This window comes from Breoghania sp. JC706 (genome assembly GCF_037026715.1).
In the GTDB taxonomy this organism is placed as follows: Bacteria; Pseudomonadota; Alphaproteobacteria; order Rhizobiales; family Stappiaceae; genus Breoghania.
Window position 1 is genome coordinate 1 of record NZ_JBANCG010000002.1, and the last position, 230,686, is coordinate 230,686.

Consider the following 230,686-nt stretch of genomic DNA (forward strand, 5'->3'; position numbering starts at 1 on the left):
GGGTGATGATTTTTACGGAGAAACAGAATATAAAACTCGCGTGGTCGATGGGGCCACGTGCACAGTGAACGACTTGGGCCGCGGTTCGCCGCGGCCCTTTTTTCTGTTCGCACGGAGTAACACGTATGCCGCGATCGGGTCTCTGCTGTGACCTGGGGCGCTTCTATTCCGATTTTAATATTTGAGATGTTATATAATTTGTAACGGTTCCGCCCCGCGATGTTGCGTTGAAGATCGCAACACTTCCCAGGGCCTCTCGATTTGATTTCGAAAGTCTGCTTACCCTGCGTTGCATTCCGTAGCGTAATGCGCGTGGGATTGACGCGCGCGGCGGGGTCAATCCATGTCGAGCGGCTCGGTGCCGGCGGCGGCGCCGTCATTACCCCGGCGAATCTTCTCAACTTTGGCCTCTGCGGCCTGTAACAAACTGTCGCAATGGGCTCGAAGCGCATCGCCTCTCTCGTATTGAGAGATGCTTTCCTGAAGCGGCACATCGCCGCGCTCCAGCTTCTGCACGATGGTTTCCAACTCGCGCAGCGCTTCCTCGAAGCTCATCTCGGCGACGGGTCTGGGTGTGGGAGTCGGTTCGGTCATGGCGTCTGCGCGTCCGTTCGCTTCCGGGATTCGGTCGGCGGCAGGGTCGGGTGCCGGCCGTCCCGCGTCAAGCCCGCGCACGACGTTCTCCCAGGCACGGCATGGCCATGGGGCAAGCAGGCCGGTACGGGCAGGCCGGAGAGAATGGGGAGGCGCGCGTGAAGCCGGCTCGCCGCTCAGGCGTCCATCAGCGTCATCACATGGGCGGCCACGGACCGCGCCAGACCTTCCAGATCGTAGCCGCCCTCCAGCATCGAGACGACGCGCCCGCCGCAATGCTTGTCGGCGACATCCATCAGCTTGGAGGTGATCCAGGCGAAATCGTCTTCCAGCAGATTGATGTTCGCCAGCGGGTCGCGCTTGTGCGCGTCGAAGCCTGCGGAAATCAGGATGAGGTCCGGTCGGAACTCGCTCAGCCGCGGCAGCAGCATCACCTCCACCGCCTCCTGAAACTGGGCGCTTCCGTCGCCTGCCATCAGCGGGGCGTTGACGATGTTGCCCGCCCCCGTCTCATTGGCGCCCCCGGTGCCGGGAAAGAGCGGCATCTGGTGGGTGGAGCAGTACATCACGCTCGGGTCTGCCCAGAAGATGTCCTGGGTGCCGTTGCCGTGATGGACGTCGAAATCGACGATCGCGACACGCTCCGCTCCATGCTTCTTCTGCGCATGGCGGGCGGCAACGGCGATGTTGTTGAACAGGCAGAAGCCCATCGCGCGCTCGAACTCGGCATGGTGGCCGGGCGGGCGGATGGCGCAGAAGGCATTCTTGACCCGGCCTGCCATCACCTCGTCCACGGCCTGGCATCCGGCCCCCACGGCCCGCAGCGCCGCTTCCCAGCTACCGGCCGAAAGCGTGGTGTCGGCATCGAGGCGCACGAGCCCCTCGCTCGGCATGTTCTTGCGGATCGTTTCCACGTGCTTGGCCGGGTGCGCCAGCTCGATTGCCTCGACCTCGCCCAGCGGCGCGGCGTCCCGTTCCAGGGTCTGGAAACGCTCGTGCTCGAGAATCCTGTCGACCACACGCATCCTGTCCGGTCGTTCCGGATGACCCAGCGGCGTGTGATGATCGAGGAAACAGGGATGGTGCAGCAGCAGCGTCGCCAAGTCGGACCCCGATTGTTGTTGTCAATCTGCCGATCTGACGCGCCCCCGCACGCCCTGTCAATGCGCCTTATCGGGAAGGTCGCCCGTTTGCCGTCGCAACGTCAGTTCCTCCGGCAAGGCGCGAGGGTGCGCACCTGTTGGGCACGCGTCCGCTCAAGGGGCCGCGTGCGGGCAATGGCGGGCAATGAGGGGTTCGGGAAAAAAGAAAGCGACAGTCACGTTCGTAACTGTCGCCGGAAAGGTGCGGGCAGATGGGAGGTATCTGGCCCGGGGTTGGGAGGTCCGCTGCATCACCAGGGGTTCCGAGAAGCTTTATCTCAGAATACGTCGATTCAGACAAGAGAAAAACGAAGCAAATCGAAATGTAAAACCCTTATAGTGCCGCGACTTACAGGAATTTACTTATGGTTGTCGCAGGTTGTTTGCCTGCTTGAACGCGAAACGATGCTGGATCTCAACCACCTTGGGGCGGGTGTCGCGGTTAGTCGGCGCGGGCGCCCGCGCCGGTGCGCTCGGCGGCGGCGCGCGTCAGGCGGTCGTTGATCGCCTCGCCGAGCCCGGTTTTCGGCACGGGCGCCACGGCGATGCTCGCTGCCCCGGTGGCGTCGAGCGTGCGCAGATCGGAAAAGAGACGGGCAGCCGCTTCCTCTACGTTATATGTCTCGCTCAGCGTTCGCGCCGCGCAGGCCTTGCGGGCGATCTCCTCCGGCACCGGTCCGAACCCGAGAAAGGCCTCGCCGGGGTCGATGTCGCGGGCCTCCAGCCGCACCCTTGCGCGCGGCGCATAATGCGATTTCAGCATTCCCGGGCCGGCGGGCGTGTCGGTGTCGCGTGCCGTGGGGTCGGCGAGCGGTGCGCCCAGAACCCGTTCCAGATCCTCGCGCGCCGTGCCGCCGGGGCGCAGCAGCCTGGCCTCATCCTCCAGAAGCGCGACGATGGTCGATTCCACCCCCACCCTCGTCGGCCCCGTATCGAGGATGACGGCGACGCGCTCGCCCAGATCCTCGTCCACGGCCTGCGCGGTGGTGGGGCTGATTCGCCCGGACCGGTTGGCGCTGGGCGCCGCGAGCGGGCATCCGGCTTCGCGCGAGAGCGCCTGCATGACCGGCGAATCGGGAACCCTGAGCGCGATGCTGTCGAGCCCGGCGGTGACGAGATCGCAGACCGGCGAGCCCGGCCTGCGCGGCACCACCAGCGTCAGCGGCCCGGGCCAGAATGCGTCTGCCAGCGCCAGCGCGCGCGCGTCGAAGAGACCGTGCAGGCGGGCAGCTTCCGTGTCCGCCACATGGCTGATGAGCGGATTGAAGCGCGGCCGGCCCTTGGCGGCGTAGATGCGTGCGCAGGCCTCCGCGTTCGTTGCGTCGGCGGCGAGCCCGTAGACCGTCTCGGTCGGCACGGCCACGAGCCCGCCGGCGCGGATGGTTTCCGCGGCGCGGCGAAAGCCGTCTGCGGCCAGAAAATCCGGCATGGCCGGATCAATGCGCGAGATAGTCATAGGTGTTTCCCTAGCGGCATCGTTGACGGCAAGGTCAGGCGCGCTACTGTCGCGACGGAAGGCGGCTGCGGAGGAGGCAGAGTCGGCTTCTGTCAGGAGGCGCATGCGTTTTGCGCAACCCGCTGCCCCTCGTCAAGGTCAAGGGTGAGGATGACTTTCATGTATAGCGCTCCCGTTTCCGAAATCGGATTCATGCTGAGGCACGTGGCGGATTTTGGCCGCATCGCGGAGGCCTTCGGTGGGGAGGAACTGAGCGAGGATCTCGTCGACGCGATCCTCGGTGAGGCCGGGCGCTTCGCCGCGGAGGAATTGGCGCCGCTCAACAAGATCGCCGATCGCCACGGCACGCCCTGGAACGACGGTGCCGTCACGACCCCGCCGGGCTGGCGCGAGGCCTATCGCGCCTGGGCGGACGGCGGCTGGAACGGCCTGACCGCGCCTGAGGAGTTCGGCGGTCAGGGCCTGCCGACCATGCTGCAGGTCGCGACCTACGAAATGTGGAACTCCGCTTCCATGGCCTTCGCGATCGGCCCCACGCTGACCGCCGGCGCCATCGAGGCGCTGGTCTCCCACGCCAGCGACGAGTTGAAGCGGACCTATCTGGAAAAGCTCGTCTCCGGCGAGTGGATGGCGACGATGAACCTGACCGAGCCGCAGGCCGGCTCCGATCTCGGCGCCCTGCGCTCGCGCGCCGAACGCAACGGTGACGGCACGTATTCCGTCTTCGGCCAGAAGATCTTCATCACCTACGGCGAGCATGACCTGACCGACAACATCGTCCATCTGGTGCTTGCCCGCCTGCCGGATGCGCCGGCGGGAACGCGCGGCATCTCGCTCTTTCTGGTGCCGAAATTCCTCGTCAACGAGGACGGCACCCTTGGCGAGCGCAACGACGTCCATTGCGCCAGCGTCGAGCACAAGCTCGGCATCCATGGCTCGCCCACCTGCACCATGGTCTATGGCGACAAGGGCGGCGCGAAGGGCTGGCTCGTCGGCGAGGAGCACAAGGGGCTCGCCTGCATGTTCACGATGATGAACAACGCCCGGCTTGCCGTCGGCGTGCAGGGGCTTGGCGTGGCGGAAGCCGCGTTTCAGCACGCGCTCGCCTATGCCAACGACCGTCGCCAGGGCAAGGCGCCGGGCTGGTCGGGCGAGGGCATGAGCCCGATTGCCGACCATCCCGATGTCCGCCGCAGCCTGATGACCATGCGTGCGCTCACAAGCGTCGCCCGCGTGCTGTGCTACCGTTGCGCGGCCGCCATCGACATGGCCCACAAGTCGCAAGGTGCGGAGAAGAAGAGTTGGTCGGAGCGTGCGGCCCTGCTGACCCCGCTCGCCAAGGCCGTGCCGACCGATATCGGCGTGGAGGTGGCCTCGCTCGGCGTCCAGATCCACGGCGGCATGGGCTACATCGAGGAGACGGGTGCCGCCCAGTTCCTGCGCGATGCCCGCATCGCCCCGATCTACGAAGGCACCAACGGCATCCAGGCGATCGACCTCGTCACCCGCAAGCTGCCTCTGTCGGGCGGCGAGGAGGTACGCGGTTTCATCGAGGAGCTGCGCGCCATCGTGAACGAGGCGGCGACGCAGAACCATGACGGCTTTGCCGGGATGGCCGGCAAGGTCGGCGCCTCGCTCGACGATCTCGCGGCCGCGACCGACTGGCTGCTGGACGCCCTGAAGGAGGGCCGCATGGCGGAAGCGCTCGCCGGCGCCACGCCCTATCTCCGGCTGTTCGGTCTTGCCGCCGGCGGTGCGCTGCTGGTGCAGGGCGCGCTCGCGACCGTGCGCGCCGGCGTCTCGGCCCCGGCGGATGCCCTGCGCATTCATGTGGCCGGCTACTTCGCCGACAACCTGATCGGCGAGACCGCGTCCCTGCGCCTCACCGTGACGGAAGGTTCCTCAAGCCTGCTGGCCGCCGATGCCGCGCTGATGGCCGGCTGATGCACGCAGCGAACACACAGGCACAGGCACGGAACCGGGGGAAACGATGATCCGCATCGAGACGAACGAAGGTATCCGGACGATCCGCATGGATCGTCCGGAGAAGAAGAATGCCCTGACGGGGGCCATGTACGCGGCGATGGCCGAGGCGCTGGAAGGCGCGGACAAGGACGACGATGTCCGCGTCTCGCTCATTCTCGGCGCGCCCGGTGCCTTCACCGCCGGCAACGACATCGCCGATTTTCTGAAGGTCGCCGAAACCGGGCAGGGGCTCGGCACCGAGGTGATCCGCTTTCTGAAGGCGATCGCCGCCTCGCAGAAGCCGGTGCTCGCCGCCGTCGATGGTCTCGCCATCGGCGTCGGCGCGACCATGTTGATGCATTGCGACATGGTTTTTGCCTCGCCGCGCGCGGTCATCCGGACGCCCTTCCTGGATCTTGGGTTGGTGCCGGAGGCCGCCTCCACGCTGCTGGCACCCGCCATCATGGGCCCGCAGCGCGCCTTCGAGCTGCTGTGCCTCGGCGCGCCGCTCGATGCGGAGGCCGCGCACAGGGCGGGCCTTGTCAATCATGTGGTGGAGGAGGGTGTGCTGGAGGAGACGGCGCTCGCCGCCGCGCGCACCATCGCGGCCAAGCCGCCGGCGGCTCTCGCCATCGCCCGCCGCTTCCTGCGCGGCGACCGCGCCGCCGTGCTTGCGCGCATCGACGAGGAATCCGCCGCCTTCCGCGCGCGTCTCGGTTCCGACGAGGCCCGCGCGGCATTCGCCGCCTTCATGGCGCGCAGCAAGGGTTGAAACGGGAGAAGAACATGAGCCTTGCCGGAAAGACGCTTTTCATCACCGGCGCCTCGCGCGGGATCGGTCTTGCGATCGCGCTCAGGGCGGCCCGCGAGGGCGCCAACGTCACCATCGCGGCCAAGACCGCCGAACCCCACCCCAAGCTGGAGGGGACGATCTACACCGCCGCCGACGAGATCGAGGCGGCCGGCGGCAAGGCCCTGCCGCTGGTCGTCGACGTGCGCGACGAGGAAAGCGTCAAGGACGCGCTCGACCAGACGGTCTCGGCTTTCGGCGGGCTCGATATCGTCGTCAACAATGCCAGCGCGATCCAACTCACCAATGTCCAGAAGACGGACATGAAGCGCTTTGATCTGATGCACCAGATCAACACGCGCGGCACGCTGATGACCTCCAAATACGCCATCCCGCATCTGGAGAAATCGGAGAACCCGCACATCCTGATGCTGTCGCCGCCGCTCGACATGAAGGAGAAATGGTTCGCCGGCCACACGCCCTATTCCATCGCCAAGTACGGCATGAGCCTTGTGGTGCTGGGCCTTGCGGGCGAATTGCGCAGCGCCGGCATCGCCGTCAACGCCTTGTGGCCGCGCACCACCATCGCCACCGCCGCGGTAAAGAACCTGCTCGGCGGCGACGCGTTGATGCGCGCAAGCCGCACTCCGGAAATCCTGGGCGATGCCGCTGCCGCGATCTTCGAAAAGCCGTCGCGGGAGTTCACGGGCAATTTCCTGATCGACGACACCTTCCTCGCCGGCGAGGGCTGGACCGACTTCGAGCAGTATCGCGTGGACCCGGGCGTGGCGCTGGCGCCCGATTTCTTCGTGCCGGAGGATATCCCGGCCCCGGCGGACATGGGGTAATCCGAACGTTTCGCACCTGCGGCCCATCCTTCGAGACGCGCTCATCCTGAGGGGCTGGCTCGGAAATGGTGAGGGAGTATCTGTAATGGCACTCCCCCCGTCATCCCGGCCTACGAGCCGGGATCCATGCCGTGATCTATCGGCATGGGAAACGGGCGGATTGATATTTCATGTCAGAGACTTGCTGTAACGAGACATTACGGAATGGATTGCCGGTCGGAGCCGGCAATGACGGGGATCATTCGGAGGTATGAGCCGAATACCATTCCCGGGTCGGGCTTTATGGATGATGTTATGTGTTTGGAGATTTGTTCCATCCCTCAACACGACAACGTCGTCCTGAGAGCCTGGCCTGAAAATGGTATCGGGTTGCGCGCTTTCGACCATTCCCCCTTATGCCCCTCCGCCTTCATAGCCCGGCGAAGTCCGGGCAATCCACTGCCAGCGGCAGCATTCGGGGCTCGCGCTGGATCACCCGGACTTCGCCGGGTGATGACGATGGAGAGGCATGAGGGCGTGCAGAATTCGGGGCGAAGAACCAATTGACATTTATGGGCCAGCGTCTCAGGAGGCCTGACAAGGCCGTCTCGAAGGATGGGCCACAAACGCTGATGATGCCAATCGCGCGGGACGCTGCGAGGCGTGCCCGCTCCCGCGCTCACTCCATGCCGGAGCGCGGGTTGTAGGGCTTGGTGCTCTGCCACACCCGCATCAGCTTCTCCAGATCGGCATCGCCGCCCTCGGGCAGCGCGATGCGGAGCGAGACCAGCAGGTCGCCCGTGCCGCCGCCCTTGGCGGGCAGGCCCTTGCCTTTCAGCCGCAGCGTGCGGCCGCCGGAGGAATTCGCGGGGATCGTCATTTCCACCGGACCGTCGAGCGTCGGCACGCGGACCTTGCCGCCAAGCACCGCCTCGTAAAGCGCGACCGGCAGATTGAGCCTGAGGTTGCTGCCGTCCGGCGTGAAATAGGCGTGCGGCGCGAATTGCACCGTCACCCGCGCATCGCCCGCCGGGCCGCCCGCGGGGCCGGGATTGCCCTGGCCCTTCAGCCGGATCTGGTCGCCGGCCTCGGTGCCGGCGGGAATGGTGACGGAAAGCGTCTTGCCGTTGGGCAGCGTCACGCGGGCCTTGCCGCCATGGGCGAGCTCTTCCAGAGACACCCGGGCGGTGACGGTGACATCCTCGCCGCGCTGCGGCCGAGCGCGCGTACCGGCACCTGCGCCGGCCGTGCCGGCCCCGCCCATACCGCCGCCACCCATGCCGCCACCCATGCCCCCGGCCGCACCCGCTCCGCGGGCTCGCGCGCCGCCGAAGCTGCCGAAGATCTCGTTGAGAATGTCGTCGAAGCCGCCGGCTCCTGCGCCCGCACCGCCGCCCGACTGGCGGAAACTCCAGTTGCCGGCACGCCCGCCGCCTTCGGCGCCGTGAAAGCCTTCAAAACCCTGGAAGCGCTGCCGCCCTTCCGCGTCGATCTCGCCGCGGTCGAACTGGGCGCGCTTGGTCTTGTCGCCGACGACCTCGTACGCCTGGTTGATCTCGGCGAACTTGTCCTGGGCGGCCTTGTCGTCGGGGTGCTGATCGGGATGGTACTTCTTGGCGAGCTTGCGGTAAGCACGCTTGATGTCCGCTTCGCTCGCGGATTTGGTCAGGCCAAGAACTTGGTACGGATCGCGCATGATCAGGTCCGTGATTGAGAAACGCTCGGCAAGGAGCGTGGCGATGGTAAGCGGACGTCGCCCCGACGTCCATTCATCGCCGATATGGGGATTCCTAGGAATAAAATCCAGACATTTCGGCGGCCCGGTCGCATCTGCCTTTAAAGCGCTTGCGCTGGGCCGGTGCGCACATGCCGGGCGTGCCGTTCTGCGGGGAAAAGCCGGAATTTCGGGGAACGGCTCGTGAGCCGAGGTCTCGCCAGCTTCAGGCACCCGCGTCCGCAGGCTGTAGCACGGTCACATGCCACTTGTCGAAGCTGTCGGGGCAGGCGATGCCGGAATAGGCGCGCACCCCGTCGATGGTGTTGGCGGTGGTGGAAAACCGGCGGCAGCCGCCGGCGTCCTTGGGGTCGGCATCGACGACTTCGAAGATCGTGCCCTGGTTGCCGGTTTCCGGATTGGCCCAGGCAAGCTGCGTCGGCGTCGGTTCGACCGTCTGCGGCGCGGTGGCGAGCGTGGAGGCGATGATGCCGCGATCGGTCACCGCGACGTCGCGGTCCGTCTGCGGATCGTTCATGCTGGCGATGGAGCCGGTGGTCTCGGCCGAGACGTCGCTTTCGGTGCCGTTGCTCAAGGGAAACGAGATGTGTCCGCATCCCGCAAGGGCGAGCAATGCAAGGGATGCCAATGCAACGCGCCACTGGCGCCCGCCAGCCTGAACGGTATAAAACGTTGCGCGGTTACATTTCATGCCGAACCCGAAAGCACCTCGTATGTCTGAGACGATCAAAGATCCCTTTGAAGAGTTAATAAAGGGTAAGTCCGCCGATAGCCTGAATCCGTTTCATATTTTTTCAGAATGGTTTGTAGAGGCTGAGGCAGCCGAGATCAACGACCCCAACGCCATGGCGCTGGCGAGTGTGGACGAGACCGGCCTGCCGAATGTCCGCATGGTTCTGCTGAAGGAAATCGACGATCGCGGCTTCGTCTTCTACACCAATTACGAGAGCGCCAAGGGCCGCGAGCTTCTGGGCCAGGGCAAGGCCGCGCTGTGCTTCCACTGGAAGACCCTGCGCCGCCAGGTGCGCGTGCGCGGTCCGGTAACGCCGGTTGCCGCCGAGGAGGCGGACGCCTATTACGCCTCGCGTGCCCGCGGCAGCCGCATCGGCGCCTGGGCCTCAAAGCAGTCGCGGCCGCTGGAAAGCCGCTTCGCGCTGGAAAAGGAAGTCGCGAAATACACCGCCAAGTTCGGCTTCGGCGATATTCCGCGCCCGGCCCACTGGTCCGGTTTCCGGCTGGAGCCGGTGGAAGTCGAGTTCTGGCAGGACCGGCCGTTCCGCCTGCACGACCGGCTGCAATTTCGCCGCGAAAACCCGGATGCAACGTGGAGCACGCAGCGCCTCTATCCCTGATCGCTGCGCCCACGCCGCTTCCCCGTCTTCCCGCCGGAGCCTGCCGCAGGGGCAGATGCGTGCTATGCGGCTGACAGGGGGCAGGGGACGTTATCCACCCCCTGTCACCCGTTTGCGTAAGGGCTTGCGACCTGCGGGTGTCGCGAGTGTGCCGCGATCGCGTGCCGGGATTTTTCTCTTCCTGCACGACAAGACGCTCCCGGGCTTGGCGCCCTCGCGTGCGAGCGCCCGGCAGGCCACAGTTTTCCCGATCTCCGCAACGTAAGCCGCCGGCAAGGCGGCAGCGCATCCATTTCTGCATTGGACTCATGCGTTTATGGGTCAGCGCTAATGTCGCATGCTCAAGCACGCTCTCGCCGTTGACCTCGCCGAAGCCATTCGCGAAAGATTACATGCTGTCTCGTAAATTGACTGGCCACGCAAACGACATGCTGTGATCCTTAAAGTGACGTAATCGTAACGTTACTTTCGGATAAGTGCCCTTCACGGGGTGAACTTCTAGTGATGCGGATGAGAACGATGAGCAAGGAAGCAAACGACAACCGACAACAAGGCGACCAAAAGCCGGATCTCGACAAGCTGTACAAGCCGGTCGGCATCCAGGCGATTTCCGCCGCCACGGTTTGTTACAAGGAAAGAGAGCAGCGCAAGAACGCCGGCAAGATCCGCGTCTGAGCGTCGGCTGGTCTCGGATACCGTTTGCGAACGGGTCGAGGGATGAACCTGCGAGGCCGTTATGTCCACGTGCCTCGCCCGGGTGTCGAAGCTCCTGGCGGCCCGAGCATATCGATGCGACCGGCGGTGATCTGCCTGGCTTTATCGCCTTCCCCGCTCAGGGTTGCGCGACGGCTGCCGCGGTCGATCATCGTTAGGGTTTGTGTCCCTACGTAAAACGGCTTATCTCTGCTGCATGACGGGAGCGTCTGCAGCGGCTCCGCTGCCGAGAGATCGGTATGCGGACGGTGCGCATCCGCCGGAAATGGCCGCTGCTCCGGCGCGGCCTGACCGGGTAGGGGACGGCGGTTCGCCGTTCCACGTTGCGTGCCACGTATAGCGGCTGTGCGGCGCGATCCGTCGGATTGTCCCGCCCGGGGCGCAACGCGGAGCACTCAGTCCTGCCTCTCATCCACGACCGCACCTTCGAACCGCGTTACGGCGAGCCCGTCAGGCTGTCGCCTCTGGTCGCGCGGCTGACGGCGCCGAACGCGAGCCCGTTCACCTTTCACGGCACCAACACATATCTGGTCGGCGAGGGGGATCTCGCCGTCGTCGATCCCGGGCCGGAGGACGAGGCCCATGTCCGCGCGATTCTGGCGGCTGCTGGCGGGCGACGCATTTCCCACATCGTCGTCACCCACACCCACCGCGATCACTCGCCCGGCGCACGGCTCTTGAAGGCGCAGACCGACGCGCCCATCGTCGGCGCCGATGTGCACCGGCCCGCCCGCCCGCTCAATGTCGGCGAGATCAACCCGCTCGATGCCGGCGGCGACACTATTCACGTGGCCGACCGCGTGCTTGCCCACGGCGAAACGCTCGCCGGCGACGGCTGGACGCTGGAGACGGTGGAGACGCCCGGCCACACGGCCAACCACCTGGCCTTCGCGCTGCGCGAGGAGGCGTCGTTGTTTTCCGGCGATCACGTGATGGCATGGTCCACTTCCATCGTCGCGCCCCCGGACGGATCGATGGCCGATTACATGGCTTCGCTGGAAACGCTGATGGCGCGCGGCGAGGGGCGCTATCACCCCGGCCATGGCGGCCCGGTGGAGGAGGCGCAAGCCTATGTCGCCGCGCTCAAGACGCACCGTCTGGCCCGCGAGGCAGCGGTGCTGGAGCGGATCGCGGCCGGCGACGGTACCATTCCGGCGATGGTCAAGGTCATCTACCGCGACGTCGATCCGATCCTGCACGGTCCCGCGGCGCTGTCGGTGCTGGCCCATGTCGAGGATCTGGTCGCACGCGGCCTGGTGCTGAGCGACGGCCCGCCCTCGCTGACGGCGCGCTACGAACTGGCCTGAGGCGGAAGGCAGGGAGCGGGGGCCACGCATTCGGACCCTCTCGCAACAACTGCCCGGAAACGCCCCTTCGGGCGAAGCGTCCTCAGCTCTGGGGCGGCTTGTCGCCGGGAACCGGGATGTCCGGCTCGTTCGGCTTGTCGAGGTCGTCCGGCAAAATCTCCACCGGGGCCGTGTCGCTTTCCTGGATTTCCGTGATGCCATAGGCCTCGGTCAGCACCGCATCCACGCTGGCCAGCAGATCCCGGATGCGGCGGGCGTTGGCACCCAGATCGTGGGCGCCGACGCGCGAGGCGGAGCGGATGTCGAGCCGGGCGCCGACCGGGTCGGGCAGGATGCGCACGGTCAGATCGTCGACGAGCCCGAGAACGAGACTGTGTGCCTCCACGCGAATGGTGGCCGGATCGTCGTTCATGGCGGGGGCGAGCTGGCTCGCAACCGTCCAGCCGCGCTCCTTGATGACCTGTTCCACCGCGCGGAAGAGCTGCGCCGTGCCGACGGGAAAGCGCCGGGGAACGATGTCGGGATAGGCGGCATGCTGCAGGTCGGGTTTCAGGTCGCCTGCCGGATCGGCCTGCGCGCCTGCGGGCCCGACCGGCGGAGGGTTGGCGAGATCGGTGGAGACGTCCGTCAGGCGTGGGTAGTAGATGGCGCCTCCGGCCACCGCGAGGGCCGGCGACAGGGCGATCAGCCCGAAGAAGAGCCCGCGCACCGCTTCGCCCGTCCCCCTGGCGCCGTCGCGCCACACGGCCACCAGCGCGGCCACACCGGCGGCGACGCCGAGCAGCGCCAGCAGGAAGCCGGCGGCAAGGATCGCGAAAAGCGACGTGGCATCGATGTGCCCGCCGCGGTGCAGAAGCGTCCCGATGACGATCACGGGGATCGCAACGACACCGGCAAAACGGCTGAATGTCGCCGCGCGGGAACGGCGGATCGGAAGACGTTTGCGCATGGACCTGTCGGAAATGGATGACGCGGCCGGAAACACGCAGAACGTCAAACGCGCGCAACGTTCCGACCTTTCCCGAAAAGCCATAGCACGCCCGCGCGGGCGCGCAAACCGGCAGCACGCCTGTGCAGGCCCGCAGCAGAGCGGCGCAGGCGCGTGTCCGTTGTCGCTCAGATCGTCGGCAGACGATAGTCCGCAAAGGTTTCGCGCAATGTCGTCTTCTTGATCTTGCCTGTCGCCGTGTGCGGGATCTCGTCGACGATCACCACGTCGTCGGGCAGCCACCACTTGGCGATCTTGCCCTGCATGTAGGCGATGAGATCCTCGCGGGTGGGGTTCGTGCCCTCCTTGGCGACGATCACCAGAAGCGGCCGTTCGTCCCATTTCGGATGGGCGATGCCGATGGCGGCCGCCTCCGCCACGTCTGGATGGCCGACGGCGATGTTTTCAAGGTCGATGGTCGAGATCCATTCGCCGCCCGACTTGATCACGTCCTTGGCGCGGTCGGTGATCTGCATGTAGCCGGAGGGGTCGATATGGGCGACGTCGCCGGTATCGAAAAAGCCGTCCGCATCCAGCACCTCGCCGCCCTCGCCCTTGAAATAGGAGGCCGTCACCGCCGGACCGCGCACTTTCAGCCGGCCGAAGGTCTTGCCGTCCCACGGTTTTTCCCGGCCTTCGTCGTCGGTCACCTTCATTTCGATGGTAAAGGGCGCGTGCCCCTGCTTTTCCTGGATGTCGAGCCGCGCGTCGCCTTCCAGCTCCGCGTATTCCGGCTTCAGCGTGCAGACCGAGCCGAGCGGGCTCATCTCGGTCATGCCCCAGGCGTGGATGACGCGCACGTCGTAGACGTCCTCGAATTTCCGCGTCATCGCGCGCGGGCAGGCCGAGCCGCCGATCACCACGCGCTCCAGATAGGGCAGGGTCTTGCCGGTCCGCTCCAGATATTCCAGCAGCATCAGCCACACGGTCGGCACCGCGGCGGTGAAGGTCACCTTCTCCGTGTCCAGCAGTTCCCAGATCGCTTCTCCGTCCATGCGTGCGCCGGGCATCACCATCGATGCGCCCACCATCGGCGCGGAGAAGGCGAGCGACCAGCCGTTGGCGTGGAACAGGGGCACTACCGGCATCACCCGGTCGCGGCTGGAAAGCCCCAGCATGTCCACCTGCAGGGCCGTCATCGCATGCAGCACGTTGGAGCGGTGGGAATAGACGACGCCCTTGGGGTTGCCCGTCGTGCCGGAGGTGTAGCAGAGCCCGGCCGCCGTGTTCTCGTCGAACTGTTTCCAGGCGAAGTCGCTGTCGGCGCCGGCCAGCCATTCCTCGTAAGGGATCGCGTCCAGCGTCGTCTCGGGCATGTGGGCGGCGTCGGTCAGGACGATAATCTTCTCTATCGTCGTCAGCTCGCCCCTGATTTTTTCCACGATCGGCAGGAAGGTCAGGTCGACGAACAGCAGCCGGTCTTCCGCATGGTTGATGATCCAGGCGATCTGTTCGGGGAAGAGCCGCGGGTTGACCGTGTGATAGATCGCGCCGATGCCGAGCAGGCCGTACCAGACTTCCATGTGCCGGGCGGTGTTCCAGGCCAGCGTCGCGCAGCGGTCGCCGAACCGGATGCCGTCAAGCTCCAGTCTTTTTGCGACCTTCAGCGCCCGCAGGCGCAGGTCGCGATAGCTCAGCCGGTCGATCGGCCCTTCCACCGTCCGCGAGACGATCTCGCGGTGGCCGTGCTGGATCGCGGCATGATCCAGAATTTTCGTGCAAAGAAGCGGCCAGTCCTGCATCAGACCGAGCATGGCGTTCCTCCCAGTAGAGCCATCCGACGCCGGGATGCCCCAGCGCAATTTGTCATGTTTTCTAGGGATTAAAGACAAGCCGCACGAGGCTGTAAAGCCATCCGTTGGACGGTGTCCGGGTTTGCAAAGCGGAGCGCAGGCATTTGCGCGGCGGCCCATCCTTCGAGACGGCGCTGACGCGCCTCCTCAGGATGACGTTATCCGTGTCGCTGATGTCTTCAGAACCTACAACACGACAACGTCATCCTGAGGAGCGCTCGAAAGAGCGCATCTCGAAGGATGGGCGACAGGCTCCCGTTTCGCCGATGACTTGCTGCCGACGCCTAGAGCCACCGTTTCCAGCGGAAGAAACTCCAGGTCCCCACGGCGGAGGCGACCATGGCGAGCACCGCGAGCGGATAGCCCAGCTTCCAGTGGAGCTCCGGCATCAGGTCAAAGTTCATTCCGTAGAGCGAGGCGATCAGCGTCGGCGGCATGAACACGACCGCCAGAACCGAGAAGATCTTGATGGTTTGGTTCTGCTGCAGGTTGACCAGGCCGAGGGTTGCCTCCAGCAGGAAGCTGACCTTGTTGTCGAGCGAGGCGGCGAATTCGTAGAGCGAGCGCGCGTCCCGCATGAGCGACTTGATCTGCGCCTTGTCGGAATTCGAAAGCGAGAGCTTTTTCTCGCGCGTGCTCAGGAACTGGAAAAGCCGTGACAGGCTCACCAGGCTCTCGTGGATCTTGGAAAGCTTGGTGCCGAGCCGGCCGAGGCCGCGGATGATCTCCTCGTAGTCGCGCACCGGTTCGCCCGGCTTCTGCGTGTCGAAGATCTCGCGCGACAGCCTGTCCGCGTCCGCACCCGCGAATTCCAGAACGTCGGCGATCCGGTCGACGATGGCGTCCAGCACGACGATCAGCGTCGCCTTGCCCTCCTGCGCCTCCGGTCCCGCCTTGATCGCGCGCTGGCGGGCGATGGTGAAGGCCGTTGGATCGTCGTAGCGCACGGTCACGAGCCGTGTGTCCTTGAGGATGAAGGTCACGACCGTCGTCTCAGGTCGCCCGGTCTGCGCCCCGCACAGGATCGTCGCGGACATGAACAGCGCGCCGTCCTCCTCGTAGAGCCGGCTCGACTGCTCGATCTCCACCCGTTCCTCGTGCGTGGGCACGTCGACGCCGAAATACGCCTCGACGGCGGCCTCCTCGCCCGGGTTCGGGCGGTTCATGTCGATCCAGACCAGATCGTCCGGCAGCGTCTGCGGCGGGGGATCGAGGGGGGCGAGCCCGCCCGGACCGGGGACATAGACCGTGATCAAGAGACACCCTCTCGGCTTTTGGGGCGCGCCCCGGCTTGCGTTGAAACGCTTCGCAGGCCGCAAGGTTGCGTTGTCATCGGCGGCACCGCTCGGCAAGACCCCCGCCGAACCGCGGTTGAACTCCGGTCCAATCGGACCGGGCCCGGCGAGGCTGGCACACGATGCATTGCCCGGCATCGATCCGCAATGCCCGTCGCCGTGGCGCCGGCCGCCGCCGCCGGCTGACCAACCGGGCGCAAGGAAACTCCAAGAAACAAGGCAGAAAAAAGAAAATGCCCGGTCGCTCCGCAGGTGTCAGAGGAGGTTCTTGCCTTTGTGTGGTTCTCGGATAGTCTGCGGTTGAAAGATTTGTTAAATGTCGATTGCAGCGTGCATCGGCGAAATTTGTCCGTACATCTGAAACAGACGAGGTGGCCGGCTCATGAAAATATCAGGCGGGGAAAGATACCGTAGAGAGAACAAAATAAACCAATTTTTCAAAGAATCATTTGATCTATGAATTTGATATGCAAATTATTTCACGGGGGCATGCCCGGGGCGGGCGGGCCGGCCGGTAGGGATGCCGTCCGGATTCATTGAAAACATGAACCTGTGTCGAACCGTCCGGAACTGAAACCATGCCGCTAACCTACGCCCAGATACGCACCTTCAATGCCGTGGTGCGTGAAGGCAGCTTCACGGCTGCCGCGCGCGAACTCGGCGTCTCCCAGCCGGCCGTGACGGCCCAGATCAAGGCGATCGAGGAGACCTACGACGTCCAGCTCTTCGAGCGTTCCTCCAAGAAGCTGGTTTCCACCGAACTCGCGCGCGCGCTCTTTGCCACCACCGAGCGGGTGGATGATGTGGAGCGGGACGCGGAGGAGATCCTGACCACGCTGCACGGCCTGGAACGGGGCGAACTGCGCGTGATCGCCAATACCTCCTCCGCCATGGTCGAAATCCTTGCGCGGTTTGCCCGGCTTTATCCCGGCGTGCGGATCACCGTGCGCAACGCCGAGGACGCCGGCGTCATCCAGGCGATCGACGAACGCAAGGCGGATGTCGGCGTGATGACCAACGCGCCGCGCGGCGAGCGTTTCGTGACCGTTCCCTTCCGCCGTCACCGGCTCACCGCGCTGGTGCCGCGCGATCACCGGTTCGCCGTGCGCGACGAGATCCGGCTGGCGGACCTGGTGAACGAGCCGATGGTGTACCGCATGGCCGATTCGGGCAGCCACCGCGCCTTTTCCGATGCGCTGCTCGGCCATCGTCTGTCGATCGACCCGGTACTGGTGGTGGAAACGCGCGAGGCGATGCTGACGGCGGTCTCCGCAGGGATCGGCATCGGCATCATGTTCGAGGGCACGACCGTGTCCGTCGACAGCATCGTGCACGTCCCGATCGCGGAGATCCCGAACCCCGTGATCGAGGATGTCTTCTGCCTCAGGCTCCATTCCCGCCGCCGCTCCATCGCCGCGTTCCTGTCCATTGCCCGGGAACTGGCCGATATCGATCCCGTCGGCCGCGTCGAGGAGCGGTCGCCGGTGTGACGGTGCTCCTGCGTGACCCGGTCTATTCGTTCTCGCCGCTCAGCAGATCCGGCGTCGTGGCGAGAATGAGCGGGTCGATCGTGCCGATGGCGTCCCAGTCCTTGTCCTCATAGTCGATGTGGGTCAGCACGTAGCGCATGGCGCTGAGGCGGGCGCGGCGCTTGTCGTTGGCGCGCACGATGGTCCAGGGCGTGCCGGCCGTGTGTGAGCGGGCGAACATCCGGTCGCGCGCGGCGGTGTACTCTTCCCATTTGGTCAACGCAGCAACGTCGATCGGCGAGAGCTTCCAGATCTTCAGCGGGTCGTGGCGGCGGTCGTGGAAGCGCTTCAGCTGCATCTCGCGGCCGATGTTCAGCCAGATCTTGAAGAGAATGAGCCCGCCGTCGACCAGCATCTGCTCGAATCTCGGAACCTCGTCCAGAAACGCCTCGCTCTGTTCGCGCGTGCAAAAGCCGTTGACCCGTTCCACCACGGCGCGGTTGTACCAGGAGCGGTCGAACAGCACGATCTCGCCGGCCGTGGGAAGCTCCGTCACATAGCGCTGAAAGTACCATTGCCCGCGTTCCGTATCGCTCGGCTTGGCCAGCGCCACGGCGCGCGCGAAACGCGGGTTCATGTTCTGAAGGAAGGTGAAGATCGTGCCGCCCTTGCCGGCGGCGTCGCGGCCTTCGAAGATGACGACGATTCGCCGGCCGTCCGCGCGCACGGAACGCTGCGCCTTGACCAGTTCGATCTGCAGCGCCCTGAGCTTCTTTTCGTAGACGCCGCGCCGCATCTTGCTCGGGTAGGGATAGCCGCCCGATTGCATCGCGGCCTTGCGGATTTCCTTCGGCAGAACCGGATCTTCCAGATCGAAATCGTCCATCGGTGCGGGGTCTCTTTGCTGTGTCGCAGTCTGTGCTGCCCGGTTGTCATTGCGGCTCCGCGATCCGGCCGCAGCTTCGGCCCGCGCCTTTCGCCCGTGTCGGGCGCGGTCGTCGTCGTGCGGCTGTCACAGGCCGCATGCTATCAGCGCCCTTCATGCGCCGATACGTCACAATCGCCGGTCTTCTGTCGAGCGGCGATATCCGTTCCGCTTGACGCCTCCTTTCGGGAACCCGTTTCGTCCGAAAGACGTCGGCGCGCGGTTCTGGCTATCGGCGGGAAAAACGGTAAAGCTGTTTGACGATGAGCGATACCACACGCATCACGCCGGAGCGGTCCGGCCAGGGGCCTGCAGAAGGCCCCCGACACCCGGCCGGCGCCAACGGCTTCGACAACCGCCCCGGCCCGCCGCCGGGGGCGGATGCCGGCGCCTATGCTGGCCCCGACACGACGGCCGAGCGGCTGGGCGACCTGATCGGCGTCTCGCCGATGCGCCGGCTCGTAGCGCTGCGCTGGCTGCTGTTTGCCATTGCCGCCATGCTGGCCGCAGCCGTCGTCGTTCATCAGGTGCCCGCCTGGCATGCCGTCCTTGCCTTTCTCGTCGTGGTCGTCCTCGGCGCCACCCTGCCGCAGCGCCGCGTGACGTCGCTTGCGGTCGGCCGCATCCAGGCCGGCGCAGCCGCCTGGCCGGACACCGGCATGAAGGTCGCGGTCGACGCGCTCGCCCAGCCTTGCTTCATCGTCGATCGGCGCGGCATCACGCGCTATGTCAACCAGGTCGCGGGCCGGCAGTTTCCCGCCGTCAGGCCCGGCGATCCGCTCTCCTTCGGTCTGCGTCCGCCAGCACTTCTGGAGGCGCTGGACCGGGTGGCCGGCGGTGGTCCGGCCGAGCGCATCTCCTGGGCGGAGAAGGTGCCGACCGAATCCTGGTTCGAGGCCTATATCGCGCCGGTGCGCCTGCCGGCGGCCCAGAAGCCGGGGCACAAGGGGGGCGGCCTGCGGCCCGATTTCGTGCTGGTCTCGGTGCTGGACCTGACCGAGCAGCACCGGCTGGAGCGCATGCGCGCCGATTTCGTCGCCAATGCCAGCCACGAATTGCGCACCCCGCTCGCCTCGCTCACCGGGTTCATCGAGACCCTTCAGGGCGCTGCGCGGGACGATCCGGCCGCCCGCGAGCGGTTTCTGGCGATCATGCTGGAACAGGCGAGCCGCATGGGCCGCCTGATCGACGATCTGCTGTCGCTGTCGCGCATCGAGCTGAAGGTCAACGTGCGCCCCGATGCCCGGGTCGAGCTGGGCGAGGTCGTGGGCAATGTGGTGGACGCCCTGTCGCCGCTGGCGCGCGAGCTGGAGGTGGAGCTGGAAACCGATCTCCCGGACGAGGCGATGACCGTGGTGGGAGAGCGCGACGAACTGGTCCAGGTCCTCGGCAACCTCGCGGAGAACGCGCTGAAATACGGCTCGTCCGGCGGGCGCGTCCTGATTTCCTGCGAGAAACGGCCCGTTGGACAAAGCGGGGCGGAATGGCGTCTTTCCGTGCGCGACTGGGGGGCGGGCATTCCGGCCGAACACCTGCCGCGCCTGACGGAACGCTTCTACCGCGTCGATGCAACGGCGAGCCGTCAGATGAAGGGCACCGGCCTCGGCCTCGCCATCGTCAAGCACATCCTCAACCGCCACCGCGCGCGGCTGGAGGTGCAGAGCGCACCGGGCGAGGGCGCGACTTTCACCGTCTGCATCCGCGCCGCCGAGGAGCGGGGCGCGGCGGAGTAGGCGGCAGAGAAGGGCAGGGTGCGCCCCACGGCAGCGCGCGCGTGCGCGTCTCGGCCGCAGTCGTTACCGTTCGTTCGTCGCTGGAAGCCCGAATTTCCGCTCCGCGCAGTTCTCCCCTGCCATTGATGCCATCGACTTTGTTTTGGCAAGCGTGGAAACCGGGGGCCCAGCCACACACGCGATGTCATTCCCGCGCAGGCGGGAATCCAGCATTCCAGAGGCGTTGGCGGTTTGTGCGCCAAGTCCGAAATCCTGTGGTTACTGGGTCCCCGCCTTCGCGGGGACGACATCGAGCGTGTGGTTATTCCGCGAAACCACCTGGCCCGTTTCCCGATGTCCCTCTTGTCTCCGCACATATGGCCATGACGGGCATCGTGCACACGGCGGAAGCCGGAGAACCCGATTCCCGCGTCTCAGCCAAGGCGATCGCGCGGGAGGGGGCGGACGGGCAGGGGAGAACCGTCGTGAATTGTTGCAGCCGCCGTTGCGCTCCTTGTTTGTGTCTAATATAATATAATAAAATCAATAATTTATACTGTCACAGAACTGATACCGAAGTGTCATATGAGTCACATACAGCGTGACTAGGTTCGGCGCGCATCCGGAGAGACGCCATGAGGAATACCACGTGGCGCGGATGGGCGGATGTTCCGCTTCCCTCGCTGTCGAGCGGGCGGAGCAATCGTCCGGGGAAATGTCAGGTGACGAAAGCGACCTTCGATGACGAACCGTCTTGCCATGCTCCTTGTTGCCGTGCCTTCGCCGGCGCGGAAGGGGACTGGACCGGTCGTCCTGGGGCCGTCTTGTCCGATTGGATGAAGAGCTGAACAAATTCAACGGAGTATCGGTGTCATTCCACCGTTACATCGTCTTCCTAAGAACGGAGTCGTCCACGCATGGGAGGGCTTCGAAAGATTGGAGCGACATCTGGTCGGGCGCTTCGGGCGTCGGGCCGCAGACAGGCTTCCTGACACGCAAGAACCGCATTCTCATCGACGTGAACCCGAATTCTCTTCGACATGAAACCATGGAGAACACCCGTGAAATCCATCCGTCTTGCTAGCGTTGCCGCCGGTGCGCTGATGATTGCCGCCACTGGCGCCCAGGCCCGCGATCAGGTCCAGATCGCCGGTTCCTCGACCGTCCTGCCCTACGCCAAGATCGTTGCCGAGAACTTCGGCGAGACCTTCCCGGATTTCCCGACGCCGGTCGTCGAGTCGGGCGGCTCCTCCGCTGGCCTGAAGGAATTCTGCAAGGGCGTCGGCGAGAACACCATCGACATCGCCAATGCCTCGCGCCGCATCAAGCCGAGCGAAGTCGAGGCCTGCAAGGCCAACGGTGTTTCCGAGATCGAGGAAATCCGCATCGGCTATGACGGCATCGTCTTCGCCTCCGACATCAACGGCCCGGACTTCGCCCTGGAGCCGGTCGATCTCTACAAGGCTCTGGCGGCCAAGGTCGTCGTCGACGGCAAGCTCGTCGACAACCCCTACAAGACCTGGAACGAAGTGAACCCGGCTTTCCCGAAGTGGAACATCGCCGCCTACATCCCGGGCGAGAAGCACGGCACGCGTGAAGTCTTCGAAGAGAAGGTTCTGGAAGCCGGCTGTGAAGCCGCTGGCGATCTGGAAGCCCGCGTGAAGGCCGGCATGGACAAGAAGGCCGCCTCCAAGGACTGCATGGCTGTCCGCAAGGACGGCGCCGCGGTCGACATCGACGGCGACTACACCGAGACGCTGGCCCGCATCGACGCCAACAAGCAGGGCATGGGCGTGTTCGGCCTGTCCTTCTACGAGAACAACGCCGACAAGCTGAAGGTCGCCACCATGTCGGGCGTGACCCCGTCGGTCGAGACCATCGCCGCCGGCGAGTACCCGGTTTCCCGCCCGCTGCAGTTTTACGTCAAGAAGGCGCACCTCGGCGTGATCCCGGGCCTGAAGGAATATGTCGAGTTCTTCATCTCCGACCAGATGATCGGCCCCGACAGCCCGCTCGCCAACTACGGCCTCGTCCCGGCTCCCGATGCCGAGCGTGACGCCGTGCGCAAGGCTTTCGAATCGGGCAAGACCCTCTAAGGTCCTGCCCCGGGAGCGCGGCACCCGCCGCGCTCCTTCCTTCCCGTCCGGCGCTTGCGCCGGCACGCCTTTTCTCCCTGCGGGTCACATGGGATTGAGATGAGTACCACGACCATCCTGTCGATCGTTCTGGTCCTGGCCGTGGTGGCCTATGTCCTGGGCCGCGCTACCGCAAAGAGGCGTGCCGCCGCCAGCGGCATCAAGCTCCACTCCCGCGAAGGCTACTACGGCTCCTTCGCGCTTCTGTGGACCATCGTTCCCTCGCTGATCCTGCTCGCCGTCTGGCTGGTGGTCAGCCCCCTTGTCGTCGACGAGGCGGTGCGCGAGAGCTTTCCCGAACACGTGAAGGCCGAGACCGCGGCCACCCAGAGCCTCGCCATGGGCATGGTGGAATCGGTCGCGCGCGGCCTGCGCCGGCTCGACGAGACCGAGATGACCCGGGTCAAGATGGGCTTTTCCGCCCTGCGCCCGGTGCTCGCCTCCAAGGGCGTCGCGCTCGCCGGCGACGGCGAGGATTACATGGTCGACGCCGCCATCCGGCTGAACGCGTGGAACGACGCCAGCCGGCTGTGGATGACGATCTGCGTCCTTGGTCTTGCGCTCGCCGGCCTCGCCTATGCCCAGTGGCGGATCCGGCCCGAGGTGAGGGCGCGCAATTCGGTGGAGCGCGCAGTCCTCATCGCGCTCATCAGCGCCTCGGCCATCGCCATCCTCACCACCATCGGCATCGTCCTGTCGATGCTGTCGGAAACGATCTCCTTCTTCCGCTCCGTGCCGCCGCTGGAATTCTTCTTCGGTACCGTTTGGGATCCGCGTTTTGCCGCCACCGTCGGTACCACGTCGAGCGACGGCCAGTTCGGCCTGATCCCGCTTCTCGCCGGCACCGTCTACATCGCGCTGGTGGCCATGCTCTTCGCCGTGCCGATCGGCCTCTTCGCCGCCACCTATCTCGCCGAATACGCCGGCTCGAAGTTCCGTGCGGTCGCCAAGCCGCTGATCGAGGTTCTGGCCGGCATCCCCACCATCGTCTACGGCTTCTTCGCGCTCGTCACCGTCGGCCCCTTCCTGCGCGATCTGTCGGCCGACATCGCCGGCATCGCCACCGGCAATGCCACCGGCTTCATCCAGGCCCAGAGCGTTCTGACAGCCGGCATCGTCATGGGGATCATGCTCATCCCCTTCGTCTCCTCGCTGTCAGACGACATCATCACCGCCGTGCCGCGCGCGATGCGCGACGGCTCGCTCGGCCTTGGCGCGACGCGTTCGGAGACGATGCGCAAGGTGATCTTGCCCGCCGCGCTGCCCGGCATCGTCGGCGCGCTGCTGCTCACCGCCTCGCGCGCCATCGGCGAGACGATGATCGTGGTGCTGGCCGCCGGCGTCGCCGCCCGCCTCACCATCAACCCGTTTGAGCCGATGACCACGGTGACGGTCAAGATCGTCAACCAGCTCACGGGTGATCTTGAATTCAACTCGCCGCAGACCCTTGTCGCCTTCGCGCTCGGTCTGACACTGTTCTTCATCACGCTGGGCCTCAACATCTATGCCCTTTACATCGTGCGCAAATACCGGGAGCAGTACGAATGACGGACATGACCGTTAGCGGATCGGCCCCGGAGGCAACGCAAATGCCCGAAAAGCGCGTCTGGCGCGACATCGGCATCAAGCGCCGCTACGCCGCGGAGCGCCGGTTCAAGGCCTATGGCCTGGGCGCCGTGCTCGTCGGTCTGGTGTGCCTGGGGATGCTGCTCGTCTCCGTCGTCTCCAAGGGCTACACGGCGTTCCTGCAAACCTCGATCCAGCTCGACATCACCTTCGACAAGAAGGTGATCGACCCGCAGGGCCAGGCGGCCACCAACGACCGCGTGCTGCTGATGGCGAACTATCCCGTCCTCGCCACCCGGGCGCTCGCCAAGGTGCTCGGCGTCGACGAGAGCGACCGCAAGCTGCGCCGCGACCTGTCCGGCATGATCTCCAACGGCGTGCGCACCCAGCTTCGCGACATGGTGCTCGCCGATCCCTCGATCATCGGCAAGACGCGCAGCGTCTGGGTGCTGGCCGCAGCCGACGTGGACTCCGCCTACAAGGGACAGATCGACCTCTCCGTCGATCAGGCGCGCCGCAAGGTCGATGACCAACAGGTCGCCTGGATGAACAAGCTCGCCGGCGAGGGCATCCTGAAAGGCCGCTTCAACACCGGCATCTTCGTCAACGGCGCCTCCAGCCGGCCGGAGACGGCGGGCATGGGCGTGGCGATGATCGGCTCCATGTACATGATGGCGATCGTGCTGGTGCTGGCGCTGCCGATCGGCGTCGCCGCCTCCATCTATCTGGAGGAATTCGCGCCGAAGAACCGCTGGACCGACCTCATCGAGGTCAACATCAACAATCTGGCGGCGGTGCCCTCCATCGTCTTCGGCCTGCTGGGGCTTGCCGTCTTCATCAACTTCATGCACCTGCCGCGCTCCGCCTCGCTGGTCGGCGGCCTGGTGCTGACGCTGATGACGCTGCCCACCATCATCATCGCCACGCGCGCCGCGCTGAAGGCGGTGCCGCCCTCGATCCGCGCCGCCGCGCTCGGCATCGGCGCCTCCAAGATGCAGATGGTCTTCCATCACGTGCTGCCGCTTGCCGCCCCCGGCATCCTGACCGGCACCATCATCGGCCTCGCCCAGGCGTTGGGCGAGACCGCGCCGCTGCTGCTGATCGGCATGGTCGCCTTCGTCGCCGACTATCCGGCGACGCCGATGGATCCGGCCACCGCTCTTCCCGTCCAGATCTACATGTGGGCGAACGAGGCCGAACGCGCCTTCGTGGAGCGCACCTCCGGCGCGATCATCATTCTTTTGATGTTCCTGGCCGTCATGAACATCACCGCGATCATCCTGCGCCGCAGGTTCGAGCGCCGCTGGTAGCGGGCCGCGCCGGGCGAGAAACGGATTTGCGAGACCGTGCCGTCCGGCGCCTGCCGGCGGCACGGGAAACCGCCGAAAGGGTTTTGACAATGAGCGATGCAATGGAAATGACGGGCGATACCGCCGCGGCCTCCGCCGCCGCCGGCAATCCCGTCATGATGCGCGGGCGCGATGTCTGTGTCTTCTACGGCGAAAAGCAAGCGCTCTTCGGCGTCGATCTCGACGTGCGCGCCAACGAGGTCACCGCACTGATCGGCCCGTCGGGCTGCGGCAAGTCGACCTTCCTGCGCTGCCTCAACCGCATGAACGACACCATCGAGGGCTGCCGGGTGACCGGCAAGATCACCCTTCAGGGGGCCGACATCTACGATCCCAAGGTGGACGTGGTGGAACTGCGCGCCTCCGTCGGCATGGTCTTCCAGAAGCCGAACCCTTTCCCGAAGTCGATCTTCGAGAACATCGCCTACGGTCCCCGCATCCACGGTCTTGCCAAGAACAAGACCGAGATGGAGGAGATCGTGGTGACCAGCCTGCAGAAGGCGGGACTGTTTGAGGAGGTCAAGGACCGGCTCGACGAGCCCGGCACCGGTCTTTCCGGCGGCCAGCAGCAGCGCCTGTGCATCGCCCGCGCCATCGCCGTCAGCCCCGAGGTCATCCTCATGGACGAGCCGTGCTCCGCGCTCGATCCCATCGCCACCGCGCGCGTGGAGGAACTGATCGACGAGCTGCGTGAGAACTACACCATCGTCATCGTCACCCACTCCATGCAGCAGGCCGCCCGCGTCTCCCAGCGCACCGCCTTCTTCCACCTCGGCAATCTGGTCGAGGAAGGCCCGACGGACGATATCTTCACCAGTCCGCAGGACAAGCGCACGCAGGATTACATCACCGGTCGCTTCGGATGACGCCACGGCGATCCGCGCCGGACCGTCATTCGTACGAGAGGAAACAAGAATGTCCGAACATATCGTCACCGCGTTCGACCAGGATCTGAAGCAGCTTGCTGGCAAGATCGCCGAGATGGGCGGTCTGGCGGAGACAATCGTCAACGACGCCATCACCGCGCTGATGCGCATGGATGGCGAGCTTGCGCAGGCCGTGATCCAGGCCGACCGTCGCCTCGATGCGCTGCAGTTCCACATCGAGGACCAGGCCGTCCTGATGATCGCCCGCCGCCAGCCGATGGCCGGCGACCTGCGCCAGATCGTGGCGGCCATGCGCACCTGCAACGAGCTGGAGCGCGTCGGCGATCTCGCCAAGAACATCGCCAAGCGCGTCATCGCCATCGGCGGCGAACTGCGCTCCAAGAAGCTGGCGATCGGCGTGGAGCACATGGCCGAACTCGCCATGGTGCAGCTCAAGACCGTGCTCGACGCCTACATGCAGAGCGATGCGGAAACCGCCAAGGCGGTGCGCGAGCGTGACGAGGAGATCGACCGTCTCTACACCTCGCTGTTCCGCGAGCTCTTGACCTACATGATGGAAGATCCGCGCAACATCACCTTCTGCGCGCACCTCCTGTTCTGCGCCAAGAACATCGAACGCATTGGCGATCACGCAACCAACATCGCCGAGAACGTCCACTACATGATTACCGGCCAGCAGCTCACCGACGAGCGCCCGCGCACGGACGAAATCGACATCGCGGCCGTCGACGGCGACAATGACGACTGACACGTCCGACGGTTAATCGAGAGAGGCTGGAGACGCTTGGAATGCCGAAGGTCCTGATCGTAGAGGATGAGGAACCGCTCAGACTGCTTCTGCAATACAATCTGGAAGCGGAAGGGTACGCGGTGGAGACCTGCGCACGCGGGGACGACGCCGAGGTGATGCTGCGCGAGGCGCAGCCCGATCTGCTGCTGCTCGACTGGATGCTGCCGGGCCTGTCCGGCATCGAGCTGTGCCGGCGGCTCAGGGCGCGCGAGGAATCGAGCCGTTTGCCGATCATCCTGCTCACCGCGCGCGGCGAGGAGGCGGAACGCATTCGCGGGCTTTCGACCGGCGCCGACGACTACGTCGTCAAGCCGTTCTCCATTCCCGAACTGATCGCCCGCGTCGGGGCCATCCTGCGTCGCTCCAAGCCGGGGGTGGTCTCCTCCCAGTTGCGCTCCGGCGATATCGAGCTCGACCGCGAGACCCGCCGCGTCTACCGCTCCGGCCGCGAGATCCATCTGGGCCCGACGGAGTTCCGCCTGCTGGAATTCCTGATGCAGGCGCCGGGCCGCGTCTTCTCCCGCGAGCAGCTTCTTGACGGGGTGTGGGGCCACGACGTCTATGTCGACGAGCGCACGGTGGACGTCCATGTCGGCCGTCTGCGCAAGGCGATCAACCGCGGCAAGGTGAAGGACCCGATCCGCACCGTGCGCGGCTCCGGCTACGCCTTCAACGACCAGTTCGCGGTGGCCTCGTAAGGGGGGACGCGTGGCGCATGGCGCGAGCTCGGCCGGTCTTGTGATCGGCCGCATTTCACAATTTCTCTTCCGTCATCACCCGGCGCAGTCCGGGTGATCCAGCGCCCTCCATGCATGCTGCAGCCGGAGATGGATTGCCCGGACAAAGCCGGGCAATGACGGAGGAAATTCCTGATTTGGAAACCGAACCTTGGAAGGTGCGCGGCGGCGGCGTGCGTCAATTCCCCCGCCAATTACCGGCCCAAAAAAGAAAACGGCCGCCCGGGGGCGACCGTTTCTCTGAAAATCGTCTGTCGAAGCCGAAACCTTATCCGCGGGCGCGCTTGTCGCGGCGGCGGTCGTTCATCGGCTGGTAGGCGATCCGGCAATGGTGCGGGCAGTAGGGGACGCCCGGCTCCGAATTGCGGCCGCAGAAATAGAAATCGTCGGTGCTCGGGTCGCCGATCGGCCACTTGCAGGTGCGCTCGTTGAGCTGCAGGATCGTGGCCCGCTGCTCCTGGGGAATGACGAGCTCGGCCACCGGGGCCGGCTGCGTCGCCACCGCCGCGACAGGCGCCGCTTCCGTCTTCAGAGCCGTCGCGCCGATCGTGCGCGGTGCCGCCGGCGCCGCCGGGCGGGCGGGCGCCGCCGTCGTCGCGGGACGCGTGCGGCGCGGCTTGGCCGGGGCCGCGGCGGTCTTGGCGCGCCCGGAAAGACCCAGACGGTGAACCTTGCCGATGACGGCATTTCGTGTAACGCCACCGAGTTCGGTGGCGATTTGACTTGCGCTCAAGCCTTCTGACCATAGCCTCTTCAGAAGGTCGACGCGTTCGGTTGTCCAAGACATTAGATAACAACTCCGCCGGATAGCCGCTTCTCAACGGATATACTTCATACTCAGGCGCCGGTTGGCGTCTGTCAGAATTAACAGATTGGTTGCGAACCCGGTCCGCCGCACGAGATATCGTGTCTGAGTGGGCGAACAATACAATATGGCGGAAAGCGCCTGCAACCCTGAGGGACGTAAAAACGGCGGAAATCCGTAGTTTTCCCCAGATTAGCAGGGGCGACATTTCGCCATTTTCGAGCAAAGCAGATGGTCAAGCTTTGCATTGACACTCCCGCGCCACGACGGTGTATATAGAGCCTTCGCTGTCGTGCCGCCACATTGGCGGCACGCTTTGTTTTTGGCCCTCATTTTTGGGGATCGGACGATGAGTTCGTCGGCACTTTTTGGAACGTACGCGCGTAGTGAGCTGGCCTTCGTGAAGGGCGAGGGTTGCTGGCTGGAGACGTCCGACGGCCGACGATTCCTCGATTTCGCCGCCGGCATCGCCGTGAACTCTCTGGGACATGCCCACCCCCATCTCGTCACTGTTCTGCAGGAACAGGCGGCGAAACTGTGGCACGTCTCAAATCTGTACACGGTTCCGGGCCAGCAACGGCTCGGCGAGCGGCTTTGCGAGGCGACATTCGCCGACCGGGTCTTCTTCACCAATTCCGGTGCGGAGGCGATGGAGGCCTGCATCAAGACCGCGCGCCGCTACCAGTATGCCAACGGCTCGCCGGAGCGCTACGGCATCATCACCTTCGAGGGCGCCTTCCACGGCCGCACGCTGGCGACGATCGCCGCCGGTGGCCAGGCCAAGTATCTGGAAGGCTTCGGTCCCAAGGCGCCGGGCTTCACCCAGGTGCCCTTCGGCGACCTCGATGCGCTCAAGGCGGCCATCGACGAGACGACGGCCGCGATCCTGATCGAGCCGATCCAGGGCGAGGGCGGCATCCGTCCGGTGCCGCACGAGTTCCTGCGTTCGCTGCGCGCCCTGTGCGATGCGCACGGCCTCTTGCTGATCTTCGACGAGGTCCAGACGGGCGTTGGCCGCACGGGCAAGTTCTTCGCGCACGAATGGTCGGGCATCACGCCGGATCTGATGGGCATCGCCAAGGGCATCGGCGGTGGCTTCCCGATGGGCGCCTGCCTTGCCACCGAAGAGGCGTCCGCCTGCATGGTGCCGGGCACGCACGGAACGACGTTCGGCGGCAACCCGCTCGCCATGGCGGTGGGCAACGCCGTGCTCGATGTCGTGCTGGCCGATGGCTTCATCGACGGGGTGGCGCGCAAGGGCCTGGCGCTCAAGCAGAAGATCGCGTCCGTCATCGATGCGCACCCGCATGTCTACGAGGCGGTTCGCGGCGAGGGGCTGATGCTGGGTATCAAGTGCCGCGCGCCTGTGGGCGACGTGGTCGCCGCCGGTCGTGCGAACGGCCTGCTGTCGGTTCCCGCGGGCGACAACGTGGTGCGCCTGCTGCCGCCGCTGACGGTCAGCGAAGAGGACATGGATGAGGCGGTGAGCCGTCTCGATGCCGCCGCCGCGGCGGTGGAGGGCGCTATCGCGAAGGAGACGAGCGCGTGAAAAAGAACGGCGCAACACGCGATTTTCTGGACCTCAGCGCGGTCCCTGCCGCGGAACTGAAGGCGATCCTCGCCGAGGCTGTGCGCCTGAAGGGCGTGCGCAACGGCGCGCATCGCGGCCAGGGTCCGCTCGCCGGCAAGGTGCTGGCGATGATCTTCGAGCAGCCCTCCACGCGCACCCGCATCTCCTTCGATGTGGGCATGCGCGAGCTTGGCGGCGAACCGCTGATGCTGACCGGGCACGAGATGCAGCTCGGCCGTGGCGAGAGCATTCCCGACACCGCGCGCGTGCTCTCGCGCTTCGTCGACGCCATCATGATCCGTATACTGTCGCATGAGGATCTGCTGGAGCTCGCCGAATACGCCACGGTTCCGGTGATCAACGGGCTGACCAAGGTCTCCCATCCCTGCCAGCTCATGGCCGACCTCATGACCTACGAGGAGCACAAGGGCTCCATCGCCGGCAAGCGGGTCGCCTGGGTGGGGGATTCCAACAACGTGCTGCATTCCTGGATGCAGGCGGCCGAACGCTTCGACTTCCAGCTCCGCGTCGCCACGCCGCCGGAACTGGCGCCCGACATGGCGCAGGTGGAGAAGATCCGCTCCGCCGGCGCCGACATCGTGCTGACCAACGATGCGGACGAGGCCGTGGAGGCCGCCGACTGCGTCGTCACCGATTGCTGGGTCTCCATGGGCGACGACGAGGAGGAGGCGACCCGCCACAACCTCCTGAAAGCCTATCAGGTCAATGCGCGGCTGATGGAAAAGGCCGCGCGCGACGCCATATTCATGCACTGCCTGCCCGCCCACCGCGGCGAGGAGGTGACGGACGAGGTCATGGACGGCCCGCAGTCCGTTGTCTTCGACGAGGCGGAAAACCGGCTGCACGCCCAGAAGGGCGTGCTTGCCTGGTGCCTGGGAGCGATACCGAACTCATGACGTCCGAAAGACAAGCCGCAACGGACGCGGGACCGATCGATCTGGCCGGCGACGACGCGGTGCTGCCGTTTTCCGTCGAGCCGCTCGACGTGCGCGGTCGCGTCGTCTACCTGGGCGACACGGTCGACGCGATCCTGCAGCGCCACGCCTACCCGCCGGCCGTCTCGCGTCTGCTCGGCGAGGCCATCGTGCTCACCGCGCTGCTCGGCACCTCTTTGAAATTCGAGGGGCGTTTCATTCTGCAGACGCAGACCAACGGGCCCGTCTCCATGCTGGTGGTCGATTTCGAGACGCCCGACGCCATCCGTGCCTGCGCGAAATTCAAGGACGAGGCGGTGGCGGAGGCGGTCGCCGCCGGCCGCGCTTCGCCGAGCGAGCTTCTGGGCACCGGCACGCTCGCCATGACCATCGATCAGGGCCGACACATGAACCGCTACCAGGGCGTCGTGGCGCTCGACGGCGGCTCGCTGGAGGATGTCGCGCACCAGTATTTCGCGCAATCGGAACAGATCCCGACGCGGGTTCGCCTCGCCGTCGGCGAGGTGCTGGAACGCCGCGCGGGCGAGACGCCGAGCCACGCCTGGCGGGCCGGCGGCCTCATCGTGCAGTTCTTGCCCGAAAGCCCGGAGCGCATGCGCAAGCCGGACCTGCACCCCGGCGATGTGCCCGAAGACGTCGACCTGCCGTCCGGCGAGGAGGACGATGCCTGGGTGGAGGCGCAGGTTCTCGTCGATACCATCAAGGACGTGGAACTGACCGATCCGGCCATGGCCGCGGAACGGCTTCTCATCCGGCTCTTCCACGAGCGCGGCGTGCGCGTCTTCGACCCCACCCCGCTCCACGACCGCTGCCGCTGCTCGCACGAGCGCGTCGGCGAGATGCTGCGCGGCTTCTCCGCCGACGACATCGACCACATGACGGTCAACGGTGAGATCGAGGTGACCTGCGAGTTCTGCAACTCCACCTACCACTTCGACCCGGCCGAATTCGAAGGCGCGTCCGACGGGGACGACAGGCCGTAGGGCCGGATTCCCGTTTTTGCTGCGGCCCATCCTTCGAGACGGCCCTGTCGGGCCTCCTCAGGATGACGTTGTCGTGTTGATGTTTCATCGAAGGCATCAATAAACACAACGTCATCCTGAGGAGCCCGCGCCAGCGGGCGTCTCGAAGGATGGGCTACAGCACGAAGACCCGCGCCCCGCTTCTCCCCGATCGTGAAACCATCCACGGCGCGTGCGCCTCACTCCGCCGGAGCCGCCCCTCTGCCGCCGTGGCCATAAATCCCGCGATAGGTCGCGCGGATGTCGCCGCCGATGCCGAGAAGTGCTGGGATCAGGAACAGCACCAGCAGCGTCGCCACCGCCAAGCCGAAGACGATGGTCACCGCCATCGGCAGCAGGAACTTCGCCTGGATCGAGGTCTCGAACAGAAGCGGCGTCAGCCCGCCGATGGTCGTGAGCGAGGTCAGCAGCACTGCGCGCAGACGGTCCTGGCTGGCGCCGACCGCCGCCTCCATCATTCCCTCGCCGCCGTCCCGACGTTCGTCGAAGCGCGAGACGAGGATGATTGAATCGTTGACCAGAATGCCGGAGAGGCCAAGCAGGCTGATCAGCGACAGGATGGTGAGCTGGAAGCCGAAGATGTAGTGGCCGAAGACCGCGCCGACGATGCCGAAGGGAATGATCGCCATCACCGCGAGCGGCGAGAAGTAGCTGGCGAAGACCCAGGCGAGGATCAGGTAGATCGCCCCCAGCGCGATCAGCGTGCCGAGCTGCAAATCGGTGAAGGACTCCGCCCGTTCCTCCTGCCGGCCCGAAAAGCGGTAGTCGAGCCCGTGCCGGGCGGCGATTTCAGCGAGAGGACCGGCATCGAGCCGTGCGACGATGGCGGCGTTGGAGGTGACCTCGTAATCGACGTCAGCGGTGACGGAGACGGTGGCCTTGCCATCGCGCCTGAGGATGGTGGAGAAACCCTGCCGGTCTGTCAGCGTCACCACCTCGCCGAGCGGCACGTATTCGCCCGAAGGCGCGCGCAGCGCGAGATTGCGCAGGCTGCCGGCGCCAAGGGCGTCGTCCTGCCCCTGACGCACGCGCAGGGTCACTTCCTCGTCGCCGTCGGCGAAGCGGCGGGCGATTGCGCCCTCAAACGCGTTGCGGATCTGGCGGCCGACCGAATTCACGGTGAAGCCCAGCGCCTTGCCGCGCGAGGTCAGCTCCATCACCAGTTCCGGCTTGCCGTAGGGCAGATCGTCGGCAACGCCGCTCACGCCCGGAAATCCGGTCAGCAACTTCTGCACCTCAAGCGAGGCCGCCTTCAGCGCCACCGGCTCGCCGCCGCGAAGCCGGATGTCGAGATCGCGTCCCGGAGGCCCGCCGCGACGCTCGTAGATTGCAACCCGCTCGATGCCGGCGATGTCGGGGATCGCCTGACGCCACGCCTTGACGATCTCGGGCGTGCGGATGCTGCGGACCTCGGAATCGGTGAGCTGCACGTCGATGCCGGCGACATTGTCGCCCTGGTTGCGGCCCGCCTCGCCGAGCGTGACATAGGAGGCGACGACGAGATCCTGCGGCGCCTCGCGCGTCAGCCGCGCTTCCGCCGTGCGCAGCGCCTGCTCGATGCGTGCCAGCGCCGCCACCGCCTCCTCCTCCGGAATGCCGGCGTTGAAGTGGACCGTGGCGCGGATGTTCTCCGCTTCCGGCGAGGAGAAGAACACGAAGCCGACCCGCCCGCCCGCCAGGAAGCCGGCCGCCACGATCAGCGTGGCCACCGCGAAGGCGACGGTGACATAGCGCCAGCGGAAGGCGAGCGTGACGAAGGCGCGGAACGGCCCGTCGCGAAACCCGGAAAAGCCGCCGTCGAGCCGGCGCCTGAGCCACGATGGCTCGGCCGTCTCGTCGCCCTTGCCGTTGCGGTCGAGCAACTGCAGGCCGGCCTCGATCGCACCCGCGATGACGAAGGCGACCGCGACGACGAGCAGATCGAAGGGCAAGGCGCCGAGGCCCGCGCGCATATCCCGGCAGAGGCCCGCGAGCCCGTCGAGCGCCGGCGTGACCTCGATGTCGGGACGCAGCGACAGGCCGATGACGAACAGCGCCATCGCGCCTGCCAGAATGCCGTGCCGCCACCAGTGCCAGCGCCGGCGCGGGGAGGGGCGCAGCGAATGGGCGAGATGGCCCGGCAGCACCGTGAAGCACTCGACGAGACTGGCGACGATGACGGCGATCACGACGAGCGGCATGGCCGACATGATCTGCCCGATGGCACCGCGCACCAGAAAGATCGGCGCGAACGCCGCGACGGTGGTGAGGCTGGCGGCAACGACCGGCGCGATCATCCGCCCGGCGCCGACCTCCGCCGCGATATCGGGCGGGTCGCCCAGTGCAAAACGCGTCGCGGTGTGCTCGCCCACCACGATGGCGTCGTCGACGATGACGCCGAGCATCATGATCAGCGCGAACAGCGACATCATGTTGATGGTCTGGCCCGACATCCACATGATGCCGAGCGTCGCCATGGTGGCCACCGGAATGCCGGCGGCTACCCACAGCGCGATGCGGGCATTGAGGAAGATATAGAGAACGAGGACGACGAGGATCAGCCCGGACAGGCCGTTGCGCACGAGAAGCCCGATGCGGGCCTTGAGCGCGTCGGAGCGGATCTCGTACTCCACGATCTTCAGCGTCGGCGGCAGTTGCGGGCGGATCTCGGCCAGATAGTCGTCGAGGATCTTCGCCGTCTTCAGGCTGTCGGCCGAGGCCGGGCGCTCGATGGTGAGCTCGATCGCGCGCTGGCCGTCGGAAAAGCCGCGCACCGCATCCGTGTCGAATTCGCGCGTCACCGTCCCGACATCGCGGATGCGCACCTTCTCGCCGGTGGCATAGGTCTTGATGTCGATGCGGCCGATATCTTCCGGCGCGGTGCCGGGCGCCACGGTGCGGATCTGCCGTTCAACCCCGCCCTCCACGTTGCCCGAGGGCAGGTCGCGCGTGTTGGCGGCGACCCGGTCGGCGACGTCGGCGACCGTCATGTCGAGGCGGCGCAACTCGCGCTCGGGCAGCCGGGCGACGTATTCCTCCGAGCGCAGGCCGGAAAACGATACGCGGTCGATGCCCCGGTCGATCAGGTCGTCGCGGATGCGGCGGGCGAAATCCTTCAAGGAGCGTTCGGGAAAATCGCCGGTGAGGGCGATGCGGGCGACCCGGTCGTACCATTGCCGGTAGCTCACCGTGGGCGTCTCCGCGTCTTCGGGAAGGGTGGTGACCGTCTTGACGGCCTGCTCCACGTCGGAGAGCGCCTTGCGCATCTCTGCCCCCTCGACGAATTCCAGATGGAAGCTGCCGACGCCCTCGCGCGCATAGGAGATGATCTCGTCAAGCCCGTCGATGAAGCGCACCTCCGGCTCGATCGCCTGGAGGATGTTCGCCTCCACGTCCTCCGCGCTGGCTCCGGGCCATTCGACGGTGATGGAGATGCGGTTGGTCTCGACCGTGGGGAAGAACTGGGTGTTGAGCTGGACGAGGCCGTAGGCCCCGAACAGGATCATCATCGCCATCACCAGATTGGCGGCATTGGGATGGCGGACGAAGAAGCCGGCCACGCTGGTGGCGCTGTCGAGCCGCTTCACGAGGGGGCCCCCTCGGGCTTGGGGGCGGCCGTGGTGGTGTTTCCGGGCTTGGGATTGCCGGGTGCCGACAGTCCGGGAGCGGCGCCCTCCGGCGGGCCGCGGTCGCGCGGCATGGCGCCTTCCTCGCGCACCAGCAGGCCGTTGCCGACCTCGGAAATCTGCGTCGCCAGCACCGTTTCGCCGTCGGTAATGTCGCCGCGCACGATGACATCGCTGCCGTCATAGGCGATCACGTCCACGTCGCGGCGGTTCAGCCGGTCGTCGATCACGGCATAGATGTGTTTGCCGCCGTAGAGCGCGGTTTCGGGCAGGCGCGCGACGCCGCGATAGAGCTTGTCGGGCACCTTCAGTTCCACGAAGGCGCCGGGGCGCAGCGGAACCTCGGCGCCGGCGCGAGCGATACGGGCATAGACATCGACGCCGCCGCGTTCAGACGCCACATCCGCGCCGACGCGCACGACCTCGGCCGGATAGCTCACCGGCTCGTTGCCGATGGTCCACACGACCTCGACCTTTCGGCCGAACAGCGTCCCGCTTTCTCCCAGAAGCCGGCCGTACTGGTTGTCCGACAGCGTGAAGCGGGCCTCCAGCGCGTTTCGGTCGTAGAGGACGGCGACGACGTCGTTGACGTTGACGAGGCGTCCGACCTCGGCGGCCTCGGAGCGCACGACCGCGTCGAAGGGCGCCTTCAGTGTGGTGTCGGCGAGCGCCTGTTCCGCCTCCTGAAGCTTCCACTCCAGCCGCTCGATGGCGGCCTTCTGCTGCTCCACGCGCGCTTCCTGGACGGCGAGCGCGGAGCGGCGCTGGTCGAGCTGCTGGCGGCGCTGGGAGACGATGAGGCCGCGGTCGTCGATCGTACGTTCGGTGGCCGAGCCACGCTCCAGAAGCTGGCGGCCGCGCTCCAGATCGCGTTCGGCGAAGGCGAGCTGCTCGCGTGCGAAATCCACATTGGCGCGCTCAAGCTCCAGCCCGCCCTCCGCCTCGATGAGCTTCGCCCGCGCTTCAGCCAGATTGGCCTTGGCCTCCACAACCGCGCCCTCGTAGGCGAAGCGGTCGATCTCCACCAGGTTGTCGCCCGCATCCACGGCCGCGCCCGCCTGAAGATTGTCGCTGACCTTCACCACCTTGCCGGCGACCAGCGCGCGCAGATCGACCGTGCGCGCCGCCATCACCTCGCCGTAGAGCGACAGCATCGGCCGCTCGTCGGAGATGACGGCGGGAACGGTGCGCACGACATAGACCTGTTCGCGCGGCGGGCGGGACGGGATGCTCTCTCGGGTCTCCACCAGATGAAAATAGGCGAAGACCGCGCCGGCCAGGATGCCGCCGGCGATCGCCGTCTGCAGAACGGCGCGTGCGACGGTGGCCACCGGTCGGGCCGGAGCGCCACCGGGCCGCGCGCCGGCTTCCGCCTCGCCCGAACTGCCGGCCTCGGTCTCGATCGATTTCAGCACGCCTCGCCTTCTCCCAATCCGTCGCGCGATCCCGCATTTATGCCCGAAAACGCGTGCGGCGCACACCGCCATTTACGTAGGCGTACAATGCATCGGAATCAGGGCGGGATGGATTAAATTTACGTAAGGGAGGAAAGGGCGTGCCGGGCCGTTTCCGGTCCGGCGGCATCGGATCGCGGGGCTCTCAGCTCGTGGCCCATCCTTCGAGACGGCGCTGGCGCACCTCCTCAGGATGACGTTGTGTTTGTTGATGATTTCTTCAATATACCAACATGGACAACGTCATCCTGAGGAGGCCGCATAGCGGCCGTCTCGAAGGATGGGCCACACGCACAAACACCCGCTTCCCTCCAACCGCGTTTCGACCTATCCGGCGATCCTCTCCGCAAACTGCCGCACGGCATCGGCCGCGATCCTCAGGTTGCCGTCCCATGTCGCCGGCGAGGCGCCGCGCGGGGCGAGGTCGTGGCTGCCGTCCTCCATCACGATCACCTCGATCGCCTCCGGCAGACCGTAGCCCGCAACCTCGTCGCGATTGCCGAAGGGATCGCGCTCCCCTTGCGCGATCAGGCAGGGCAGCGGCAGTGCCAGCAGAGGTTCCAGCCTCGTGTCCTCCGGCTTTGCAGGCGGGTGGAACGGGTAGCCGAGACACACCACGCCCGCCACATGCGCATCGAGCGCCGGATCGCCAGCCGCCATCGCCGCCACGCGTCCGCCGAGCGATTTTCCGCCTATCAGCAGCGGCCCCTGCGCCTCGTCCGCGATCTGAGAAATCGCCGCGAGATAGGCATCGATCAGCTTGTCGGCGCGCGGCGGCGGCCGCTTCTTGCCGGTCACCCGGCGATCGGCCATGTAGGGAAACTCGAAGCGCGCGACCGCGATGCCCTGCCGGGCCGCGAATGCCGCGAACTTCTCCATGAAGGGAGAATCCATCGGCGCGCCGGAGCCGTGCGCCAGCAACAGGGTCGCCACCGGGGCCGTGTCGGGCCGGGTCCAGAGAAAGTCGGTCATGTCGCCTGTCCTTGCGCAGGGAAGGTCCTGGCGCGGGGGAATCGCGCGCTCGTGACTTGCATGTGGCCCGCGCACGTGGCCATCGTCAACGCTCGGGAGAGGGCCGAAGCAAGCGGCCCATCCTTCGAGACGCCCGCTGGCGCGGGCTCCTCAGGATGACGTTGAGTGTGTTGGGCGCTCCTTCGAAAGAGCAACAAACATAACGTCATCCTGAGGAGGCCTGAAAGGCCGTCTCGAAGGATGGGCCCATTGCTTCAGTCCCCGAATTCCAGACCGGAATTCCACTCTTCGAACACGCACCGGTACCTGACGTGGGAGACACCGCCGCTTGAGCGAACTGACCATCCGGCTTTCCATCTTCGCCGCAATCTTCGCAGGCATGGCGCTGTTCGAGCTGCTGGCCCCGCGCCGTCCCTTGCGCTACGGGCGCGGCCGGCGCTGGGTGACCAATCTGGCGATCGTCGTCATCGATTCAGCGATCCTGCGCATCGTCTTCCCGATGGCCGCCGTGGGCGCCGCGCTGTGGGCGCAGGCACGCGGCTACGGGCTCTTTCCAGCCCTCGGCGTGCCGCCGCTTGTCGGCGGCGTCATCGCCTTCGTGGTGCTGGATTTTGCGGTCTGGCTGGAACATCTCGTTTCCCACAAGGTGCCCCTCCTGTGGCGCATCCACCGCATGCACCATGCCGATCCGGACATCGACCTGACGACGGCGCTGCGCTTCCATCCGCTGGAAATCCTCATTTCCATGGTGTGGAAGGCGGGCGTCGTCGTGGCGCTGGGCGCGCCGGCGCTGGCCGTGCTGGTGTTCGAGGCGGTGCTGAACGGCGGGGCGATGTTCAACCATTCCAACGTCCGCCTGCCGCGCTGGCTTGATGCTGTGCTCAGGCCCGTCATCGTCACGCCCGACATGCACCGCGTCCACCATTCCGTCATCGTCCGCGAGACGGATTCCAACTACGGCTTCAACTTTTCGTTCTGGGACCGGCTCTTTCGCACCTACGTGGCAGAGCCTTCGCGCGGCCACGAGGGCATGACGATCGGGCTTTCCGCGTTCCAGAGCGCGGAGCCCACCGGCATCGTCTGGTCGCTGGCGCTGCCCTTTCGCGCGAATGTTGCCGATGGCGACGAACGTGAAGAGGCGCCGGCCAAGTCGCTCAATAGAAGCTGATCGGGAAGTAGCGCAGGTAAAGCTCGCCGAAGCGGCCGTCATCGTTCACCTGCTGCAGCGCGTAGTTGATCGCGGCGCGCAGGTCCTCGCTTTTCGCCCTCAGCGCGATCGTCAGCCCGTGGTCGAAATAGCCGGGTTCAAGCCACGGCCCGGGCGCGAACACGCAGCAATTGACCGAACTCGTTCCCTGCAGCCAGTAGCTCAAGGCCAGTCCGTCGCCAAAATGCGCATCCACCTCGCCGCGCCGCAGCGCGTCGCGCGCCTTCTGTTCGTCGGGATAGGTGGCGACGCGGCTGTCGGGAAAGAACGTTTTCAGGAAATCCGCATGGGCGGTGTCCGCCGCGACCGAGATCCACTTGCCCTGCATCGTCTCCGGCAGAAGCGGCTGTTCGGTCGCATCTTCCTTCCGCACGACGAAACGCGCGGGCAACTTCAGGTAGGGGGCTGAATAGATCACCGGAACCTCGGCGCCTCCCTTCGCACCTGCCTGCGCGCCGGGCTCCAGCCCCGCGATCACAGCATCGCCTTCGCCCGCGGCGAGTGATTGCAGCAGGTTCTCGAACGGCTCTACCTTGAGCGTGCAGATCGCCTCCAGCTCGTCGCAGATCGCGCGCGCCAGATCGACGTTGAAACCCGTCAGCCGGCCGGCGGGATCGCGGAAGACGAAGGGCGGGAAGTCGTCGCTTGCGAGAAAGCGGATGGTGCGCTGGATCTCTGTCGGCTTGTCGAGGCGCACGCGCGCATCCCAGAAATTGGGGATGACGGGTGCGTCGGGAGGTGCGCGAAAGACCGGGGCTGCCGTGGCGCCGGGCGTGCCCGTATCCTTCGCCGGATCACCTTCCGCCGCCCTCGGGCTATCGACAGTAACTGTCAGGAATGATACTAGGGTAAGTACCAATATTCCAATAAGTCTCATTTAAGAAGAAACTCATTCATTGTGCTGTTAAAGATCCTCGGGCGGCATTTCTTCGCTGCGTGATCTTTCCTTTCAGGATGGATCATACCGCATCGCGATCATCGCCCTGGACCTGCCCCGCCGACCCGCGTCCGCCACTCGTGAGCGGACCTTAATTTATTGCGGGGCCGGGGGGAAGCCGTTGAGTGCGTGGTCGTTCGACCGGACGGGTGTGTCCGACAGCGGGGCGCCCGCGTCCGGGTTCTCCGATGCCAGCCGGTCTGCCTTCCAGTTCGACGTCCCGGCCTTCCTGCGTCCTGTCGAGCAGGTGCCGGAGCGCGGGCCGGACCGGGTGCGGCTCCCCGACGATATCCGCTTTCTCGCCGATCACGGTCTGGGTCCGGATGTGCTCGCAGACGCCGCGCTGCGCGCGCGGGCGGGCGGGCAAACCACACTTCGCGCCAGTGACGCAGGCACGGGCGGCGGGCCGTGCGCTGCGGATCTGCTGCTTGCCGACGGGCGGCTTTCCGGTGAGGCCTATTATCGCGCGCTTGCGGCCACGCTCGGCGTTCCCTTTCTCCCCTTCGAGGCGCTACGGCCCGATCCGCGTCTGGCGCCGGAACTCGTGCGCGCCGATCCCGCCCGCCTCGCGGTGATCGCGCTCGAACCCGGGCGGGCAGGGCAGGGGGGCAACAGGGGCGGGGGCGTCGCGCTCGTCATGGCGCCGCGTCCGGCAAGCGTGGGCGAGGTCATCGCCCGGGTGCGCGGCGATCCGCGCCTTGCCGCCCGACTTTCCATCACCACGCCGGAAAACCTCGCCCGCGCCGCCGCCATCCACTCAGCCGTTCATGGCCTTGCGATCGCCCGGCCGGAATGCTCCGCCGCCCATATCCGCCTCCTTGCCAGCGTCGGCGCGACCTTGCGCGCCGCGGCGCTCATCGGCGCGGCGCTGGCGGCGGCGTTCTTCGCGCCGGGCCCGCTCATGGCGCTCGCCGGGCTGCTGTTCGTCGCGGGCAGTGCGGCCCGCTTCTGCGCCGGGCTTTATGACGGGGTGGAACATCCGCTGCGCCGCGGCCGCACGCCGGAGCGGCACGAATGGCCGCTCTACACGGTGCTCGTGCCGCTTTACCGCGAGGCGGATGTCGCCGCCGATCTCGTCGCCGCCATGGCCCGGCTCGACTATCCCCGCCCGCTTCTCGACATCAAGTTCCTGGTGGAGGAGGACGACGCGGAGACGCGTGCGGCGCTGGCGCGCGTCGTGCCCGGCCCGCCGTTCGAGATCCTCGTGGTGCCCGCCCAAGGCCCGCGTACCAAGCCCAAGGCGCTGTCCTACGCCATGCGCTTTGCCCGGGGTGATCTCGTCACCGTTTTCGACGCGGAGGACAGGCCGGAGCCGGACCAGCTCATGAAAGTCGCCCGGCTCTTTGCCTCCGCGCCGCTCTCCGTGGGTTGCGTTCAGGCGCGCCTTGCCGTCGACCATGCGCACGAGACCTTCTTCACCCGCCAGTTCGCGCTGGAATACGCCACGCTGTTCGACATCCTGCTGCCGTGGATGGCCGGGCGCGGCCTGCTGTTGCCGCTCGGCGGCACCTCGAACCATTTCCGCCGCCGTGCGCTGGAGGATTGCGGCGGCTGGGACCCGCACAACGTCACCGAGGACATCGATATCGGCATCCGTCTGGTGCGCGACGGCTGGCGCATCGTCACGGTGAACTCCACCACCTGGGAGGAGGCGCCGCTCACCTTCTCTGCCTGGCTCAACCAGCGGGTGCGCTGGCACAAGGGCTGGTTGCAGACCTGGCTTGTCCACATGAGACGCCCGCGCCAGCTCTGGCGTGATCTCGGCCCGCTCAACTTCACTGTCACCGTGCTGCTGTTTGCGGGAACCGCGCTGGCGCTTGTCGCCCACCCGGCCTTCCTCGGCTTCATCGCGCTCTATGCGTTCGACGAGACGCTTGTGCCGCGCCTTGAGGGGCTTGCCGACATGACGGTGATGGGGGCGGGAACGCTGTGCCTCGTTGCCGGCTACGGCGCCTCGGCCTTCGCCATGTTGCGCGCCGCGCGCCTGCGCCGCCTGCGCATCCGCCTGCGCGACTGGGCGGGGCTGCCGTTCTACTGGCTGATGATGAGCGTGGCCTTTGCCGTCGCCCTCGTGGAGCTGGTGCTGCGGCCGTCGCACTGGCGCAAGACCAGCCACGGCCTTGCCCGAGGGCGGACCGCGCAGCAAAGCGCTCCCGAGGGGCGGGAAGGGGGCGGACATGTCGGAGAGAGGGGAATGGAGCGGGTGAAGGGAATCGAACCCTCGTCGTAAGCTTGGGAAGCTTCTGCTCTACCATTGAGCTACACCCGCAACTCAACGTCTCTTTGCCGTGTCCCTGCCCGATCTGTCAAGCGGAATAGCAAACGCCTCACGGCCGACGGCACAGCTGTCAACAGCCGCCGCGCCCATGGTGGGCGCGCTCTTGGCAGACCCCGTTCTTCCACCTACATGGCTTCGGTCGGCAGCGGCCGCGGGGGCCGCCACTGCATGCGGGGACACAGATGCGCGACAGATTGCGGGACATCGTCCGGTCGAAGCCATGGGAATGGGCGATCATCTCGATCATCGTCCTCAATGCCGTGACGCTGGGCCTTGAAACGAGCCCGAGCGTCATGAGCGCGATCGGCGGCCTTCTGACCGCGGTCGACCACATCGTCATCGCCATCTTCGTGGTGGAGATCGCCGTCCGGATCTATGTCTTCCGGCTGTCGTTCTTCGCGCGTCCGTGGAGCCTGTTCGACTTCTTTGTCGTCGCCGTCGCGCTCATTCCGGCCACCGGCGCGCTGTCGGTGCTCCGCGCGCTGCGGGTCCTTCGGGTTTTGAGGCTCGTCTCCACCGTGCCCTCGCTCCAGCGCGTCATCGGCGGGCTGATAGCGGCGCTCCCGGGCCTCGGCTCCATCGTTTTGCTGATGAGCCTCGTCTTCTACATCTTCTCCGTCATGGCGACGAACCTCTACGGGGCGACGTTTCCCGAATGGTTCGGCTCGCTCGGAGCCTCCGCCTACACGCTGTTCCAGATCATGACGCTGGAAAGCTGGTCCATGGGCATCGTGCGCCCGGTCATGGAGGCGCATCCCTACGCCTGGATCTTCTTCCTGCCGTTCATTCTGGCCACCGCCTTCACGGTGCTCAACCTGTTCATCGGTATCATCGTCTCCGCCATGCAGGAGGAGCACGACCAGATAGCCGAGGCCGACCGCCAGGCGATCCATTCCGAAACCGGCATCGTGCTGGAGGAGGTCAAGGCGCTGCGCAAGGAACTCGCCGAGTTGCGCCGGAGCGTGGAGGAGCGGGCGTAAGGGGGGCTTCCCGTTTCGCCCGTGATGTCGCTCGCCACTCACCTCTCCCATGGGGAGAGGTCGGCGCGAATGCGCCGGGTGAGGGGGGACGGGGCCGCCGTATCCACGAGAGCCCGATACCCCTCACCCCAGCCCTCTCCCCGTGGGAGAGGGGGCGGAAACACCGCCCGCTATCCCTTGCGCGCCTTGCCGAGCGTGTCGGCGACCATTGCGCCGCGCTCGCCCATCGGCAGGGGCTTCCCGGTCGTGGAATCCCGTGCCGTCTGGTGCTCCAGCTCCGCGTTGAGTTCCGCACCGACGATCAGGATGACCACGGAAATCCAGATCCACACCATCAGGCCGATGACGGCCCCCAGCGTGCCGTAGGTGGCGTTGTAGTCGGCGAAATTCTCGATGTAGTAGGAAAACGCGAAGGAGGCGGCGAGCCACAGCGGGGTTGCCAGCAATCCGCCCCAGCTCAGCCAGCGCCATTTCGCCCGCTCCCGGCTCGGGCCGAAGCGGTAGATCAGCGTGATGCCGAAGCCGATCACCGCCAGCAGCACCGGCCAGCGCGTCAGCCCGATCAGCCGTCCCGCCATGTCGCCGAGATCGACGAAGGCAAGCACCGTCGGGATCACGCCGATGGCGAAGATCAGCAGGAACCCGGTGAAGATCGCCCCCAGCGTGAAGCCCAGAGACACCAGGTTAAGCCGCAGGAAACTGCGCTTTTCCGCTTCGTTGTAGGCAATGTTCATCGCCTCGAACAACGCCTTGATCGCCGCGTTCACGCTCCACAGCGACACGGCAAGACCGCCGTAGAAGGCGAAGTTCAGCGTGTTGCGCGTCTGCGAGGCCAGCGCCTCAAGCTGGGTGTGAATGAGCCCGATGGCGGCTGCCGGCGCGATGCCCTCCAGCGCCTGCACGTGATCGGCGATGGTCAGCGGATTGGCCACAAGCCCATAGAGCGCGACGAAGGCCGCAAGGCCGGGAAACAGGGCGAGCAGGAAGTAGTAGGTGGCACCGGCCGCCACCAGCATCACCCGGTCGACGATGATCTGGTGGCCGACGCGCCAGATGACGTCGAGAAGCCCGCGCAAGGGGATCTGCGAGGGCCGCGATGCCGAACGTCCGCGCCCCGGTTCGGCCTTGTGGCAGGCCGCGGCTTCGTCTTCAGCGGCGCTTCTGTCGCTCGTTTCCCTCACGCCGCAGCTCTCCCGCGCTCCATGGCTTTTCCCGTTATCCCTCCGCCGTCATCACCCGGCGAAGTCCGGGTGATCCAGCACTCGCAGTGCATGCCGCAGCCCGCGTTGGATTGCCCGGACGAAGCCGGGCAATGACGGTGGAGGTATCGGTTTCCCAATATCTGCATTTCCGGAAACCGAGATGATGACAACCGTGCGAGCGGCTCCGTGCAAAGCCCCTTCGGTCATTCCGGCCTTTTCCGCAAGCGGAACGCCCCGAGCGCACGAAATGCTCTTCAAGAAACCCCGGCGCCGGCAAAAGTTCCGCGCCGACGCGCCTTGCCGGTCTCCGTGGGCTACTCCACCGCCTTGAAATGTTTCGACAGCTTCAGCGCCTGGCCCTGGTAGTTGGAGCCGATGCCCTCGCCGTAGAGCGTCTTCGGCCGTTCCGCCATGCGCTCGTAGACGAGCCGGCCCACCGTCTGCCCGTGGTCGAGAATGAACGGAACGTCGTGCGAGCGCACCTCCAGCACGGCGCGCGAGCCGGCCCCGCCGATCTCCGAATGCCCGAAGCCGGGATCGAAGAAGCCGGCGTAATGGACGCGGAATTCGCCCACCAGCGGATCGAACGGCACCATTTCGGCCGCGAAATCTGGCGGCACGTGCACCGCCTCGCGCGAGACGAGGATGTAGAATTCGTTCGGATCGAGAATGAGTTCCGCCGCGCCCCGCCGGTGGATCGGCTCCCAGAAGTCGAGCGGATCGTGCGCGGCCTTCACGTCCATGTCGATGACGCCGGTGTGCCGCTTGGCGCGGAAGCCGACGAGCCGGTCCGTGCCCGTGCCCTCAAGGTCGATGGAGAGCTGAAGCCCGCCGCCGATGCGCGCATGGCCGCCGGAAATCAGCTCCGCCGTCTCGTCAAGGCCCGTCAGTTCCTCATCCGTGACGGTCGGATGCCCGCGCCGGAAACGGATCTGCGAAAGCCGCGTGCCGGTGCGCACCAGCACGGGAAACGTCTTCGGACTGATCTCGGCGTAAAGCGCGCCCTTGTAGCCCGCCGGCACCGTGTCGAATTCCTGGCCCTCGTCGGTGATCACCCGGGTGAACACGTCGAGCCGGCCGGTGGAGCTTTTCGGGTTGGTGGTCGCGGCCACGTCGGCGGGAAGGTCCAGTTCTTCCAGCAGCGGCACGATATAGACGCAGCCCGTCTCCAGGACGGCGCCGCCGGTCAGGTCGAATTCGTGCAGTTTCAGCCGGTCGAGCTTGCTGGTGACGGATCTTCCCGGCCCGGGCAGGAACGACGCGCGCACCCGCCAGGCGACCTTTCCGAGCCTCAGATCGAGGCTTGCCGGCTGCACCTGATCGTCGTCAAGCGCCCGGTCCGCGATGATGTTTCCGCTTGCGAACAGCGCCTCGATCATGTGCGCCGGCAGAATGCCGGCCGGTGCGTCTGTCATGTCGTTACCGCCTCTTCGCGTCTTCCCGGCTTTTCCCGGTCTTGTCCGGTATCCCCCTTAGCCGATCCCCGCATTGACGCCAACCCGCTCTTGCCTTATTCAGGCAGGCATCCCCGTGGTGATTTGGGCCGGTCGGCTTGCAGCCACGTTAAACAAGTCGCTAAAAAGACCGGGTGCTTCGGAGCCCGGCCGCCTGCGACCGGGTTTTTTTGTATCTGGAGCCTGACATGTCGAACGAAAAAGACTGGCATCCCGCAACGCGGCTGGTGCACGGCGGGACGCTTCGCAGCCCCTTCAACGAAACCTCCGAGGCGCTGTTCCTGACGCAGGGGTTCGTCTACCCCAGCGCGGAAAAGGCCGAGGCGCGATTCAACGGCGACGATCCGGGTTTCGTCTATTCGCGCTATGCCAACCCCACCGTCGACATGTTCGAAAACCGCATGTGCGAGCTGGAGGGCGCGCAAGCCGCGCGCGCGACCGCGTCCGGCATGGCGGCCGTCAGCTCCGCGCTTTTGGCCTCGGTGCGCGCCGGCGACCATATCGTCGCAGCCAAGGCGCTGTTCGGCTCGTGTCGCTACATCGCGGAAACCGTGCTGCCCCGCTTCGGCGTCGAGGCGACGCTGGTCGATGGCACCAAGATCGAGGAATGGAAGGCGGCGGTCAGGCCCAACACCCGCGTGATGTTCCTGGAATCGCCCACCAATCCGACGCTCAGCGTCGTCGATATCGCGGCGGTCGCCGATATCGCGCATGAGGCCGGCGCCCGTCTCGTGGTGGACAACGTCTTCGCCACCGCGCTCTGGCAGTCGCCGCTTCAGCTCGGCGCCGACGTCGTCGTCTATTCCGCTACCAAGCACATCGACGGTCAGGGCCGCTGTCTTGGCGGCATCGTGCTGTCGGACGAGGAATGGATCGAGGAGGAGTTCCACCCCCTCTTCAAGCATTCCGGCCCCTCGCTTTCGCCGTTCAACGCCTGGGTGATGCTGAAGGGGCTTGAAACGATGCCGCTGCGCATCGAGCGCCAGACCGAAAGTGCGGCCCGCATCGCCGATTTTCTGGCAGACCACAAGGCCGTCTCGCGGCTGATCTATCCCGGCCGGGACGACCACCCGCAGGCAGACGTTGTGAAAAAGCAGATGCGCGCCGGGTCCACGCTTGTGGCCTTCGAGCTCGCCGGCGGCAAGGAGGCGGCCTTCGCCTTTTCCAACGCGCTCGACATCGTCAAGATCTCCAACAATCTCGGCGACGCCAAGAGCATCATCTGCCATCCGGCGACCACGACGCACCAGAATGTCGCCGAAGAGGCGCGTCTGGAACTCGGCATCACCGGCGGCATGCTGCGTCTCTCCGTCGGGCTGGAGCACATCGACGATCTGCTGGCCGACTTCGACAAGGCGCTCGCGGCGATCTGATCCTGGAAACGGCGGCGAGGCGGGACCTCGCAAAGCCGATTGCGCGCGCTATCCGGCGCGGTAATAGTGGCGGGATCGTCCATGCCGCGCCGGAGAGACTCAATGATGCGGGCCTTGCGCATTGCCGCTTTTGTCGTGCTCGGGGGGCTTGTCCTTGCCGGCGCTCCCCTTGTCGCCGCAGCCTTGTCCGGCACGGCGCATGCCGCCTCCTGCGGCAACGATGCCGCCGGCTTCGACCGTTGGCTTGCCGAGTTCAAGCGCGAGGCGCGCGCCGCCGGGCTTTCGTCCGCGGTGATCGAGGGCGCGCTTTCCGGCGTGCGCTACGATCCCCGCGTGATCCGTCTCGACCGCTCGCAGAAATCCTTCAAGCTGAGCTTCGACCAGTTCTACGCCCGCCGCGTCTCAGACGCGATGATCAGCCGGGGCCGCGCCTATATCGGCAACAACCGGCGTCTGTTCCAGCGCATCGAACGCGACTTCGGCGTGCCGGCGGAAATCGTCGTCTCGATCTGGGGGCTGGAAACCGGCTTCGGCGCCAATTCCGGCTCCATGCCGGTGATGCGCTCGCTGGCAACGCTCGCCTACGACTGCCGCCGCTCCGCCTTCTTCACCAACGAGCTGATCAGCGCGCTGAGGATCGTCGCGCGCGGCGACATGCGGCCGGCGGAGATGAGGGGCGCCTGGGCGGGCGAGATCGGCCAGACCCAGTTCCTAGCCTCCAACTACATGAAATACGCCGTCGACTACGACCGCAACGGCCGCCGCGATCTCATCCGCTCGGTGCCCGACGTTCTGGCCTCGACCGCCAACTACCTCAAGGCCTACGGCTGGCGTCCCGGCCAGCCCTGGGGCCCGGGCACCGCCAACTACAAGGCATTGCGCGGCTGGAACAAGGCCGAGGTCTATGTGAAGACGATCTCCGTCATGGCGGAGAAGATGGCGGGACGGTAGGGGCGGGGGCGAGATGGCGCTTGTGGCCCGTCCTTCGAGACGGTGCTGGCGCACCTCCTCAGAGCCCGGCCCGGAAATGGTATCGCATTGTGTGCCTCCCACAATCCGCCTCATGCCCCTCCGCCGTCATTGCCCGGCGAAGTCCGGGCAATCCACCTCCAGCCGCAGCATTCGGGGCGCGCGCTGGATCACCCGGACTTCGCCGGGTGATGACGATGGAGGGGTATGAAGGCGCGTAGAATCCGAGGCGAAGAACCGGTTACCATTTCCGGGCCAGCCTCTCAGGATGACGTTATCGTGTTGTTGGCTTTGAAGAAAACATCAACAAGCACAACGTCATCCTGAGGAGCGCTCGTAAGAGCGCGTCTCGAAGGATGGGCCGCAACCTCGCTCTCTCGCCGGCCGCCGTTCCTCGTTTCCCCCGATTCACCCGCGCAATATCACCGCCCCGTTGATCGCCCGCACGATCGCGGAGAAATAGCACACGGCCGCAAACACCCACGCCAGCACCGCGAAATGGGCTGGCCACAGGCAGATCGCCACGAAAAAGGCGATGGTCTCCGTGCCTTCCGCGATGCCGCCGAGATAGTAGAGCGACTTCACCCCTTGCGCCGATGTGGAGAGCCCGCGCTTTTGCGCGATCGCGGCAAAGGCGAGGAACGTCGTGCCCGACGCGTAGAAGCTCGCCAGCAGTGCCGCCCCGGCGAAGGCGTTCGCGGCCGGGTCGGCGATGACGAAGGCGAGCGGCACCGCCCCGTAGAACAGGAAATCGCACACGATATCGAGATAGCCGCCGGCATCCGTCAGCCGCGTCGCGCGCGCCACCGCGCCGTCGAGCCCGTCGGCAAGCCGGCCGGCCAGGATCAGCACCAGCCCCGCGAGCGGAAAATGGAGCGCGATCGCCGCAGCGCCCGCAAGCCCCAGCGCCAGGCCCGCGAACGTCACCGCGTTGGCGCCGACGCCAAGCCGGGCGAGCCCGCGGCCGGCGGCGTTGAGCGGTGGATCGATCTTCGGGCGCAGATAGGCATCGAGCATGGAGCGGGCCCATGTTGGCGGCAATGCGGGATTGGGCAGCATCGGTGCGGCAGCCTGCGTCGGGCGCCGCGCCCGGTCAATGGTGGGAAAGGCCTTTACCTGTCCGATCAAGCAGATATGAACGGGCGGCAGCGCCGTTCGAAGGTCCGGGTAACGCAAAGACGATTCACCTTTGCCGGCGCTTCAACTAGAATACGGAAAAGGCGTCGTACCGGGCCGATACGCCATGATGGCGCGCCGCAAGGGCCCGCAACAACGGAACCGCAAGAAGATGTACAGCGAAGAGACGCGGGGGATCGAGGTCGTGGTCGAGCCGACCTATCTGGCGGACCAGTCGGCGCCGTCCGACGACCACTATTTCTGGGCCTATACCGTGCGCATCGTCAACCAGAGCGACGACACCGTGCAGCTTCTCTCCCGCCACTGGAAGATCACCGATGCCTCCGGCCGGGTGCAGGAAGTGCGCGGCGCGGGCGTGGTCGGCGAACAGCCGGTGCTGAAGCCCGGCGCCAGCTACCAGTATACGTCCGGCTGCCCGCTCGCCACCGCCTCCGGCATCATGGTCGGCTCCTACGAGATGCAGACGGAGGACGGCGACGTCTTCGCCGTCGCGATCCCCGCCTTTCCGCTGGACATTCCGAACATGCCCCGGGTCCTGAATTGACGTTTGCCGCAGGCGCGGCGCGTCGAAACCGCGTTGACGGGCTCGCCCCGGTGCCCGACAGTCCGCCGTCCCGTTTCGCAATCGCGCCCGCGGCGCCTTGCCAGACCCACCGAGGCTTTCGGCTTGCTTGATCTTCGGCCCATCCTGCTCGTCACGGGCGTGCTGCTCGCCACGCTGGGCGCGGCCATGATGGTGCCCGCGATGGTCGATCTCGCGGCGCAGAACGACGACTGGCAGATCTTTGCCGCCTCCTCGCTGCTCACCGTGATGATCGGCATCGCCCTGTGGCTGTCCGCGCGCGGCTCGCCGGGCACGATGGGACTGCGCCAGGCCTTCGTCATGACGTGCATGGTGTGGGTGGTGCTGTCGGCCTTCGGCGCGCTGCCGTTGCTGTGGTCCGGCACCGTTCCCACCTATACGGACGCCTATTTCGAGGCGATGTCGGGGCTCACCACCACGGGCGCCACCGTCGTCGTCGGGCTCGATCACGCGCCGCCTGGCGTTTTGTTCTGGCGCGCCATCCTGCAATGGCTTGGCGGGCTCGGCATCATCGTCATGGCGCTCGCCGTGCTGCCGATGCTGAAGGTCGGCGGCATGCAGCTCTTCAAGGCGGAGGCCTTCGACGCGCCGGAAAAGATCCTGCCGCGCGCCACCCAGATCTCCGGCATCATGACGCTGATCTTCATCGCGCTGACGGCGGCTTGCGCGATCCTCTACCACGTCGCGGGTATGGCGCTCGACGATGCGATCATGCATGCGATGACGACGGTGGCCACCGGCGGCTTCTCCACCAAGGACGCCTCGCTCGGCCATTTCGACAGTGCCGCCATCGACTGGATCGCCATCGTCTTCATGTGCGTCGGCTCGCTGCCCTTCATGCTCTACATCCGGGCGCTACAGGGCGAACCGCGTGCGCTGCTGCGCGACACGCAGGTGCGCACATTCTTCGTGCTGCTGGCGATCTTCATCCTCATCATCTGGCTGTTCCAGCACCACAGCGGCATCAACGAGGGGCTGGAGGGCCTGCGCTACGCCGCCTTCAACGTCGTCTCGGTGATGACGGGGACCGGCTACGCCAATGCCGACTACAATTCCTGGGGGCCGTTCTCGGCCGGGCTCTTCTTCATCATCATGTTCATCGGCGGCTGCGCTGGCTCGACCTCGTGCGGCATCAAGGTCTTCCGCTTCCAGGTTCTGTGGGCGAGCCTCGGCCAGCATTTCAACCGGGCGGTCTATCCCAACGGCATCTTCGTGCCGCGCTTCAACGGCCGCCCCATCGACGACGGCGTCGTCGCGGCGGTGCAGAGTTTCTTCTTTCTCTATATCTGCTGCTTCGCGGGGCTCGCCATCGCGCTGAACCTGACCGGGCTCGACGACCTGACGGCGCTGTCGGGTGCGGCCACGGCGATCTCCAATGTCGGCCCGGGCCTCGGCGAGATCATCGGCCCCGCCGGCACGTTCCAGACGCTCAACGATCCGGCGAAGTGGATCCTGTCCTTCGGCATGCTCTTGGGAAGGCTGGAGCTGCTGACCGTGCTGGTGCTGTTCATCCCACGCTTCTGGCGGGTGTGATCGGGGAGGGCGGGGCGTGCATGCTTGTGGGGTGCACGGTACTTGTGGTCCATCCTTCGAGACGGTGCTTCGCACCTCCTCAGGATGACGTCATCGTATTGTTGATTTTGAAGAAAACATCAACAAAGACAACGTCATCCTGAGGAGGCCTGACAAGGCCGTCTCGAAGGATGGGCCCCAGTCACCAAGTCCCCCAATCAGCCCGCTCCTGCGCACCGCGTCGCCCCCTCACGCCACCCGGTGACGCACCCTTGCGCTCAGTTCGATCGCGGCAACCGTCAGCTTGTCGAGGTTCAGCCGGTCGCGCAAAAGCGCCAGGAAGCGCAGTTCCTCCTGCTCGACCACGAGATCGGCCGCCGCCACTTCCACCGCCAGCGCATAGGCTGTCTGGTAGAGCCTTTCGGGAAGCGCGCCGGCGATCACCTCCAGCACGGTGTCGAGCCCGTCGTCGCCCTCCAGCAGCGCGCCGCATTCCTCCGCGACCTGCACCAGCTTTTCGCTATCGAAATCCCGGAAGACGGGGAGCGTCTGCACGATCTCGCCGATCCTCAGCAATTCGGAGTCGGTCATCGTGCTGTCGGCCGCCGAAATCGTCACCATCGTGTAGATCAGGGCTTTCTGGGGAGACACCGTATTGGTCATGGGATGAACAGGCTTCCTTGAAAAGGTTCGTTGCGCGGGCCGAAGGTAGGCGTTCGCCTCACCCTCCGCAAGGTTGAGGCCGTGACCGTGACTTTTGTTTCATAATTATCGTTTTCGGCAATTCCCTACGCACGCGTGTTGCTCTAGTGTCCCGGCGCGCCGCGCAAGGCGCTTCATCACTCCCTCAATGGAACAAACCGGAAAATGACCGACCAATCCCTGCCCCCGCTTGACCTGTCGCCCGAATTCATCGAGGCGGCCCGGGCTTCCAAAGCCTGGCCGTTCGAAGAGGCGCGCAAACTGGTCAAACGGGTGGAGAAGCGGGGAGCGGACAAACCGGTCCTGTTCGAGACCGGCTACGGCCCGTCCGGCCTGCCGCATATCGGCACCTTCGGCGAGGTCGCGCGCACGACCATGGTGCGCACCGCCTTCCGGTTGCTCACCGAGGACAAGATCCCGACGCGGCTGCTGTGCTTTTCCGACGACATGGACGGGATGCGCAAGATCCCCGACAGCGTGCCGGACAAGGCCGCGCTGGAGCCGTACCTGCACATGCCGCTGACCTCGGTGCCGAACCCCTTCGGCGGCGATTTCGACAGTTTCGGCGCGCACAACAACGCCATGCTGCGCCGTTTCCTCGATACTTTCGGCTTCCAGTACGAGTTCGCCAGCGCCACCGAATACTACAAGTCCGGCAAGCTGGACGAGACGCTGATCCGGGCGCTTGAGCGCTACGACGACATCATGAAGGTGATGCTGCCGACGCTGGGCGAGGAGCGTCAGGCGACCTATTCGCCCTTCCTGCCGATCTCGCCCAAGACCGGCCGCGTGCTCTACGTGCCGATGAAGGCGGTCGACGCGAAGGCCGGCACCATCACCTATACCGACGAGGATGGCGACGACGTCACCCTCGATGTGACGGGCGGCCGCGTCAAGCTGCAGTGGAAGCCGGATTTCGGCGCCCGCTGGGCGGCGCTCGGCGTCGATTTCGAAATGTTCGGCAAGGACCACGGCCCCAACATGGGCCTTTACGACAAGATCTGTCAGGTCATGGGCGGCACCCCGCCGGAGCATTTCGTCTACGAGTTGTTCCTGGACGAAAATGGCGAGAAGATCTCCAAGTCGAAGGGCAACGGCCTCACCATCGACGAGTGGCTGACCTACGCGCCGACGGAGAGCCTCGCGCTCTACATGTTCCAGAAGCCCAAGAGCGCCAAGAAGCTCTATTTCGACGTGATCCCGAAGGCGGTCGACGAATACTATACCTTCGTCGACAAATACGCCGACATGCCGGCGATGCAGAAGCTCGGCAATCCGGCCTGGCACATCCATTCCGGCAAGGTGCCGGAAATCGACATGCCGGTGCCGTTCGCCATGCTGCTGAACCTCGTCTCCGCGTCGAACGCGTCGAACAAGGACGTGCTGTGGGCCTTCATCTCGCGCTATGCGCCGGGCGAGACGGCTGAGACGAACCCGGAACTCGACCGCCTCGTCGGCTACGCGATCCGCTATTTCGACGATTTCGTGAAGCCGGCGAAATCCTTCAAGGCGCCGGACGAGGTCGAGCGTGCCGCGCTCGCCTCCCTCGACGCCAGGCTGGCGGCCCTGCCGGCGGATGCGGACGGTGCGGTGATCCAGGATGCGATCCTCGACGTCGGCCGCGCCATCGAGCGCTATCAGGATGCTTCCAAGAAGGGCCCCGACGGCGGCCCCGGCGTCTCGGTCGTCTGGTTCCAGACGATCTACCAGTGCCTGCTCGGCCAGGAGAAGGGCCCGCGCTTCGGCTCCTTCGTGGCGCTCTACGGCATTGACGAGACCCGCGCGCTCATTGCCAAATGTCTCGAGGGCAAACTGGGCTGAGCGTAACCGGGAGGATCTGAATGGGGCAGGGGAGTGCAGCCATCCGGCTTGCCGCGCTGGCGAGCTGGCTCGCCTTTCCCGTTTACGCCTGGCAGGGCATCGGCGTCCGGCTCACCGTCCGCCGCCTCCTGCCGGCCCCCGGCGAGGCTTCCGGCCACCTCGAAGGCGACGGCCCCGACCTTAAGCTATTGGTGGTGGGCGATTCGTCCGCCGCCGGCGTCGGCCTCGATGATATCGAGAAGGGGCTGGCGGCGCAGGTCGCCCGCACCCTCAACGAACGCACCGGCCGCGCGGTCTCCTACCGCACGGCCGGGTTCAATTCCGCGATCTCCACAGAGATCCGCGACCATGTCGTGGCGCATATCGAGCCGCGCGACTGGACGCACGTGATCGTCTCCGTCGGCACCAACGACATCAAGAATTTCCGCACCGGCAAAGGCTGGAAGAAGGGCTTCGGCGGCCTTCTCTATGCGTTGCGTGCCCGCTTTCCCGATGCCGCATTCTACTGGCCCAACGTCATGCCGATGGACCGCGTGCCCGCGCTTCCGCCGACCCTCGGCCGCATTCTGGAGCGCCGCGCCCGTCTCCTCAACATGATCGGCACCACCCTGTGCGCCGAGCGCGGCGCCACCGCCATTCCCCGCATGCTGGATTTCGGCCCCGACGCCTTCTGCGAGGACGGATTCCATCCCTCCGCCGCCGGCATGGCCGCCTGGGCGACCCATGTGGTCGATCACATGGATGCTTGCGAAAGCCGCTGACAAGGCGGTCACCCGGGCTTTTCGCATCTCTCTCCCGCAACTGACGCTGTCGGTATTGGAATGTGCCGAAGAGGTATATTCAGCATATCAATGAATAATTAGCTACCGTTATAAATTATACGTAAGAATAACACACAATATCGTAGTAAACTTATGTTTAACACAAGTTGTCATTGAATGGCGACGTTGGGCCGGGTTTCCTTTCGGCTGCGAGGCCGGCTTTTCCGGGGGCGGGAACCATCGCCCCGTTTCATTCACAAATTCCCCTGCTGGCAGACGAGGCGCGTATGTCGATCCGCAATATTTCCATTTCGAGGAAGATCCTCCTGATTGTCGCTCTCATCAGTTTCCTTTCGCTGGCAAACAGCGCGATCGGCTACGTTTTCCTCAACAAGGTGGGGGACGCGGCGCTTGCCCTCGATCAGACGGCGAGCCAGGTGCGGCTGGGCGCCCGCATGAACCAGAACGCGCTGGAGCTCAACCGGGCCGAATACCGGCTCGTCGCGAGCCCGGGTGCTGCGGAAGAGATCATGAAGGAGATAACCGCCAGTCGGGATCTGTTCCACCGGCGCTACGGGGACGCGATGAAGAGCGCCGGCCCCCGGCAGAAGGTGCTTCTGGACGAGGCGCTGGCGGCGTTCGAGGCCTATTCGGCCAAGCTTGACGAAACGCTGGCGCTGGCGCGCGATGCCACCGGTGCCGACAGCGGCGAGCTGCGAACCTCATTGGCCGAAATGGCCGCCCGCCACCGGACGCTCGCCCATGATCTGCGCACGCGGCTGGCAGCCTTCGTCTCCTACAACGACACCAAGAGCGATGCGGCCTCTAAGGACGCGGAAAGCACCTCCGCGATTGCCGGTATCATTGTCCTGGCGATTGCGCTTGCCGGCATCGCGATCGGCGTCGGCGTTGCGCAGGTCATTGCCCGCCGGTTCGTCGTCGTGCCGATTACCCGGCTGGTGGCGGGGCTGAAACGCCTGGCGGCCGGCGAGTTTGACTTCTCGATCGATTACACCGAACAGGCCGACGAGGTCGGCGACATCGCCAAGGCGATGCTGGTCTTCAAGGACAATGCCGCCGAACGCCAGCGCCTGCTGGCGGAGCAGGAGAAGGATGTCAGGCTGAAGGCAGAGCGGGCGGAGCGCATCGCGGCGCTGACCGCGCAGTTCCGCACCGAGGTGGACGAGTCGCTGAACGTCCTCAGTTCCGCCTCCACCGAACTGGAGGCCACCGCCCAGTCGCTCGCCGCCACGGCGGAGGAGACGGCCAACCAGAGCTCCAGCGTCGCCGCCGCCTCCACCCAGGCCTCCTCGAACGTGGAGACGGTGGCCTCGGCGACGGAGGAAATGACCTCGTCCATCAAGGAGGTCAGCGCCCAGGTGCTCAGGACCTCCGAACTCGCCGACAGCGCCCGCGACCGCGTCACCTCCGCCTCGGGCCGCGTCTCCGCGCTCAGGACGGGGGCGGAAGCGATCGGCGAGGTCATCAGCCTGATCTCCACCATCGCCGAGCAGACCAACCTGCTTGCGCTCAACGCCACGATCGAGGCCGCACGCGCGGGCGAGGCCGGCAAGGGCTTCGCGGTCGTTGCGGCGGAAGTGAAGGAACTTGCAAACCAGACCTCCAAGGCGACCGAAGAGATCACCGTCCAGATCTCCAAGATGCAGGACGATGTGCAGTCGACCGTCCCGATGATCGAGACCATCGCCAAGGTCATCGGCGATCTGAGCGAGATTTCCTCCGCCGTCGCTTCGGCCGCTGAGGAACAGGCGAGCACCACGGAAGAAATCGCCCGCAACGTGAACGAGGCCGCGCGGGGGACCAGCGAGGTCTCGCGCAACGTCGCCTCGCTCAACGAGGCTGCCGAGACCAGCAGTGCGGCGACGACGCAGGTGCTGGCCACGGCCCGTTCCGTCGCCGACAAGAGCGAGCGGCTGAATTCGCAGGTGACCGACTTCATCCGGGAAATTCAGGCCGCCTGACGCGTACACGGCATAGTCGAAGCGGGTCGCGGGCCTTTCCGCCGCGGCCCATCCTTCGAGACGCGCTCTTGCGAGCGCTCCTCAGGATGACGTTATCGTGTTGTTGTTTTTGAAGAACATATCAACACCCACCACGTCATCCTGAGGAGCCCGCGTCAGCGGGCGTCTCGAAGGATGGGCGTCCCGCTCCATCCCGTCAGCCCCCTACTGGCTTGCCCAGGTGATCCGCGAGATCCACTCGATCTCCTCGATCGCGAGCGTCTGCTTTGTGCGTTCGTGGCCGATGGGATCGAGTTCCACCGTGCGGGCGGTACGCCGGTGCAGCACCCAGGGAGCCACCTCGCCGGTGCGCGTGCGCACCACCACCCGGTCGCCGCGCCGGATCGGGCTGTTGGGCGAGACGATGATGGTGTCGCCGTCGCGGTAATGCGGCAGCATCGAGTTGCCCGAGACTTCCAGCGCGAAGACGTCTTCGCCGCGCAGGCCCGGAAAGGGCGTCTCGTCCCAGCCGCCGCCGGGCCGCTGGCTGTCTTCCGCAAACCCCTGATCCGCGCCCCGCACCTGCAGAAGGGGCCGCGCGTCGGCCGTGGGCGTCAGCGCGTCGGACCCGGCTTGCGGGGTCGTCATCAGCATGACGAAGTCGCCGATCGCCGTCCCCGTGGCTTCCAGCACCTTGGAAATCGATTCCGTCGAGGGCCAGCGCGGCCGCCCGTCGCCGGCAACCCGCTTGGAGCGGTTGAACGTCGTCGGATCCAGGCCCGCGCGCCGGGCGAGCCCGGAAGGAGACATGCCATTGATCTTCGCGAGCGTGTCAATGGCCGCCCAGACCCGGTCATGAGATAGCATCCACGGGCCCCCGATTGGTTTTGCGCCGGCAGCGTGGAGGAATTTATACCTTCGATCAAGTGCGCCCCGGCATATATTCCTTGCCATCCGTGTCTTCCCGCATTCCCCGAATGTGCGCTAAGGAAGGCGGGAAGATGCGATTCCCGCGCCCAAGACGGAGACCCGCGTGACCACGATCTACAAGATCAGCCCCCGCAGCGAATGGGAAGCGGCGGTGGCCGCCGGAACCTTCACCGGCGCCCCCGTCGATCTGAAGGACGGATTCATCCATTTCTCCACCGCCGATCAGGCCATGGAGACGGCGGCCAAGCATTTCGCCGGGATGGACGATCTGGTCCTCGTCGCGGTCCCCGCCGAACCGCTGGGCGATGCGTTGAAATGGGAGGTCTCGCGCGGCGGGGCGCTGTTCCCGCACCTCTACGTGCCCCTTGATCCCGCGCTTGCGTTGTGGGTGAAGCCTCTGCCACTCGGGCCTGACGGTGCTCACCTCTTTCCGGAGCTCCAGCCATGATCGGCACTCTCGTCAACCGGCTCGGCCGCCAGGCCATGCTGCAGCTTGCGCCCGAAACCGCGCACCACCTGACGATCCGCGCGCTGTCCACCGGCCTCGTACCGGCCTGTCCGCGCAAGGTCGATCCGCGGCTCCGGTGCGCCGTGCTGGGCCTCGATTTTCCCAATCCGCTGGGCCTTGCCGCCGGTTTCGACAAGAACGGCGAGGTGGCCGACGCGCTGCTGGCGCAAGGGTTCGGCTTCATTGAGGTCGGCACCGTCACGCCGAAGGCCCAGCCCGGCAACCCGAGCCCGCGCATCTTCCGCTCGCCCGCCGATCACGCGCTCATCAACCGCATGGGCTTCAACAATGACGGCCACGCCTCCATGCGCCGCCGACTGGAGCGGCGCCGGGGCAGGGGCGGCCTCGTCGCGGTCAATGTCGGCGCCAACAAGACGTCGGAGGACCGCGTCGCCGACTATGTCGCCGGCATCGAGGCGTTCGCCGACCTTGCCTCGTTCTTCACGATCAACATCTCCTCGCCGAACACGCCGGGCCTGCGCGATCTCCAGGCCCGCGACGCGCTGTCGGCGCTTTTGGAAAAGGTGCTCGCCGCTCGCGATGCCGCGACAGCGCGCGTCGGCCGGCGCGTGCCGGTCCTGGTCAAGATCGCGCCCGATGTGGATACGGCGGGGCTTGAGGACATCTGCGCGGAGATCGTGGAGCGCAAGGTCGACGGGCTCATCGTTTCCAACACCACGCTCTCGCGCGAGGGGGTGAGCGATCCGGCCGTGGCGCGCGAGGCGGGTGGTCTTTCGGGGCGTCCGCTGTTCGTCAAATCCACCGCGATGCTGGCGCGCACTCGCCGCCTCGTCGGCCCCGACCTGCCGCTCATCGGTGTCGGCGGCATCGACGACGGCGAGACAGCCTGGGCCAAGATCGCGGCCGGCGCCAACCTCATCCAGATCTATACCGGCTTCATCTATGAGGGCCCGGAGCTGATCGGCCGCATTTTCGACCATCTGGCCGAAAAGCTCGATGAAAAGGGTGTCGGCTCGCTTGCCGAGGCCGTCGGCTGCGAGGTCGACGCCTGGGCGGAGCGGGAAGGGGGCTGAGGGTTCATAGGTTGTGGCCCATCCTTCGAGACGGCCCTGCGGGCCTCCTCAGGATGACGTTGTGCTTGCTGTTATTTCTGTGAGGGCTACCACATACTCAACGTCATCCTGAGGAGGCCGCGCAAGCGTCCGTCTCGAAGGATGGGCCACAAACGAGCAAGGAGCCTCGACGCGCATCTGTCGCCCCCTCACGCGGGCCCGAACGCCTCCCGCGCCCGGATGCGGCCTATGAAGCCGAGCGAGAGGCCGCGCACTCCGAGGAAGAGCTCCAGCGACAGCCACAGCCCGTGATTGCCGAAGGCGGGAAACAGAACCGCATAGGTCGCGAGATAGAGCGCAAGTGACACCAGCATCATGTTGCGCATGTCGCGTGACCACGTTGCGCCGATGAAGATGCCGTCCATCTCGAAGGCGAGTACGCCGAAAAGCGGGGTCAGCGCCGCCCACACCAGATAGACCGCCGCCACCTCGCGCACCGGTTCGCTCGTCGTCATGAAGGCGATGAGCCACGGCCCGCCGTACCAGAAGACGACAGCCGCCAGACCCGCCAGCGCAAAGCCCCACACCAGCGTCAGCCGCACGGCCCGGTCGAAGGCCGGCCGGTAGCGCGCGCCCAGCGCCCGCCCCACGATCTGTTCGGCAGCACTAGCAAAGCCGTCGAGGAAGTATCCGCCGACCAGGAAGAACTTCTCCAGGATGGCATTGGCCGCCAGCACCACGTCGCCCTGCGCCGCCCCGCGCGCCGTGAAGAAGCCGAAGGCGAAGATCAGCGTCAGCGAGCGGATCATGATGTCGCGATTGACGCTCAGCATCCGCGCGAAGCGCCGGGCGTTGAAGATCCGCCGGAGCGAGGGCGGCCGTCGCCCGGCGAAGGCGCGCCAGATGATCAGGCAGCCCAGCAGCGTCGTGGAGGCTTCCGCGATGAGCGTCGACAGCGCCACGCCGGCCACCCCCCAGCCGAGCCCCATCACGAAGAGGATCGACAGCACGATGTTGACGCCGTTGAGGAAGGTCTGGAGAAAGAGCCCCGTGCCCGCCCGCCCCAGTCCCAGCAGCCAGCCGAGCAGCGCGTAGTTGGCGAGCGCGAAGGGCGCGGAATGGATACGCCAGGTGAAATAGGTTCGGGTCGCCGCCTGCACCTCGTCCGAGCCACCGAGCAAGGCGATGCCGATCTCGCGGATCGGCCATTGCAGCGCGATCATCGCAAGTCCCGCGGCGACGGCGACGATGAGCGCGCGCAACAGCACCGCGCGCACCTCTCGCTCCTCGCCCGATCCCGTCGCCTGGGCGGTCATGCCAGTCGTGCCGGAGCGCAGGAAGTTGAAGGTGGTGAAGCCGAGATCGAAGATGATGCCGCCGACCGCGATGCCGCCAACGAGCGCGGCCGAGCCGAGCTGCCCGATCACCGCCGTGTCCACCACGCCGAGGATCGGCGTCGACAGATAGGCGAGCGTCATCGGGATCGCGAGCGCCAGAACGCTTCGGTTGGTCACGTCGAAGGGACGCGGATCGCGGGATGGTCGGGTCACGGAACGATCGCGGCAAGGCTTGAAGAGGATATGGCCGCGCGCGCGGCCGTGGGCATGCGATCATACCGATTTGCGAGGGAGAAACGAGCGCGAACTTCAGCCGCCGCCAGACGCTCCCGCCCGCCTTGAAAAGGGGCGCGTCAGGGTTCGCCGCGGCCGATCTTCAAGAGCCGGCCGATCACCCACAGCGGCACGACGATGACGGCGCCCATCAGGAAATAGCCCCCAAGCCGCCGGACGGCATCGAAGCCCATGTTCCAGATGCCCCTGACCACGTCCTCGATCCAGTAGACGAGGCCCATCAGGTCGAGATCGATCGCCGACAGGATGATGCCGACCACGAAGGAGATGACGATGAGGCGCAGGATCACATGGGCCGGCGAGCCGCCGAAGAACCGGTGAAGCGTATCGGGGCGCATGGGCGTGTTTCCGTTCGCGGTTGGTCGGGTCGTCGCAATGCCGCGCCTCTGCGAAGCCGCGGGCCTGAGCGAGATAATTGGGTTTTCCAGGCGCCTTGCGCAAGGGCGATCTCGCCGGACCGCAATGGCGGGCGGCGGGCAAGAGCGGGCTGTGCATAAACAGCTTGTGCGGAAAGAGCGGCGGGCAAGAGCGGGACGGCCGGGGCGCGGCGATGTGCGAAACCGGCGGTCGCGGCGCGCTGGGGCCCCGTTTGCGCAGGTCTCTGGGGCCGCAGCGTCACTGGCCCCGCACTGGCCCTGCACTGGCCAAACCCGGGCCCGCGCACCGCACAAGGGCTCTCCTGGCGCTGCGTTTTGCGAAAAATAAAATTTTAATCAATCGGTTAACTCATCCCCAACTGGCCGCCGACGGGGGCAATTGAATTGAGTTTTGGGGGCGTCTATAGCGGCTGAAAGGTGCTTCGGCGCAGTTGATTCTCAGCAAAATAGGCCAGGGCGGAAAGTAAGAAGTGGGCTATCCGTTAGAGCGCCTGAGGGCTGGCGCACACTTTTTCACAGGGGCACGGTATCAAGCAGGTGAAAAACCTGTGGATGACTGGTGGGCGAAGTGTGAACATGACGGGTCGCGAGCGGGCACGGATGAGGGGGCGTATGACCGGCCTCTGTCCCCGCATGCCAGCCGCGCCGGTCTCGGCGGCTGGATCGGCGAGGCGGACGCGGATGCGAGCCGCCGGGCCCTCGCCGAGGTCGAACGGCGCCTCGAGCTTGTCGATCTTCTCCACCGCCGCAGCGCCGGCATGCTGGGTTTCGTCATCGCGACGATGGCGGCCTGCATCCTTGCCGTCCTCGTCTCCATCGGGCTCGGCTACGGCGCCGTCGTGGCGGTGCTCGCCTGCTGGCTGACCGCCAACCTGGTCTTCATCCTCGTCGCCGCGCGCTGCGTGCAGGACTTCCCGCTGCGACGGTAGGGCATGTGCTTCGAGAAGGCTCCTCGCTCGAGGCAGTCCATCCCTCGAGACCGCCCTCCCGGGCCTCCTCAGAGCCCGGCTCGGAAATGGTATCGGGCCATCCGCTTTCGGCTATGCGCCTTCATACCCCTCCGCCGTCATCACCCGGCTGCGTCCGGGCAATGACGGCGGAGGGGCATGAGGGGAAAGAACTCGCGGTGAAGAGCCTGGCGCCGTTTCGCGCAGAAAGACCCGCGACCCAACCGACTTCCTCCAGACCATGAAACGCTTCAGTCGGGCGCGGACCTCGCCCGCATATGCGAAACCGGCCGGAGCGTGAACCCCGGCCGGCCGCAGTCTCGGTCCTCGAAAAAGGCCTCAGGCGGCCTTCTTTTCTTCCTGGGCCTCGGGGGCGAAGCGGGCGTAGAACGTCTCGCCGTTCTTCGCCATTTCCCGCAAGAGCCTGTTCGGCTTGAAGCGCGGGCCCCATTTTTTCGTGAACTTCTTGCAAAGCTCCACGAAAGCCTCCGCCCCCATGCCGTCGATGTAGGAGAGCGTGCCGCCGGAATAGGGCGCGAAGCCGAAGCCGAGGATGGAGCCGACATCCGCCTCGCGCACGTCGGTGAGCACCTTTTCCTCAAAGCACCGCGCCGTCTCCAGCGCCTGGATGACCAGAAGCCGCTGCTTCAGCTCCGCCACGTCGAAGGCATCGGCCGATTTCGGCTTGCCGGCGACCTCGGGAATGCCGGGCCACAGATGCTTCTTGCCGCCTTCGGGGTAGTCGTAGAAGCCCTTGGCGTTCTTGCGGCCGAAGCGTTCCCGCTTGATCACCATCTCTTCCAGGATGTTGTCGAGCGGCCCGGCCACATACTTGTCGCCCATGTCCTTGCGGGTGGCGGCGACGATCTTCCAGGCGAGATCGAGCGCCACCTCGTCGGCGAGCGACAGCGGCCCGACCGGCATGCCGGCCATGCGGCCGACATTCTCGATCATCGCCGCCGGCACCCCGTCGCCCAGCATCATCAGGCCTTCGCGGATATAGGTCATCACCACGCGCGAGGTGTAGAAGCCTCTGGAGTCGTTCACCACGATCGGCGTCTTCTTGATGGCGCGGATGTAGTCGAGCGCCATGGCGAGGGCCTTGTCGCCCGTCTTCTTGCCCATGATCACTTCCACCAGCATCATCTTGTCGACGGGCGAGAAGAAGTGGATGCCGATGAAGTTCTTCGGCCGCTTGGAGGCCTCGGCAAGCGAGGTGATCGGCAGGGTGGAGGTGTTCGAGGCATAGATCGCACGCGACTTGATCACCGCCTCGGTCGCTTCCGTCACGCCCTTCTTGATGTCGCGATCCTCGAACACCGCCTCGATGATCAGGTCGCACGGCTCAAGATCGGCATAGTCGGCGGTCGGCGTGATGCGGGCGAGAAGCTTTTCCTTGTCTTCCGGCGTCGCCTTGCCGCGCTTCACCGCCTTCGACATCAGGTCGTCGGAATGGGCCTTGCCCTTTTCGGCCGCCGTCCTGTCGCGGTCGAGCAGGATCACGTCGATGCCCGCCTTGGCTGTGACGTAGGCGATGCCCGCGCCCATGAAGCCGGCGCCCAGAATGCCGACGGTCTTGATCTTGTTCGGGCGCTGGCCCTCGGGACGCCGCGCGCCCTTGTTCAGCTCCTGCATGGAGACGAACAGCGAGCGGATCATCGCCGCCGCCTCGGGCGTCTGCAGGACATGGGCGAAGTAGCGGCTTTCCACCGTCAGCGCCTGATCCATCGGCAGCTGCAGGCCCTCGTAGACAGATTGCAGGATGCCGCGCGCGCCGGGGTAGTTGTCGGCCGTCTCGCGCCGGTAGATGGCGTTGGCCGCCGGCCAGAACTGGAACCCTTGCGCCGAGTAGATCGGCCCCGACGGCAGCTTGAAGCCCTTCTTGTCCCACGGCTTCACCGGATCGACGCCCGCCTTCAGCCGCTTCTTCGCCGCCTCGATGAGCTTTTTCTTCGGCGCGACCTCGTCGACGAGCCCCATGGCGAGCGCCTTCTTGCCGTCGAGCGTGCGGCCCTGCAGCAGGAACTGCAATCCGGCTTGCGCATCCGCCATGCGCATCACGCGCTGCGTGCCGCCGGCTCCGGGAAAGAGCCCGACCTTCACCTCCGGCAGCGCGATCTTGACCGCATCGGCGTCCGACGCCACGCGGGCATGGCAGGTCAGCGCCAGCTCCGTCGCCCCGCCCATGCAGGTGCCGTTGATCGCCGCCACCCACGGCTTGCCGCAGGTCTCGATCGCCCGGTAGAGAAGCGACATGCGCCGCGACTTCTCGAAAAGCTCTCGTGCCGCCGCTTCCGGGTCCTTGCCGCGCGTGGCATGGAACTGGCGCAGCAGCCCCTCCAGCATGGTCAGGTCCGCCCCGCCGGAGAAGCTTCCCTCCTTGCCGGACGTGACGACGACGCCCTTGACCGCGTCGTCAGTGACGGTCGCCTTCAGGATCGCTTCGAGCTCGTCCATCACCTCCATGTCGAACACGTTCATCGACTTGCCCGGCATGTCCCAGGTGACCAGCGCGATGCCGTCGGCATCCGTTTCTAGCGTGAAGTTCTTGTAAGCCATTGGTTCTGCCTCCCTGGTCTCTAAACGCGCTCGATGATCGTGGCGGTGCCCATGCCGGCGCCGATGCACAGGGTGACGAGCGCCACATTGAGATCGCGCCGCTCCAGCTCGTCCAGCACCGTGCCGAGGATCATCGCGCCCGTGGCCCCCAGCGGGTGGCCCATGGCGATCGCGCCGCCGTTGACGTTGACGATATCCTCATCAAGATCCAGCGCCTGCCGGTAGCGCAGCACGACGGAGGCGAACGCCTCGTTGATCTCGAACAGGTCGATGTCCTTGACCGACATCTTCGCCCGCTTCAACAGCTTCTCCGTCACGTCCACCGGGCCCGTCAGCATCAGCGCCGGATCGGAGCCGATATTGGCAAACGCCCTGATGCGGGCACGCGGCTTCAGCCCCGCCGCCTTGCCGCCCTTGCGGTTGCCGATGAGCACGGCGGAGGCACCGTCCACGATGCCCGACGAATTGCCCGCGTGGTGGATATGGGTGACCGTCTCCACCTCCGGATGCGCCTGCACGGCGACCGCGTCGAACCCGCCCATCGAGCCCATCAGCTCAAACGATGCGTTGAGCGAGGCGAGCGACTGCATGTCGGTGTCGGGGCGCATGTGCTCGTCACGGTCCAGAAGGGTGATGCCGTTGATGTCCTTCACCGGCACGACGGAGTTCTTGAAGTAGCCCTTCTTCCAGGCGTGTGCTGCGCGCTTCTGACTTTCCACCGCATAGGCATCCACGTCGTCGCGCGAGAAGCCGTACTTGGAGGCGATGAGGTCGGCGGAAACGCCCTGCGGCATGAAGTAGGAGGGAAGCGCCACCTGCGGGTCCACCGCCCAGGCGCCGCCCGAGGCGCCGATGCCGATGCGGCTCATGCTCTCCACGCCGCCGGATACGACGAGATCGTGCTGGCCGGTCATCACCTGGCTCGCGCCCATGTTCACCGCATCGAGGCCGGAGGCGCAGAAGCGGTTGATCTGTATGCCGGGCACCGAATTGTCGTAGCCGGCCGCGAACACGGCGGCGCGGGCGATGTCGCCGCCGGCTTCGCCGATCGGATCGACGCAGCCGAGGATCACGTCATCGACGAGTTTCGTGTCGAGGCCGTTGCGGTCCTCGATCGCCTCAAGCGTCGATGCCGCCAGCCGCACGGCGGGCACCTCATGCAGCGCGCCGTCCTTCTTGCCGCGTCCGCGCGGGGTGCGGACATGATCGTAGATGTAAGCTTCGGGCATGGATCTCTCCCGTTTTTTGAGGTCGCGCACGGGCCCTAAAGGCTGCGGGCGATCAGCACCTTCATGATTTCGTTGGTGCCCGCGTAGATGCGCTGGATGCGCGCGTCCTGGTACATGCGGGCGATCGGGTATTCGGTCATGTAGCCGTAGCCGCCATGCAGCTGCAGGCACTCGTCGACGACCTTGCACTGCAGGTCGGTCGTCCAGTACTTGGCCATCGATGCCGTCGTCGGATCGAGTTCGCCCTTGATATGGCGGGCGATGCAGTGGTCGACGAAGACCCGGCCGATGGTCGCCTCGCTCTTCAGTTCGGCGAGCTTGAACTGGGTGTTCTGGAAATCGAGAATGCGCTTGCCGAAGGCCTTGCGCTCCTTGACGTAGTCGATGGTCACGCGCAGCGCGCGTTCCACCATCGCCATCGCCTGGATCGCGACGAGAAGGCGCTCCTGCGGCAGCTGTTCCATCAGCTGGTAGAAGCCGCGGCCTTCTTCCGGCCCGAGCAGCGCATCCGCCGGCACGCGCACCTCGTCGAAGAACAGTTCCGACGTGTCGTTGCCCTTCAGCCCGATCTTGTCGAGGTTGCGCCCGCGCCTGAAGCCGCTGACCTCGTCCGTCTCCACGACGAACAGCGAGGTGCCCTTGGCGCCCTGGGAGGGGTCGGTCTTGGCGACCACGATGATCAGGTTGGCGAGCTGGCCATTGGTGATGAAGGTCTTCTGGCCGTTCAGCACGTAGTGGTTGCCGTCCTTGACCGCCGTCGTGCGCACGCCCTGCAGGTCGGAACCGGCGGCGGGCTCCGTCATGGCGATTGCGCCGATGTAGTCGCCGGAGACGAGCTTCGGCAGCCAGCGCTTCTTCTGGTCCTCCGAGCCGTAATGGGCGATGTAGGGGGCGACGATGGTGGAGTGCAGCGGCACGCCGAAATGGTCGAGCCCGGTCTCGCCGAGCGCATGCGCGATCACCGCGTCATGGGCGAACGTTCCGCCGGCGCCGCCATAGGCCTCGTCGATTTCCGCGCACAGCAGGCCGGCATTACCGGTCTTCTTCCACGCTTCGCGCGTCACGCTGCCGGCTTCGACGAAGTCCTCGTAGTCCGGGGCGATCTCCTGTTCGAGAAACCGTCGCGTCGCCGCGTCGAGCAGGATCAGGTCTTCATCCATCCAGTCCGGACGCGGCACTTCAATGGCGCTCATTCGGCAATTTCCTCCCGATCAATATGTCTTGTCCGTTGCAAAAACCGGCCTCCCCGCCGGTTCCGTGATGCGTGTCGTGCGTTCGCACCTCACTTCTTTTCAGGCCGGGATGATACGCCCGGCAAGTGCCGCCCGCTCAGTTGTCATCCCCGCGCAGGCGGGGATCCAGCAACCACAGGATCACGCTGTGTGGCGCGCCATCCGCCTCACGGCGTGCTGGATTCCCGCCTTCGCGGGAATGACAACCGGGGGCGTGCCGTCTCCCGTGCCCCACCACTTGCACCCCCTCTCCCCCCTTGCGGGGGAGATGTCGGCGAAGCCGACAGAGGGGGGCAAGGCCGCTTGCTCCGAACCTGCCGCCACCCCCCTCTGTCACGCGAAGGGCGCGACATCTCCCCCACAAGGGGGGAGAGGGGAGCAAGCGGTCAAATCTCTCAGAACGCCTCCGCCGCCAGTTCCATCACCGTGTCGGCACCTGCCTGAATGCGGGCGAGCCGGGTGGTCGTTTCCGGCATCATCCGTTCCATGTAGAAGCGCGCCAGCACCAGCTTGGTCTTGTAGAACTCCTCCTTGCCCGCGGCGCCCTCCGCCAGCTTGCCCTCCGCCACCTGCGCGATCTTCGCCCACATGTATCCCATGGCGACGAGGCCGAAGAGGTGCATGTAGTCGGTCGAGCCGGCGCCCGCGTTGTCGGGCTTGGCCATGGCATTCTGCATGAACCACATGGTGGCCTTCTGCAGGTCCTCAAGTCCGGATTTCAAAGACGTGACCAGCGGCGCCAGCTTCTCGTCGCCGCCGGCCTCCTGAAGGAAGGTGCCGACCTCGTTGAAGAAGCCCATCACCGCGCGCCCGCCATTGGCCGGCAGCTTGCGGCCCACAAGGTCCAGCGCCTGGATGCCGTTCGCACCCTCGTAGATCATGGAAATGCGCGCATCGCGCACGAACTGCTCCATGCCCCATTCCGCGATATAGCCGTGCCCGCCGAACATCTGCTGGGCGACGACTGCGTTGTCGAAGCCCTTGTCGGTGAGCACGCCCTTCAGCACCGGCGTCATCAGCCCCATCATGTCGTCGCCGGCCTGGCGCGCCTTCTCGTCGTCGGAGCGGTGCGAGACGTCGCCGTTGAGCGAGGTCCACAGAACGAGCGCGCGCGCCGCCTCGTTGAAGGCGCGGATGGAGAGAAGCGCCCGGCGCACGTCCGGGTGCACGATGATCGGATCGGCCGCCTTGTCCGGCGCCTTGGGGCCCGACAGTGCGCGGCCCTGCAACCGGTCCTTCGCGTAGATCACGGCGTTCTGGTAGGCGACTTCCGACTGCGACAGGCCCTGCACGGCGACGCCGAGCCGCGCCTCGTTCATCATTGTGAACATGGCGCGCAGGCCCTTGTTCTCCTCGCCGACAAGCCATCCCGTCGCCCCGTCATAGTTCATGACGCAGGTCGAGTTGCCGTGGATGCCCATCTTCTCTTCCAGCGAGCCGCACATCACGCCGTTGCGGCTGCCGAGCGATCCGTCCTCGCCGATCATGAACTTCGGCACGACGAACAGCGAAATGCCCTTGGTACCGGCCGGCGCGCCCTCGATGCGGGCGAGAACGAGATGGATGATGTTCTCCGACAGGTCGTGCTCGCCGGCGGAAATGAAGATCTTGGTGCCGGAAATGGCGTAGGAGCCGTCGCCGTTCGGCACCGCCTTGGTGCGGATGAGGCCCAGATCCGTGCCGCAATGGGGCTCGGTCAGGTTCATCGTGCCGGTCCACGCGCCGGACATCATGTTCGGCAGGTAGTGCTGCTTCTGCGCGTCAGACCCATGCACCTGAAGCGCCGCGATCGCGCCCTGCGTCAGGCCCGGATACATGGAAAACGCCATGTTGGCCGAGCACAGAAACTCGTTCATGGAGACGGTGAGCGTGTGCGGCAGGTCCTGTCCGCCGTAGTCGGGATCGGCCGAAAGCCCGATCCAGCCGCCCTCGGCGAACTGGGTGAAGGCTTCCTTGAAACCCTTGGGCGTCGTCACCGAACCGTCGTCGGCGCGCGTGCAGCCCTCGCGGTCGCCCGACTGGTTGAGCGGCTGGACGACTTCTTCCGCCAGCTTGGCGCCCTCGTTGAGGATCGCCTCCACGAGATCGGGCGTGGCGTCGGCAAAGCCGGGCAGGTTGGAATAGCGGTCCATGCCGAACACGTCGTTCAGCAGGAAAAGGGTGTCTTCGACCGGAGCGCGATAGCTTGGCAAAACTCGTTCCTCCCGAGGCTGGCCCGCCGCGCGGCTTGTTGCCGGGGCGGCCCGTAACAGTTGCCTGCACGTAACATTACGTTTGCGTAAACGTCAACTCCCCATATGCCCGATCCGTTCCCCTCCCGGAAACGGTCACTTTTCCGAGGCTTCCTTCTGCTTCAGCATGCCGGACACGACCTCCACCGTGCGCGACAGCTCGTCGATCGCCTGCTCGATATGGCTCTTCTGCTGCTTCAAAACGTCGATCTGCTGGTTGAACTTGTCCAGCGCCACGCGCAGTTGCACCACCTGTCCGTCGCGCAGGTCGTAGAGATCGAGCATGTCGCAGATCTCGTTCAGCGAGAAGCCGACCTGCTTGCCCATCAGCACCAGCTTCAGCCGCGCCCTGTCGCGCCGGTTGTAGAGCCGGTTCTGGCCGTCGCGCCGGGGGTTGATCAGCCCCTTGTCCTCGTAGAAGCGCAGGGTGCGCAGCGTGACGCCGAACTCCTTGGCGAGTTCGCCGATGGTGAAGGTCGTCTTCTTGTTGCCGGTCTCGTCGGTGGAGGCCATCGCGGTGACGATGTCGCCTTCCATCGATAGTGCTTCGCTCATTGGCATTGTCTCTTCCTGCAAGGGCCGCGCGCGTGAAGGCTCCAAAGGAGGCGGACGCGCCGGCCGGCCGCTTGGCATCCGGTTTGACGCCCGTGATAGCTTACGTTCGCGTAAACGTCCAGCGCCGGACCGGCGACAAGCCGATCTGCCGCAGCGACAGCGGCGCCCGCCCCGTTCCCGGCGCCGCGCCGAAAGCCCCGTGCCGGGGTTGTGGCAGCGCCTATGGTTAACCGGATTTGACCGCAGTGTTCCGCCAAATGGGGATCATTAACCCGGCGTTTACCCTGAAAGGAGGAAATTGGCGATGAAAAGGCGCATCGGAATTTGCGCTCACACGTCGGTTTGCAGGCGCGCCAGGTCCTGACGCGTTCGAGATGCCTGACAGGATGACGGATAGCGGGGACTGCTCATGTCGTGGAGCATTCGTGAGCTGGACAACGATGCTCGGGAAAGAGCAGCCGAGGCGGCCGCACGTGCCGGCATGACGGTTGACGAGTGGCTCGCTTCTCTCATTCGCGCGGGCTCGGGGGAAACGGCGCGCGCGCCGAGCCTCGGCGAACGGGGCGAGCGTCTGCGCGCAAGCGCTGCTCCCACGCCCTCCATGTCCCGTGCACCTGCTCCGCGCGTAAGCGACAAGGACAACATCTCCGAAATCGCCAGTGCGCTCGATCGTCTTCTGGCCGAAAACGCGCCCAGGGATGGCCGCAAGGGCAGGGCAGGCACGCCCGGCGAGAGCGATCGCGCGTCGCGCCGCGAACCTCGCCCAGCCTCCTCTCGCGCCGAACAGCCCGCCCGCCCGGACCCCCGGACTGAGACCCGCACCCAGTCCCGCGCTCCGGCCCGCAACACCGGCACTTCGGGCGCCTCGCCGCAGGACCGTTCGCAACGCGTGGAGCGGGTTCTGGCCGCGCTCGGCAAGCTCGACGAGCGTGTTCGCTCGCTGTCCTCTGTCCGTGCCCCGGAACTTGGCGATGAGCCCGCACGAGCGGTCGACGCCTTCGAGACGGCACCGTCCGCCGCGCCCCGTGCGGATGATCTCCGCTCCGCAGACCGCCGCCAGGGCGGGCGGCGCCAATCCGACAGGTTCCAGTCTGACAGGTTTCAGTCTTACAGGTCTGAGCCCGACAGGCTCGACGCCGATCAGCGCGACCTGCCGCCGGACGGCATCGAGCGCCGCCGCACGGCACCGCGCTACGAGGAGCGCGCGCCCGTCCAGCGTTTCGAGCCGGCCCCTTACGAACCGGCCCCCTACCGCTCCGCATCCCGTCAGCCGGGCTCCCGCGAGGCCGGCTCGCAGGCCGCGGCGCCGTCCTGGCGCGAGCGCGAACAGCCGGCCGTGTTCGCCGACCGCCGCGCCGGGCAAAACGCCGATTTCGAACGTCATTTCCGCGATCTGGCGGAGCGCATCGATTCCCTGCGCGAGCCGCGCGACGGTGCCTTCGCCGACCTGCGCGCCGAGATCGCCGATCTGCGCGGCGCCATTGAGCGGCGCGAGCGCGATGGCCTTTCCGACCGCGACCTTGGCGACATTTCCCGCCTCGTCGCCTCGGTGGAGCGCATCGAGCGCGACGGCCTCGACCCGCAGCTGGCCGAGGACGTGCGCCACGAGATCGCCGACCTGCGCGATCTGGTGATCAGCCAGAACATCGACGGCGCGATGAAGACGCTGGAATCCGGCTACGCCCATATCGTCGAACGCCTCGACGACATGCGCCGCCAGATCCACGATCCCCATGCCCTTTCGGTGCTGGAACAGCGGCTCGATGATATCGAGCAGGGCCTTGCCGACATCCCGCGCGCCTCCAGCTTCGCCGCCTTCGACGACCGGCTCGACGACATGGCCGGCCGTCTGCACGATCTCGCCGCGCGCGGCGGACTTCAGGGGCTCGATCATCTGGAACGCGAGATGCGCGACCTGCGCGCGGCCATCGGCGAGATCGACATCGCCGATCTGGTGCGCACGGTCGACGGCCAGCTGCGCGATCTGGGCGAGCGCATCGAGGCGGTCGCGCAAGGCACGCAAGGGCTGTCCGGCGATCTCCATGAACGGCTTCTGGCGTTTGAGGACCGGCTGCCCGACCGCGACATTCTCGATGCCTTGAACCATCGCATGGAGCGCATCTCCTCCATGCTGGCGGAGGACCGCGCCTCTGCCGGCGGCACGTCTGAACGCATGGACGAACGCCTCGGCGAGATCCTCGGCCGGCTCGACCGCATCGAGCGCCAGGGCGGCGCTCCGGCCGATTTCGAGAGGCTTCTCTCGCAGCTCGAACGCCGCATCGAGGGGCTGACCAACAAGCTCGACACGCTCGATGGTCTGCCGCTCGACGCGGGCTCGCTGGAGGGCGCGATCGCCCGCCTTGATGCCGCGACCGACCGGCTCGGCGGCGAGCGGATCGCCGACATGCACACCCAGCTCGCCAATATCGTGCGTGCGCTGGGCGAGGGCGGCGGCAATGCCGGCAGCGAAATCGCCGCGCTGCGCCAGGATGTCAGCGCGCTGCGCAACGACCTGACCCACAACGAAACGCTGGTCTCGGCAATCGAGCCGCAGATCCAGCAGCTTGCCCGTTCGCTGGTCATCGATGCCGGCGGCGCGCCGGACGATGCCAAGCTGGAGCGCATCGAACAGCAGATCGCCGTCATCGCCGGTCAGCTCGACGCGACAGAGGACCGTCTGTCCGGCCTTGGCGATATCGAGGCCGTGCTCGAGCGCATCGACGCCTCCCTTGCCGGCCGCCCGCAGGAAAGCTCCAGCGGTGCCGGCGGAAGCAACGCGTCCGATGATGCCATCAACGCGCTGCGCGGCGATCTCGCCCGCCTGTTCGAGGCGGCGCAGGGCAACCGCCGCGAGACCGACGATTCCATCGAAAAGGTCCAGAAGGTCCTCAACGACATCGTCGCCCGCCTCGCCGCGCTTGAAAACGACAGCGAGGCCGAGGACGAGATCGGTTACGCCGAGGTCGCCGTTGGCGGTGGCGGCGGTCATCGCGTCGCCGTGCGCCGTCCGCCCCAGCCGCCGCGCGAGCGCTCGTTCTCCGGCGGCGCCGAAGACAGGTCGGATGAGACTGGCGCGCACGACGAGGCGCCGGTTGACGAGCCGGATTTCTCCACCGTCGAGGATCTTCCGCTCGAGCCGGGCAGCGGCAAGCCGGATCTGGCCGCGCTGCTGCGTGCCCAGGCGGCGGAGGTTCGCGGCCAGATGCCGGGCGGCGACCGCAAGGCCGATTTCATCGCCGCCGCCCGCCGCGCCGCCCAGGCCGCTGCGGCGGAAGTGGCGGCCGGGGAAGATGCCGCCGGCACCCAGACCAGGGATCGCGGCGCCTGGCTGCGCGACAAGCTCAAGCGCTCGCGCACCGAAGATCGGGTCGAGCCGGTTTCCGCCGAAGAGGCGGCCGAACGCGGCATGACGAAGAAGGAGCGGAAGGCGAAGCGGAAAGAGCAGCGCGCCGCCACGGCGGATGCCGCCTCCGGTTCCGCCTCCCGTCTGCGCCGCCCGCTGGTCTATGCGGCGGCTGCCGTGATCCTGACCATCGGCGCGCTCAAGGTCGCGACCGTTCTCGATGTCTTCCCGGGAGACAAGGCCCCCGTCACCGATGCCCGCGTGGCGGGCGGCAAGGCGACGTCCACTCCCGCCGAAGCGGGCAATGCGCCCGGTGGTGCCGTGTCTGGCAGCGATGCGCGCGCGGTGCCCGGCGGCGATGCGGCCGCCGTTCGCCCGGCGCCGTCGAGCACGCCCGACAAGGCCGTCACCTTCCAGCCGCCGGCCGCCGAACCCGGCACCTTCGCCGCGCCGGATGCCGTCCAGCCCTACGGCGAATTCGAGAATCCCCCCGCAACCGGGGCCGGCGGCGCCAATTCCGATGCGCCCGGCGCGAACTCAAGCCCGAACGCCGGTTCAACGGCCGCGCCCAAGGCGCCCTCCGCGTCCTTGCCGGAGGAGGCGGTCGGTCCGCTCGCCCTGCGCATGGCGGCGGCCAACGGCAATCCGCGCGCCGAATTCGAGATCGCGCTGCGCTATACCGAAGGCAAGGGCGTGCCGGCCGACCTCGCCAAGGCGGCCGAATGGTATCGCCGCGCCGCCGATGCCGGCCTTGCGCCCGCGCAGTACCGGATCGGCAGCTTCTACGAGAAGGGGCGCGGCGTTCGGAAGGATCTCGCAGAGGCGCGCAAGTGGTATCAGCGCGCCGCCGACCAGGGCAACGTCAAGGCCATGCACAATCTCGCCGTGCTGCTCGCCGACGGCGGGCTCGGCAAGCCCGACTTCGCAGGGGCTGCCCGCTGGTTTCAGAAGGCGGCCGAACACGGCGTGCGCGACAGCCAGTTCAACCTCGGCGTGCTCTATGCGCGCGGGCTCGGCGTGCCCAAGGACATGGCCGCCTCCTACAAGTGGTTCGCCATCGCCGCCAAGCTCGGCGACAGCGATGCTGCGGCAAAGCGCGACGAGATCGCCAATTCGCTGCCCGAAGGCCAGCTCGCCGAGGCGCGCAAGGCCGTCAACTCCTGGCAGCAGAAGACCATTGAGGACGGCGCCAATCGCGTGATCCCCGATGACGCGTGGAAGGCCAACCCCGACGACGCGGCCAGCAACGCTCAGGATACGGTCAAGCAGGCGCAGCTCCTGCTCGGCCGGCTCGGCTACGATCCGGGCCCCGCCGACGGCGTCGTCGGTCCCAAGACGGTGGACGCCATCCGCCTGTTCCAGGTTCAGGCAGGTCTGCCCGTCGACGGTGCCATCGATGCCAGGCTGATCCGGGCCCTCGCGGGACGCTCGATCTGAGCCCTCGCCGGGCGTTAAGGGCGGGGTCTGGCACCGCGCCGCAGGCGCCGATTGTCCGGGTGTGAACCGAAAGTGAACCAGCATCGTTCAAGGTTGATTGACAGCGCCCGATGGAGGGGGCTTTAAACGGCTTTACTTGCGGTGCGAAACAATGGTGCGCCGTATTTGGGCCACGCGCCGTCTTTCCAGCACCGGACCGGACCGTTGCAGATTTATCTCCCCATCGCCGAACTGCCGGTCAACATCTTCATGATCCTGTCGATGGGCGGGGCCGTGGGCTTCCTGTCGGGCATGTTCGGCATCGGCGGCGGGTTCCTGCTCACGCCTCTGCTGATCTTCACCGGCATCACGCCGGCCGTGGCGGTGGCCACGGTGACGACGCAGGTCGTCGCCTCCTCGTTTTCCGGCGTGCTCACCTACTGGCGGCGCAAGTCGATCGATTTTCCGCTTGCCTTCGTGCTTTTGTGCGGCGGTATCGCGGGCTCGGCTGTCGGCGTCTGGCTGTTCTCGCTGCTGCAGGCGGTCGGCCAGCTGGATCTGACGATCTCCATCGCCTACGTCTCGTTCCTCAGCCTGATCGGCGGGTTGATGCTGATCGAGTCCTTGCGCGCGATCCTGCGCTCGCGCTCGGGGAAGCCGGTCAGCCTGCGCCGGCCCGGCCAGCACAACTGGGTGCACGGCCTGCCCTTCAAGATGCGCTTCCGCCGCTCCAGGCTCTACGTCTCCGTCATACCGATCGCGGTTCTCGGCATCACCATCGGCTTTCTGGGCGCGGTGCTCGGCATCGGCGGCGGCTTCATCATGGTGCCGGCGCTCATCTACCTGCTGCGCGTGCCCACCAACGTGGTGATCGGCACCTCGCTCGTTCAGATCCTGGCGACCATGGCGGTCGCCACCGTGCTGCACGCGGTCACCAACCAGTCGGTCGATGCGGTTCTGGCGCTTATCCTCATGGTCGGCGGCGTCATCGGCGCTCAGTTCGGCGCGCGGGTCGGCCAGCATCTGCGCGGCGAACAGCTGCGCGCCCTGCTCGCCGTCGTGGTGCTGCTGGTCGGCATGCGCTTCGCCTTCGATCTGGTCATCGAGCCGGTCGACCTCTACTCCTTCTCCGTGCTGTCGGGAGGCGGACAATGATCGCGCGAACCGCAGGAAAGGAGAGGCTTCAGGGCACGCTCGCCGCGTTCGCGCTTTTCCTGTGCCTTGCCGGTGCGGCCCGTGCGGAAACGCTCGTCACCGCGCTGTCGGAGCCTGCGGTCAAGATCACCTCCAATTTCACCGGGGCGGAAATCGTCGTCTTCGGCACGGTGGAGCGCGACGCCACGACGGTGGCGCGGCCCGACGCCTACGACATCGTCGTCACGGTGACCGGCCCGAAGGAGACTGTCGTCACCCGGCGCAAGGACCGTGTCTTCGGCGTGTGGGTGAACAACGAGGCGGTGCGCTTCATGGACATTCCGTCCTTCTACGCGCTGCACAGCACCCGCCGGCTCAGCGAGATCACGCAGGACAAGGTGTTGAAGGAGCGCGGCATCGGCTCCGCCAACCTCGACATGCGCGCCGAAGCCGGCGTCAAGGACCACCCCGGACGCATTGCGACCTTCCGCGAAGCGCTCTTGCGGCTGAAGCTGCAGGAAGGGCTCTACGCCCAGCGCTCCTCGGCGGTGGGCTTCCTGTCGCCCTCGCTTTTCCGCACCAACGTGCCGCTTCCCGCCAACGTGCCGCACGGCAATTACCGGGTGAACGTCTATCTCTTCCGCGGCGGCGCGCTGCTCACCTCCGAACAGCAGAAGCTGCGCATCGCCAAGGCAGGCTTCGAGCAGTTCACCTATTCGATGGCCCACACCAACGCGCTGGTCTACGGCCTCGCCACCGTGCTGATGGCGCTCGGCACCGGCTGGCTCGCAGGCGTGATCTTCCGCAAGGAGTAGGGGGCGTCTCTCGCTGGCGACCCCGCGCCTGCCAAACCCGCGAGTGTCATCCCCGCGCCCGCCATACCCGCGCCCGCCAGACTCGAGGGTGTCATCCCCGCGCAGGCGGGGATCCAGTAACCACCGGATCGGATTGTTGCGCGTCAAACGAGCGTCTCTGGAATGCTGGATTCCCGCCTTCGCGGGAATGACAGAGGGGGGGAGAGAAAACGCGGCAAACGTGGAAAATGGCAAGCCGTCACGATGCCGCTTTCGCTTGCAATCCCTCCGCCGTCATCCCCCGGCTTCGTCCGGGGGATCCAGCGCGCTCCGACCATGTTGAGGCCGCTGATGGATTGCCCGGACAAAGCCGGGCAATGACGGAGGAGAGACCGAGGAAAGAGGCGGAAGCAGGGAAGCGCGAACCCGAACCGGGCAGTAGCGCCTTCGCGGGGATGCCATCGAATGCGTGGTCGAGCGGACGGGAAAACGGGCCCCTCCCGGTTCACAACAACCGCCCCCCCCCACCGGCGTCGTCAGGTGAGCGATGCGGCACGTCAGTGACGCTTCGCAGATCCGGGATCACCCCTCGGTGTCTGCCGCTTGAGGTCCCGGGTCTGCGCAGCAACGTTTCACGTCGCAGCGCGCCCGGGATGATGCTGGGGAGTGCCGTATATGCGCCGCTTGTTCCCCTCTCCCCCCCCTTGTGGGGGAGATGTCGATCGCAGGTCGACAGAGGGGGGCAAGGCGGCAGGTTCGGAGCGAGCGATGCACGCTCGACGCCGGATGCTTATCCCGCCCGGATGCCGCCCGTCTCAGTCCTCGCGCAGCTTGTGTGCCGGGATGGGGTAGATCCGGTCCTCGCCAATCAGGTAGGCGGTGAAGCCGGCGCTGCCGAAGAGCGGGTCCCACGGCTCTTCCAGCACGTTGAGCCCGCCCGTCAGCGCGCCGAAGGCGGGCATCACCAGGCGGGTGTGGTCGCCGGCAAAGCAGGGCCGGCGGATCGAGCGGCCGTGCCGGCGGATGCGGCCGACCGGGTGCAGGTGCCCGGCGACCTCGCCCAGCACCATGTCGGCCAGCGGCTCGTGGCGGAAGACCAGCGCGCCGAAATCGGCCTCGTCGGTGTGCTCGCCGAAAAGTCCCGCGCTCGCTTCCGGGTCGTGGTTGCCGGAAATCCAGATCCATTCGCGCCCGAGCTGCATCATCGCAAGCCGGGTCTTGTTCACCACCGACATGCGCGCCGCCGCTTCCCCGTCGTGGAAGCTGTCGCCGAGCGAAATCACGCGGGCGGGCTCGAAATGGTCGATGACGGCGGCGAGCCGGTCCAGCGTCACGGCGGTGTCGTAGGGCGGCAGCATCACGCCGCGGGTGGCGTAGGAGGATGCCTTTTCCAGGTGCAGGTCGGAAACGATCAGCGTGCGTTCCGCCTCCCACCACACTGCACCCGACAGGTGCAGCGTCAGAAGCTCGCCCGCGACATATATTTCATGCCAGTCGACATGGGGCGTATGCCGCCAAAGAGCACTCGCACCGAGATTCACGTCATGGCCTCCGCGATGAGATCGTCAGCGAATTCGGCGAGGAGGGTCTCGTTGGCCTCGCCGTAAATGGGCTCGCGGCCGATCTCCAGCATGACCGGCACGGCGAGCGGCGATACGCAACCAAGGCCAGTATGCGTGATTCGTTGGCGAATCCGGCGCAAAAGTGCGCCCAACCGCGAGATATCCAGAAGACCGGTTGCCGCATCCGCCCAGGTTGCCTGGAGCAGAATGTGGTCGGGTTCATGGGCGCGCAAAACGTCATAAATAAGGTCGGAGGAGACCGTGATCTGCCGTCCGGTTTTCTCCTGACCCGGGTGCCTGCGCTCGATCAGTCCGGCGATCACGGCGCAGTCGCGGAAGGTCCGTTTCAGCAGTGCCGAGCCCGCAAGCCACGCATCCAGATCGTCGCCCAGCATGTCCTCGTCGAAGAGCTGATCGAGCGACAGCGTGCCTTGCGTGATTGCCGCGCCCATGTCGGAAAGCCCCCACACCGCAAGCGCATAGTCGTTGGCCACAAATCCCATGGGGCGCATGCGCGCGCGCTCCAGCCGGCGCGTCAGCAGCATGCCCAGCGTCTGGTGCGCGAGCCGACCCTCGAAGGGATAGCACACCAGGTAGGACTTGTTGTTGCGCGGAAACGTCTCAACCAGAAGCCCGTCGCGCGCCGGCAGCAGCGACTTCTCGCGCTGGATCTCCAGCCATTCGCGCACCTGGTCGGGCAGCGCCCGCCAATGGTCGGGCTCCGAAAGCATCGCGCGCACGCCGGCTGCGAGATAGGTGGAAAGCGGAAACTTGCCGCCCATGTAGGAAGGCACCTTCGGCGTCTCCGCATGGGCGCGCGAGACCAGCGCCTCGTTTTCACGCAGCCCCTCGAAGCGCACGATCTCGCCGGCGAAGACGAACGTGTCGCCGGGCTCCAGCTGCTCGACGAACCATTCCTCAACCTGCCCGAGCACGCGCCCACCCCGTCCTGCTGGTCTGTGCCCGACAGGTCCGCGCCGACCCTTTGCGCTTGAGCGCGACAGCCGGACTTTCAGCATCGGCGCCTCCACGATGGTGCCGACATTCAGCCGGTACTGCTGGGCAAATGCCGGATTGGCGATCCGCCAAAGTCCGTCGTTGCGCCTCTTCAGCCGCGCGTAGCGGTCATAGGCGCGCAACGCGTAGCCGCCGGTCGCGACGAAATCGAGTGCGCGCCTGAATGTCTCGCGCTCAAGCGCGCTGTAGGGGGCGGCGCTCGTGACCTCCGCAAACATCTCCGCCTCGTCGAAAGGCCCGGCGGCGGCACGGCCCAGAATGTGCTGGGCGAGCACGTCGAGCCCGCCGGTTCTCGGCGGCGGGGTATCCTGCACGCCGGCTCTTGATGCCTCCAGCGCGGCCCGGCACTCCAGCACCTCGAAGCGGTTCGCCGGCACCAGCAGCGCCTTGGAGGGCTCGTCCATGCGATGGTTGGCGCGCCCGATGCGCTGGGAAAGCCGGCTCGCCCCCTTCGGCGCGCCGACATTGATGACGAGATCGATATCGCCCCAGTCGATGCCGAGATCGAGCGAGGATGTGCACACCACGGCGCGCAGGGCGCCGGCTGTCATCGCGGCTTCCACCTTCCGCCGCTGGCCTGCATCGAGCGAGCCGTGGTGCAGCGCGATCGCCAGATTGTCGTCGTTGATCCGCCACAGCTCCTGAAACAGCAGCTCCGCCTGGCTGCGGGTGTTGACGAAAACCAGCACCGTGCGGTGCGCCTTGATCGCCTCGTAGACCTCCGGCAGCGCATAGCGCGCCGAATGCCCCGCCCACGGAATGCGCGCCTCCGACGGCAGGATGGTGATATCCGGCGCCGCGCCCTCGCTGACCGTGACGAGATCGGCAAGCGCGCGCGGCTCGCCGGCCGTCTGCGGCACCAGCCAGGCGCGCAGGTCGTCGGGCTTGGCCACCGTGGCCGAAAGCCCGATCGTGCGCATGCCGGGCGCCAGCCGCCTGAGCCGGGCGAGCCCCAGCGACAGCAGGTCCCCGCGCTTGGAGGTCACCAGCGCATGCAGCTCGTCGAGGATCACCGTGGTCAGCCCGTCAAAGAAACTCTCCGCGTCAGGTGAGGCGATCAGCAGCGCGAGCTGTTCCGGCGTCGTCAGCAGAATGTCGGGCGGATTGTGCTTCTGGCGTTGGCGCTTGTGGGCGGGGGTGTCGCCGGTCCGCGTCTCGATCACGAGATCGAGCTTCATCTCCGCCACCGGCGCCTCCAGATTGCGCGCGATGTCGACGGCGAGCGCCTTCAGCGGGGAGATGTAGAGCGTATGGATGCCGCGCCGCCGTTCCCTGCCTTTGGCCCCGGCCAGCGCGATGAGGCTCGGCAGAAAGCCGGCAAGCGTCTTGCCCGCCCCCGTCGGCGCGATCAGCAGCACGGAGCGGTTGCCGGCGGCGTGCTCGAGAAGATCGAGCTGATGCGGGCGCACCGACCACCCGCGTGCGGAAAACCAGTCGCGGAAGAGGGGAGGGAGCAGGGCCGCCCGGCCCTCGTGCGCATCGTGCTGCAATCGCCTGAAACCCGGTGGGTGATGGGGAATGGCCTCCTCCGTCCTATCCCTGTGACGGCACGTCTGGCAAGGCGGGTGGAGATGTCCGGGCGTCGCCGCTTGTTCCCCTCTCCCCCCGTGTGGGGGAGATGTCGCGCGAATGCGTGACAGAGGGGGGTAATGCCGCTTGCTCCGAACCTGCCGCTCGCCCCCCCTCTGTTGACCTGCGGCCGACATCTCCCCCACAAGGGGGGAGAGGGGAACAAGGTACGGATGCTCGCACGATCTCTCATTCCTCGTTGCCTTGCCCCTGCCGGGTGATGGGGGAATGCCGGGCACTTTCCACGCGCTCCCCTCTCCCCCCGTGTGGGGGAGATGTCACGCGAATGCGTGACAGAGGGGGGTAATGCCGCTTGCTCCGAACCTGCCGCTCACCCCCCTCTGTCGACCTGCGGCCGACATCTCCCCCCGCAAGGGGGAGAGGGGAACAAGGGGCGGGCGTCCGTACGATCTCTCATCCCCCATCGCCTTGTGCCGTGCGTCGCTGTATATGCGTCATGATTGCGCCTGCGCGCATACCGGCACTGTCACCGATTGACGTGCCGGAAAAGATCGGCAGGCTGACAGGTGCGTGCCTTCGAGAAGAACGGAAGACCCGATGTCGATGAAGACGGACAAGGATACGACCGAGATCCGCGAGCTTTTCGCGGCCTATGCCAGCGCGTTCGACGACTTCGACGCCGATGCGATTGCCGATCTGTTCGCCTATCCGGTGGTGATCTGGCAGTTCGATCGCGGCAACATGTTCGAGGACGACGAGGACCTGATGGAGAACATTGACGCTCTCCTCAAGGTGCTCGAGAACGAGGGCGTGGTCCAGTCCGACTACGAGGTCGGCGCGCTCTCCGTTTCCGGGCCGACCGCGCTCGCCAGCGTCTCGTGGAGCCAGAAGCGGGCGGATGGCGACGTCGCGCTCGCCTTCACCTGCCATTACCACCTCGTCAACATCGAGGACGAGTGGCTGATCGCCTCCATCTTCAACGAGAACGTCTGACGCGACAGCAGCGCGTCGCGGCGCCGGCCCGCGTCTCTCCATCTCGCTCCATGGCTTGTCCCCCGATCCCGCCACAGTCATCGCCCGTCCCCGCTTGCCCTTGCTGCCCCGGCCCGGCATTGTCCTCGGGCCGGGTCGGAAATGACGTTGCAAGTCCTGCGGAACCCGGCGGGGAGGGTCCACCGTGTCCGTGACGATCGATTACTATTTCAGCCTGATTTCGCCGTTCGCCTATCTCGGCCATGACCGTCTGCACGAGATCGCCGAACGCCACGGCGCCGGCATCCGCTACTATCCGGTCAATCTCGGCGCACTGTTTTCGAAAACCGGCGGCCTGCCGCTGCCCCAGCGCCACCCCGCCCGCCAGTCCTATCGCTGGCTGGAGCTGCAGCGCTGGCGCGAGGCGCGCGCCTTGCCGCTCAACCTCAAGCCCGCGCATTTTCCCACCGATCCGACGCTCGCCGACTGCACGGCCATCGTGCTGGCGCGCTCCGGCGGTCGCGTCGCCGATTTCGCCCACCGCGCCTTCCGCGCCTGCTGGGAACTCGACCGCGATATCGCCGACGAGCATGTCATCGCCGGCATTCTGGATGATCTGGGTGAACGCAAGGGCGATCTTCTCGCCTCCGCCCGCTCAGAGGAGGTCGGATCCATCTACGCCGAAACCGCCCGTCAGGCGGCTGACGCCGGCGCCTTCGGCTCGCCGGTCTACGTTCTCAACGGCGAGCCCTTCTGGGGGCAGGACCGGCTGGAACTCCTCGACCGGGCGCTCGAAAGCGGCCGCGCGCCCTACCGGCCTCTTTGAGGCTGCCAGTCGCCGGCGGCAGGCAAGACCGGTGCCGATGGCTTCGGTCCCCGCAGCCCACCCTTCAAGACGCGCTTTGACGAGCGTTCCTGAGAGCCCTGCGTGAAAACGGTGTTATAATACGCAAGTTTTGCAATTCAGGGGTTTATCCCTGTAGCGAACCGCAGGCACGATTGTCATCCCCGCGAAGGCGGGGATCCAGTAACCACAAGATTTTCTTATTGAATTGAACGGCAGCCCTCATGGGGTGCTGGATCCCCGCCTGCGCGGGGATGACAGTCAGGAGCAAGCCGCAAGCATTTCCGGCCAGCCCCCGAGGAGCCGTCGAAGACGGCGTCTCGAAGGATGGCGGCAACCACCGCCGCTGCGGCCAGCCCCGCCTTTACCCCATGATCAGCGAGCGCATGGCTCTGGCCGTCTCCGCCGGCAGCGGCACGGGTTTGCGGGTTTCAAGATCCAGAACCATGCCGGTGACGTCGAGCGTCGCGATGAGGCGGCCGGCGGCGCTGTCGAACATGTGGTGGCGGAAGGTGAAGGTCTTGTCGCTCACCCCGGTCAGCCCTGACAGCGTGTGAAGCATCGTGCCAAGTCGCGCCGGCAGGCCGCGCGTCAGCTTCATCTCCAGCGCGATGCGGCCGTAATCCTTCTTTTCCAGCCAGTCCCGGGTCAGGCCGACATGTTCCCAAAGCTGCGCCGCCCCGTCGGAGAAGCAGGAAAGCAGGAAGCGGTCGTCGGCGGCGTTGTCGAGCCCGCAGTCGCGCGCCAGAACGGTCGCCCGGTTGACCGAAACCGCGCCGGCGGCGGCGAGGGCCTGCTCCTTCACGTCCAGCGCGGCGGGACCGGCTTCGAAGGTGCGCGGCGCGGCCTTTTCGGGCATCGCCTCGCCCGCCGCGTCCAGCCGCTTGCGCAGGTCCTTGAGCGCGCGATCCGAAGGTGCGTAGCCGTCGAGCGCGGTGGCGGCGATGCGGCCGGTGGAGGTATCGCGCATGACATGCACGACCGACAGCATGTACGGCCCGTCGAAGGCGGCGTGCGAGGTCACCGTCACCAGCGCGCCGGCGAAAAGCTCCCCGTGGTAGCGCACGTGACGCACGCGGCGCGGGCCGGTCTGGGCCTCGCTGAAGCCGCTCAGGAAGCGGAACTGCCGGTCGGCCTCCTCGAACTTGGCGAAATAGAACTGTACGTTGAGGTGGTCGTTCTCGTCGCATTCCCAAGTGTTGACGAAGGATCTGAGAGTTTCCAGTGCGGGCATCCGTTTTCCGTTTCTTGTCGTGATCGGCGGCGGCCGGCGCGAGGCACATCGCCTCGCCCGCGCGCCGGTGCGTCAGCTTGCGCGCGCGAACGCGGCGTTGATGAAGGCGTCGATCTCGGCGTTGCTGCGGCGCGAGATCTCCAGCGGAAAGGCCTGAAAGACATGGCAGCCGCCGGGATGGAGGGAAAGCTCCGTCCCGTTGCCGGCGGCCAGCCAGCGCGCGGCCATGAAAAGGCTGTCGTCGAGAAGCGCATCGCGCGTGCCCACCGAAAACAGCGCCGGCGGCAGACCGGCGAGATCGGCGCGCAGCGGCGAGATGTCGGCCGGCGTCGGGTCGCCGTTCTCGCCGAGGAAGGAGCGGGCGAAGAGTGTGATGTCGCGGGTGGTCAGGATCAGCTTTTCCGTTCCCCAGCTTCGTGCGCTGGGCGTGAGAGCGAGATCATAGCAGCCCGCCGTCAGAACCGCGCCGGAAAAAGGCGCCAGCCCGTGCCTGTCGCGCAGGCGGATCAGCGTGACGGCGGAAAGATGCGCGCCGGCCGATTCCCCGCCGATGACCAGCGGCAGGTCGCGGAATTCCGATTGGCGGGCAAGCCACAGCGCCGCCGCCTCGCAATCGTCGGGCCCTTGCGGATAGGGATGCTCCGGCGCCAGCCGGTACTCCACCGAAAGCACGGCGGCGCCTGTCGTACGCGTGATCTCCTCCAGCCGGTCGTCCTGGGAATCCGCGGTGCCGAAGGTCCAGCCGCCGCCGTGGATGTGCAGGTAGACCCCGCGCGGCGCATCCGTTTCGGGCAGGATCTGTCGGATCCCGATCGGCCCGTGCGGCCCGTCGATGGTCACCGTCGTCGCGCGCGGGCATTTGGGCGGCATCGGAAAGGCGCCGCCCCCCTGCGCCCTCAGCTTGCGGACCTGTGCCGGCGGCAGGCTCCAGCTGTCCGGCAGCGCCTCCAGTTCCGCCGTCTTCTGCCGGTTGAAGCGGCGCGTCTCCTCGCTGATGGCTTCGTCGGCGAAAAGGGCGGGATCGAGGTGCATGGTGTCGTTTTCCGGTTCGGCGTTCGGCGCTTGCCGTTCGCCGGCACGCTAAACGCCCGGCCCCACCCTGCCAAGCCTCTTGCGTCTAGACCGCGCGATCCTGGATCGCCATACGTGCGCCCGGACGGCGTATTTCCTCCACGAAGGCTCCTACGCTCTCCCCAGGCGGCGCGGTAAAGAGGCTTGCGGCGATGGCCACCACGAACCCGGTCGCGACGCCGGCAAGTCCGTCCGTCATCGCCACGCCGAGGCCGGCGAGCCAGCCGGTGCTGGCCATTTCGTTGCTGGCCATCCCGTTGCCGGCGAGGAGAAAGAGCGCGACCGCGATCCCCGCCGCCATGCCCGCCGCCGCGCCGGCCGTCGTGGTCCGCTTCCACCAGATGCCGAGCACGAGGGCGGGAAAAAGCCCGGCCGCCGCCAGCGCCAGTGCTGCTGGCACCAGCCTCGCCAGCATCGGTGCCCCGCCAAGCGCCGCATAGCCGGCAAACGCGGCCACCAGGAGCAGCATGAGCCGGGCAACGAACAGCCGCCGCGCGGCGGTGGCCGCCGGGCCGGCCGTGCGGTGGTAACCGTCGTGGGCGAGCGAATTGGCGATGGCAAGCAGCAACCCGTTGGCAGTCGCCGCCGCTGCTGCCAGCAGGCCTGTCGAAAGCAGCGCCGCCGTCGTCGCCATCTGGCCTGAAATCTCCGGCAGCGCCGGCACCACCGCCTGCGGGGCGAGGTCGAAATCGGCGAGCGCGAGCTGGCTGTAATAGCTGTCGAGCCCGGTGCAGGCCGTGCGGATCGCCTCTGCCGAGGCGGCCCCGGCGCCGCAGATGCGCACGAGCCCTTGCGAACCAAGCCGCGTCACCCAGTCCGGCAGCGCATCGAGGTCCACGCCCACGACCGCGCCGATGATGCCGAGCCGGGCGAAGACGGCATAGACCGGCACCGCCGAAAGCAGCAGCGCCGTGAATATGAGCCCCCACCCGGCGCCCCGGCGCGCCTCGCGGGAGGAGGGGGCGGTGAGGAAGCGGGCCAGAAGATGCGGCAGCGAGGCGGTTGCGATCATCAGCCCGGCGAGCGCGGTAGCTGTCTGCCAGGGCCCGCTCCCGCCGGTGGGCAGCAGGCTCGGCTCACCGGGGACGGGAAAATGCTCGCGCGGCATGGCGGCAAGCATCTCGCGCAGGTCCGTCAGCGCCTCGCCCAGCGCAAGTTGCGGCACCGGCACGCCGTAGGCCTCCATCGACAGAAGCGCCAGCGGGGTGAGGAACGCGACCGCCAGTACCAGAAAGAGCGCGCCCTGCGTCCACGTCAGCGCCCGCATGCCGCCGGCAAGCGAACACAGCGTCATCACCGCGAGAGCGGCGAGAATGGCGGCCTCGGCCGGGATAGCGAGAAAATGCGGGGCGATGAAGCCGATCGCCGCCAGCTGTGCGGCAAGGAGCGGGAGGGAGACGGCGACGAGCACGGCAAGCGCCATCAGCCGCACCAGCCGGCCGGGATAGCGCGCGGCGAGAAAGTCCGGCACGGTCAGCGCGCCGGAGCGGTTGAGATAGGGCGCGAGCAGCACAGCCAGCAGCACGAAACCGCCGGTCCACCCCGCGATCAGCAGGCCCGCACCGTCGCCGAAGGCGTAGACCGCGCCGGCAAGCGCGAGCAGCAGCGTGCCGGAGAGCCAGTCGGCGGCGATCGCCATGCCGTTTGGCAGCGCCGTCACCCGCCGGCCGGAGAGATAGAATTCCGAGATCCGCATCGTGCGCGAGCCGAAGCCCAGCGCCAGCCACATCGCGGCGACCGCTGCCGGCACCGCGAGCTGGACGATGGCGCGCGGTAGCCCGACCCGTTCCAGCAGCACCAGCGCCACGAGCGTGAAGGCGAGGCAGAAGGCGATGAGGGCGAAGGCCCAGCCGCGCCGCCGGCGGCGGAGCTCCGGCCCCATGTGGCCGTGCGGGCGGGCCGGCCGGTGCGGCACGGCGCCGGGAAGGGCGTGAGCGGGAGGACTGGGCGCTCTACGCATCTTCGGCAAGCCCGCACGCCCGGTCGATTCGGGCCTGAAAGGCATCGACGGCGAAGATGAGCACGATCATGGCCAGCGGAAAGCCGACCGCCTCTGGAACCGGCGCGAGAGAAGATGGGAAGAGCGAAAGTGCTTCAAGGGTCATTCCCCCGGGCAGGAGCGTGAAGCCCGCCGCGGCGCAAAGCAGAAGCGCGATGAGAGCGAGTATAGTCGTCCGTCTCCAACGGCCTGCGAGAGGTTCGGATCGCATCGCTTTGGCGCCTCCTTGAATTCGGGAGCGGCTTTGCCGTTGCCGCGCATCGCCTGCGGGATTACTCTTGTGTTTTTCCAGACTTGGCCCGTCGGCGCAATCGCAAGTGCAATCGCCTGCGGCAAGACGCCATGGCTGCACGGAAAACGCGTATTTGCCTGTTTGCTTTCGAAAGCTTATCAATAAACGCGAGCCGGTTTGCAAGATGACAACAACGGAAGCCGGCCAGGCCTGCGGTGCGTTCTTTCGGATCCGCTGGTCTGACACGTCAGGAAGGTTCCGTAAGGTTATGTTCCGGCGTGCCGGCCCGATGACCATTTCAATGACGGAATCGCCCGCGACGTGGCTCGGTTGGGGGTAAGGGAGGACGTTCGGTTTGGCCGACAAGCCATCGTACAATTTCATCATCGCGGACGATCACCCGTTGTTCCGCGGCGCATTGCGACAGACGATCGAGAGCATGTATCCCGGCGCCGGAATTGTCGAAGCCGGCACGCTGGAAAGCGTTTCGGCGAAACTCGAGGCCGTGGGCGACGCCGATCTCATCCTTCTGGATCTCACCATGCCGGGGATGCGCGGCTATTCCGGGCTCATGTTTCTGCGCGCGCAGTATCCGGGCATTCCGGTGGTCATCGTGTCGGCCAACGAAGAGCCGACCGCGATCCGCAACTGCATGGAATTCGGCGCCTCCGGCTTCATTCCGAAGTCGCTCGGCATCGAGGTGATGCGCCAGGCGGTGGCCGCCGTCATGGCGGGCGAGACCTGGTCGCCGCCCGACGTGGATCTCGCCTGTGTGGACGAGACGGTCGGCCTCGTGCAGCGGCTGTCGACGCTCACCCCGCAGCAGGTGCGCGTGCTGATGATGCTGAGCGAGGGGCTTCTGAACAAGCAGATCGCCTACGAGCTCAACGTCTCGGAGGCCACGGTGAAGGCGCATGTCTCGGCCATTCTGCAGAAGCTCGGCGTGGAAAGCCGCACGCAAGCCGTCATCGCCGCCTCCAAGATCGAGAACGGCCAGTGGCAGGCCGCGGTGGGCACCTGAGAGCCCGGCCCGAAAATGTTATCGGGTTGCGCACTTTCAACCTCTCACGCTCATACCTCTCCGTCGTCATTGCCCGGCGAAGTCCGGGCAATCCATCTTCAGCCGCAGCATTTGGCGCGTGCTGGATCACCCGGACTTCGCCGGGTGATGACGGTGGAGAGATATGAACGGCGAAGGGGTATGAAGGCGCGTGGAATTCGGTGCGCAGAACCGACTATCATTTCCGGGCTAGGCTCTCGGGTTGCGCGCTTTCGGCCAACAGCATTTCCGTGTGAGTGACCCTCGCTCCCCTCTCCCCCCTTGCGGGGGAGATGTCGGCAAAGCCGACAGAGGGGGGTGAGGCGACATATTCGGAGCGAGCGGCCCACCCCCCCTCTGTCACGCGAAGGCGTGACATCTCCCCTGCAAGGGGGGAGAGAGGAGCAAGGGGAAAGCTCCCGGACCCAATCGCACTGACACCCCGTTCCCGCGGCCCAACTACTCCGCCGCCGGTTCCCTCGCGCCCGCCGTCTTGCCCGCCTCCGAGCGCAGGCGGGTGAGGAACGCTCTCAATGCCGCCGGCTTCACCGGCTTGTTGAGCATGTGGATGCCGCGTTCCTCCGCGTCGCGGCGCACGGCCGGCGTGCGGTCGGCGGTGATCAGGATCGCCGGGATGTCGTGGCCGAACTTCCAGCGCAACTGCACCACCGCGTCGATGCCGTTGCCGTGGTCGAGGTGGTAGTCGACCAGCAACGCCTCCGGCGCCTCGCCGACTTCCGCGATCTTCGCCGCCGCCTCGTTCGGATCGAGCGCGGTCAGAACCCGGCACTGCCAGCCGGCCAGAAGCGCCTCCATGCCGGCGAGAATGCTCGCCTCGTTGTCGAGCGACAGCACCAGCATGCCGGCAAGACTGGAGGTGCGCGGGGCCGGCGGCCCGGCATGCGGCTGCTCGGCCGGAATGGCCGCGGCAAGCGGCACCACCACGGAAAAGCGCGAGCCGCCCTTCACGCCGGAGCCGATGGAGACCGGATGGTCGAGCACACGGGAGATGCGATCGACGATGGAAAGACCCAGCCCCAGCCCGCGCGCCACCTTGGCGCCGTCGTCGAGCCGGTGGAACTCTTCGAAGATCGCCTTGCGCTTGGAAGGCGGAATGCCGATGCCGGTGTCCAGCACCTCCACGCTCACCCGGTTGCGCTGGCGTCGGCATCCCACCAGAACCCGGCCCCGGCGGGTGTACTTGATGGCGTTGGAAACGAGGTTCTGCAAAAGCCGGCGCAAGAGCCTGCGATCGGAGCGTACCGAAAGCGAGGTCGGCAGGATGCGCAGGTCGAGCCCCTTTTCCCGCGCCACCGGCGCGAATTCCAGCCTGAGCTGGTTGAGGATCTCGTCGAGCCGGAAGCTGGTGATCTCCGGCTGCATGCGGCCGGTATCGAGGCGCGAAATGTCGAGCACCGCGCCGATGATCTCCTCCACGGAGTCGAGCGAGCGCTCCACGTTGCGCACCAGGTCGAAGTCGCGCCCGCGTGCCGCCTCGAAACGCTCGCTCAGGCTGGAGGCATAGAGCCGTGCGGCGTTGAGCGGCTGCAGGATGTCGTGGCCGGCGGCCGCCAGGAACCGCGTCTTGCCGAGATTGGCCTCGTCCGCCTCGCGCTTGGCGCGCACCAGCTCGTCGTTGACGTGGGTCAGCTCCTCGGTGCGTTCGCGCACGCGCCGCTCCAGCGTCTCGTTGGCGCGTGCCAGCGCGTGTTCGGCATGCACGCGCTCGGTGATGTCGGTGTAGGTGGTGACGATGCCGCCGCCTGGCATGGGGCTGGTCCTCACCTCCAGCACCGTCTGGGTTGAGGCGATGCGGTCCTGGAAGGTTTCCATGCGCACCGCCAGCGCCTCCAGCCGCTCGTTGACCAGCGTCTCCACGGGGGCGAGGCCGAATTCGCCGCGTTCCGCGTTGTAGCGCAGGATCGCGTCGAGCGGTGTGCCCACCTGGCCGTATTCCGGCGGCAGGCCGAGCAGTTCGCGGAACTGCCGGTTCCAGCAGATCAGCCGGAGGTCCTGGTCGAACACCGCGATGCCCTGGCGCACCTGGTCGAGCGCGGTCTGCAACAGGTCGCGGTTGTACTGGATGGCGGCGGACGCGTCGTCCAGCAGCTTCATTGCGCCCTTGGTGGCCGGGTCGCGCCGCTTGACCAGCAGCGACAGCACGAGCCGGGAGGACGCCGCGCCGATGGCGCTCGCCAGCAATTGTTCGGCAAAGCGCAAGAGCCGCGCATCGACCGGATCGTGCGGGGCGAGCGGGGTCTGGTGCTCGCGCGCGAAGCGGTCGAAGGAGCGGTCGGTGCGCTCGCTGCCCAGATAGCGCGCCACGGTGAGACGCAGGTCGTCCACCGTCACCGCCGTGCGCCACAGCTTGAGAGAGGGGGAGGGGGAGAAATCGTCGGGCAGGAAGATGTTGGCCTGCAGCCGTTCGATGGGTTCCGGCATGCGGCTGAGCGAGCCGACGATATAGGCGGCGATGTTGACCGCCATCGCCCAGGCGAAGCCGTGAACGAGCGGATCGGCCTGCATCCCGAAAAGCGCCTGCGGCCGCAGGAAGGCGAGCCCGAAGGGCCCTGCGTTCAGCCAGGTGGCGGGCAGCAGACCGGAATCGGCGAATGTCGGCAGCAGCAGCGTGTAGCACCACATCGCGAAGCCGCAGACCATGCCGGCGATCGCCCCGCGCGCGGTGGCGCGGCGCCAGAACAGGCCGCCGAAGAAGGCCGGCGCGAATTGCGCGATGGCGGCGAACGACAGAAGGCCGATGGAGGCGAGCGCCGCGCTGTCGCCGGCCGCTCGGTAATAGGCATAGGCCAGCAGCAGCGTGACGAAGATGGCGGTGCGCCGGACATGCAGCAGGAAGCGGCCCATGTCCTTCATTTCGCTGGCATCGTCGAGCCGGCGGCGCAGCACCAGCGGAATGACGAGATCGTTGGAGATCATGATCGCCAGCGCCACGCAGGCGACGATCACCATGGCGGTCGCCGCCGAAAGCCCGCCGATGAAGGCGAGCATGGTGAAGATCGGCTGGTCCGCCGTCATCGGCAGGGCGAGCACGAAGATGTAGGCATCCACCGCGCCGCCGAAGCGCAGGATGCCGGCGGCCGCGATCGGCACGACGAAGAGGTTGATCAGCACCAGGTAGAGCGGGAACATCCAGCGCGCCAGCCGGAGTTCGCCCGGGTCGTTGTTTTCCGTCACGGTGACGTGGAACTGTCGCGGCAGCAGCACCGCGGCAAACAGCGACAGCGTCGTCATCACCATCCAGGCGTTGCGGTCGAGCGGCCCGGTGAAGAGGTCGGCAACGCCGGGGGCCGCTTGCGTCGCCTTGAGGAGTTCGCCCGGCCCGTCGAACAGGCCGTAGGTGACGTAGAGCCCGACCGCGAGGAAGGCGACCAGCTTGACGATGGATTCGGTTGCCACCGCCAGCATCAGCCCTTCCTGATGCTCGGTCGCGTCGATGTGGCGGGTGCCGAACAGTACGGCGAAAACGGCCATGCCCAGCGCCACCAGCAGTGCGACGTCGCCGACCACCCAGTCCGCGGCAATCCCGCCGGAGGAGCCGGCGCGCATGAACAGCGTCGTCGTCGACAGCGACACCGCCTTCAGCTGCAGCGCGATGTATGGGATGGTGCCGCACACCGCGATGATGGTGACGACGGCGGCCACCGCCTGGTTCTTGCCGTAGCGCGCGGCGATGAAGTCGGCGATGGAGGTGATGCGCTCCGCCTTGGCGAGCCGCACGATGCGGCGCAGCAGCGGAAAGCCGAACGCGAAGACGATCGCCGGACCGATGTAGATCGTCAGGAATTGCAGGCCGCTCTGGCTGGCCAGCCCGACGGAGCCGAAGAACGTCCACGACGTGCAGTAGACGGCGAGCGACAGCGCATAGATCAGCGGCCGGCTGCGCGAACGCGGGCGCCTGCGCGCCACCCGGTCGCCGTAGCTTGCGACCGCGAACAGCATGCCGATGTAGACCAGCGCGGAGACGACGACGACCCAGCCCTGAAGCATCCACCCTCGTCGGCCGATGCGGCCGTTTTCCCTCTTCTTGCCTTTCCGCGATCGGATCACAGTTGAGCGGGGATGTCCATGATGCGCTCGGTCATCCGATAGCCGTGCGGGCCAAATCCCAGGCCAAGTCTCGGGCCGAACCTCGGGGCCGGATCTCGAAGCCGGCGGGGGCGGTGCGGGGCCGTCGCGCCTGAACGGTCGGGAAGAATCGGGATTTATCCCAATGTCGAGATTGTTCTTAAGGGCTTCTCACCCATCGTGTAGCCTGTTAGTCTGAATATGGATCGTGTGAATATGTAGTTGGTACGGGACTGGTGAATGAAGAACTGAGAACGGAAGGCCTGGATCTTTGTAAGTATATAAACGAATACGATTTGAGCCACAGAAATCGTAGGGCGTGCAAGGGGTGACGACTGCGGGATGCTGTCGTCGCGGCATTCACGTCAGGTTGGTTCGGGCGATCCGGGAAAACGTGAGCCGGCAGGGATGGAGATTTGCCGGGAAGTCGGGAGAAGCGCATGCGGCAGGATCTGACCGGAATGGCGTCCGTTGATCCGGGGCTATCGGAGGCGCGTCTTCTGAGCGTCCTCGATACGGCGGTGGACGGCATCTGCGTCATCGACGAGACGGGCCGCATCCTGACATTGAACCGCGCCTGCGAGCGTCTGTTCGGCTACACGGCGGCCGAGGCCGTGGGCGAGAACGTGCGCATGCTCATGCCGGAGAGCTATGCCGGCCGGCACGACAATTTCCTCTCCTCCTATCTCACCACCGGCGAGCGCAAGATCATCGGCTATGGCCGCGAGGTCGTCGCCCGGCACAAGAACGGGCGCGAGTTCCCGATGGAGCTGTCGGTGGGCGAAGTGAAAAGCCCGGAGGGGCGCCAGTTCGTCGGCATCATGCGCGATCTCAGGCCGCGCAAGATCCAGGAGGAGCGGCTGAACCGGATGCAGTCGCAGCTCGTCCATTTCGCCCGCGTCAACGCCATGGACGAGATGGGCGCGGCCATCGCCCATGAGCTCAACCAGCCGCTGACGGCGGTGATGCTCTACCTGCAGGCGATCTCGCGCAAGCTCGGCACGTCCGAGGCCGATCCCGACGGCCGGCTGTCCGACATTCTCGGCAAGGCGGTGCGCGAGGCCCAGCGCGCCGGCCAGATCATCCAGCGCATGCGCCAGTTCGTGGAAAACCGCGAGGCGGAGCGTCGTTCGACCAACGTGGAAGCGCTGATCGACGAGGCGCTGGAGCTGGTCCTGCTCGGCCAGTACACGCTGTCGGTCTCCGTCGTGCGCGACGACGAGGAAGACCTTCCGCCCGTCGATGTCGATCCCGTCCAGATCCAGCAGATCCTTGTCAACCTGATCCGCAACGCGCTGGAGGTGGTCAAGGACGCGGAGGAACGCTGGATCCGCATTTCCTCCCACCGCGACGGCGACGACGTGGTGATCGAGGTGGCCGACAGCGGCCCGGGCATTCCGCAGGCCAACCTGCGCAATCTCTTCCGCGCCTTCTCCAGCACCAAGAAGAAGGGGCTGGGGCTGGGGCTGGCGATCTCCAAGTCGATCGCCCAGAGCCACGGCGGCGATCTTTCCGTGGATGCGGGCGGCGACGGCAGAGGAGCGATTTTCACGTTGAAGCTTCCGCTGGATTCCGGTGACGGAATGCTGGCGGAGGCATGAGAGGCCCCCGGGACCGTTTGGTCCGGGCGCCGGCCGAGAGGCCGGAACGAGGGAGGGGGCTCGGTGTTTCATCTGCGTGGTTCAAGAGCGAGGAAACCTGGAATGGCCGAAGAGTCGAACCTGATCTACATCGTTGATGACGATCCGTCCGTGCGCGATGCCCTTTCCATCGTCTTCGACATGGAGGATTTCCGGGTAGAGTCCTTCGACAATGGCGACGCCTTCCTGATGGCGGCCGCCCGCAAGGAACCGGCCTGCGTGATCCTCGACGTTCACATGCCGGGCCGCTCCGGCATCGACATTCTCAAGAGCCTGAACGCGGAGGAATATCCCGCCCCCGTCTTCATCATTTCCGGCCAGGGCGACATCCCCATGGCGGTGAACGCGATCAAGCAGGGCGCCTTCGACTTCATCGAGAAGCCGTTCGATGCCGATACCGTCGTCCAGCGGGTGCGCGATGCCATAGGGGCGATGGCGCGCCGGCAGGATCCGGGCGAGCGGATGCGCAACTTCCCCGGCGCGGAGACGCTGACCCCGCGCGAGCGCGAGGTGCTGGAGCAGATCACCGGCGGCGCCTCCAACAAGGAGGCCGGCCGCACGCTCGGCATCAGCCCGCGCACCATCGAGGTGCACCGCGCCCGCATCATGGAAAAGCTCGGCGCGCGCAACGCGGCCGATCTCGTGCGCATCGTGCTCACCGGCGAAAAGTCGGAGTGACGGCCGCATCGCGGCAACAGGCCTCCCGCCCCTGAAAAAAGGGGGTGCGCGGCCAGGCATTTCTGTCCGCCGGCGGGTCTGTTCGGGCCGCCGGCGGGATCTTTTCGGGACATGACGGACGATACCGTGGCCAACATTCCGGCCGGACGGCCGGCCGGGTCGTGATTTGCTGGCCGGAACACGTGCGCCGGCCTGCTTTGCCATTGAGGACGCGAAATTGACCGTCTACGTGATTGTGAGCGATGCCGGCGTGCGCGACGCGCTGGTGCTCCTGCTGGAACAGCTCGGCCGCGATGCCGTCGCCTTTGACGACTGCGACGCCTTTCTGTCCACCGTCCGGCCCGGGCCGGACGATACGGTGCTTGTCGATCTGAACGAGGACGACGACGCGAACGGCGCGCGAATCGTGCGCTGGGCCGATGCGTTGGAAAATCCGCCGAGACTGATCGCCATCACCAGCCGGTCACGCGACGAGATCGCCAAGCTGCTCGCCGATCTCAGGTTGCCGATCCTCATCCGGATGCCGTTCAACGCCTCCCGGCTGATGACCTGGCTCTGAGAGGCTTCGCGGCCGCATGACCCTGCGGAGGTTTCCGGTGCCGTCCAAGGGGAAGGGAGGGCTGCTGCCGGGTCTTTCCCTCGCTTTGTCCGGCCATTGCTCTCGCGCTGCCCTTGTGTCGGGCGTCGCCGTGCATGTGCAAAAAGGCCCGTCGTGGCCAAAACAGCTCTGGCATGCTTGAATTCAAACAGGTATTCGTGCGCATTCCGCAGGTGCGAGAAGGTGGCTATCGTCACTTTGCTGAGAGGTTTTCGCCTTAGATTTCTCCAGCCTGCGGTGCCTGCGGCATTATGCGGAATACCGTTTTGGACGGGATGTATTCACGTTGCGGGCCGTGACTTAGTGATTGATCCGGGTTGGAGTGGGACGGACTCCGATGCCGGTCGCCGTGATGGAGGGGATACCATGACCTATCTCGAGCAGGCGCCGGACACGCTTGATCTGGCGATGGCCCGTGCCGGGCTTTCGGACGTGGAGGCCGTGTGGGCCGACTACGTGAACGGTCCGAAGGTTCGCAAGCTCTCGTTATCGTCGCACGAGGCGGTCTTCTACGAGGGCGATCCCGCCGACCACATGTACGAATTGGCCAGCGGCACCGTGATGCTCTACAAGCTCCTGCCCGACGGCCGCAGGCAGGTGGTGGAGATCCTGAAGGAAGGCGATCTCTTCGGCTTCCAGTGCGGACGCAACTACGATTGCACCGCCGAGACGCTCTCCGGCGCCGAGCTGCGCGCCCTCAGCCGTCGCGATATCGACGTTTCCCTCAGCCTCCAGCGCTATGTGGGCGAGCGCATGTTCGCCAAGATGGAGAATCTGCACGAGCATGCCATGCTGCTTGGCCGCAAGTCGGCGATGGAGCGGGTGGCGAGCTACCTGATGCGCTTCGTGCCCGGCCGCGGCATCGCCGATTGCATGGGCCCGGCCGAAGGCTCGGATGTCGACGAGGGCCTGATCGAGCTGTCGATGACCCGGCAGGAGATCGCGGACTTCCTCGGCCTGACCATCGAGACGGTGTCTCGCGCGATTTCGGAGATGAAACGCCGCGGCCTCATCCGCATCGAGAAGCAGGACCGCATCATGATCCCGCGGATCTGCAACCTCTGCCGCCTCACCGGCATGCACTGAGACACACTCTCGACCCCGAAAATCCGGCGCAAGGGCGGGGCGGTTTCCCGCACGCTCTTCCTGTGGCTGCCAGGCCGCACGATGACGGCCGCGCCCTGACCGTCCCCCATCCAGGGCGCTCCATGGCCGAACGCAAGCAAGTGGCCCATCCTTCGAGACGCCCGCTTGCGCAGCCTCCTCAGGATGACGTTGTGTTTGTTGTCGCTTTCACAAAGACAACAGCACTACAACGTCATCCTGAGAGGCTGGCCCTAAAAAATGGTAACCGGTTCTTCGCGTCGAAGTCTACGCGCCTTCATGCCCCTCCATCGTCATCACCCGGCGAAGTCCGGGTGATCCAGCGCGCGCCCCGAATGCTGCGGCTGGAGGTGGATTGCCCGGACTTCGCCGGGCAATGACGGCGGAGGGGCGAGCGCGCGCCGGGCGTCAGACCGCCACGGAGTGTCGGGCGTGGCCGGCGGCGAGATAGCTGTCGAAGGCGGCGGCCGCGACGCGTACGAAGGGCTGGCCGGTTTCCGTCACCGTCACCCGCCAGCCGTCGATCTCCACCAGACCGTCGCCGACGAGTTCCTCAAGCCGCTCGAAACCGTCGGAAAGCGTCGCCGGGTCGAGGCCGTGACGGGCGGCGACCGCCTCCACGTCCACCACGTAATTGGTCATCAGCGCCTCGATGATGTCGGCGCGCGCCCGGTCGTCGGCATCGAGCGCGATGCCGCGCACGATCGGGGCCCGGCCGGCGTCGATCGCCCGCTGCCAGCCCGCCACGTCCGGCGCATTCTGGACGTAGCCCTGCGGCAGCCGGCCGATGGAAGACGCGCCGAAGCCGATCAGCATGTCCGCGTCGTCCGTGGTGTAGCCCTGGAAATTGCGGTGCAGCGTGCCGTCGGCGAGCGCGATCGCCATCGTGTCGTCGGGGTGCGCGAAATGGTCGAGCCCGATCGCCACGTAGCCGGCGGCCACGATCTCGTCGCGCGCGGCCTCCGCCAGCATCCGCCGGGCCGGGGCATCCGGCAGGTCGGCTTCCCTGATCAGCGTCTGGTTCTTCTTGAACCACGGCACGTGGGCATAGCCGAACAGCGCGATGCGGCTCGGCTCCAGCGCCAGCGCATGTTCCGCCGTGCGGCGGATGGAGGCCTCGCTCTGGCCGGGCAGACCGTACATCAGGTCGAAATTCATTGCCGAAAGCCCGACGCCGCGCAGCGCCGCCACAGCGGCCTCCACCACCGCCTCCGGCTGGATCCGGCCGATCGCCTCCTGCACCCTGGGGTCGAAATCCTGAACGCCGAGGCTCGTGCGCGTCACGCCGGCCATGGCGAGCGTTTCGGCGAGTTCAGGCGTCACCGTGCGCGGATCGAGTTCGATGGCGTGCTCGCAGTCGGGCTCGATCTCGAAGCCCTCCCTCAGCGTCTCCACGATCTTCAGGAAGGAGGCGCGGGGCATCAGGCTCGGCGTGCCGCCGCCCCAGTGGATGTGGCTTGCCCGTCGCGGCGCGCCGATCAGCGCGCGCACCAGCCGGATCTCGTCGATCAGCGTCTCGCCATAGGCGGCGATCGGTCCGTCCCGGCGGCTCGCCTTGGTGTTGCAGCCGCAATAGTGGCAGATCTCGCGGCAATAGGGCACGTGCAGGTAGAGCGAGACGGCCCTGTCCGGCAGGTCGGCGAGCCAGCCCGCATAGGCGTCGGCATCCACCTGCGCGCTGAAATGCGGCGCGGTCGGATAGGACGTGTAGCGGGGCACGTTGCGGTTTGCGTAGCGGGCTTCGATCGGTGTCATGAGGCGGATTAGACCTGAACTGGAAAAGGTGTCGTTGACGTGGGTCAAGTGTCCGGGAACGCAGGGTCAGGGCCCGTATCTTTCCGAAGCGCGGCGGCCATGCCGCGTTGCCGCGCGGCCGGCCAGTATCGCGCCGGTGTCGCGTGCCAGTATCGCGAGGCGTGAGCCGGACGTCCCGTTCCCCGCCGGGGCGCTTCCGGCGGACTTTACGCCAGACATCCGCAGATTGCCACCGGCCGCCATTCCCTTGACGTCATATTCGGCGTGTGGGGCGCCTGCCCATCGCCGGGCTATCGTCGGGTTATCGCTGGTTCGGGCGTGCGAAACCGCGCCAAGTGTTCCCTCGGCGTGATCTCCGGCGCCGGCCGGGCGGGGGAGGGTGCGACAGTCTTCGCGGGGGCGCTGAGTCGTTTTCGCGGCCAAGATGTGGTATGTCTGACCTAGCGTAGGGTGCCTGTGGAGGATTCCGGTAACGTTGTATTTTTGCACGCTTGTGTTGTGGAAACCGGCCTTTCCCTCGGAGATCCGCCATTTCTCAGCTTCTTGCGGGCCAGTATAGCGCGGTACTGGAGACAAAAGGCCGCACGCCGCAGGCGACTTTCGGTGGAAGGCCCGATTGTAAAATTATTTCAGTTCTGGTTTTTCATTAGTCTAGCCCGAACATATTGACGCAGGTCAAGGCGATGGTCTTGTCCGGCCTCTACGCCTCGGGCTGTTGCTCGGAGGGTGCGCCTTGAACGCGCTACTCGAGTTTCCGGATTTCTTGTCCAAACTCTGGGGCTGACAACATGGCTCGACCGACACATGCCCGCTACCTGACGATGGAGCAGGGTGGTTACGTCGCCTTTCTGATCGTGGTGGCACTCGCCTGCCTGATCGTATCCGGCAAGACCTATGACAATGTCATGGCCTTTCACGCGGCGTTTGGGGCGCTCGTGACTGCCGGGGGCGCATTCTTCATTCTCAAACGCTATTTCGACAGCGACGGCGTCCTGCCGCCGCAGGAGATTGATGGCCGGCCGAACTACAATATGGGGCCGGTGAAATTCTGTTCCGTCGCGGCGATGTTCTGGGGGCTGGCCGGTTTCACGGTCGGGCTGATCATCGCGCTTCAGCTGGCCTTTCCGGTGCTGAACTTCGATCTGCCGTGGACCAACTTCGGCCGTCTGCGGCCGCTGCACACCTCCGCGGTGATCTTCGCCTTCGGCGGCAACGTGCTGCTGGCGACGTCGTTCTACGTCGTGCAGCGCACGTCCCAGGCCCGCATGCCCGGCATCGTCACGCCGTGGTTCGTGGCCATCGGCTACAACGCCTTCATCGTCATCGCCGGCACGGGCTACCTGCTGGGCGTGACCCAGTCGAAGGAATACGCCGAGCCGGAATGGTATGCGGACCTTTGGCTCACCGTCGTCTGGGTGGCCTATCTGCTGGTGTTCCTGGGCACGCTGTGGAAGCGCAAGGAGCCGCATATCTATGTGGCGAACTGGTTCTACCTGGCCTTCATCATCACCATCGCGATGCTGCATATCGTCAACAACCTGACGATCCCGGTGTCGATCTACGGCACCAAGTCCTACATCGTGTGGGCCGGCGTGCAGGATGCCATGGTGCAATGGTGGTACGGCCACAACGCGGTGGGCTTCTTCCTGACCGCGGGCTTCCTCGCCATCATGTACTACTTCGTGCCCAAGCGGGCCGACCGGCCGGTCTATTCCTACCGCCTGTCGATCGTGCACTTCTGGGCGCTGATCTTCCTGTACATCTGGGCGGGTCCGCACCACCTGCACTACACCGCGCTTCCGCAGTGGGCCTCGACCCTCGGCATGACTTTCTCGATCATGCTGTGGATGCCGTCCTGGGGCGGCATGATCAACGGCCTGATGACGCTGTCGGGCGCGTGGGACAAGCTCCGCACCGATCCGGTGCTGCGCATGATGGTCGTCTCTGTCGCCTTCTACGGCATGTCGACCTTCGAAGGTCCGCTCATGTCCGTGCGTGCGGTCAACGGCCTGTCGCACTACACCGACTGGACCATCGGCCACGTGCATTCCGGTGCGCTGGGCTGGGTCGGCTACATCTCCTTCGGGGCGCTCTACTGCCTCATTCCGTGGCTGTGGAACAAGCGCGAGCTCTATTCGCTCAAGCTCGTCAACTGGCACTTCTGGATCTCCACCATCGGCATCGTTTTCTACATCTCCTCGATGTGGGTGTCGGGCATCCTGCAGGGCCTGATGTGGCGCGCCTATGACGCTCTCGGCTTCCTCGAATACTCGTTCGTGGAAACGGTCGCGGCCATGCACTGGTTCTACGTGCTGCGCGCCTTCGGCGGCGGTCTGTTCCTGGTTGGCGCCATCATCATGGCCTTCAACCTGTGGATGACCGTGACCCGCGGCGAGGCCGAAGCGGCTGAGCCCGCTCTGGCGCCGGCGGAATAGGGGATAGCGATCAATGTCTGTTTGGCAAAAACACGAGATCTTCGAAAAGTATTCGATGGTCCTGGTGATCGGCATCCTCCTGGTTGTCGCCATCGGCGGTCTCGTCGAAATCGTCCCGCTCTTCTACCTGAAGAGCACCATCGAGAAGGTGTCGGGCATGCGGCCCTACACCCCGCTCGAACTGGCGGGGCGCAACATCTACATCCGCGAGGGGTGCTATCTGTGCCACTCGCAGATGATCCGGCCCATGCGCGACGAACTGGAGCGCTACGGCCACTACTCGCTGGCTGCGGAGTCGATGTACGACCATCCGTTCCAGTGGGGCTCCAAGCGCACCGGTCCGGATCTGGCCCGCGTCGGCGGCAAGTACTCCGACGAATGGCACCGCGACCACCTGCGCGATCCGCGTTCGGTCGTGCCGGAATCGGTCATGCCCGGCTACCCCTTCCTGCTCAAGGCCAAGCTTGATGAGCGGGGCATCGAGGATCACCTGAAGACCCAGGTCATGGTCGGTGTGCCCTATTCGGAGGACGACATCGCCCAGGCGAAGGCCGATCTGGAAGCTCAGGCAAACCCCGACAGCGACGGCGTCGACGGTCTTCTGGAACGCTACCCGAAGGCGGTCGTGCGCGACTTCGACGGCAATCCGAAGATGGTCAGCGAGATGGATGCACTCGTTGCCTATCTGCAGGTGCTCGGCACGCTCGTGGACTTCTCCGTCTACGACAACAAGGCCGACTTCAGGTAAGGGAGGGCGAACATGGAAGACTATGCTCAAGCCGCACATTTCGCCCAGACCTGGGGTCTGCTCTATTTCGTGCTGATTTTCCTCAGCGTTCTTGTCTACGCCATGTGGCCTCGCAATCGAAAGAAGTTCGACGAGGCCGCAAATGTCCCCCTGAGGGAGGATTGATCGATGGCTGACACGCACAACAAGCATGTCGACGAGGTCTCGGGCGTCGAGACGACCGGACACGAATGGGATGGCCTCAGGGAGCTCAACAATCCGCTCCCGCGCTGGTGGCTCTACATCTTCTACGCGTGCATCGTGTGGTCGATCGGCTACTGGGTGCTGATGCCCTCCTGGCCGCTCATCTCCAGCTACACCACGGGCATGCTCGGCGCCTCCCAGCGCGAGCAGGCGCTGGATGCGCTGGAAACCGGCGTCGCCGCGCGCAACGAGATGGGCGCCGGCCTGTCCACCGCCTCGCTGGAGGAGATCCAGTCGACGCCGGGCCTTCTGGAGTTCGCCATGGCGAACGGCCGGGCGGCGTTTGGCGACAACTGCGCGCCCTGCCACGGCTCCGGTGCCACCGGCTCGCCCGGTTATCCGAACCTGCAGGACGACAGCTGGCTGTGGGGCGGCTCGCTGGACGCGATCCACTACACGATCCAGAACGGCATCCGCTCCACCGGCGAGGACACCCGGATGGGCGACATGCCGGCCTTCGGTCGCGACGAGATCCTTTCCAAGGAAGAGATCACCCAGGTCGCGAGCTACGTCCACACGCTGTCCGGCGGTGCGCCGGAGGAAGGCGTCGACGTTGAGGCCGGCAAGACCGTGTTCATGGACAACTGCGCCGTGTGTCACGGCGAGGACGGCAAGGGCAACCAGGATCTGGGCGCCCCCAACCTCACCGACAAGACGTGGCTCTATGGCGGCACGATCGCCGACATCAAGGCCCAGGTCACCAACCCGCGCAACGGCGTGATGCCGACGTGGGGCGGACGGCTCGACGAGAACACCATCAAGTCGCTCGCCGTCTACGTGCATGCCCTGGGTGGCGGCGAATAGGCCGCGCCCGCATCTTGAACGAAGACCGGAGACGGCGGCAAGCCGCCGTCTCCGAACCAGCCGGGGCCGGCGTGATCAACCGACATCTGACGGCACGCGATCGCGTTCCCTCCCGGTTGATCGGTTTCAGGGACTGGAGTACCCGCGCATCGTGAGGTGCGAGGCGCTCCGGGCAGGAAGGAAGCGCGCATGCGCATCGATCGAGACGCAAATCCGGCACAAGGCGAGCCTGGCGACGAGTGGTTCGCGGCAGCCAAGAAAATCTACCCGATGGCGGTCCACGGCCGCTTTCGCAAGATCAAGTGGACCATCCTGGTCCTCACCCTCGGCCTGTACTATTTCCTGCCGTTCATTCGTTGGGACCGCGGTCCCGATGCGCCGGGGCAGGCGGTCATGGTCGATCTGGCCGGCCGGCGCGCCTATTTCTTCTTCATCGAGATCTGGCCGCAGGAGGTCTACTACCTCACCGGCCTCCTGATCCTCGCGGCGATGACGCTGTTCCTGATGAACGCCGTCGCCGGCCGCCTGTGGTGCGGCTATCTCTGCCCGCAGACCGTGTGGACCGACCTGTTCATGGCCGTGGAGCGCCTGACGGAAGGCGACCGGCGCGAGCGCATGAACCTCGACAGGGCGCCCTGGAGCGCGGCCAAGCTCGGGCGCAAGGCCTCCAAGCATTTCCTCTGGCTGATGATCGCCTGGTGGACGGGCGGCGCCTGGGTGCTCTATTTCGCCGACGCGCCGACATTGGTGAAGGATCTGGCGACGGGCCAGGCGCCGATGGCGGCTTATGCCTGGATCGGCATTCTCACCTTCACCACCTATGCGCTCGCCGGCCACATGCGCGAGCAGGTCTGCGTCTTCATGTGCCCCTGGCCGCGCATTCAGGCGGCGCTGACTGACGAATATGCCCTCAACGTCACCTACCGCTGGGACCGGGGCGAGCCGCGCGGCTCCCTCAAGCAAGGTCTCAAGCGTCAGGCGGAAGGCCTGAAGGCGGGCGACTGCGTCGATTGCTACCAGTGCCTGCACGCCTGCCCGACCGGTGTCGACATCCGCAACGGCATGCAGCTCGACTGCATCCAGTGCGGCCTGTGCATCGACGCCTGCGACAATGTCATGGAGAAGATCGGCAAGCCCAAGGGGCTGATCGGCTACGACAACGACATCAACGTGCAGGCGCGCTCGGAAGGCAAGCCTGCGCACTACCAGATCCTGCGTCCGCGCACGATCGTCTACGCCGCGCTGATCGCCGTCATCGGCATGGTCATGCTCTACACGCTGGTGACCCGCTCCTTTGAGGGCATCAACGTCCTGCACGACCGCAATCCGATCTTCGTCCAGCAGTCCGACGGCACGTACCGCAACGGCTACACGGTGCGCATCCTCAACAAGCGCCCGATCGCGCGCGATTTCGTCTTCGGTCTGGAACACATGCCTTTCGGCACCCGCATCGAGGTCGTGGGCGCGGAAGGCGAGGTCGGCGGCTATCCGATCGTCTCCGTCGGTCCGGACCGCACCCGCGAATTCCGCGTGCTGCTGTTCTCGCCCTATGGCGCGGACATGCCGAAGTCGACGCCGATCACCTTCCGCATCGTCGACACCCGCACGGGTGACACGGCGCGCGCGGACGATTACTTCAAGGCGGAGTGAAACCTGACGTGAGCACGATCGCACCTTCCATGACCCCGGATGCAAAGCCTGAAAGGCGGCTGACCGGCCGCGGCGTTCTCGCCTGGCTGGTCGGCTTCTTCCTCGTCATCTTCGCCGCCAACGGCGCTTTCATCTACTACGCGCTGTCGAGCTGGACAGGGCTTGAGGTGGAAAGCTCCTACAAGGCCGGTCAGGCCTACCAGGGCGTTCTCGACGAGGCGGCCCGGCAGGCGGCGCGCGGCTGGCAGGTGAACGCGCATATCGACCGCGATGGCGGCGGCCGCGCGGCGATGCGGATCGTGGCGCGCGACAAGACGGGGGCGCCGCTCTCCGGCCTTCTCTTCACCGCCCGGCTGGAACGTCCGACCCACCGCGCCGAGGACCGTACGCTGACGCTGGCGGAGCGCGAGACCGGCATCTATGTCGGCACGCTGGACGATCTGGAACCGGGCCAGTGGGATCTGCATCTGGAAGGAACGGGCAGCACGGGCGTCGTCTTCCGCTCCCGCAACCGGCTGTTTCTGAAGGACGAATAGACGGGGCGAAGTTGGCTGGTTCTTGGTGAGCCAGGTGCGTGCCGGAATGTCCGAAGCGCGATGGATACCGAGCGCAGGCGACTCGCACCCCTCTCCCCCCTTGTGGGGGAGATGTCACGCGAATGCGTGACAGAGGGGGGTAACGCCGCGAGCGCCGAATCTGCCGCCTCACCCCCCTCTGTCGGCTTTCGCCGACATCTCCCCCGCAAGGGGGGAGAGGGGTGCAAGCGGCGGACGTCGGGCAATGACGGCGGAAAGAGCGGAGCCTGGCTCAGGGCCGGCCACATTCACTGACTGTCATCCCCGCCTTCGCGGGGATGATAACAAGAGAGAGCCGCCGCCGAGGCTCGATCTCTCCTCCGTCATCCCCCGGCTTCGTCCGGGGGATCCATTGAGGTTTCCGGGCGTGCTGCGGGCACCGCTGGATTGCCCGGACTGCGCCGGGCAATGACGGCGGTGGGGGCGGAGCCTGGCTCAGGGCCGGCCACATTCACTGACTGTCATTCCCGCCTTCGCGGGGATGACAGCGGGGACGAACCGCGAAGCGGGCGGACCAACGTATGCCCGCCGTCCCTTCGCCCCGTTGCGCATCCGCGAAAATACCATCACGATCCGCTTAGGATCGTTTCCGGGACCATGACGCCATGAACGTGCATTCGCGAGACTGGAGCGCCTTCGTCACCAAGGCGCCGAGCGGGGCATCCCACATCGAGCTGGCCGTGGAGGGCATCCACTGCGCCGCCTGCATGGCCCGCATCGAGAAGGGCCTCGGCCGGCTTCCGGGCGTGGAAAACGCGCGTCTCAACCTCACCACCCACCGTCTCGCCGTCGACTGGCAGCCCGAGGCCACCAACGCGGGTGCCGTGGTGGACAAGCTGGAATCGCTGGGCTTCAAGGCACATCCGTTCGATCCCGGTGAAATGCGCGGACGCGACGATGCGGCGAGCCGGCATCTGCTGCGCGCGCTCGCTGTCGCCGGCTTCGGCGGCATGAACATCATGCTGCTGTCGGTCTCCGTCTGGTCCGGCAACGTCACCGACATCACGCCGGAGACGCGCGACTTCTTCCACTGGCTGTCGGCGCTGATCGCGTTCCCGGTCGTTGCCTATGCCGGCCGGCCGTTCTTCGTCAGCGCCTGGTCCGCGCTCCGCGCGCGCGCCCTCAACATGGACGTGCCGATCTCCATCGGCGTCATCCTCGCCGTCGCCATGTCGTTCCTGCAAACGATCCAGCACGCCGAGGACGTCTATTTCGACAGCGCGGTCATGCTGCTGTTCTTCCTGCTGATCGGCCGCTATCTCGACCAGAACATGCGACGGCGCACGCGCTCGTTTGCCGAAAACCTCGCCGCACTCAGGGCCGATACCGCGCGCCTCATCCGCCCCGACGGTTCCACCGCCGACGTGCCGCTGTCGCAGGTCGAGCCCGGCATGCTGGTGATCGTGGCCGCCGGCGAGCGCGTCTCCGTCGACGGCATCATCGAGGAGGGCACTTCCGAGATCGACCAGAGTTTGGTGACCGGCGAAACCCGGCTTGCCGAGGTCGGGCTTGGCGACCGGGTTCACGCCGGCACGCTGAACGCGGCCGGCGTCCTCAAGGTGCGCGTCACGGCGGCTGCCAAGGGCACGCTGCTTGACGAGGTCACCCGGCTTCTGGAAACCGCCTCGCAGGCGAAATCCCGCTACATCCGCCTCGCCGACCGCGCCGCCGCGCTCTACGCGCCACTCGTCCACACCGCGGCAGCCCTCACGTTCATCGGCTGGCTCCTTGCCGGCATCGGTTGGCAGCCCTCGCTGGTCATCGCGATTTCGGTGTTGATCATCACCTGCCCCTGTGCGCTGGGCCTTGCCATTCCCGCCGTGCAGGTCGTCGCCAGCGGCATCCTCTTCAACAAGGGCGTTCTGCTGAATTCCGGCGATGCGCTGGAACGCTTCGCGACCGTCGACACGGTCGTCTTTGACAAGACCGGCACGCTGACGCTGCCCGATGCCGATCTTGCCAACGCCGATGAGGTGCGTGTGGAGGATCTGGACCTCGCCGGCCGGCTGGCGCTGGCGAGCCGTCATCCGCTGGCAGCCGCCCTTGCGCGGGCCTGCGGCGCACGCGATCCCGTGACCGGTGCGCGCGAGGCGGCGGGCTCCGGCGTCCGCGCCACCGTCGACGGCGTCGACTGCCGTCTCGGCAGCCCGAAATTCTGCGAGGTGCCGGCCGACGTCGCCGCCGCTGCGCTCGAGCGCCATCCCGATGCCTCGCTGATCGTGCTCGCGCGCGGCGATGCGGCGCCGGTGCTCTTCGCCGTCCGTCAGGCGCTGCGTCCGGATGCGGCCGACGTGATCGGCGAGCTGAAGGCGCGCGGGCTGAAGATCGAAATCCTGTCCGGCGACCACGAGGCGGCCGTCGCGCTGGTGGCGCAGGAGCTGAGCGTTGCCGACTACGCCGCCGGTCTCGATCCGCGCGGCAAGATCGCCAGGCTGGAGGCGCTGAAGGGGGAGGGACGCACGGTGCTGATGGTCGGCGACGGCCTCAACGACGCCCCCGCTCTTGCCGCTGCCCATGTCTCCATGTCCCCGGTCTCCGCCGTTCATCTGAGCCAGGCGGCGGCGGATGCGGTGTTTCTCGGCGAGAGCCTTGCCGCGGTGCCAGCGGCGCTCAAGACGGCCCACCGCGCCCATGTCGCCATGCGGCAGAACCTGATGCTGGCTGCCGCCTACAACTGCATCGCGGTGCCCTTCGCCGTCGCCGGCTTCGTGACGCCGCTGCTGGCCGCGCTCGCCATGTCGGCCTCCTCGATCATCGTGACCAGCAACTCGCTGCGTCTCCGGCTCGGCAAGACGGATTGACCCCAAGTCGGATTGACCTCGTGAGCGGGTACGATAGGTAACACGGTCATGGACGTTCTGATCTATCTCATCCCGATCGCGCTGTTTCTGGGCGGCCTTGGCCTCGTCGGCTTCCTGTGGTCGCTGAAAAGCGGCCAGTACGACGACCTGGAAGGCGCCAAGTGGCGCGTTCTGTCGGATGACGACCTGCCGCCGGATCAAAGGCCGCACAAGAGCGCTGGGGCGGAGTAGGGGCAGCTTTCGCGCTCGATCTCTCCAACGTCATTCCGGGCGCATCGCAGCACGTCGGTGCTGCTGCGCAGACCCGGGATCTCGAGCGGCGGGCTCCTGGGGGAGATTCCGGATCTGCGAAGCGACACTTCGCGCCGCACCGCTCACCTGATGAAGTTCGTACCTGGCCATGGTCCGGGTCTTTCTCGTCATTCCCCCTCATGCCTCACCGCCGTCATTGCCCGGCGAAGTCCGGGCAATCCACCTCCAGGCGCAGCATTCGGGGGGCGCGCTGGATCACCCGGACTTCGCCGGGTGATGACGATGGAGGGGCCGGGTGATGACGATGGAGAGGCATGAAGGCGCGTAGAATTCGACGCGAAGAACCGATTACCGTTTCCGGGCCAGACTCTCCGGATGACGTTGTCGTGTTGTTATTTCTGCGAAATCAACAACAGACACAACGTCATCCTGAAGAGCGCTCGCCAGAGCGCATCTCGAAGGATCGGCCGCGCACACCATACAAGCCAGGCCCACCACGCACTCCCCGCGCTTCCGACCCACGCTGCAAAAAACAAAAAAAGGCCCGCGCCGAAGCACGGACCTTTTTCTCCCACTTCAAGCCGTGAAGCGTGTCAGCCGCCTGAGGCGGTGAAGATGTTCTGCTCCAGGTTCTCCGCCCGCGCCGTCACGTCGTCCGATGCGGTGCCGCCAAGCGGCAGTTCCAGCCGTTCCCACACGTCGGCGAGCGCGTCGCGCAGGTGCGCAATCAGCGCGTCGTTGTGGAACGGCGTCGGCGTGATGCGGAGCCGCTCGGTGCCGCGCGGCACGGTCGGGTAGTTGATCGGCTGGATGTAGATGCCGTGGTCGGCGAGCAGGATGTCGCTGGCCTTCTTGCACTTTTCCGGATCGCCCACCAAGATCGGCACGATGTGCGTCTCGGACGGCATGACCGGCAGGCCGGCGGCGCGCAGCACGTCCTTGGTGCGCTGGGCTTGACGCTGCTGCATCTCGCGTTCGGTGCCCGATTTGCGCAGATGGCTGATCGAGGTGCGCGCGGCCGCGGCAAGGGCCGGCGGGATCGCTGTGGTGAAGATGAAGCCCGGCGCATAGGAGCGCACCGCATCGACCAGCGCCGTGGAGCCGGCGATGTAGCCGCCCATCACGCCGAAGGCCTTGGCGAGCGTGCCCTCGATCACGTCGAGACGCTCCATCACGCCGTCGCGCTCGCAGATGCCGGCGCCGTGCTCGCCGTACATGCCCACCGCGTGCACCTCGTCGATGTAGGTCATCGCACCGTACTTGTCGGCGAGATCGCAGATCGCCTCGATCGGGGCGACGTCGCCGTCCATCGAGTAGACCGATTCGAACACGATCAGCTTGGGGCGCTCGTTGCCCGCGGCCTTCAGCAGCTCTTCCAGATGCTCAAGGTCGTTGTGGCGCCACACCTGCTTGTGCATGCCGGAATTCTTCACGCCGGCGATCATCGAGGCGTGGTTCAACTGGTCGGACAGGATCAGGCAGTCCGGCAGAAGCTTGGCGATGGTCGAGATCGCCGCCTCGTTGGAGACGAAGCCGGAGGTGAAGACCAGCGCGGCTTCCTTGCCGTGCAGCTCCGCCAGCTCCTTTTCCAGCTGAACCAGCGGATGGGTGTTGCCGGAGATGTTGCGCGTGCCGCCCGCCCCGGCGCCCATCCGGTCGGTGGTGGTCTTCAGCGCCTCGATCACGTCCGGGTGCTGGCCCATGCCCAGATAGTCGTTGGAGCACCAGACGGTGATCTCGCGCTCTAGCCCGTTCTCCGCCCGCCAGATGGCATGCGGGAATTTTCCGGCAATTCGTTCCAGATCGGCGAAAACACGATAGCGTTTCTCATCCCGCAACGCGTCGACGGCGGTCTCGAAAATGGCCTGATAGTCCATTCGTCCGTCCTTTTACTCATTCTAAGGTGAAACTTAGCGTGGATCCTTCGACATGTCGAACGTCACTTTGTCGCGTTGGGGCAGTTTCGGGTTTGTACGGACCTGTTGGCCCGGCCTAACGCTCCGTTCACCTTTTTATGTGACAACGACGCCGGATACGGAGGACCAATGCGGTGAGTCTCGATCTGGCCTCGCTCACCTTCCTGCTGGTTGAAGACAGCGCCTACATGCGTACGATCTTGCGCACCATGCTGCAAGGGTTCGGCGCGCGCAGGATCGTCGAAGCGGAAGACGGCGCCTCCGGTCTGGAGGCGATGGAGCGCGCCAACCCCGATATTCTGATCCTGGACTGGGTGATGCCGATCCTCGACGGGGCCGACATGGTGCGCATGATCCGCACCCCGCAGAACCCGTTCGCCTATATCCCGATCATCATGGTGACCGGCCACACCGAGCGCAGCCGCATCATCGAGGCGCGCCGGCTCGGCATACACGAGCTCCTCTCCAAGCCGATTTCCGCAAAGGCACTTTACCAGCGCATTTCCGGCGTGATCCTGCATCCGCGCGATTTCGTCAAGACGCCGTCCTATTTCGGCCCCGCCCCGCGCGAGATCCGCAACCGCCAGAAGATCTGGCAGGACACGGCTGCCGCTGGCGGCGGCTGATCCCGCAGGCGCCGAAAACCGCCAGCTCAGCGCCCCTCGGATCGCGGCGCGAATGCGCGCGAAAGTCCCCGCCGATATAAGCCCCATTGCCGCTGCGGCGGAAGGTCGCAACGCGGCGCCGGCTTCAAATCGGATCGAATAGGCGTTAAACCGGCTGCGCAGACCTTCGAAAGGGAAAAGCGCATGCCTCTCCACCTCGACGATTTCGCCCGCGCCCGCATCGTGCCCGTCGTTCGCACGGCCACCCGCAAGAGCGCGGAATTCGCGGTCGAATGCCTGGCCGAGGCCGGTTTCCCGATCATCGAGATGACGCTGACCGTGCCGGAGGCCGAAGCCGTCATCGCGCGCTTTGCCGATCATCCGGGCATCACCATCGGCGCGGGAACCGTGCTTTCCGGCGATGACGCCAAACGCATGGCCGGCGCCGGCGCGGCCTTCCTCGTCTCGCCTGCGCTGAGGCCCCGCATGGCCGAGGTGGCGCGCGATCTCGCCCTGCCGTTCTTCCTCGGCGCCGCCACGCCGAGCGAGGTGCTGGAGGCCCACGAGATGGGCGCCTCCGGCGTCAAGCTCTTCCCGGCAGCCCAGCTCGGCGGCCCGGCCTTCCTGAAGGCGATCCGCTCCGTCTATCCCGACATCGCCCTGATGCCCACCGGCGGCATCTCCGCCGACAACGCCAAGAGCTATCTCGATGCCGGCGCGATCTGCGTCGGCATGGGCGGCAAGCTCGTCGACGAGACGGCTCTTGCAGCAGGCGATGCGGAGGCCGTGCGCGCGGCCGCCCGCCAGGCGCTCGACGCGGTCTCGTGAGCGCGCCCGCTCCATCCCCCGAGATCGTCTGTCCCCCCGAGATCGTCTGCCTTGGCGAGCCGATGGTGGAATTCGTCGCGGTCGACGGGGCAGGGCAGGGGCCCGATGAGGTCTACGTCCCCGGCATCGGCGGCGACGTCTCCAACACGGCGATCGCCGCCGCGCGCCAGGGCGCGGCCACGGGTATTCTGACCGCGCTCGGCGACGACGCCTTCGCCGGCAAGATCCGGCAGGCGTGGGCACGCGAAGGCATCGACGCGCGCCATGTCGCGGCCGATCCTGAGGCGCCCACGGGCATCTATTTCGTCCATCCGCACGAAAGCGAGCGCCACTTCATCTATTACCGCGCGGGCTCCGCCGCCGCCCGCTATGCAGCCGACGCGCTGCCGGCCGCCTACATCGCCGGTGCGCGTGTTCTGCACGTCTCCGCCATCTCGCAGGCGATCTCCGATACTGCACGCGACACGGTGCTTGCGGCCATCGCCATCGCCCGCAAGGCCGGTGTGGCGGTCAGCTACGACACCAACCTTCGGCTCAAGCTCTGGCCGCTCGATCAGGCGCGGGCCACCATCCACCGGGCGATGGCCGAGGCCGACATCGCGTTTCCGAGCCTTGATGATGCCCGTGCGCTCACCGGCCTTGGCGCGCCGGACGACATCCTCGATTTCTATCTGGACTTCGGCGCCCGCATCGTGGCGCTGAAATGCGGAAGCGACGGCGCCGTGATCGCGACTCCGGACGAGCGCCGGGCGATCCCGCCGGTTCCGGTCGCGGCGGTCGATTCCACGGGCGCGGGCGACGCGTTTGCCGGCGGCTTCCTGGCGCACTGGCTTGCGACGGGCGATCCTTTCGCGGCCGGCTCCTATGCCTCAGCGGTCGCGGCCGCCACGGTCGCCGGCTACGGCGCCATCGTCCCCATTCCCCGCCGTGCCGAGGTGCTGGCGATGCTGGAGCAAGGGCGTTAGCCACGGTTTCGATCGAGAGATTTCGGGTTCGTAGCCTTTGAGCCTGTGGCCAATCCTTCGAGACGGCCCTGCGGGCCTCCTCAGGATGACGTTGTGTATGTTGATGTTTTACAGAAACGAGCACCACGATAACGTCATCCTGAGGAGGTCGCGAAGCGACCGTCTCGAAGGATCGGCCACTTGCCCGGAACCTCTTGCACAACCCTGCCCGTGCACTCCCCTCGCGATCTCCGCCCGGCGATTGCATACCCTTGCATGCCATAACGTCAGCCTTTACTCCTGATCCACGGCGTGACGCGCCCCGGCATCGGCCGGCCACTCATTCCGCTTGCCAGCAGGGCGCCTCATGCTTGTGACCGAGCTTATCGTCATCTTCCTCTGCCTTGCCGCCGGCGGGCTGCTGAAGGGGGCGACCGGGGTCGGCACGCCGGTCATCGCCGTGCCCGCGCTCGCCATGTTCTTCGACGTGAAGACCGCCGTCATCATCCTGCTGATCCCCAACCTCTTCACCAATGCCTGGCAGATCTGGCACTACCGCAGCTTCCTGCCGAGGCGGCCGTTCCTGAAGCTGTTCCTCGCAGGCGGCGTGATCGGCGTGGCGGCGGGAACGTGGGCGCTGGCGGCGCTGTCGGCGCAAACCCTGCAGGTCGGCGTCGGCGTCGTGGGGCTCGTCTACATCGCCTTCCGCCTGCTGCATCCGCACTGGCACCTGGGCGAAAGCGCCGGCACAGCCATCGCCGGTCCGGCCGGTGTGGTCGCCGGCATCCTGCAGGGCGCCTCCGGCATTTCCGCGCCTGTCTCCATCACCTACCTCAATGCCATGCGGCTGGAGCGTGCCGTCTTCATCCCGTCGATCTCCACGCTGTTCCTGCTGTTCGTCGCTGTCCAGATCCCGGCGCTGACCTTCGCCGGACTGCTGACGTGGAAACTGTTCCTCACCAGCGCGCTCGCCGTCGTCCCCGTGCTCTCCGCCATGCCGCTGGGAACGCGTCTGGCGCGCACGCTGTCGCCGGCGATGTTCGACCGCATCATCCTGATCCTGCTCGCCGTTCTGGCGGTGAAGCTGGTGGTCGACGGCGTGTTGTGAAGGCGCAGCACCGCGTTCGGGCTCCCGCACGGAAAAGTGCCCCCGCGCCTTTCCCGCCCCCTCCCGTCTGCCGTCGCTCTGCCTGCGACGCATGGTTGCTGCGCGCTTTGGCGCGAGCCCTGCTTGTGGAGCATTGCTCGTATGTAGACACCCCACTTCGTCATGCCGCATGTGCGAAATATGGTGCGGATGTCACTGGACCGGACGGCCACCCGTGCGTCACCTGAGCGGGCTGGCACGGACGGGCGGGCGAAAACGCCCACATAACAATAACTTGAAGAAGAAGACAGGCTTTGCGATGCTGACCGCGCAGGATCAGGACCCGGCGGGGTCGAAACGGCTGGAACTGGAACCCATCGCTCTCGCCGCCCTTGAGGCGGGCCAGATGCTGCTCTCCACCGGCGCCAAGGCGGGCGTCGTTCGCCAGGGCATGACCATGATCGCCCGGGGCCTCGGCGCCGATCTCACCGATATCCGCGTCGGTTTCGCCTCCATCGCCGTCACCGTCGGCTCCGGCTCGCACACCATCACCCGCATGCTCGGCGTGGGGGCGCACGGCGTCAACATGCGGCTCAACCATGCGCTGCGAAAGGTTTGCGTGCGGGTCAGCCGTGGCGGCATGACGCCGAAGGAGGCGGTTGCCGCGCTCAAGGCGCAAGGCCGGGCCACGCCGCGCTACCATCCGCTGCTGGTCTGCCTTGCCGCCGGCATCGCCTGCGCCGCGTTCGGCGAACTGCTGGGCACCGACAGCCAGGCCTTCCTTCCCGTTCTCGCGGCCGGCACGCTCGGTCAGTGGATCCGGCTGCGGCTCAGGTCTCACGACGTCAACAGCTTCGTCATGACCGCGCTGGTGGCCTTCGTCTCCTCCGCCTTCGCAGGACTGCTCGCCCCCACGCTCGGCAGCACCACCGTCGCCATCGCCATGAGCGCGGCGGTTCTGATGCTGGTGCCCGGCGTTCCCGCCATCAATGCCCAGAGCGACATCATGGAAGGCTTCCCGACGCTCGGCAGCGCGCGGGCGGTCAGCGTCGCCATGGTGCTGGTGTTCCTCACCGTCGGCGTCGGCACCACCCGGCTGCTGCTCGGCAACACCGATCTGGTGGTGCGCGCCCTTCATTACGGCATCCTGCACCAGACGATCTATGGCGCCATCGCGGCCGCCGGCTTCGGCGTGTTGTTCAATTTCGGCTACGCCAATCTCGTCTGCGCCGGGGTGGCCGGCGCCATCGCGCTCGGCGTGCGCTCCGTCGGGCTGGAGGCCGGCTGGACGCTGGAGGCCGCCTCCTTCTGCGCGGCGATCGCGGTCGCGCTGGTGGTGGAACTGGTCGGGCTCATGCCCGTCCGCATCTGCCAGGCCGGCAAGGCGCTCGCGGTCGCCGGCTGCATTCCGATGATCCCCGGCAGCGCCGCCGCGCAATGGATCTTCGGCCTCTTCACGCTCACCTCCCATCTCGATGCGGCCGGCTCCGGCGAACTGCTGATGATCGTCATTCAGAGCGGCCTGCGCGTGATCTTCACCATCGGCGCCATCGGTGCCGCGCTGACCATCGTCACCTCGCTCTTCCGCCGCCCCGAATTTCCGGTGGATGAGGTCAAGGCCGCGCCGCAGCCGGCCGGGCGGGGATAAGCGGGCGACACGAGGCCGGGCAGGGGCGGGGATAACTTCCGCCCCGAAGGCGTGCCGGCCGACGCCGCCCGGCACGCCAGCGCGCGCCGGACGGCTTTCGTCGATTGTTCGAATTTCCCGATTCCGTTTTGGCAGATTCAAACGAAGAACGGCAGAAATCCGCCATTTCCGTTCGCACGTTTTTTGAATATTCAAAAGCATGCGAAAAGGTACGGAAAGACTATATAAATCATATAGTTAATTCGTTTTGTCGTCGTTTCGGCGCGCGGGGCGCCGCCGTTCATGTCTCCGCCCGGGAAATCCGGATCGGGATCGCGGCGGCGCCCCTCGCTTTGGTGCCTATGGTTGTTCGGCGCAGAGCCGGCTGGTCCGGAGCGCGTTCCGCCCGATCATCACGGCGAGCAGCAGGATGACCGCATCCGCCAACGGGAAGGCGAGCCAGATGCCCTTCACCCCGAAAGCGGCGGAAAGCGTCAGGACGGCCAGCGGCGTCAGCAGCCAGGGTTTCACCAATGTCAGCGCCGCCGTTCGTCCTGGTTGGCCAAGTGCTTGAAAATAAAGCGCCAAAACCAGTATCGGGCCGGACGATGCATAGAGCAGCATCATCGGCCGCAGGATCTTTGCGACAGCGTCGATCACGGCGGGATCCGCGCTGAACCAGCCGCCGAGCGTGGTTCCGGCAAAGACACCCGCAAGCACCACCGACAGGCACCACGCGAACGCGGCCGCGATCGCCAGCCGCAACCCGGCCTGCGCCCTGTCGTTGCGCCCCGCACCGGCATTGTTGCCGGCAATGCTCTGGGTTGCCAGCGCGATCGCCATTTGCGGCAGGAAGGCAAAACCCAGAAGCCGGGTCACCACCCCATAAGCCGCGATCAAGGCGGCGTAGTCGGCTCCGGCCCGAAGCCGCAGCGACAGCATGACGGCGCTGGCGACCATGGCGATCCCTATGAAGCTGAGACACAGCGGAAGGCCGAGGCGAACGATCCGCGACCACGCCTGAAGCCAGCTCTGCTCGCGCAGAACGGAGAGCGGCAGGAGTGTCTCGCTGCGCCCCCTCACGCCGAGAACCAGTGCCAGTCCAAGGGCTTGCGCGGCGATCGCACCAAGGGCCGAGCCGGAAATGCCAAAGCCGAGCACCACGATGGCGAGCCAATTCGCGCCGATGTTGAACAGGTTGACGAGCACCGAGAGAGCGGCGACCAGGCCGGCCCGCCCCTCGTTGCGCAGGGCGTCGGCATGCAGGCCAAGCATCAGTTGCGCCGGTGCGCCGTACATCGTGATCCGCAGGTAATCCTGCGCCTGCTCGGCGACGTCCGCGTTGCCGGCGGCCATCGACTGCACGAGCGCCGTGCCCGCCACCGCCCACAGCGCGGCGAGAGCGAGCGAAATCGCCAGCGCAAGCCCATGCGCCCCGGCAAAGACACGCCCGGCGGCCGCGCGCTCTCCGGCCCCCAGATGCCGCGCCATCAGGCTCGACATGCCGCCGCCCGCAAGCGTCGTCAGCGCCGAAAGCACCATGACCACGGGAAAGGCCAGACTGACGGCCGCCAGCGCATCGGCTCCGATGAAGTGGCCGACGAAAATGCCATCGACGACAGCAAGAAGGCCGCCCATCGACATGACCACGGCCATGGGAACGGCGTTGGAAACAAACAGCCGCCCGACAGGGGCTGTCAGAAAAGGATTAGCGTGTTGTGCAGCATGCCCCATAGACATCGCTCACTCCTCTCGCGAGGCATTTCGAGATGGATGGGGCCTGCGTTACCACCGCGCGAAATGCTTCGAGGGTGAGGTCGTCCTGGCAGATCCGGGCTTCACCGTGACTTGCGTCCGCAGGCGGCAGGTGCCGGAACCTAGGCCGCAGCTCATAGGCGAAAGGGGCCCATCAGGTCAACCGTTGTCTGGCGGGGCACCGCGACCGGTATGCAGAACCGGCCAAAGCCGGCGACATAAGGTGCGTTGAGGCTTTCTACAGTCCCCTCTATCCGTCCGAATTCTGGCGAGGCGTCATGCGCCAGAATTGGCAGTGCCCGCCCCGTTTTCGAAAATATGCAATGAAATCAGGTCTCTTCCGAGAAGAATGTTCCCCGCACGCGCAGGGATGAACTGTTCTGGCGGAAGGAACCGCACCCTCACTCTCGCACAGTTCAAACAGACAGGGGGGGCTGTTGGAAAGTTGCGGCCCGGCCGCTTCCAATCGTCGCAATCTTACAAAAAAGCCTCTTAAAATTGCAGATTGGCAATTTTTTTCGCTTTCGGTCATTGACTTTCGGTCCCGGACCGGGTTTCTAGTCCGCCAGCGCGAGCCGGTTACGTGATGATCTTTTCCCTGTGCCGGCACCAAGTCACACCAGTACATGCGTTTCGGCTCCATGAGCGCCGTTCGGTACGCCAAAAGCCCACAGGATCGATTCATGAACGCTCCGCGAGAAAAGTGGCATTCCCGCATCGGATTTATCGTCGCCGCTGCCGGTTCCGCCTTCGGCCTCGGCAATATCTGGAAGTTTCCCTACATCACCGGCGAGAACGGCGGAGCCGCTTTCCTCCTGCTCTATCTTGCAATCGTCTTCACCCTCGGCCTGTCCCTGTTGCTGGCTGAGGTCGCCGTCGGCCGTGCCAGCCAGAGCGATGCTCTGTCGGCCTTCCAGGTGCTCGGCCACCGGGGCTGGACCGTGGTCGGCGCAATCGGTCTTTCGGTCGCCTTCCTGATCCTGTCCTTCTATTCCGTCATTGCCGGCTGGACGATCGCATATGTGATCAAGTCCGCCGACGGAGCCTTCACCGGGCTTGACATCGGCGGGATCGGAAACTCCTTCGTCGGCTTCATCTCCGACCCCTGGCAGCCGTTGATCTATCAGGCGGTGTTTGTCGCGCTGACCGTGTTTGTGGTGCTGAAGGGCGTCGCCTCCGGCATCGAGCGGGTCAGCAAGATCCTGATGCCGCTCCTGTTCGTGATCCTGCTCGCCCTTGTCGCGCGTTCGCTCACCCTGCCGGGCGCGCAAGCCGGCGTGGAGTTCTTCCTGTCGCCGGATTTTTCAAAGATCAACGGCAGCGTCTTCATGGCAGCCCTTGGTCAGGCCTTCTTCTCGCTCTCCATCGGCATGTCGGCGATGCTGACTTACGGCTCGTATATCGACCGGGATACCCGCATCGGCCGCTCGGCCTGGTACATCGTCTCCCTCGATACGCTGGTTGCGGTGCTGGCCGGTCTCGCCATCCTGCCGGCGGTCTTTGCCTTCGGTCTCGACCCGAAGGCCGGCCCCGCACTGACCTTCATCACCCTGCCGACGGTGTTCCAGGCAATGCCTGGCGGCGCGATCTTCGGACCTGCCTTTTTCGTTCTGCTGCTGATCGCGGCGCTGACCTCGTCGGTCTCGCTGCTGGAGCCGCTCGTTGCCTTGTTCCGCGACCGCGGTTTCGCGCGCGTCCCGACGACGATCGCCATTGGTTCCGTCACCTTCCTGCTTGGCATCCCCTCCTCGCTGTCGCAGGGTGTGTGGGCCGACTTCAAGCTGTTCGGCATGAGCTTCCTCGACCTGCTCGACTTCCTGACCTCCAACATCATGCTGCCGATTTCCGGCCTGATGCTGGCGATCTTCGTCGGCTGGGTGATGGGGCCGCGGGCCGCCGACGAGGTGACGATGGATGGCGAGCATCCCGGCATCCTCTTGACGCTGTGGATCTTCATCCTGCGCTTCGTTGCCCCGCTGGCGATCCTGGCGATCCTCATCAATGGCCTGATGTAAGAAGGTCCGGCCGCACCGGGAGGGCGGCCGCGACCCGGCTCCCCAACCGAGGTGAGCGGCGCCAACCGCGTTGTCTTCGAGGCGGTCTCAAGACCGCCTCGAACCACCAAGTGGCGGAAATGATCCGAGCCTTGGCACCGAGCGTCATCGTCTTCTGTTTGTCGGCAAAGCGATAGGAGAGCCGCCAGAGGCGGGAGCCGGTTGGCTGGACGAGGAGGAAAAGGCCGCCGCTGTCGCTCAGTTTTTGCGGCTTCGGGTGGGGCTTGATTTGGCGGATTTGCGTGTTTTCGAAGGCATTTGTCGGCAACGGCGTTGTTGCCTGAAGCTCGATACCAACAAAATTATCGGATGACAGAGGACGGAACCGCACGCCTTCGGGCGCTAAATTCGGGAAAATCGAGCAAAATCAGAGACTTTTCGGCCTCTGCCGGACTTCGCTGGACTGTTTGGGAAAGGGAAAATGGTGCCCAGGGGCGGAATCGAACCACCGACACGCGGATTTTCAATCCGCTGCTCTACCAACTGAGCTACCTGGGCCTCTCGCGGGCCGGATCGCCAATCGGCGGAGCCCTGAAAGTGCGCGTTTTATAGAGAACCCGTTCGCGCCTGTCCAGCCGGCTCTTGCGATTTTCCATACCTTCCCGCCGGCCTTGCGGAAAACCCCGCGCCGGATGGCGGCAAATGAGCCGCATACCGACGATTGCCAAGCGACTTGAAGGGCTTGCCGCAACGCATCGCAGCAGCCATCAGGCTGTGGATACCGCAAGACCCGCACACTGAACGCGCCGCGATTCGCGCGGCCGCCAAACCGCCGGGCAGGCACAGGACGCGCTTCCGGCGATCGGGCCTTCAGCGCTGGCCCATGAACGTTCCGGCCGCCTGGTAGTTGCCGCTCGTCTCCGCGTAGGAGAACGACCCGAGGACGCCGGCGGCGACATCGGTCGGGCTGGCGGCGAACGAGCCGTTCGCCCGGAATGCTGCACCGTCGGAAATCGCGGAGCCGGCGAAGCTGTTGATGTCGCCGTCGCTCAAAGCCGTGTCAGTGATGGTGGCGGAGGCGGAAAAACGGCCGCTATCGAAGTCGTTGATCGCCAGCGTGCCGGCCCGTGACGCGAAATTCCAGTTCACCTGCAGCGAGCCCGAGGCCAGATATTGCGAGGTGACGCCGCCGGTGGTGGCGACGACGTTGCCGATGGCGTGGCCGATGTAAGTCGCCGAAGCATCGGCCAGATCGCGGATCGTGCCTGCGCTCGGAAGGTCGCCCGCAACCCAGGTCGCCAGGTTGAAATAGTCGCGGCGCCGGCCGTCGCTGTCGAAGACGACCGGGTCGCTCTCCCCGGGCCCTGCCTCCGTTTCCAGCCGTGCACCCCAGTAGCCCCAGTGCATGAAGGCGCAGGTGCATTTTTGAGGGGCCGTCGGATTGTCGTCGGAGCGGAAAAGCGCGGCGTCGGCCTGCGGCACCGCGTTGCCGGAGAAGAAATAGTTCCGGCTCGCCGTGTCCTGCGTCTGCGTGTAGACGGTCGCGGTGGATGAGCCGTCGTCGAAGGACAGGTAGTTGCGGCCCTTGTTCGGGTTTTCCACGGCGGCGTAGCGGTCGTTGTCGATATAGGCGCTGCCGCCGTTCTCCGTGTTGGTGGTGGTGGCGAGATCCAGCCCCGCGCCGAAGGCGAAATTGTAGCTGGTCTCGCCAAGCCCGGATGTCGCCTCGCTCACGTGTATCTCGCTGCCGACGGTGTTGCTGGTCGCATCGAACTGGACGGTAACGTCGCCGGGTGCAGCGCTCGCATAGGCGGCGTAGAGAGGCGGCAGGCCGTCGGTGGTGCTGCTCTCCAGCACGCCTGCGCCGTAGCCCAGCAGCGTGCCCGTGCCGCGATAGGCGGCGTAATCGGATTTCAGTTCCTTGGTCTCAAGGCTTGCCACGTGGAGCGTTCCGAATGCCTCGGTGATCTGGGCGCCGGGATCGGGCGAGGTGTCGCCGAAGGCGCCGTTGCCGGCCACGCCGTAGCCGAGAACGAAGTTGTCGGCGTCCGCGCCGAAGATGTGATCGCCCGCGCCATTGGCGAGCGAGGAGAAGCTGCCGCCGGAAACGATCGCCGCCGTCTCCGCCGCCCGCACGCTGCCGCGCCGGGTGCCGGTGACCATCCACGCGCCTTCGCCGCCTTCGCGCGCGATGTCGCCGGCGATCACGGATACGGCGGATTGCTGCGCACTGCCCTTGCCGTCGATCAGGAACGAGACATCCATGAATTTCGGCGTGTCAGTGGCGATGTCGTCCGGTTCCACCACGATCAGGCCGCTGGTTTCAACCTTCGAGACGAAAGCATCGCCAAGGGCCGCGACTGTCGTGTCCGCCGCCATGAAGAGGTTGCTTTCGTAGGGGGTGGCGCCGTTGAGCGCCTGGTCCAGCATCTGGCGCGGATCGCCCGACAGCGAATAGGTGCGGATATGGGCGTTGTCCGCGCTCTGGCTGCGGTATTGCGAGAAGTCCGTGCCCTTGCCGGTCAGGAAATAAATCGGATCGGTGCCGTCGAGCGCGCTCAGCGGTGCGACCTGGGCGGGAAAGAGCGCGGCGAAGGCGAATTGCTCCGGCCCGCTCCACAGGAAGCCGGCATGGGTGATGGCCTCGCCGGGCGCGAATTCGACCGAGGGCAGGGTCCCGGCGAATGTATCGGTGTTGGCGGCCCAGGGCGCGGGGTCGAGGTCGGCCGACCGGCCGGTCACGAACCAGAAGGCGCTGCCGGTCGAGGGAGTTGCGCCCGTATCGGCAAGGCCGACGGGGATGGTGTAGGACGTGCCGTCCACCGTGATCGCCGCCGTCGCCACGCGTCCCGTACCGAGGCCGGAATAGAGCGCGCCGTTGAAGAGGTTGACAGTCGCTGTGCGATCCGTGTCCGCGCTTCCGCCGAGCAGGCCGTAGGCGCCGGGATCGGAAACGGTGAGCGTGCCGGAACCCGTCGCGCCGCCTGCGACCATATAGCCGGTGCCGGCGGTGAGGACACGGAAGGCGGTGGGGCCGAGCGGTATCGGTGCGGTGGTGATGATCGTGTGTCTTGTGGCCGCGTTTGTCTCTTTGCCGGTGTTGTCGACCTCCTCGACGCGCGAAGTCAGAACCACGTCGGGCTTCCACGGCGGCAGGGTGGCGGAATAGCCGAGGCCGGAATTGGTCTGCGACACGCCCCTGTCGACGTCGTCGTCGGCCGGCTGCCGGCGGGCGCCGCCGGACTGGCCCGGACGGCTGAGGAGCTGGGCCTGGACGCGCCCGAGATCCTGCGGCCGCGTGCGGCGCACGACCGCGCCGTTGCCGCCGATCTCCATCGTGTAGCCGCGTTCGTAGATCCGCCGGTGCGTTCCCCCCGGCCCGTCATAGGTGAGTTCGTCGCCGAAGATCAGCGAGAAGGCGGGGGCCGCGCCAGACAGGTTGAGATTGGCGATGCCGCCGCGAATGCCGACGGTGCCGACCGGCGTCTTCACCGAAACGCCGCCGGGCTTCTTGGAAAGCCGCCCGCCGACGAAGCGGGCGACGCCCTTGGAGAAGCTCGCGACCAGCTTGCCGTCGCCGGCCGCCGGATCGTAGACGAATTCGTCGATGACGAGGTCGGAGCCGGGCCCGACCGTGAAGGTGGAACCGTCCACCAGCAGCACCTGCACGAGCCCCGCTCCCCGCGTCTGGATGCGCTCGCGGTGGATGATCCTGTCGCCGAGAACGAGCGTGCGAACGCCTGCGCCCGGCGGCGTTCCCTGCGCCTGCGGGTTGACGGCTGCCGTCACGCCGACCTCGGTCGCGGGGGCGGCCGAAGCTGGCAGGGGGGCGGCGACTGCAAGCGCTAGTGCCGCCCACAGCGAAACGCCCGCGCAAGGCCGGTTCGGCGGCATGGTCGCGAATGTCATCACATCTCCCTCCCGTGCGTTCGGCCTCCCGCCGGTTCCCGCCCGGCCCGCCGAGGCGTCAGAACTTCTTCATCACCGAAACGGTCACCGCGGCGTTGGCGTAATCGTCTGTCGGATAGGTGGAAACCGCCCGGCGGTATTCGCCCGCCAGCATCAGCGCCCAGTCCTCGGCCACCGGAACGGTCAGCGTGCTGCGCATCCAGTATTCGTCGTCCTTCTGGGACCGGCGCGCATCGATCCCGGCATCTGGTTCGTCGTACCAGCGCGCGAGATAGCCGGCGTCGAGATCGACGAACCAGGGGCGCTCCAGAACGGCGACCGGGGAGGCGAACGTCTTGCGCAGGCCAGCGCTCGCGCCGGCTTCCCAATAAGTCTGGTCGGCCGCGTCGGTTTCCTCGCGCGCGCCGGAAAGCGCGCCGCGAAACGCCAGGCCGGGGGTCATGAACCAGGTGTAGGCGAGCCGGCTGGAGACGCGGTCGCCGTTGCGCTGCGACACGTTCGGATAGGTGGCGCTGTCGTTGAACCAGCGGCGGCGCAATTCGGTCTTGCTCTCCAGCCGGGAGCGCACGTCAGGCAGCCACGCCAGCCGGATGCCCGCACCCAGCGTGCCGGAATAGTTGGCCCCGTCGAGCCGCACGCCGCCGAGAATGGCGTAGACGCCGAGTCGCGCGTCGTCCCATCCCACACGGGCCATGTTGAACGAGGGGCCGACGGTGATCTCGGCGATCTCGGTCTGGAGGCGGCTGAGCTGCGCGTAGCGCGCGCCGTAGAAGAGAAGATCCGCCTCCAGCAGGTCGCCCTGGCTGGCGAGGTCGTAGGAAACGTGGGCGGTCGCGGCCAGATAGGCGTTGGCGTCGGACTGGCTGACCGCGCTGTCGCCGAGCAGGAACTCCAGCCCGTTCAGCGTCACGGACCTGTCGCCGGGGGCGGCGTTGGCATTGGACTGCCAGCGCGCGCCGACGATGACGGCGGCGGAGGTCTTGAGCGGCTCCTCGGCCCGGTCGATGCCGGCGAGATAGACATCGACACGCTCGCGCACTTCTGGCGGCACGTCCGGACCCGAGATCGCGGCCTGGAAATATTGCCGGGCGACGTCGAAGGCGCTGAGGCGATAGTAGAGGACGCCGAGTTCCAGCTGCACCCGCGGAAGGCCCGGCGCGTAGATCAGCATGCGTTCCAGCGTGGAGATGGCGGCTTCGAAGTCGCCGATGCGGGCGGAAAGGGCGGCGTAGGAGAAGGCGATGTCGAGATTGTCGGGCTCTGCCAGCATCGCCTGCAGCAATTGCAGGCGGCGGGTCTCTATGTCGGCGGCCTCACCCGTACCGGTCGCACCTGCCGGCTCCGCCTGCTGCTGGGCGAGCGCAAACGGCGCGGAGAGGCATGCGCTGCCCGCGACGGCCAAACCCAGAAACGCCACAGCCGCGGCTGTGCGGAGCCGTTGCGACATCGCAGGCCTCATTGCGCTTGAACGTGTCAATGAGGGCAATGAGCGACATGAAGAGTCAATCTACTTACAATGCGTAAGAGTGCTCGACGAAAAGTTGTGGTCTTTTTGTGTCCTCGCGGACACAGAATCGGCCGTAAAAAGGGCGCGCGACTGTATTAAATCATTGTTTTAATAGGTTTCGGGGTCATCCGGATCAACGTCGTCGAGTTCGACGGCGGGGATCGCGTAGCTCCCCGAAAGCCACCTGTTGAGGTCTACGTCCGCGCACCGGGCGGAGCAGAACGGGTAGTATTTGTCGACCGAGAGCTTGCTGCAGTTGGGGCAGGGGCGCGGGGGGCGCGCCGGTTCCTGCCCCTTGTTGTCGTTGTCGTGCGTCGTCATGGGTGCATTTCGCCCTATTCGCTGAGCGCCAGCGTGTCCGACCAGTTCTGCCGCACCGGATATCCCGCGCCGGCGAGCATCGAGACGGCCTCGAAGACCGGCAGCCCGACGACGTTCGTGTAGGATCCGACGAGCTTCACCACGAAGGCTCCGGCGATGCCCTGGATGGCATAGCCACCCGCCTTGCCGCGCCATTCGCCGCTGTCGAGATAGTCCTCGATCTCGGCCTCCGACAGGCGCTTGAAGCGCACCCGGGTCTCGATGAGCTTGGCGCGGGTCGCATTGCCGGCAGCGGCCACGCACACGCCGGTATAGACCCGGTGGGCGCGCCCCGACAAAAGCCTGAGGCAGCTTTCCGCCTCGTCGCGAAGCTCGGTCTTGGGCAGGATGCGCCGGCCGACCGAGACCACCGTATCGGCGGCGAGCACGAGAGCGTCACGGTAGTCGGCGTCCTTGTCGATCGAGCGCCGGACCACTTCCGCCTTGGTGCGCGCCAGCCGGTTGGCAAGCGCGCGCGGCGTCTCTCCGCGGTTCGGCTCCTCGTCGATATCGGAGGGGAGCAGATAATCCGGCTTTATGCCGACCTGTTCGAGCAGCGCCAGTCGCCGCGGCGACCCGGATGCGAGAACGAGCTTTTTGCGATCCGTCATCGGCAGCAACCGTCATGCCCGCGAAAGGCCGCGAAAGGCGGCCTGTCGGAGGGATCTACTTGAATCGATAGGTGATGCGACCCTTGGTCAGGTCGTAGGGCGTCATCTCGACGAGCACGCGGTCGCCGGCGAGAACGCGGATACGGTTCTTGCGCATGCGGCCGGCGGTGTGGGCGATGATCTCGTGTTCGTTCTCAAGCTTCACGCGAAACGTCGCGTTGGGCAGAAGTTCCGTGACCGTGCCCGGAAATTCCAAGACTTCTTCTTTCGCCATGCGGTTTCCTGGCTCTCCTGTTCGATCGTGCAGATCCGGCAAAAAGGTGGAAACCGGCTTTCTCGTCGAGATCTGCAAGCTGCTGTCTTGTTGGCGGCGACGCGGACCCCGACGGGGGCCGTTCCCGCGTTTGTGCGCGCGAACCTAACGGATTGGATGGGGAAAGTGAACAGGCCATAAACATTGCCGTGGCAATGCGGCATTGCAACGCGCGCAGGGCAGTCCTGCCCGCAAGGTCCGCACGTTCCGTTCCCCATCCGATCCGGTCGGTCTGGCCAGTATCGGGCCCAATCTACCTGGTCCAATCTACCCGGCAGGCGTCGGGCGCCAGCCGAGACGCTTCTTGATCCGTGTGGTGAGCTCGTCGCGCACGGCCCGGTAGGCGTCGAGTATCTGGTCGCGGCTGCCCGTGGCAAGTGTCGGATCCGCAGTTGGCCAGTATTCCACATCCAGTGATTCCGTCCGCGTCAGTTCCAGCGCCCAGTGATGGGCTTCGGGCGCGAGCGAAACCACCAGATCGAAATTCGTGTCCTCCAGTTCCTTCACCGTGTGCGGCTCGTGCTTGTCGATATCGAGACCGATCTCGGCGAGCACGGCATCGACGAAGGGATCGCGCTGGCCCTTTCGCACACCGGCGGAGGCTATGTAGATGCGTTGAGGAAACAGCTGCTTGGCAATGGCCGCGGCCATGGGGGAGCGCACGGCGTTCATGCCGCAGACGAACAGGATGGCGCTGGGCAACCGCTCAGGCGTCACCACGCTTGTCAGCCTTTCCGGTAGAGCGCGCAGATCAGGGTGAACAGCCGGCGCGCGGTCTGGTGGTCGAGCTCGATCTTTCCCTTCAGTCTCTCGCTGAGAAGTTCCGACCCCTCGTTGTGCACGCCGCGCCGGCCCATGTCGATCGCCTCGATCTGGCTCGGCGTGGCGGTGCGGATGGCGGCGTAGTAGCTCTCGCAGATCAGGAAATAGTCCTTCAGGATCCGCCTGAGCGGTCCCAGCGACAGCACATGCGTGACGACCAGATCGCCGCTCTCCCGGGTGACCACGAGATGCAGCCGCTTTTCTACCACCGCGAGGCTCAGATGGTACGGCCCGCCGGCCTCGTCACCGATCGGCTCGAAGGAGTTCTCGGCGATCAGGTCGAAGATCGCGACCGCGCGCTCGTGCTCGATATCCGGCGAGGAGCGCTCGATGGAGGTCTCATCGAGCGTCACCGCCGTGAGGCGCGCTCGCGTCTGTCGTTCGTCCTGTGCGCAATCTTCGCTCATGTTCGCCCTGTCGCGATCCGGCCCGTTGCCCGCAGTATCTTGTCCGCCGGCGCCGAAAGCCAAGCCTTGCGTGAGCCTATTGCGAACGCACGGCCGCAATCCAGTCCGTTGAACGCACACCGGCAGATATTTCGCGATCAGCCGTCGCCCCGCCCGCCTTGCGCTGGAACAAACCCCGAGGCGATGAGGCGTCTAGAGGTTCAACCGAACCGCGACCGAGCGGCCATGCGCGGTCAGCCCTTCCTCGTCGGCAAGCCGGATGGCGGCCGGGCCGATCTGGCGCAGCGTCTCGGCCGAGCATTTCAGGATCGAGGTGCGCTTGACGAAATCGAGCACCGAAAGCCCGGAGGAAAAGCGCGCGGAGCGCGCCGTCGGCAGCACGTGATTGGAGCCGCCCACATAGTCGCCCACCGCCTCCGGCGTGTAGCGGCCGAGGAACACGGCACCGGCATTGCGGACCTTCGCCAGCAGGCTTTCCGGATCTTCCACCGCCAGTTCCAGATGTTCCGGCGCGATGCGGTCGATCAGCGGCACGGCATCCGCGAGATCGCCGACGACGATGGTCGCACCGAAATCGCGCCAGCTCGCGCCCGCGATGTCGCGCCGCGGCAGGGTGGCGAGCTGCCGGTCGACGGCCTCGCTCACGCGGTCGGCGAGATCGGCGTCGTCGGTGATCAGGATCGACTGAGCGGAGGCATCGTGTTCGGCCTGGGCGAGCAGGTCGATCGCCAGCCAGTCGGGATCGTTCTTGCCGTCGGCGACCACCAGCACTTCCGAAGGCCCGGCGATCATGTCGATGCCGACCGTGCCGAAGACCTGACGCTTGGCCGCGGCCACGTAGGCATTGCCGGGGCCGACGATCTTCGCCACCGCGGCGATCGTCTCGGTGCCGTAGGCAAGGGCCGCCACCGCCTGCGCGCCGCCGATGCGGTAGATCTCGGACACACCGGCAAGCCGGGCGGCCGCCAGGACCAGCGGGTTGAGCGCGCCGTCCGGGCTCGGCACCACCATGACGATGCGTTCCACACCCGCGACCTTGGCGGGCACGGCGTTCATCAGCACGGAACTCGGATAGGAGGCCGTGCCGCCCGGCACATAGAGCCCGACCGAGGCGACCGCCGTCCACTTGGAGCCGAGCTCCACGCCGATCGGATCGGCGTAGCGGTCGTCCTTCGGCATCTGGCGGGCGTGATGGGCCTCGATGCGGTCGCGCGCGAGCTCAAGTGCGGCCATCGTCTCGCCGTCGACCTGCGCCACGGCCGCATCGACCTCCGCGGCGCTGACCGCCATGCCCGCCGCCTCCAGATCGAGCCGGTCGAAGCGCTTCGTGTAGTCCTTTACGGCCGCATCGCCGCATTCGCGCACATCATTGATGATGGCGCGCACGGTATCGTCCACGTCCTGGGAAACCTCGCGCTTGGCGGCGAGCAGGTCAAAAAAGCGGCGTTCGAAATCCTCGTCGGCCGAGGTCAGGCGGATGGCCACAGCGGGTGCACTCCTGAATGCAGGTTGGGGCGCGCCGGTTGGCCTGCGTCGGTCCGACGGAAGCCGTGCGCGCATATCGGTTTGCGGCTAGGTCAGGCCTCGTCGAGATCGTGCTGGGGGAGGCTCCGGGTCGCCCAGGCGGCGCCCAGGTCCGCAAGCTGCGCCTCGATGCATTCCACGTCGAGCCGGATCTTTCCGCCACCGGCGAAATCCAGAAGGATGCGGCCGGCCGGTGCCTCCGTCTCCTCGAAGCGAATGGCGAGCAGCACCAGCACCGCCTCCTTCGCCTCCTGGCGCAGGCCCGTGACCGACACTTTCTCCACCCGGTCGAAATGCAGTGCGGCGCGGCGGCGCTCGAATTCCTTTGCGCCCTTGCGGGCGCGCTCGCGCGCCAGACGGTTCATCGCGAGGACGAAGCGCTTTTCGGAACCGAGCCAGCGCAGGTCGGCCATCTTCAGGACGGCATCCTGCACGTGGGCGGAAAGGATGGCGAGATCGTCGCCGTCCAGAGCGACAAGCTTCAAGTCGGACATCGGATCAGGGCTGCCTGAACTGTTTGACACAACGCGCGGGAACCCGGTCGGCCCCGCCGCGCTACAGGTAGTCGCTCCGGCGCTGAAGCGCAACGGGCGGGAGCGCGGTGCGGGGCAGGGTACCCCCACCCCCAACCCCTCCCCTCAAGGGGGAGGGGAGCAGAGGCTCTGTGCGCATGGCAACTTCTCCCGGCACGAGGAAAGCCGGTTCCCCTCCCCCTTGAGGGGAGGGGTTAGGGGTGGGGGTATCCTTGCGCGTCAGGCTAAAACCGACAGCCCGCCCCCTCACGAGGCGGCGATGCGCTCTATCTCCGCGCCGCAGCGGCGCAGCTTCTCTTCCAGCCGTTCGAAACCGCGATCCAGATGATAGACGCGGTTGACCGTCGTCTCGCCCTTGGCCGCAAGCCCCGCGATGACGAGCGAGACCGAGGCGCGCAGATCCGTCGCCATCACGGGCGCGCCGTTCAGGGTCTCCACCCCGTTGATCGTCGCGACCTGGCCGTCGAGATGGATATCGGCGCCAAGCCGGGCCAGCTCCTGCACGTGCATGAACCGGTTCTCGAAGATCGTCTCGGTGATGCGCGACGTGCCCTTCGCGCGCGTCATCAGCGCCATGAACTGGGCCTGCAGGTCGGTCGGGAAGCCGGGGAAAGGCTCGGTGACCACATCCACCGGCGCGATGCCGGAGCCGTTGCGCTTCACGCGGATGCCTGTATTGGTTTCGGTGATCTCTGCGCCCGTGCCGCGCAGCGTCTCCAGCGCGTTTTCCAGAAGATCCGCGCGCGCGCCTTCCAGCGTCACATCGCCGCCGGTCATGGCGACCGCCATGGCGTAGGTGCCGGTTTCGATGCGGTCCGGCACCACGGGATGGGTGAAGCCGCTAAGCCTGTCGACGCCCTGGATGTGGATCGTCTCGGTGCCCGCGCCCTCGATCTTCGCGCCCATGCCGATGAGGCACTGGGCCAGATCGACGATTTCCGGCTCGCGCGCGGCGTTCTCGATCACCGTCTCGCCGCGGGCAAGGGCCGCCGCCATCATCACCACGTGGGTGGCGCCGACGGAGACCTTCGGGAAATGCACGCGGTTGCCGACGAGGCCTTTCGTTGCGCGGGCATTGACGTAGCCGCCCTCGATGTCGATTTCCGCACCCAGCGCGCGCAGGCCGTCGATGAAGAAGTCGACCGGCCGCGTCCCGATGGCGCAGCCGCCGGGCAGCGAGACCCGCGCCTGGCCCATGCGGGCAACGAGCGGGCCGATCACCCAGAAGCTCGCCCGCATGGTGGAGACGAGTTCATAAGGCGCGGTGGTGTCGACGATGTTGGCGGCGTTCAGATGCACGGTCTGGCCGGTCATCGCGTCCTCGCCGGCGCGCTTGCCGTTGACCGAATAGTCGACGCCGTGATTCGACAGGATGTGGGTGAGCTGGGCGACATCGCGCAGCCGCGGCACGTTTTCGAGCGTCAGCGTCTCGTCGCTGAGCAGGCTGGCGATCATCAGCGGCAGCGCCGCGTTCTTCGCGCCGGAGATGGGCAGGCTGCCATTCAGTTGATGGCCGCCGACGATCCTGATCTTGTCCATTCAAGGCCCCGATATGCGACGCGCCGCCCGGCAGGACCCGGCCGCCGTATGGCAGGCGTGCGGGGGCCGGCGGACGGCGGATCTGGTGATGGGCGCGCGAACGGCGCGCTCCGAGGGCCTTCGTCAATGTCAGGCCCGTCCCTTTGAGGGCTGCTCTAGCCCAAGCTTGTGGCCGAGACAAGGCATCGCGGGCCCGGCGCCCGGCCCGGAGCCTGTCCCGAACCGGCGCTCCCCCCGAACCGGCGCTCCCCCCGAACCGGCGCTCCATTGGCGCGAATCGCGCGGCACGCATGGCCGGCGGGCATCAGCCTGTCAGTCGGCACCGTCCTGTGCGTCTGTCTTGCGCCCGCGCTGCTGCTGCTTGCGCCGCTTGAGATTGGCGCGCAGTGCCTCGGCGAGCCGTTCCTCGCGCGCGGCACGCTTTGACTGTCCCGCGGGGTTCGAACCTGGTTTTCCACTGCCGCGATCGGCTGGCGAATGTGTGGTGTCGTCAGGGTCGCTCATACCGGATTTCTTACCCCGGCCGGTGTGCCGCTGGAAACGAAAAACGTCGCAATCGGGCCGGAAAGAGCAGGAAAGGGCCGGAACGGGCCGGAAAGGGAAAGGCGGTCGGACGGAACCGATCGGCCGGTCGGCTTGCCGGCGAAGCGGGTTCTGCGTTGCCAAAACCCGGGTGCGGAGGATGCGTGCGGCGGCGAAGTCATGCACAGGCTTATGTAAAAGCACATTGAAGCGCCATGCCCTCTTGCGCCCACCGCCCGCCTATGGCAAAAGCGCCGCGTCCGACGGACTTGTGGGCCCCGCCCGCAACGCGCGCCCCGCGCACCGATCCTTAAAAAGACCGGCCCCCGTCCCGACACCGGCGCTGCCGTAGCTCAGGGGTAGAGCACTCCCTTGGTAAGGGAGAGGTCGAGAGTTCAAATCTCTCCGGCAGCACCATATTTTTCACCGAAAAGTACGGTTATCTCCCAAAAAAGTCCCACCGCTGGCATATCGTGCGCTCGTCGCGGCCAGGGGGAGGGTGGCATTTTCCCTTCCGGCGCCCAAATCGCCTCATGCGGCTTATTTGCCGGTGGGTTGCATTCCGCAACGAGAAGGAAGAGGATTCCTCCGGTACGCTTTATTTATTTCCAGGGAGGTTCGATGATGGCGAGCGGGTTCCTGCGTATTTTGTTTGCCGGCATGATGCTGATTTCGGGAGTGTTTTCGGCCCGGGCGGAGGTCGTCTACCATCGCGGCAATGATGCCAATCCGGAAACGCTCGACCAGCACAAGACCTCCACCATCCCCGAGGCCAATATCTTGGCCGATCTCTACGAGGGGCTGCTCGTCTACGACCCGGCGGCGAAGGTGTCGCCCGGCATGGCGGAAAGCTGGGAGATGTCCTCCGACGGCACCGTCTACACCTTCCATCTGCGCGATGCCAAATGGTCGAACGGTGATCCCGTCACCGCCGGCGATTTCGTCTTCTCGCTTCGCCGCATCGTCGATCCCGCGACCGGGGCGAAATACGCCAACATCCTCTATCCGATCAAAAATGCCGAGGCGGTCAACAAGGGCGAGATGAAGCCGGCGGAATTGGGTGTCAGGGCGCTTGACGACAGGACGCTGGAGATCGCGCTGGAGCAGCCGACGCCCTATTTCCTCCAACTCCTGACCCACCAGACGGGCCTGCCCGTCCATCCGGCAAGCGTTGAAAAATACGGCAGCGATTTCGTCCGGCCGGAGAACATGGTGACGAACGGCGCCTATACGCTCACCGAGTTCACGCCCGACGACAAGGTGGTGCTCGACAAGAGCCCGACTTACTACGATGCCGCCAACGTCAGGATCGACCGGGTCATCTACTATCCGATGGAGGATCGTGCGGCCTGCGTGCGCCGCTTCGAGGCGGGCGAGATCGACAGCTGTTCCGAACTGCCCACCGACCAGATGGCCACCCTGCGCGAGAAGTTCGGCGATCAGGTGCGCACGCCGCCCTATCTTGGCACCTACTACTACGCCATCCGCACCGACAAGCCGCCGTTTGACGACGTGCGCGTGCGCCAGGCGCTGTCGCTCGCGATCGACCGGGTCTATCTGGCCGAGGAGATCTGGACCGACACCATGCTGCCGGCCTATTCCCTGGTGCCGCCGGGCATCGCCAATTACGGCGAGCCGTCCTACGCCGCCTTCAAGGACGAGCCGATGCTCGACCGCGAGGACGAGGCCGCAGCCCTCCTGAAGGAGGCGGGCTTCGGACCCGACAAGCCGCTCAAGGTGGAGATCTCCTACAACACCTCGGAGAACCACAAGAACACGGCGGTCGCCATTGCCGACATGTGGAAGGCGATCGGGGTGGAGACGTCACTGCTGAACCGCGACGGCGCCTCGCATTATGCCTATCTTCGCGACAAGGGCGATTTCGACGTCGCCCGCGCCGGCTGGATCGCGGACTATGCGGACGCGCAGAACTTCCTGTTCCTCGTCCAGTCCGACAATCCCGGCTTCAATTACGCCAACTACGACAATCCCGACTATGACGCGCTGATGCACAAGGCGGCGGCCGAGCAGGATCCGGAAAAGCGCTCCGCCATCCTGCACGAGGCCGAGGCCATGTTCATGCGCGACGTGCCCTATATTCCGCTGATGTATTATTCCTCCCATTCCCTGGTCTCGCCGAAGCTCACGGGGTGGGTGGATAACATCCAGAACAAGCATCTGACCCGTTACATGACGAAGGAGGAGTAGCCTCCGCTCTTGCGCAAGAGTGTGCGTGCACGGTGAAACGGGAGCGCGAGGATGCTGAAATACGCCCTGACCCGGCTTCTGGCGGCGATCCCGACGCTGTTCGTCATCGTCACGGCGGCGTTCTTCCTCATCCGCATCGCGCCCGGCGGTCCGTTCAATCTGGACCGGCCGCTGGAAGCGAAGGTGATGGAGAACCTCAATCGCATCTATCATCTCGATGCGCCGCTCTGGCAGCAGTATCTTAGCTATCTGGGAAATCTTCTGCGCGGCGACTTCGGGCCGAGCTTCGTCTACCGGGATTTCTCCGTTGCCGAGCTTTTCGCCGCCGGCCTGCCGATTTCCGTCCAGCTCGGCGGATCGGCGCTGGTGCTGGCGCTGCTCGCGGGGACCGCGCTCGGCACGCTGGCAGCCCTTCACCATAACAAGGCCGCCGATCTCGGCGCGGTGACGGTGGCGACGCTCGGCATCACCATTCCGCCCTTCGTCGTCGCGCCGCTTCTCTCGCTGGTCTTTGGCGTCTGGCTCGGCTGGCTGCCGGCCGGCGGCTGGGGCAACGGGGCGCTGGTCAACAAGATCCTGCCGATCGTCACCCTGGCGCTGCCGCAGGTGGCCGTCGTCACGCGGCTCACCCGCGCGGCGATGATCGAGGCGCTCGCCTCCCATCCGGTGCGTACCGCGCGGGCCTACGGGCTCAGGTGGTGGACGGTCGTGGTCGTCCATGCGCTGCGCTCGGCGATCCTGCCGGTCGTCTCCTATGCCGGGCCGGCGGCGGCGGCGCTGATGACGGGCTCCATCGTCGTGGAGACGATCTTCGGCGTGCCCGGCGTCGGGCGCTATTTCGTGCAGGCGGCGCTCAACCGCGACTACACGCTCGTCATGGGAACGGTCGTGGTCATCGCCTGTTTCGTCATTCTGTTCAATCTCGTGGTGGATCTGATCTATGCCCTGATCGATCCGCGCGTGCGCTACGGGTGAGCCGATGAGCCTTTCGCGTCTCTCCGGCACCGCCGCCCGCCGGCCCGTCGCGGGCCGCTCGCTCACCGCCGATGCCATGCGGCGGCTCAAAGCCAACCGGGCGGCGATGGCGAGCCTGGTGTTCCTGATCGCAATGGCGCTCGTGTGCGCGGTCGGTCCGCACCTGACGGGCCACGCCTATGACGAGGTCTACCAGTCCTACGTGCGCGTGCCCGCAAGCCTGACGCCCTATCCGCGCGAGGCGCAAGTCGGGCCGGAAATGGAAAAGGCGCTCGCCCGCGCCAGGGTCGATCTGGGTACCGTCGCGGTCGTGAACGGGACCGCGAGCGTCGAGGTCGTGTCCCCTCGCCGCCCGCTCGATCCGCGCATCACTCGCTATGTCGACCGCAGCGATCTCTTTGCAAACGCTCGGCTCACCGACATGTCGCCGGACGGGCACGTCGGCCGCATCGTCGCCGATGTCCGGCAGGTCCGTTTCCTGTTCGGCACCGATCTCGCCGGCCGCGATCTTCTGACCCGCACGCTGATGGCGGGCCGCATCTCGCTCACCATCGGCCTTCTGGCGACCCTCGTCGCCGTGCTGATCGGGGTGACGTGGGGCGCCACCGCCGGCTATCTCGGCGGTGCGGCGGATGCGGTGATGATGCGCGTCGTCGATGTGCTCTACGCCTTGCCCTTCGTCTTTTTCGTGATCCTGCTGGTCGTCTTTTTCGGGCGCAATTTCGTGCTGGTGTTCCTGGCGGTCGGGGCGGTCGAATGGCTGGACATGGCCCGCATCGTGCGCGGCCAGACGTTGAGCCTGAAGCGGCGCGAATTCGTCGAGGCCGCCGAGGCCATGGGGGTCGCCGGCGGCGGCATCCTCAGGCGGCACATCGTGCCGAACCTCGCCGGTCCGGTCGTCGTCTACATGACGCTGCTCGTGCCCAAGGTGATCCTGCTGGAAAGCTTCCTTTCCTTCCTTGGCCTCGGCGTGCAGGAGCCGATGACGAGCTGGGGCGTGCTGATCGCGGAGGGCGCGCGCTCCATCGAGGCGATGCCGGGGTTGCTGCTCTTTCCCGCCGCTTTCCTTACCTCCACGCTGTTCGCCCTCAATTTCCTGGGCGACGGCCTGCGCGATGCGCTCGATCCGAAGGAGCGCTGACAGATGGACGCGCCCGTTCTCGCCGCCGCCGAAACCGTGTTTTCCCTGAGCGACCTGAGGGTGACCTTCGATACGCCCGACGGTCCGGTGGAGGCGGTGCGCGGCATTGACCTTGCGGTGGCGCGCGGCGAGACGCTCGCGATTGTCGGCGAAAGCGGTTCGGGCAAGAGCCAGACGGTCATGGCCGCGATGGGGCTCTTGCCGCCCAATGCCAGGGTCTCGGGATCGGTCGCCTATCGCGGCCGCGAAATTCTCGGCCTGCCTGTGCGCGATCTCAACCGTCTGCGTGGATCGCGGATCACGATGATTTTCCAGGAGCCGATGACCTCGCTCGATCCGCTCTACACCATCGGCCGCCAGATGGCCGAACCGCTGGTGGAGCATGGCGGGCTTTCGTGGGCGCAGGCGCGCGAGAGGGTGGTCGAGCTCCTGCGGCTGGTGCGCATCGACGATCCGCAACGGCGCGTTTCCGCCTATCCGCACGAGCTTTCCGGCGGCCAGCGCCAGCGCATCATGATCGCCATGGCGCTTGCCAACGAGCCGGATGTGCTGATCGCCGACGAGCCGACCACGGCGCTCGACGTCACCACCCAGGCGGGCATTCTCGATCTGCTGAAGGATCTGCAGGCCCGCATGGGCCTTGCCATCGTCTTCATCACCCACGATCTCAACATCGTGCGCCGTCTCGCCGACCATGTCGCGGTGATGAAGGAGGGCCGAGTGGTGGAGCAGGGCCCATGCGCGCGGATCTTCGCCACGCCCGGCGATGCCCATACCCGCATGCTGCTCGACGCCGAGCCCACCGGGCGCAAGCAGCCGGTTTCCGCATCGGCTCCGGTCCTGTTGGAAGCGGAAGGGGTGACGGTTGCCTTCGACTATGGCGGCGGCCTGTTCGCCCCGCCCTCCCGCTTCGTCGCGGTCGAGGGCGTCAATCTCCTGCTGAAGGAAGGGCAGACGCTGGGGCTTGTCGGGGAATCGGGCTCGGGCAAGTCCACGCTCGGCCGCGCACTCCTGCATCTGGTGCCGGCCTCCGGCCGGATCACCTTCGAGGGCGCGGATCTTTCCCGCCTCCACCGCGAACCCTTGCGCCGTCTTCGCCGGGAGATGCAGCTTGTCTTCCAGGATCCGTTCGGCTCGCTGAGCCCGCGCCTCACGGTGGCGCAGATCGTGACGGAGGGGCTGCTGGTCCACGAGCCGGCGCTGTCTGCGCGCGAACGCGAAGCCCGCGCCTGCCAGGCGCTGGAGGAGGTTGCGCTCGACCCGATGACGCGCAACCGGTTTCCGCACGAGTTCTCCGGCGGGCAGCGCCAGCGCATCGCCATCGCCCGGGCGATGGTGCTGAAGCCGAAGCTGGTGGTGCTGGACGAGCCGACCTCGGCGCTCGACCGCACCGTTCAGCGGCAGATCGTTGATCTCTTGCGCCGGCTGCAGGCCGCCAACGGGCTCACCTACCTGTTCATCAGCCACGATCTCGCCGTGGTGCGCGCCATGTCCGACGAGGTGATGGTGATGCAGCACGGCCGCGTGGTGGAACGCGGAACGGCGGACGAGGTGTTCGACGCGCCGAAGAAGCCCTACACGCGCACGCTGGTGGAGGCGGCGACGCTGAAGGGTTGAAAGATGGGCCCGCCTACCGGCCTCGCATCAGCCGCGCATCCTCCTCGCACTGTCATCGCTTCGGCGCCCGCATCCCATTTTCCCCGTGCATTCATTGTCGCACTGACCTAAACACGGGGCCCGTTTCACCAGCACGCCGATGCCCCGCCATGACCGAAAACGCCCCCCGCTTTGTCCTCAAGCTGCAATGCCCCGACCGGCCCGGCATCGTCGCCGGCGTCGCCAGTGCGCTGACGCGGGGCGGCGGCAACATTCTGGAAAGTGCGCAGTTCGGCGATCTGCAGACGGGGCTGTTCTTCATGCGGGTGTGCTTCACCGCGCCGGAAACGAAGACGCTGTCCTCGTTCGAGGACCTGATCACGCCCGTCGCCAACGCCTTCGGCATGGACTGGGGGCTGCACGATCAGGCTGTGAAGCCGCGCCTCCTGATCATGGTGTCCAAGTTCGACCATTGCCTGCAGGATCTGGCCTATCGCTGGCACATCGGCTCGCTGCCGGCCGAGATCGCCGGCATCGTGTCCAACCACGAGACCGCCCGCTCCTGCGCCGAACATTATGGCCTGCCGTTCCATCACTGGCCGGTGACCAAGGACAACAAGGCGGAGCGCGAGGCCCAGCTCATCGATCTGATCGAGGCGGAAAACATCGATCTGGTCGTGCTCGCCCGCTATATGCAGGTTCTGTCGGAGGATCTGTGCGGCCGCTATCCGGGCCGCATCATCAACATCCACCACTCGTTCCTGCCGGCCTTCAAGGGGGCGGCCCCCTACAGCCGGGCGCATGAGCGCGGCGTGAAGCTCATCGGCGCCACCGGCCACTACGTGACGACCGACCTCGACGAGGGGCCGATCATCGAGCAGCACGCGGAACGCGTGACCCACGCCAATTCCGCGGCCGAATTCGTCTCCATCGGCCGCGGCATCGAATCCCGCGTCTTGTCGCGCGCCGTCATCGCCCATTGCGAGCACCGCGTCTTCATCAACGGCATCAAGACGGTGGTGTTCTCGTAAATCCGGCAGCCGTCGGCGATGGGCGAGGCGGCGGGGCCAGCAGGTGGCCCGCCCCGCCCGGCGCCCGTCAGGCGGCCTTGGAGATCGAGATCAGTGCGATGTCGAAGGTCAGATCTTGACCGGCCAGCGGATGGTTGGCGTCGAGCACGACCTTATCTTCCGAGACCTCTTCCACCTTGACCGGCATGACCTGTCCGGTGGAGGTCTGGACCTGAAGCTGCGTGCCGATTTCCAGCGGAATGTCGGCCGGGATCTTGTCGCGCGGCACTTCGTGCTTGGCCGCCGGATCCACCGGACCATAGGCCTCGGCCGCCGGAACGGTCACCGACTTTTCCTCGCCCTCGCTCATGCCCGGCAGGGCCTTGTCGAGACCGGCGATGATCTGCCCGGCGCCGACCGTGAATTCAAGCGGCTCGCGTCCTTCCGAGGAATCGAAAACGGCACCGTCACTCAAGGTTCCCTTGTAGTGAATCCGCACGGTGTCGCCAGTCTTCACTTCGCTCATAACTGTCTCTTTCGTCTTGGAAGGTTGTTCTGCGGAGCGCGGATATCGCGCGATCCAATGAAACTCCCGTCTACCCTAAGGACCAATCGGGCGATGTAAAGGCGGGTGCGCGGAAAAATCGCGCATTGAACGCTCGATCCGGGGAAGGTCGGACCGGATTTTCACCGGGATTTGGCTCAGCGGCGCTAACATGCTAAGGGATTTACATACGAACTTCTGCCAGTGCTTTCAGCGCGCCCGAGTCCTCCTCGACGGCATGCGGAAGTTCGCCTGCTGCGATCCCGACCTGGGGCTGCCCTTGTCCCGAGCGAGGCTCCATCGTTCGACCTGAACGTTTCCGCGCGGCTCCTTCGCGGGCGCCCTTGCGCCTGCCGCCTGCGCCGCTGCCTTTTTCCGGGATCGTCCGGCCGCCCCGGCCGCCACGATGCGTGTCTCTTCACGCGCCGCATCGTTCCCGCACGTTCGCGACCACGAGGACCCGATGAAACAGAACGCAGACCATCGCCCGTATTGGGATCCCGAGCTCGAAACCCAGAGCCGGGCCGAATGGGAGGCGATGAAGCTTGACCTCCTGAAAACGCATCTGGCCCACGCCTACGCCAATTCCCCCTGGTACCGCAAAAGCTTCGACGCCGCGGGCGTTCATCCCGACGACGTCAACAGCCTCGACGATCTCCGCCGCTTCCCCACCATCGACAAGGCCACCTTGCGTGAGCGCCAGCAGGCAAAGCCGCTGCTTGGCGATGTGGTGGCGGTGCCGGAGGAAGAGGTCGTCTACGTCTCCTCCTCCTCCGGCTCCACGGGCGTGCCCACCGTCTCTCCGTTCACGCAGGAAGATTTCGATGCCTGGATGGACTACGAGGCCCGCCAGTTCTGGTCCTCTGGCCTGCGCCCCACCGACCGCTACTGCCACTCGCTCAACTTCTCGCTGTTCATCGGCGGGCCGTGCGTGCTGGGGGCTCAGAAGATCGGGGCGCTTTCCATCCACGCCGGCACCGTGCCGTCCGCACGCCTGCTGACCATGCTGCGGAATTTCCAGGCGACCGCCATGTGGACCACGCCGTCCTATGCCTGGTATCTGGGCGAGACGGCGATCAAGGAGGGCATCGACCCGAAGACGGATCTGGCGGTCAAGCGCATCTTCGTTGCCGGCGAGCCGGGCGGCTCCATCCCCGAGACGCGTGCCCGCATCGAGGAACTGTGGGGCGCCGACGTCTACGACTACTATGGCCTTTCCGACATTTTTGGCTCCTGCGCCGGCATGTGCGAGGAGAAGAACGGCCTTCACTGGGCGGAGGATCACATCCACGTGGAGGTGATCGATCCGGAAACGGGCGAGCCCGTGCAGCCCGGCGAGCGCGGCGAGATGGTTCTCACCACCTTGCAGAAGAAAGCCTGCCCGCTGATCCGCTTCCGCACCGGCGACATCGTCTCCTTCACCGAGGAACCCTGCACGTGCGGGCGCACCAGCCAGCGGCTTATGGGCGTCCACGGCCGGCTCGACGACATGCTGCTCATCCGCGGCGTGAACATCTTTCCCTCCGACGTGGAGGCGATCATCCGCAAGGACCGCGACTTCACCGGCGAATACCGGCTGATCGTCGACCGCCCGGATCACCTCGACCGCCTGACGGTGGAAGCCGAACGCATCCACGGCTTCAACGGCACGGACGAGGAACTGAAGAAGCGCCTCAAGGACCACATCAAGGCGGTGACGGGGGTGGGCGCGCAGATCTCGATCCTTGATGCGGATACGCTTCCGCGCGCCACCCACAAGGCCAAGCGCGTGGAGGACAAGCGGGGTCAGGTCTGGACGGCGTAAGGGGGAAGGGGCACGAACCGCGGCGCCCCGGCGCGGGGCGTTGCGGGCGGGGCAGGGCGCGGGCTGGGCAGCTTTACGCCGCCATTTCGGACGTTCACGGGTTCTCGGTTCTGTCCGCAAAGCTGCCGTTTGTTGCAGGTCGATCGAATGTCCGTAGAGGGCGGGGGGGGCGGAAGTGCAGTACGACGTGAACGAATGTCGGTTATGCAGAGGAAGCCGACATTGATGTTCAAAAGTTCACATTCAGATGCCGTCAATCATCCGTTGGACCGGATCAAAATCGCGTGGACCATCTAGGCAATTTGCACCGCCGAATATATCCCAGATAAATTGAGATAGTCTCTTCTCTTCTTCGTATCCCGGCCCTTTCGCAGCCAACCTATGCAAAATCATCTCAAGCCTCTTGAAAAACTCGAACGAAGTTGCATCTGATATTGGATAATTGTGTAAAATATATTCTATTTGTTTTGATAATATCTGTAGACTAAGGATTATTTCTTTGTATTCAGGAACGTCGTCACTCATGTAGTTTCTGAAAGCATAAAAACCTTCATCCGATTGCTTTCCAGCCACAAATAGCTCTCTAAATCCCGCAGTCGTCAGAATTTTTTCGATGGTCTCATGTTTAGCAGTAAGGTCTTTTCTACCCCCTTTTTGGCTAGCGAAAACAATTTGATATGCAATATCGCGCTTTATGTCCGAGTAGAGTTTTTGAAGATTTGTCTTCACAATTAGGCTCTTTCGCCGATCTGGAAATGCAACCACTAAAAAATAGAAGAAGAAAGAAACTAGACCTCCGGTCAGGAAAGCTGACGAAATATTGTAAAACTCATCCCAGAAAGGCGTTTCCGAAAAATAAATACCGGAAAAATTCTCTATAAGCAGCGCCAAATAGATGAATAGAGTCAGCAGAAACCAAAAAAGGACACTTGAGAGAAATTTCCAGATTATGCGCGATAAACTCGCAAGTTTTTTCATTTTTAACCGCCCCAGCTACAGCCAATGTATGGGTTAAGAAATGCCACAGGCAGCTTGTCAACGGAACAAAGAACGTTGTGGCTGTACTGGACGTTGATCAGAGCCCATACTACCAACGCCGAGACACATTCCGAAAACAGACCATGCCGACGCCTTAGCGAGCCACAGGCATCCATTGGCTGCTTTCGGCGCAGGTGACTTGGGCTCCGAAGACCTCCCGGAGGCGCAGAGCTGCCGTTCCTGGGGGCACAATAGCAAGGCAGAAATGGGCCGAAAACTGCATTGAGGCGGCTTTGAGTTGGGGTCTGCTTTAGCGACATCGCATCCGAGACCTCCCTATCCCTATCCACCCATAAAAAAACGGCCCCCACCTCCCGGCAGGGGCCGCTGTCAATCCGTGGCTAGTTCCGGAGCAAGTCGCTTACTTATCCACCCCGCCCCAGATCGCCTCAGCCGTCTTCACCACCAGTTCCAGCTTGCGGCGCTGGTCGTCCATGGTGATCTTGTTGCCTTCCTCCGTGGAGGAGAAGCCGCACTGCGGGGCAATGCCGAGCTGGTTGATGTCGCAGTACTTGCCCGCTTCCTCGAACTTGCGCTTCAGATCGTCGAGATCCTCAAGCTCCGGCGTCTTCGTGGTGATGAAGCCCGGCAGCACGCGCTTGTTGCCCTTGGGCAGAAGCTTCAGCGGCTCCAGGGAGCCGGCGCGCTCGCTGTCGTATTCCATGAAGTAGATGTCGATGCCGGTCTTGTTGAAGATGGCGTCGGCGGCGAGATCGTAGGCGCCCTCGGCGGCGTAGGTGGAGACGAAGTTGCCGCGGCACAGGTGCATGCCGATCTTCATGTCCGCCGGCCGGTCCTTGATCGCCTCGTTCATCATCCAGGCGTAGCGCTCGATCAGCCAGTCGGGATCCTGGCCGAGCTTCTTCTTGTCCTCGCGGTGCTTGGGGTCGCACAGGTAGGCGAAGAAGATGTCGTCCATCTGCAGGTAGCGGCAGCCGGCGGCGTAGAACGCCTTCACAGCCTTGGCGTAGGTCTTGGCCAGATCGGCGAAGAGGACGTCGAGGTCCTTGTATTCGGCCGGCGCGATGTCCTCCGGTGCCGTGCGGAAGTGGCAGCACGACGGGCCGGGGATCGAGATCTTCGGCTGAACCCTGGTGTTGGCGGCGACGAACTTGTAGTGCTCGATCATCGGGTGATCGTCGGGGAAATCGAGCTTGCCGGTGATGGTGGGATAGATCGGGCGCAGCTTCACGCCGTGGAACTGCACGCCCTCGGCGCGCTCGTCGAGGTCGAAGCCGGTCAGCCCGCCCATGAAGTCGTAGTGCCAGAAGGAGCGGCGGAACTCGCCGTCGGTCACCGCCTTCAGCCCGATCTCCTCCTGCATCCTGATGACGTCGATGATCGCGGCGTCCTCGGCCTTTTTCAGGTCGGCGGCGGTGATCGACTTGGTCTCGTAGAAGGCCTTGCGCGCGGCCTTGACGCTGTCGGGCCTGAGAAGGCTTCCGACATGGTCGGCGCGGTAAGGCGCCCCGGTAACGGGTTCGGTCATCTGGTTCCTCCGGTTCGAGTTTTTCGGGGCTCGTTGGAAATGCCCCGATGCGCGGGTGCTGCGACCATAGGCCAGCCTAAGCAGGACTGACAAGGTCGGCACGCATCGACACGTTCACATCGCAAGCATCGCGCGCGGCGGCGTATGCCGTCGGCCGGAAAAGGCATGTCGGTCGGCGGGTGAGAGGGAACGGTGCAGCGCCGGAGGCGCACCGGGCGTCAGAGCAGCGCGCGCAGGTCGTCGAGCCGGTCGTTGACCAGCCAGCCGTAATAGTTTTCCTCCGGCCAGCGCGCCTTGCCCTGCTGGCGGGCCCGGTTGTAGCGCATCGCGCGTTCCCAGGGCGCTCCCACGTTGTAGAGCGTCGCGGTGATGCCGGGATTGGCGGAGATATCGACCTTCGCCACGTCCTTGTAGGCCTCTATCGCATCCTGGATGACGGCGGCCATGTAGTGGAGCGACTTGTCCGGGTCCATCGCCGCCTGATAGATCGCCAGCGCATCGGCGGGCTTGAGCTTCGGGAAGCCGCTGACCTCGTGCACGCGATCCGACATCTTGAGGATCGTCAGCGGCGTCAGCTGGCCCAGGCCAAAGCTCTGGCCGGCGAACAGCGGCTGGAAGAACGTCTGGTTGAAGGTCTGGTTGGGGTAGCTGATCCCGTCCACCATGCGGCCGCGGAAGCTGTTGTTCCACACCCGCTCGTAGCACGACCATTTCACGTTGCTGTTGCGCTGCATCCGTGCGGAATGGCACCGCTCGAACTGCTTGCGCTCCACGAAGTCCTCTACCGGCTCCTTGCCATACTGGAAGGAGATGTCGAGGCCGGCATAGGCGGCGGCCTTGATGTAGTAGCCCTGCGCGCTGTCCAGCGTGTCGTAGTTGTAGGTGTGCTCGCCGACGATGGCGCCGATCATGTGAACGGGATCTATCCGATAGAGTTTGGCGACCTTCTTGATCGAGGACAGCAGCCGCTGATCGCGCCGGAGCACGCCAAGCACCTTCTCGAACTTGCGGTCGTAGCTCGACTTGAACGCGCTCGTGCGGCGGGCCGAGGCGAAGGGGATGTCGGGCTGGGAGGCGTTGCGGTTGCCTTCGGGCACGCTCTGCAGGCCGGCGGCATGTGCGGTGGCTGGCAGCAGCGCGGACCCGGCCGCAAGCGCGACAGCAAGCGCACCAACAAGCGTTTTGGCCGCCACGGCCCGCACGAAACGCTCGCGCACCGTATGGTTCATCCCCGAATGCCGCATCAGCAATTCCCGACCTCTGTCGAAAGAAATCCGATCCTCGTCGATCGGACAGACATGATCCGATCAAAACGCGCTCTGGTGAAAACGGAGCCGGCCACGCACGGCAAGGGTCCGCGCACCGCCGGCCGACGACACGCAGCATCCCGGCAAGCCTAGGCCGCCGGCCCTCACGAAAACATCCGATTCGACACGGATTAATATCGCAAAACGCACGTCATTCGCAGGGGGCGTGCACGGAAACGGGCCACTTTCGCGCCAGACTGCGGCCAGAAGGGCACAGTGCGGTAGCCGATGCCTGTTGTCGGTTTTCGGTATCGCAGCGAAAACCTGCCGCGCGGGTTCGAGGCTGCGGGCGGTTCTGCGCCTTGACCGGCATGTGACGCAGCGTCGGCGCTTGCGTTGCCCGTCCGCGAGGTCCTATCCTGTCAAAAAAAGACGGCTGTACAGCATGCCAATTCAGAGGACGCCTTGGGAGGGGCGACCCCATGATCATTTTGATAGTGGATGACCATCCGCTCGTCTGTTCGGCGCTCGAAGCCACATTGACGGGCGCGATTGCCGATTGCCGGGTGATACAGGCCCATTCGGGCGCCGAGGCGGTCGCGATCGTCCGGGAGAGGGACGATATCGACCTTGTGCTGCTCGACCTGAAGCTGCCGGATGTCGACGGTTTCCAGGGGCTCAGCCAGCTTCGCGGTGCGGCTCCGCGGGTGCCGGTGCTTGTCCTGTCCGGACTGGAGGATGCGCGGCTTGCGCAGCTCGTTTCAAGCCACGGAGCCCTCGGTTTCCTCAACAAGAAGGCGAGCGCGGCCGAGATCGTCGATGCCGTCACCTCGGTGCTGGCCGGCGAGACGGTGTTCGCCGCCGTCCCCGGCGCGCGTCCCGCGCAGGCAAAGGACGCGGTCGGCGCCATCGGCACGCTGACGCCGCAGCAGTCCGTTGTGCTTCGCATGCTCGGCGAGGGGCTTCTCAACAAGCAGATCGCCTACGAGCTTTCGATCAGCGAGAGCACCGTGAAGGCGCATGTCTCGGCGATCCTGAAGAAGCTCGACGTCTCCTCCCGCATGCAGGCGGTGCTGATGGCGCAGGGCGGCGTGTTCGATCAGGCGATCGGCCCGGTGGCGGGTTCCGTGGCGGGGGCGGCGACACGGCCGTTCTCCGGCGCCTCGGCCAAGCCGGCGCCGTCGGCGGTCGGCGCCGTGGACAGATGAGCGAGATAGGCGCGAAGCTGCCCGGGCTTCACCGGCTTTGAGAAATATTCGATGGATTTTTCCGCCGCCCGCCTTCGGATTTCCTGGGAGCGGTCGGCGGTGATGAGAATGCCGGGCACCTGCCAGCCCAGATGCGCGCGCAGCAGAATGATCGCGTCGATCCCGTCGATGTCGCCGTCCAGATGCAGGTCGGCGATGATCGCGCGCGGCACCAGCCCTTCCTTGCGCGCCCGCTTGAGAAGGGCGGGGTAGGAGGGGGCGGTGACGCAGCTCATCTGCCAGGCCTTCAGCAGGCGCGCCATCGCATCGGCAACATTGGTGTCGTTTTCCAGAACGAAAAGAGGGCCTTCCTCGCCCTCATCCCCCGTGGCGACACCGGCGGCGACCGGCAGATCCGCTCCGGTGGCGGTCCCGGTCTCCGCCCGGCTCGCCGCCAGCGGCACGATCACGGCGAAACGGGAGCCGCGGCCGGGCTCCGAATCCAGTTCGATTTCGTGCCCGACAAGCCCCGCTGCCCGCTTGACAATGGCAAGCCCGAGCCCAAGCCCGCCCGGCCGGGTCTCTCCCGTCACCGAGGCGCGGCGGAATTCCTCGAAGATCGTCTGGTGATGCTCGCGCGCGATGCCGGGCCCTGTGTCGTGGATTTCCAGCGCCACTGCCTCGCCCCGCCGTCGCACGCCGAGCAGAACCCGGCCGGAGGCGGTGTATTTCAGCGCGTTGGACAGGAAATTCTGCACGATCCGGCGCAAGAGATGCGGATCGGAACGCACGACGGCGGAGGAGGGGACGACGGTGAGCTTCAGCCGCGCCTGCCGCGCCAGCGCGCCGAATTCGGTTTCCAGCGTACGAAAGAGGTCCCCCACCACGACGTCTGCAAGCTGCGGCTCGTAGCCGCCGGCGTCCATTTTCGAGATGTCGAGGAGGGCGCTCAGAAGATCCTCGGTCGAATGGAACGCCTGGGTGACGTTGCCCAGCAACTCGCGCGCCTCGGCGCTGACGAAGCTGGCGCTGTCGAGGGCGGAGAGATAGAGCCGGGCGGCGTTCAGCGGCTGCAGCAGGTCGTGGCTGGCGGCCGCGAGAAATCGGGTCTTCGACAGGTTCGCCATTTCCGCCGCCTGCCGTGCGCGTTCCAGATCCTTCGCCGTCGCCTCGTGCCGACGGATCTCGTCGTGCAGCGCGGTGTTGAGCTGGGTCAGCGCGCGGGTGCGCTCCTCCACCCGCTGCTCCAGTTCCTCCTTGGAGCGCTCCAGCAGCTTCGCGGCCTCGTTCTGTGCGGTCACGTCCGTCAGCGTGATGACGAAGCCGTCGTCCGGCATCGAGCGGAAATTGGCGGCCACCACCCGTCCGCCGCGATAGGAAATCTCCAGCCGCAGCGGATAGCGCTGCTCGACGCTGGTCACCCAGGCGCGCGCCTCGTCTTTGCGCGCCCTGGGCACGTGTGCGCCGTGGGTCCACACGAGCCGCAGCAGCTCGCGCACCTCCATGCCGGGATGCATGTCCACGTAAGGCAGGTTCAGCAGCATCGCGGCCTGCGAGTTCCAGGTGACGAGCCTGAGATCGGCATCGAACACCACCACCCCTTGCGCGATGGAGGCGACGGTGGCGACCAGCAGGTCCGGCTGCTTGGACATGTCGGTCAGCCGCCGGGCTTCCTGCAGGCGCTTGAAGTGGGTGATCTCGGAGACGACGACGACACGCCCGCCTTCCTCCGTGTCGCGTTCGCTGATCTGGATCCAGCGTCCGTCGGACAGCAGCTGCTGGAACTGGCAGTGCTTGCGCCGGTGGCGCTCGACGCGCGCGGCCAGCCAGGCCCGCGGATCGGTGACGGCCTCCACGATCGCGCCCGTTTCGGCCGCGCGGCGAACGATCTCGTTGAAATGGGTGCCCGGGATCAGAATGTCGGAAAGGGCGGGGAAGAAGTCGCGATAGCGGCGGTTGCACAGCACGATGCGGTCGTCGGTGTCATACAGGATGAAGCCTTCGCCGATGGAATCGATGGCTTGCTGCAACTGCCGGCGCGCGATCTTGGCCTCGTTCATGGCGCGCGCCACGCGCTGGATGCGTTTCTCGACGTTGGTCTCCAGCTCCGCCACCGACTGGAACAGCTTGAAGGCGTTGCCGGTGAAATCGTGGCTGCGGTCCACCTGGCGGATCAGCGCATCGCGGATCGTCCTGAGCTTGGCGTTCTCCGCCTCCAGCGCGCGCATGCGGTCCTGAAGCTGGCGACGGGACAGGGCAGGGGCATCGCTTTCGCTCATGGGTGCGCCCCGCCGATGGCGAGCCCTGTCAGTGTCTGGCTCAGATGCAGGAAGCGGTATTGCTCGCCATAGGTGTTGAAGCCGATCATGCGGAACCGGTCGAAGATCTCGACGAGATCGCCGGTAATGCCGAGCCGCTCCGCCTCCAGCCGGCGCAGGATGCAGTCGAAGCACAGCGCCACCTCCATGCCGCCGATGCGTCGGGAAACCCGGCTCATGTGCTCCGACAGGTTGTCGCGCATGTCCTCCGGGTGGGCGAGGGTGAGCACGATGCCCTCGTCGATGGCGCAGAAGAAATGCAGCGCGCCGTCGGCGGTGGCCTTCTGGATCGCGCGCACGTGATACTCGCCGCCGACGCGCACCAGCAGCGGATTTGCGGCGAAGATCTCCGGCGTCAGCGCGCCGACATCGGCACCGATGAGGCGGGCGTACTCGTCGGCCGCCGGCTCCGCATTGATCGAGAAGACGATCCGGCGTTCGGGATCGGCACTGGTGACCACGACGCGGTCCTCGGTCGGGCGGAAGTGCTCCAGCTTGAACACCTCCACCGGCCGCGACGAGGCGCCCAGCACCACCAGTGCGGAATCCTCCAGCACCCGTCCGTTCAGAAAGATCTGCGTGGTGTCGAAGTTCAGGTTGTCGCCGGCCGAGGCGCCGAAGATGGGCACCTCGTCGAGCGCGGCATAGGTGGAGGCGGCGATTTCCTCCTCGCGGCGCGACAGGCCGTCGACGAGCAGCATGGCGAAGAAGTTCTGACGGTCCGGGTCGAGATTGCGCAGGAGCTGGAAATAGGATGCCTCGATCGCCTCGCCGGCGGCGGCCATCGAGAAGTTGGAGAGCTTCTGCAAGAGGCAGATCTCGAAGGAAAAGGCCGAGCGGTCGAAAGCGACGGCGACCGCGCCGTCCCCCTCGTAATAGGACGAGGTCAGACTTCCCGCCGTGGTGCAGCCGACGAGTTGGGCTTGTGGGTAGGCGGCGGCAAGCGGGGCGACGACGTCCTCGTAAGGCAGATTGGAGGAGACGAAGAGCGCGATCAGCGCCGGATCGCACGCGCCCAACCCCTGCTTCAGGTCCTCCAGCATGCGGGCCGGGTTGCGCGATTTCGACCAGGCCCGGCAGACGACGGGCGCTCGTGTCTCGCGCGTGATGTCGGCCTCGGCAATGGACATGGCCACGTTCGCTCCCCGGGGCGCCGCTCAAGGGGGGCGCCCTTTGCGGCTCGTTGTCGGCATCGATCGGCGATGGCGATCGTGACGCAAAGTCTAGCGCGCGAAAAAGGGCTTGGCTGCAATACTGTAGTGCTACGGGGGAGGCTGAGACGGGGCGCGTATGGCGGGACGGGGCCGGTTCCCCGGCGCGTCCTACTCCTCCGCGCGGTCCGTGCCTTCGCGGTCGCGCTCGTAGCGTTTTGCAAGCGGAAAGGGCGGCAACCAGCTCTCGCGCCGGATGGTCCACAGTTCATAGGTCGGCTGGAAAAGATCCGGGCTGTCGAGGGCACCCAGATGGACCTCGATCTCGTCGCCCGATCGCGAAAAGACGGACGAGCCGCAACGCGGGCAGAAGAACCTGCCGGCAAAGTCGCGGGTCTCGCCCTCGACCGTGACCGCGGTCTCGGGAAACACGGCGGAGGCGTGAAAGAGGGCGCCGTGGTGCTTTCGGCAGTCGAGGCAATGGCACAGGCCGACCCTGAACGGGCGCCCCGTCGCCGTGATCCGGACATCCCCGCAAAAGCATCCGCCGGTGACGCGGTCCATGGCTCGTCTCCTATCGATGGGCGATGTTCGCCGGCGAACATCCGTGGCCAAGTCGGACGTTTCGGCCATGCCGGGATAGGATATCGCGAAAGGCGTCATGTCAAATCGGGGCGTTTCTTCAGGCCTGGCCCGGAAATGGCAGTTGGTTCTTCGCCGCGAATTCTACGCCCTTTCATACCCCTCCATCGTCATCACCCGGAGAAGTCCGGGTGATCCAGCGCGTGCCCCAAATGCTGCGGCTGGCAGTGGATTGCCCGGACTTCGCCGGGCAATGACGGCGGAGGGGCATGAGCGAGAAAGGTTGAAAGCGCACAACCCGTCGCCATTTCCGGCCAGACACGTCAGAAAAAACACCTGACCTCCGCCTCCACCTGCGCGCGGCGCAGGCGGTCGACCATCAGCTTCGTTGCCGGCGTTTCGCGGAAGAGCGCCATCTTCTCGCCGCCGCCGCTCACCTGCCGCATGCGCAGCACCGTTTCGGCCTGCGTGTAGTCGTCATAGGAGAGAAGCGAGGCGACGACGTCGATGGAGCAGGCGCACTGGCGCAGCGCGTCCGGCGTCTCGCCGTTGGCGGCCATGCAGCCCATCACGTAATCGGCGACCGCCACGGTCGGATAGTCGTTCGCAGCCGCCGGCCCCGCCGCGCCCGTGACAAGGATAAATGCCGCAAGGGCGGACGCCGCAAGGGCGCCGGTCCCGGATCCGTTCTCTTGCGCCTGCCTCATGGCCTGACCTCCCTGAAACGATAGCTTTCGTGCAGCATCGGGCCTTCGCCGGGGGCGCCGGGTGCGCCGGGTGCTGCCGCCGTCTCGGTTTCCAGGGCCACCAGCCCGCCCGGCACGGCGTCGCTCACCGTGATCGTGTAGGTCTTGGCGGCAAGTCCCCGCATCTGGTCCTTGTGGCTGTCGTCGGCAAACGGTGTGAAGCTGACCCGCCGCGCCGCCACCGGCTTTCCACCGATCTCCAGCGACACCGCCTCCTCGGCGTAGTTCCCCGGCACCGACATGGCGTGGCGGATGACATTGCGGAAATAGTGGCCCGATCCGCCGGTTCCGCGGCTCATCTGGTTGACGTCGCGCTGGAAAAAGATCAGCAGCAGCGGATTGAACGTGCTGGCGACGATCGGCCCGACCTGCTTGGCCGCACCCTTGGCAAAGAGCGTCGCCTCCACGTCGTAGGCGTGCTTGGCGTCCGCCTGCGCATGTGTGAAATCGAGCACGATCTCGTCGGTGAAGGGTTCCTCCATCATCCGGCCTTCCAGCCGGTAGTCGTAGACGAGCGTCGCGTCGGTCCCGAGCGTCTCAAGGTGATTGAAGCCGTAGATCTCGGCCGAGGCCGTGTTCGGCGTCAGTCCGTCGAGCCCTGCCGCAATCGCCGCCGGCGGGGGGAGGGAGACCGCGGCTAGTGCGGTCAGGATGAGGGCCAGGAAAAGAGGGCGCAGCCGCATGGTCAATCGTCCAGATGCGCGCCGATGATCCGGCCGAGTGCGAAGGCGCGCTGCTCCAGTAACACCGGCTGCTCGCACAGGTATTTCTGCGATTTCTCGCGATCTTCGTAGATGCGCAGATCCCAGGCGAGCGTTTCGTCTAAGTCTGCGCGCTTTTCGTCGGAAAGCGTATCCGACTTGAGTGCCACGCGGGCCTCGCGCACGCGGGCGGCAAGGGCGGCCTGCTTGCGGGCGAAGCGCTTGATGCCGGCAATCAGCGAGGCGCGGTCGGAATTGATGACCTGCAATGCCCGGCCGAAAAGGGCCGTCAGCCGCGCCTTGTGCCCGGCATCGAGGCTGCGTGCGAAGGCATCCACGCGCTCTCCCGCCGTCTCCATCGAGGTGCGCCGGGCCGCGATCTCGGCACCGAGCCGCGCGACTTCGCCGTCGTCCGCCCACATCGAACGCTCAGGAAGGGGCCCCGTCCACACCTGTGCGGGCGAGATCTGCGGCACGAGCCGCTGCACGCAGGGCCAGTCGGCATCGTCTCCGGCCAGCGCAGGGCCGGCCGGAGCGATGCACACGATCAACAGGAAACCTACCAGGGGATGGCGCATCGGTTTACTTGACGTTGATCGTGACCACGGTGCCCTTCTCAAGAAGGCCGCGGGCATACATCTGATAGGTGCCGGGGCGGATCGGCACGAAGAAGATCTCCGCCTCGCTCTCCTCCTCGAATTCCAGCTCGTAGATGGAATTCGCCTTGATCTCCATGTCCCCGGCCTCGACCTTGCGAAGCCAGATGAAATCGAAGAACTCAGGCGCCACCAGCGCATATTCCTGATAGCCCGACGCCTTGATCTTGAGCGAATAGGCCTGGCCGGTGCGCAGGTTGTATTCCTTCGGCGAGACGTTGAAGCCGATCATGTCGGTGCCGAGAATGAGGTCTTCCAGTTCCTCCGGCTGGGTGGCGAGGTAGCCGTCGGCGGCGGCAGGTGCCACACCGAGAAGCCCGGAGGCGGCAAGGCCGAAGAGCGCGGATCTCAGACGGTTCGTCGTGGTTCGTGTCATGCTGTGTTACCTCCCTCGAATGCAGTTCTGCTTGTTGCGCAAGGCTTTCGTTGTCCGCCGTCTGTCTCCCGGTCTCTCCGCCGTCATCCCCCGGCGCAGTCCGGGGGATCCACCCCTCTCCGCATTTGTCGCGGTTTGCTGGATTGCCCGGACTGCGCCGGGCAATGACGATGGAGGCGGCGGGGCAAAAAAGGGACGCTCCTATCCCATCCGGCACCGCAGTCGCTCTCACGGCTTGATCGCGACCCCCCACGGGAAGCTTCCCACCGGTATGGAGACGACCGTCTTCAGCTTTGCGACGTCGATGACGGAGACGTCGTTGGAAACGCCATTGGTGGCGTAGAGCTCGCTCTCGTCCGGGGTAAAGGCGAGCTGCCAGACGCGCTGGCCGACGAGCAGGTATTTCTCCACCTCGAACGTCTGCGCGTTGACGACTGCGACCCGGTTGGCAGGTCCCAGCGCCACGAAGGCCTTCGAGCGGTCCTTGGTGATGCGGATGCCGACGGGCTGGATCGCTTCCGGCTGCAGCCCCGGGACGGAGAAGGAGATCTTGGTCTTTATCTCTTTCGTCGCCGTATCGATGACGGATACCGTGCCGCCGATTTCCGCGCTTACCCAGACTTCCGCCCCGTCGTCGGTGAACTGGGCAAAGCGCGGGCGCTGGTCGACCAGCACGTTGGCGACGATCTCGAAGCTGTCGGCGTCGATGAAATGCGCCATGTTGGTGGTCTCTGAGGTGTTGACGATGGTCTTGCCGTCCGGGCTCACCGCCATGCCTTCCGGCTCCACCCCCACCTGCACCTCCGCCACCGCATCGCCGGTGGCAAGATCGATGACGGTGACGAGATTGTCGTCCTCGTTGGCGGCATAGAGCCGGCTGCCATCGGGCGCGATGGTCATGAGCTCCGGATCGGGACCGGAAGGAAGCGTGCCGGTCACTTCCAGGCTTTCGGTGTCGAGAACCTCGATGTGGTCTTCGTCGGAGGCGCAGATGTAGAGCGTCTTGCCATCGGGCGAGAGCGCGATGCCGCGCGGCCGCTCGCCGACGGGAATGGTCGCGGTTACTTCCCGCGTCCTGGCGTCGATCACGGTGATCGAGTTGCCTTTCTCGTTGGAGACGAACACCGTCTGCGCGGCCGCCGGCGAAGCGATGGCGAGCAGCGCGGCCATGGAGGCGGCGGCCGGAAGGGCGCGCGTCAGCCGTGATGCGTGGGACATGGAAAGGTCGGACATGCGTTCCCCCTTTTATTGCAGGTCGCACGACGTCTCCGGCTTGTCGTAGCCGAGGCTGTCGAGCCTGTTTCTCTGGTGCAGGAAGCCCGGCTGCGGCGAAACGGAAACCAGGATCCGCTTGTTGGTGAGCAGCACCGGCTGGCGCATCTGCTGGTTCCAGGGGCGGAACGACAGCCCGACGCCCTTGAACCCGCCGAGCGCGAAATCATCGCTGCGCAAATAGGCCCGGACCTTCCCCGGATCGGCCGAATTCGTGCGCGTGACCGCCTCGCCGATGGCGCGCACGCCGAGCCAGGCGCCATAGTCGCGCTCCTCCATCCAGCGCCCGGCTTGTTTCTCGAAGCGGTGCTGGATCTGGGTGGAGCCCCATTGCTCCTGCACCCGGTGCCACGCCATCGGCACCAGCCCCTGCGTGCCGGCCACCGGGCGCGGCGCATAGGTGTTGAAGGGCAGGTATTCGCCGAAGGTGTCGTTCTCGTCCGCCACCACCAGCACGTCGTAATCGTCGCCCGCGCCCTGGGTGGCCACAGGCATCTGCGTTTGCACCTGGATGTGCCCGGAATCTGTGCGCCGCGCGATCGGCGAATAGGAATAGGTCTCGTCGGCGACGATCTCCGCGCCGAACTTGCGTGCCGCCTTGCGCATCGCCTCCGCATAGGCCGGATCGCCCGGCCCGGAGCCCGACAGCAGGAAGATGTCCGGCCAGCGTTTCCACACGAGGAACTGCATCAGCCCATCCGCGCGCATGGCGAGCGAAAGTGCCGTGTGGAAGACCTGCGGAAAGCAGGTTTCGGTCCTCAGATCCGTCTCGCCGGCACGCCCGTTGAAGATCAGCGTGCCGTCCGCCCCTTCGGCCCGCGCGATGGCGAGCAGATCGTCATGCGCAAGATCGGCGACGAAATAGCGGTGTCCGGCCGAGATTTCCTTCTCGAATGCGGCGATCAGGTCGCCGTCTGGCGGCACGATCACCTCGATCAGCGAATAGGCGTGGCCGAGAAACGCGCCGGTGGTCTGGTTGTCTTTCAGCGCCAGCCGCGCCCCCCAGACGCCTGGTTCCTTCACCTCCGGATCGACGAAGGAAAGCGAAAGCCGTTCGTCCTCGGCCCGGGTGATGTAGACGATCGGAATGTCGAGCTTCGGGGTCGCCTGCGCCGACGCCACGCCCGGCGAGAGGGCGGCAATGGCGAGCGTCGCAACGGCGCACGCGGCCTTTGCCATGGCCCGGATGGTGAATGACACGCCAAGTCCTCCCGTGCCCGCCGCCGGTCTCGGTTGCCCCGCCGTGTCTCCTCGATCTTGCGCCCGCCTAGCGGGGTGATCCGAAGATGTGGCGAGGGTGCGGACCGGTCTTCCGCTGGGTCATTTAACGGTAATATTACAGATGCGATTTACCCCGGACATTGGCCTTAAGTGCCATGAACGCTGCCGCCCGGCCCGTCATGGCGATGCCTTGGCCTCATGCGCGGCGCGCGCGCATAGGCAGGCAGCGAGTTGGGGATCGTTGTGAACAAAGGGCGACCCGGCCGCTGAAAATGCGTACTTTCGGACCATAGAAGCGGACAGGCGCAATCCCTTACAAACGGGGGAACAGACTGGCATCCGTGCCGGCGCGCTTCGACTTGAAAACGAGTGACTTGAAAACGAGTTCTGGGAAGGACGACTGCGATGGAAGTACGTGCAGCCGTGGCTGTGGCGGCGGGCAAGCCGCTTGAGGTGACAACGGTCAAGCTGGAGGGGCCGAAAGTCGGAGAGGTGCTGGTCGAGATCAAGGCGACGGGCATCTGCCACACCGACGAGTTCACCCTGTCGGGCGCGGACCCGGAAGGCCTGTTCCCTGCCATTCTCGGCCATGAGGGCGCGGGCGTCGTCGTCGAGGTCGGCCCCGGCGTCACCTCGCTGAAGCCGGGCGATCACGTCATCCCGCTTTATACGCCCGAGTGCCGCGAGTGCTATTCCTGCACCAGCCACAAGACCAACCTGTGCACCTCGATCCGCGCCACGCAGGGCCAGGGTCTGATGCCGGACGGCACCTCGCGTTTCTCCACGCTCGATGGCGATCCGATCCTGCACTACATGGGCACCTCGACCTTTGCCAACTACACGGTTCTGCCCGAGATCGCGCTCGCCAAGATCCGCGAGGACGCGCCGTTCGACAAGGTCTGCTATATCGGCTGCGGCGTCACCACCGGCATTGGTGCGGTGATCAACACGGCGAAGGTGGAAGTGGGCGCCACGGCCGTGGTGTTCGGCCTCGGCGGCATCGGCCTCAACGTGCTTCAGGGCCTCAGGATGGCCGGCGCCAGCATGATCGTCGGCGTCGATCTCAACCCGGCCAAGAAGGAAATGGCCGAGCGCTTCGGCATGACCCACTTCGTCAATCCGTCCGAGGTCGAGGGTGACCTGGTCCCCTATCTGGTCAACCTCACCAAGCGGCGCGGCGACACGATCGGCGGCGCGGACTACACCTTCGACTGCACGGGCAACGTCAAGGTGATGCGCGACGCGCTGGAATGCGCGCACCGCGGCTGGGGACAGTCGATCGTCATCGGCGTGGCGCCGGCGGGGGCGGAGATCTCCACCCGTCCGTTCCAGCTCGTCACCGGCCGCGTATGGAAGGGCACGGCTTTCGGCGGCGCGCGTGGGCGCACGGATGTGCCCAAGATCGTCGACTGGTACATGGACGGGCAGATCGAGATCGATCCGATGATCACCCACACCATGCCGCTGGAAGACATCAACAAGGGTTTCGACCTGATGCACGCCGGCGAGTCCATCCGTTCGGTGGTGCTCTACTAGGGCGCACGGAAGGTTGCGGTGGCGGCGGGAGGCCCGGCGGGCCTTCCGGCGCCACCGCTTGACCGGGTGTCATCTTCGCCCGCGCTCCCTTTCCGAAATCGGGCGACCGTCGCCGGGCCCCCGGCACCGGGTCGCCAGTCAGAACGTCAATCCGGAGTACCTGAATGCCTGTCTTCGAAGAACTGTCGAAATCGACCTCTTTCGGCGGTCGCCAGCTGACGCTCTCCCACGACAGCACGTCCACCGGCACGCGGATGAAGCTTTCGGTCTATGTGCCGCCGGCCGCCGAGCGTACGCCGGTGCCTTGCGTGTTCTGGCTGTCGGGCCTGACCTGCACGGAGGAGAATTTCACCGTGAAGGCTGGCGCCCAGCGCATGGCCTCGGAACTGGGGCTCATCATCGTGGCCCCCGACACCAGTCCGCGCGGCGAGACGGTGGCCGACGACGACGGTTACGATCTCGGCCAGGGCGCCGGCTTCTACGTGGATGCCACAGCCGCTCCGTGGACGCCGCATTTCAAGATGTACTCCTATGTTACGGAGGAATTGCCCGGCCTGATCCGAGAGGCGTTCCCCGTGCGTCCCGGCGCGCTCGGCGTCATGGGGCATTCCATGGGCGGGCACGGCGCGCTGACGGTCGCGATGCGCAACCCGGAGCTTTTCAGGTCCGTCTCCGCCTTCTCGCCCATCGTCGCGCCCTCGCAGGTGCCCTGGGGCCAGAAGGCGTTCACCGCCTATCTCGGTGAGGATCAGGCCGCGTGGAAGGCGCATGACGCCTGCGAGCTTGTGCGCGAACGGGGCTTCCCGACACAGATTCTGGTCGATCAGGGCGATGCGGACGGTTTTCTGGACGAACAGCTGCAGACCTGGCGCCTGATCGATGCCTGCAAGGAGGCCGGCCAGTCGGCGAAGATCCGCATGCAGCCGGGCTACGATCATTCGTATTTCTTCATCGCGACGTTTATCGACGACCACCTGAGGCATCATGCGCGGGTGCTGGGCGAGGGGTAGGAGAAGGGATCCCGATCAGCCGAAATAATGGGCTTCCATGTCTGCGAGGAGACCGATTTCGTCGGGCTTCCAGCCCAGCAACGCCTTCGTTTGCTCGTTCGTGGCGCGTATGTCCAATTCTGCGAAATGCGCGAACCATCCGAAATGCGCTGCTGCGTCTTCATGCGATAGCGATTGGACCGGAAGACCTAGCCCCTTGCCGATGGTCTCGGTGATGGCGCGGAACGCGATCCCGGGATCTTCAGCAAGATGATAGCGCCTCGGCTCGCCGCGTTCGACGGCGAGCCTGAAGGCGCGCGCGGCATCGCGACGGTGTACCGCAGCCCAAAGGTTCGTGCCCTCGCCGGCATAGGCTGCTACGCCCTTGTCGCGGGCAATGCGGATCAGCAGGGGGACAAAACCGCCGTCTCCAGCATCATGCACCGACGCCGGCAACCGCATGACGGAGATATTGGCGCCCTTTTCCATCAGCGCCTCGCAGGCCAGTTCGGAGGCCGCGCGGGGGCCGGCATCATTGCCGCGCGGGGCTGGCGTTTCCTCGTTGATCTCCACGCCGCTGGGCAAGACGCCGAGGCCGGATGTCACCACCATCGGCCGTCCCTCGAGTGCCTCTCCCATTGCGAGGATAGCCTGCCGGTCATTTTCGCAATTCTGCAAGAATTTCGAAAAATCGTGGTTGAAGGCCGTGTGGATCACTGCGTCGGCCTTGGCCAATCCCGCGCGCAGGCTGTGGTGGTCCTCCACATCGCCCATATGGACGAAGGCCCCGGCCTTCGAAAGTCCGTCTGCCTTGGCGGTGTCGCGGGCCATACCGGTGACCTGATGACCTGCCGCAATCAACTCGCAAACTGTTGCCAATCCGACGAAACCCGTCGCGCCGGTCACAAATACATGCATGACGTTCTGCCCTCTTGCTTAAATTGCAGATCGTCCCGTTGGGGACTGTCATGTGTTGTGATAGGGATGCCTTGGAGAATGATCTATAAGTCAACGTCCCATTTTTCTTTTTGATCGTCCAGAATGCGGTTGGAATTGCCATGGATCCTCTGTCAGATGTCCTCTCGCTCCTGCGCCCGCGCAGCGTTCTGTCGGCAGCCATGAACGCAGGCGCGGACTGGGCTATTCGGTTCCCGCCTCAGGGATGTGCGATCAAGACAGGTGCCATCGTTTCCGGCACCTGCTGGCTGGTCGTGGACGGGGAGGAGCCAATCCTGCTCAAGCGGAATGATTTCTTCCTCTTGCCGCATGGCCACGCCTTTCTCATGGCATCCGACCTGGAGTTGCCGCCGCTCGCGGCTGCGGATGTTTTTGCGGCTGTTCGCTTCGGCGGCGTTGTGCGTATCGGCGAAGGTGGGAGCTTTCTCTGTCATTCCAACCGTTTCGTGATGGAGGGGCCCGATGCGGCGCTGTTGACCATGTTGTTGCCGTCCGTTGTCCTGATCCGTGCGGACGACGGCGGGGCTTCGCTCGGCTGGCTGGTCGCCCGCATGATGACGGAGCTGAGCCAGCAGCGCGCGGGTTCCGCGCTCGTCATCAAGCACCTAGCGCAGATGATGCTGGTGGAGGCCTTGCGCCTGCAGGCGGCGACGGGGCCTGCAGGCGGTACAGGCTGGCTTTACGCGCTCGCGGATCGATCTCTCGGGGCGGCACTTGCCGCGCTGCACGCCGATCCGGCGCGCCGTTGGACTGTTGCGGATCTGGCCGCTGAAGCCGGCATGTCCCGTGCCGCCTTTTCCGAACACTTCCGAAAGGGCACTGGTCTTGCGCCGATGGCCTATCTGACCCGTTGGCGCATGTCGCTGGCCTGCGAGCGTCTTTTGCATCCGGACTCGCCGATCGCCGCTATCGCAATAGACATCGGGTATGAATCCGAAAGCGCTTTTTCGACTGCCTTCAAGCGAGAAGTTGGGTGCCCTCCGCGCCAATGGGCGCGCAGGGCAATGGCAAAAGACGGTGCCGGCGGACGCGCCGCTGCGGAGTAGGTCCATCAGTCATTGCCGGTTTTGCTTCTGCTGCATTCACCCCGCCCGCCCCGCGGCCGGTCCTCCGCGCGCTGGCGTATACCCCATCACCGCCGCCGCGCCGAAGACCGCGAGCGTTGCGGCCACCACCGCCAGTGCGTCTGGGTTCACCTGTCCGTACAGCGCGAACCGGATCGCCTCCACGATGTAGGTGAACGGGTTCCACTGGCAGGCATGGAAGAGCCACAGGCTTGACTCCTTCACCCGCCAAAGCGGGTAGAGCGCGCTGGAGATGAAGAACATCGGGAAGATCACGAAATTCATGATGCCGGCGAAGTTCTCAAGCTGGCGGATCCATGACGACAGGAACATGCCGATGGCCGACAGCGTCAGGCCCGTCAGCACGAGAACCGGCAGCATCGCCAGGAGGCCGTCGAGCGGCACGTCGGTGCCGAGCGCCAGCGCGATTGCGACAAAGGCATAGATCTGGATGATCGAGACGAACGTCGCCGCCATCATGCGCGAGAACAGCACGAACCAGCGCGGCAGCGGCGTCGACAAGAGCACCCGCATGGAGCCCATCTCCCGGTCGTAGACCATCGAGAGCGAGGACTGCATGCCGTTGAAGAGCTGGATCATGCCAATCAGCCCCGGCACCACGTAGACGTCGTAGCTGATGTAGGTCTGGTAGGGCGGGATGATCGACAGGCCGAGCGTGGCGCGAAAGCCGGCGGCGAAGACCACCAGCCAGATGAGCGGGCGCACGAGGGCGGCGAAGAAACGCTCCTTCTGCTGCACGAAGCGCAGGAACTCGCGGGTGAGGATGGCTGCGAAGGCACGTGCGGCGTGGGCGGGGCTCACAGGTGTTCCTCCAGCCGCGCGGAGGTGAGGCGGGTGAAGGCCTCGTCGAGGTCCGCCGCCTCGGCCTCGCGGATCACCCGGTCCACCTCGCCGCGCGCCACCACTTTCCCTTTTTCGAGGACGATCAGGTCGTCATGGGTCCGCACCTCGTCGACCAGATGCGTCGCCCACAGCACGGCGATGCCATCCTCGCGGGCAAGGCGATGCACCTCGTCGACCAGCCAGCGCCGGGTGGCGATGTCGAGGCCGGTCGAGGGTTCGTCCAGCAGCAGCAGGCCGGGCCGGTCGAGCAACGCGCGCGCCACCTCCACCCGTCGCCGCTGGCCGCCTGAAATATGGCGCACCTTCTGCCGGCGCTTGTCCGCAAGGCCCACCTGATCGAGCAGCACATCGATCCGTCCGCGCGCCTCGTGTCGCGAGAGGCCTCTCAGCGCCGCGAAATATCTCAAGTTCCGCTCCACCGTTAGGTCGAGGTCGAGCGTCTGTGCCTGAAAGACGATGCCGAGATCGGAAAGCGCGCGCGACCGCTCGCGCCGCAAATCGTGGCCGGCGATGCGGATGCGGCCTTCCCGGCTGTCGAACAGTCCGGTGACGAGCGAGAACAGCGTCGTCTTGCCGGCCCCGTTCGGGCCGAGCAGCGCGGTCACGCGGGCAGGCGCCAGCGAGAAGCCCACTTGATCGAGCGCCCGCTTGGGCCCGTAGGCGTAGCTCAGCCCCTCCACGGCGAGCGGCGCGCGCATCGCGAGATCGTCCATCCGCGTCCTCCCCGGCCGGGTTTCGCCAGTGCATTTCGGCCAGCGCGTTTTGAGCCAGTGTGACGCATCGCGCCGCACGTGGCTATGGGGCCTTCGGGGGAGGCGAGAGGTTGCCGGGGGTGGAGCTGTCGTCCTCCTTTACGGGTAAAGCGCCGTCTCCACATCCTTGCCCAGCAGGCCCCGGTCGAGGATGTAATCGACCCCACGCTTCCACGCCTCATCGGTGTTGCCGCGGATCGAGACTGAGGCGTTGCCGAGCATTTCGCCCGTGCGCGCATCGTAGGCGATGATCGAGATCGACTGGATGAGCGTGGAGACCTTGTGCACGAAGCCGGTGATGCTGACTTCGGCGCCCGCGGTGCCGGCGAGGCGGGCGGCGCAGTCCAGACAATCCCACGGATCGGGAAGGCCGGCCACGTCCTCCTCAAGTGCGGAAAGATCGAACAGCGCCACCCCGCGTTGGCGCAGCCGCTCTCTCGTTTCCTGCGTGATCATGCGAAGGCGGGCGGCCTCGGCCGGGTCAGAGCCGCGAACCTCCCCCTCGATGGACGTGTCCTGAAAGCCGAAGGGAAAGACGGCCACCCCGGAACCTGCGGCAAGGGCGGGCCCGGCGAAAAGCCCAGTGAAGGCCATCGCCAGGGCAAGCGTCCGCGCGCGGCTCATGAGCCCGGCTCCAGCTTCACCGGCCATGCGCCGTCGAAGCTGCGCTCCTCGGTGTCGGTGACATGGGCGCTCAGCGTGGCGCCGGGTTTCGGCTTCACGTAGAAGCGCACGCTCGGGTTCTCGCTCATCGATATGTCGCCGTCGAAGGTGAGAACCGGTTCGCCGTCCATGGAAAGGGCGATGGTGCGCACGTAGTCGGCCGGGATCCACAGCTGGGTCACCTGATCGGTCTGCATGCCGGAATAGTTCGGGTGGCTCACCATGAACTGGGCCTCGGCCGGCTCGCCGGCACGCCAGTCTCCGATCTGGCGGAAGCGCATCTGGCCGAGCCGCGCCATGGCGGCCTCATGGTCCTTGCCGGCGGGCGCCGAACAGCCGCCGGCCGCCTTCACGTAGTTGGTCGCCATGTAGAGTGAGCCGTCGTTCATCTCCGCCACCGCGCGCACATTGGTGTAGGCGTTGACGCGCACCCGCGTGGAAAGGCTCGCCAGGCCGTTTTGCGGAAAGAAGCCGAAGGTTCCGACGACCGGGGCCGGGTTCTCGTCGATGACCAGCGTCAGCTTGGAGATGTAGCGCTCCGCCGTCTGCGGCACGAGCGCGGTGACGGAGACGGGAACCACCGCCGCATCGTTGGCCCTGTAGGGCGTCTCCAGCGCGATCACGCCGTCCGCATCCGCGATGTCACGGTTGCCGAAGACCGCGGCGCGGATATCGGGCCAGGCGTCTTCGGCGGCACTTGCGGGGCGCGGCGCGGCCGTCGCTGCCAGCATCGCGGCGAGGGCGAGGATCATTGCGAGCCCGAGGCGGGCTTTCGAGGCTTGGCGCATCATTCCCACTCCAGTTCGGTATAGGCGGCGACGACATTGCGGCCCTGGACGGCATCGAAAAGCAGCCAGTCCCCGCGGCCGAGGTCGGCGAGCCGCCGCACGGTTTCATCGATCCCCAGCCCCGCGTCGATCGCCGCCCTGACGCCTTCGCGCAGGGCGGCGAGATAGGCCCGTTCGCGCGCGAACGCGGTGTCCGTCGTATCGACCGGCCCGTGACCGGGCACCACACGAGCGGCGTTTCGCTCCCCCAGATCCTCCAGCACCGAAAGCCAGCCGTTGATGCTGCCGTCGATGACCGGGATGCGGCCGGAAAAGAGCAGATCGGCCGCCCAGAGCGTGCCCGTGCGCGCATCTTCGATCGTCAGATCGTTGTCCGTATGCGCCGTCGGCCAAGCCCTCAGCGTCAGGCGTCGGTTGCCGAGATCGATCGTTGCGGTCTCCTGCACGAGCGTCGTCGGCGGAATGAAGCGCGTGTCGGCGAAATCGGGCGACAGCGCGCGGATTCGCTCCAGATAGAAGCCGCCGCGTTCGGCAAGCGCCTGCGGCAGCTTGTGGTGCCCGACATTGGCGATGCGGCCCGCCGCGATCTCTTCGGCGAACGCCCCGTGCCCGAAACAGTGATCGAGATGCACGTGGGTCGCGATCACGTGGCTGACGGGCCGGTCGGTCACACGGGCGATTTCCGCCTTCAGCGCCGCTCCTTGCTGCGTCGTCGTGCCGGTGTCGATCACCGCGACGCTTCTCTCGCCGACGATGAAGCCGATATTGGCGATCGCCGCACCGTTTTGCGCCGACATTTCCTCCTGCACACCATAGCGCACGAAGATGCCGTCTGCGATCTCGGCGAAGGGCAGGGCGGCAGCGGCGAGCGCGCCAGTGCACGACGGCGAACAGATCACGCCGAAGCTGGCAGCCGCAAGACCGGCAAGCACATGCCGGCGCGTGCGGCCGGCCGGTTGGGGGCGCAACTCGCTCAGATCGTGTCTGTCCGTGCCGTCAGCGTCCATCCGTTTGTCCGCCGTTGCGGTATGCGAAAGGCGCGGCGGCGTCCTTCCGGCGATGATCCGCCGTCTATTCCGAAGGCCGCCATGGGCGCGTCTCTTCCAGAAGCTGGTCGGCCTCGCTCCACCGGGCGACGCCGCCAGGATACCAGACCACCTTGTCGAACCCGTAGGAAAGCGCGCGCTTGGCCGCGTTCCACGACATCCAGCACTCGGGCTCGCAAAAGAACACCAGCGGATGCTTGCCGCCGTCGCTGAGGCGCTCCAGTTCCGCCCGGAACGCCGTTTCCTCCCGTTCCGGCAGCGCGCCGAGCCCCATGTTTGCAAGCCAGTGCGCGCCCTTGATGGTCGCCCGCTTCGGTTCGCGCCAGATCTGGTCAGGCGTCCGGCCCTCCGGCTTGCGCGCGGCGGGAAAGACGTCGATCAGCACTGGCTCCTCGCTCTCGCGCAGCGCCAGCAGGCCGTCGACATCGACCGTGCGTGCACCCGCAAGGCCTGCCGGCACCGGTGCGCGGTAATCGTCCATCCGGTAGCCCGCGGGCTCTGCAATGGCGTTCGCCGTCTTCGCGGTTGGGACCGGTGTGCCCTTGCCTGTATCCTGGCCCGCCTCTTTCGCAGGCTTTGCCTTCGGCCCGGTCGCCGGCTTGATCAGTTGCCCCTTCCGGTCGAGCAACGGCACGTTGTAGGCGGCGAGGATCGCGTCGATATCGTCCTTGCGCTTGCGCAGGATGCGGTTCAGTCGGTGCTTCCAGTCGGGCTCATTGTAGCGGATGCCCATCGACATCAGGAAGGCGACCCGAACGCCGGCTTCCGCCTCGATCGGCTCCATGACGAGGTCCGGCGCGATCTCCCGGATCCAGTAGCCGGCGAGCGGCCCCCAGGCGAGCGCGACGTCGAGCGTGCCGTTCTCGACATCGGCGATCATCGCGCGTGCCGGCTTTTCGAGCCGGGTATCGACGATCAGCGGATAGGATTTCATGTGCGAGAGAAGCCCGTGCCGGGCGAGCAACGAGGCGACCGGCGTGCGCGGCTGTACGCCGATCGCCATGTCCTTCAGCGCTGGATCACTGAGCGAGCCGGAAAGCGCGACGTCCTTCCGGTGCACCATGACATAGGTCGAGTTGTAGTAAGGGTTGGTGTTCTGCATCAGCTCGTTGGTCGCCGCCACCCCGATGATGAGGTCGCAGCGTTTCTCACCGAGCGTGCGGCGCACGAAGCCGATCGTCTGCGGAAACCAGGTGTAGCGGACGGGAAGGCCGAGTTCCTCAGCTACGATCTCGGCGATCCTGTTTTCGAAGCCTTCGCCCTTGTCGTTGGAGTAGGGCAGGTTGCCGGGATCGGCGCAGACGCGCAGCTCCGTCCGGTCGACGACGTCCGGGGTCGCGGTGATCTCCTGCGCGCGCAGGGCACCGCCGGCCGCCATCGACAACGCGCCGGCGCACAGCGCGGCGACGATTGTCAGACGGCGGCGGGCGGCTCCCCCCCTTGGCCCCCGTGTCGGTTCTCTCACTGGCTCGCCTTCCATTCCTGGAACACCGGATCCTCCTTGGCCGGAAGACGCTCGGGCCGGCCGCGGCCGAGATCGCCGTTCGCCCGTGCCTTCAGGTAGGCGTAGATGTGATCGATGTAGAACATCACGTCCGGCACCTCCGCGAAGGACGGCATGACAGAATCCTGCGCCGCGTTGACCACCTGCCGGCCGTTGACGACCACTTCCAGGAAGTCCTCGTAGGACATCGTTTTCAGCGAATCCTTCAGAGCCGGTGCATAGGACGAGCCGAGCCCGTCCGGGCCGTGGCAGACGTGACAGGTCGAGTGATAGCGCCGAAACCCGTTGTAGACGCCGTAGTCGACCTTACCGTCCTTGATGATGTAGGGATGTTCCTCCCAGCTCTTCTCGTCTTTCGCTGCCGTGGCGCCGCCGGTGACAGCAAGGGCGGCAAGGGCGATCACCGCGCTCCCCGCCACCATGGTCACGCGCCGCCGGAACGGCGCTTTTTCTGTTCCCGTTTGCCGATGCGGACGCGCTGAAAAGCCAAAACGCATAAAACCCTTCTCCCCGGATGGGCCGGAGCGGACGCGCTCGCGGCGCCGGCCTGGCCACATTCGCTTGCCGGTTAGACCCTGGCGCGAGGCCCGGCCTGCCGTTTCCTCCTCGACGGAAGCGGACTTGCGTATCGCGCGTCCGGCCCCTCCGCCATGTCGTCTTCTTCTGACCGCGATCTCTCCGGCAGGGCCGGAACGCCGCGGCATTTTCGTTTTCGTCGAATTGGTAGTCACTGGGTTCGAAAGACGGGGCCGGCTCGTCGGACCGGCCCCGCATCGGGTGTTCTTGCCCGGCCACTCGCCTTTTTTCGCAAGGCGGTGGTCCGGCTGGCGACCAGGCGCCTTGCGCGCCCTAGTCTGGGAGGGCGAACACCGTCAGTTGGCCGCCGAGGTTGGTGTAGCTCGACAGCGAGCGGTAGGCGCCCACGGCCCCGAGGCCTTCGGTGCCTTCCGTCAGGCCCGCCGCCAGACCGATGCCGGCCCATCCGCCGATACCGGAATAGACGCCGATATACTGCTTGCCGTTATGCTCGTAGGTGGTGACGTTGCCGATGATGCCCGACGGCGTCTTGAAGCGGTAAAGCTCCTTGCCCGTCTCCGCATCGACCGCCTTCAGGTAGCCTTCCAGCGTGCCGTAGAAGACGATGTCGCCTGCCGTGGCGAGCGCGCCGGACCACACCGAGAAGGGCTCGGGGATCGACCACTTGATCTCACCCTTGGCCGCGTCCCAGGCGATGAAGTTGCCGAGCCCGCCATGGCTGTTGGGGGCAGGGAACATCGACAGCGTCGCGCCCACATAGGGCTGGCCGGCGGTGTAGGAGACCTGGAAGGGCTCGTAGTCCATGCAGACGTGGTTGGTCGGCACGTAGAACAGGCCCGTCTTTGGCGAATAGGACGAGGGCTGCTGGTCCTTGGTGCCGAGCGCGGCCGGGCAGACGCCCTGGGTGTTCACGTCGGCGCCGTTCTGGTCGGTGGAGTAGTCGGACACCACCTGCGGCCGGCCGTACTGGTCGCTGGAGGGATCCATCACGACCTCGGTCGCCCAGTTGACGGCGGGGTCGTACTTCTTGGCCACCAGCAGTTCGCCGGTCTCCCGGTCGAGCGTGTAGGCAAAGCCGTTGCGGTCGGGATGGACGAGGGCCTTGTGCATCTTGCCGTCGACTTCCAGGTCCACCAGCATCATCTCGTTGACGCCGTCATAGTCCCATTCGTCGTGCGGGGTCATCTGGTAGACCCACTTGGCCATGCCGGTGTCGAGATCGCGGGCGAAGATCGTCATCGACCAGCGGTTGTCGCCGGGGCGCTGGGTCGGGTTCCAGGTGCCGGGGTTGCCCGAGCCGTAATAGACGAGGTTCAGCTCCGGGTCGTAGGAGAGCCAGCCCCAGGTGGCGCCGCCGCCCAGCTTCCACTGGTCGCCTTCCCAGGTCTTGAGGCTGGAATCCTTGCCCACCGGCTTGCCCAGATAGGTGGTCTTTTCCGGATCCAGCATGATCTTGTCGTCGGGACCGCTGGTATAGGCGCGCCAGGCCATCGAACCGTCGGCAATGTTGTAGGCGGTCATGTGGCCCTGAATGCCGAACTCGCCGCCGGAAATGCCGACCAGAACCTTGTCGCCGGCGACCATGGGCGCCGAGGTGCCGGTCTCGCCCTTGGAGGCGTCGCCGTTCTGGACCTTCCACTTCACCTCGCCCGTCTTGGCGTCGAGCGCCACCAGCGTCGTGTCGGCCTGGTGCAGGAAGATCATGCCGTTGCCATAGGCCACGCCGCGGTTGACCGTGTCGCAGCACATCACCGGAATGACATCCGGATCCTGCTTGGGCTCGTATTTCCAGATGATCCGGCCGTTGTCGTTGAGGTCGAGCGCGAAGACCTTGTTGGGGAACGGCGTGTGGACGTACATGATGTCGTCGATCACCAGCGGGCCGCCCTCGTGGCCGCGCAGCACGCCGGTCGAGAACGTCCAGGCGACCTGCAGGTTGCCGACGTTGCTCTTGTTGATCTGGTCGAGCTTTGAATAGCGCGTGCTGGAATAGTCGCCCAGCTGCATGACCCAGTTCTTCGGGTTTTTCTGCATCTCGACAAGCTCATCGTTCGCATATGCGAACGATGAGGCTGTCACGGCGACCATGCTGACGGCCGCCAGAACCTTAAACCTTTGCATTTCCATCCCCTACGCATGTGGTTGGCGTGCTTCGGCGGGCCTTGTTTTTATGCGGATGCCGGTCCCGCCGGTTCCGCTCCGCCGATCAGGCGCAAACGAGCATGCGGAGTCTGGAAAGACCCTAGGGTAATGTCGATAGCACCATAGTACTAACCGCTTGGCATGATTGATTAAGCTTGGAAATTACGGTCGATTTAACAGGTAAAATGCGAAGCGATTCAACTGGAATCGCCTCGTTTCGAAAGTTGCAGGCGATGGGGCGATCTTTCTCGCCCCCCGCCCGCTCTGTTTCTTGCCCTGTGGCACCGCTTTATACGGGCGACTGCGCCCGTGGGCCGCGTGCCTAACCGGGGACGGAAGGCACGTCGCGGCGCAGGTCGGGTTCCGCGTGGATGAACGTGAGATTCAGGGATGCCGAGATTTCGTCCGGCTGGGAGGTCGGTTCTTTCGAAATCGCGTCGAGTTTGGCGATGCTCTCCTCATCCAGCCTGACGCCCGCCTCGATCATGCGCTCGCGCAGCGTGGACAAGCGATCCGGCGGCAGGGCGAAGTGGAATGTCGTCGCGATGTTGGAGAACAGGGTATGGCTCTTGATCCACCCTCCGACGCCCATGACGGCATCGTTGATGTCCGCGCTGACCTGATGACGGTTTGTCCGTGTCACGCCGGCGAGCATGAGGATTTTCGATCGTCTGCTCACCTTACGTCCCCTTTCGCGCTGTTCGCGGAGTGCCTTTCTCCGCCAAGCGACAAAATAGGCGAGGAGAGAAAAACGGTCAAAGGAGCTTTGGGGCCGCACACTAGATCTGGAGCATGTCGGGATGGGCCGTGCCAAGCTCATCGAGCAGCACCGCCATGTACTCCGGCGTGCGCGCGTCCTGCGGCAGGGGCAGCGGCACATCGCCGGTCAGATGCGCGGGTTGCCCGTCGATCAACAGCAGTCGGTCGGCGAGTGCCACCGCTTCGCGCACATTGTGCGTGACCATCAGCACGGTCACCCCGCGCCCGCGCCACAGCTGCAGCAGAAGCGCGCGCATCCGCTTCGCCGTTGCCTCGTCGAGCGATACGAAGGGCTCGTCAAGCAGCAGGATATCCGGTGCGATGGCGAAGGCCCGCGCCAGCGCCACGCGCCGGGCAAGGCCCAGCGACAACTCGTCCGGGTAGCTCGATCGCATCGAGCCAAGGCCCAGCGTTTCGAAAAGCGTATTCAGATCGGGGGTCGCGTCCCTCGGCAGGGCCAGCCTCACGTTCTGTTCCACCGTGCACCAGGGCAGCAGGCGCGGCTCCTGAAAGACGGCGGCGATCCGGGCGTCGTGCGAGGGCGGGCGCACCTCGCCTTGAAAATCGCGGTCGAGCCCGAGCATGATCCGGAGCGTCGTGGTCTTGCCGCATCCCGACGGCCCGATCAGGCAGGTGAAGCTGCCCGGTTCCAGCGAGAAGGCGAGATCGCGCAGCACCGCGATCCGGCCGCCGTCGACCCGGTCGAAGTCCTTTGCGTCGATGCGCACGTCAAGCCGGCTTCGCGCGCCAGCGGGTAAGTCGTGTTTCAAGGGGCTGGACCAGCGTGTATTCGATGACGAGCATGACTGCGACGAAGGCGAAGGCGTAGCCGAGAATGGCGGTCACGTCGAAGAGTTGGAAATAGAGGTGGATCTGGAAGCCGACGCCGTTGGACCGGCCAAGCAGCTCCACCACCAGCACGATCTTCCAGATCAGGGCGAGGCCGGAGCGCGAGGCGGCGGCGAGATAGGGCTGGAGTTGCGGCAAGACCACGTGGCGCGCGGTCGTCAGCCGTGAGAAGCGGTAGACGCGGGCCATCTCGGCAAGCTTCGGATCGAGCGCCCGGGCGCCTTCTCTCAAAGTGATGACGACGTTCGGGATCTTGTTGAGCGCCACCGCCGTGATGGCGGCCGCCTCGCTCAGTCCGATCCAGATGTAGCACAGCACGATCAGCACCAGCGCCGGCATGTTGATGAGCAGGATGAGCCACGGGTCTAGCACCCGGTCGACCGTCCGTTTCTGGCCCATCAGGAGCCCCAGCGCCGTGCCGACCACCATGGAAATGGCGAAGGCCGCGATCACGCGGGCGAGCGTGACCGCGAGGTGGAAGAAGAGCTCGCCCGTCGACGCCTCGCGCGCCATGAAGGCGGCGACCGCAAGCGGCGAGGGCACGTCGGGATCGTTCGCCCACCAGGCAGCCAGCGACCAGACGAGGAAGAAGCCCGCCAGCGACAGCGCGCCGGGAGCCATGCGCCACCGGCGCCGATGCGCGCGGCCCGTGCCCGACAAACCCGGGCGCGCCGTTCGCGCGCTTTCCCCGACCGTCTCCGCACTCACCTCACGACCCGTCGACAAGGGCGGGCCAGAAGGTGCCGGGAGACATCTCGGTGGCGGGGCCGACGAGCTTGTCGCCGCCAAGCCGGGCCAGAAGCTCGTAGATATGGGCGGTGTCCGTTATTTCCGCCTTCAGCGGACGTTCGGGAATGCCGGCGCGAAAACGCTCGCGCAGCGTCTCGAACGTTGCCTGATCTTCCGCTCCCATGGCCGGCCTCAGCTCCTCCCAGGCGGCGTCGGAGGTCTTCAGCAGGTCCTTGGTCTGCCGCGACGCGTGCACGAACCCGAGCATCGCCTTGCGGTGCTCATCGGCCCAGCTCTCGTCGAAGACATAGCCGATTGCGGAAATGGCCCCTTCCGCACCGAGCCGGATCGCCGCGTCGTTGGCGTCGAGCACCCGGCGGAAGCCCTTCGCCTCCAGCCGCGCGGCGTAGTGCCAGTAGTTGAGCACGGCGTCGAGTTCGCCCTGTTCGAGCTTCCGGGCCAGAAGCGGCGGCGCGCCGTAGATGATCTCGTTCTCGCTCGCCGGATCGAAGCCCGCATCGCGCTGGCCAAGCCCGCGCAGGGTAAGCCAGCCCTTGTCGAGCGGCCCGCCGGCGACCCCGACCTTGCGGCCCTTGAGGTCCTTAAGTTCCCTGATATCGGAATTGGCGGGCACCATCAGCGCACCGACCGACGAGGAAAAGGGCACGAAGGTGAAGTCCTTTCCCGCCGCCCGCTGGCGCGAGACCCAGAGCCAGTCGGAAACGATGATATCGACTTCGCCCGCCTGCAGCGCCACCAGCGTCGCCTGGTTGGAGGCGAACGGCACCATCTCCACCGCGATGCCGTTCTGCGCATCGAAGCCGTGGCTGACGAGGCTCGTCAGTTCCCAGTTGACCGTGCCGTATTTCAGGACGCCGACGCGGATGGTCTCGGCGGCGTGGGCTCTCCCTGCGCCGGCGAGCCCCGCGCCGGCCACCCCGGCTCCGGCCGTCATCGAAACGGCCAGGGCGGCGGTCATGGCCGCCGCCGCCATGATTATGAAGATGCGCATATGTCCTCCCGGGCGCCGCGGAACCGGCTCTGGTGCCGCCGGTGTCCTCGCGGGGCTTCGATTTTCGCCGTTTTCGCGTCTTGGTGCGCGATACGGCCTTGGTTCCGTAGCGATAGTAACGAATGAGGGGAGGGCTTGAATATAGTGCCTAAGGGCAAGGTCGCCGCGCCGACGTTCTCGCGGCGGTGACAGGCCTGCTATACGGCGCGCCGATGGTCCCGGCGCTCCCGGGAGCGCATTTCCTCCCGCCCACCCAAGATCCGGAACAGTCATGACGGCCTCCCCTCTTTCGATCCGCCCATATGCCCCCTCGGACATGAAGATCCTGTCCGCGATCTGGCTGGAAGCCTCGCTCGAGGCCCACGGGTTTCTGGGAGAAGAGCTTCTGCGCAGCCAGCGGGCGCTCATCGAGGAGAGCTATCTGGCTGAGGCCGATGTCTGGGTGGCGTGCCTTGAGGGTGCCCCCGTCGGGTTCATCGGCCTGCTCGATGCCTTCATCGGCGGTCTGTTCGTCGACCCAGCTCGACAGGGGCAGGGCATCGGCCGTGCGCTCGTGGCCCATGCCTGTGCGCGCAAGGGCGAGCTGTCGCTCGAAGTCTATGCCGAGAACGGGGCCGCCTGCGCCTTCTATCGCGCTCTGGGCTTTTGCGAGACCGAGCGGCGCGCCATCGATGACAACGGCCTGCCGCACGAGAATATCCGCATGCGCCTTGCCCCCAAAGGCGGGCCGAGCGCCTGACGGCAAAAGCCGTTCTCGCCGTCCCGATGCCCTTCTCCATTCCCCTTCCGCAGCGGTTGCGCCATCTACGTAGGCGCACTGCTTGCGCCTTTGCGCGAATAAGCGCAATAATTGCGCTTGTCCGTTGGCTGAGGGGCAATGACGGAGGGCGGAGATGCGGTCGGCGAGGAGCTTGGCGATAGGCGCGGCTATGGTCGCAGCGGTATGCGTGGGGTGGGGTACGGATCGGGCGCAGGCGGAGGAGCCGGCGGTTCCGGATGCCTTCGTTCCGCTTGCTCTGGTGCTGTTGACGGATGTCTCCTACAGCGTCGATGCAAACGAGTACGTTCTGATCAAGGAGGGCTACCGCACGGCCTTCGCCGATGCCGACGTCATCGCGACCATCGAGGCCGCCGGCGGTGTCGCGGTGAGCTACGTTGAGTTCTCCGACCGCAACGCGGTTGAAACGGTACTCGACTGGCGGGTCCTGCGCGGAAAGGCCGATGCCGTCGCCTTCGGCCTTGCGATCGCCGCCGCCCCGCGCACCAGCGCGGGCAACACCGCGCTTGAGGCAGGCCTGCGCGCGGCGACAAGCAAGCTCGTCGAAAGTCCGTTCCCGGAAGCGCGCATGGTGATCGATGTGGCGAGCGATCTCGCCTGGGACGGCGGGCGCGCGGCGGTTTCGCGAGACGAGGCGGTGGCGGCCGGCATCACCATCAACGGCCTGCCGATCATCGAACAGACCCGCATCGCCAGCATCGACGGTCGGCTGGTGTTTCCGGGCTACCAGCCGCCCGACGGCATCGCCGGCTTCTTTCGGCGCGACGTCATCGGCGGCAACGGCGCCTTTCTCGTCGAGGCCCGGGATTTCCGCGATTTCGGCGCGGCGTTGCGCAGGAAGCTGCTACGTGAACTCATGATCGCGAAAAACTGAAATTTACGGGCGGTACGTTTCTGGTCTATGAGATCTCCTTGACGCTGCAGTGCAGCATATACTGTGGTAAGTCAGAAACGGATGCCGGAACCAGTTATGGATCAGAGAGTTGATGCGCATGCCTATGCGCAACGTATCGGTGAGGAAGTCGGCGTATCGGGCTGGATCACCATCACGCAAGCCATGATCGACACCTTCGCCGATCTGACGTTCGATCATCAGTTCATCCATGTGGACGCCGAGCGCGCCGCCAAGGACGGCCCTTTCGGCGGCACCATCGTCCACGGGTTCCTGACCCTGTCGCTGCTCACCCGCATGGCGCGCGAGGCCGAACCGGCCATTCAGGGCGCGGGCATGCTGATCAACTACGGATTCGAGAAGGTGCGCTTCCTGCATGTGGTGCCGACCGGCGGCCGGGTGCGCGGGCGGGTGCAACTCGTCTCTTCGGAAGAGCGAAAGCCCGGCGAATTCACCTTCTGTCACCGCATCACTGTGGAGATCGAGGGCATCGACCGGCCCGCACTGGTCGCGGACTGGCTGACCCGGCAATACGTCAACGGCTGAGCGTTTGCCGCTTATTCCCCACAGTCGTCCCAGACGGCGCCATAGGCGCAAGGAACGACTGTTCATTCTCCCTGCTATTTGATTAATATGGCAAGTAATTGCCGCTTGGTCCGCTACCGTTCCTGGCAGCGGATCTCCGTGGCATTACCTAGGAGGAGGTCGTGCACCGATCGTCGGCGCACGGGATGGGGAGGAAAACATGCCAAACGACGACACCTTCGCGCGCGGGCTTGAGGTCCGCCGCGCAATGTTCGGGCCGGAGGGAGCCGAACAGCAGACCGAGGCCGCGACGGATTTTACCTGGCCATTGCAGGACATGGTCACGCGCTACTGCTTCGGCGAGATCTGGAACCGGCCGGGTCTCGACCGCAAGCAGCGCTCGATGATCACGCTTGCCATGCTGGTCGCCCTCGGCCGTCCGCACGAGATCAAGACCCACGTTCGCGGCGGGCTGAAGAACGGGCTCAGCAAGGAGGAGATCCGCGAGATCCTCGTCCATTCCATGCTCTATTGCGGCATTCCCGCCTCGGTCGACGGCCACCGCGCGGCCGGCGAAGTGTTTGCAGAACTGGGAATGGAGTAGATCATGGCGGAGGTCTCACGACTTGACAACGCGTCGGCGGAGCGGATTGGCTTCGTCGGCATCGGCAACATGGGCTGGCCGATGGCCGCCAATCTCGCCCGCGCCGGCTTCAAGCTTGGCGTCTACGACACCGATCCCGACCGCGCCGCGCGTTTTGCCGCCGAATTCGGGGCGCAGGCGGCGCGCACGCCGGCCGATCTCGGTGCCATGTGCGATATCGTCGTCACCATGCTGCCGACGGGCGCGATCGTCCGGCGCGTGCTGCTGGGCGCGGAAAATGGCGGGGCGGACGGCGCGGCGGACCAGGCTTTGGCGTCCGCTCTCGCGCCTGGCGCCCTTCTCATCGACATGTCGTCCTCCGATCCGCTCGGCACGCGCGAACTGGGCGCGGCCTTGCGCGAGCGCGGTGTCGCGTTGGTCGATGCCCCCGTTTCCGGCGGCGTTCCGCGCGCCCGCGACGGCACGCTCGCCATCATGCTGGGCGCCGACGATCCGGCCGAGGCGCGCCGGGCCCGGCCGGTGCTTGGCGCGATGGGGCGCGACATCTTCGAGACCGGCCCGCTCGGCTCCGGCCACGCGATGAAGGCGCTCAACAACTACGTCGCCGCCGCAGGCTTTGCCGCTGCCTCCGAGGCGCTCATCGCGGGCAAGGGCTTCGGGCTCGACCCGGCCGTGATGATCGACATCATGAACGTCTCCACCGGGCGCAATTTCTCCACCGAGAGCACGATCAAGTCGCAGGTGCTGACGCAGGATTATGCCTCCGGCTTCGCCCTTGCCCTGCTCGCCAAGGACGTCGGCATCGCGGCCGATCTCGCGCAAGGTCTCGGTCTCGACCTGCCACTCGTTGAAACCACCAGCCGGATCTGGTTCTCAGCCCGCGACGCGATCGGTGGCGAGAAGGATCATACCGAGGCAATCCGCGCATGGCAGGAAACAGCGCGTGAGGACGGCTGACGGAAAGCGGCCGGGCCCGCAGGGCGCCCCATCACCCCCTTAACCCTCCCGCATCCGCTCCAGCGCATCGATTCTGGGCCTTGCGCTTTCCCACAGCGCTTCGGTCGTTGCCGCGACCAGCGCTTCCGCCAGGCCCAGGATCGCCACGGTGGAATCCCAGTTGGAGGGCGCCGCCACGCGCGCGGCGAGCACGTGCCGGGCATGGGCGGCGATCGGCGAAAGCCATTGGTCGGTCAAAAGCACGATCGGTGCATTGCGCTTTGCCGCGGCTGCCGTGAAGCGGGCGAGATCGTCGGAATAGCGGCGGATGTCGAAGACGATCAGCAGATCCTTGCGCGACATGTCGAGCAGCTGGTCGCGCCAGTTGTCGGCCTGCCCGGCGAGGTGGATGACGCCCGGGCGCACGATCCTCAGGTGGGCGGAGAGATAGCGCGCCAGTCCATCGGTGAACCGGCCGCCGATCACGTAGATCTGTCCGCGCGTCTGCGCCACCAGCTTGACCGTCGCCTCGAACTCGCCGCCCGGCAGATGCGCGAAGGTCTGCGCCAGATTGTCGGCCAGCGCGGAGCGGAAACGTTCCAGGAAGGCGTCGCTTCCCGTGGCTGCGGGCTGTTGCGGGATGTCGCGCTTGGCAAGCGGGGTGGCGAGCTGGGCGTTCAACTCCGCCCGCAGTGCGCGCTGGAAGTCGGGATAGCTGTCGAAACCGAGCTTGGCGACGAAGCGCAGGATCGTCGGTGCGCTGACCGAGGCGCGCCGGGCGAATTCCGCCACGGTTTCAAGGCCGGTGACCGGGTAACCCGCCAGCAGCGTGCGTGCGGCCTTCTGCTCCGTCGCGGTCAGTTCGTGCAGCCCGGCGCGGATGGCCTCCGCCACCGTTTCCTGTCCCCCCGTTTGCCCCGTCTTCTGGCCACGCGTCGCCATCGTCATGACGCCCGCTCCTGCTGGACAAAGTGCCCCAACGTATTTTCCCCTCTGGTCGAAATTGACAGTGCCGTCCGACACTGTAATATCTCAAAAAGAGAACGATGAAAAATACCATTCTGTAACATTCGTTACGGAGGTCGCGGGCTGTCGCAAGCGCGCGGTGGAGCCGCTGGCGGCGGATTGGGGATGCTCTGGCCAAGGCATTGGGACAGGGCATTGGGCGAGAGCGTGGGACGAGTGCTTGGGGGAGCGCATGGCGGGTGATCCGGTTTCGGCGGAATACAGGCCGGTCGTGGTGTCGAACGCGGCTGGCGCTTCCGACTTCGTCATCCTGTGCGATCACGCCTGCAACGACATTCCCCTGCCGCTCACCGATATGGGCCTGTCCGCCGAGGCGTTGCGCAGCCATATCGCCTGGGATCCCGGCGCGCTGGCCGTATCGCAGGCGCTGAGCGAGCGGCTCGACGCCGTGCTCATCCATCCCACGGTGTCGCGCCTCGTCATCGACTGCAACCGCGCGGCCGATGCGCCCGATCTCATTCCCGAAATCAGCGAAACGACCGGAATCCCGGGCAATGCGGGTCTAGATCCGCGCGAGCGCGAGCGCCGGATCGAGCGCGTGCACCGTCCCTATCACGAGGCCATCGACGCGCTGCTCGACGACCGCGAAGGCGAGGGGCGGCAAAGCCTGCTCGTCGCCGTGCACAGCTATACGCCCGTCTACAAGGGCACGAAGCGGCCCTGGCATGTCGGCATCCTGTCGGACAGGGACCGCCGGCTGGCCGATATCTTGCTTGAACAACTGGGCCGGGACGCGACGTTGGTTGTTGCCGACAACGCGCCCTATTCGCCCGACGACGGGGTCTACTACACGCTCGCCGTGCATGGCGAGGCGCGCGGGCATGCCTGCGTGATGATCGAGATCCGCAACGACGAGATCGCTTCGAAGGAGACCCAGCGCGCCTGGGCGGAGCGTCTTGCCGTTGCACTGGCATCCGCTCGGGAGGCGGTCATCAAGGAACAGGTCTGACCACTGCGAAAAAGACAGGGCAGACATCCCCGGCGACGGGGCACCACGACAGGGAACGTTGGCTGTGCCGAAAGCAATCAGGACCTACGTGCGATGGGTCGATGCGGTGAACCGCGTCGTCGGCCTTTTCGCCATGTACCTCGTCTTCGCGATGATGGGCATCCTGCTCTATTCGTCGTTCATGAACTCGTTCTTCATCCCGCCGCTGTGGGGGCTGGAGATGGCGCAGTTCCTGATGGTCGCCTACTACATGCTCGGCGGCGCCTGGTCGCTTCAGGCCGATGACCACGTGCGCATGGATCTGGTCTACGGCCGCTGGTCGCCGCGCTCGCGCGCCATCATCGATGCGATCACGGTGATCTTCCTGCTCGTCTATCTCGTGGTGCTGCTCTACGGCGGCATTTCCTCCACCATCTATGCCTTCGAGTACGGCGAGCGCAGCTACTCCTCGTGGCGGCCCTACATGGCGCCGATCAAGGTGATCATGTGCATCGGCATCACGTTGATGCTGCTGCAGGCGCTGGCAATCTTCTTCAAGGATCTGGCGGTTGCCCGCGGGGAGAGCCTCTCGTGAGCTACGAACTCATTGCCATCCTGATGTTCTCCACGATGATGGTGCTGCTGATCACCGGTCAGCGCGTCTATGGCGCCATTGGCTTCGTCGCGGTCATCTTCTCGCTGCTGCTGTGGGGCACCGGCGGCTCGGAAATGGCGTTCTCCGCCTCCATCAAGCTGATGAAGTGGTATCCGCTGCTGACCCTGCCGATGTTCATCTTCATGGGCTACATGCTGTCGGAATCCGGCATCGCCGACGATCTCTACAAGATGTTCCATGTGATGATGGGACCGGTGAACGGCGGGCTCGCCATCGGCACCATCCTCTTGATGGTGATCATCTCCGCGATGAACGGCCTTTCGGTCGCCGGCATGGCGATCGGCGCCTCGATCGCGCTGCCGGAACTTCTGCGCCGCGGCTACAACAAGGTGATGGTCACCGGCGTCATCCAGGCCGGTTCCTCGCTCGGCATCCTGGTGCCGCCGTCGGTCGTCCTCGTGCTCTACGGCATGATCGCACGCCAGCCGGTCGGCCAGCTCTGGCTCGCCGGCGCGTTGCCGGGGCTGCTGATGGCCGCGCTCTTCATCCTCTACATCGCTGTGCGCTGCTGGATCACCCCGGAATACGGTCCCGCGCTGGAGAGGGAGGCCCGCGAGAAGCTCACCGCAAAGGACAGGCTCCGCTTCGCGGTCGCCGGCATCATCCCGCTCCTGATCTTCGCCGCGATGATGGGGCTTTTCGTGACGGGCAAGACGAGCCTCGTTGAAAGCTCCGCCGTCGGCGCGCTCGGTGCGATGCTGGCCGCGCTCGTGCGCGGACGGCTCACCTTCAAGGTGCTGCACGAGACCACGCAGAAGACGCTCGGCATCTCCTGCATGTTCATGTGGATCATCCTTGCCGCGCTTGCCTTCGGCGCGGTCTTCGACGGGCTCGGCGCGGTCAAGGCGATCGAGGCCTTCTTCGTCGACCGGCTGGAACTCAGCCCCTGGGAGATCCTGATCCTGATGCAGCTCTCCTACCTGATCATGGGCATGTTCCTGGACGACACGGCGATGCTCGTCATCGTCGCGCCGCTCTACATCCCGCTCGTCAGGGCGCTGGGCTTCGATCTCGTGTGGTACGGCGTGCTCTACACGATCACCTGCCAGATCGCCTACATGACCCCGCCGTTCGGCTACAATCTCTTCCTGATGCGGGCGATGGCCCCGCCCCAGGTCTCATTGATGGACATCTATCGCTCGGTCATCCCCTTCGTGGGGGTGATGATCCTGGCTCTGATCATTGTGACCGCATTTCCGCAGATCGCCCTTTGGCTGCCGCATCTCGTCTACAGCCGCTAGCGACAAAACAAGACACCGGGGCAGGGCGACCCCGGGCACCTGGAGAGGACGTTCGATACGAAAGACAGGCGCTGCCGGCAAAGGCGTCAGACCAAAACCGACCGGCAGGCCCGTGAACTACCAGCAGGGGAATGAAAGACATGACCAACAGACGCGACTTCCTGAAGAACGCCGGTCTGGCCACGGCTGCCGCCGCGGGTGCCTCGACGCTTGCCGCACCCGCCGTTCATGGCCAGACGCCGATCAAGTGGCGCCTGCAGACCTATGCCGGCCCGGCTCTGGCCGAGCACGTCATCAAGCCGGCGATCGACGACTTCAACAAGGTCGCCAACGGCGAGATGGTGATCGAACTCTACACCGCTGACCAGCTGGTGCCGACGGGCGAACTCTTCCGCGCCATGCAGAACGGTACCATCGACGCCGTGCAGTCGGACGACGATTCCATGGCGGCGCCGGTCGATGTGGCCGTCTTCGGCGGCTATTTTCCTTTCGCCACGCGCTATTCGCTCGACGTGCCGGTGCTGTTCAACCAGTGGGGCCTCAACGAGATCTGGGAAGAGGCCTACGGCGAGGTCGAGGGCGTCAAGTGGCTGTCGGCCGGCTCCTGGGATCCGTGCCACTTCAACACCAAGGACCCGATCCGCTCGCTTGAGGATCTGAAGGGCAAGCGCGTCTACACCTTCCCGACCGCCGGCCGCTTCCTGTCGCGCTTCGGCGTCGTGCCGGTCAACATTCCTTACGAGGACGCGGAAGTCGCCGTGCAGACCGGCGAACTCGACGGCATCGCCTGGTCGGGCATCACCGAGGATTACACGGTCGGCTGGGCGAACGTGACGCCGTACTTCCTCACCAACAACATCTGCGGCGCCTGGATCGGCTCGTTCTTCGCCAATTCCGAGAAGTACGAGGCGCTGCCCGATCACCTCAAGACGCTTTTGAAGCTGGCGATGGACAGCTCGCACTACTACCGCCAGCACTGGTACTGGGGCGGCGAGGCGAAGCTGCGCGTTGAAGGCACCAAGATGCAGCTCACCACCATTCCCGATGCAGAATGGCAGACGGTGGAAGACGCCGCCCAGGAGTTCTGGGACGAGATCGCGGCGGAAAGCGAGCGCAAGGCCAGGGTGGTGAAGATCCTGCGCGATTACTCCGCCGCCATGAAGAAGGCCGGCCGGCCCTATCGCTACAGCTAGGCGGCCTTCTTGCTCCCAACCCTCCATCATCCCCGGCTTTGTCCGGGGGATCCATGGCAGGTCGCAGCGCAGATGGCGACCGGATTGGATTGCCCGGACAAAGCCGGGCAATGACGGCGGAGAGAACGGGAGTGGCGCTGCGACACCGGTCCCGGGCTTCGCATCTCAGATGCCCGGACCTTTCTCGCCCCCCCAACAAGGGGGAGCCGACTGCCACTATTCCCGGCCTTCGTGCCGCAACAAGAGACGGTCTCCATGTCTGGCAATCTTTCGTTCGATGATCTCAAAAGGGCCGTGGACGCCGGCGAGATCGATACGGTCCTCGTCTGCTTCACCGACATGCAGGGCCGCCTGATCGGCAAGCGTTTCCATGCCCGCTTCTTCGTCGATGGCGGCCATGAGGAAACCCACGGCTGCGACTACCTGCTCGCCAACGACATCGACATGGAGCCGGTGCCGGGCTACGCGGCGACGAACTGGGCGACCGGCTACGGCGACTTCGTCATGAAGCCGGACATGGCGACGCTGAGGCGCATTCCGTGGCTTGAGGGCACAGCTCTGGTGCTGTGCGACGTGCTGGATCACCACCACCACGAGCCGCTGCCCCATTCCCCGCGCGCGATCCTCAAGAGCCAGATCGACCGGCTGGAGGAAAAGGGTTTTCGCGCGTTCTTCGCCTCGGAACTGGAATTCTACCTGTTCGACGAGACCTACGAGAGCGCGCGACAGAAGCGCTATGGCGATCTCGATACCGCCGGGCGCTACATCGAGGACTACCACATCTTCCAGACGTCCAAGGAAGAAGGCGTCATGCGCGCCATTCGCAACGGTCTGCAGGAGGCCGGCATTCCGGTGGAGAACTCCAAGGGCGAGTGGGGACCGGGTCAGGAGGAGATCAACGTCCGCTACACCGATGCGCTGGAGATGGCCGACCGCCATGTCGTCTTGAAGAACGGCATCAAGGAGATCGCGCATCTGGCCGGCAAGGCCGTCACCTTCATGGCGAAATGGGATTACGAGCTCGCCGGCAACTCCGCCCATGTCCACGCCTCGCTTTGGGATAAGGCCGGCAAGACGCCGCTCTTTTACGATAAGGGTGCAGACTACGGCATGTCGGCGCTGATGAAGAGTTTCATGGCCGGCCAGCTCAAATATGCGGCCGACATGACGGTGTTCCTCGCGCCCTACATCAACTCCTACAAGCGGTTTCAATCCGGCACCTTCGCACCGACGAAGCTCGTGTGGTCGCGCGACAACCGCACCGCTGGCTTCCGCCTGTGCGGTGAGGGGACGAAGGCGATCCGCACCGAGTGCCGCATCGGCGGCGCCGATCTCAACCCCTATCTCGCCTTCGCAGCGCTCATCGCCACGGGGCTCGCCGGCATCGAGGAGGGGCTGGAGCTTGGCAGTCCCCATGTGGGCGATGCCTATGTGGGCGAGGATCTTCGCGAAATCCCGAAAACCCTGCGCGAGGCGACGGCGGCGCTCGACGGCTCTGAACTGATGCGGAAAACGTTCGGCGACGCGATGGTCGACCACTATGTCCACACCGCGAAATGGGAACAGCTGGAATACGACCGCCGCGTCACCGATTGGGAGTTGAAGCGCGGCTTCGAGAGATATTGAGTGGGAAGGTGACCAGTGGTGAGGTGGCGCGGCACTTCGGCCGAAACGCTCCTTCCAAACCGCATAATACGACCAAGGCCAAAAAGCCGATCAAACCTGGAACATCGAAATGTCCGAAACCGTGAAACTCGTCTCTCCCGTCGACGGCTCCGTCTATGTCGAGCGGCCTGTCGCCTCCGTCGGTGACATCGCCAATGCGGTGGCGGCCGGAAAGGCCGCGCAGGCCGAATGGGCCGGGGTCTCCATCGCCGAGCGCGGGAAATACGTCCTCGCCGCGCTCGAGGCGCTTCTCGCCATGAACGGGGAGATCGTGCCGGAGCTTGCCTGGCAGATGGGCCGGCCGGTGCGCTACGGCGGCGAGATGGGCGGCGTGGAGGAACGCACCCGCTACATGGTGGAATTGGCGGAAAGCGCGCTGAAGGACGTGGTGCCCGCGCCAAAGGCCGGCTTCACCCGTTACGTGAAGCGCGTGCCCGTCGGCCTCGTCATGGTCATCGCGCCGTGGAACTATCCCTTCCTGACCGCCGTCAACACCATCATGCCGGCGCTGATGGCCGGCAATGCCGTGCTCTTGAAGCACGCGGCGCAGACGCTCGTCGTCGGCGAACGCTTCCAGAAGGCCTTCGATGCGGCCGGCCTGCCCAAGGGCCTCTTCCAGAACATCGTGCTCTCGCATGCCCAGACCGAAGCCCTGCTTGGCTCCGGCGATATCGACCACATCAACTTCACGGGCTCCGTGGCGGGCGGCCGGGCGATCGAGCGGGCGGCCGCCGGCACCTTCGCGACCCTCGGTCTGGAGCTCGGCGGCAAGGATCCGGCGCTCGTTCGCGCGGATGCGGACCTCGACCAGACCATCGCCAGTCTGGTGGACGGCGCCTTCTTCAATTCCGGCCAGTGCTGCTGCGGCATCGAGCGCGTCTACGTGCACGAGGCCGTCTACGACCGCTTCGTCGAGGGCTTCGTCGACATGACGAAGCAGTACGTGCTCGGCAATCCGCTGGAAGAGGCGACGACGCTCGGGCCGATGGCGCAGACGCGCTTTGCCGAGTGGGTGCGCGAGCAGACGGCGGAAGCCGTGCGCAAGGGGGCCACGCCGCTCATCGACACCTCGAAATTCGCCATGGACAAGCCCGGCTCGCCCTATCTGGCGCCGCAGGTGCTCGTCAATGTCGATCACCAGATGTCGGTGATGCGCGAGGAGAGTTTCGGCCCCGTCGTCGGCATCATGAAGGTGCATGGCGACGAGGACGCCATCCCGCTGATGAACGACAGCCCCTACGGCCTCACCGCCTCGATCTGGACGAGGGACGAAGGCGTCGCGGCGGCCATAGGCGACCAGATCGAAACCGGCACGGTCTTCATGAACCGCTGCGATTACGTTGATCCCGGGCTCGTGTGGACCGGCGTGAAGGATACCGGTCGCGGCGGCGCACTCTCCTCCATCGGCTACGAGAACCTGACGCGGCCTAAGTCCTATCACCTGCGCACCGAGATCTGATCGGGCGCGCTCCTGCCGGAAATGCCCGGGCGCGGTCTCGTCAGCACGGGCCGCGTCTCCTTTCTCATCTTCCTTTCAACGGGTCCATCATGACGACATCGCCTTCAGCCAACTGGTCCTATCCAACCTCCATCCGCTTCGGCGCCGGACGCATCAAGGAACTCGCCAAGGCGGCGACCGCCGCCGGCATCTCCCGGCCGCTCTTCGTCACCGATCCTGGCCTTGCCGGCCTGCCGATCACGGCCGCCGCGCTCGACGTGCTGAAGGAGGCGGGCATGGAGGCGCAGCTCTTTTCCGACGTGCAGCCCAATCCCGTCTCCGCCAATGTCGCTGCGGGCGTTGCCGCCTACCAGGCCGGCGGGCATGACGGCGTCATCGCCTTCGGCGGCGGTTCCGCGCTCGATGCCGGCAAGTGCATCGCCTTCATGACCGGCCAGACGCGTCCGATCTGGGATTTCGAGGATGTGGGCGACTGGTGGAAGCGCGCGGACGCCGACGGCATCGCCCCCATCGTCGCCGTGCCGACGACGGCCGGCACCGGTTCCGAGGTCGGGCGCGCCGGCGTGGTGACCAACGAGGAGACCCACACCAAGAAGGTGATCTTCCATCCGCTGATGCTGCCGAAGATCGTCATCTGCGATCCGGAGCTGACAGTCGGCATGCCGCCGGCGATTACAGCCGGCACCGGCATGGATGCGCTCGCCCATTGCCTGGAGGCCTATTGCGCGCCCTCCTACCATCCGATGTCGGAAGGCATCGCGGTGGAGGGCATGCGCCTCGTCAGGCAAGCCCTGCCGCGCGCCTACAAGGATGGCTCCGATATCGAGGCCCGCGCGCACATGATGTCGGCCGCCGCCATGGGGGCGACCGCCTTCCAGAAGGGGCTCGGCGGCATCCATGCGCTCTCCCACCCAGTCGGCGCGCTCTACAACACCCATCACGGCCTGACCAACGCGGTCTTCATGCCCTACGTGCTGGTCCACAACCGCAGCGCCATCGAGGGCAAGATGGGTCGGCTTGCCGCGTTCCTGGAACTGAGGGAGGCGAGCTTCGACGGCTTCCTCGCCTGGGTGATGGAAATGCGCGAAAGCCTCGGCATCCCGAACACCATCGCCGAACTCGGGCTGGACGATGCGAAAGCGGATCTGATTGCCGAAATGGCGGTCGTCGATCCGACCGCGGGCGGAAACCCGGTGGAACTCACCAAGGAGGGCGCGCGGGCGATCTTCGACGCGGCCCTGACCGGAAAGCTCTGATCCGAAGCCTCCGGAAATCGCCCCTTTGAGAGCTGCGGGAGTCCATGCAATCCGCATGTGGCTCCCTTGCGGCATTGCCGGATCCGGGTTCGCATCGGCGCGATTACACGTAAAAAATGTAGAATAGAATTTTTACAACCAAATGTAGAAACGCGTATGACGTTGTGGTAGGGTGAATCATCGTCGGCTGGATCGTCATTTCAAAAGCCGGCCGACAGGTGACTTGCTCACGCTGTCATATCAGTGACACCGATGTGAGTCACAAATGGAAGGAATTTATTTATTTATAATATGAAGTACCCGTGCCGGGGTCATGTTTAAATTAATATGTTTCAATATATATATTAACGTGGTGTCAAAGGAAGACTTTAGATCCCGGCATGAAAATTGATGGCCGGTGTTTTAGCCGGCTTGTTCCACGCGTAAGAACGCCCCGTCCGTGGCGCTTCTGGCTCCGGGCGGGGCGTTTTTTTATCGCCCTTCCGATCCGCGGCGTTTCATACGGCTCCGCCGCAGGAAACGGCGAATTGACGCTCGCAGGCCGGGCTGGTAACGCCAGCGCCATGCCGGAGCAACGCCCCTTCTTTTATGACCCGCCGAAAGACCCGCCCGTCGTTCTCTACGAGGATGCGGACATTCTCGTCGTGGCCAAGCCTTCCGGCCTTTTGTCGGTGCCGGGCAAGGCCGCCGAACACGCCGACTGCCTGATCGTGCGCCTGAACGCGCTCTATCCGGAGGCAACGCTCGTCCATCGCCTCGATTGCGCCACCTCCGGCGTCATGGTCTTTGCCCGCAACCGCGCGGCCCATCGCCATCTGGGGTTGCAATTCGAGCGCCGCAAGCTCTCCAAGAGCTACGTCGCACGCGTCCGGGGAAGGATCTCAGCCGACGAAGGCGCCATCGACAAGCCGTTGCGCTGCGACTGGCCGAACCGCCCCAAGCAGATCGTCGATTTCATCGAGGGCCGGCCGGCGCTGACGCGCTGGCGGGTGGAGGCGCGCGAGGCGGGCGCGACGCGCGTGCGCCTGCTGCCAGAAACCGGCCGCTCTCACCAGCTGCGCGTTCACATGGCGGATCTCGGTCATCCCATTCTGGGCGATGCGCTCTATGCCGACGACGACGCCTTCGCCGGTGCGCCGCGGCTTCAGCTTCATGCCGAAACGCTAACTATCCGCCATCCCTCCGGCGGCGAGCCGATGACGTTCGTCGATCCCTGCCCGTTCTAGAGCGCCTTGCGGCGGGCGTTTTCGCCCATTGGAATCACCTTGATCGCGGCTGGAGATGTGACGGAATGACGAGCGAAAAGAACAAGATGCTTGCCGGAGAGCCCTATCGGGCCGATTGCCCGGAGCTGGTCGCCGACCGGGAACGCGCAAGCGCCTGGATGGATCGTTTCAATGCCCGTCAGGCCGTTCCGGCCGCTGAGCAGCGTGACCGTCTCGCGGAGCTTCTTGCCGCCGTCGGCGAGGGCGTGGTCATCCGGCCGCCGTTTCACTGCGACTACGGCTACAACATCAGCGTCGGCCGGAATGTCTTCGTTAATTTCGGCTGCATCGTGCTCGATGTGGTCGCGGTGGAGATCGGCGAGGGCACCCAGATCGGGCCGAGGGTCCAGATCCTCACCGCCGATCATCCGCGCGATCCCGAACTTCGCAGCCGGGGTGTTGAGTCCGGCAGGCCGGTCCGCATCGGGCGAAACGTCTGGATCGGCGGCGGTGCGATCATCCTGCCGGGCGTGACGGTCGGCGACGATGCCATCATTGGGGCGGGCGCTGTTGTGACCCGTGACGTGCCGGCCGGCGTGACCGTGGTCGGCAATCCGGCGCGGCCGGTGGCGGGTAGCGCGCCCGCGTCCGATGGCTGAACGGAGGCCTTTGCGCGGCCTCGACAACCTGTGAACGCTTGACGCAGCGGCCTTGCAATGCTCAACGATGAGAACGCCCTGGGGAGAGGGCATTCGTTGGGGGGAGGGCGCCATGGGGCGGGAGACGTACGACTATATCGTGGTGGGCGCCGGCTCGGCCGGCTCCGTGCTGGCCAACCGTCTGTCCGCCGATCCCTCCGTTCGCGTGCTGGTGCTGGAAGCCGGCGGGCGCGACGACTGGATCTGGTTCCACATCCCCGTCGGCTATCTCTTCGCCATCAACAATCCGCGTTCCGATTGGTGTTTCCGCACGCGTCCCGAGCCGGGCCTCAACGGCCGTTCGCTGATCTATCCGCGCGGCAAGGTCATCGGCGGGTCCTCGGCCATCAACGCCATGATCTACATGCGCGGACAGGCGGGCGACTACGACCACTGGCGCCAGCTCGGCCTCAATGGCTGGGGATGGGACGACGTGCTGCCGATCTTCAAGGCGCACGAGGATCACTTTCTCGGCGCCTCCGACCTGCATGGCGCGGGCGGCGAATGGCGGGTGGAGCCGCCGCGCGTGCGCTGGGACGTGCTGGATCGCTACCGCGACGCCGCCGAGGAGTGCGGCATTGCGAAGATCGACGATTTCAATCGCGGCGACAACGAGGGCTCGTCCTATTTTCAGGTCAACCAGCGTCGCGGTGTGCGCTGGTCGGCCGCGCGTGGCTTCCTCAAGCCCGCCCTGAAGCGGGCGAACCTGACGCTGGAAATCGGTTGCGCCGTCGACCGGCTGACCTTCGACGGCACGCGGGCCACGGGGGTGGAATGGATCCAGGACGGCGAGCGCCGCTCCGCCGTCGCCCGGCGCGAGATCGTGCTCGCCTCCGGTTCCATCGGCTCCGTCCAGATTCTGCAGCGCTCCGGCATCGGCGATGGCGCGCATCTTCAGTCGCTCGGCATTCCGGTGATAGCGGATCGCAAGGGCGTCGGCGCCAATCTGCAGGACCACCTGCAACTCAGGATGATCTACAAGGTCTCCGGCGTGCGAACGCTGAACGAGACCTACGCCAATCTCTTCCGCCGCGCCTGGATGGGCATCGAATATGCGTTGAACCGCTCCGGCCCGCTCACCATGGCGCCTTCGCAGCTCGGCATCTTCACCCGCTCCGGCGAAGATGTTGAGCGCGCCGATCTGGAATTCCACGTCCAGCCGCTCTCTCTCGACAAGTTCGGCGATCCGCTGCACGCCTTCCCCGCCATCACCACGAGCGTGTGCAACCTGCGTCCCGAAAGCCGGGGGCATATCCGCATCACCGACAGGGACGTGGGCGCCCAGCCGGAAATCGCGCCGAACTATCTTGCGAGCGAGCGCGACCGCGAGATCGCAGCGCGTTCGCTCCGCATCGCCCGCCGCATCACCAACGCGCCCGCGTTCTCCGAATACAGGCCCGAAGAATACCTGCCGGGCCCCTCTGTCGGTGATGATGATGCCTCGCTCGCCAAGGCCGCAGGCGATATCGGCACCACCATCTTCCATCCCGTCGGCACGGCCAAAATGGGACTTTCTTCCGATCCCATGGCCGTTGTCGACGAGCGGCTTCGCGTTTTCGGCGTCGAGGGCCTCAGGGTTGCCGACGCCTCGGTCATGCCGACGATCACCTCCGGCAACACCAACTCGCCCACCATCATGATCGCCGACAAGGCGGCCGCCATGATCCGGGAGGACAGTCGCGGCTGAACCTTGCCGCGCACCGCGTCTCCCTCTCCCCGCCTCACTGCCAAACACCAAGAAGAAACGGGACCCCGCATGCCCAACCATGAACCGCACGACACCGTCCACGTCGAACGCCGCAACACGCAGATCGGCGACGTCGCCGTGATGACGATCGATTTTCCTCCGGTCAATGCCGGCTCCATGGCCATGCGCGCAGCGCTTCTGTCGGCCTTCGCCGGGCTCGATATGCAGGGTCTTGCGGGCGTCGTGCTGACGGGGGCCGGTGGCAATTTCGTCGGCGGTGCCGATCTGCGGGAGTTCGATGCGCCGGCACAAGAGCCGCATCTGCCAGACGTGATCGCGAAGATGGAAGCGTGTCCCGTGCCCGTCATTGCCGCCATCGACGGAGCGGCGCTCGGCGGGGGCTACGAGGTGGCGCTTGGTTGCGATGCGCGCGTTGCCACGGTTCGCTGTGCCGTCGGCTTGCCGGAAGTCACCCTCGGGCTCATTCCCGGCGCGGGCGGCACGCTTCGGCTCTCGCGCCTCGTCGGGCAGGCCCGGGCGATCGATCTCGTGTCCTCCGGACGCCGGGTGAAGGCTCAGGAGGCACTGAAGCTCGGCATGATCGATGCGATCGCCGACGGGAATCTTCTGGAGGCGGCGATAGCGCATCTTGCCGGCCTCGGCGGAGACAAGCGCGTTCTGCGGGACTTGCCCGCCCGTCCGGGTTCCGCGCCGGAGGTCGCTGCGGCGGAAGAAGAGGCGCGCCGGAAAGCGCGCGGAGCGCTTGCCGTTGGCGAAGCCATCGATGCGGTCAAGCGCGCCCACACGATGCCGGTCGCGGAAGCACTCGCGGCCGAACGTGAGGCGAGCCTGCGCCTGCGTCGCGGACCGCAGTCGCGCGCGCTGCGCCATCTCTTCTTCGCGGAACGCGCGGCCACCAAGGTGCCCGAGGGCGTCGAGCCGGTTGCGATCGAAACCGTCGGCATTGTCGGCGGCGGCCGCATGGGGCAGGGCATCGCGCTCGCCTTCGCGCAAGCCGGCCTGACCGTGCGCCTCAGCGAGCGTGATGCGGACCTTCTCAAGGCGGCGATGAGCGCGCTTGCCGATGCGGCTGACGAATTGGCCGAACGGAGGCGTATCGCCTCAGCCTCCGATCTTGTCGAGCGCATCCATCCCGGTGAACTCGATGACGTGGCCGACTGCGATCTCGTCGTGGAGGCAATCATAGAGGACATGGATGCCAAGAAGGCGTTGTTCGCGCAGCTCGACGGCATCGTTCGCGACGACGCCATCCTCGCCACCAACACCTCCTACCTCGATATTGACGAGATCGCCCGCGCCACGAAGCATCCCTCTCGCGTCGCTGGCCTACATTTCTTCAATCCGGCCAACGTCATGCGGCTAGTGGAGGTGATTGACGCCGAAGCGACCTCGCCGCAGGTGCTGGCAAGCCTGCTGGCGCTGTCGAAGCGCATCCGCAAGCTGCCGGTCGTCGCCCGCGTCGGCGAAGGCTTCATCGGCAACCGCGTTTTTGCGGCCTATCGCCAGCAGGCGGAGTTCCTGATCGAGGAAGGGGCGCTGCCGTGGGAGGTCGATGCGGCCATGGAAGGCTTCGGCTTCGCGATGGGTCTGTTCAAGGTCTACGATCTCGCGGGCCTCGATATCGCCTGGTCCCGGCGCAAGCGCCTGGCACCGACGCGCGACCCGCGGGCGCGGTATGTCGAGATCCCGGACGTGCTGTGCGAGATGGGCCGTTTCGGGCGCAAGACGAAGGCCGGCTGGTACGACTATGCCAGCGGCAAGCCCGTCCCGGATCGGCAAGTCGAGATCATCATCGCCGACACCGCCGCCTCCAAGGGCATTACGCGCCGCTCCTTCGCCGCTGACGAGATCGTCTCGCGCATCATGGCCGCGATCGTCAACGAGGCAGCGCTGCTGCTTGGCGAGGGCATCGCCGCGCGGGCGTCCGATGTCGATGTGGTGCTTGTCAACGGCTACGGCTTCCCCAAGCTCAAGGGCGGGCCGCTGCACTGGGCGGCGAACCAGCCGCGTGCCGAGATCGTTGCCGCCGTCGATGAGATGGCGCGGGCCTCGGGCTTCGGCATCGAGCCGGCCGCCAATCTGGCGGCGGTTCTTGCCGAGTCAGAGGCGGTATAGCGCTGCCTTTTCGCGGCAAGGTCCTGCCGGATCCGGCGCGCGGGCTTGTCGTTCAGGCGGCTAAGCCCGAACGCAACGCGCAAGCGCCGCGACAAGGCGATGCTTAGTGAATTGATCGTGAACGGTTTTCGACGCCCTTAGGGGCATTCAAGATGCGTTCCGACGGCTTCATTCGAACGCTGGCCGTGGGGAGAGGGGGCGGAAAGGCGTCGATGACCGGGGGCGGGAAGGTGTCGATGCTTCCGAGCCGCGCCGGGTGTCCGGATCACCTGTGGTGTCGGAGATCCTGGGTGTCGCTTGCATCAACCGACGACGTTGCGGTCCACTTGCGGCATCTTTGAGCGGATATCGCCCCAGGAACCAAGAGGCGCCTGGCAGGCCGAACAGTCGATCTGCATCCGCTCCGGAATCTCGACCGTCGTGATCGTGTTGGTCGCACCGCAATGCGGGCAGGGTATGGCGTGTTGATCGAATGCGGGCGGATTCATGGTACTCCCTTCCCTGTTCAGAAGGCAGGAGTCTCAATCTCTGGTGTCGTTCAGATCTTGTCTCTCAGCCCTCGTCGTGTCTTTCTCGCGAAAGCCGACGGTAGAGTGACTATACGCGTTCTCACCCAGAGAGTCGAACCGATTGAAGTATATAAGCCGGAAATATTGGCTTTTGTACGGTGTCGGACAGGGTTGTCGAAATTCGGGTGTGGTGAAATGGGAAGACGCTTAGTTTTTGAATAAAAAATTGCCACACGGGTATTCGTCTTTCTTCTTTAGGGTCTTGCGGCGAGCGGAGTGTTGATTGCGTCGTCTCGTCGGGACTTCGAAGGCGCTGTCATCAAGATGAAGTCCAAATGGACTTTTGATAGCCCGCGCGGCTTATGTTCGAAACGAGCGCGGTAATCTGGGATGTCTGCAGGAGGAGAAGAATTCATGCCCGAGTTGTGCACGCACCGCCCAAGCGGGAACAACGGCAAATGACGCAAAGACCCGCTCCCGCCGAGCGCGGCGCCTACCGGGCCTTCCGCGCGATCCCCACGCGCTGGATGGACAACGACATCTATGGCCACATGAACAATGTCGTTCACTATTCGCTGTTCGATACGGCGGTCAACGGCTGGCTCGTGGAGGCGGAGGTGCTGGATATCCGCACCGGCGGCCGGATCGGACTTGTGGTCGAGACGGGGTGCCGTTACCACGCTGAAATGGCCTTTCCGGATGTCGTCACCGCCGGCATTCGGGTCGCACGGATCGGAACCTCGTCGGTGCGCTACGAGGTTGGCCTCTTCCGTAACGACGAGAACGCGGCGAGTGCGGAAGGGTTCTTCATCCACGTCTATGTCGACAGGGAAACGCGCCGCCCGGTGCCGCTCGATCCGGCCATGCGCGCGGCGCTCGGGAAGATCCTCATGCCGCCGGGTGCCTGAGAGCCCGTGCTTTCCCCAGCTTTACGAACAACTGAAACGGGGTATTGAAGGAAACCCGCCGACGCGCCAATCTTGTGCCGCAATTCGGGATCCGGGTGAGGGTCCCGTTCACAAGCTCGAGATGTCAGACAGTTGAGCGATTGCGCCTGATCGACGGTGATGAGTCGTTTCATTCGCCGACACCTTGTCGCCCGCCGCTTCTCAAGCCCGTCTCATTCAAAGGGACCCCCGTTGAACATTCGCAGAACCTCAGGCCCGTCAGCATCCGGAGCGCCGATTTGAACCGGGTCGAACAGCATCGCTTCCATGACCGGAGCTTTCGGATGCGCCTGCGCGCGGCGGCGGCCGGCGCATTCGCCGTCCTTGCCATCGGACACGTGGCCATGGCTGCGGAGGATCCGCCGCACGGCAAGCGCGTCGATACTGTCACCGTCACGCTGCAGCCCTATGTCGACGAGACGACGCTGACCGGCGAGATCGCGGCGCGCAACGAGGCCGCATTGTCGTTCAAGGTGGGCGGCCGCGTATCCGACGTCTATGTCGATGTTGGCGACCATCTCGCCAAGGGCGACGTTCTCGCCCGCATCGATCCGACCGAGCAGGAGGCCGACGTCGCCTCCGCGAAGGCCGCCGTCACCTCCGCGCAGGCTCAGCTCAAGAATTCCAGCTCGACATTCGAGCGACAGAAGAAGCTGCTCGCGAGCGGCTTCACCACCCGCTCCGACTACGATGCCGCGGAGAAGGCGCTGAAGACGGCGAAGAGCATGCTCGACAGCGCCAGGGCGCAGCTGACGACTGCGAACAGCAACCTCGCGGACACCGTGCTGAAGGCGGAGGCCGACGGCATCGTGACCGAGCGCAATGTCGACCCGGGGCAGGTCGTGGGTGCCGCGCAGAGCGTCTTCAACTTCGCCAATGACGGCGATCGGGACGCTATCTTCGAGATCCAGGAACAGCTGCTCACCGGTCCGGCGCCATCAAGCGTTTCCGTGTCGCTCCTGTCGAACCCGGCCGTGACCACCACGGGTCGCATCCGGGAGGTCTCGCCGCTGATCAATCCGCAGACGGGCACCGTCAAGGTCAAGATCGGCCTCGATCGGGTGCCGCCGGAGATGCAGCTCGGGTCCGCCGTCGCCGGCAGCGTCAGCCGGACGCTTCCGGAAGATGTCATCGTGCTGCCGTGGCTGGCGCTTGCCGCGGACAACGGCCGGCCTGCCGTGTGGGTGGTCGATCCCGCCGACAATACGGTCGCGCTGCGTCCGATACGGATTGAACGCTACGATTCCAGCCGCATCCTGGTGGCGGAGGGATTGAAGCCGGGTGACCGGGTGGTCACGACCGGATCGCAGATGCTGCGTCCGGGGGAAACGGTTCAGCCCGTCGGGGAAGGGGAGGCGGACAAATGAAGCCGGCCCGTTTTTTGCCTCTCCTGATGATGCTTGCGCTTGCCGCCTGCGGAGACGATGAGCCGACCTCCGCCGAGGCTGCCGCGCCGCGCCCCGTGCTTACAGAGGAAGCCAGTCAGGTCGCCGCCCATATCGAGGGTTTCTCCGGCACGGTCGAACCCCGCTACGAGACCAAGCTCGCATTCCGCACGCTCGGCCGGATCGTTTCGCTCGATGCTGATGTGGGCGATCAGGTCCAGGCCGGCGCTGAGCTTGCGCATATCGATGCGGAAACGCTTGAGGCAAGCGTCCGTCAGGCCAAGGCGCAACTGGCATCTGCCCGCGCCCAGGCACAGAATGCGCGCGCGAGCCTCGGCCGGGCGAAGGCCCTGTTTGAGAAAAACACCGTCTCTTCCGCGGATCTGGAAACCGCCGAACAGTCGCAGACCTCCGCGGAAGCATCCGTGACCGAAGCCCAGGCGGATCTCGCCAAGGCGGAGAACGCGCTGTCCTATGCCATTCTCACAGCACCCTTTGCCGGTGTCATCACCGCGCGCTCGGCCGATGTCGGTCAGGTCGTCTCCGCCGGCGAGACGGTGATGACGCTTGCTCGCGTCGATGTGCGCGAGGCCGTCGTGGATATTCCGAGCGACCTCATCGACACGGTCGACACCGGCGCTCCCTTCAGCGTCCGGCTGCAGACCGATCCCGCGATCCGGGCTCAGGGAAAGGTGCGGGAGGTCGCGCCTGAAGCGGACGCGCTGACCCGCACCAACCGCGTTCGCATCCTGCTTGAGAATCCGCCGGCGGCCTTTCGCCTCGGCTCGCTTATAAGCGTCCGCCCCCAGGGGCAGAACGCGGCGGCGCTGACCGTGCCGAAAAGCGCGATCCTGGAAGATGGCGGGAAGACATTCGTCTGGGTGGTCGAAGACGGTGCCGTGCATCGGCGGGAGGTGAAGACCGGCGCCATTTTGGCCGGCGCGGTGGCCATAAGCTCCGGGCTTGAAGCGGGAGAGCGCGTGGTGGTTGCCGGCATCCATAGCCTCAAGGAAGGCCAGCAGGTATCCGTGTTCGGAGAAGAGCGCCCATGACATCCTTCAATCTGTCCGACTGGGCGCTGCGTCACCGCTCCTTCGTCTGGTTCCTGATGATCGTCTCGCTGGTCGCGGGCGTGATGTCCTATTTCAATCTCGGCCGCGAGGAGGATCCGAGCTTCACCATCAAGACGATGGTGGTCTCCGCCTCCATGCCGGGCGCCAACGTGCGCGAGATGACGAAGCAGGTGACCGACCGCATCGAGAAGAAGCTGCAGGAACTCGACACGCTCGACTACACGCGCTCGATCACCACCCCCGGCCAGTCCGTCGTTTTCGTGAACCTGCTGCCCACCACGCCCGGTCGCGACGTGAAGGGCATCTGGCAACATGTGCGCAACATGATGTCGGATATCCGCTCGCAATTCCCGAGCGAGTTTCAGGGCTTCTCGTTCAACGACGAGTTCGGTGACGTCTTCGGCAACGTCTATGCGTTCACCTCCGACGGCCTGACCCAGCGCCAGCTGCGCGACTACGTGGAAAACGTGCGCGACAGGATCATAGCCCTGCCCGATGCCGGCAAGGTAGATCTGATCGGCGCGCAGGACGAGGTGATTTATCTGGAATTCTCGCTGCGCAAGGTCGCCGCCCTCGGTCTCGACCGGCAGCAGATCCTCGACACGCTGCAATCGCAGAACGCCATCGCGCCCTCCGGCGTCGTGCAGGCCGGGCCGGAGCGCATCCTCGTGCGCGTCAACGGCCAGTACACCTCCGAAGACAGCCTCAAGGCCGTCAATCTCAGGGTGAACGACCGCTTCTTCCGTCTGTCCGACGTGGCCACCATCACCCGCGGCTACGAGGACCCGCCCTCGACGCTCTTCCGCTATAAGGGCCAGCCGGCGATCGGGCTTGCCATCGGCATGAAGAGCGGCAGCAACATTCTCGATTTCGGCGAGGAGCTGAAGGCGGAGATGGCGCGCATCGAGGCCGGGCTCCCGATCGGCGTCTCGGTCCACAAGGTGGCGGACCAGTCGCAGATCGTCGAGGAAGCCGTCGGCGGCTTTACCCGCGCCCTGTTCGAGGCCGTCGCGATCGTCCTCGTTGTCAGTTTCGTGTCCCTGGGCTTGCGTGCGGGCCTTGTCGTTGCACTTTCCATTCCGCTGGTGCTGGCGATCACCTTCGTCGGCATGGACCTGATGCACATCACGCTGCAGCGGGTGTCGCTCGGTGCCCTGATCATCGCGCTCGGCCTTCTCGTGGATGACGCGATGATCGCCATCGAGACCATGGTCTCCAGGCTTGAGGCCGGCGACGACCGGAAGACCGCGGCGAGTTTCGCCTGGACCTCGATCGCCTTTCCCATGCTCACGGGCACGCTGGTGACGGTCGCCGGTTTCCTGCCCATCGGCTTCAACACCTCGAACGCCGGCGAATACACGTTTTCGCTGTTTCAGGTGCTGGCCTTGTCGCTGCTGCTGTCATGGATCGTGGCGGTGCTGTTCGCGCCGTTGCTGGGCGTGGTCTTTCTGCCGCGCAGCATGAAGAAGCACGACGAGACGCCGTCCCGCTTGCGCCGCACGTTCTCGAAGCTCCTGAAGACGGCCATGCGCTGGCGCTACGTGACGATCGCCATAACGGTGGCGCTGTTCGCGGCCTCCGTCTTCGCCATGCAGTTCGTGCAGCAGCAGTTCTTCCCGTCCTCCGACAGGCCGGAACTGGTGGTCGATTTCACCCTTCGCCACAATTCAACGATCAAGGCCACAAAGGCCCAGATGGACGAACTGGAAGCGACCCTTGAGGGCGATCCGGACATCGACCACTGGAGCTCCTATGTGGGTCGTTCCGCCGTACGCTTCATCCTCGCCTACGACGTGCAGCCCTCCAATCCGTTCTTCGGACAGGTGGTGATCGTCACAAAGGGGTTTGAGGCGCGCAAGCGGGTGCAGGCGCGTCTGGAAGCCTACGCGGCAAAGCACTTCTACGGCTCGGATGTCTACGTCAAGACGCTGGAGCTCGGTCCTCCGGTCGGGCGCCCCGTGCAGTACCGCCTCGGCGGTCCCGACGTGGAGACGGTGCGGACCAAGGCGCGCGAGCTTGCTGCGCTGATGGCGAAGGACAAACGGCTGGAAAAGATCGTGATGAACTGGAACGAGCCGGCGCGCGTGCTTCAGGTGAAGATCCTGCAGGACAAGGCGCGCCAGCTCGGCGTCAGCTCTCAGGCCATCGCCTCGACGCTGAATCAGGTGCTGGACGGCGTCACCGTCACCCAGGTGCGCGACGACATCTACCTCATAAACGTGGTCGCGCGCGGCAGGAAATCCGACCGCGACTCCATCGAGGCCATCGAGAACCTCCAACTCACCAACGCCAAGGGCGCGGCGATCCCGCTGGCCAGCCTCGTGAGCTATGGCTACGGCTACGAGGATCCGATCCTTTACACCCGCTCGCGCACGCCGACGATCACCGTCAGCGCGGCGATCGTCGACGATACCCAGCCGGCAACCATCGTCAACGAGCTGACGCCGTCGATCCAGGCATTCGCATCCCGCTTACCCGACGGCTACGGGGTGGAAATCGGCGGCACGGTTGAATCGAGCGGCGAAAGCCAGGGCCCGATCCTCAAGGTGGTGCCGTTCATGGTGCTGGCGATGCTGCTTTTGATCATGATCCAGATGCAGAGCTTCGGCGCGATGTTCATCGTGTTGAGCGCCGCTCCGCTGGGGCTGATCGGCGTGGTGGCGGCGCTGCTGCCGAGCGGTGCGCCACTGGGCTTCGTCGCCATCCTCGGCGTGCTGGCCCTCGTCGGCATCCTGATCCGCAACTCCGTCATCCTGGTCCACCAGATCGGCATCCTGCAGGACGAGGGACTGGATTCCTGGACCGCGGTCTTCCGGGCGAGCGAGATGCGCGCGCGTCCGATCCTGCTGACGGCGGCCGCGGCGTCGCTGGCGCTGATCCCGATCTCGCGCGAGGTCTTCTGGGGGCCGATGGCCTACGCCATGATGGGCGGCATCATCGCCGGTACGCTCATCACGCTTTTGTTCGTGCCGGCGCTCTATGTCGCCTGCTACAGGCTGGAGGAGCCGCAGGAAGACGCGGCCTGACGGTCGCCGCGCAGAGCGTGGGCCGAGCCGGCTGCGCGGCGGCGGGACTTCCCGGTTGCTTGGGCCTGTGTTTCCGGGAGGGCTGGAATTTTGTAAACGAACGTTGCTGGCGCGCCTCAGAAACATTTCGTTGCAAGATTTTTGACCGCATCGGCATCCGGCAGGTTACATGCGTCGGGTAACCGGAAGAAATCTGATGTCTCAAGGGCCCCGTATTCTCGTCGTCGATGACGACCGCGAAATCCGCTCGCTGCTCGGCCGCTATCTGGTGGATCAGGGCTTTCGAGTGACCATGGCTTCCAGCCGTCGCGAATGCGAGAGCAGCATTGGCGACAGCGTTCCCGATCTCGTGGTGTTGGACGTGATGCTCCCCGACGGGTCGGGCCTCGACATCTGCCGCGCGCTGCGTTCGCGAAGGCCGAGCGTTCCCGTCATCCTGCTGACGGCGCTCAAGGAGGATGTGGATCGGATCATCGGTCTGGAGATCGGCGCCGACGACTATCTTGGCAAGCCGTTCAATCCGCGCGAACTGACGGCGCGTATCAAGGCAGTACTGCGCCGCATCAACCAAGACAGCGAACCCGCCGAGCCGGTGCGGAGCTATCGCCTGTTGGATCTCGTCGTCGAGCCCGAAATGCGCCAGGTGAGGCGTGATACCGGGGATCGGATCGATCTGACGGGTGCGGAATTCGATCTTCTGAAGGTCTTTCTCGACCGGCCGGGCCGGCTGCTTTCGCGCGATCAACTGCTCGACATCACCCAGGGGAGGAGCCTTGAGCCCGGCGACCGGTCGATTGACGTGCTGATGAGCCGGCTGCGACGCAAGCTCGGTGAGGGGCAGCGCGACGCGCTGTTTCGCACGGTGCGAAACGGGGGCTATCAGCTTGTCGTTCCCGTCGCCAGCGAGAAGATGCCGGGATGAAGTCGCTCGGTTTCCGCATCGCCGCGCTGCTCATTCTGGCCATCGTTCTGGTGGTCGGCCTGGCGACGGTCGCCGCGTTGGTCGCATTCCGTCATCCTCTGCCGGAGACGGCCGCGAAGTCGGTCGCCCAACAGATTCATGTTCTTGCAAACCTCGTGCAACAAGACGGAGAGGCCGCGCGATCGGCTGGCGTCGATATCCGTCGCAAGCCCGCCGAAGGGCCGGTGGACAGGGCGGCCACCATGTTCCTGACCCGCGCGCTTGAGAACACCGGGCCTGCCGACAGGGTTGTCGTGACGCGCGAGCCAGACGGCTTCGTGCTCACGGCTTCGCTCGATCTCGGCGGCGGGAACTGGCTTGTCACCCGCATGCCCGATTTTTCTCCGCCCAACGGGTGGCCGAGTTTCGCGATGTGGATTCTCCTGATCGTTGCCGGCAGCACGGTGATTTCGATCATCGCGGCGGCAAAGATCACGCGACCGCTCCGGCTGATCGAATCCGCTGTGGCCGCCGTCGGGCCCGACGGAATGCTGCCGGCTGTTCCCGAGATCGGAGCGAGCGAGGTTCGCGCGACGGCGCGGGCGCTCAACCGGCTTTCCCGACGCCTGAAGTCGGCGATGGAGAGTCGCATGCGTCTCGTTGCCGCCGCTGGCCATGATTTGCGCACGCCGATGACCCGGATGCGGCTGCGCGTGGAGTTTCTTCCCGACGAGGATCGGGAAAAATGGCTCGCCGATCTGGCAGAACTCGACCAGATTGCGGATAGCGCCATCTGTCTGGTGCGCGAGGAAACCCGGTCGGACGGTCATGAGCCGGTTCCGTTGGGGGACTTGTTGCGCTCGATCGTCGACGACACCGCCCTGGCAGGCCTGCCCGTGGAGGCGGGCGGGATTCCGCCGTTGACCGTGACCGGCGGGGCGGTTGCTTTGCGCCGCGCATTGACTAATCTGGTCGTGAATGCAGCCACGCACGGTGGCGGCGCCCTCGTTTCGCTCGAAAGGCACGGAACGCAGGCCGTCATCACCATCGTCGACAACGGCCCTGGAATTCCGGAGGACCTGATTGGTCAGATCTTCGAACCCTTCTTCCGCGTCGATATCGCGAGACGCAAGACCATACCCGGCGCGGGGCTCGGAATGGTCATCGCGCGCGAGATCATCGAGCGTTTTGGGGGCACCATAACCGTCGCGAATCGCGTACCTCATGGTCTGCTTCAAACGATCATTTTTCCGCATGCCGAGGTGACGGAACGTCAGTGCCCGGCCAACCCTGCAGAGTGCTCCTCATGACACCACTGACCTCTCGTGCCGCGGAGGCGATCTCGTCCCCGGGCCGCGGCCGTCCGCGCACTTCCGTTAGGGCAGCGCTGCGTTATGTCAGCGTGACGCTGTCCCTGTCGCTGCTGGCCGGTTGCGCTGTGGGACCCGACTACAAGGTGCCCGACATCGTCATGCCGGCGAAATGGGCTCATGCGGGCAAGGAGCATTCGCAAAGCATCCCCGCGCTCGAGCACTGGTGGACGCGGCTGAACGATCCGATCCTGAACGAGCTGATCGATGAGGCGGTCGACGGCAATCTCGATGTTGCCACGGCCAAGGCGCGCATTCGTCAGGCGCGCGCGAGCTACCGCCAGACGACCGGCGAACTGTTCCCGACGCTCGATGCCTCGGGTTCCGGCACCCGTTCCAAGACCTCGACCAATGTCGATAGCGGCAAGGGTACGGTTTCCAATCTGTTCGACGCCGGCTTCGACGCAAGTTGGGAACTCGACATATTCGGCGCCAATCGCCGGGCCAAGGAGGCGGCCGGATACGGCGTGGACGCGGCCGAGGAAAACCTGCGCGACGTGCTGCTGACGCTGGTCGGCGACGTGGCCACCTACTATGTCGAGGCACGCGGCTATCAGGCGCGGATCGCCTTGGCCCAGCGCACGGCCGCATCGCAGAACGAGACCGCCGATCTTACCGAAAAGCAGTTCCGGGCCGGCGGGACGTCGGGTCTCGATGTCGCCAATGCCAACGGTCAGGCCGCCAGCACGGAAGCGGAAATCCCGACGCTGCGCACCTCCTACGCGGAAGCCGTCCATCAGATCGGCGTGCTGCTCGGTCGTCCGCCCGCCTCGGTGGCTGATCGTCTGAAGCAGCCGCGGCGCATTCCCCGGCCGAAGCTTCCGCTTCCCGCCGGCATTCCCGCCGACGTTCTCGTGAACCGGCCCGACGTCCGCCTTGCGGAGCGTCAGTTGGCGCAGTACACGGCCAAGGTCGGCGAAGCCGAGGCCGCCCGCTATCCCAGCGTCAGCCTGACCGGCGCGCTCAGCACCTCCGCGCTGGAGATCGGCGATCTGGCAAAGAACTCCACCATCGCCTGGTCCTTCGGCCCGAGCGTGAGCGTGCCGATCTTCAGGGGCGGGCAGCTCAAGGCAGCTGTCGATGTGGCCAAGGCCGAGCGCGATGAGTATTTCATCGCCTACAAGTCGTCGATCCTGACGGCGATGCAGGACGTGGAAGACGCTCTCGTGTCGTTGCGCCAGCAGCGCATCCGGATCGTCAAGCTGTCGCGCTCGGTGGATGGCTATCGCCGCGCCGCCAAGCTGTCCCGGGCTCTCTACCAGACCGGCTCTACCAGCTTCCTCGACGTTCTGGATGCGGAGCGCTCGCTCTATTCGGCCGAGGATTCGATGATCCAGAGCCAGGTTGCGATCGCCACCGCCTACGTCTCGCTCAACAAGGCGCTCGGCGGCGGCTGGAACGGTGCCATCGATGCCTCCAAGCCGGAGGTGGTCGATACCAATACCGGGCCCCACTTCGCAAAGATCGAGGCGGTTCCCCCGCAGCGGCCCGAATGATCGTGCGCCCGGGCTTGTCCGGGCGAACGTACAAGAAGTGCCGGTTCATCCTGTGTTCAAGTACGCAGAGGCAGTGTGCGCCGCAGATTGCCGCGCGGGCCGTTTCCCGGCCCCGCGCGGGCAGCGCGGAGCGGATGAGGCCGCTTGCGAGAGTTTCAGGCAGAGTGGATGACGACAGATAAGAAAAGCAGGCTCCGGCGACGTCTTCTCATTTTGGGTGGTCTGCTGGTGATCGTGGCTGCCGTGGCCTATGCCTATCGCGACCGCTTCCTCGCCGACGACAAGCCCAACATCATGACCGCCGTCGTCACGAAGGGCGACGTGGAGGAGAGCGTGCTGGCGACGGGGCTCCTGAAGCCGGTCAAGCTCGTTGCCGTGGGTGCGCAGGTTTCCGGCCGGATCACCTCTTTGAAGGTGAAGCTCGGCGAGCAGGTGAAGAAGGGCGACCTTATCGCCGAGATCGATTCCATCACCCAGCAATACGATCTGCGTACGGCGGAGGCGACGCTTGCCAACGTGAAGGCCCAGAAGGTGGAAAAGGAAGCCACCCTGGTGCTTGCCAAACAGACGTTGAACCGCCAGCGCCGCATGGTGGCGCAGAACGCGGTTTCCCAGGCCGATTTCGACACGGCGGAAGCCGACGTGAAGACGGCGGAGGCGCAGATCACGGCGCTTGAAGCGCAGATCGTGGAAGCCGAAGTCGCCGTCGAGAACGCACAGGCCGATCTCGACTACACCAAGATCACCGCCCCGATCGAGGGAACGGTGCTTTGGATCTCCAGCCAGGAAGGCCAGACCGTCAACGCCTCCCAGTCGGCGCCGACGATCGTCATCCTCGGTCAGCTCGACATCATGACGGTCCGTGCCGAGATCTCGGAAGCCGACATTGTCAATGTCGAACCGGGTCAGCCCGTCTACTTCACGATCCTTGGCGAACCGGGCCGGCGCTACGATTCCACCCTGGAATCGATAGAGCCGGCGCCGGAATCGATCACCAGCGACAGTCTGGTTTCATCGTCTTCTTCCTCTTCCTCCTCCTCGTCTTCATCGAGTTCATCCGAGGCGATCTACTACAACGGCATCTTCAACGTCCCGAATCCGGATGGAAAGCTGCGCACCTACATGACCGCCGAGGTTCATATCATTCTCGGTCAGGCGAAGGACGTGCTGACGATCCCGGCCTCGGCCCTCGGCAAGCAGGCCAGCGACGGCAGCTATACGGTTCAGGTGCTTGCCGCGGACGGTACGATTTCAAGCCGGAAAGTCGAGATCGGTCTGAATGACAAGGTGACGGCGGAGGTGAAGTCGGGTCTGAAGGAAGGCGATCGGGTGGTCTCCGGGCGGTTGACGACAGCGTCCGTGACCCAATCCTCATCCCGTCGCGGACCTCCGCCGATGGGGCTCTAGCGATGGCGGAGCCTCTCATCCAGCTGAGCAAGCTGCGCCGGCAATTTCCGGCGGGCGAGGGCATGCTGACGGTGCTCGACGACATCGACCTGACCATTGAGGCAGGCGAGTTCGTCGCCATCATCGGTGCGTCGGGATCGGGCAAGTCGACGCTCATGAACATTCTCGGCTGCCTCGATCGGCCGTCGGGCGGCAGCTACAGGATTTCCGGGCGCGAAACCTCCGCGCTGGAGCCGGACGAACTGGCTGCGCTGCGGCGCGAGCACTTCGGCTTCATCTTCCAGCGCTACCATCTCCTGTCGGAACTGACGGCGCTCGCCAATACCGAAATCCCGGCGATCTATGCCGGCCAGGCGCCGCGGGAGCGGCAGGCACGCGCCGCGGCGCTGCTCGGCCGGCTCGGCATGTCGGATCGTCTCGACCACCGGCCGGGCCAATTGTCGGGCGGACAGCAGCAGCGCGTCTCCATCGCGCGGGCGATGATGAACGGCGCCGACGTTATCCTGGCCGACGAACCGACGGGCGCGCTCGACACGCATTCCTCCGACGAGGTGCTGCGCATCCTGCGCGAGCTGCACGACAGCGGCAAGACGGTCATCATCGTCACCCACGATCCGGGCGTCGCCGCGCTCGCCGAGCGCACCATCGAGATTTCCGATGGTCGCATCGTTTCCGACAAGCGCACGGCCACGGCGGCGGCAGAAGGCGCGACACCGGCCGGCGGCGCGGCGGAGGATCGTGGCCTTGCGCGGATTTCCTCCTGGCGCGCCCAGGCGGACCGCTTCCGCGAAGCCTTCAAGATGGCGCTGCGCTCCATGAGGGCGCACAAGGTCCGCACGTTCCTGACGATGCTCGGCATCATCATCGGCATCGCTTCCGTCGTCTCCGTGGTCGCGCTCGGCACCGGTTCGCAACAGAAGGTGCTGGCCAACATCTCCAGCCTCGGTACCAACACGCTGGAGATCTTTCCGGGCAAGGACTTCGGCGATACCAGGTCGGGCAAGATCACGACGCTGGTGATCTCCGATGCCAACCAACTGGCAAAGCAGCCCTATGTTGCCGCCGTCACACCGACGGTGACTACCACCGACACGATCCGTTACGGGTCGCAGGAGGCAAACGCCCAGATCAACGGCGTCGGGGCGCAATATTTCGAGGCGAAGGGAACCAAGCTCGCGCAAGGGCGCCTGTTTGACGCCGACAGCGTGCGCGACATGACCCAGGATGTCGTCATCGACGAAAACACCCGCAAGACGCTGTTCGATGGCATCGAGGGCAGCCCGGTCGGGCGGATCATTCTGGTCGGCGACGTGTTCTGCCGTATCATCGGGGTGACCGAACAGCAGCAGGGCGGTTTCGGCGCCAGCAACCGGCTCTCGGTCTATCTGCCCTACACCACCGTCCAGGCTCGTTTCCTCGGCGATCAGACGCTGCGTTCCATCACCGTGCGGGTGGCCGAGGATACGGACACGGATCTGGCCGAACAACTCGTCACCGCCTTCCTGACCCAGCGCCACGGCACCAAGGATTTCTTCATCCTCAACACCGACGACATCCGCAAGACCATCACCTCGACGACGCAGACCCTGTCCCTGCTGATCGCGGCAATCGCGATCATATCGCTGGTGGTCGGCGGCATCGGCGTGATGAACATCATGCTGGTCTCGGTGTCGGAGCGCGTCAGCGAGATCGGCGTGCGCATGGCGGTGGGGGCGCGGCGGTCGGACATCCTGCAGCAATTCCTGATCGAGGCGGTTCTCGTCTGCCTGATCGGCGGCGTCCTCGGCATCCTGGCGGCGCTCGGCTTCGGTGTGCTCTTCAGTCTGCTCGGCTCCAGCTTCCAGCTGATCTATTCGACCTCCTCGATCGTGCTCGCCTTCGTCTCCTCGAGCCTGATCGGCATCGCCTTCGGCTATCTGCCGGCGCGCAACGCCTCGAGGCTCGATCCGGTCGTGGCGCTGTCGCGCGACTGACGCCCTTCGCGCGCTGTCGGGGCCCCGTGGCTTTTCAAGCGGCGAGAAAGGCCCATATCACCGTTACGGAAGGTCATCGTTGGTTGGTGCAATTCGCCCGGATATCCGGACAGATCGAACTGGAGACGCGATGCGGGCACTTTTTCTGATCTTGGGATTGCTCTTCGTGGGCCTCGGGTTCGTCGGCGTGTTCCTGCCCGTGTTGCCTACTACGCCGTTTCTCATTCTGGCCGCAGCCTGCTTCACGCGCTCCTCGACGCGCCTTGAAACCTGGCTGATGGAGCACCGGCATTTCGGGCCCACCCTGCGCGACTGGCGCGAACGCGGCGCAATCCCGGCAAGGGCGAAGCTGCTGGCGCTGGCGGGCACGAGCGCGGGCTTCGTTCTGTTCTATTTCGGCTCCCATCCCGGACCGTGGCCGACCTTCGCCGTCGCGCTGCTGATGCTCTGCGGTCTCGCCTACGTCTTCACGCGTCCCACGGCCTGAGCCTCCAGCCGCTCGAAGGCGGCCGTCCCGCCGGTTTCGCGCGCCACCCGCCTTGCCGTTTCGAACAGGTGGCGGCCTTCCTCCGCGCCCTGTTTCCGGCCGAGATTGGTAACTGTCGTCATGACACAGGCAATCTGCTGCTGGGCGTCGAAGACCGGCACGGCCTGCCCGGTGATATCCGGCAGCAAATGGTTGGTGAGGTCGGCCCAGCAGCTGTTTCGGATCGCCTCCAGCACGTCTGCGGCCGGTTTGTGGCCGCGAAAGTGCGCGGGCTGAAGGCGACGGGCGCGCGCAGTATGCGCGGCCGGCAGAAACGCCTGGAACATCAGCCCACAGGCGGTGTTGTCGAGCGGCAGGATATCGCCGAGAGCGAGCGACGAGATCGTGAAATAGGCGCTTCGATACCAGCGCACCAGCGTCGGGCCGCGATCGGTCCAGATCGCGACGCCACCGCTCGCCGGGCTGTGGTCCACGAGATCCTTCATGTGCCTGGCAGCGACATCGACCGGTTCGATCCGCTTCAGCGCGGCGATGCCGATGCCGAGCGCGGTGGGGCCGAGATCGTAGCGCCCGCTTGCCGGGTCCTGCGCCGCCAGCCCCTCCTGCACGAGGCTCTGCAGGTAGCGATGCGCGGTCGAACCGCCGGTTCCGGCTCGTTTTGCAAGGACACCCAGCGTCAGCGGCTCTTCCGCATTGGCCAGAAGCTCCAGAAAGCGCGTGGCAATGGCGACGGACTGGATCGTTCCCGATCGCTTGCCCTCCGGCGCGTGCTCCTTGTCGGTTTCAACCATCGAAAGAAAATACCCGTTTCGGCTGCAATGGATTTCGGCCGTTCGGACCGGGAGCCTTCCGGACCGGTCCGCGAAGTCGTTTCGAAGCCCGCCGCACATCCGGTGATGGTGGCAAGCTTAAGGATGCGCACGGCATCGGACAATCCGTCTTGAAAGTGCCGCAAGGGCAGGTTTTCCGCCGGGTCGCGCGCGCGTTGCGGCGCTGCAACAGTGTTGCCGATCTCTGCATTGCCGTATTGTATAGCGGAATGCATTCTGTATTGTGGAATAATGTTCGAGAGCCGCAACGCCGTCCGACCGGGGGCAATCGCCGGGCGCGGAATGCGGCTTTCGACGCAAAATCCATGAAAACGTCGAGATAACTGACAGCCAGCATTTCATGCCAGCCAGCAGTAACCGGTGAGGCAAAAATGAAATCGCGTGCGTGTGCCCGTCTGCTTGGCAGTGTCAGCTTCCTGTCCCTTTCCGTTGTGATGGCGTCCTCTGCCGTGGCGCAGGACGCCAGCAGCGCGGGCAATGTGATCGAGCTCGACACCATTGTCGTCAGCGGCGAAAAGGTCGAGCGCAGTCTCGACAAGACCGCCAGCTCGGTGACGGTGGTCGGTAGCGCAGACCTGGAGACCCGGCCGGGCGATGATTCGGTCGAGAGGGCGCTGCAGAACATTCCGAACGTGAACTACTATTCGGCCGTCGGCGCCGCGCCGTCGATCCGCGGTCAGGACACGCAGGGTCCCAACACCGGCGCCGTCGCCTTCTTCGGTGGCACCGTTCCGCGCGCGACCATCAACATGGATGGCCACAACCTCAACTACTTCGAATATGTCTACGGCACGTCCTCGATCTGGGACGTGGATACGATCGAGGTCTTCCGCGGCCCGCAGACCACCTCGCAGGGCGCGAATTCGGTCGCCGGCGCGATCATCGTGAACACCAAGGATCCGACCTTCACCACCGAGGGGGCTGCCCAGGTCGAGGTGGGCAACTACAACATGAAGCGCGGCTCGGCGATGTTCAATTCGCCGATCGGCAACGATCTCGCCTTCCGCCTGGCGCTCGACCACTACGGCCGCGACACCTTCATCGACTACGTCAGCCCCTCCTACACGGCGGGCGCCACCGACACCGACCTGATGCGGTTTACCGGCCGCGCCAAGCTGCTGTGGACGCCGGAGGCCATTCCGGAGCTGGAGGCGAAGCTCACTTACCAGCATTCCCAGTCGAACAACCCGACCCAGGAATCCGCTTTCGAGCCTTATGACGACCTCGACAGCACGGTGACCAACATGCCGACCTGGTACCAGCGCACCAACACCGGCATCGCGGACGTGACCTACGCGTTCAAGAACACGCTGAAGCTGACCAACCAGTTGCAATATTCCGATACCTACACCAAGCGGAACATCGAGCCGGTGACGGCCGGCAAGGCGATCATCGAGGAGACCAACGTCTCCAACGAGACGCGGCTCAATTTCGGCGATGCCTTCACGCGGGTCAGCGGGGTTGCCGGCGTCTACTACTCCCACACGGATTCCGACGAGACGCTGAACTATCTCGGCAACTCCGCCTTCGACGACACCAAGGACAATCTCGGCCTCTTCGCCGAGGTCGATGTCAAGCTGACCGACCGCTGGACGCTGACCGGCGGCCTTCGCTACGAGCGCGACCGCGTGCAGCGGGTCGGCACCTCGTCCTTCACCACGACCGATCTCGACTATGACCAGACTTTCGACGCCTGGCTGCCGAAGGTCTCGCTCGCCTATGAGCTCACCCCGGAGGTCACCGTCGGCGCGCTCGTCAGCCGTGGCGCCAATCCCGGCGGCGTGGCGCTCGATCTCTACCAGCGCCGCTGGATGGACTTCGAGCAGGAGACCGTGTGGAACTACGAGCTCTTCACCCGCGCGCACTTCCTGAACGACAGGCTGTTCGTCTCCGGCAACGTGTTCTTCATGGACTACACCGATGCCCAGCGCTACGTGACGACGAACCTCGTCTCCGGCGTCACGCAGATCCTGACGGTGAACGCCGAGAGCGCCTATTCGTATGGCGCGGAAGTGGCGATGACCTACCGGCTTCTGGACAATGTCAGGGGCAGCGCCAATGCCGGCATCCTGAAGACCGAGATCGAGGAGTTCAGCCTGCTGCCGGCCTACGAGGGCAACGATTTCTCAAAGGCGCCGGGCTACATGCTGGGCGCGGGCGTGGAATGGAACATCACGCCGGAGCTGTTGCTGGCGGTCGACGTCAAGCACGTGGACGGCTACTACTCCGACGACGCCAACACCCCCGCCTATCAGGTCGATCCCTACACGGTCGCCAATTCGCGCCTGAGCTACCAGATGAACGATCATCTGAAGCTCTACGGCTACGTCAACAACATCTTCGACGAGCGCGAGCCCACCTATCTGCAGGCGAACCGTTCCGTCGGCGGCACGGAAGGCTACATGCTCTCGCCGCGCATGTTCGGTGTCGGCATGAAGGCGACGTTCTGATCCCATGAAGCTTGTGAAAAACGTCATCCCGGCCTTGGTTGCCTGCCTCGCGGTCGCACTCGCCGCTGAGGCGGGCCTCGCCGGCGAAAAGACCGTCACCGACGACACCGGCCGCACCGTCACCGTGCCGGAGAGGCCCGAGCGTATCGTCGTCCTGCATGAGCCTCTGCTGGGCGTGCCGATCATCGATATCGGAGGACCCGTCGTGGGCAGCTATGGACGCACGGACGAGGGCAAGGTGTTGACAGCTGTCAACTTCGTCACGGCCGTGCTCGGTCCCGACGCGCCTCAGCCCAGATCGGGCATCGGTGCCATCGGCGCCATCGATCTGGAGCGCCTGAGGGCGCTCCACCCCGACCTGATCGTCTCCACCGAGCATGATCGCGACAAGGCCGACCAGCTCTCCGCCGTCGCCCCCGTCTATCTTCAGGCGAGCAGCACCGGCGAGGTCCACGGCTTTTCCGCGCAGGCGGATCTGGCGAAGCTGATCGGCCGCGAGGATGCCTTTGCAAGACGCGAGGCCGACTATCGCGCGCGGCTCGAAAAGCTGCGCGCGTCCTTGGCCGAAGACCCGGAGGGCAAGACCTATCTCGCCGTCATGATCTCCGATCAGGCGAGCCTCGTCGGCAACATGTCGGGGCTCATCCAGGCGGTGGAGGATCTCGGCTACGTCCGCGTGCCGCTCGATAATGCGGGTGCCGCAAGCGGGCTCGGCTCCACCTTCGCCGTTCCTCTGTCGCCTGAAATCCTGGGACGTCTCGACCCGGATCTCCTGATCGTCATGAAGAGCTATGCGGAGGCGGACCGCGACGAGGCGGCGATCCGCGCGCGGCTCGATCGCATCATGCCCGGTTGGGAGCGCTTCCTGAAACCGGCGCGCGAGGGGCGGATCATGTTTGTGGACGCCGCCCCCCTCGCAACGCCGAGCGTGGCCAGTGCGGAGAATTTCCTCGATCTCTACGAGAGTTGGGTGAAGCGCTGAGGCGGAGACTTGGGGCGGCGGTTTGGCCGCCGCTCCTCGCCCCACAACATCTTACCTCACCCGCAAGGCCCTGAGCCGCAGCGTGATGATGAAGAGCGGCACGCCCAGGATCGTCAGGCTGAGGCCGAGCGGTAACGCGATGTCGCCGGCATAGGCCCGCGTCAGGCAGTCGGCGCCGACCACGAGGACGCCGCCGGCAAGCCCCGACAGGATCAGCCGCGCCCGCCCGCGCGCGGGCGACAGGAAGCCCGCCAGATGCGGCGCCATGACCCCCAGAAAGATCAGCGGACCGACCGCCGTCACCGCGGCTGAGCTCAGCAGCACGGCGGCCAGCAGGATCAGCGGGCGCGACCACGCGACCGGCTCGCCGAGCGCCTGTGCCAGTTCGTCGCCGAGATCGTAGCTCTTGAGCGCGCGCCCGGTGAAGAAGGCGACGACGAGGCTCAGGCCGAACCACGGCGCGATCGCGAGGATCGCCTCGGGGCTCGCCTGGAACAACGATCCCGCCAGCCAGTCCGACAGCGAATAGGAGGTTTCCTTCGGCGTGTAGAGGATCAGGATCGAGGTGACGGAGGAAAGCACCGTATCGACGGCGATGCCCATCAGCAGGATCGCGAGCCCGCTGGAGCGTGCGCCGCCGGAAAGCCAGATGAGCGCCAGCGCCACGGCGAGGCCGCCGGCAAGCGCCGCGACCGGGATCAGGCCTTTCGGCGCTTCGGGCATGAACACCAGAAGCAGCATGATCACCACCATCGAGCCCTGCGACAGGCCGAAGAGCCCCGGGTCGGCCAGCGGGTTTCGCGCAAGCGACTGCAACATCGCGCCCGCCATCGCCACCAGCCAGCCGGCCATGAAGCCGACCACAATGCGCGGCAGCCGTACGTCGATGAGCGCAAATGCCTGATCGGGGGCGACCGTCGTACCCGCAAGGCCTGTCAGGACATCGGGAAAGCCCGTCTCCGTCGCGCCCACCAGCAGCGCCATGACGGAGAGCACCAGGGCGAGAACGGCCAGGAAAACGGCCGCCGCCAGATTGCCGAGCCGGATCTGGAGGCCGGAGGCGAAGGCGAGCACCGGCTTGCCGTCGGTCGCGCGCGTCAGGGTCATGTCGCGCCTCGTGCGCCGGGGGTGAGATAGAAGCGGCGCACGATCGCCACGAAGACGATGCCGCCGACGAGGTCCGTCAGGATGCCCGTGTGGAGCACGTAGGGCGAAAACGCGTGGCGCGCGATGAGATCGCCGGCAAGACAGGCGATCGCGCCCACCATCGCCGAGGCCGGCAGGGTCACGCCGAAACCGGCGCCGGTGAAGGGGCGCACGATATGCGGAACCACGAGGCCGACGAAGCCGATGGGCCCGCAGATCGCCACCGCCGAGCCCGCGCCAAGCGTGACCGCGGCGAGCGCGATCCGGCTTGTCCACTTGACGTTGACGCCCGCCGAGGCCGCCTTTTCGGGGCCCAGCATGACGAGGGTCAGCGGGCGGGAGATGACGGCGAGCACGACGAGGGAGAGGGCGCCGATCCACCAGAAATCGGCCAACCGGTCGGCATAGACGTGATTGATGTTGCCGGTGATCCAGCCGAGGAAATCGCTCCGGCGCGCCGGATCGGCCAGCAGGAAGGCGTTGGCGATGCCGACAAAGAGCATGGAGACGAGGGCGCCCGAAAGGATCAGCGCCAGCCCGCGCGGGTCGCGCGAAAGGCCGGCGAGCCGCGCCACGCTCAGGCAGGCCACGAAGCCGAAGGCCGCTCCGGCCAGGGCCGCCACCCCTTGAGCGGCGACGCCGAGGTTGAACGTGTAGGCGCCGACGATCACGAACAGCATGGCGCCGGCGTTGATGCCCAGCGTGGAAGGTGAGGCGAGCGGATTGCGGGTGAGTCCCTGCAGCACGGTGCCGCCGGCGGCCATCAGCGCGCCGGTATAGATCGCGATCAGCGCGCGTGGCAGCCGCTGGTAGACCACGACGAAATGGTCGTAATCGTCGAGATCGAACCGGGTGAGGGCGGCGATCACGTCCCGCCAGCCGATCGTCACCGCGCCGATGGCGAGGTTGGCGAGGAGGCTTGCGAGAAGGATCAGGGCGACCGCCGCGAGAAAGAGCCAGCGCCGCCTCATGCCTGTGCCCGCTTGCGGTCCAATTCCGGGCCAGGCGAGAGGGCGGGCTCCCCGCGTCCCCTGCGGTTGGGCAGGCAGACGAGACGCCCGTCGCGCACGAAGATGTCGCTCTCCAGTCCGAAAACGCGCGAAACGGCCTCCGCCGTCACGGTTTCCGCCACCGCGCCCGCGGCCTCGATCCGGCCCTCGCGCATCATCACCACATCATCGGCGAAGGTCGTCGTGAGGTTGAGGTCGTGCAGCACGGTCACGACCGTCTTTCCGTGGATCTCCGTCAGCTCGCGCACCAGATCGAGAACGGCATACTGGTACTTCATGTCGAGGTGATTGACCGGCTCGTCCATCAGCACGGTCTCCGCGTCCTGCGCCAGCACCATGGCGATGAAGGCGCGCTGGCGCTGGCCGCCGGACAGCGCGTTGACCTGCCGGTTCGCCATGTCGGCAAGGCCGACCGTTTCAAGCGCATGGGCGAAGAGCTTGCGGTCGCGCGCGCTCGGGCCGCCGATGAGCGAATAGCGGGCGTATCCGGCAAGCTCGACCAACTCGCCCAGCGTCATGTAGTCCGGGCAATGGCTTTCCTGCGGCAGGTAGGCGATGCGGCGGGCAAGTCCCCGCCGACCGATCCGGCCAAGCGGCACCCCAGCCAGCGTCACCTCTCCCGACTGGACCGGCACGAAGCCCATGATGGCCTTCAGGAGAGTCGATTTGCCGCAGCCGTTCGGGCCGACCAGAGCGGTCAGCCGGCCGGTTGCGAAGCCGACAGACAAGCGGTTGAGAACTCTTGTTTTTCCATAGGAGGCGACGACGTTTCTGGCTTCCAGCAAAGCCTTGGATTCCCGACTTGGCAAATAGGCGTAGGGATAAAACCATACTATTATACTCAAGAATTAGAAAGGCCCTGCACCGCTGTCTGTCGGGGCATCGTGACGCGCGGATTTTCGAGGAAGGCTGGACTGTATGAGAAACAACAAGATGCTGCACATCGGCATGTCGCTCGCTCCCACCTGGCTGAGCGGCGAGGCGTGGCGGCGCCCTGACAGCAACGTCGAAGGCCTGCTCACGAGCGACTACTATCTCGATATCGCAAGGCGTTCGGAGGCGGCGAAGCTCGATTTCGTCTTCCGGCCGGACACGCTTTTTCTCCATCCGAAGATGCTCGAATCAGGGCCTGGCTTCGGTGCTCTCGACCCCACCGTCCTGCTCGCCTCTATCGCGCACGGAACCTCTCGCATCGGACTGCTGTCCACCGTCTCCACGACGTTCTATCCGCCCTATGTCGTCGCCCGGCAGATCCAGTCGCTGAACTGGCTGAGCAACGGCCGGGCCGGCTGGAACATCGTCACCGCGCTCGATGGCAACGAGAATTTCGGCCTTGCCGACATGCCGACGCCGGAAGAGCGCTATGCCCGCGCCGCGGAGTTCACCGAAGTCGTGCGCCGGCTGTGGGACAGCTTCCCCGAAGCCGCGATCCGGCACGACCGGGAGGCGGGGATCGGCACGGATGCCTCCCTCATTCGCCCGATCGACCACGAGGGCGGCTGCTTCTCGGTCAAGGGGCCGCTCAACCTGCCGTCCTTCGGCCGCTCGCCGGTGCCGCTCATCCAGGCCGGCGCATCGCCGATTGGGCGCGACTTCGCATCCTCCATCGCCGATGCGATCTTTGCGGCGACGCCAGACAGGGACGCAGCCATCGATCTGCGCCGGGACCTGCGCTCGCGCGCGGAAGGCCACGGCCGGCCGGCCGATGCGATCAAGGTACTGCCCGGTCTCAGTCTCTATCTCGGCCGTACACGGCAGGAGGCGCGGGACCTTTTCGCCGAAACCCATGCCCGCGCCGACCGGGGGCGGAAGATCGCCACGATCCTCGAAATGACCGGGCTCGACCTTTCCGACTGGCCGGACGAGCGCCGCGTGACGTCGGCCGATCTGCCCACGGCGCCGGAAAAGGTGCGCAGCCGCACCCATTCCGACCTGTTGCGGCGGCTGATCCTGCGCGATGAGCCGACGGTAGCCGATCTGCTCACACGTCCGGAGGTGATGGGATCTTCGCACTGGCAGGTGATCGGCACCGTGGACGATGCCATCGCCGAGATCATGGACTGGGCGGACGCTGGCGCCATGGACGGGTTCATCGCCGTGCCCGGCGGGTCGGTGGCGTGTATGCACCGCACGCTGGACGAGATGATCCCAAGGCTTTCGGAAGCTGGCCTTTTCCGCAACGATTATTCCGGCACAACCTTCGCCGAGCATCTGGCCGAATAGCGCGCCGTCGTCAGCCTCGCGCGGCCGCCGCCATGGACTGGCGCTGGCGCAGCAGCAGCTGCATGATCTTGTCCTGGATCTCGCCCGCGCCGGTTTTCGACTTGATGATGACGAGGTCGATGCGCGGATCGCTGTAATCGCCTTCCAGCGCGGTGACGATGGCCACGGCTGCATGCGAATTGTCGGGCAGCTCGTCGAGCAGATCGAGGCCGTTGCCGTCCTTCAGGGAGACATCGATGATGATGATGTCGAACCGCTCGGCCTGAAGGCAGGTCTTCGCGCTCGCCAGGTCGCCGGCGTGGCGCAGCAGGATCATGTCCTTGAACGTTTCCGCCAGCACGGAGGCGAAATCCGCGTCGTCTTCCACATGCAGCCCCAAAAGGCGGATGTCATCGGCCCGGCGGATCGTCGGCACGTCGACAATTTCGGCGACTGTGAGCGGGAAGGTCATCCAGAAGGTCGTGCCCTCGTTGGCCTTTGTCTCGAAGCCGACATCGCCGGACATGTCCTCGATCAGCTTCCTGGTGATGGACAGACCGAGCCCCGTGCCGCCGATCTTGCGGGCCGGCGTGCTGTCGGCCTGCGAGAACGGGGTGAAGACCTGTGCCTGAAACTCCTCCGGTATCCCGGGACCGTGATCCATGACGGAAATGCGGACGTTGCCCCCGTCGGCCACCGCTTTGATCGTGACGCTCGAAAACGCCGGGGAGAACTTGACCGCGTTCGACAGCAGGTTGGCGAGGATCTGCTGGAAGCGGCTGATATCGATGACGATCTGGAGAGGTTGCGGCGGCAGGTCGAGCTCGATCTTGACCGAGAACTGATCGGCGTAGCCGCGAATGAGCTCCGCGGCCTGACGCAGCTCGTTCTGGACGATCGTCGTTTCCATTTCGTACTTGACTTCGTTGCTCGTCAGTTTCTCGAAATCCAGGATGTCGTTGACGAGCGTGATCAGTCGGTTCGTGTTCTTCTGGGCAAGCGCGATCATCTGGTAGACGCTGCCGGGCAGCCCGGCCGGGATCATCTTCCCCACCAGGCCCAGCGATCCGCGTATCGACGTCAGCGGCGTGCGCAACTCGTGGCTGACGGTGGAAACGAACTCGGTCTTGACCCGTTCCATCTCTCGCCGCTCGCTGATGTCGCGCATGATCGCGGAGAACTTCGTCCGTCCGTTGAGGTTCAGCTGATTGATGGAGACCTCGATCGGCACTTCCTGGCCGTCCTTGCGCAGACCTTCAACCTCGATGGTGGTGCCGATCAGGTCGCAAACGCCGTCCTGCTCGTATCGAAGTAGGGTATCCTTGTGGCGCTCCAGCTTCTCCGGCGTCATCAGCATCGACACGGGCTTTCCGATCACCTCTGTCGAGGCGTATCCGAAGATGCGCTCGCAGCCGGGGTTGAAGCGCTCGATCGTGCCGTTTCGGTCGACGAGGATAAGGCCGTCGGTGACGTTCTCCACGATGGCAATGGCCGTCCGGCTGAGCGGGATCATCACGGCGCGCGCGAAGAAGATCGATCCGATGACGAAAAACAGGATCACGATGCCCCCGGCCATCATGACCTCCATCCCGGCCCGGTTGGCCTTTGCATAGAGTTCGGACTTCGGAACCTGGATGACGATGCTGACCCTGTCGTCGAACCCGCCGTAACCCTCGTCGTTGTTGATGACGAAGCTCACCGTCTGTTCGTCCTCGAAGATCTCCTCGTCCTGCGTGGAATCGAGAACCTTCCCGATGATGGCGGGAGGGGTGCGCGTGTAGGCGCCGTGCAGTTCAAGCGGCAGCGGTTCCCGGCCAATCCCGCCCGGGTGCTCCATGTAGTCGCCCTGGCCGTTGATGATGAACGTGTGTCCGTAAGGCCGCATGGCGGCAAAGGCGTCGTGCAGCATTGCGGCGTAATTTGCATTTATCACGAGCATTCCGAAGCGTTGGCCGCTCTCGTCGTCGATAGACAGGACGCCGCGCATCGTCGGGATGTTGCGGGGGTCCCTCTGGCCGAACTCCCGGTTGAAGGTCACTTCCGAGAAGACGACACGGCCGGAGCGCGCCACGGCGCCGAGCTTGAAGTAGAATTCGTTGCCTTTTTGCTGGAGCTGCTGCGGCGGCACCACCACCGATCCGGCTCCGTCCTGGGTGCGGTCGACGCGCACGATTTCCCTGCCCTGGTCGGCGAGGCCGATGTAGCGCAGCTGGAAGTTGTTGGGGCGCTGGCGCAGTGCCGAGGTGAAGATGGTGGCAAGCCGCTGGCGCCACAGCTCTTCCGTCGACCCGTCGAGCGGATCGATGCCGCCGTTGCGCGAACTGCGGATGATGCCCTGGATGGGGGGCATGTCCGCCAGCATCTTCAGGTCGCGGGCCATGTAGCTGTAAATGCTGCGAAATCTCTGCGACATCAGCCGTGCTTCCACGACCAGGGTCTTTTTCGCCTCCTCAACGGCACCCGTCCGCACGCGATTGTAGGCGACAAACCCGACGACCATCGTGCTGACGATGACGCACAGCAAAACCACCAGCATGATGGTGTGCTGGATCGAACGGCCAATCCGTCCGGCGATACGCAGAACGGGCTTTTCTGCTTCCGGCCTACCTAGCGGCATTACCGGCATCCTCTCCTCGGAATATGTAAAACCATGTATATCTCAGTGAGTATTGTTATAATTAGTTATTAGTTCCATCTAATCGATTTATATTATTATTATGATAGAGATCATATCATGAAAAATATTGTAAACTACAGAATTTTGAGTAAATGAATACGAATTATTTTCATGCGACTGTGGGCGGCCAGTCGGGATGGGGCCGGTCGCAATGGGATCCGCGCAAAGAGCGGGCATGCGGGCAGCCGGCCGTGCTGAAGGCAGCGCGGATGTGACGGGACGGCGCCGCAAAACAGCGAAAACAGGAGAGAGGCGCAGCCGGGAGTGCGTTTGGACCCTTACGCAGCGTCCGAATTCGAAATTGCCTTTCGGCAAGCAACAATGAGATCATCGGCCGGATGGACGGCTTCCTCCAGCGAATTGGAGAAGTCGAGCAGCGCATCTTCAAGGATGCGGGCATGGGCGCTGATCGTGTCGAACCCGTAGGTCTTGCCCGAGCCGACCATCTTGTGCGCCAACAGCGTGAGTTCCTCACGCAGCGCGGATGGATCCGCACCCGCCTCGATGTTGCCGAGCACCGTCTCCAGCGCCTCCAGCCTCTGGGGCAGGTTTTCGACGTAGCGCGCGCGAAGCCGTTCGAAGAGCACATCCCAGGTCTGCGAATCCGCCGGTTTCATGCCAGAAATCCCGTATCCGGGTCAGGGGTGACGTGACCGTTTCAGAATTGATCCAATTGCGCTTATGTTCTGGAGTAATTTAAACAAACAAAAAAATATTAGTATTTATAAAATTACCTAAGTACAACAACCTATAAGGAAATACGGAAGAACAATTTAGAATTGTATATTGGAGTTTACTGGGTCATTATCGATTTCCGTATATTGGTTGTGCGGTCCGGCTTGCTTCGATCGCTGTCGCGGAAATGCTTCAGTTCCACAACTTGAATTCGTGCGACGTGACGCCGATTGGTTGACCGTTGTGATGGCATGGCTCCAAACCCTCGGGCGCTTCAGCCCGGATCCGGCAACGTGTGGGGCGGCGGTTAAGGCTCCGGGCCGTGCCGGATCGCGGACAAGCGCCTCTGGCCTGACGGGAATGCGATGCCTGTCGACCTGACGCAGGTTGTTTCATGGAAAGTCGATTTCACATGCGCCTTCTGCCCGGCGTGCTCATCAAGATGCTGCCCATTGCGGTCGCGTTGATGGCCGGGATCGCCATGACCGCGTACTGGCACGTCAACACGACCTTCCGGACGGAGCTTCACCGGGGGCTGGAGCGCGAGGGCATTCTGGCGATCAAGGAGATCGACGCCCGGCTCGGCGCGCTCTCGAGCGTTCTCGACACGATCGCCCGCAACGGGTTCATCGTCGGTTCCGCGTCCGAAGCGGGGGCGTCCGGAGACCCCGTTCGGGAGGAGCGCATCAAGTTGTTCTTCGAGAGCCTGACCATGGTCGCGGTGCCCGGCGCGCTGGTCGGGCAGACGGACAAGATGGGGCGGGTCATCGCCGCGAACCGCGAGATCGACGTGCCTGCGGCCCTGCCCGACTTCCGCGAAATGCTGAAAGCGGGGCGATATCTCGAAATCGAGCGCGAACAGGTGACGCTGGCGGTTCCGATCATGCGCGCAGGCAAGGCGCATGGCGTCGTTTTCGCCCGCTTTCCCTCCTTCGCGCTGGCCACCTACATGAACCTCTCCCACTTCGGGTCCCGCGCTTTCGTCACGGTGGGCGGCATTTCGATCGCCACCGACGTGGCCGCCGCCAGCTTCCTTCGCGAGCGCGCCGCCGACAGGTCGCAGGAGTGGATAGAGGTTTCCGCGCAGTCTTCGGTCTATCCGGAGCTTGGCGTGTTGCTCTTCTCGCAGCGCGGCGACCTGCTGGCGCCGTTGCGCGGGCTCGACCGTACGCTCGGGTTATCAGCCATGGCGAACCTCGCCGTGCTGACGATCGCCTTGATCATGACGGCCATGCTGGTGGCTCGACCGCTCGTGCGTTTCGCGCAGGACGTCAATGACGTGCGCGATGCCTCCGATCTGTCGCGACGCGTCAGTGCGCGCGGTTATCTGGAGGTGGTCAAGCTCGCCCAGACGTTCAACGAGATGATGGGGCGTTTGCAGAAGACGCTGGTTTCCTACGACCTGCTGGCGCAGGAAAACAGGTATCGGCGCGCCGCGGAACAGACCTTGTGCGACAAGCAGGCGGAGACGTCCGCGATCGTGGAGACGGTGGCCGATGCCATCATCGTCATCGACAAGTACGGGACGATCCGCTCCGCCAACCCGGCGTCCTACCGTATCTTCGGCTACGAGCATCGCGAGTTGCTCGGCCACAACGTCGCGATGTTGATGGCGACGCCGCACAGCATCAACCACGATCAGTACATCCGCAACTATCTGGAGACCGGCGAAGCGAAGATCATCGGCATCGGACGCGAACTCGAGGCGCGTCGCTACGACGGCGGGGTGTTTCCGATCGAGCTCTTCGTCGCCGACATCATCCTCAACGACGAACCGCATTTCGTCGGCGTCATCCGCGACATCACCGAACGGCGCAGGGTCGACAGGATGCAGCGTGAGTTCATCGCCCTGGTGAGCCACGAACTGCGCACGCCGCTGACCTCGCTGACCGCGTCTCTCGGGCTCGTGCGTTCGGGCAGGATGGGAGACCTGCCGGACAAGGCGCAGGCACTGGTCGATCTGGCCCAGAAAAACGTCAATCGGCTGATCGATCTGGTCAACGACATCATGGCCGTCGAGAAGCTGCAATCGGGCCGTATCGATCTCGATCTGGAGGTCGTCGATATCGTGGCCCTCGTGCGCAGCGAACTGGACAACATCGCCGGCTACGGCACGCGCAACGGCGTGCGTTTCGCGCTTCACACCAGTCTCGAGGAAGGCCGCGTGGTGGCGGATCCGAAGCGGCTCGGCCAGGTGCTCGCGAACCTTCTCTCCAATGCCGCCAAGTTCAGCGGCGAGAACGCGATCGTTACCGTCCGCGTCGAACGGGAAGGGCGCTTTTTCCGTGTTTCCGTTTGCGATCAGGGCGTCGGCATTCCACCGGATGGGCTGGACAAGGTGTTCGACAAGTTTGTCCAGCTCGACACGACCGACGCCAAGAACGGACAGGGGTCCGGTCTGGGCCTGTCGATCGCGCAGGCGATCATGAAGCTGCACGGAAGCCGGATCGAGGTGGAGTCGGAAGTCGGCCGGGGGTCGACCTTCCGCTTCGATCTCGTCGAACACCAGAACGAAGACGACGAGGATGCCGGTTCGCCGGAACCGCAGGCGCATGGAGTGATGGGCGCTTTGGGAGAAAGCGCGTCCGGAACGTGATGATACGGGGAAAGTCTGGAAACCGGGGGAGGAGCAATGAAACGGAGCAAGACAGATGGCAATGGCTTTGATCGTGGATGACGACCCGGATTGGCTCACGCTGATCGATATGGTCCTCGGCAAGGAAGGCATGGGTACGATGAAATGCACGGAGGGCCGGGGCGCATTCGATGTCGCCCGTCTGGAGCATCCCGACCTCATCATTCTCGATGTCTTCATGCCCGGCGTGGATGGTTTCCAGCTGCTCTGGCAGCTTCAGAACACGCCGGAAACCCAGGATATCCCGATCGTGATGGTGTCGTCGCGCGACTCCGCCATGGACGTTTCCTGGGGCCAGCGGCTCGGCGCCTTCACCTACATCTCCAAGAACGCCTCGTTCCAGGAACTCGCCCCGCTGCTTGCCGAAGCCGCATCCGCCGCGCTGTCCGCCGCCGCGCAGGACCGGATGCACGAAGCCTGATCTGATTCTTTCCGCGCGCTGGGCTGGAAAGCAAACGAGAGAGTGAATGATGCGTGTGCTCTATGTCGATGACGAAGACGATATTCGCGAAGTGGCCGCCCTGTCTCTGGGGCTCGACCCGGAACTGGAGGTCAACGTCTGCGCCTCGGGGCGCGAGGCTCTCGCAATGGTGCAGAACTGGCAGCCGGATATCGTGCTGCTCGACGTGATGATGCCGGGCATGGACGGGCCGGAGACGTTGGAGAAACTGCGCGAGATCGAGGCGACGAAAGCGACCCCGGTCGTCTTCATCACCGCCCGCACCCAGGCCTACGAGATCGAACGCTTCCTCTCGCTCGGCGCCGTCGGCGTCATCGCCAAACCGTTCGATCCGCTGGCGCTTGCACAGGAAGTGCGCGATCACATGAGTGGCGTCGCCGATCCGGTCTGAGGTCCTGCCGCCCGTCTCAGTTCAGCGCGAGCGGCTTGGGCTGCGGCAGCGGCGCATCGACGGGGTAGGGCACGGCCCAGGTGTGGATCGTGTGGACGCGCGGCGGCTGCGCCGGCTCCAGATAGCTGCGGCGATTGCCGATGCCCATCGGATAAAGTGCCGCGCGCTGGGCCTCGTAGTCGCGCGATTGCGCCGAACACAGCCGCATGCGCATATCCTCGGGCCGTTCGTCGGGTCTGTTTTGCAACGCCTCAAGGGTGATGCCCATCGGCCTGAGTTCGCCGTCGAACGCCTGGCTCAACAGCATCGCGGCGCGTTCGGCGCGCTCGCGATCCGTCGTCGCACCCAGAAGAACCACCATGATCCGCCGCCGGCCGCGCTCGGCCACGCCGACGATGTTGCGCCCGGCCGCACACAGGAACCCCGTCTTCATGCCGACCGCGCCGGGATAGCGCGTCAGCAGGGCGTTGAAGGAATCGACGGCCTTGCCGTCAACGACCACACGCGAGGTCCGGAAGATCGGGCGGTATTGCGGGAATGTCCGGTCGATCGTCATCGCGAGCAGGGCGAGATCGCGGGCGGAAACGTGCTGGGCCGGGTCAAACAGGCCGTTGGGATTTTCGAAATGGCTCGCCGTCATGCCGAGCCGTCGGGCCGCGTCGTTCATCCGTTTCACGAAGGCCGCCTCATTGCCGGCGACCGTCTGGGCGAGCGCGATGGCGACGTCGTTGGCGGAGGCCGCAAAGGCGGCATAGAGCGCATCCTGCAGCTTCATGGCGCGCCCGACGCTCAGTCCGGCATGCAGCGATTCCTGGCTCATCGCCTTTTCCGACATGATCACCGGCGTATCGGGCGACACCTCGCCCGCCGCCAGCGCCTCGAAGGTGACGAAGGCCGTCATCAGTTTCGTCGTCGAGGCCGGATACCATGGCCGCCCGGCTTCCTCGGCGTAGAGAACGGCGCCTGTATCCATGTCCACGACGAGCGCCGGTGTGGTCATGGCGCGGGCGGACAGCGGCAAAAGGAGGACGACGGCGATGGCCACGGCAAACGGCCATGCGCGACGGGCAAGGAGATGGCTCACAGGCATTTTCTCGGTGTGGATGCGGGATATGTTGCGGACGGACGGGGCGCCGGAGCGCGCTCACCCCTGCACCCGGCGGGGACCGCGACCGCATCGCGGGAAGCGACCCCGGAAACAGCGGTAGCGGCGGTCGAAGGGCACATCGGGAAAATCCGGGTGAGTGGGGTCGGGCCCCGTCGCCTGCAATTGCGACAGGCCCGGCGATCTCGTGGGCGGCAGACCGGACGGTTGCTGGAGGGTGGCGGCCGCCTCTGCCCGGTCGCTCGCATGATGGGCCGGGAATGTCGCAACTTCAAGGCGAGGCCTTTCTGCGAGCGACCTTGCCTGTGACAAAAGCCGTCTCCTGCGGATTTCGACACTCAAGACCGGCAAGGGATCAGAAGATCTTGCCGTAGAGCGTCGAATCCTCGGCCCGGACGTGATCGACCTCCACGGCCGTCTCCGCGACTTCACGCGCCATTTCACGCTCATAGCCGTTGCGCGCCACCGTGTCTTCCGGCCACGCCTTGAGCTTCTGGTGCAGCGTCGCGACCTTGCGGTACAGATCCTCGAAGCCGATAGTCCCGCAGCTGCCCTTGAGCGTATGCAGGCAGGTCATCGCCTCCGTCCCCGGCGGCTCGCCCAGCGTTCGGGCGACGTAGAGCGCCCGAAACTCGGCGAAAATCTGCTTGATCGTGGTGCAATGCCGCTCGATCAGCTCGCTGAGCGGATTGCGGATCGACATCGGCTCACCCTCGGGTTTCAGGCCGGCCATTCTTCTTACCCTCCTGTTCGTATGCCTGAGCGTCTTGGTGGAAAACGGCGGTCGCAAGGCGCCAGACCTTGCCGGCCGCTGCGACGACCCGGTCCAGCGTTGCGTAAGGGCGCGTCACGCGCACCTTCGTGTGCAGCGGAAAGGTGCCGCCGTCCTCGATGGTGATTCTCGCCAGCTGGTTGCGCTGGGTGGGCTGAAAGGTGTTCTGGAACTCGTCCGGCAGCTTGTCGGTCACCTGGAGAACCTCCACGACCCGCCCGCCGAGCGTCTGCTGGCCGGAACTCAGCGTCACCGCCTCGCCGACCTCCACCGGAAACAGATGATGAGACGGCAGGTAGGCGAGAACGTACCGGGGCCCCGTATAGAGGCTAAGGATCTTGTCTCCCGTCAGGAAGACATCGCCACGCGCGGGGAGCACGCTGTCGATGGTGCCGCCGACAGGGGCCCGCAGCACGCCGTGATCGTAGAGCCGGTTGAGATCGGCGAAGGCCTCGCGCACCCGCTCGATCGCCGGTCGCAGTGCTTCCTCCGTCGCCGGATGACCAGCGATTTGCGCCTCCAGCCGGATCAGCATTTCCTCAGCGCTGTTGCTTTCCGTAAGGGCTTCGAGCACGCGGTCGGCGGAGGCGAGGCCCTTCCCGGCAAGCTGCTTGATGTTCGTTTTCACCTCGCGGGCTTCCTGCACACGTATCCGGGCGATGGGCAGGAGGTCTTGCGCGACGCGCAATTCCTGCTGCTTGGCCAGTGCTTCGCGGGTCAGTTCGGCGATCCTGAGCGAAAGCTGGGCGAGGCGTTCGGAAATTTCCACGGAGGAGACCACGCCCAGCATGTCGCCTTCGTGCACGCTCTGGCCGATCCTGAGCGGCATCTCGTCGAGCCGGCCGACATATTGGGCCTCGATGTCGATGCGTTCCTGCAGCACGAGGCCCGGCGCGCGCAGCATCACCTGGTCGCCCCAGGCGTAATCGAGGATGCCGACCCCCATCGCCACCAGCATCAACAGGTAGACCCACCGTCCGAGGGACCGTTTGCTCGTTCGCCGTTCGTTGACATGGGTATCGATGCGCTGGCGCGAACGGAGTTTGCGCATGGTCAGTTGCTCCTGATGTCGTGAACCTTCTGCGGCACGTAGCTGTCCTGGAACGACGAGTGGAACACCCACTCGTCGATGTAGGCGGCAAGCCTGATGAACCGCATGACGAAGCCGTTGAAGACGCTGAAGCCGAACATGTAGGGGATGAGCCGGAACGCCTTGACGTGCGGCGTCAGCCAGGCCGCGAGCAGAAAGACCGGGAAGTCGATCAGCACCAGAACCACCTGCAGCCCGAGCAGGATGACGAAGGCGAAGGCGCCGTAGGTCGCAAACAGCCAGATGATGTAGAAGGGCATGATCGCGGCGGCGAGGATGTTGAAGATCAGGTATTCGAGGTGATGCAGCACCTCGTTGAGCTTGAAGCGCGGGTGGAACGGATTGAGGTTGAAGCGGTGCTTGCGGAAACGAAGCCGTACGGCGTCGCGCTCCCAGCGGAAGCGCTGTCGCACAAGGCCCGCGAAGGTATCGGGCACGTCGGTGTAGCAGACGGAATCGATGCGGAAGCCGATCTTCCAGCCGCGCGCGCGAAGCCGCATGGTGACGTCGAGATCCTCGCCGCCGCCCGCATCGCAGCCGCCGACGCTGTCGAGCGCCGTCTTGCGAAAGGCCGAATAGCCGCCCGAGGAACAGATCACCTGATCGATGGCGAGTGCGCCCTGCTTTCCCAGCGCGATGGTGATCATGTATTCGATCGCCTGCATCGTGGCGATCAGGCCGGATGCAGCGTTGCGAACCTGGATGTTGCCGGCGACCGAGCCGACGGCGGGGTCCTCGAACGGCTCCACGATCCGGCGGAAGGCGTCGCGGTCGAGCGAGCAGTCGCAGTCGATGTTGATGAGAATGTCGCCGGTCGCCATGCGCTGGCAGATGTTGAAGCCGGCCGACTTGCCGCCCCTGAGGTCGCTCCACAGCGCCCGGTCGATCTCGCCGGCCTCCAGAAGCTCGCGCAGCACCTTTTCCATGCCATCGGTGGAGCCGTCTGAAAAGACCACGATCTCGTCGGGCGGACGGGACTGTTCGCGCATGGACGCGATACAGCGGCGCACCGAATCCCGCTCGTTGTGGCCCGCCAGAATGACCGAGACCTTGTGCCGGAATGCGGCTTCCAGCGGCCGCTTCGGCGGACGTGGCGAGAGGATCGCCAGCAGGAACAGCCCGAAGTAGCGCGGCACCTCGAACACGATGACGACTGCCGTCAGCACCATGAGGCTGTCGAAGCTCTGCGCGGTGATGTAGCTGAGGGCGTCGCCGAGACCGGTCATCCGAACAGCTCGCTCGGTCCGAACACGGAGAAGCGCGGCGCCAGATCGATCTTCAGGCTCGATTGCGCCACCTCGTCATAGGTCTCGACGTTGGCCTGGAAATTCTCCGCCGACATGCGGTCGATCAGCAGATAGTCGAAATCCGTGCCCTGGTGAATGATCACGGCCTCGCCGAAATAGTTCCTGAGGTTCTCGGCAAGCTGCTTGCGCGAAAGCTCCACGAGCCGTGGTCCATGCTCGGAAAGCTGGAGCCGGCGTTGCGGATAGCCGACCGCCACGAGGCAGAAGGGGCGGGCCGCCTCGGTGTAGCTGCGCGCCGCCTTGTTGAGGGCAATCACCAGATCGAGCGGCAGATCCGCGAACTTAAGCTGGCTCTGCACCGCGCCCGTGACGATAAAGCCTTCCTCCACGAAGGCCCGGCCCTTTTCCGTCAGCGCATGGCTGAAGACGTCGTGCGTCGCGATCACGTCGCCGTCGGTGTGCGCGCCGCAATCGAGACACTTGAAGCCGACGGCCGTGTCGGATGAGGTGGCGCCGCAATCGAGGCAGGTGACCACGGTTCCCGGCTTGTCGTAGTCCACCCCGAAGTGGCGCAACTCGCGCGCGCATTTCGGGCAGACGAGGTCCGAGCCCTGTTTGAAATCGTGCAAGGGGCCCTGATAGGCGCACTTGAAGTGATGGATGATCGCCGTCTCCTCCAGATGCGGCGAGCGGCATTCGAAACATTCCTCGCGCACGTTGAGGCGGACGGAGCTGCAGGCCGGGCACCCGTGCAGCCGGTCGACGAAGGATTTCTCCAGCAACCCGTCGGTGATCAGCCGACCCGTCAGCCCCGTCACCTCGCTTTCCTCGAGCGCGATATTGTAGGAAAAGCCGAGCGGGCTTGCTCCGGTGAATTCCGGCAACAGCTTGCGGGCGCGCACATAAAGCCCCGCCAGCAGCTTGTCGGCGGGCTCGCTCGACTGGCGGATCTCCAGGTGAACGGAGGCGCGCGCCTCCGCGAATTCGCGCACGACGTCCTGGACGATGCGCTCGGCCGACCCGCGCGGGATCTTCGGCAGGCAGACGTCCGCCTTGTGGCCGAGGTGCCCGGTCTCGTCGATGATCGGCAGCAGGTAGAGGTCGCCGACCGTCCACAAGTGGCCGAGATCCGACGCCGTTGCCGGTTCCGTGACCACCACCATGTCGTAGTCGCCGCCGGTTGCCATGTGCCTGCGCGCGTCCATGGAAAATCCGGCAGGGCCGATGTCCTGCGGCCAGAAAAGCGGGCTGTTGTCCGCATAGCCCAACGGCCGTGCACGCAGGGAAACGACCCGGTGCGCCTCGGTCGCCTCCGCGTCCCCGTTCTGTTGAGCGGGCCCTCCGGTTGCCGGCGCGCCCGCCTTCGGGGCGTCTGTCCGGTCCGGGACACGCGCCCGCCCGCCGCGGCCCTGGCCCGCAGGTCGCGCGCCATCCGCCGCCGCACCCGTTCCGAGCGTTTCCATGAAGTCGAGCAGTTCGTCGAAGTCGAAGGGCTTGGCGAAGACCCGGACGAAGGCATCGCGGACATTGCCATCGGCGTGGAAGCCGTCGGGGTCGGCGGTCATGGCGATGAAGACGGGCTGGTTGTCGGTTGCGTGCTCGTCGAGGAAGCGCGCCACCACCTCGGCGCCGGAAAGGCCCGGCAGGTGATAGTCCATGAGCGCGAGGTCGAACGGCTCCTCCAGCAGCATCTTCAGCGCCGCCTTGCCGTCATGGGCGATGTGGACCTCATGGCCCTTGGTCGACAGGACGAGTTTCAGGATGTCCTGCGTGACTGGCGAGTCCTCGGTGATAAGGATTCGTTTTGTCTGCGTCTGCCGTCCCGGAGAATCTGGCCGAGAGGAATGAGAGTTGACGGACATGGCCCCAGTGCCCCGATCGAATGCTATAGAATTCAAAAATTCGTCCGTATAAATAGATTTATTGAGTTAATCTACCGTTTCCGCAGCGTAATATATAGTCGTATGTCTGAATACGTATCAATAAATACTGATAATAATTTACAATATTGAAGAATAAACTTGTAAAATATGCGTATTGTATATTTTTATTAGAATGTAGGTAAGAGCGCTTTATATGCATGAGCCGGGTGCAGTCGGCGCGGGCAGGCGCTTCCCGTTGGCCGGAACGGGGGCTGCCGGACAAGCGCTCTGGTGGGGATCGCGGCGGGTGTGCTATTGGCCGGAGAGGCTTCGGCGGGCGGCCGGGCGCTTTTGGAGCGGAATATGACGGACGTGAGCAAGAAGACCATCGGTATCCTCCAGCCCGGGCACGCGCCCGAGGAGGTTCGCAGCACCCTTGGCGATTACGACCAGTGCTTCCGCACGTTGCTCGGCGAGGATGCGTTTGCCTATCGCAGCTGGGATGTGGAAGGCGGGGTGCTGCCGGATGATGTGCACGCGGCGGATGGCTGGCTGATCACTGGTTCGCGCCACGGCGCCTACGAGGATCATTCCTGGCGCGATCCGCTGGAGGCGTTCATTCGCGCGGTACATGGCGCCGGCCTGCCTCTCGTCGGCATCTGCTTCGGTCACCAGATCATTGCCCGGGCGCTCGGCGGCGAGGTGAAGAAGGCGGAAACCGGCTGGATCGCTGGGCCGCAGACCTATCGTGGGCCGGGTGACACGCGTTTCACGGTCAATGCCTGGCACCAGGATCAGGTCACACGGGTGCCGGAGGGGCTGGAGGTGTTCGCAAGCGGCGAGAATTGTCCCGTTGCGGGGCTGTTCCAGCAGGGCCGGATCCTCACCTTCCAGCCGCATCCCGAATTCGACGCACCCTACACCGCCCGGCTTCTGGAGGAACGCGGCGGAGCTCTGCCCGAAGCGCTTCGAACCGCCATCCCCCGGCGCCTGCGCGACACCTCCCTCGATCGTCTTTACATCGCCGAGCTGATGCGCGCCTTCCTGAGGGACCCGTCCTTCCGGGTATGACATCCGCCCGCACATGGCTGCGTCACGGTATCCGGTTTCGGCTGCGCGTCTATTCCCGGGGACCGCTGCCGCGCAATTCCTCCAGAAGGTCGAGCAGTTCCGCGACCTTCTTCTCGCCGAAGCGCTGCTCAAGACGCGTCATGATCGCGTTGCTTTCATCCGCGTGCCTGGCGATCAGCGCACGCCCGGCCTCCGTCAATTCCACGATCGACTTGCGGCGGTCGTGGTCGTCCGTGCGCCGCGCCAGATAGCCGTCCTTTTCCATCGCAAAGAGAATGCGGGTCAGGCTCGGCAGCAGCAGGCAGGCCGCGTCGGCGATCGCCGTCTGCTCCACCGGCCCCATCTCGTCCAGAACGCGCAGCACCCGCCATTTCTGCTCGCTGATGCTGCTTTTCGCCAGCATCTCGCGGATCGGTCCCATCACCGTCTCGCGGGCGCGCAACAGCGCGATGGGCAGGGAGCGGGCGGTCTTGCGAAGGGGCGGCGGCGTTTCGGTCATTTCCAAGCAATCTCCCGAAACGGGCTTTTTCACAAGGCTCGACTTTTGTCCCGATTGACATTTGCACACAAATTGTTAACAAAGCAATTAAGTAGGGAGGACACGAGATGAGCGATCTGGCGACCCACGAAACCCGCCTGGCGGGCTATCTGGCACGCTTTCAAAAGGACGGCATCGCGAACCTGATCGCGGGCCGCGACATCGCGGGCGAAACCGTTTTCGAGACGCGTTCGCCCGTCGACGACAGCGCGATCTGTACGGTGGCCGATGGCGGAGCGGCCGGTATCGATGCTGCTGCGGCGGCTGCAAAGGCGGCCTTCGCCGATTGGGCGGCAACGAGTGGGGCGGAGCGCAAGAAGATCCTTCATCGCATCGCCGACCTGATCGTGGAACGCGCCGACGAGATCGCGCTTTGCGAATGCTGGGACACCGGCCAGGCCTACCGCTTCATGTCCAAGGCGGCGCTACGCGGTGCGGAGAACTTCCGCTACTACGCCGATCTGGCACCCGGCGCGCGCGACGGCCAGTCCCTGCCGAGCCCGGCCCACCTCAACATCACCGGCCGGGTGCCCATCGGCCCTGTCGGCGTCATCACGCCGTGGAACACGCCCTTCATGCTGTCGACCTGGAAGATCGCGCCCGCGCTGGCCGCCGGTTGCACCATCGTCCACAAGCCGGCCGAATTCAGTCCCGTGACGGCGCGCCTTTTGGCAGAGATCGCCCACGAGGCGGGGCTGCCGGCGGGCGTTTGGAACCTCGTCAACGGCCTCGGCGAAACGACAGGCAAGGCGCTGACCGAACATCCGGACATCAAGGCCATCGCCTTCGTCGGGGAAAGCCGCACCGGCTCGATGATCATGAAGCAGGGGGCGGACACGCTGAAGCGCTGTCATTTCGAGCTTGGTGGCAAGAACCCGGTCGTGGTCTTCGACGATGCCGATCTGGAGCGCGCGCTCGATGCGGCGATCTTCATGATCTATTCGCTGAACGGCGAGCGCTGCACCTCGTCCTCGCGGCTTCTGGTGCACGACACGATTGCCGACGAATTCGAGGAAAAGCTCGCCGTGCGCGTCAACCGCATCCGTATCGGCAATCCGCTCGATCCCGATACCGAACTGGGCCCGCTCATCCACCGCAGCCACTTCGACAAGGTGACCGGCTATTTCGACATCGCCCGCAAGGACGGCGCGACGATCGCGGCCGGCGGCGAGCCGGTTGCGGGCAGGGGCTGGTACGTGCGCCCGACGCTTTTCACCGGCGCCAGCCAGTCGATGCGCATCGCGCGCGAGGAAATCTTCGGCCCCGTGCTCACCTCCATCCGGTTCTCGAGCGAAGAAGAGGCGCTGTCGATCGCCAACGACGTTGACTACGGCCTGACCGGCTACATCTGGACCAACGATCTCGCCCGCGCCTTGCGCTTTTCCGATGCGCTGGAGGCCGGCATGATCTGGGTGAATTCGGAAAACGTCCGTCATCTGCCGACGCCCTTCGGCGGCATGAAGGCGAGCGGCATCGGTCGCGACGGTGGCCAATGGTCCTTCGATTTCTACATGGAACAGAAGAACATCGCGTTTGCGACCGGGCAGCACAAGATCGCCAGGATGGGCGCCGGGACGGGCGTTTGAGGGGAGGGGCTTTTCCGCAGGCTTCGCCCACCGCCGGTGTCATCCCCGCGAAGGCGGGGATCCAGTAACCACCGTATCGAGTTGTCGGGCAAGACTGCGCCGTGCACGGAACAGGCTCCCTCTCCCATGGGGAGAGGGTTGGGGTGAGGGGATCAGCACTCTCGTGGATACGGAAAGCCCGTCACCCCTCACCCGGCGCATGCGCGCCGACCTCTCCTAACGGGAGAGGTGATTGGGCCGCGGATCGGCATTGATGCAATCCGGCAGAGCCCGGACAAACCGAGGAACGCCTCATGACCGACGACATCCCCCGCATTGCCGCCTTCCGCGCCGCGGGTTCACAGCGCTATGGCCTCGTCGCGGCCGACGGCCTTATCGACCTCACGCCCGAATTCGGCGCGCGCTTTGCCGGCCTGAAACAGGTGATTGCGGCCGGCGCGCTGGAGGAGGTGATTGCCGCCGGTTCCGCCCGAAAGCCGGTCTGGTCGGAAGGCGACGTTGAATTCCTGCCCCCGCTCGCAGATCCGCAAAAGATCATCTGCGTCGGCGTCAACTATCCCGACCGCAACGCCGAGTACAAGGACGGGCAGGCCGCGCCCGCAAATCCGTCGCTTTTCGTGCGCTTTCCCGGCTCCTTCGTCGGCCACGGGGCGAACCTTATCCGTCCGCCGGAATCCGAACAGCTCGACTACGAGGGCGAGATCGCGATCGTCATAGGCAAGGCCGGCCGCCGTATCGCCCGGGACGATGCCTACGACCACATTGCCGCCCTGACGCTCTGCAACGAAGGCACCATCCGCGACTGGGTGCGCCACGCCAAGTTCAACGTCACGCAAGGCAAGAACTGGGACCGCTCCGGCGCGCTTGGTCCCTGGCTGGTGCCATTCCGCGAGGCCGCCCAGCTCGACGACGTGGAACTGACCACGCGGGTTAACGGCGAGGTCCGCCAGCACGACCGCACCTCCCGAATGATCCACGACTTCCGCGCGATCATCGCCTATGTCTCCACCTTCACGACGCTTCTTCCCGGCGACATCCTCGTCTGCGGCACGCCGACGGGAGCGGGCGCGCGGCTCGATCCGCCCGTTTGGCTGAAGCCGGGCGACGTGATCGAGGTGGAGGCCGCGGGTATCGGCATTCTGAAAAACGGGGTGGAGGACGAGACATGCTGAACGAGGCAGAGGTGAACGGCGCGGCCGAGGTGCTGCTCGAGGCGGAAGCGACGCACCGCCAGACCGGGCTTCTCTCCATTGCCCATCCCGACATGACGCTCGATGACGCCTACGCCATCCAGACCGCGCAGATCGCCCGCAAACTCAGCGAGGGGCGGCGCATCATCGGCTGGAAAATCGGGCTCACCTCCCGTGCCATGCAGATGGCACTCGGCATCGATACGCCCGATTCCGGCGTGCTCTACGACGACATGGAATTCGCCTCCGGCTGTACGATCCCGACCGGCCGTTTCATCCAGCCGCGCATCGAGGCGGAAATCGCCTTCGTGATGAAGGCGCCGCTTGATGGTGCGGTCACGCGCGAGGCGGTGCTGGCCGCAACGGAATGCGTCGTCCCGGCGCTGGAGATCCTCGATACCCGCATCCTGCGCAAGGACCCCGAAACCGGCGCAAGCCGCACCATTGTCGATACGGTCGCCGACAACGCCGCCAATGCGGGCATCGTGCTCGGGCCCAAGCGTCATGCGCCCGACGCCTTCGACCTGCGCTGGGTCGGCGCCATCGTCAAGGCGAACGGCGTGGTGGAGGAAACCGGCCTCGGCGCCGGCGTGCTGAACGATCCCGTTACCGGTATCAAATGGCTGGCCGCCCGCATGGCGATGTACGGCCAGCGCATCGAGGCGGGGCAGGTGATCCTGTCCGGCTCCTTCATCCGTCCTCTGGAATGTCCGCCGGGCACGCTGGTGGAAGCCGACTACGGCCCCTTCGGTCAGGTGAGCTGCCGCTTCGACTGACTGTTCCCCCTGGTCGGTCCTCCTGAGCGTTTCGGCACAACGGGAAGGCTTTCGCGATTACCGCAAGGGAGGACGTTGGTTTCGTTCTCCCGACATCTTCCACATGCCTCGAAAGAGACGTGCCGAAAAGTAATGCGACACGTTTGTGCAGTTTTTCGCGAAATTGGCGACAATTCTCGCACGACGGACACTCCCGGGACTGCTATTGTATATCATGAATAAAGAGAGAGGTTTCCCCTGCACCTCAACGGCTTAGGTGCGCGGACTTGATTACTGGGGCTTGGGGCGTGGCTATTCAGCTTTGCCGGTGTGCCAGGGTCGACTTCTGAATTACTTCGTCATACGAGCGGCAACGCGAAGGGCCGGGCCTCCCCTCAGGCGCGGTCTGAGGCTTTGGCCGCGCTCAGAGGCGGGCGCGATACGTCTCGATCTGGCGAAAACTCAGGGGCTTCACGGCGAATCCGGCTGGTTTCAGGAACTGGGAGACCGGCGATGACCCATGGTATCGTCTCCACCACATTACACTCCGCAGAAACGTTACATTCCGCAAAAGCATTGCGCTCCGGGGCAAGCGACAACGCCGCTGTGGCGCCGCTTCCGGCTGCCAACGGCCCGGTTGCCGTTTCGGCGCCGCGCGCGTCGGACGTGGCCATGTTCGGCCTTTACGAGATTTCCAAACTGCTGAACGAGCCGGCGCGG

General features: G+C 65.5%; 188 protein-coding genes, 3 tRNA genes, 1 pseudogene and 1 riboswitch (1 of these 193 cut by a window edge). Of the genes and pseudogenes, 102 read left to right on the forward strand and 90 right to left on the reverse strand.

What is annotated here, in order from left to right; genetic code table 11:
- Positions 1–336: 336 nt before the first annotated feature.
- The 3 genes from V2L18_RS03225 to V2L18_RS03235 form a co-directional block, all read right to left on the reverse strand.
- Positions 337–594 carry an exodeoxyribonuclease VII small subunit gene (locus tag V2L18_RS03225; protein WP_336176383.1) on the reverse strand — a complete coding sequence of 86 codons (258 nt, stop codon included), beginning with the start codon at positions 592–594 and terminating at the stop codon, positions 337–339.
- 176 nt (positions 595–770) lie between these two features.
- Positions 771–1,697: a histone deacetylase family protein gene (locus V2L18_RS03230; protein WP_336176384.1), complete on the reverse strand. Its 927-nt coding sequence runs from the start codon at positions 1,695–1,697 to the stop codon at positions 771–773.
- 481 nt (positions 1,698–2,178) lie between these two features.
- A complete protein-coding gene (locus V2L18_RS03235; RefSeq protein ID WP_336176987.1) occupies positions 2,179–3,165 on the reverse strand; it encodes an L-threonylcarbamoyladenylate synthase in 987 nt (328 codons plus the stop codon).
- A gap of 186 nt (positions 3,166–3,351) precedes the next feature.
- Here V2L18_RS03235 and V2L18_RS03240 point away from each other — a divergent pair, with 186 nt between their 5' ends.
- Genes V2L18_RS03240 through V2L18_RS03250 form a run of 3 tightly spaced genes read left to right on the forward strand, consistent with a single transcriptional unit; the run spans position 3,352 to position 6,795 of the window.
- Positions 3,352–5,136 (forward strand): acyl-CoA dehydrogenase, encoded by a 1,785-nt coding sequence (locus V2L18_RS03240; RefSeq protein WP_336176385.1) that lies wholly within the window; start codon positions 3,352–3,354, stop codon positions 5,134–5,136.
- Positions 5,137–5,182: 46 nt separating this feature from the next.
- Positions 5,183–5,929: a crotonase/enoyl-CoA hydratase family protein gene (locus V2L18_RS03245; protein ID WP_336176386.1), complete on the forward strand. Its 747-nt coding sequence runs from the start codon at positions 5,183–5,185 to the stop codon at positions 5,927–5,929.
- Between the two features lie 14 nt (positions 5,930–5,943).
- Entirely contained in the window at positions 5,944–6,795 is an 852-nt protein-coding gene (locus V2L18_RS03250; protein WP_336176387.1) for an NAD(P)-dependent oxidoreductase, read from the forward strand.
- Positions 6,796–7,453: 658 nt separating this feature from the next.
- On the opposite strand, the gene V2L18_RS03255 is transcribed toward V2L18_RS03250, so the two are convergent.
- The gene (locus V2L18_RS03255) at positions 7,454–8,470 is read right to left on the reverse strand and encodes a J domain-containing protein (protein ID WP_336176388.1); all 1,017 of its coding nucleotides are present in this window, start codon (positions 8,468–8,470) and stop codon (positions 7,454–7,456) included.
- Positions 8,471–8,714: 244 nt separating this feature from the next.
- The gene (locus tag V2L18_RS03260; protein WP_336176389.1) at positions 8,715–9,083 is read right to left on the reverse strand and encodes an RT0821/Lpp0805 family surface protein; all 369 of its coding nucleotides are present in this window, start codon (positions 9,081–9,083) and stop codon (positions 8,715–8,717) included.
- Positions 9,084–9,222: 139 nt separating this feature from the next.
- Between V2L18_RS03260 and pdxH the strand changes: the two genes are divergently transcribed.
- From pdxH to V2L18_RS03275, 3 genes are all read left to right on the forward strand, one after another.
- Positions 9,223–9,861 (forward strand): pyridoxamine 5'-phosphate oxidase, encoded by a 639-nt coding sequence (gene pdxH / locus V2L18_RS03265; protein WP_336176390.1) that lies wholly within the window; start codon positions 9,223–9,225, stop codon positions 9,859–9,861.
- Between the two features lie 519 nt (positions 9,862–10,380).
- Positions 10,381–10,536 (forward strand): hypothetical protein, encoded by a 156-nt coding sequence (locus tag V2L18_RS03270; RefSeq protein ID WP_336176391.1) that lies wholly within the window; start codon positions 10,381–10,383, stop codon positions 10,534–10,536.
- 404 nt (positions 10,537–10,940) lie between these two features.
- Positions 10,941–11,882, forward strand: a complete 942-nt coding sequence (locus tag V2L18_RS03275; protein ID WP_336176392.1) for an MBL fold metallo-hydrolase — start codon at positions 10,941–10,943, stop codon at positions 11,880–11,882.
- 82 nt (positions 11,883–11,964) lie between these two features.
- Here V2L18_RS03275 and V2L18_RS03280 read toward each other — a convergent pair whose 3' ends face one another.
- From V2L18_RS03280 to V2L18_RS03290, 3 genes are all read right to left on the reverse strand, one after another.
- Complete coding sequence (locus tag V2L18_RS03280; protein WP_336176393.1) at positions 11,965–12,831, reverse strand: DUF1499 domain-containing protein; 867 nt, start codon at positions 12,829–12,831, stop codon at positions 11,965–11,967.
- Positions 12,832–12,998: 167 nt separating this feature from the next.
- Positions 12,999–14,624: a long-chain-fatty-acid--CoA ligase gene (locus V2L18_RS03285; RefSeq protein WP_336176394.1), complete on the reverse strand. Its 1,626-nt coding sequence runs from the start codon at positions 14,622–14,624 to the stop codon at positions 12,999–13,001.
- 323 nt (positions 14,625–14,947) lie between these two features.
- Entirely contained in the window at positions 14,948–15,919 is a 972-nt protein-coding gene (locus V2L18_RS03290) for a magnesium transporter CorA family protein (RefSeq protein ID WP_336176395.1), read from the reverse strand.
- Positions 15,920–16,536: 617 nt separating this feature from the next.
- Here V2L18_RS03290 and V2L18_RS03295 point away from each other — a divergent pair.
- Complete coding sequence (locus tag V2L18_RS03295; RefSeq protein WP_336176396.1) at positions 16,537–17,448, forward strand: LysR family transcriptional regulator; 912 nt, start codon at positions 16,537–16,539, stop codon at positions 17,446–17,448.
- Positions 17,449–17,470: 22 nt separating this feature from the next.
- On the opposite strand, the gene ppk2 is transcribed toward V2L18_RS03295, so the two are convergent.
- On the reverse strand, positions 17,471–18,313 hold the full coding sequence (gene ppk2, locus V2L18_RS03300) for a polyphosphate kinase 2 (protein ID WP_336176397.1): 843 nt from the start codon (positions 18,311–18,313) through the stop codon (positions 17,471–17,473).
- A gap of 302 nt (positions 18,314–18,615) precedes the next feature.
- Between ppk2 and V2L18_RS03305 the strand changes: the two genes are divergently transcribed.
- The 7 genes from V2L18_RS03305 to phoB all read left to right on the forward strand — a co-directional run bounded on the left by V2L18_RS03305 (position 18,616) and on the right by phoB (position 27,489).
- Entirely contained in the window at positions 18,616–20,085 is a 1,470-nt protein-coding gene (locus tag V2L18_RS03305) for an ATP-binding protein (protein WP_336176398.1), read from the forward strand.
- A 1,082-nt stretch (positions 20,086–21,167) separates the two neighbouring features.
- Entirely contained in the window at positions 21,168–22,160 is a 993-nt protein-coding gene (locus tag V2L18_RS03310) for a substrate-binding domain-containing protein (protein ID WP_336176988.1), read from the forward strand.
- A 99-nt stretch (positions 22,161–22,259) separates the two neighbouring features.
- Positions 22,260–23,747: a phosphate ABC transporter permease subunit PstC gene (gene pstC, locus V2L18_RS03315; protein WP_336176399.1), complete on the forward strand. Its 1,488-nt coding sequence runs from the start codon at positions 22,260–22,262 to the stop codon at positions 23,745–23,747.
- Positions 23,748–23,752: 5 nt separating this feature from the next.
- Entirely contained in the window at positions 23,753–25,075 is a 1,323-nt protein-coding gene (pstA, locus tag V2L18_RS03320; RefSeq protein ID WP_336176989.1) for a phosphate ABC transporter permease PstA, read from the forward strand.
- 107 nt (positions 25,076–25,182) lie between these two features.
- The gene (gene pstB / locus V2L18_RS03325; RefSeq protein ID WP_336176990.1) at positions 25,183–25,980 is read left to right on the forward strand and encodes a phosphate ABC transporter ATP-binding protein PstB; all 798 of its coding nucleotides are present in this window, start codon (positions 25,183–25,185) and stop codon (positions 25,978–25,980) included.
- Between the two features lie 49 nt (positions 25,981–26,029).
- On the forward strand, positions 26,030–26,749 hold the full coding sequence (gene phoU, locus V2L18_RS03330) for a phosphate signaling complex protein PhoU (RefSeq protein WP_336176400.1): 720 nt from the start codon (positions 26,030–26,032) through the stop codon (positions 26,747–26,749).
- A 41-nt stretch (positions 26,750–26,790) separates the two neighbouring features.
- Positions 26,791–27,489, forward strand: a complete 699-nt coding sequence (gene phoB, locus V2L18_RS03335; protein WP_336176401.1) for a phosphate regulon transcriptional regulator PhoB — start codon at positions 26,791–26,793, stop codon at positions 27,487–27,489.
- A gap of 307 nt (positions 27,490–27,796) precedes the next feature.
- On the opposite strand, the gene V2L18_RS03340 is transcribed toward phoB, so the two are convergent.
- Complete coding sequence (locus V2L18_RS03340; RefSeq protein ID WP_336176402.1) at positions 27,797–28,315, reverse strand: GcrA family cell cycle regulator; 519 nt, start codon at positions 28,313–28,315, stop codon at positions 27,797–27,799.
- A gap of 367 nt (positions 28,316–28,682) precedes the next feature.
- Between V2L18_RS03340 and V2L18_RS03345 the strand changes: the two genes are divergently transcribed.
- The 3 genes from V2L18_RS03345 to V2L18_RS03355 are packed head-to-tail and all read left to right on the forward strand — an operon-like array spanning position 28,683 to position 31,842.
- Positions 28,683–29,882, forward strand: a complete 1,200-nt coding sequence (locus tag V2L18_RS03345) for an aspartate aminotransferase family protein (RefSeq protein ID WP_336176403.1) — start codon at positions 28,683–28,685, stop codon at positions 29,880–29,882.
- Positions 29,879–30,820, forward strand: coding sequence for an ornithine carbamoyltransferase (argF, locus tag V2L18_RS03350; protein ID WP_336176404.1), 942 nt, complete (start codon positions 29,879–29,881; stop codon positions 30,818–30,820). Before V2L18_RS03345 ends, argF begins: the two co-directional genes overlap by 4 nt.
- Complete coding sequence (locus V2L18_RS03355) at positions 30,817–31,842, forward strand: Hsp33 family molecular chaperone (RefSeq protein ID WP_336176405.1); 1,026 nt, start codon at positions 30,817–30,819, stop codon at positions 31,840–31,842. Before argF ends, V2L18_RS03355 begins: the two co-directional genes overlap by 4 nt.
- 218 nt (positions 31,843–32,060) lie before the next feature.
- Here V2L18_RS03355 and V2L18_RS03360 read toward each other — a convergent pair whose 3' ends face one another.
- From V2L18_RS03360 to V2L18_RS03370, 3 genes are all read right to left on the reverse strand, one after another.
- Complete coding sequence (locus V2L18_RS03360; protein ID WP_336176406.1) at positions 32,061–35,447, reverse strand: efflux RND transporter permease subunit; 3,387 nt, start codon at positions 35,445–35,447, stop codon at positions 32,061–32,063.
- Entirely contained in the window at positions 35,444–36,901 is a 1,458-nt protein-coding gene (locus V2L18_RS03365; protein WP_336176407.1) for an HlyD family efflux transporter periplasmic adaptor subunit, read from the reverse strand. The genes V2L18_RS03360 and V2L18_RS03365 overlap by 4 nt, the downstream gene beginning before the upstream one ends.
- Positions 36,902–37,267: 366 nt before the next feature.
- Positions 37,268–37,912: an alpha/beta family hydrolase gene (locus tag V2L18_RS03370; RefSeq protein WP_336176408.1), complete on the reverse strand. Its 645-nt coding sequence runs from the start codon at positions 37,910–37,912 to the stop codon at positions 37,268–37,270.
- Positions 37,913–38,291: 379 nt separating this feature from the next.
- Here V2L18_RS03370 and V2L18_RS03375 point away from each other — a divergent pair, with 379 nt between their 5' ends.
- Positions 38,292–39,080 (forward strand): sterol desaturase family protein, encoded by a 789-nt coding sequence (locus V2L18_RS03375; protein WP_336176991.1) that lies wholly within the window; start codon positions 38,292–38,294, stop codon positions 39,078–39,080.
- On the opposite strand, the gene V2L18_RS03380 is transcribed toward V2L18_RS03375, so the two are convergent.
- Positions 39,067–39,996, reverse strand: a complete 930-nt coding sequence (locus tag V2L18_RS03380; protein WP_336176409.1) for a transporter substrate-binding domain-containing protein — start codon at positions 39,994–39,996, stop codon at positions 39,067–39,069. The genes V2L18_RS03375 and V2L18_RS03380 overlap by 14 nt on opposite strands.
- Before the next feature lie 181 nt (positions 39,997–40,177).
- On the opposite strand from V2L18_RS03380, the gene V2L18_RS03385 reads away from it, so the two are divergent.
- A complete protein-coding gene (locus V2L18_RS03385) occupies positions 40,178–42,286 on the forward strand; it encodes a glycosyltransferase (protein WP_336176410.1) in 2,109 nt (702 codons plus the stop codon).
- On the opposite strand, the gene V2L18_RS03390 is transcribed toward V2L18_RS03385, so the two are convergent.
- Positions 42,252–42,325 (reverse strand) — tRNA-Gly (locus tag V2L18_RS03390). The two genes, V2L18_RS03385 and V2L18_RS03390, sit on opposite strands and share 35 nt — an antisense overlap.
- A 191-nt stretch (positions 42,326–42,516) precedes the next feature.
- Here V2L18_RS03390 and V2L18_RS03395 point away from each other — a divergent pair.
- Complete coding sequence (locus tag V2L18_RS03395; RefSeq protein WP_336176411.1) at positions 42,517–43,314, forward strand: ion transporter; 798 nt, start codon at positions 42,517–42,519, stop codon at positions 43,312–43,314.
- 170 nt (positions 43,315–43,484) lie between these two features.
- On the opposite strand, the gene V2L18_RS03400 is transcribed toward V2L18_RS03395, so the two are convergent.
- The gene (locus V2L18_RS03400) at positions 43,485–44,330 is read right to left on the reverse strand and encodes a YihY/virulence factor BrkB family protein (RefSeq protein ID WP_336176992.1); all 846 of its coding nucleotides are present in this window, start codon (positions 44,328–44,330) and stop codon (positions 43,485–43,487) included.
- A gap of 500 nt (positions 44,331–44,830) precedes the next feature.
- On the reverse strand, positions 44,831–45,931 hold the full coding sequence (locus V2L18_RS03405; protein WP_336176412.1) for a 2'-deoxycytidine 5'-triphosphate deaminase: 1,101 nt from the start codon (positions 45,929–45,931) through the stop codon (positions 44,831–44,833).
- 105 nt (positions 45,932–46,036) lie between these two features.
- A riboswitch (SAM riboswitch) is annotated at positions 46,037–46,116 on the forward strand.
- Between the two features lie 42 nt (positions 46,117–46,158).
- Between V2L18_RS03405 and V2L18_RS03410 the strand changes: the two genes are divergently transcribed.
- Positions 46,159–47,343 (forward strand): O-succinylhomoserine sulfhydrylase, encoded by a 1,185-nt coding sequence (locus V2L18_RS03410; RefSeq protein ID WP_336176413.1) that lies wholly within the window; start codon positions 46,159–46,161, stop codon positions 47,341–47,343.
- A 102-nt stretch (positions 47,344–47,445) separates the two neighbouring features.
- The gene (locus V2L18_RS03415) at positions 47,446–48,294 is read left to right on the forward strand and encodes a lytic murein transglycosylase (protein ID WP_336176414.1); all 849 of its coding nucleotides are present in this window, start codon (positions 47,446–47,448) and stop codon (positions 48,292–48,294) included.
- Between the two features lie 426 nt (positions 48,295–48,720).
- Here V2L18_RS03415 and V2L18_RS03420 read toward each other — a convergent pair whose 3' ends face one another.
- On the reverse strand, positions 48,721–49,329 hold the full coding sequence (locus V2L18_RS03420; RefSeq protein WP_336176993.1) for a CDP-alcohol phosphatidyltransferase family protein: 609 nt from the start codon (positions 49,327–49,329) through the stop codon (positions 48,721–48,723).
- Positions 49,330–49,600: 271 nt separating this feature from the next.
- Between V2L18_RS03420 and apaG the strand changes: the two genes are divergently transcribed.
- Both apaG and V2L18_RS03430 read left to right on the forward strand, forming a co-directional pair.
- Entirely contained in the window at positions 49,601–49,993 is a 393-nt protein-coding gene (apaG, locus tag V2L18_RS03425; RefSeq protein ID WP_336176415.1) for a Co2+/Mg2+ efflux protein ApaG, read from the forward strand.
- 123 nt (positions 49,994–50,116) lie between these two features.
- Complete coding sequence (locus V2L18_RS03430; protein ID WP_336176416.1) at positions 50,117–51,565, forward strand: TrkH family potassium uptake protein; 1,449 nt, start codon at positions 50,117–50,119, stop codon at positions 51,563–51,565.
- A gap of 228 nt (positions 51,566–51,793) precedes the next feature.
- Here V2L18_RS03430 and V2L18_RS03435 read toward each other — a convergent pair whose 3' ends face one another.
- A complete protein-coding gene (locus V2L18_RS03435) occupies positions 51,794–52,207 on the reverse strand; it encodes a tellurite resistance TerB family protein (protein WP_336176417.1) in 414 nt (137 codons plus the stop codon).
- A 204-nt stretch (positions 52,208–52,411) separates the two neighbouring features.
- Here V2L18_RS03435 and V2L18_RS03440 point away from each other — a divergent pair, with 204 nt between their 5' ends.
- The 3 genes from V2L18_RS03440 (at position 52,412) to V2L18_RS03450 (ending at position 56,810) form a co-directional block, all read left to right on the forward strand.
- A complete protein-coding gene (locus V2L18_RS03440) occupies positions 52,412–54,067 on the forward strand; it encodes a lysine--tRNA ligase (RefSeq protein ID WP_336176418.1) in 1,656 nt (551 codons plus the stop codon).
- A gap of 20 nt (positions 54,068–54,087) precedes the next feature.
- Positions 54,088–54,828: an SGNH/GDSL hydrolase family protein gene (locus V2L18_RS03445; RefSeq protein WP_336176419.1), complete on the forward strand. Its 741-nt coding sequence runs from the start codon at positions 54,088–54,090 to the stop codon at positions 54,826–54,828.
- A 287-nt stretch (positions 54,829–55,115) separates the two neighbouring features.
- Complete coding sequence (locus V2L18_RS03450) at positions 55,116–56,810, forward strand: methyl-accepting chemotaxis protein (RefSeq protein WP_336176420.1); 1,695 nt, start codon at positions 55,116–55,118, stop codon at positions 56,808–56,810.
- Positions 56,811–57,014: 204 nt separating this feature from the next.
- Here V2L18_RS03450 and V2L18_RS03455 read toward each other — a convergent pair whose 3' ends face one another.
- A complete protein-coding gene (locus V2L18_RS03455) occupies positions 57,015–57,656 on the reverse strand; it encodes a helix-turn-helix transcriptional regulator (protein ID WP_336176421.1) in 642 nt (213 codons plus the stop codon).
- Between the two features lie 166 nt (positions 57,657–57,822).
- Here V2L18_RS03455 and V2L18_RS03460 point away from each other — a divergent pair, with 166 nt between their 5' ends.
- Together V2L18_RS03460 and V2L18_RS03465 are read left to right on the forward strand one after the other, a co-directional pair.
- Positions 57,823–58,167 carry a DUF952 domain-containing protein gene (locus V2L18_RS03460; RefSeq protein ID WP_336176422.1) on the forward strand — a complete coding sequence of 115 codons (345 nt, stop codon included), beginning with the start codon at positions 57,823–57,825 and terminating at the stop codon, positions 58,165–58,167.
- Positions 58,164–59,261: a quinone-dependent dihydroorotate dehydrogenase gene (locus tag V2L18_RS03465; RefSeq protein WP_336176423.1), complete on the forward strand. Its 1,098-nt coding sequence runs from the start codon at positions 58,164–58,166 to the stop codon at positions 59,259–59,261. The genes V2L18_RS03460 and V2L18_RS03465 overlap by 4 nt, the downstream gene beginning before the upstream one ends.
- 188 nt (positions 59,262–59,449) lie before the next feature.
- Here V2L18_RS03465 and V2L18_RS03470 read toward each other — a convergent pair whose 3' ends face one another.
- A complete protein-coding gene (locus tag V2L18_RS03470; protein ID WP_336176424.1) occupies positions 59,450–60,790 on the reverse strand; it encodes an MATE family efflux transporter in 1,341 nt (446 codons plus the stop codon).
- A 140-nt stretch (positions 60,791–60,930) separates the two neighbouring features.
- Positions 60,931–61,209, reverse strand: coding sequence for a DUF6460 domain-containing protein (locus tag V2L18_RS03475; RefSeq protein ID WP_336176425.1), 279 nt, complete (start codon positions 61,207–61,209; stop codon positions 60,931–60,933).
- Between the two features lie 587 nt (positions 61,210–61,796).
- On the opposite strand from V2L18_RS03475, the gene V2L18_RS03480 reads away from it, so the two are divergent.
- On the forward strand, positions 61,797–62,177 hold the full coding sequence (locus V2L18_RS03480) for a hypothetical protein (protein ID WP_336176426.1): 381 nt from the start codon (positions 61,797–61,799) through the stop codon (positions 62,175–62,177).
- A 357-nt stretch (positions 62,178–62,534) separates the two neighbouring features.
- Here the strand turns inward: V2L18_RS03480 and V2L18_RS03485 are convergent, their stop codons facing one another.
- From V2L18_RS03485 to V2L18_RS03505, 5 genes are all read right to left on the reverse strand, one after another.
- Complete coding sequence (locus V2L18_RS03485) at positions 62,535–64,754, reverse strand: 3-hydroxyacyl-CoA dehydrogenase NAD-binding domain-containing protein (protein ID WP_336176427.1); 2,220 nt, start codon at positions 64,752–64,754, stop codon at positions 62,535–62,537.
- Positions 64,755–64,774: 20 nt separating this feature from the next.
- Positions 64,775–65,983, reverse strand: coding sequence for an acetyl-CoA C-acetyltransferase (locus tag V2L18_RS03490; RefSeq protein WP_336176428.1), 1,209 nt, complete (start codon positions 65,981–65,983; stop codon positions 64,775–64,777).
- A 35-nt stretch (positions 65,984–66,018) separates the two neighbouring features.
- On the reverse strand, positions 66,019–67,176 hold the full coding sequence (locus V2L18_RS03495; RefSeq protein ID WP_336176429.1) for an acyl-CoA dehydrogenase family protein: 1,158 nt from the start codon (positions 67,174–67,176) through the stop codon (positions 66,019–66,021).
- 434 nt (positions 67,177–67,610) lie between these two features.
- Positions 67,611–69,407 (reverse strand): acyl-CoA dehydrogenase C-terminal domain-containing protein, encoded by a 1,797-nt coding sequence (locus V2L18_RS03500; protein WP_336176430.1) that lies wholly within the window; start codon positions 69,405–69,407, stop codon positions 67,611–67,613.
- 135 nt (positions 69,408–69,542) lie between these two features.
- Complete coding sequence (locus V2L18_RS03505; protein WP_336176431.1) at positions 69,543–70,001, reverse strand: MerR family DNA-binding transcriptional regulator; 459 nt, start codon at positions 69,999–70,001, stop codon at positions 69,543–69,545.
- Positions 70,002–70,410: 409 nt separating this feature from the next.
- Between V2L18_RS03505 and V2L18_RS03510 the strand changes: the two genes are divergently transcribed.
- From V2L18_RS03510 to V2L18_RS03520, 3 genes are all read left to right on the forward strand, one after another.
- Positions 70,411–74,781 carry a peptidoglycan-binding protein gene (locus tag V2L18_RS03510; RefSeq protein ID WP_336176432.1) on the forward strand — a complete coding sequence of 1,457 codons (4,371 nt, stop codon included), beginning with the start codon at positions 70,411–70,413 and terminating at the stop codon, positions 74,779–74,781.
- A 204-nt stretch (positions 74,782–74,985) separates the two neighbouring features.
- Positions 74,986–75,915: a sulfite exporter TauE/SafE family protein gene (locus tag V2L18_RS03515; protein WP_336176433.1), complete on the forward strand. Its 930-nt coding sequence runs from the start codon at positions 74,986–74,988 to the stop codon at positions 75,913–75,915.
- On the forward strand, positions 75,912–76,709 hold the full coding sequence (locus tag V2L18_RS03520) for a TIGR02186 family protein (RefSeq protein WP_336176434.1): 798 nt from the start codon (positions 75,912–75,914) through the stop codon (positions 76,707–76,709). The genes V2L18_RS03515 and V2L18_RS03520 overlap by 4 nt, the downstream gene beginning before the upstream one ends.
- 794 nt (positions 76,710–77,503) lie before the next feature.
- Here V2L18_RS03520 and pdeM read toward each other — a convergent pair.
- Both pdeM and V2L18_RS03530 read right to left on the reverse strand, forming a co-directional pair.
- On the reverse strand, positions 77,504–78,229 hold the full coding sequence (pdeM, locus tag V2L18_RS03525; RefSeq protein ID WP_336176435.1) for a ligase-associated DNA damage response endonuclease PdeM: 726 nt from the start codon (positions 78,227–78,229) through the stop codon (positions 77,504–77,506).
- Positions 78,226–80,757: a ligase-associated DNA damage response DEXH box helicase gene (locus V2L18_RS03530; RefSeq protein ID WP_336176436.1), complete on the reverse strand. Its 2,532-nt coding sequence runs from the start codon at positions 80,755–80,757 to the stop codon at positions 78,226–78,228. Before V2L18_RS03530 ends, pdeM begins: the two co-directional genes overlap by 4 nt.
- Before the next feature lie 637 nt (positions 80,758–81,394).
- Between V2L18_RS03530 and V2L18_RS03535 the strand changes: the two genes are divergently transcribed.
- Positions 81,395–81,790, forward strand: coding sequence for a nuclear transport factor 2 family protein (locus V2L18_RS03535; RefSeq protein ID WP_336176437.1), 396 nt, complete (start codon positions 81,395–81,397; stop codon positions 81,788–81,790).
- A 184-nt stretch (positions 81,791–81,974) separates the two neighbouring features.
- The gene (locus V2L18_RS03540) at positions 81,975–82,595 is read left to right on the forward strand and encodes a 2-hydroxychromene-2-carboxylate isomerase (RefSeq protein WP_336176438.1); all 621 of its coding nucleotides are present in this window, start codon (positions 81,975–81,977) and stop codon (positions 82,593–82,595) included.
- A 382-nt stretch (positions 82,596–82,977) separates the two neighbouring features.
- Here V2L18_RS03540 and V2L18_RS03545 read toward each other — a convergent pair whose 3' ends face one another.
- The 4 genes from V2L18_RS03545 to V2L18_RS03560 all read right to left on the reverse strand — a co-directional run bounded on the left by V2L18_RS03545 (position 82,978) and on the right by V2L18_RS03560 (position 87,395).
- Complete coding sequence (locus V2L18_RS03545; RefSeq protein WP_336176439.1) at positions 82,978–83,847, reverse strand: thioesterase family protein; 870 nt, start codon at positions 83,845–83,847, stop codon at positions 82,978–82,980.
- A 72-nt stretch (positions 83,848–83,919) separates the two neighbouring features.
- Positions 83,920–84,879, reverse strand: a complete 960-nt coding sequence (locus V2L18_RS03550; RefSeq protein WP_336176440.1) for an alpha/beta hydrolase — start codon at positions 84,877–84,879, stop codon at positions 83,920–83,922.
- An 85-nt stretch (positions 84,880–84,964) separates the two neighbouring features.
- Positions 84,965–86,878 carry a VC_2705 family sodium/solute symporter gene (locus tag V2L18_RS03555; RefSeq protein ID WP_336176441.1) on the reverse strand — a complete coding sequence of 638 codons (1,914 nt, stop codon included), beginning with the start codon at positions 86,876–86,878 and terminating at the stop codon, positions 84,965–84,967.
- Positions 86,871–87,395 carry a hypothetical protein gene (locus V2L18_RS03560; RefSeq protein WP_336176442.1) on the reverse strand — a complete coding sequence of 175 codons (525 nt, stop codon included), beginning with the start codon at positions 87,393–87,395 and terminating at the stop codon, positions 86,871–86,873. Before V2L18_RS03560 ends, V2L18_RS03555 begins: the two co-directional genes overlap by 8 nt.
- Positions 87,396–87,504: 109 nt before the next feature.
- On the opposite strand from V2L18_RS03560, the gene V2L18_RS03565 reads away from it, so the two are divergent.
- The gene (locus tag V2L18_RS03565; RefSeq protein ID WP_336176443.1) at positions 87,505–88,170 is read left to right on the forward strand and encodes a response regulator transcription factor; all 666 of its coding nucleotides are present in this window, start codon (positions 87,505–87,507) and stop codon (positions 88,168–88,170) included.
- Between the two features lie 477 nt (positions 88,171–88,647).
- Here V2L18_RS03565 and V2L18_RS03570 read toward each other — a convergent pair whose 3' ends face one another.
- Positions 88,648–92,196, reverse strand: a complete 3,549-nt coding sequence (locus V2L18_RS03570; protein WP_336176444.1) for a PAS domain-containing hybrid sensor histidine kinase/response regulator — start codon at positions 92,194–92,196, stop codon at positions 88,648–88,650.
- Between the two features lie 518 nt (positions 92,197–92,714).
- Here V2L18_RS03570 and V2L18_RS03575 point away from each other — a divergent pair.
- From V2L18_RS03575 to V2L18_RS03590, 4 genes are all read left to right on the forward strand, one after another.
- Positions 92,715–93,875 carry a PAS domain S-box protein gene (locus V2L18_RS03575; protein WP_336176445.1) on the forward strand — a complete coding sequence of 387 codons (1,161 nt, stop codon included), beginning with the start codon at positions 92,715–92,717 and terminating at the stop codon, positions 93,873–93,875.
- 102 nt (positions 93,876–93,977) lie between these two features.
- Positions 93,978–94,592, forward strand: coding sequence for a response regulator (locus V2L18_RS03580; RefSeq protein WP_336176446.1), 615 nt, complete (start codon positions 93,978–93,980; stop codon positions 94,590–94,592).
- Between the two features lie 217 nt (positions 94,593–94,809).
- Positions 94,810–95,151: a hypothetical protein gene (locus V2L18_RS03585; RefSeq protein ID WP_336176447.1), complete on the forward strand. Its 342-nt coding sequence runs from the start codon at positions 94,810–94,812 to the stop codon at positions 95,149–95,151.
- Between the two features lie 405 nt (positions 95,152–95,556).
- Positions 95,557–96,276: a helix-turn-helix domain-containing protein gene (locus V2L18_RS03590; protein WP_336176448.1), complete on the forward strand. Its 720-nt coding sequence runs from the start codon at positions 95,557–95,559 to the stop codon at positions 96,274–96,276.
- Between the two features lie 426 nt (positions 96,277–96,702).
- Here the strand turns inward: V2L18_RS03590 and hemN are convergent, their stop codons facing one another.
- Positions 96,703–98,049 carry an oxygen-independent coproporphyrinogen III oxidase gene (gene hemN, locus V2L18_RS03595; RefSeq protein WP_336176449.1) on the reverse strand — a complete coding sequence of 449 codons (1,347 nt, stop codon included), beginning with the start codon at positions 98,047–98,049 and terminating at the stop codon, positions 96,703–96,705.
- Between the two features lie 788 nt (positions 98,050–98,837).
- Between hemN and ccoN the strand changes: the two genes are divergently transcribed.
- From ccoN to ccoS, 8 genes are all read left to right on the forward strand, one after another.
- A complete protein-coding gene (gene ccoN / locus V2L18_RS03600; RefSeq protein WP_336176450.1) occupies positions 98,838–100,484 on the forward strand; it encodes a cytochrome-c oxidase, cbb3-type subunit I in 1,647 nt (548 codons plus the stop codon).
- Between the two features lie 13 nt (positions 100,485–100,497).
- A complete protein-coding gene (ccoO, locus tag V2L18_RS03605) occupies positions 100,498–101,232 on the forward strand; it encodes a cytochrome-c oxidase, cbb3-type subunit II (RefSeq protein WP_336176451.1) in 735 nt (244 codons plus the stop codon).
- Between the two features lie 12 nt (positions 101,233–101,244).
- A complete protein-coding gene (locus tag V2L18_RS03610) occupies positions 101,245–101,397 on the forward strand; it encodes a cbb3-type cytochrome c oxidase subunit 3 (RefSeq protein ID WP_336176452.1) in 153 nt (50 codons plus the stop codon).
- A gap of 3 nt (positions 101,398–101,400) precedes the next feature.
- Positions 101,401–102,279: a cytochrome-c oxidase, cbb3-type subunit III gene (gene ccoP / locus V2L18_RS03615; protein WP_336176453.1), complete on the forward strand. Its 879-nt coding sequence runs from the start codon at positions 101,401–101,403 to the stop codon at positions 102,277–102,279.
- A 270-nt stretch (positions 102,280–102,549) separates the two neighbouring features.
- Positions 102,550–103,929, forward strand: coding sequence for a cytochrome c oxidase accessory protein CcoG (gene ccoG, locus V2L18_RS03620; protein WP_336176994.1), 1,380 nt, complete (start codon positions 102,550–102,552; stop codon positions 103,927–103,929).
- An 8-nt stretch (positions 103,930–103,937) separates the two neighbouring features.
- On the forward strand, positions 103,938–104,465 hold the full coding sequence (locus tag V2L18_RS03625) for a FixH family protein (protein WP_336176454.1): 528 nt from the start codon (positions 103,938–103,940) through the stop codon (positions 104,463–104,465).
- A 644-nt stretch (positions 104,466–105,109) separates the two neighbouring features.
- Positions 105,110–107,305, forward strand: coding sequence for a heavy metal translocating P-type ATPase (locus V2L18_RS03630; protein ID WP_336176455.1), 2,196 nt, complete (start codon positions 105,110–105,112; stop codon positions 107,303–107,305).
- A gap of 48 nt (positions 107,306–107,353) precedes the next feature.
- Entirely contained in the window at positions 107,354–107,536 is a 183-nt protein-coding gene (ccoS, locus tag V2L18_RS03635; RefSeq protein WP_336176456.1) for a cbb3-type cytochrome oxidase assembly protein CcoS, read from the forward strand.
- Positions 107,537–108,150: 614 nt separating this feature from the next.
- Here ccoS and hemA read toward each other — a convergent pair.
- Complete coding sequence (gene hemA, locus V2L18_RS03640) at positions 108,151–109,434, reverse strand: 5-aminolevulinate synthase (protein WP_336176457.1); 1,284 nt, start codon at positions 109,432–109,434, stop codon at positions 108,151–108,153.
- Between the two features lie 173 nt (positions 109,435–109,607).
- Between hemA and V2L18_RS03645 the strand changes: the two genes are divergently transcribed.
- The 5 genes from V2L18_RS03645 (at position 109,608) to V2L18_RS03665 (ending at position 114,585) form a co-directional block, all read left to right on the forward strand.
- Positions 109,608–110,099 (forward strand): response regulator, encoded by a 492-nt coding sequence (locus tag V2L18_RS03645; RefSeq protein ID WP_336176458.1) that lies wholly within the window; start codon positions 109,608–109,610, stop codon positions 110,097–110,099.
- Between the two features lie 183 nt (positions 110,100–110,282).
- On the forward strand, positions 110,283–110,906 hold the full coding sequence (locus V2L18_RS03650; RefSeq protein ID WP_336176459.1) for a bifunctional 4-hydroxy-2-oxoglutarate aldolase/2-dehydro-3-deoxy-phosphogluconate aldolase: 624 nt from the start codon (positions 110,283–110,285) through the stop codon (positions 110,904–110,906).
- Positions 110,903–111,871, forward strand: coding sequence for a sugar kinase (locus tag V2L18_RS03655; RefSeq protein WP_336176460.1), 969 nt, complete (start codon positions 110,903–110,905; stop codon positions 111,869–111,871). Before V2L18_RS03650 ends, V2L18_RS03655 begins: the two co-directional genes overlap by 4 nt.
- A gap of 346 nt (positions 111,872–112,217) precedes the next feature.
- Positions 112,218–112,958 carry a sulfite exporter TauE/SafE family protein gene (locus V2L18_RS03660; protein ID WP_336176461.1) on the forward strand — a complete coding sequence of 247 codons (741 nt, stop codon included), beginning with the start codon at positions 112,218–112,220 and terminating at the stop codon, positions 112,956–112,958.
- 274 nt (positions 112,959–113,232) lie between these two features.
- On the forward strand, positions 113,233–114,585 hold the full coding sequence (locus tag V2L18_RS03665) for a threonine/serine exporter family protein (protein WP_336176462.1): 1,353 nt from the start codon (positions 113,233–113,235) through the stop codon (positions 114,583–114,585).
- A gap of 339 nt (positions 114,586–114,924) precedes the next feature.
- Here the strand turns inward: V2L18_RS03665 and V2L18_RS03670 are convergent, their stop codons facing one another.
- Positions 114,925–116,220: an MATE family efflux transporter gene (locus V2L18_RS03670; RefSeq protein WP_336176463.1), complete on the reverse strand. Its 1,296-nt coding sequence runs from the start codon at positions 116,218–116,220 to the stop codon at positions 114,925–114,927.
- A gap of 782 nt (positions 116,221–117,002) precedes the next feature.
- Between V2L18_RS03670 and V2L18_RS03675 the strand changes: the two genes are divergently transcribed.
- Positions 117,003–118,334 carry a sodium-dependent transporter gene (locus V2L18_RS03675; protein WP_336176464.1) on the forward strand — a complete coding sequence of 444 codons (1,332 nt, stop codon included), beginning with the start codon at positions 117,003–117,005 and terminating at the stop codon, positions 118,332–118,334.
- 133 nt (positions 118,335–118,467) lie between these two features.
- Here the strand turns inward: V2L18_RS03675 and V2L18_RS03680 are convergent.
- The 13 genes and pseudogenes from V2L18_RS03680 to V2L18_RS03740 form a co-directional block, all read right to left on the reverse strand.
- A pseudogene (locus V2L18_RS03680) lies at positions 118,468–118,611 on the reverse strand (Arm DNA-binding domain-containing protein); the annotation flags it as partial.
- 184 nt (positions 118,612–118,795) lie between these two features.
- A tRNA-Phe gene (locus V2L18_RS03685) sits at positions 118,796–118,871 on the reverse strand.
- Positions 118,872–119,183: 312 nt separating this feature from the next.
- Positions 119,184–122,222 carry a FecR domain-containing protein gene (locus V2L18_RS03690; RefSeq protein ID WP_336176465.1) on the reverse strand — a complete coding sequence of 1,013 codons (3,039 nt, stop codon included), beginning with the start codon at positions 122,220–122,222 and terminating at the stop codon, positions 119,184–119,186.
- Between the two features lie 58 nt (positions 122,223–122,280).
- Positions 122,281–123,669: a tetratricopeptide repeat protein gene (locus V2L18_RS03695; protein WP_336176466.1), complete on the reverse strand. Its 1,389-nt coding sequence runs from the start codon at positions 123,667–123,669 to the stop codon at positions 122,281–122,283.
- A 168-nt stretch (positions 123,670–123,837) separates the two neighbouring features.
- Positions 123,838–124,050 carry a DNA gyrase inhibitor YacG gene (gene yacG, locus V2L18_RS03700; RefSeq protein WP_336176467.1) on the reverse strand — a complete coding sequence of 71 codons (213 nt, stop codon included), beginning with the start codon at positions 124,048–124,050 and terminating at the stop codon, positions 123,838–123,840.
- A gap of 14 nt (positions 124,051–124,064) precedes the next feature.
- Positions 124,065–124,700, reverse strand: coding sequence for a Maf-like protein (locus tag V2L18_RS03705; RefSeq protein WP_336176468.1), 636 nt, complete (start codon positions 124,698–124,700; stop codon positions 124,065–124,067).
- Positions 124,701–124,755: 55 nt separating this feature from the next.
- On the reverse strand, positions 124,756–124,974 hold the full coding sequence (infA, locus tag V2L18_RS03710) for a translation initiation factor IF-1 (protein WP_319772216.1): 219 nt from the start codon (positions 124,972–124,974) through the stop codon (positions 124,756–124,758).
- Positions 124,975–125,280: 306 nt separating this feature from the next.
- On the reverse strand, positions 125,281–125,742 hold the full coding sequence (locus V2L18_RS03715; RefSeq protein WP_336176995.1) for a low molecular weight phosphatase family protein: 462 nt from the start codon (positions 125,740–125,742) through the stop codon (positions 125,281–125,283).
- Positions 125,739–126,242 (reverse strand): UPF0262 family protein, encoded by a 504-nt coding sequence (locus V2L18_RS03720; RefSeq protein ID WP_336176469.1) that lies wholly within the window; start codon positions 126,240–126,242, stop codon positions 125,739–125,741. The genes V2L18_RS03715 and V2L18_RS03720 overlap by 4 nt, the downstream gene beginning before the upstream one ends.
- 192 nt (positions 126,243–126,434) lie before the next feature.
- Positions 126,435–127,727, reverse strand: a complete 1,293-nt coding sequence (gene hisD, locus V2L18_RS03725; protein WP_336176470.1) for a histidinol dehydrogenase — start codon at positions 127,725–127,727, stop codon at positions 126,435–126,437.
- Positions 127,728–127,819: 92 nt separating this feature from the next.
- On the reverse strand, positions 127,820–128,260 hold the full coding sequence (locus tag V2L18_RS03730) for a DUF2948 family protein (protein ID WP_336176471.1): 441 nt from the start codon (positions 128,258–128,260) through the stop codon (positions 127,820–127,822).
- Between the two features lie 285 nt (positions 128,261–128,545).
- A complete protein-coding gene (murA, locus tag V2L18_RS03735) occupies positions 128,546–129,838 on the reverse strand; it encodes a UDP-N-acetylglucosamine 1-carboxyvinyltransferase (protein ID WP_336176472.1) in 1,293 nt (430 codons plus the stop codon).
- Between the two features lie 312 nt (positions 129,839–130,150).
- A complete protein-coding gene (locus V2L18_RS03740) occupies positions 130,151–130,342 on the reverse strand; it encodes a hypothetical protein (protein WP_336176473.1) in 192 nt (63 codons plus the stop codon).
- Between the two features lie 360 nt (positions 130,343–130,702).
- Here V2L18_RS03740 and V2L18_RS03745 point away from each other — a divergent pair.
- The 6 genes from V2L18_RS03745 (at position 130,703) to purU (ending at position 137,311) form a co-directional block, all read left to right on the forward strand.
- A tRNA-Thr gene (locus V2L18_RS03745) sits at positions 130,703–130,777 on the forward strand.
- 207 nt (positions 130,778–130,984) lie between these two features.
- A complete protein-coding gene (locus V2L18_RS03750) occupies positions 130,985–132,568 on the forward strand; it encodes a peptide ABC transporter substrate-binding protein (protein WP_336176474.1) in 1,584 nt (527 codons plus the stop codon).
- Positions 132,569–132,619: 51 nt separating this feature from the next.
- The gene (locus V2L18_RS03755; RefSeq protein ID WP_336176475.1) at positions 132,620–133,543 is read left to right on the forward strand and encodes an ABC transporter permease subunit; all 924 of its coding nucleotides are present in this window, start codon (positions 132,620–132,622) and stop codon (positions 133,541–133,543) included.
- A 4-nt stretch (positions 133,544–133,547) separates the two neighbouring features.
- The gene (locus tag V2L18_RS03760; RefSeq protein ID WP_336176476.1) at positions 133,548–134,684 is read left to right on the forward strand and encodes an ABC transporter permease subunit; all 1,137 of its coding nucleotides are present in this window, start codon (positions 133,548–133,550) and stop codon (positions 134,682–134,684) included.
- 3 nt (positions 134,685–134,687) lie between these two features.
- The gene (locus V2L18_RS03765; RefSeq protein WP_336176477.1) at positions 134,688–136,301 is read left to right on the forward strand and encodes an ABC transporter ATP-binding protein; all 1,614 of its coding nucleotides are present in this window, start codon (positions 134,688–134,690) and stop codon (positions 136,299–136,301) included.
- 149 nt (positions 136,302–136,450) lie between these two features.
- Positions 136,451–137,311: a formyltetrahydrofolate deformylase gene (gene purU / locus V2L18_RS03770; RefSeq protein WP_336176478.1), complete on the forward strand. Its 861-nt coding sequence runs from the start codon at positions 136,451–136,453 to the stop codon at positions 137,309–137,311.
- Positions 137,312–137,378: 67 nt separating this feature from the next.
- Here purU and V2L18_RS03775 read toward each other — a convergent pair whose 3' ends face one another.
- Positions 137,379–137,816: a peptidylprolyl isomerase gene (locus V2L18_RS03775; RefSeq protein ID WP_336176479.1), complete on the reverse strand. Its 438-nt coding sequence runs from the start codon at positions 137,814–137,816 to the stop codon at positions 137,379–137,381.
- A 481-nt stretch (positions 137,817–138,297) separates the two neighbouring features.
- Here V2L18_RS03775 and V2L18_RS03780 point away from each other — a divergent pair, with 481 nt between their 5' ends.
- A complete protein-coding gene (locus tag V2L18_RS03780; protein WP_336176480.1) occupies positions 138,298–139,638 on the forward strand; it encodes a phenylacetate--CoA ligase in 1,341 nt (446 codons plus the stop codon).
- 243 nt (positions 139,639–139,881) lie between these two features.
- Here V2L18_RS03780 and V2L18_RS03785 read toward each other — a convergent pair whose 3' ends face one another.
- From V2L18_RS03785 to V2L18_RS03795, 3 genes are all read right to left on the reverse strand, one after another.
- Positions 139,882–140,616 (reverse strand): hypothetical protein, encoded by a 735-nt coding sequence (locus V2L18_RS03785; RefSeq protein ID WP_336176481.1) that lies wholly within the window; start codon positions 140,614–140,616, stop codon positions 139,882–139,884.
- Positions 140,617–141,037: 421 nt separating this feature from the next.
- Entirely contained in the window at positions 141,038–142,165 is a 1,128-nt protein-coding gene (locus tag V2L18_RS03790; RefSeq protein ID WP_336176482.1) for a 5-methyltetrahydropteroyltriglutamate--homocysteine S-methyltransferase, read from the reverse strand.
- Positions 142,166–142,383: 218 nt separating this feature from the next.
- Entirely contained in the window at positions 142,384–143,409 is a 1,026-nt protein-coding gene (locus tag V2L18_RS03795; protein WP_336176483.1) for a DUF1402 family protein, read from the reverse strand.
- 485 nt (positions 143,410–143,894) lie between these two features.
- On the opposite strand from V2L18_RS03795, the gene V2L18_RS03800 reads away from it, so the two are divergent.
- A complete protein-coding gene (locus V2L18_RS03800; RefSeq protein ID WP_336176484.1) occupies positions 143,895–144,620 on the forward strand; it encodes a response regulator transcription factor in 726 nt (241 codons plus the stop codon).
- Here the strand turns inward: V2L18_RS03800 and V2L18_RS03805 are convergent.
- The 9 genes from V2L18_RS03805 to V2L18_RS03845 form a co-directional block, all read right to left on the reverse strand.
- Positions 144,512–146,878 carry a PAS-domain containing protein gene (locus tag V2L18_RS03805; RefSeq protein ID WP_336176485.1) on the reverse strand — a complete coding sequence of 789 codons (2,367 nt, stop codon included), beginning with the start codon at positions 146,876–146,878 and terminating at the stop codon, positions 144,512–144,514. The two genes, V2L18_RS03800 and V2L18_RS03805, sit on opposite strands and share 109 nt — an antisense overlap.
- Entirely contained in the window at positions 146,875–148,047 is a 1,173-nt protein-coding gene (locus V2L18_RS03810) for an FIST N-terminal domain-containing protein (RefSeq protein WP_336176486.1), read from the reverse strand. The genes V2L18_RS03805 and V2L18_RS03810 overlap by 4 nt, the downstream gene beginning before the upstream one ends.
- A 192-nt stretch (positions 148,048–148,239) precedes the next feature.
- Positions 148,240–148,632, reverse strand: a complete 393-nt coding sequence (locus V2L18_RS03815; RefSeq protein WP_336176487.1) for a GFA family protein — start codon at positions 148,630–148,632, stop codon at positions 148,240–148,242.
- 341 nt (positions 148,633–148,973) lie between these two features.
- Complete coding sequence (locus V2L18_RS03820) at positions 148,974–149,357, reverse strand: hypothetical protein (RefSeq protein WP_336176488.1); 384 nt, start codon at positions 149,355–149,357, stop codon at positions 148,974–148,976.
- The gene (locus tag V2L18_RS03825; RefSeq protein WP_336176489.1) at positions 149,354–150,079 is read right to left on the reverse strand and encodes a hypothetical protein; all 726 of its coding nucleotides are present in this window, start codon (positions 150,077–150,079) and stop codon (positions 149,354–149,356) included. Before V2L18_RS03825 ends, V2L18_RS03820 begins: the two co-directional genes overlap by 4 nt.
- 2 nt (positions 150,080–150,081) lie before the next feature.
- Positions 150,082–150,675: a hypothetical protein gene (locus V2L18_RS03830; RefSeq protein WP_336176490.1), complete on the reverse strand. Its 594-nt coding sequence runs from the start codon at positions 150,673–150,675 to the stop codon at positions 150,082–150,084.
- Between the two features lie 4 nt (positions 150,676–150,679).
- Positions 150,680–151,129 (reverse strand): copper-binding protein, encoded by a 450-nt coding sequence (locus tag V2L18_RS03835; RefSeq protein ID WP_336176491.1) that lies wholly within the window; start codon positions 151,127–151,129, stop codon positions 150,680–150,682.
- A 228-nt stretch (positions 151,130–151,357) separates the two neighbouring features.
- Positions 151,358–152,362 carry a YVTN family beta-propeller repeat protein gene (locus V2L18_RS03840; protein ID WP_336176492.1) on the reverse strand — a complete coding sequence of 335 codons (1,005 nt, stop codon included), beginning with the start codon at positions 152,360–152,362 and terminating at the stop codon, positions 151,358–151,360.
- A gap of 12 nt (positions 152,363–152,374) precedes the next feature.
- Positions 152,375–153,601, reverse strand: coding sequence for an ABC transporter substrate-binding protein (locus tag V2L18_RS03845; protein WP_336176493.1), 1,227 nt, complete (start codon positions 153,599–153,601; stop codon positions 152,375–152,377).
- A gap of 426 nt (positions 153,602–154,027) precedes the next feature.
- Between V2L18_RS03845 and V2L18_RS03850 the strand changes: the two genes are divergently transcribed.
- Positions 154,028–155,158, forward strand: a complete 1,131-nt coding sequence (locus V2L18_RS03850) for an S-(hydroxymethyl)glutathione dehydrogenase/class III alcohol dehydrogenase (RefSeq protein ID WP_336176494.1) — start codon at positions 154,028–154,030, stop codon at positions 155,156–155,158.
- Positions 155,159–155,322: 164 nt separating this feature from the next.
- The gene (fghA, locus tag V2L18_RS03855) at positions 155,323–156,168 is read left to right on the forward strand and encodes an S-formylglutathione hydrolase (RefSeq protein ID WP_336176495.1); all 846 of its coding nucleotides are present in this window, start codon (positions 155,323–155,325) and stop codon (positions 156,166–156,168) included.
- A 15-nt stretch (positions 156,169–156,183) separates the two neighbouring features.
- Here fghA and V2L18_RS03860 read toward each other — a convergent pair whose 3' ends face one another.
- Positions 156,184–157,065, reverse strand: coding sequence for an SDR family oxidoreductase (locus V2L18_RS03860; protein ID WP_336176496.1), 882 nt, complete (start codon positions 157,063–157,065; stop codon positions 156,184–156,186).
- Positions 157,066–157,205: 140 nt separating this feature from the next.
- On the opposite strand from V2L18_RS03860, the gene V2L18_RS03865 reads away from it, so the two are divergent.
- Positions 157,206–158,150 (forward strand): AraC family transcriptional regulator, encoded by a 945-nt coding sequence (locus tag V2L18_RS03865; RefSeq protein WP_336176497.1) that lies wholly within the window; start codon positions 157,206–157,208, stop codon positions 158,148–158,150.
- A 36-nt stretch (positions 158,151–158,186) separates the two neighbouring features.
- Here the strand turns inward: V2L18_RS03865 and V2L18_RS03870 are convergent, their stop codons facing one another.
- The 12 genes from V2L18_RS03870 to V2L18_RS03925 form a co-directional block, all read right to left on the reverse strand.
- On the reverse strand, positions 158,187–158,990 hold the full coding sequence (locus V2L18_RS03870; protein WP_336176498.1) for an ABC transporter permease: 804 nt from the start codon (positions 158,988–158,990) through the stop codon (positions 158,187–158,189).
- The gene (locus tag V2L18_RS03875; RefSeq protein WP_336176499.1) at positions 158,987–159,745 is read right to left on the reverse strand and encodes an ATP-binding cassette domain-containing protein; all 759 of its coding nucleotides are present in this window, start codon (positions 159,743–159,745) and stop codon (positions 158,987–158,989) included. Before V2L18_RS03875 ends, V2L18_RS03870 begins: the two co-directional genes overlap by 4 nt.
- Positions 159,746–159,883: 138 nt before the next feature.
- Positions 159,884–160,408, reverse strand: coding sequence for a DUF3280 domain-containing protein (locus tag V2L18_RS03880; RefSeq protein ID WP_336176500.1), 525 nt, complete (start codon positions 160,406–160,408; stop codon positions 159,884–159,886).
- Positions 160,405–161,238 carry a quinoprotein dehydrogenase-associated SoxYZ-like carrier gene (locus V2L18_RS03885; protein ID WP_336176501.1) on the reverse strand — a complete coding sequence of 278 codons (834 nt, stop codon included), beginning with the start codon at positions 161,236–161,238 and terminating at the stop codon, positions 160,405–160,407. Before V2L18_RS03885 ends, V2L18_RS03880 begins: the two co-directional genes overlap by 4 nt.
- Positions 161,235–162,242: a quinoprotein relay system zinc metallohydrolase 2 gene (locus V2L18_RS03890; RefSeq protein WP_336176502.1), complete on the reverse strand. Its 1,008-nt coding sequence runs from the start codon at positions 162,240–162,242 to the stop codon at positions 161,235–161,237. The genes V2L18_RS03885 and V2L18_RS03890 overlap by 4 nt, the downstream gene beginning before the upstream one ends.
- Before the next feature lie 64 nt (positions 162,243–162,306).
- Positions 162,307–163,746 (reverse strand): quinoprotein dehydrogenase-associated putative ABC transporter substrate-binding protein, encoded by a 1,440-nt coding sequence (locus V2L18_RS03895; RefSeq protein ID WP_336176503.1) that lies wholly within the window; start codon positions 163,744–163,746, stop codon positions 162,307–162,309.
- Complete coding sequence (locus tag V2L18_RS03900; RefSeq protein ID WP_336176504.1) at positions 163,743–164,207, reverse strand: c-type cytochrome, methanol metabolism-related; 465 nt, start codon at positions 164,205–164,207, stop codon at positions 163,743–163,745. The genes V2L18_RS03895 and V2L18_RS03900 overlap by 4 nt, the downstream gene beginning before the upstream one ends.
- 427 nt (positions 164,208–164,634) lie before the next feature.
- Positions 164,635–166,443, reverse strand: coding sequence for a methanol/ethanol family PQQ-dependent dehydrogenase (locus tag V2L18_RS03905; RefSeq protein WP_336176505.1), 1,809 nt, complete (start codon positions 166,441–166,443; stop codon positions 164,635–164,637).
- A gap of 343 nt (positions 166,444–166,786) precedes the next feature.
- Positions 166,787–167,119: a hypothetical protein gene (locus V2L18_RS03910; protein ID WP_336176506.1), complete on the reverse strand. Its 333-nt coding sequence runs from the start codon at positions 167,117–167,119 to the stop codon at positions 166,787–166,789.
- A gap of 124 nt (positions 167,120–167,243) precedes the next feature.
- Positions 167,244–167,951, reverse strand: coding sequence for an ABC transporter ATP-binding protein (locus V2L18_RS03915; protein ID WP_336176507.1), 708 nt, complete (start codon positions 167,949–167,951; stop codon positions 167,244–167,246).
- Between the two features lies 1 nt (position 167,952).
- On the reverse strand, positions 167,953–168,693 hold the full coding sequence (locus tag V2L18_RS03920; protein ID WP_336176508.1) for an ABC transporter permease: 741 nt from the start codon (positions 168,691–168,693) through the stop codon (positions 167,953–167,955).
- Positions 168,694–168,781: 88 nt separating this feature from the next.
- Positions 168,782–169,813, reverse strand: a complete 1,032-nt coding sequence (locus V2L18_RS03925) for an ABC transporter substrate-binding protein (protein ID WP_336176509.1) — start codon at positions 169,811–169,813, stop codon at positions 168,782–168,784.
- A 271-nt stretch (positions 169,814–170,084) separates the two neighbouring features.
- Here V2L18_RS03925 and V2L18_RS03930 point away from each other — a divergent pair, with 271 nt between their 5' ends.
- The 5 genes from V2L18_RS03930 to V2L18_RS03950 all read left to right on the forward strand — a co-directional run bounded on the left by V2L18_RS03930 (position 170,085) and on the right by V2L18_RS03950 (position 173,569).
- Complete coding sequence (locus V2L18_RS03930) at positions 170,085–170,552, forward strand: GNAT family N-acetyltransferase (RefSeq protein ID WP_336176510.1); 468 nt, start codon at positions 170,085–170,087, stop codon at positions 170,550–170,552.
- Between the two features lie 190 nt (positions 170,553–170,742).
- Complete coding sequence (locus tag V2L18_RS03935) at positions 170,743–171,465, forward strand: DUF1194 domain-containing protein (RefSeq protein WP_336176511.1); 723 nt, start codon at positions 170,743–170,745, stop codon at positions 171,463–171,465.
- Positions 171,466–171,561: 96 nt separating this feature from the next.
- Positions 171,562–172,029 carry a MaoC family dehydratase gene (locus V2L18_RS03940; protein WP_336176512.1) on the forward strand — a complete coding sequence of 156 codons (468 nt, stop codon included), beginning with the start codon at positions 171,562–171,564 and terminating at the stop codon, positions 172,027–172,029.
- Positions 172,030–172,228: 199 nt separating this feature from the next.
- Positions 172,229–172,612 carry a carboxymuconolactone decarboxylase family protein gene (locus V2L18_RS03945; RefSeq protein WP_336176513.1) on the forward strand — a complete coding sequence of 128 codons (384 nt, stop codon included), beginning with the start codon at positions 172,229–172,231 and terminating at the stop codon, positions 172,610–172,612.
- 3 nt (positions 172,613–172,615) lie between these two features.
- Positions 172,616–173,569, forward strand: coding sequence for an NAD(P)-dependent oxidoreductase (locus tag V2L18_RS03950; protein ID WP_336176514.1), 954 nt, complete (start codon positions 172,616–172,618; stop codon positions 173,567–173,569).
- A gap of 39 nt (positions 173,570–173,608) precedes the next feature.
- On the opposite strand, the gene V2L18_RS03955 is transcribed toward V2L18_RS03950, so the two are convergent.
- Positions 173,609–174,496 carry a MurR/RpiR family transcriptional regulator gene (locus tag V2L18_RS03955; protein WP_336176515.1) on the reverse strand — a complete coding sequence of 296 codons (888 nt, stop codon included), beginning with the start codon at positions 174,494–174,496 and terminating at the stop codon, positions 173,609–173,611.
- A gap of 250 nt (positions 174,497–174,746) precedes the next feature.
- On the opposite strand from V2L18_RS03955, the gene V2L18_RS03960 reads away from it, so the two are divergent.
- The 11 genes from V2L18_RS03960 to V2L18_RS04010 all read left to right on the forward strand — a co-directional run bounded on the left by V2L18_RS03960 (position 174,747) and on the right by V2L18_RS04010 (position 188,718).
- The gene (locus V2L18_RS03960) at positions 174,747–175,523 is read left to right on the forward strand and encodes an N-formylglutamate amidohydrolase (protein ID WP_336176516.1); all 777 of its coding nucleotides are present in this window, start codon (positions 174,747–174,749) and stop codon (positions 175,521–175,523) included.
- A gap of 64 nt (positions 175,524–175,587) precedes the next feature.
- Positions 175,588–176,097, forward strand: coding sequence for a TRAP transporter small permease subunit (locus V2L18_RS03965; RefSeq protein WP_336176517.1), 510 nt, complete (start codon positions 175,588–175,590; stop codon positions 176,095–176,097).
- A complete protein-coding gene (locus tag V2L18_RS03970; RefSeq protein WP_336176518.1) occupies positions 176,094–177,419 on the forward strand; it encodes a TRAP transporter large permease subunit in 1,326 nt (441 codons plus the stop codon). Before V2L18_RS03965 ends, V2L18_RS03970 begins: the two co-directional genes overlap by 4 nt.
- A gap of 140 nt (positions 177,420–177,559) precedes the next feature.
- A complete protein-coding gene (locus V2L18_RS03975) occupies positions 177,560–178,612 on the forward strand; it encodes a TRAP transporter substrate-binding protein (RefSeq protein ID WP_336176519.1) in 1,053 nt (350 codons plus the stop codon).
- Between the two features lie 255 nt (positions 178,613–178,867).
- Positions 178,868–180,238, forward strand: a complete 1,371-nt coding sequence (locus V2L18_RS03980) for a glutamine synthetase family protein (RefSeq protein ID WP_336176520.1) — start codon at positions 178,868–178,870, stop codon at positions 180,236–180,238.
- 109 nt (positions 180,239–180,347) lie between these two features.
- On the forward strand, positions 180,348–181,736 hold the full coding sequence (locus V2L18_RS03985; RefSeq protein ID WP_336176521.1) for an aldehyde dehydrogenase family protein: 1,389 nt from the start codon (positions 180,348–180,350) through the stop codon (positions 181,734–181,736).
- A gap of 89 nt (positions 181,737–181,825) precedes the next feature.
- Positions 181,826–182,992 (forward strand): iron-containing alcohol dehydrogenase, encoded by a 1,167-nt coding sequence (locus V2L18_RS03990; protein WP_336176522.1) that lies wholly within the window; start codon positions 181,826–181,828, stop codon positions 182,990–182,992.
- A gap of 563 nt (positions 182,993–183,555) precedes the next feature.
- On the forward strand, positions 183,556–184,218 hold the full coding sequence (locus V2L18_RS03995; protein ID WP_336176996.1) for an RluA family pseudouridine synthase: 663 nt from the start codon (positions 183,556–183,558) through the stop codon (positions 184,216–184,218).
- Positions 184,219–184,283: 65 nt separating this feature from the next.
- Positions 184,284–184,856, forward strand: a complete 573-nt coding sequence (locus tag V2L18_RS04000; RefSeq protein ID WP_336176523.1) for a sugar O-acetyltransferase — start codon at positions 184,284–184,286, stop codon at positions 184,854–184,856.
- A gap of 112 nt (positions 184,857–184,968) precedes the next feature.
- Entirely contained in the window at positions 184,969–186,582 is a 1,614-nt protein-coding gene (locus V2L18_RS04005) for a GMC family oxidoreductase N-terminal domain-containing protein (protein WP_336176524.1), read from the forward strand.
- 69 nt (positions 186,583–186,651) lie between these two features.
- Entirely contained in the window at positions 186,652–188,718 is a 2,067-nt protein-coding gene (locus V2L18_RS04010; RefSeq protein ID WP_336176525.1) for a 3-hydroxyacyl-CoA dehydrogenase NAD-binding domain-containing protein, read from the forward strand.
- A 302-nt stretch (positions 188,719–189,020) separates the two neighbouring features.
- Here the strand turns inward: V2L18_RS04010 and V2L18_RS04015 are convergent, their stop codons facing one another.
- Positions 189,021–189,206 (reverse strand): hypothetical protein, encoded by a 186-nt coding sequence (locus V2L18_RS04015; RefSeq protein ID WP_336176526.1) that lies wholly within the window; start codon positions 189,204–189,206, stop codon positions 189,021–189,023.
- A gap of 479 nt (positions 189,207–189,685) precedes the next feature.
- Here V2L18_RS04015 and V2L18_RS04020 point away from each other — a divergent pair, with 479 nt between their 5' ends.
- The 10 genes from V2L18_RS04020 to V2L18_RS04065 all read left to right on the forward strand — a co-directional run bounded on the left by V2L18_RS04020 (position 189,686) and on the right by V2L18_RS04065 (position 203,292).
- The gene (locus V2L18_RS04020; protein ID WP_336176527.1) at positions 189,686–190,135 is read left to right on the forward strand and encodes a thioesterase family protein; all 450 of its coding nucleotides are present in this window, start codon (positions 189,686–189,688) and stop codon (positions 190,133–190,135) included.
- A 323-nt stretch (positions 190,136–190,458) separates the two neighbouring features.
- Positions 190,459–191,541: an efflux RND transporter periplasmic adaptor subunit gene (locus tag V2L18_RS04025; protein WP_336176528.1), complete on the forward strand. Its 1,083-nt coding sequence runs from the start codon at positions 190,459–190,461 to the stop codon at positions 191,539–191,541.
- A complete protein-coding gene (locus V2L18_RS04030; protein ID WP_336176529.1) occupies positions 191,538–192,611 on the forward strand; it encodes an efflux RND transporter periplasmic adaptor subunit in 1,074 nt (357 codons plus the stop codon). The genes V2L18_RS04025 and V2L18_RS04030 overlap by 4 nt, the downstream gene beginning before the upstream one ends.
- Positions 192,608–195,658: an efflux RND transporter permease subunit gene (locus V2L18_RS04035; protein ID WP_336176530.1), complete on the forward strand. Its 3,051-nt coding sequence runs from the start codon at positions 192,608–192,610 to the stop codon at positions 195,656–195,658. Before V2L18_RS04030 ends, V2L18_RS04035 begins: the two co-directional genes overlap by 4 nt.
- A 196-nt stretch (positions 195,659–195,854) precedes the next feature.
- Positions 195,855–196,580 carry a response regulator transcription factor gene (locus tag V2L18_RS04040; RefSeq protein WP_336176531.1) on the forward strand — a complete coding sequence of 242 codons (726 nt, stop codon included), beginning with the start codon at positions 195,855–195,857 and terminating at the stop codon, positions 196,578–196,580.
- Complete coding sequence (locus V2L18_RS04045) at positions 196,577–197,869, forward strand: ATP-binding protein (RefSeq protein WP_336176532.1); 1,293 nt, start codon at positions 196,577–196,579, stop codon at positions 197,867–197,869. Before V2L18_RS04040 ends, V2L18_RS04045 begins: the two co-directional genes overlap by 4 nt.
- Positions 197,866–199,425, forward strand: a complete 1,560-nt coding sequence (locus V2L18_RS04050) for an efflux transporter outer membrane subunit (protein ID WP_336176533.1) — start codon at positions 197,866–197,868, stop codon at positions 199,423–199,425. Before V2L18_RS04045 ends, V2L18_RS04050 begins: the two co-directional genes overlap by 4 nt.
- A 168-nt stretch (positions 199,426–199,593) precedes the next feature.
- Entirely contained in the window at positions 199,594–200,832 is a 1,239-nt protein-coding gene (locus V2L18_RS04055; protein ID WP_336176534.1) for an efflux RND transporter periplasmic adaptor subunit, read from the forward strand.
- A 2-nt stretch (positions 200,833–200,834) separates the two neighbouring features.
- Entirely contained in the window at positions 200,835–202,805 is a 1,971-nt protein-coding gene (locus tag V2L18_RS04060; protein WP_336176535.1) for a MacB family efflux pump subunit, read from the forward strand.
- Between the two features lie 130 nt (positions 202,806–202,935).
- Positions 202,936–203,292 (forward strand): YbaN family protein, encoded by a 357-nt coding sequence (locus V2L18_RS04065; protein WP_336176536.1) that lies wholly within the window; start codon positions 202,936–202,938, stop codon positions 203,290–203,292.
- On the opposite strand, the gene V2L18_RS04070 is transcribed toward V2L18_RS04065, so the two are convergent.
- Positions 203,265–204,083 (reverse strand): IclR family transcriptional regulator, encoded by an 819-nt coding sequence (locus V2L18_RS04070; protein WP_336176537.1) that lies wholly within the window; start codon positions 204,081–204,083, stop codon positions 203,265–203,267. The two genes, V2L18_RS04065 and V2L18_RS04070, sit on opposite strands and share 28 nt — an antisense overlap.
- 410 nt (positions 204,084–204,493) lie before the next feature.
- Between V2L18_RS04070 and V2L18_RS04075 the strand changes: the two genes are divergently transcribed.
- Together V2L18_RS04075 and V2L18_RS04080 are read left to right on the forward strand one after the other, a co-directional pair.
- A complete protein-coding gene (locus V2L18_RS04075; protein ID WP_336176538.1) occupies positions 204,494–206,572 on the forward strand; it encodes a TonB-dependent receptor in 2,079 nt (692 codons plus the stop codon).
- A 4-nt stretch (positions 206,573–206,576) separates the two neighbouring features.
- Positions 206,577–207,554, forward strand: a complete 978-nt coding sequence (locus tag V2L18_RS04080; RefSeq protein ID WP_336176539.1) for an ABC transporter substrate-binding protein — start codon at positions 206,577–206,579, stop codon at positions 207,552–207,554.
- A 51-nt stretch (positions 207,555–207,605) separates the two neighbouring features.
- On the opposite strand, the gene V2L18_RS04085 is transcribed toward V2L18_RS04080, so the two are convergent.
- The 3 genes from V2L18_RS04085 to V2L18_RS04095 are packed head-to-tail and all read right to left on the reverse strand — an operon-like array spanning position 207,606 to position 210,495.
- Positions 207,606–208,661: an iron ABC transporter permease gene (locus V2L18_RS04085; RefSeq protein WP_336176540.1), complete on the reverse strand. Its 1,056-nt coding sequence runs from the start codon at positions 208,659–208,661 to the stop codon at positions 207,606–207,608.
- Positions 208,658–209,671, reverse strand: a complete 1,014-nt coding sequence (locus V2L18_RS04090) for an iron ABC transporter permease (RefSeq protein WP_336176541.1) — start codon at positions 209,669–209,671, stop codon at positions 208,658–208,660. The genes V2L18_RS04085 and V2L18_RS04090 overlap by 4 nt, the downstream gene beginning before the upstream one ends.
- On the reverse strand, positions 209,668–210,495 hold the full coding sequence (locus V2L18_RS04095; protein ID WP_336176542.1) for an ABC transporter ATP-binding protein: 828 nt from the start codon (positions 210,493–210,495) through the stop codon (positions 209,668–209,670). The genes V2L18_RS04090 and V2L18_RS04095 overlap by 4 nt, the downstream gene beginning before the upstream one ends.
- A gap of 133 nt (positions 210,496–210,628) precedes the next feature.
- Here V2L18_RS04095 and V2L18_RS04100 point away from each other — a divergent pair, with 133 nt between their 5' ends.
- The gene (locus V2L18_RS04100) at positions 210,629–211,933 is read left to right on the forward strand and encodes an NtaA/DmoA family FMN-dependent monooxygenase (RefSeq protein ID WP_336176543.1); all 1,305 of its coding nucleotides are present in this window, start codon (positions 210,629–210,631) and stop codon (positions 211,931–211,933) included.
- Positions 211,934–211,943: 10 nt separating this feature from the next.
- On the opposite strand, the gene V2L18_RS04105 is transcribed toward V2L18_RS04100, so the two are convergent.
- Both V2L18_RS04105 and V2L18_RS04110 read right to left on the reverse strand, forming a co-directional pair.
- The gene (locus V2L18_RS04105) at positions 211,944–214,529 is read right to left on the reverse strand and encodes an ATP-binding protein (protein WP_336176544.1); all 2,586 of its coding nucleotides are present in this window, start codon (positions 214,527–214,529) and stop codon (positions 211,944–211,946) included.
- A 338-nt stretch (positions 214,530–214,867) separates the two neighbouring features.
- The gene (locus tag V2L18_RS04110) at positions 214,868–215,206 is read right to left on the reverse strand and encodes an Hpt domain-containing protein (RefSeq protein ID WP_336176545.1); all 339 of its coding nucleotides are present in this window, start codon (positions 215,204–215,206) and stop codon (positions 214,868–214,870) included.
- Positions 215,207–215,676: 470 nt separating this feature from the next.
- Between V2L18_RS04110 and V2L18_RS04115 the strand changes: the two genes are divergently transcribed.
- From V2L18_RS04115 to V2L18_RS04125, 3 genes are read left to right on the forward strand one after another with little or no spacing between them, the layout of a single operon-like run.
- Positions 215,677–217,860, forward strand: a complete 2,184-nt coding sequence (locus V2L18_RS04115; RefSeq protein WP_336176546.1) for a PAS domain S-box protein — start codon at positions 215,677–215,679, stop codon at positions 217,858–217,860.
- 55 nt (positions 217,861–217,915) lie between these two features.
- Entirely contained in the window at positions 217,916–218,320 is a 405-nt protein-coding gene (locus V2L18_RS04120; RefSeq protein ID WP_336176547.1) for a response regulator, read from the forward strand.
- Positions 218,321–218,366: 46 nt separating this feature from the next.
- Positions 218,367–218,750, forward strand: a complete 384-nt coding sequence (locus V2L18_RS04125; protein WP_336176548.1) for a response regulator — start codon at positions 218,367–218,369, stop codon at positions 218,748–218,750.
- Between the two features lie 16 nt (positions 218,751–218,766).
- Here V2L18_RS04125 and V2L18_RS04130 read toward each other — a convergent pair whose 3' ends face one another.
- From V2L18_RS04130 to V2L18_RS04150, 5 genes are all read right to left on the reverse strand, one after another.
- Complete coding sequence (locus tag V2L18_RS04130) at positions 218,767–219,834, reverse strand: D-alanyl-D-alanine carboxypeptidase family protein (protein WP_336176549.1); 1,068 nt, start codon at positions 219,832–219,834, stop codon at positions 218,767–218,769.
- 376 nt (positions 219,835–220,210) lie between these two features.
- Complete coding sequence (locus V2L18_RS04135) at positions 220,211–220,588, reverse strand: Hpt domain-containing protein (RefSeq protein WP_336176550.1); 378 nt, start codon at positions 220,586–220,588, stop codon at positions 220,211–220,213.
- Complete coding sequence (locus tag V2L18_RS04140) at positions 220,563–221,678, reverse strand: HlyD family efflux transporter periplasmic adaptor subunit (RefSeq protein WP_336176551.1); 1,116 nt, start codon at positions 221,676–221,678, stop codon at positions 220,563–220,565. The genes V2L18_RS04135 and V2L18_RS04140 overlap by 26 nt, the downstream gene beginning before the upstream one ends.
- A gap of 2 nt (positions 221,679–221,680) precedes the next feature.
- A complete protein-coding gene (locus V2L18_RS04145) occupies positions 221,681–222,943 on the reverse strand; it encodes a glycosyltransferase family 2 protein (RefSeq protein WP_336176552.1) in 1,263 nt (420 codons plus the stop codon).
- Positions 222,940–224,826, reverse strand: coding sequence for a response regulator (locus V2L18_RS04150; protein WP_336176553.1), 1,887 nt, complete (start codon positions 224,824–224,826; stop codon positions 222,940–222,942). The genes V2L18_RS04145 and V2L18_RS04150 overlap by 4 nt, the downstream gene beginning before the upstream one ends.
- 363 nt (positions 224,827–225,189) lie before the next feature.
- On the opposite strand from V2L18_RS04150, the gene V2L18_RS04155 reads away from it, so the two are divergent.
- Entirely contained in the window at positions 225,190–225,897 is a 708-nt protein-coding gene (locus V2L18_RS04155) for a type 1 glutamine amidotransferase (RefSeq protein ID WP_336176554.1), read from the forward strand.
- 49 nt (positions 225,898–225,946) lie between these two features.
- Here V2L18_RS04155 and hpaR read toward each other — a convergent pair whose 3' ends face one another.
- Complete coding sequence (gene hpaR / locus V2L18_RS04160; RefSeq protein ID WP_336176555.1) at positions 225,947–226,396, reverse strand: homoprotocatechuate degradation operon regulator HpaR; 450 nt, start codon at positions 226,394–226,396, stop codon at positions 225,947–225,949.
- 107 nt (positions 226,397–226,503) lie between these two features.
- On the opposite strand from hpaR, the gene hpaE reads away from it, so the two are divergent.
- The 4 genes from hpaE to nifA form a co-directional block, all read left to right on the forward strand.
- Complete coding sequence (gene hpaE, locus V2L18_RS04165; RefSeq protein WP_336176556.1) at positions 226,504–228,021, forward strand: 5-carboxymethyl-2-hydroxymuconate semialdehyde dehydrogenase; 1,518 nt, start codon at positions 226,504–226,506, stop codon at positions 228,019–228,021.
- A gap of 293 nt (positions 228,022–228,314) precedes the next feature.
- Positions 228,315–229,193 carry a fumarylacetoacetate hydrolase family protein gene (locus V2L18_RS04170; protein ID WP_336176557.1) on the forward strand — a complete coding sequence of 293 codons (879 nt, stop codon included), beginning with the start codon at positions 228,315–228,317 and terminating at the stop codon, positions 229,191–229,193.
- Entirely contained in the window at positions 229,187–229,987 is an 801-nt protein-coding gene (gene hpaH, locus V2L18_RS04175; protein WP_336176558.1) for a 2-oxo-hept-4-ene-1,7-dioate hydratase, read from the forward strand. The genes V2L18_RS04170 and hpaH overlap by 7 nt, the downstream gene beginning before the upstream one ends.
- 651 nt (positions 229,988–230,638) lie before the next feature.
- Positions 230,639–230,686 carry the 5' end (the start) of a nif-specific transcriptional activator NifA gene (gene nifA / locus V2L18_RS04180; RefSeq protein WP_336176997.1) on the forward strand. Its footprint extends 1,635 nt past the window's final position, so 48 of the gene's 1,683 nt are visible here — the first part of the coding sequence; it begins with the start codon at positions 230,639–230,641; the stop codon falls past the right edge of the window.

Bases quoted from the DNA above. Each gene is read 5' to 3' on its own strand.
- hemN (WP_336176449.1), bottom strand. From the start codon at position 98,049: ATGACACCGATCGAAGCCCGCTACGCAAACCGCAACGTGCCCCGCTAC.
- yacG (WP_336176467.1), bottom strand. From the start codon at position 124,050: ATGACGACGCACGACAACGACAACAAGGGGCAGGAACCGGCGCGCCCC.
- V2L18_RS03885 (WP_336176501.1), bottom strand. From the start codon at position 161,238: ATGATGCGCCAAGCCTCGAAAGCCCGCCTCGGGCTCGCAATGATCCTC.
- V2L18_RS03775 (WP_336176479.1), bottom strand. From the start codon at position 137,816: ATGAGCGAAGTGAAGACTGGCGACACCGTGCGGATTCACTACAAGGGA.
- pstB (WP_336176990.1), top strand. From the start codon at position 25,183: ATGACGGGCGATACCGCCGCGGCCTCCGCCGCCGCCGGCAATCCCGTC.
- V2L18_RS03890 (WP_336176502.1), bottom strand. From the start codon at position 162,242: ATGGACGCTGACGGCACGGACAGACACGATCTGAGCGAGTTGCGCCCC.
- V2L18_RS03875 (WP_336176499.1), bottom strand. From the start codon at position 159,745: ATGGACGATCTCGCGATGCGCGCGCCGCTCGCCGTGGAGGGGCTGAGC.
- V2L18_RS03490 (WP_336176428.1), bottom strand. From the start codon at position 65,983: ATGCCCGAAGCTTACATCTACGATCATGTCCGCACCCCGCGCGGACGC.
- V2L18_RS03405 (WP_336176412.1), bottom strand. From the start codon at position 45,931: ATGACAGACGCACCGGCCGGCATTCTGCCGGCGCACATGATCGAGGCG.
- V2L18_RS03575 (WP_336176445.1), top strand. From the start codon at position 92,715: ATGCGGCAGGATCTGACCGGAATGGCGTCCGTTGATCCGGGGCTATCG.
- V2L18_RS03705 (WP_336176468.1), bottom strand. From the start codon at position 124,700: ATGACGGATCGCAAAAAGCTCGTTCTCGCATCCGGGTCGCCGCGGCGA.
- V2L18_RS04125 (WP_336176548.1), top strand. From the start codon at position 218,367: ATGATGCGTGTGCTCTATGTCGATGACGAAGACGATATTCGCGAAGTG.
- V2L18_RS03280 (WP_336176393.1), bottom strand. From the start codon at position 12,831: ATGCGCAAACGTCTTCCGATCCGCCGTTCCCGCGCGGCGACATTCAGC.
- pdxH (WP_336176390.1), top strand. From the start codon at position 9,223: ATGTCTGAGACGATCAAAGATCCCTTTGAAGAGTTAATAAAGGGTAAG.
- V2L18_RS04020 (WP_336176527.1), top strand. From the start codon at position 189,686: ATGACGCAAAGACCCGCTCCCGCCGAGCGCGGCGCCTACCGGGCCTTC.
- V2L18_RS03755 (WP_336176475.1), top strand. From the start codon at position 132,620: ATGCTGAAATACGCCCTGACCCGGCTTCTGGCGGCGATCCCGACGCTG.
- V2L18_RS03340 (WP_336176402.1), bottom strand. From the start codon at position 28,315: ATGTCTTGGACAACCGAACGCGTCGACCTTCTGAAGAGGCTATGGTCA.
- V2L18_RS03445 (WP_336176419.1), top strand. From the start codon at position 54,088: ATGGGGCAGGGGAGTGCAGCCATCCGGCTTGCCGCGCTGGCGAGCTGG.
- V2L18_RS04055 (WP_336176534.1), top strand. From the start codon at position 199,594: ATGACGACAGATAAGAAAAGCAGGCTCCGGCGACGTCTTCTCATTTTG.
- V2L18_RS03985 (WP_336176521.1), top strand. From the start codon at position 180,348: ATGTCCGAAACCGTGAAACTCGTCTCTCCCGTCGACGGCTCCGTCTAT.
- V2L18_RS03860 (WP_336176496.1), bottom strand. From the start codon at position 157,065: ATGCATGTATTTGTGACCGGCGCGACGGGTTTCGTCGGATTGGCAACA.
- V2L18_RS03590 (WP_336176448.1), top strand. From the start codon at position 95,557: ATGACCTATCTCGAGCAGGCGCCGGACACGCTTGATCTGGCGATGGCC.
- V2L18_RS03465 (WP_336176423.1), top strand. From the start codon at position 58,164: ATGATCGGCACTCTCGTCAACCGGCTCGGCCGCCAGGCCATGCTGCAG.
- V2L18_RS03250 (WP_336176387.1), top strand. From the start codon at position 5,944: ATGAGCCTTGCCGGAAAGACGCTTTTCATCACCGGCGCCTCGCGCGGG.
- V2L18_RS04105 (WP_336176544.1), bottom strand. From the start codon at position 214,529: ATGCCGCTAGGTAGGCCGGAAGCAGAAAAGCCCGTTCTGCGTATCGCC.
- V2L18_RS03835 (WP_336176491.1), bottom strand. From the start codon at position 151,129: ATGACACGAACCACGACGAACCGTCTGAGATCCGCGCTCTTCGGCCTT.
- V2L18_RS03555 (WP_336176441.1), bottom strand. From the start codon at position 86,878: ATGCGTAGAGCGCCCAGTCCTCCCGCTCACGCCCTTCCCGGCGCCGTG.
- V2L18_RS04025 (WP_336176528.1), top strand. From the start codon at position 190,459: ATGCGCCTGCGCGCGGCGGCGGCCGGCGCATTCGCCGTCCTTGCCATC.
- V2L18_RS04000 (WP_336176523.1), top strand. From the start codon at position 184,284: ATGACGAGCGAAAAGAACAAGATGCTTGCCGGAGAGCCCTATCGGGCC.
- V2L18_RS03920 (WP_336176508.1), bottom strand. From the start codon at position 168,693: ATGGCTCCCGGCGCGCTGTCGCTGGCGGGCTTCTTCCTCGTCTGGTCG.
- V2L18_RS03830 (WP_336176490.1), bottom strand. From the start codon at position 150,675: ATGCGCCATCCCCTGGTAGGTTTCCTGTTGATCGTGTGCATCGCTCCG.
- V2L18_RS03400 (WP_336176992.1), bottom strand. From the start codon at position 44,330: ATGCTGGTGGCGGCCGGTGCCACCTACTACTTCCTGCTCGCCCTGTTT.
- V2L18_RS03450 (WP_336176420.1), top strand. From the start codon at position 55,116: ATGTCGATCCGCAATATTTCCATTTCGAGGAAGATCCTCCTGATTGTC.
- ccoP (WP_336176453.1), top strand. From the start codon at position 101,401: ATGGCTGACACGCACAACAAGCATGTCGACGAGGTCTCGGGCGTCGAG.
- V2L18_RS03455 (WP_336176421.1), bottom strand. From the start codon at position 57,656: ATGCTATCTCATGACCGGGTCTGGGCGGCCATTGACACGCTCGCGAAG.
- V2L18_RS03660 (WP_336176461.1), top strand. From the start codon at position 112,218: ATGCTTGTGACCGAGCTTATCGTCATCTTCCTCTGCCTTGCCGCCGGC.
- phoB (WP_336176401.1), top strand. From the start codon at position 26,791: ATGCCGAAGGTCCTGATCGTAGAGGATGAGGAACCGCTCAGACTGCTT.
- V2L18_RS04150 (WP_336176553.1), bottom strand. From the start codon at position 224,826: ATGTCCGTCAACTCTCATTCCTCTCGGCCAGATTCTCCGGGACGGCAG.
- ppk2 (WP_336176397.1), bottom strand. From the start codon at position 18,313: ATGGACGATTTCGATCTGGAAGATCCGGTTCTGCCGAAGGAAATCCGC.
- V2L18_RS03880 (WP_336176500.1), bottom strand. From the start codon at position 160,408: ATGAGCCGCGCGCGGACGCTTGCCCTGGCGATGGCCTTCACTGGGCTT.
- V2L18_RS03580 (WP_336176446.1), top strand. From the start codon at position 93,978: ATGGCCGAAGAGTCGAACCTGATCTACATCGTTGATGACGATCCGTCC.
- V2L18_RS03295 (WP_336176396.1), top strand. From the start codon at position 16,537: ATGCCGCTAACCTACGCCCAGATACGCACCTTCAATGCCGTGGTGCGT.
- V2L18_RS03690 (WP_336176465.1), bottom strand. From the start codon at position 122,222: ATGACATTCGCGACCATGCCGCCGAACCGGCCTTGCGCGGGCGTTTCG.
- V2L18_RS03990 (WP_336176522.1), top strand. From the start codon at position 181,826: ATGACGACATCGCCTTCAGCCAACTGGTCCTATCCAACCTCCATCCGC.
- murA (WP_336176472.1), bottom strand. From the start codon at position 129,838: ATGGACAAGATCAGGATCGTCGGCGGCCATCAACTGAATGGCAGCCTG.
- V2L18_RS03995 (WP_336176996.1), top strand. From the start codon at position 183,556: ATGCCGGAGCAACGCCCCTTCTTTTATGACCCGCCGAAAGACCCGCCC.
- V2L18_RS04155 (WP_336176554.1), top strand. From the start codon at position 225,190: ATGACGGACGTGAGCAAGAAGACCATCGGTATCCTCCAGCCCGGGCAC.
- V2L18_RS03785 (WP_336176481.1), bottom strand. From the start codon at position 140,616: ATGAAAAAACTTGCGAGTTTATCGCGCATAATCTGGAAATTTCTCTCA.
- V2L18_RS04145 (WP_336176552.1), bottom strand. From the start codon at position 222,943: ATGACCGGTCTCGGCGACGCCCTCAGCTACATCACCGCGCAGAGCTTC.
- ccoN (WP_336176450.1), top strand. From the start codon at position 98,838: ATGGCTCGACCGACACATGCCCGCTACCTGACGATGGAGCAGGGTGGT.
- V2L18_RS03535 (WP_336176437.1), top strand. From the start codon at position 81,395: ATGTCGATGAAGACGGACAAGGATACGACCGAGATCCGCGAGCTTTTC.
- V2L18_RS03420 (WP_336176993.1), bottom strand. From the start codon at position 49,329: ATGCTCGATGCCTATCTGCGCCCGAAGATCGATCCACCGCTCAACGCC.
- V2L18_RS03930 (WP_336176510.1), top strand. From the start codon at position 170,085: ATGACGGCCTCCCCTCTTTCGATCCGCCCATATGCCCCCTCGGACATG.
- hpaR (WP_336176555.1), bottom strand. From the start codon at position 226,396: ATGACCGAAACGCCGCCGCCCCTTCGCAAGACCGCCCGCTCCCTGCCC.
- phoU (WP_336176400.1), top strand. From the start codon at position 26,030: ATGTCCGAACATATCGTCACCGCGTTCGACCAGGATCTGAAGCAGCTT.
- V2L18_RS03810 (WP_336176486.1), bottom strand. From the start codon at position 148,047: ATGTCCATTGCCGAGGCCGACATCACGCGCGAGACACGAGCGCCCGTC.
- V2L18_RS03905 (WP_336176505.1), bottom strand. From the start codon at position 166,443: ATGCAAAGGTTTAAGGTTCTGGCGGCCGTCAGCATGGTCGCCGTGACA.
- V2L18_RS03255 (WP_336176388.1), bottom strand. From the start codon at position 8,470: ATGCGCGATCCGTACCAAGTTCTTGGCCTGACCAAATCCGCGAGCGAA.
- V2L18_RS04060 (WP_336176535.1), top strand. From the start codon at position 200,835: ATGGCGGAGCCTCTCATCCAGCTGAGCAAGCTGCGCCGGCAATTTCCG.
- hemA (WP_336176457.1), bottom strand. From the start codon at position 109,434: ATGGACTATCAGGCCATTTTCGAGACCGCCGTCGACGCGTTGCGGGAT.
- V2L18_RS03440 (WP_336176418.1), top strand. From the start codon at position 52,412: ATGACCGACCAATCCCTGCCCCCGCTTGACCTGTCGCCCGAATTCATC.
- V2L18_RS03980 (WP_336176520.1), top strand. From the start codon at position 178,868: ATGTCTGGCAATCTTTCGTTCGATGATCTCAAAAGGGCCGTGGACGCC.
- V2L18_RS03975 (WP_336176519.1), top strand. From the start codon at position 177,560: ATGACCAACAGACGCGACTTCCTGAAGAACGCCGGTCTGGCCACGGCT.
- V2L18_RS03375 (WP_336176991.1), top strand. From the start codon at position 38,292: ATGGCGCTGTTCGAGCTGCTGGCCCCGCGCCGTCCCTTGCGCTACGGG.
- V2L18_RS03825 (WP_336176489.1), bottom strand. From the start codon at position 150,079: ATGCGGCTGCGCCCTCTTTTCCTGGCCCTCATCCTGACCGCACTAGCC.
- V2L18_RS03760 (WP_336176476.1), top strand. From the start codon at position 133,548: ATGAGCCTTTCGCGTCTCTCCGGCACCGCCGCCCGCCGGCCCGTCGCG.
- V2L18_RS04070 (WP_336176537.1), bottom strand. From the start codon at position 204,083: ATGGTTGAAACCGACAAGGAGCACGCGCCGGAGGGCAAGCGATCGGGA.
- V2L18_RS03730 (WP_336176471.1), bottom strand. From the start codon at position 128,260: ATGTCCGACTTGAAGCTTGTCGCTCTGGACGGCGACGATCTCGCCATC.
- V2L18_RS03670 (WP_336176463.1), bottom strand. From the start codon at position 116,220: ATGGCCGTGGTCATGTCGATGGGCGGCCTTCTTGCTGTCGTCGATGGC.
- V2L18_RS03510 (WP_336176432.1), top strand. From the start codon at position 70,411: ATGTCGTGGAGCATTCGTGAGCTGGACAACGATGCTCGGGAAAGAGCA.
- V2L18_RS03235 (WP_336176987.1), bottom strand. From the start codon at position 3,165: ATGCCGGATTTTCTGGCCGCAGACGGCTTTCGCCGCGCCGCGGAAACC.
- pstC (WP_336176399.1), top strand. From the start codon at position 22,260: ATGAGTACCACGACCATCCTGTCGATCGTTCTGGTCCTGGCCGTGGTG.
- V2L18_RS03795 (WP_336176483.1), bottom strand. From the start codon at position 143,409: ATGCGGCATTCGGGGATGAACCATACGGTGCGCGAGCGTTTCGTGCGG.
- V2L18_RS03820 (WP_336176488.1), bottom strand. From the start codon at position 149,357: ATGAGGCAGGCGCAAGAGAACGGATCCGGGACCGGCGCCCTTGCGGCG.
- ccoS (WP_336176456.1), top strand. From the start codon at position 107,354: ATGGACGTTCTGATCTATCTCATCCCGATCGCGCTGTTTCTGGGCGGC.
- infA (WP_319772216.1), bottom strand. From the start codon at position 124,974: ATGGCGAAAGAAGAAGTCTTGGAATTTCCGGGCACGGTCACGGAACTT.
- V2L18_RS03910 (WP_336176506.1), bottom strand. From the start codon at position 167,119: ATGCTCGCCGGCGTGACACGGACAAACCGTCATCAGGTCAGCGCGGAC.
- V2L18_RS04080 (WP_336176539.1), top strand. From the start codon at position 206,577: ATGAAGCTTGTGAAAAACGTCATCCCGGCCTTGGTTGCCTGCCTCGCG.
- V2L18_RS04140 (WP_336176551.1), bottom strand. From the start codon at position 221,678: ATGCGCAAACTCCGTTCGCGCCAGCGCATCGATACCCATGTCAACGAA.
- V2L18_RS03570 (WP_336176444.1), bottom strand. From the start codon at position 92,196: ATGCTTCAGGGCTGGGTCGTCGTCGTCTCCGCGCTGGTCTACATCGGC.
- V2L18_RS03435 (WP_336176417.1), bottom strand. From the start codon at position 52,207: ATGACCAATACGGTGTCTCCCCAGAAAGCCCTGATCTACACGATGGTG.
- V2L18_RS03395 (WP_336176411.1), top strand. From the start codon at position 42,517: ATGCGCGACAGATTGCGGGACATCGTCCGGTCGAAGCCATGGGAATGG.
- V2L18_RS03935 (WP_336176511.1), top strand. From the start codon at position 170,743: ATGGTCGCAGCGGTATGCGTGGGGTGGGGTACGGATCGGGCGCAGGCG.
- V2L18_RS04170 (WP_336176557.1), top strand. From the start codon at position 228,315: ATGACCGACGACATCCCCCGCATTGCCGCCTTCCGCGCCGCGGGTTCA.
- pstA (WP_336176989.1), top strand. From the start codon at position 23,753: ATGACCGTTAGCGGATCGGCCCCGGAGGCAACGCAAATGCCCGAAAAG.
- V2L18_RS03610 (WP_336176452.1), top strand. From the start codon at position 101,245: ATGGAAGACTATGCTCAAGCCGCACATTTCGCCCAGACCTGGGGTCTG.
- V2L18_RS03240 (WP_336176385.1), top strand. From the start codon at position 3,352: ATGTATAGCGCTCCCGTTTCCGAAATCGGATTCATGCTGAGGCACGTG.
- V2L18_RS04075 (WP_336176538.1), top strand. From the start codon at position 204,494: ATGAAATCGCGTGCGTGTGCCCGTCTGCTTGGCAGTGTCAGCTTCCTG.
- V2L18_RS03545 (WP_336176439.1), bottom strand. From the start codon at position 83,847: ATGCCCGCACTGGAAACTCTCAGATCCTTCGTCAACACTTGGGAATGC.
- V2L18_RS04110 (WP_336176545.1), bottom strand. From the start codon at position 215,206: ATGAAACCGGCGGATTCGCAGACCTGGGATGTGCTCTTCGAACGGCTT.
- V2L18_RS03780 (WP_336176480.1), top strand. From the start codon at position 138,298: ATGAAACAGAACGCAGACCATCGCCCGTATTGGGATCCCGAGCTCGAA.
- ccoG (WP_336176994.1), top strand. From the start codon at position 102,550: ATGGCGGTCCACGGCCGCTTTCGCAAGATCAAGTGGACCATCCTGGTC.
- V2L18_RS03940 (WP_336176512.1), top strand. From the start codon at position 171,562: ATGGATCAGAGAGTTGATGCGCATGCCTATGCGCAACGTATCGGTGAG.
- V2L18_RS04005 (WP_336176524.1), top strand. From the start codon at position 184,969: ATGGGGCGGGAGACGTACGACTATATCGTGGTGGGCGCCGGCTCGGCC.
- V2L18_RS03900 (WP_336176504.1), bottom strand. From the start codon at position 164,207: ATGGTGGCGGGGAGCGCGGTGATCGCCCTTGCCGCCCTTGCTGTCACC.
- V2L18_RS03675 (WP_336176464.1), top strand. From the start codon at position 117,003: ATGAACGCTCCGCGAGAAAAGTGGCATTCCCGCATCGGATTTATCGTC.
- ccoO (WP_336176451.1), top strand. From the start codon at position 100,498: ATGTCTGTTTGGCAAAAACACGAGATCTTCGAAAAGTATTCGATGGTC.
- V2L18_RS03945 (WP_336176513.1), top strand. From the start codon at position 172,229: ATGCCAAACGACGACACCTTCGCGCGCGGGCTTGAGGTCCGCCGCGCA.
- V2L18_RS03960 (WP_336176516.1), top strand. From the start codon at position 174,747: ATGGCGGGTGATCCGGTTTCGGCGGAATACAGGCCGGTCGTGGTGTCG.
- hpaE (WP_336176556.1), top strand. From the start codon at position 226,504: ATGAGCGATCTGGCGACCCACGAAACCCGCCTGGCGGGCTATCTGGCA.
- V2L18_RS04135 (WP_336176550.1), bottom strand. From the start codon at position 220,588: ATGGCCGGCCTGAAACCCGAGGGTGAGCCGATGTCGATCCGCAATCCG.
- V2L18_RS03925 (WP_336176509.1), bottom strand. From the start codon at position 169,813: ATGCGCATCTTCATAATCATGGCGGCGGCGGCCATGACCGCCGCCCTG.
- V2L18_RS03380 (WP_336176409.1), bottom strand. From the start codon at position 39,996: ATGAGACTTATTGGAATATTGGTACTTACCCTAGTATCATTCCTGACA.
- V2L18_RS03815 (WP_336176487.1), bottom strand. From the start codon at position 148,632: ATGGACCGCGTCACCGGCGGATGCTTTTGCGGGGATGTCCGGATCACG.
- V2L18_RS03225 (WP_336176383.1), bottom strand. From the start codon at position 594: ATGACCGAACCGACTCCCACACCCAGACCCGTCGCCGAGATGAGCTTC.
- V2L18_RS03475 (WP_336176425.1), bottom strand. From the start codon at position 61,209: ATGCGCCCCGATACGCTTCACCGGTTCTTCGGCGGCTCGCCGGCCCAT.
- V2L18_RS03865 (WP_336176497.1), top strand. From the start codon at position 157,206: ATGGATCCTCTGTCAGATGTCCTCTCGCTCCTGCGCCCGCGCAGCGTT.
- V2L18_RS03285 (WP_336176394.1), bottom strand. From the start codon at position 14,624: ATGCTCGGTCTGATGCAGGACTGGCCGCTTCTTTGCACGAAAATTCTG.
- V2L18_RS03800 (WP_336176484.1), top strand. From the start codon at position 143,895: ATGATCATTTTGATAGTGGATGACCATCCGCTCGTCTGTTCGGCGCTC.
- V2L18_RS03790 (WP_336176482.1), bottom strand. From the start codon at position 142,165: ATGACCGAACCCGTTACCGGGGCGCCTTACCGCGCCGACCATGTCGGA.
- V2L18_RS03630 (WP_336176455.1), top strand. From the start codon at position 105,110: ATGAACGTGCATTCGCGAGACTGGAGCGCCTTCGTCACCAAGGCGCCG.
- V2L18_RS03410 (WP_336176413.1), top strand. From the start codon at position 46,159: ATGTCGAACGAAAAAGACTGGCATCCCGCAACGCGGCTGGTGCACGGC.
- V2L18_RS03740 (WP_336176473.1), bottom strand. From the start codon at position 130,342: ATGAGCGACCCTGACGACACCACACATTCGCCAGCCGATCGCGGCAGT.
- V2L18_RS03695 (WP_336176466.1), bottom strand. From the start codon at position 123,669: ATGTCGCAACGGCTCCGCACAGCCGCGGCTGTGGCGTTTCTGGGTTTG.
- V2L18_RS03505 (WP_336176431.1), bottom strand. From the start codon at position 70,001: ATGAGCGAAGCACTATCGATGGAAGGCGACATCGTCACCGCGATGGCC.
- V2L18_RS04065 (WP_336176536.1), top strand. From the start codon at position 202,936: ATGCGGGCACTTTTTCTGATCTTGGGATTGCTCTTCGTGGGCCTCGGG.
- V2L18_RS04035 (WP_336176530.1), top strand. From the start codon at position 192,608: ATGACATCCTTCAATCTGTCCGACTGGGCGCTGCGTCACCGCTCCTTC.
- V2L18_RS04085 (WP_336176540.1), bottom strand. From the start codon at position 208,661: ATGACCCTGACGCGCGCGACCGACGGCAAGCCGGTGCTCGCCTTCGCC.
- V2L18_RS03485 (WP_336176427.1), bottom strand. From the start codon at position 64,754: ATGGCTTACAAGAACTTCACGCTAGAAACGGATGCCGACGGCATCGCG.
- V2L18_RS03495 (WP_336176429.1), bottom strand. From the start codon at position 67,176: ATGAGCGCCATTGAAGTGCCGCGTCCGGACTGGATGGATGAAGACCTG.
- hpaH (WP_336176558.1), top strand. From the start codon at position 229,187: ATGCTGAACGAGGCAGAGGTGAACGGCGCGGCCGAGGTGCTGCTCGAG.
- V2L18_RS03370 (WP_336176408.1), bottom strand. From the start codon at position 37,912: ATGACCGACTTTCTCTGGACCCGGCCCGACACGGCCCCGGTGGCGACC.
- V2L18_RS04115 (WP_336176546.1), top strand. From the start codon at position 215,677: ATGCGCCTTCTGCCCGGCGTGCTCATCAAGATGCTGCCCATTGCGGTC.
- V2L18_RS03520 (WP_336176434.1), top strand. From the start codon at position 75,912: ATGATCGCGCGAACCGCAGGAAAGGAGAGGCTTCAGGGCACGCTCGCC.
- V2L18_RS04010 (WP_336176525.1), top strand. From the start codon at position 186,652: ATGCCCAACCATGAACCGCACGACACCGTCCACGTCGAACGCCGCAAC.
- fghA (WP_336176495.1), top strand. From the start codon at position 155,323: ATGCCTGTCTTCGAAGAACTGTCGAAATCGACCTCTTTCGGCGGTCGC.
- V2L18_RS03245 (WP_336176386.1), top strand. From the start codon at position 5,183: ATGATCCGCATCGAGACGAACGAAGGTATCCGGACGATCCGCATGGAT.
- V2L18_RS03950 (WP_336176514.1), top strand. From the start codon at position 172,616: ATGGCGGAGGTCTCACGACTTGACAACGCGTCGGCGGAGCGGATTGGC.
- V2L18_RS04030 (WP_336176529.1), top strand. From the start codon at position 191,538: ATGAAGCCGGCCCGTTTTTTGCCTCTCCTGATGATGCTTGCGCTTGCC.
- V2L18_RS03345 (WP_336176403.1), top strand. From the start codon at position 28,683: ATGAGTTCGTCGGCACTTTTTGGAACGTACGCGCGTAGTGAGCTGGCC.
- apaG (WP_336176415.1), top strand. From the start codon at position 49,601: ATGTACAGCGAAGAGACGCGGGGGATCGAGGTCGTGGTCGAGCCGACC.
- V2L18_RS03415 (WP_336176414.1), top strand. From the start codon at position 47,446: ATGATGCGGGCCTTGCGCATTGCCGCTTTTGTCGTGCTCGGGGGGCTT.
- V2L18_RS03750 (WP_336176474.1), top strand. From the start codon at position 130,985: ATGGCGAGCGGGTTCCTGCGTATTTTGTTTGCCGGCATGATGCTGATT.
- V2L18_RS04050 (WP_336176533.1), top strand. From the start codon at position 197,866: ATGACACCACTGACCTCTCGTGCCGCGGAGGCGATCTCGTCCCCGGGC.
- V2L18_RS03270 (WP_336176391.1), top strand. From the start codon at position 10,381: ATGAGCAAGGAAGCAAACGACAACCGACAACAAGGCGACCAAAAGCCG.
- V2L18_RS04100 (WP_336176543.1), top strand. From the start codon at position 210,629: ATGAGAAACAACAAGATGCTGCACATCGGCATGTCGCTCGCTCCCACC.
- V2L18_RS04120 (WP_336176547.1), top strand. From the start codon at position 217,916: ATGGCAATGGCTTTGATCGTGGATGACGACCCGGATTGGCTCACGCTG.
- V2L18_RS03550 (WP_336176440.1), bottom strand. From the start codon at position 84,879: ATGCACCTCGATCCCGCCCTTTTCGCCGACGAAGCCATCAGCGAGGAG.
- V2L18_RS03955 (WP_336176515.1), bottom strand. From the start codon at position 174,496: ATGACGATGGCGACGCGTGGCCAGAAGACGGGGCAAACGGGGGGACAG.
- V2L18_RS03805 (WP_336176485.1), bottom strand. From the start codon at position 146,878: ATGAGCGAAAGCGATGCCCCTGCCCTGTCCCGTCGCCAGCTTCAGGAC.
- V2L18_RS03840 (WP_336176492.1), bottom strand. From the start codon at position 152,362: ATGTCCGACCTTTCCATGTCCCACGCATCACGGCTGACGCGCGCCCTT.
- V2L18_RS03650 (WP_336176459.1), top strand. From the start codon at position 110,283: ATGCCTCTCCACCTCGACGATTTCGCCCGCGCCCGCATCGTGCCCGTC.
- V2L18_RS04090 (WP_336176541.1), bottom strand. From the start codon at position 209,671: ATGAGGCGGCGCTGGCTCTTTCTCGCGGCGGTCGCCCTGATCCTTCTC.
- V2L18_RS03355 (WP_336176405.1), top strand. From the start codon at position 30,817: ATGACGTCCGAAAGACAAGCCGCAACGGACGCGGGACCGATCGATCTG.
- V2L18_RS03720 (WP_336176469.1), bottom strand. From the start codon at position 126,242: ATGAGCGAAGATTGCGCACAGGACGAACGACAGACGCGAGCGCGCCTC.
- V2L18_RS04040 (WP_336176531.1), top strand. From the start codon at position 195,855: ATGTCTCAAGGGCCCCGTATTCTCGTCGTCGATGACGACCGCGAAATC.
- V2L18_RS04015 (WP_336176526.1), bottom strand. From the start codon at position 189,206: ATGAATCCGCCCGCATTCGATCAACACGCCATACCCTGCCCGCATTGC.
- V2L18_RS03850 (WP_336176494.1), top strand. From the start codon at position 154,028: ATGGAAGTACGTGCAGCCGTGGCTGTGGCGGCGGGCAAGCCGCTTGAG.
- V2L18_RS03310 (WP_336176988.1), top strand. From the start codon at position 21,168: ATGATTGCCGCCACTGGCGCCCAGGCCCGCGATCAGGTCCAGATCGCC.
- purU (WP_336176478.1), top strand. From the start codon at position 136,451: ATGACCGAAAACGCCCCCCGCTTTGTCCTCAAGCTGCAATGCCCCGAC.
- V2L18_RS03305 (WP_336176398.1), top strand. From the start codon at position 18,616: ATGAGCGATACCACACGCATCACGCCGGAGCGGTCCGGCCAGGGGCCT.
- V2L18_RS03765 (WP_336176477.1), top strand. From the start codon at position 134,688: ATGGACGCGCCCGTTCTCGCCGCCGCCGAAACCGTGTTTTCCCTGAGC.
- V2L18_RS04045 (WP_336176532.1), top strand. From the start codon at position 196,577: ATGAAGTCGCTCGGTTTCCGCATCGCCGCGCTGCTCATTCTGGCCATC.